This is a genomic window from Bradyrhizobium sp. BRP23 (assembly GCF_020194135.1).
Taxonomy (GTDB): Bacteria; Pseudomonadota; Alphaproteobacteria; order Rhizobiales; family Xanthobacteraceae; genus Bradyrhizobium; species Bradyrhizobium yuanmingense.
The window spans coordinates 326,397-550,509 of the sequence record NZ_JADYVW010000003.1 but is presented as its reverse complement, the minus strand read 5'-3'; the positions used below and the strand labels follow the sequence as shown (position 1 = coordinate 550,509).

The 224,113-nt window shown below is 64.7% G+C and carries 220 protein-coding genes, 2 tRNA genes and 3 pseudogenes (2 of these 225 only partly in view); 128 read left to right on the top strand and 97 right to left on the bottom strand.

The window, feature by feature from the left end; translation table 11 throughout:
- From I6F24_RS10755 to I6F24_RS10730, 6 genes are all read left to right on the top strand, one after another.
- Positions 1–1,236, top strand: partial view of an NAD(P)/FAD-dependent oxidoreductase gene (locus tag I6F24_RS10755; protein ID WP_225149459.1) — the 3' portion only. The gene continues 618 nt to the left of window position 1, outside the view; the window shows 1,236 of its 1,854 coding nt (coding positions 619–1,854); the start codon falls outside the window, past its left edge; its stop codon occupies positions 1,234–1,236.
- A 40-nt stretch (positions 1,237–1,276) separates the two neighbouring features.
- Entirely contained in the window at positions 1,277–2,095 is an 819-nt protein-coding gene (locus I6F24_RS10750) for a lytic murein transglycosylase (protein WP_036001257.1), read from the top strand.
- Positions 2,096–2,208: 113 nt separating this feature from the next.
- Entirely contained in the window at positions 2,209–2,430 is a 222-nt protein-coding gene (locus I6F24_RS10745; RefSeq protein WP_007592399.1) for a hypothetical protein, read from the top strand.
- 12 nt (positions 2,431–2,442) lie between these two features.
- Complete coding sequence (locus tag I6F24_RS10740) at positions 2,443–2,865, top strand: hypothetical protein (protein ID WP_036001255.1); 423 nt, start codon at positions 2,443–2,445, stop codon at positions 2,863–2,865.
- Positions 2,866–3,349: 484 nt separating this feature from the next.
- Positions 3,350–3,796, top strand: a complete 447-nt coding sequence (locus I6F24_RS10735; RefSeq protein ID WP_036001252.1) for a MaoC family dehydratase — start codon at positions 3,350–3,352, stop codon at positions 3,794–3,796.
- An 86-nt stretch (positions 3,797–3,882) separates the two neighbouring features.
- A complete protein-coding gene (locus I6F24_RS10730; protein ID WP_036001249.1) occupies positions 3,883–4,395 on the top strand; it encodes a hypothetical protein in 513 nt (170 codons plus the stop codon).
- Between the two features lie 36 nt (positions 4,396–4,431).
- Here the strand turns inward: I6F24_RS10730 and I6F24_RS10725 are convergent, their stop codons facing one another.
- Positions 4,432–7,620, bottom strand: coding sequence for a multidrug efflux RND transporter permease subunit (locus tag I6F24_RS10725; protein WP_225149460.1), 3,189 nt, complete (start codon positions 7,618–7,620; stop codon positions 4,432–4,434).
- Between the two features lie 182 nt (positions 7,621–7,802).
- Positions 7,803–9,047, bottom strand: coding sequence for an efflux RND transporter periplasmic adaptor subunit (locus I6F24_RS10720; RefSeq protein WP_036001246.1), 1,245 nt, complete (start codon positions 9,045–9,047; stop codon positions 7,803–7,805).
- Between the two features lie 199 nt (positions 9,048–9,246).
- Here I6F24_RS10720 and I6F24_RS10715 point away from each other — a divergent pair, with 199 nt between their 5' ends.
- A complete protein-coding gene (locus I6F24_RS10715; protein WP_225149461.1) occupies positions 9,247–9,876 on the top strand; it encodes a TetR/AcrR family transcriptional regulator in 630 nt (209 codons plus the stop codon).
- Positions 9,877–9,920: 44 nt separating this feature from the next.
- Here I6F24_RS10715 and I6F24_RS10710 read toward each other — a convergent pair whose 3' ends face one another.
- The gene (locus I6F24_RS10710; RefSeq protein WP_225112182.1) at positions 9,921–10,505 is read right to left on the bottom strand and encodes a DUF1349 domain-containing protein; all 585 of its coding nucleotides are present in this window, start codon (positions 10,503–10,505) and stop codon (positions 9,921–9,923) included.
- Between the two features lie 509 nt (positions 10,506–11,014).
- Between I6F24_RS10710 and I6F24_RS10705 the strand changes: the two genes are divergently transcribed.
- The 6 genes from I6F24_RS10705 (at position 11,015) to I6F24_RS10680 (ending at position 16,366) form a co-directional block, all read left to right on the top strand.
- On the top strand, positions 11,015–12,232 hold the full coding sequence (locus I6F24_RS10705) for a multidrug effflux MFS transporter (RefSeq protein ID WP_036022396.1): 1,218 nt from the start codon (positions 11,015–11,017) through the stop codon (positions 12,230–12,232).
- Between the two features lie 15 nt (positions 12,233–12,247).
- Positions 12,248–13,645, top strand: a complete 1,398-nt coding sequence (gene guaD / locus I6F24_RS10700; RefSeq protein ID WP_036022398.1) for a guanine deaminase — start codon at positions 12,248–12,250, stop codon at positions 13,643–13,645.
- 15 nt (positions 13,646–13,660) lie between these two features.
- On the top strand, positions 13,661–14,644 hold the full coding sequence (locus I6F24_RS10695; RefSeq protein ID WP_036001231.1) for an antibiotic biosynthesis monooxygenase: 984 nt from the start codon (positions 13,661–13,663) through the stop codon (positions 14,642–14,644).
- Between the two features lie 52 nt (positions 14,645–14,696).
- A complete protein-coding gene (rnz, locus tag I6F24_RS10690) occupies positions 14,697–15,599 on the top strand; it encodes a ribonuclease Z (protein ID WP_036022401.1) in 903 nt (300 codons plus the stop codon).
- Between the two features lie 158 nt (positions 15,600–15,757).
- Positions 15,758–15,831 (top strand) — tRNA-Gln (locus I6F24_RS10685).
- A gap of 172 nt (positions 15,832–16,003) precedes the next feature.
- Entirely contained in the window at positions 16,004–16,366 is a 363-nt protein-coding gene (locus tag I6F24_RS10680; RefSeq protein WP_036022404.1) for a DUF1428 family protein, read from the top strand.
- 10 nt (positions 16,367–16,376) lie between these two features.
- Here the strand turns inward: I6F24_RS10680 and I6F24_RS10675 are convergent, their stop codons facing one another.
- The 3 genes from I6F24_RS10675 to I6F24_RS10665 are packed head-to-tail and all read right to left on the bottom strand — an operon-like array spanning position 16,377 to position 21,319.
- Entirely contained in the window at positions 16,377–16,943 is a 567-nt protein-coding gene (locus I6F24_RS10675; protein ID WP_036022432.1) for an invasion associated locus B family protein, read from the bottom strand.
- A gap of 60 nt (positions 16,944–17,003) precedes the next feature.
- Positions 17,004–20,147 (bottom strand): multidrug efflux RND transporter permease subunit, encoded by a 3,144-nt coding sequence (locus tag I6F24_RS10670; protein ID WP_036022406.1) that lies wholly within the window; start codon positions 20,145–20,147, stop codon positions 17,004–17,006.
- Positions 20,144–21,319, bottom strand: a complete 1,176-nt coding sequence (locus I6F24_RS10665; protein WP_036022410.1) for an efflux RND transporter periplasmic adaptor subunit — start codon at positions 21,317–21,319, stop codon at positions 20,144–20,146. The genes I6F24_RS10670 and I6F24_RS10665 overlap by 4 nt, the downstream gene beginning before the upstream one ends.
- A gap of 374 nt (positions 21,320–21,693) precedes the next feature.
- On the opposite strand from I6F24_RS10665, the pseudogene I6F24_RS10660 reads away from it, so the two are divergent.
- From I6F24_RS10660 to I6F24_RS10640, 5 genes and pseudogenes are all read left to right on the top strand, one after another.
- Positions 21,694–21,988, top strand: a pseudogene (locus I6F24_RS10660) (hypothetical protein).
- A gap of 126 nt (positions 21,989–22,114) precedes the next feature.
- Positions 22,115–22,342, top strand: a pseudogene (locus I6F24_RS10655) (PKHD-type hydroxylase); the annotation flags it as partial.
- The gene (gene exbB / locus I6F24_RS10650) at positions 22,339–23,271 is read left to right on the top strand and encodes a tonB-system energizer ExbB (protein ID WP_074447866.1); all 933 of its coding nucleotides are present in this window, start codon (positions 22,339–22,341) and stop codon (positions 23,269–23,271) included. The pseudogene I6F24_RS10655 and the gene exbB, both read left to right, overlap by 4 nt.
- Positions 23,272–23,274: 3 nt before the next feature.
- Positions 23,275–23,730, top strand: a complete 456-nt coding sequence (exbD, locus tag I6F24_RS10645; RefSeq protein ID WP_036001202.1) for a TonB system transport protein ExbD — start codon at positions 23,275–23,277, stop codon at positions 23,728–23,730.
- Between the two features lie 12 nt (positions 23,731–23,742).
- Positions 23,743–24,567: a TonB family protein gene (locus I6F24_RS10640; protein ID WP_036001198.1), complete on the top strand. Its 825-nt coding sequence runs from the start codon at positions 23,743–23,745 to the stop codon at positions 24,565–24,567.
- Here the strand turns inward: I6F24_RS10640 and I6F24_RS10635 are convergent.
- The 7 genes from I6F24_RS10635 to I6F24_RS10605 form a co-directional block, all read right to left on the bottom strand.
- Positions 24,555–24,977: a hypothetical protein gene (locus I6F24_RS10635; RefSeq protein ID WP_036022445.1), complete on the bottom strand. Its 423-nt coding sequence runs from the start codon at positions 24,975–24,977 to the stop codon at positions 24,555–24,557. The genes I6F24_RS10640 and I6F24_RS10635 overlap by 13 nt on opposite strands.
- Before the next feature lie 63 nt (positions 24,978–25,040).
- Entirely contained in the window at positions 25,041–25,721 is a 681-nt protein-coding gene (locus I6F24_RS10630) for a site-2 protease family protein (RefSeq protein ID WP_036022448.1), read from the bottom strand.
- A gap of 147 nt (positions 25,722–25,868) precedes the next feature.
- The gene (locus tag I6F24_RS10625; RefSeq protein WP_036022450.1) at positions 25,869–26,261 is read right to left on the bottom strand and encodes a GFA family protein; all 393 of its coding nucleotides are present in this window, start codon (positions 26,259–26,261) and stop codon (positions 25,869–25,871) included.
- 7 nt (positions 26,262–26,268) lie between these two features.
- Positions 26,269–27,015: an SDR family NAD(P)-dependent oxidoreductase gene (locus I6F24_RS10620; RefSeq protein WP_036022452.1), complete on the bottom strand. Its 747-nt coding sequence runs from the start codon at positions 27,013–27,015 to the stop codon at positions 26,269–26,271.
- Between the two features lie 18 nt (positions 27,016–27,033).
- Complete coding sequence (locus tag I6F24_RS10615) at positions 27,034–27,765, bottom strand: SDR family oxidoreductase (protein WP_036001186.1); 732 nt, start codon at positions 27,763–27,765, stop codon at positions 27,034–27,036.
- A gap of 136 nt (positions 27,766–27,901) precedes the next feature.
- Positions 27,902–29,731, bottom strand: a complete 1,830-nt coding sequence (locus I6F24_RS10610) for an IlvD/Edd family dehydratase (protein ID WP_036001184.1) — start codon at positions 29,729–29,731, stop codon at positions 27,902–27,904.
- A 122-nt stretch (positions 29,732–29,853) separates the two neighbouring features.
- Positions 29,854–30,954, bottom strand: a complete 1,101-nt coding sequence (locus tag I6F24_RS10605) for a LacI family DNA-binding transcriptional regulator (RefSeq protein ID WP_036022457.1) — start codon at positions 30,952–30,954, stop codon at positions 29,854–29,856.
- A gap of 201 nt (positions 30,955–31,155) precedes the next feature.
- Between I6F24_RS10605 and ugpC the strand changes: the two genes are divergently transcribed.
- The 14 genes from ugpC (at position 31,156) to I6F24_RS10535 (ending at position 44,319) form a co-directional block, all read left to right on the top strand.
- Entirely contained in the window at positions 31,156–32,223 is a 1,068-nt protein-coding gene (gene ugpC, locus I6F24_RS10600) for a sn-glycerol-3-phosphate ABC transporter ATP-binding protein UgpC (RefSeq protein WP_036001178.1), read from the top strand.
- A 52-nt stretch (positions 32,224–32,275) separates the two neighbouring features.
- Positions 32,276–33,595, top strand: coding sequence for an ABC transporter substrate-binding protein (locus tag I6F24_RS10595; protein WP_036022467.1), 1,320 nt, complete (start codon positions 32,276–32,278; stop codon positions 33,593–33,595).
- A 65-nt stretch (positions 33,596–33,660) separates the two neighbouring features.
- The gene (locus I6F24_RS10590) at positions 33,661–34,614 is read left to right on the top strand and encodes a sugar ABC transporter permease (RefSeq protein ID WP_085972022.1); all 954 of its coding nucleotides are present in this window, start codon (positions 33,661–33,663) and stop codon (positions 34,612–34,614) included.
- Positions 34,607–35,542: a carbohydrate ABC transporter permease gene (locus I6F24_RS10585; protein WP_036022472.1), complete on the top strand. Its 936-nt coding sequence runs from the start codon at positions 34,607–34,609 to the stop codon at positions 35,540–35,542. The genes I6F24_RS10590 and I6F24_RS10585 overlap by 8 nt, the downstream gene beginning before the upstream one ends.
- An 87-nt stretch (positions 35,543–35,629) precedes the next feature.
- Entirely contained in the window at positions 35,630–36,616 is a 987-nt protein-coding gene (denD, locus tag I6F24_RS10580; RefSeq protein ID WP_225149462.1) for a D-erythronate dehydrogenase, read from the top strand.
- Positions 36,617–36,640: 24 nt separating this feature from the next.
- A complete protein-coding gene (locus I6F24_RS10575) occupies positions 36,641–37,615 on the top strand; it encodes a sugar kinase (protein ID WP_225149735.1) in 975 nt (324 codons plus the stop codon).
- Positions 37,616–37,640: 25 nt separating this feature from the next.
- Positions 37,641–38,291, top strand: coding sequence for a bifunctional 4-hydroxy-2-oxoglutarate aldolase/2-dehydro-3-deoxy-phosphogluconate aldolase (eda, locus tag I6F24_RS10570; protein WP_225132879.1), 651 nt, complete (start codon positions 37,641–37,643; stop codon positions 38,289–38,291).
- 59 nt (positions 38,292–38,350) lie between these two features.
- Positions 38,351–39,520: an acetyl-CoA acetyltransferase gene (locus I6F24_RS10565; protein ID WP_027571779.1), complete on the top strand. Its 1,170-nt coding sequence runs from the start codon at positions 38,351–38,353 to the stop codon at positions 39,518–39,520.
- Positions 39,521–39,641: 121 nt separating this feature from the next.
- Positions 39,642–39,848 carry a hypothetical protein gene (locus I6F24_RS10560; protein WP_036001140.1) on the top strand — a complete coding sequence of 69 codons (207 nt, stop codon included), beginning with the start codon at positions 39,642–39,644 and terminating at the stop codon, positions 39,846–39,848.
- Between the two features lie 124 nt (positions 39,849–39,972).
- On the top strand, positions 39,973–41,172 hold the full coding sequence (locus I6F24_RS10555; protein ID WP_225149463.1) for a CoA transferase: 1,200 nt from the start codon (positions 39,973–39,975) through the stop codon (positions 41,170–41,172).
- A 157-nt stretch (positions 41,173–41,329) separates the two neighbouring features.
- Positions 41,330–42,466, top strand: a complete 1,137-nt coding sequence (locus I6F24_RS10550) for a thiolase family protein (RefSeq protein ID WP_225149464.1) — start codon at positions 41,330–41,332, stop codon at positions 42,464–42,466.
- Positions 42,463–42,822 (top strand): OB-fold domain-containing protein, encoded by a 360-nt coding sequence (locus I6F24_RS10545; RefSeq protein WP_225149465.1) that lies wholly within the window; start codon positions 42,463–42,465, stop codon positions 42,820–42,822. The genes I6F24_RS10550 and I6F24_RS10545 overlap by 4 nt, the downstream gene beginning before the upstream one ends.
- A gap of 638 nt (positions 42,823–43,460) precedes the next feature.
- Positions 43,461–43,988, top strand: a complete 528-nt coding sequence (locus I6F24_RS10540; protein ID WP_036001128.1) for a carboxymuconolactone decarboxylase family protein — start codon at positions 43,461–43,463, stop codon at positions 43,986–43,988.
- 28 nt (positions 43,989–44,016) lie between these two features.
- A complete protein-coding gene (locus I6F24_RS10535; RefSeq protein ID WP_036022497.1) occupies positions 44,017–44,319 on the top strand; it encodes a nucleoside triphosphate pyrophosphohydrolase family protein in 303 nt (100 codons plus the stop codon).
- Positions 44,320–44,450: 131 nt separating this feature from the next.
- On the opposite strand, the gene glsA is transcribed toward I6F24_RS10535, so the two are convergent.
- The 4 genes from glsA to I6F24_RS10515 form a co-directional block, all read right to left on the bottom strand.
- Positions 44,451–46,298 (bottom strand): glutaminase A, encoded by a 1,848-nt coding sequence (gene glsA / locus I6F24_RS10530; RefSeq protein ID WP_225149466.1) that lies wholly within the window; start codon positions 46,296–46,298, stop codon positions 44,451–44,453.
- A 21-nt stretch (positions 46,299–46,319) separates the two neighbouring features.
- The gene (locus tag I6F24_RS10525; protein WP_225112201.1) at positions 46,320–48,395 is read right to left on the bottom strand and encodes a TRAP transporter permease; all 2,076 of its coding nucleotides are present in this window, start codon (positions 48,393–48,395) and stop codon (positions 46,320–46,322) included.
- 236 nt (positions 48,396–48,631) lie between these two features.
- A complete protein-coding gene (locus I6F24_RS10520) occupies positions 48,632–49,798 on the bottom strand; it encodes a TAXI family TRAP transporter solute-binding subunit (protein ID WP_036001123.1) in 1,167 nt (388 codons plus the stop codon).
- 167 nt (positions 49,799–49,965) lie between these two features.
- Entirely contained in the window at positions 49,966–50,187 is a 222-nt protein-coding gene (locus I6F24_RS10515; protein WP_036001120.1) for a biotin/lipoyl-containing protein, read from the bottom strand.
- 95 nt (positions 50,188–50,282) lie between these two features.
- Here I6F24_RS10515 and I6F24_RS10510 point away from each other — a divergent pair, with 95 nt between their 5' ends.
- The 3 genes from I6F24_RS10510 to I6F24_RS10500 all read left to right on the top strand — a co-directional run bounded on the left by I6F24_RS10510 (position 50,283) and on the right by I6F24_RS10500 (position 54,554).
- Positions 50,283–51,257 (top strand): helix-turn-helix domain-containing protein, encoded by a 975-nt coding sequence (locus tag I6F24_RS10510; protein ID WP_036001116.1) that lies wholly within the window; start codon positions 50,283–50,285, stop codon positions 51,255–51,257.
- Positions 51,187–52,746, top strand: coding sequence for a carboxyl transferase domain-containing protein (locus tag I6F24_RS10505; protein ID WP_036001111.1), 1,560 nt, complete (start codon positions 51,187–51,189; stop codon positions 52,744–52,746). The genes I6F24_RS10510 and I6F24_RS10505 overlap by 71 nt, the downstream gene beginning before the upstream one ends.
- Positions 52,747–52,856: 110 nt before the next feature.
- Positions 52,857–54,554, top strand: coding sequence for a GMC oxidoreductase (locus I6F24_RS10500; protein WP_036022488.1), 1,698 nt, complete (start codon positions 52,857–52,859; stop codon positions 54,552–54,554).
- A gap of 951 nt (positions 54,555–55,505) precedes the next feature.
- On the opposite strand, the gene I6F24_RS10495 is transcribed toward I6F24_RS10500, so the two are convergent.
- The 4 genes from I6F24_RS10495 to I6F24_RS10480 form a co-directional block, all read right to left on the bottom strand.
- A complete protein-coding gene (locus I6F24_RS10495) occupies positions 55,506–56,981 on the bottom strand; it encodes an FAD-binding oxidoreductase (protein WP_036022491.1) in 1,476 nt (491 codons plus the stop codon).
- Between the two features lie 164 nt (positions 56,982–57,145).
- A complete protein-coding gene (locus I6F24_RS10490; protein ID WP_074447868.1) occupies positions 57,146–58,435 on the bottom strand; it encodes an MFS transporter in 1,290 nt (429 codons plus the stop codon).
- Positions 58,436–58,544: 109 nt separating this feature from the next.
- Positions 58,545–59,741, bottom strand: a complete 1,197-nt coding sequence (locus I6F24_RS10485; protein ID WP_036022507.1) for an acetyl-CoA C-acyltransferase — start codon at positions 59,739–59,741, stop codon at positions 58,545–58,547.
- Positions 59,742–60,042: 301 nt separating this feature from the next.
- A complete protein-coding gene (locus tag I6F24_RS10480) occupies positions 60,043–60,813 on the bottom strand; it encodes an enoyl-CoA hydratase (protein WP_036022509.1) in 771 nt (256 codons plus the stop codon).
- Between the two features lie 155 nt (positions 60,814–60,968).
- Here I6F24_RS10480 and I6F24_RS10475 point away from each other — a divergent pair, with 155 nt between their 5' ends.
- Together I6F24_RS10475 and I6F24_RS10470 are read left to right on the top strand one after the other, a co-directional pair.
- Positions 60,969–61,496, top strand: coding sequence for a PaaI family thioesterase (locus I6F24_RS10475; RefSeq protein WP_225149467.1), 528 nt, complete (start codon positions 60,969–60,971; stop codon positions 61,494–61,496).
- 69 nt (positions 61,497–61,565) lie between these two features.
- Positions 61,566–62,186 carry a TetR/AcrR family transcriptional regulator gene (locus I6F24_RS10470; RefSeq protein WP_036022516.1) on the top strand — a complete coding sequence of 207 codons (621 nt, stop codon included), beginning with the start codon at positions 61,566–61,568 and terminating at the stop codon, positions 62,184–62,186.
- A 149-nt stretch (positions 62,187–62,335) separates the two neighbouring features.
- On the opposite strand, the gene I6F24_RS10465 is transcribed toward I6F24_RS10470, so the two are convergent.
- Complete coding sequence (locus I6F24_RS10465) at positions 62,336–63,244, bottom strand: LysR family transcriptional regulator (RefSeq protein WP_036001074.1); 909 nt, start codon at positions 63,242–63,244, stop codon at positions 62,336–62,338.
- A gap of 102 nt (positions 63,245–63,346) precedes the next feature.
- Between I6F24_RS10465 and I6F24_RS10460 the strand changes: the two genes are divergently transcribed.
- From I6F24_RS10460 to I6F24_RS10425, 8 genes are all read left to right on the top strand, one after another.
- Positions 63,347–64,843, top strand: coding sequence for a CoA-acylating methylmalonate-semialdehyde dehydrogenase (locus tag I6F24_RS10460; protein WP_036001072.1), 1,497 nt, complete (start codon positions 63,347–63,349; stop codon positions 64,841–64,843).
- Between the two features lie 120 nt (positions 64,844–64,963).
- A complete protein-coding gene (locus tag I6F24_RS10455; protein ID WP_036022518.1) occupies positions 64,964–66,109 on the top strand; it encodes an isobutyryl-CoA dehydrogenase in 1,146 nt (381 codons plus the stop codon).
- Positions 66,106–67,170 carry an enoyl-CoA hydratase/isomerase family protein gene (locus tag I6F24_RS10450; RefSeq protein ID WP_036022520.1) on the top strand — a complete coding sequence of 355 codons (1,065 nt, stop codon included), beginning with the start codon at positions 66,106–66,108 and terminating at the stop codon, positions 67,168–67,170. The genes I6F24_RS10455 and I6F24_RS10450 overlap by 4 nt, the downstream gene beginning before the upstream one ends.
- Positions 67,166–68,086 carry a 3-hydroxyisobutyrate dehydrogenase gene (gene mmsB / locus I6F24_RS10445; protein WP_225149736.1) on the top strand — a complete coding sequence of 307 codons (921 nt, stop codon included), beginning with the start codon at positions 67,166–67,168 and terminating at the stop codon, positions 68,084–68,086. The genes I6F24_RS10450 and mmsB overlap by 5 nt, the downstream gene beginning before the upstream one ends.
- The gene (locus I6F24_RS10440; protein ID WP_225149468.1) at positions 68,086–69,804 is read left to right on the top strand and encodes an AMP-binding protein; all 1,719 of its coding nucleotides are present in this window, start codon (positions 68,086–68,088) and stop codon (positions 69,802–69,804) included. Before mmsB ends, I6F24_RS10440 begins: the two co-directional genes overlap by 1 nt.
- Positions 69,805–70,284 carry a MaoC family dehydratase gene (locus I6F24_RS10435; protein WP_036001055.1) on the top strand — a complete coding sequence of 160 codons (480 nt, stop codon included), beginning with the start codon at positions 69,805–69,807 and terminating at the stop codon, positions 70,282–70,284. It begins immediately after the preceding gene.
- 118 nt (positions 70,285–70,402) lie between these two features.
- Positions 70,403–71,320: an SDR family NAD(P)-dependent oxidoreductase gene (locus I6F24_RS10430; protein WP_036022527.1), complete on the top strand. Its 918-nt coding sequence runs from the start codon at positions 70,403–70,405 to the stop codon at positions 71,318–71,320.
- Positions 71,317–72,534, top strand: coding sequence for a TIGR03862 family flavoprotein (locus tag I6F24_RS10425; protein WP_074447937.1), 1,218 nt, complete (start codon positions 71,317–71,319; stop codon positions 72,532–72,534). The genes I6F24_RS10430 and I6F24_RS10425 overlap by 4 nt, the downstream gene beginning before the upstream one ends.
- Positions 72,535–72,649: 115 nt before the next feature.
- Here I6F24_RS10425 and I6F24_RS10420 read toward each other — a convergent pair whose 3' ends face one another.
- Genes I6F24_RS10420 through I6F24_RS10410 form a run of 3 tightly spaced genes read right to left on the bottom strand, consistent with a single transcriptional unit; the run spans position 72,650 to position 76,038 of the window.
- Positions 72,650–73,729 (bottom strand): D-TA family PLP-dependent enzyme, encoded by a 1,080-nt coding sequence (locus tag I6F24_RS10420; RefSeq protein WP_036001049.1) that lies wholly within the window; start codon positions 73,727–73,729, stop codon positions 72,650–72,652.
- A gap of 3 nt (positions 73,730–73,732) precedes the next feature.
- On the bottom strand, positions 73,733–75,544 hold the full coding sequence (locus tag I6F24_RS10415; protein ID WP_036022531.1) for an ATP-binding cassette domain-containing protein: 1,812 nt from the start codon (positions 75,542–75,544) through the stop codon (positions 73,733–73,735).
- Between the two features lie 2 nt (positions 75,545–75,546).
- Positions 75,547–76,038, bottom strand: coding sequence for a YaiI/YqxD family protein (locus I6F24_RS10410; protein ID WP_225149469.1), 492 nt, complete (start codon positions 76,036–76,038; stop codon positions 75,547–75,549).
- Between the two features lie 106 nt (positions 76,039–76,144).
- Between I6F24_RS10410 and I6F24_RS10405 the strand changes: the two genes are divergently transcribed.
- On the top strand, positions 76,145–76,945 hold the full coding sequence (locus I6F24_RS10405; RefSeq protein ID WP_225112215.1) for a hypothetical protein: 801 nt from the start codon (positions 76,145–76,147) through the stop codon (positions 76,943–76,945).
- Positions 76,946–77,115: 170 nt separating this feature from the next.
- Here I6F24_RS10405 and I6F24_RS10400 read toward each other — a convergent pair whose 3' ends face one another.
- On the bottom strand, positions 77,116–79,488 hold the full coding sequence (locus tag I6F24_RS10400) for a xanthine dehydrogenase family protein molybdopterin-binding subunit (RefSeq protein WP_225149470.1): 2,373 nt from the start codon (positions 79,486–79,488) through the stop codon (positions 77,116–77,118).
- 210 nt (positions 79,489–79,698) lie between these two features.
- Between I6F24_RS10400 and I6F24_RS10395 the strand changes: the two genes are divergently transcribed.
- Together I6F24_RS10395 and I6F24_RS10390 are read left to right on the top strand one after the other, a co-directional pair.
- A complete protein-coding gene (locus I6F24_RS10395; protein ID WP_109144056.1) occupies positions 79,699–80,772 on the top strand; it encodes a Ppx/GppA phosphatase family protein in 1,074 nt (357 codons plus the stop codon).
- Between the two features lie 2 nt (positions 80,773–80,774).
- Positions 80,775–81,461 carry an RlmE family RNA methyltransferase gene (locus I6F24_RS10390; protein ID WP_225149471.1) on the top strand — a complete coding sequence of 229 codons (687 nt, stop codon included), beginning with the start codon at positions 80,775–80,777 and terminating at the stop codon, positions 81,459–81,461.
- Positions 81,462–81,609: 148 nt separating this feature from the next.
- On the opposite strand, the gene I6F24_RS10385 is transcribed toward I6F24_RS10390, so the two are convergent.
- Positions 81,610–83,100: an MDR family MFS transporter gene (locus I6F24_RS10385; RefSeq protein WP_225149472.1), complete on the bottom strand. Its 1,491-nt coding sequence runs from the start codon at positions 83,098–83,100 to the stop codon at positions 81,610–81,612.
- 453 nt (positions 83,101–83,553) lie between these two features.
- Here I6F24_RS10385 and guaB point away from each other — a divergent pair, with 453 nt between their 5' ends.
- On the top strand, positions 83,554–85,047 hold the full coding sequence (gene guaB / locus I6F24_RS10380; RefSeq protein ID WP_036001027.1) for an IMP dehydrogenase: 1,494 nt from the start codon (positions 83,554–83,556) through the stop codon (positions 85,045–85,047).
- Positions 85,048–85,207: 160 nt separating this feature from the next.
- On the opposite strand, the gene I6F24_RS10375 is transcribed toward guaB, so the two are convergent.
- Genes I6F24_RS10375 through I6F24_RS10365 form a run of 3 tightly spaced genes read right to left on the bottom strand, consistent with a single transcriptional unit; the run spans position 85,208 to position 87,461 of the window.
- Positions 85,208–85,825 carry a hypothetical protein gene (locus tag I6F24_RS10375; RefSeq protein ID WP_225149473.1) on the bottom strand — a complete coding sequence of 206 codons (618 nt, stop codon included), beginning with the start codon at positions 85,823–85,825 and terminating at the stop codon, positions 85,208–85,210.
- Between the two features lie 47 nt (positions 85,826–85,872).
- The gene (locus tag I6F24_RS10370) at positions 85,873–86,694 is read right to left on the bottom strand and encodes an alpha/beta hydrolase (protein ID WP_225149474.1); all 822 of its coding nucleotides are present in this window, start codon (positions 86,692–86,694) and stop codon (positions 85,873–85,875) included.
- The gene (locus tag I6F24_RS10365; RefSeq protein ID WP_050995855.1) at positions 86,691–87,461 is read right to left on the bottom strand and encodes an SDR family oxidoreductase; all 771 of its coding nucleotides are present in this window, start codon (positions 87,459–87,461) and stop codon (positions 86,691–86,693) included. Before I6F24_RS10365 ends, I6F24_RS10370 begins: the two co-directional genes overlap by 4 nt.
- A 195-nt stretch (positions 87,462–87,656) precedes the next feature.
- On the opposite strand from I6F24_RS10365, the gene I6F24_RS10360 reads away from it, so the two are divergent.
- From I6F24_RS10360 to I6F24_RS10350, 3 genes are all read left to right on the top strand, one after another.
- Entirely contained in the window at positions 87,657–89,222 is a 1,566-nt protein-coding gene (locus tag I6F24_RS10360) for a winged helix-turn-helix domain-containing tetratricopeptide repeat protein (protein WP_225149475.1), read from the top strand.
- A gap of 186 nt (positions 89,223–89,408) precedes the next feature.
- Positions 89,409–90,431: an NADP-dependent oxidoreductase gene (locus I6F24_RS10355; RefSeq protein WP_036022559.1), complete on the top strand. Its 1,023-nt coding sequence runs from the start codon at positions 89,409–89,411 to the stop codon at positions 90,429–90,431.
- Positions 90,432–90,687: 256 nt separating this feature from the next.
- Entirely contained in the window at positions 90,688–90,981 is a 294-nt protein-coding gene (locus I6F24_RS10350) for a hypothetical protein (RefSeq protein WP_036022561.1), read from the top strand.
- 173 nt (positions 90,982–91,154) lie between these two features.
- Here the strand turns inward: I6F24_RS10350 and I6F24_RS10345 are convergent, their stop codons facing one another.
- Positions 91,155–91,748 (bottom strand): phasin family protein, encoded by a 594-nt coding sequence (locus I6F24_RS10345; protein ID WP_225149476.1) that lies wholly within the window; start codon positions 91,746–91,748, stop codon positions 91,155–91,157.
- A 230-nt stretch (positions 91,749–91,978) separates the two neighbouring features.
- Between I6F24_RS10345 and I6F24_RS10340 the strand changes: the two genes are divergently transcribed.
- Positions 91,979–92,920 (top strand): alpha/beta hydrolase, encoded by a 942-nt coding sequence (locus I6F24_RS10340; RefSeq protein WP_036022562.1) that lies wholly within the window; start codon positions 91,979–91,981, stop codon positions 92,918–92,920.
- A gap of 18 nt (positions 92,921–92,938) precedes the next feature.
- Here the strand turns inward: I6F24_RS10340 and I6F24_RS10335 are convergent, their stop codons facing one another.
- The 3 genes from I6F24_RS10335 to I6F24_RS10325 form a co-directional block, all read right to left on the bottom strand.
- Complete coding sequence (locus I6F24_RS10335; RefSeq protein WP_050995857.1) at positions 92,939–93,469, bottom strand: DUF992 domain-containing protein; 531 nt, start codon at positions 93,467–93,469, stop codon at positions 92,939–92,941.
- A gap of 202 nt (positions 93,470–93,671) precedes the next feature.
- Complete coding sequence (locus I6F24_RS10330; protein ID WP_036022565.1) at positions 93,672–94,514, bottom strand: metallophosphoesterase; 843 nt, start codon at positions 94,512–94,514, stop codon at positions 93,672–93,674.
- Positions 94,515–94,583: 69 nt separating this feature from the next.
- Positions 94,584–95,198, bottom strand: coding sequence for a hypothetical protein (locus I6F24_RS10325; RefSeq protein WP_036022568.1), 615 nt, complete (start codon positions 95,196–95,198; stop codon positions 94,584–94,586).
- 153 nt (positions 95,199–95,351) lie between these two features.
- On the opposite strand from I6F24_RS10325, the gene I6F24_RS10320 reads away from it, so the two are divergent.
- On the top strand, positions 95,352–95,774 hold the full coding sequence (locus tag I6F24_RS10320; RefSeq protein WP_036000992.1) for an MAPEG family protein: 423 nt from the start codon (positions 95,352–95,354) through the stop codon (positions 95,772–95,774).
- Positions 95,775–95,802: 28 nt separating this feature from the next.
- Positions 95,803–97,104 (top strand): RsmB/NOP family class I SAM-dependent RNA methyltransferase, encoded by a 1,302-nt coding sequence (locus I6F24_RS10315; protein WP_036022570.1) that lies wholly within the window; start codon positions 95,803–95,805, stop codon positions 97,102–97,104.
- 205 nt (positions 97,105–97,309) lie between these two features.
- On the opposite strand, the gene I6F24_RS10310 is transcribed toward I6F24_RS10315, so the two are convergent.
- Positions 97,310–97,519 (bottom strand): cold-shock protein, encoded by a 210-nt coding sequence (locus I6F24_RS10310; RefSeq protein ID WP_008141931.1) that lies wholly within the window; start codon positions 97,517–97,519, stop codon positions 97,310–97,312.
- Positions 97,520–97,782: 263 nt separating this feature from the next.
- Positions 97,783–98,115, bottom strand: a complete 333-nt coding sequence (locus I6F24_RS10305) for a DHCW motif cupin fold protein (protein WP_036022573.1) — start codon at positions 98,113–98,115, stop codon at positions 97,783–97,785.
- A 260-nt stretch (positions 98,116–98,375) separates the two neighbouring features.
- Between I6F24_RS10305 and guaA the strand changes: the two genes are divergently transcribed.
- The 4 genes from guaA to cydB all read left to right on the top strand — a co-directional run bounded on the left by guaA (position 98,376) and on the right by cydB (position 103,377).
- Positions 98,376–99,974: a glutamine-hydrolyzing GMP synthase gene (guaA, locus tag I6F24_RS10300; RefSeq protein WP_036022575.1), complete on the top strand. Its 1,599-nt coding sequence runs from the start codon at positions 98,376–98,378 to the stop codon at positions 99,972–99,974.
- Positions 99,975–100,188: 214 nt separating this feature from the next.
- A complete protein-coding gene (locus I6F24_RS10295; protein ID WP_141697608.1) occupies positions 100,189–100,626 on the top strand; it encodes a nuclear transport factor 2 family protein in 438 nt (145 codons plus the stop codon).
- Between the two features lie 298 nt (positions 100,627–100,924).
- Entirely contained in the window at positions 100,925–102,370 is a 1,446-nt protein-coding gene (locus tag I6F24_RS10290) for a cytochrome ubiquinol oxidase subunit I (RefSeq protein ID WP_036022578.1), read from the top strand.
- Positions 102,367–103,377: a cytochrome d ubiquinol oxidase subunit II gene (gene cydB / locus I6F24_RS10285; protein ID WP_036022581.1), complete on the top strand. Its 1,011-nt coding sequence runs from the start codon at positions 102,367–102,369 to the stop codon at positions 103,375–103,377. The genes I6F24_RS10290 and cydB overlap by 4 nt, the downstream gene beginning before the upstream one ends.
- 433 nt (positions 103,378–103,810) lie before the next feature.
- Here cydB and I6F24_RS10275 read toward each other — a convergent pair whose 3' ends face one another.
- Positions 103,811–104,602: a hypothetical protein gene (locus tag I6F24_RS10275; protein WP_225156225.1), complete on the bottom strand. Its 792-nt coding sequence runs from the start codon at positions 104,600–104,602 to the stop codon at positions 103,811–103,813.
- 329 nt (positions 104,603–104,931) lie between these two features.
- Here I6F24_RS10275 and I6F24_RS10270 point away from each other — a divergent pair, with 329 nt between their 5' ends.
- Positions 104,932–106,191, top strand: coding sequence for a serine hydrolase (locus I6F24_RS10270; RefSeq protein WP_036022585.1), 1,260 nt, complete (start codon positions 104,932–104,934; stop codon positions 106,189–106,191).
- 160 nt (positions 106,192–106,351) lie between these two features.
- Here the strand turns inward: I6F24_RS10270 and I6F24_RS10265 are convergent, their stop codons facing one another.
- Positions 106,352–106,702: a cupin domain-containing protein gene (locus I6F24_RS10265; protein ID WP_036022587.1), complete on the bottom strand. Its 351-nt coding sequence runs from the start codon at positions 106,700–106,702 to the stop codon at positions 106,352–106,354.
- 173 nt (positions 106,703–106,875) lie between these two features.
- Here I6F24_RS10265 and I6F24_RS10260 point away from each other — a divergent pair, with 173 nt between their 5' ends.
- Both I6F24_RS10260 and I6F24_RS10255 read left to right on the top strand, forming a co-directional pair.
- A complete protein-coding gene (locus tag I6F24_RS10260) occupies positions 106,876–107,538 on the top strand; it encodes an SRPBCC family protein (RefSeq protein WP_036000961.1) in 663 nt (220 codons plus the stop codon).
- Positions 107,538–107,900 (top strand): metalloregulator ArsR/SmtB family transcription factor, encoded by a 363-nt coding sequence (locus tag I6F24_RS10255; protein ID WP_036022590.1) that lies wholly within the window; start codon positions 107,538–107,540, stop codon positions 107,898–107,900. The genes I6F24_RS10260 and I6F24_RS10255 overlap by 1 nt, the downstream gene beginning before the upstream one ends.
- 163 nt (positions 107,901–108,063) lie before the next feature.
- On the opposite strand, the gene I6F24_RS10250 is transcribed toward I6F24_RS10255, so the two are convergent.
- Positions 108,064–108,564 carry a peptide deformylase gene (locus I6F24_RS10250; RefSeq protein ID WP_036022592.1) on the bottom strand — a complete coding sequence of 167 codons (501 nt, stop codon included), beginning with the start codon at positions 108,562–108,564 and terminating at the stop codon, positions 108,064–108,066.
- 80 nt (positions 108,565–108,644) lie between these two features.
- On the opposite strand from I6F24_RS10250, the gene I6F24_RS10245 reads away from it, so the two are divergent.
- Together I6F24_RS10245 and I6F24_RS10240 are read left to right on the top strand one after the other, a co-directional pair.
- Entirely contained in the window at positions 108,645–109,229 is a 585-nt protein-coding gene (locus I6F24_RS10245; RefSeq protein WP_036000944.1) for a TetR/AcrR family transcriptional regulator, read from the top strand.
- 77 nt (positions 109,230–109,306) lie between these two features.
- On the top strand, positions 109,307–109,882 hold the full coding sequence (locus I6F24_RS10240) for a DUF308 domain-containing protein (protein WP_074447870.1): 576 nt from the start codon (positions 109,307–109,309) through the stop codon (positions 109,880–109,882).
- 13 nt (positions 109,883–109,895) lie between these two features.
- On the opposite strand, the gene I6F24_RS10235 is transcribed toward I6F24_RS10240, so the two are convergent.
- Positions 109,896–110,351 (bottom strand): cupin domain-containing protein, encoded by a 456-nt coding sequence (locus I6F24_RS10235; RefSeq protein WP_036022613.1) that lies wholly within the window; start codon positions 110,349–110,351, stop codon positions 109,896–109,898.
- On the opposite strand from I6F24_RS10235, the gene I6F24_RS10230 reads away from it, so the two are divergent.
- A complete protein-coding gene (locus tag I6F24_RS10230) occupies positions 110,329–110,691 on the top strand; it encodes a hypothetical protein (RefSeq protein ID WP_141697610.1) in 363 nt (120 codons plus the stop codon). The genes I6F24_RS10235 and I6F24_RS10230 overlap by 23 nt on opposite strands.
- 1 nt (position 110,692) lies before the next feature.
- Complete coding sequence (locus tag I6F24_RS10225) at positions 110,693–111,913, top strand: MFS transporter (RefSeq protein WP_036022596.1); 1,221 nt, start codon at positions 110,693–110,695, stop codon at positions 111,911–111,913.
- 21 nt (positions 111,914–111,934) lie between these two features.
- On the opposite strand, the gene I6F24_RS10220 is transcribed toward I6F24_RS10225, so the two are convergent.
- Together I6F24_RS10220 and I6F24_RS10215 are read right to left on the bottom strand one after the other, a co-directional pair.
- Positions 111,935–112,321, bottom strand: a complete 387-nt coding sequence (locus I6F24_RS10220; protein ID WP_225149478.1) for an ester cyclase — start codon at positions 112,319–112,321, stop codon at positions 111,935–111,937.
- A 55-nt stretch (positions 112,322–112,376) separates the two neighbouring features.
- Positions 112,377–113,249 carry a bifunctional helix-turn-helix transcriptional regulator/GNAT family N-acetyltransferase gene (locus I6F24_RS10215; RefSeq protein WP_225149479.1) on the bottom strand — a complete coding sequence of 291 codons (873 nt, stop codon included), beginning with the start codon at positions 113,247–113,249 and terminating at the stop codon, positions 112,377–112,379.
- Between the two features lie 162 nt (positions 113,250–113,411).
- Here I6F24_RS10215 and I6F24_RS10210 point away from each other — a divergent pair, with 162 nt between their 5' ends.
- The 6 genes from I6F24_RS10210 (at position 113,412) to I6F24_RS10185 (ending at position 118,403) form a co-directional block, all read left to right on the top strand.
- A complete protein-coding gene (locus I6F24_RS10210) occupies positions 113,412–115,067 on the top strand; it encodes an acetolactate synthase large subunit (RefSeq protein ID WP_225149480.1) in 1,656 nt (551 codons plus the stop codon).
- Between the two features lie 213 nt (positions 115,068–115,280).
- A complete protein-coding gene (locus I6F24_RS10205) occupies positions 115,281–115,628 on the top strand; it encodes a Lin0512 family protein (RefSeq protein ID WP_036000921.1) in 348 nt (115 codons plus the stop codon).
- Between the two features lie 4 nt (positions 115,629–115,632).
- Complete coding sequence (locus I6F24_RS10200; RefSeq protein ID WP_036022604.1) at positions 115,633–116,325, top strand: GNAT family N-acetyltransferase; 693 nt, start codon at positions 115,633–115,635, stop codon at positions 116,323–116,325.
- A gap of 71 nt (positions 116,326–116,396) precedes the next feature.
- The gene (locus I6F24_RS10195; protein WP_225149481.1) at positions 116,397–117,581 is read left to right on the top strand and encodes a serine hydrolase domain-containing protein; all 1,185 of its coding nucleotides are present in this window, start codon (positions 116,397–116,399) and stop codon (positions 117,579–117,581) included.
- A 94-nt stretch (positions 117,582–117,675) separates the two neighbouring features.
- Positions 117,676–117,885 (top strand): DUF2892 domain-containing protein, encoded by a 210-nt coding sequence (locus I6F24_RS10190; RefSeq protein ID WP_225149482.1) that lies wholly within the window; start codon positions 117,676–117,678, stop codon positions 117,883–117,885.
- Positions 117,882–118,403: a sigma-70 family RNA polymerase sigma factor gene (locus tag I6F24_RS10185; protein WP_225149483.1), complete on the top strand. Its 522-nt coding sequence runs from the start codon at positions 117,882–117,884 to the stop codon at positions 118,401–118,403. Before I6F24_RS10190 ends, I6F24_RS10185 begins: the two co-directional genes overlap by 4 nt.
- A gap of 74 nt (positions 118,404–118,477) precedes the next feature.
- Here I6F24_RS10185 and I6F24_RS10180 read toward each other — a convergent pair whose 3' ends face one another.
- The 3 genes from I6F24_RS10180 to I6F24_RS10170 form a co-directional block, all read right to left on the bottom strand.
- Positions 118,478–119,818 (bottom strand): RtcB family protein, encoded by a 1,341-nt coding sequence (locus tag I6F24_RS10180; protein ID WP_057028939.1) that lies wholly within the window; start codon positions 119,816–119,818, stop codon positions 118,478–118,480.
- 111 nt (positions 119,819–119,929) lie between these two features.
- Positions 119,930–121,255, bottom strand: coding sequence for a TROVE domain-containing protein (locus I6F24_RS10175; protein ID WP_225149484.1), 1,326 nt, complete (start codon positions 121,253–121,255; stop codon positions 119,930–119,932).
- Between the two features lie 106 nt (positions 121,256–121,361).
- Positions 121,362–121,517: transfer RNA gene (locus I6F24_RS10170), tRNA-Arg, on the bottom strand.
- A 942-nt stretch (positions 121,518–122,459) separates the two neighbouring features.
- Between I6F24_RS10170 and I6F24_RS10165 the strand changes: the two genes are divergently transcribed.
- A complete protein-coding gene (locus tag I6F24_RS10165; protein ID WP_225149485.1) occupies positions 122,460–123,131 on the top strand; it encodes a DUF429 domain-containing protein in 672 nt (223 codons plus the stop codon).
- A 6-nt stretch (positions 123,132–123,137) separates the two neighbouring features.
- Here I6F24_RS10165 and I6F24_RS10160 read toward each other — a convergent pair whose 3' ends face one another.
- Positions 123,138–123,350, bottom strand: coding sequence for a hypothetical protein (locus I6F24_RS10160; protein WP_128262035.1), 213 nt, complete (start codon positions 123,348–123,350; stop codon positions 123,138–123,140).
- A 166-nt stretch (positions 123,351–123,516) separates the two neighbouring features.
- Between I6F24_RS10160 and I6F24_RS10155 the strand changes: the two genes are divergently transcribed.
- Both I6F24_RS10155 and I6F24_RS10150 read left to right on the top strand, forming a co-directional pair.
- Entirely contained in the window at positions 123,517–123,663 is a 147-nt protein-coding gene (locus I6F24_RS10155; protein WP_192893234.1) for a hypothetical protein, read from the top strand.
- Between the two features lie 86 nt (positions 123,664–123,749).
- On the top strand, positions 123,750–124,481 hold the full coding sequence (locus tag I6F24_RS10150) for a glutathione S-transferase N-terminal domain-containing protein (protein ID WP_225149486.1): 732 nt from the start codon (positions 123,750–123,752) through the stop codon (positions 124,479–124,481).
- Between the two features lie 13 nt (positions 124,482–124,494).
- On the opposite strand, the gene I6F24_RS10145 is transcribed toward I6F24_RS10150, so the two are convergent.
- The gene (locus tag I6F24_RS10145; RefSeq protein WP_057028941.1) at positions 124,495–124,866 is read right to left on the bottom strand and encodes a tRNA-binding protein; all 372 of its coding nucleotides are present in this window, start codon (positions 124,864–124,866) and stop codon (positions 124,495–124,497) included.
- Positions 124,867–124,971: 105 nt separating this feature from the next.
- Between I6F24_RS10145 and I6F24_RS10140 the strand changes: the two genes are divergently transcribed.
- Positions 124,972–125,331, top strand: a complete 360-nt coding sequence (locus tag I6F24_RS10140) for an ArsC family reductase (RefSeq protein ID WP_036000881.1) — start codon at positions 124,972–124,974, stop codon at positions 125,329–125,331.
- A gap of 3 nt (positions 125,332–125,334) precedes the next feature.
- Here the strand turns inward: I6F24_RS10140 and I6F24_RS10135 are convergent, their stop codons facing one another.
- Positions 125,335–125,982: a hypothetical protein gene (locus I6F24_RS10135; RefSeq protein WP_167361655.1), complete on the bottom strand. Its 648-nt coding sequence runs from the start codon at positions 125,980–125,982 to the stop codon at positions 125,335–125,337.
- Between the two features lie 340 nt (positions 125,983–126,322).
- On the opposite strand from I6F24_RS10135, the gene I6F24_RS10130 reads away from it, so the two are divergent.
- The 7 genes from I6F24_RS10130 (at position 126,323) to I6F24_RS10100 (ending at position 132,822) form a co-directional block, all read left to right on the top strand.
- A complete protein-coding gene (locus tag I6F24_RS10130; RefSeq protein WP_018317619.1) occupies positions 126,323–127,078 on the top strand; it encodes an ABC transporter ATP-binding protein in 756 nt (251 codons plus the stop codon).
- Positions 127,071–127,817, top strand: a complete 747-nt coding sequence (locus tag I6F24_RS10125) for an ABC transporter ATP-binding protein (protein WP_036022650.1) — start codon at positions 127,071–127,073, stop codon at positions 127,815–127,817. Before I6F24_RS10130 ends, I6F24_RS10125 begins: the two co-directional genes overlap by 8 nt.
- Before the next feature lie 56 nt (positions 127,818–127,873).
- Positions 127,874–129,094 carry an ABC transporter substrate-binding protein gene (locus tag I6F24_RS10120; RefSeq protein WP_225125722.1) on the top strand — a complete coding sequence of 407 codons (1,221 nt, stop codon included), beginning with the start codon at positions 127,874–127,876 and terminating at the stop codon, positions 129,092–129,094.
- 76 nt (positions 129,095–129,170) lie between these two features.
- On the top strand, positions 129,171–130,034 hold the full coding sequence (locus I6F24_RS10115) for a branched-chain amino acid ABC transporter permease (RefSeq protein ID WP_036000843.1): 864 nt from the start codon (positions 129,171–129,173) through the stop codon (positions 130,032–130,034).
- Between the two features lies 1 nt (position 130,035).
- A complete protein-coding gene (locus tag I6F24_RS10110; protein ID WP_036022655.1) occupies positions 130,036–131,004 on the top strand; it encodes a branched-chain amino acid ABC transporter permease in 969 nt (322 codons plus the stop codon).
- A gap of 156 nt (positions 131,005–131,160) precedes the next feature.
- Complete coding sequence (locus I6F24_RS10105) at positions 131,161–131,805, top strand: DUF47 domain-containing protein (protein WP_036000836.1); 645 nt, start codon at positions 131,161–131,163, stop codon at positions 131,803–131,805.
- A gap of 12 nt (positions 131,806–131,817) precedes the next feature.
- Positions 131,818–132,822, top strand: coding sequence for an inorganic phosphate transporter (locus I6F24_RS10100; protein ID WP_057028943.1), 1,005 nt, complete (start codon positions 131,818–131,820; stop codon positions 132,820–132,822).
- On the opposite strand, the gene sugE is transcribed toward I6F24_RS10100, so the two are convergent.
- Positions 132,815–133,129 (bottom strand): quaternary ammonium compound efflux SMR transporter SugE, encoded by a 315-nt coding sequence (gene sugE, locus I6F24_RS10095; RefSeq protein WP_036022660.1) that lies wholly within the window; start codon positions 133,127–133,129, stop codon positions 132,815–132,817. The genes I6F24_RS10100 and sugE overlap by 8 nt on opposite strands.
- A gap of 158 nt (positions 133,130–133,287) precedes the next feature.
- Here sugE and I6F24_RS10090 point away from each other — a divergent pair, with 158 nt between their 5' ends.
- The 9 genes from I6F24_RS10090 (at position 133,288) to I6F24_RS10050 (ending at position 142,994) form a co-directional block, all read left to right on the top strand.
- Positions 133,288–134,910 carry a peptide chain release factor 3 gene (locus tag I6F24_RS10090; protein ID WP_036034125.1) on the top strand — a complete coding sequence of 541 codons (1,623 nt, stop codon included), beginning with the start codon at positions 133,288–133,290 and terminating at the stop codon, positions 134,908–134,910.
- 57 nt (positions 134,911–134,967) lie between these two features.
- Complete coding sequence (locus I6F24_RS10085; RefSeq protein WP_225149487.1) at positions 134,968–135,945, top strand: ABC transporter substrate-binding protein; 978 nt, start codon at positions 134,968–134,970, stop codon at positions 135,943–135,945.
- A 76-nt stretch (positions 135,946–136,021) separates the two neighbouring features.
- The gene (locus tag I6F24_RS10080; RefSeq protein WP_225149488.1) at positions 136,022–136,600 is read left to right on the top strand and encodes a hypothetical protein; all 579 of its coding nucleotides are present in this window, start codon (positions 136,022–136,024) and stop codon (positions 136,598–136,600) included.
- 71 nt (positions 136,601–136,671) lie between these two features.
- Entirely contained in the window at positions 136,672–137,256 is a 585-nt protein-coding gene (locus I6F24_RS10075) for an NnrU family protein (RefSeq protein WP_225149489.1), read from the top strand.
- 73 nt (positions 137,257–137,329) lie between these two features.
- Positions 137,330–138,922: a class I adenylate-forming enzyme family protein gene (locus I6F24_RS10070; protein ID WP_225149490.1), complete on the top strand. Its 1,593-nt coding sequence runs from the start codon at positions 137,330–137,332 to the stop codon at positions 138,920–138,922.
- Positions 138,923–139,086: 164 nt separating this feature from the next.
- Positions 139,087–139,740 (top strand): tetratricopeptide repeat protein, encoded by a 654-nt coding sequence (locus tag I6F24_RS10065; protein WP_225149491.1) that lies wholly within the window; start codon positions 139,087–139,089, stop codon positions 139,738–139,740.
- Positions 139,741–139,771: 31 nt separating this feature from the next.
- Positions 139,772–140,308: a hypothetical protein gene (locus I6F24_RS10060; protein WP_225149492.1), complete on the top strand. Its 537-nt coding sequence runs from the start codon at positions 139,772–139,774 to the stop codon at positions 140,306–140,308.
- A 50-nt stretch (positions 140,309–140,358) separates the two neighbouring features.
- Complete coding sequence (gene der, locus I6F24_RS10055; RefSeq protein ID WP_225149493.1) at positions 140,359–141,741, top strand: ribosome biogenesis GTPase Der; 1,383 nt, start codon at positions 140,359–140,361, stop codon at positions 141,739–141,741.
- On the top strand, positions 141,738–142,994 hold the full coding sequence (locus tag I6F24_RS10050) for a TCR/Tet family MFS transporter (protein WP_225149494.1): 1,257 nt from the start codon (positions 141,738–141,740) through the stop codon (positions 142,992–142,994). The genes der and I6F24_RS10050 overlap by 4 nt, the downstream gene beginning before the upstream one ends.
- A gap of 139 nt (positions 142,995–143,133) precedes the next feature.
- On the opposite strand, the gene I6F24_RS10045 is transcribed toward I6F24_RS10050, so the two are convergent.
- The 6 genes from I6F24_RS10045 to radA all read right to left on the bottom strand — a co-directional run bounded on the left by I6F24_RS10045 (position 143,134) and on the right by radA (position 149,382).
- Positions 143,134–144,351, bottom strand: a complete 1,218-nt coding sequence (locus I6F24_RS10045) for an ABC transporter substrate-binding protein (protein ID WP_225149738.1) — start codon at positions 144,349–144,351, stop codon at positions 143,134–143,136.
- A 281-nt stretch (positions 144,352–144,632) separates the two neighbouring features.
- Positions 144,633–145,373 (bottom strand): SDR family NAD(P)-dependent oxidoreductase, encoded by a 741-nt coding sequence (locus I6F24_RS10040; protein WP_225149495.1) that lies wholly within the window; start codon positions 145,371–145,373, stop codon positions 144,633–144,635.
- Between the two features lie 69 nt (positions 145,374–145,442).
- A complete protein-coding gene (locus I6F24_RS37585) occupies positions 145,443–145,571 on the bottom strand; it encodes a hypothetical protein (RefSeq protein WP_275945375.1) in 129 nt (42 codons plus the stop codon).
- A 15-nt stretch (positions 145,572–145,586) separates the two neighbouring features.
- Positions 145,587–147,110: an amidophosphoribosyltransferase gene (gene purF / locus I6F24_RS10035; RefSeq protein WP_036000798.1), complete on the bottom strand. Its 1,524-nt coding sequence runs from the start codon at positions 147,108–147,110 to the stop codon at positions 145,587–145,589.
- Between the two features lie 29 nt (positions 147,111–147,139).
- A complete protein-coding gene (locus tag I6F24_RS10030; protein WP_036000794.1) occupies positions 147,140–147,769 on the bottom strand; it encodes a CvpA family protein in 630 nt (209 codons plus the stop codon).
- A 167-nt stretch (positions 147,770–147,936) separates the two neighbouring features.
- A complete protein-coding gene (gene radA, locus I6F24_RS10025) occupies positions 147,937–149,382 on the bottom strand; it encodes a DNA repair protein RadA (RefSeq protein ID WP_036022683.1) in 1,446 nt (481 codons plus the stop codon).
- Between the two features lie 226 nt (positions 149,383–149,608).
- Between radA and I6F24_RS10020 the strand changes: the two genes are divergently transcribed.
- Both I6F24_RS10020 and I6F24_RS10015 read left to right on the top strand, forming a co-directional pair.
- On the top strand, positions 149,609–150,721 hold the full coding sequence (locus I6F24_RS10020) for an ABC transporter substrate-binding protein (RefSeq protein ID WP_036022684.1): 1,113 nt from the start codon (positions 149,609–149,611) through the stop codon (positions 150,719–150,721).
- Complete coding sequence (locus I6F24_RS10015; RefSeq protein WP_074447873.1) at positions 150,721–152,790, top strand: EAL domain-containing protein; 2,070 nt, start codon at positions 150,721–150,723, stop codon at positions 152,788–152,790. The genes I6F24_RS10020 and I6F24_RS10015 overlap by 1 nt, the downstream gene beginning before the upstream one ends.
- A gap of 12 nt (positions 152,791–152,802) precedes the next feature.
- Here I6F24_RS10015 and I6F24_RS10010 read toward each other — a convergent pair whose 3' ends face one another.
- The 10 genes and pseudogenes from I6F24_RS10010 to I6F24_RS09965 all read right to left on the bottom strand — a co-directional run bounded on the left by I6F24_RS10010 (position 152,803) and on the right by I6F24_RS09965 (position 160,043).
- Positions 152,803–153,528 carry a sulfite exporter TauE/SafE family protein gene (locus tag I6F24_RS10010; protein ID WP_225149496.1) on the bottom strand — a complete coding sequence of 242 codons (726 nt, stop codon included), beginning with the start codon at positions 153,526–153,528 and terminating at the stop codon, positions 152,803–152,805.
- Positions 153,529–153,585: 57 nt separating this feature from the next.
- Positions 153,586–154,503 (bottom strand): ribokinase, encoded by a 918-nt coding sequence (locus I6F24_RS10005; RefSeq protein WP_036022691.1) that lies wholly within the window; start codon positions 154,501–154,503, stop codon positions 153,586–153,588.
- A gap of 12 nt (positions 154,504–154,515) precedes the next feature.
- Positions 154,516–154,962 (bottom strand): ribose 5-phosphate isomerase B, encoded by a 447-nt coding sequence (rpiB, locus tag I6F24_RS10000; protein WP_036022692.1) that lies wholly within the window; start codon positions 154,960–154,962, stop codon positions 154,516–154,518.
- Between the two features lie 72 nt (positions 154,963–155,034).
- Positions 155,035–155,829 (bottom strand): transporter substrate-binding domain-containing protein, encoded by a 795-nt coding sequence (locus I6F24_RS09995; RefSeq protein WP_036000770.1) that lies wholly within the window; start codon positions 155,827–155,829, stop codon positions 155,035–155,037.
- A gap of 21 nt (positions 155,830–155,850) precedes the next feature.
- A complete protein-coding gene (locus tag I6F24_RS09990) occupies positions 155,851–156,609 on the bottom strand; it encodes an amino acid ABC transporter ATP-binding protein (protein ID WP_036000768.1) in 759 nt (252 codons plus the stop codon).
- A gap of 1 nt (position 156,610) precedes the next feature.
- Entirely contained in the window at positions 156,611–157,279 is a 669-nt protein-coding gene (locus I6F24_RS09985; RefSeq protein WP_036022701.1) for an amino acid ABC transporter permease, read from the bottom strand.
- Between the two features lie 7 nt (positions 157,280–157,286).
- Positions 157,287–157,970, bottom strand: a complete 684-nt coding sequence (locus tag I6F24_RS09980) for an amino acid ABC transporter permease (RefSeq protein WP_036000766.1) — start codon at positions 157,968–157,970, stop codon at positions 157,287–157,289.
- Between the two features lie 10 nt (positions 157,971–157,980).
- Positions 157,981–158,883, bottom strand: a pseudogene (locus I6F24_RS09975) (NAD(P)-dependent oxidoreductase); the annotation flags it as partial.
- Between the two features lie 51 nt (positions 158,884–158,934).
- Positions 158,935–159,675 (bottom strand): FadR/GntR family transcriptional regulator, encoded by a 741-nt coding sequence (locus I6F24_RS09970; protein WP_036000760.1) that lies wholly within the window; start codon positions 159,673–159,675, stop codon positions 158,935–158,937.
- 167 nt (positions 159,676–159,842) lie between these two features.
- A complete protein-coding gene (locus tag I6F24_RS09965) occupies positions 159,843–160,043 on the bottom strand; it encodes a hypothetical protein (RefSeq protein WP_141697612.1) in 201 nt (66 codons plus the stop codon).
- Positions 160,044–160,181: 138 nt separating this feature from the next.
- Between I6F24_RS09965 and I6F24_RS09960 the strand changes: the two genes are divergently transcribed.
- Positions 160,182–160,958: a potassium channel family protein gene (locus I6F24_RS09960; protein ID WP_036022702.1), complete on the top strand. Its 777-nt coding sequence runs from the start codon at positions 160,182–160,184 to the stop codon at positions 160,956–160,958.
- Positions 160,959–161,133: 175 nt separating this feature from the next.
- Here I6F24_RS09960 and I6F24_RS09955 read toward each other — a convergent pair whose 3' ends face one another.
- A complete protein-coding gene (locus I6F24_RS09955) occupies positions 161,134–161,904 on the bottom strand; it encodes an exodeoxyribonuclease III (RefSeq protein ID WP_225149497.1) in 771 nt (256 codons plus the stop codon).
- Between the two features lie 39 nt (positions 161,905–161,943).
- Here I6F24_RS09955 and I6F24_RS09950 point away from each other — a divergent pair, with 39 nt between their 5' ends.
- Complete coding sequence (locus I6F24_RS09950) at positions 161,944–162,159, top strand: hypothetical protein (RefSeq protein ID WP_036022695.1); 216 nt, start codon at positions 161,944–161,946, stop codon at positions 162,157–162,159.
- Between the two features lie 11 nt (positions 162,160–162,170).
- On the opposite strand, the gene alr is transcribed toward I6F24_RS09950, so the two are convergent.
- The gene (alr, locus tag I6F24_RS09945) at positions 162,171–163,448 is read right to left on the bottom strand and encodes an alanine racemase (RefSeq protein WP_225149739.1); all 1,278 of its coding nucleotides are present in this window, start codon (positions 163,446–163,448) and stop codon (positions 162,171–162,173) included.
- Positions 163,449–163,502: 54 nt separating this feature from the next.
- On the bottom strand, positions 163,503–165,008 hold the full coding sequence (locus I6F24_RS09940) for a replicative DNA helicase (protein ID WP_036000744.1): 1,506 nt from the start codon (positions 165,006–165,008) through the stop codon (positions 163,503–163,505).
- 445 nt (positions 165,009–165,453) lie between these two features.
- Here I6F24_RS09940 and I6F24_RS09935 point away from each other — a divergent pair, with 445 nt between their 5' ends.
- Complete coding sequence (locus tag I6F24_RS09935; RefSeq protein WP_225112255.1) at positions 165,454–165,765, top strand: hypothetical protein; 312 nt, start codon at positions 165,454–165,456, stop codon at positions 165,763–165,765.
- Positions 165,766–165,774: 9 nt separating this feature from the next.
- Here the strand turns inward: I6F24_RS09935 and I6F24_RS09930 are convergent, their stop codons facing one another.
- Positions 165,775–167,025 (bottom strand): cyclopropane-fatty-acyl-phospholipid synthase family protein, encoded by a 1,251-nt coding sequence (locus I6F24_RS09930; RefSeq protein ID WP_036022698.1) that lies wholly within the window; start codon positions 167,023–167,025, stop codon positions 165,775–165,777.
- Positions 167,026–167,299: 274 nt separating this feature from the next.
- Here I6F24_RS09930 and I6F24_RS09925 point away from each other — a divergent pair, with 274 nt between their 5' ends.
- The 3 genes from I6F24_RS09925 (at position 167,300) to I6F24_RS09915 (ending at position 169,335) form a co-directional block, all read left to right on the top strand.
- Complete coding sequence (locus I6F24_RS09925) at positions 167,300–168,148, top strand: hypothetical protein (RefSeq protein ID WP_036022699.1); 849 nt, start codon at positions 167,300–167,302, stop codon at positions 168,146–168,148.
- Between the two features lie 111 nt (positions 168,149–168,259).
- Entirely contained in the window at positions 168,260–168,856 is a 597-nt protein-coding gene (locus tag I6F24_RS09920; protein ID WP_036000737.1) for a TetR/AcrR family transcriptional regulator, read from the top strand.
- Between the two features lie 11 nt (positions 168,857–168,867).
- On the top strand, positions 168,868–169,335 hold the full coding sequence (locus I6F24_RS09915) for a PaaI family thioesterase (RefSeq protein ID WP_036000734.1): 468 nt from the start codon (positions 168,868–168,870) through the stop codon (positions 169,333–169,335).
- A 75-nt stretch (positions 169,336–169,410) separates the two neighbouring features.
- Here the strand turns inward: I6F24_RS09915 and rplI are convergent, their stop codons facing one another.
- From rplI to rpsF, 4 genes are all read right to left on the bottom strand, one after another.
- A complete protein-coding gene (gene rplI / locus I6F24_RS09910; protein WP_036000730.1) occupies positions 169,411–170,010 on the bottom strand; it encodes a 50S ribosomal protein L9 in 600 nt (199 codons plus the stop codon).
- 51 nt (positions 170,011–170,061) lie between these two features.
- Positions 170,062–171,039, bottom strand: coding sequence for a DUF2232 domain-containing protein (locus I6F24_RS09905; RefSeq protein WP_074447874.1), 978 nt, complete (start codon positions 171,037–171,039; stop codon positions 170,062–170,064).
- Between the two features lie 134 nt (positions 171,040–171,173).
- Positions 171,174–171,413, bottom strand: coding sequence for a 30S ribosomal protein S18 (gene rpsR, locus I6F24_RS09900; RefSeq protein WP_007592020.1), 240 nt, complete (start codon positions 171,411–171,413; stop codon positions 171,174–171,176).
- 5 nt (positions 171,414–171,418) lie between these two features.
- Positions 171,419–171,886 (bottom strand): 30S ribosomal protein S6, encoded by a 468-nt coding sequence (rpsF, locus tag I6F24_RS09895; protein ID WP_025035823.1) that lies wholly within the window; start codon positions 171,884–171,886, stop codon positions 171,419–171,421.
- Positions 171,887–172,234: 348 nt separating this feature from the next.
- Here rpsF and I6F24_RS09890 point away from each other — a divergent pair, with 348 nt between their 5' ends.
- From I6F24_RS09890 to gmk, 9 genes are all read left to right on the top strand, one after another.
- Positions 172,235–172,939: a TetR/AcrR family transcriptional regulator C-terminal domain-containing protein gene (locus I6F24_RS09890; RefSeq protein WP_036000718.1), complete on the top strand. Its 705-nt coding sequence runs from the start codon at positions 172,235–172,237 to the stop codon at positions 172,937–172,939.
- A gap of 3 nt (positions 172,940–172,942) precedes the next feature.
- Entirely contained in the window at positions 172,943–173,968 is a 1,026-nt protein-coding gene (locus I6F24_RS09885; RefSeq protein ID WP_036000715.1) for a fatty acid desaturase family protein, read from the top strand.
- A 188-nt stretch (positions 173,969–174,156) separates the two neighbouring features.
- Positions 174,157–175,116, top strand: coding sequence for an ACP S-malonyltransferase (fabD, locus tag I6F24_RS09880; RefSeq protein ID WP_036022704.1), 960 nt, complete (start codon positions 174,157–174,159; stop codon positions 175,114–175,116).
- Between the two features lie 12 nt (positions 175,117–175,128).
- Positions 175,129–175,866: a 3-oxoacyl-[acyl-carrier-protein] reductase gene (fabG, locus tag I6F24_RS09875; RefSeq protein ID WP_025035827.1), complete on the top strand. Its 738-nt coding sequence runs from the start codon at positions 175,129–175,131 to the stop codon at positions 175,864–175,866.
- A 312-nt stretch (positions 175,867–176,178) separates the two neighbouring features.
- A complete protein-coding gene (locus I6F24_RS09870; protein ID WP_008551805.1) occupies positions 176,179–176,418 on the top strand; it encodes an acyl carrier protein in 240 nt (79 codons plus the stop codon).
- Between the two features lie 108 nt (positions 176,419–176,526).
- A complete protein-coding gene (fabF, locus tag I6F24_RS09865) occupies positions 176,527–177,792 on the top strand; it encodes a beta-ketoacyl-ACP synthase II (RefSeq protein WP_225133029.1) in 1,266 nt (421 codons plus the stop codon).
- Between the two features lie 127 nt (positions 177,793–177,919).
- Complete coding sequence (gene mltG / locus I6F24_RS09860; RefSeq protein WP_036000702.1) at positions 177,920–179,203, top strand: endolytic transglycosylase MltG; 1,284 nt, start codon at positions 177,920–177,922, stop codon at positions 179,201–179,203.
- Between the two features lie 117 nt (positions 179,204–179,320).
- Positions 179,321–180,208, top strand: a complete 888-nt coding sequence (locus tag I6F24_RS09855) for a YicC/YloC family endoribonuclease (protein ID WP_225149498.1) — start codon at positions 179,321–179,323, stop codon at positions 180,206–180,208.
- Between the two features lie 3 nt (positions 180,209–180,211).
- Positions 180,212–180,871 carry a guanylate kinase gene (gene gmk, locus I6F24_RS09850; protein ID WP_036000695.1) on the top strand — a complete coding sequence of 220 codons (660 nt, stop codon included), beginning with the start codon at positions 180,212–180,214 and terminating at the stop codon, positions 180,869–180,871.
- Here gmk and I6F24_RS09845 read toward each other — a convergent pair.
- A complete protein-coding gene (locus tag I6F24_RS09845) occupies positions 180,804–182,006 on the bottom strand; it encodes a hypothetical protein (RefSeq protein ID WP_225149499.1) in 1,203 nt (400 codons plus the stop codon). The genes gmk and I6F24_RS09845 overlap by 68 nt on opposite strands.
- A 268-nt stretch (positions 182,007–182,274) precedes the next feature.
- Here I6F24_RS09845 and I6F24_RS09840 point away from each other — a divergent pair, with 268 nt between their 5' ends.
- The 3 genes from I6F24_RS09840 to I6F24_RS09830 all read left to right on the top strand — a co-directional run bounded on the left by I6F24_RS09840 (position 182,275) and on the right by I6F24_RS09830 (position 183,800).
- Positions 182,275–182,592, top strand: a complete 318-nt coding sequence (locus I6F24_RS09840; protein WP_036000689.1) for a metalloregulator ArsR/SmtB family transcription factor — start codon at positions 182,275–182,277, stop codon at positions 182,590–182,592.
- Positions 182,589–183,074, top strand: coding sequence for an SRPBCC family protein (locus tag I6F24_RS09835; protein WP_225149500.1), 486 nt, complete (start codon positions 182,589–182,591; stop codon positions 183,072–183,074). The genes I6F24_RS09840 and I6F24_RS09835 overlap by 4 nt, the downstream gene beginning before the upstream one ends.
- 114 nt (positions 183,075–183,188) lie before the next feature.
- Complete coding sequence (locus I6F24_RS09830) at positions 183,189–183,800, top strand: cupin (RefSeq protein ID WP_225149501.1); 612 nt, start codon at positions 183,189–183,191, stop codon at positions 183,798–183,800.
- Here I6F24_RS09830 and I6F24_RS09825 read toward each other — a convergent pair.
- Complete coding sequence (locus I6F24_RS09825) at positions 183,788–184,489, bottom strand: Crp/Fnr family transcriptional regulator (RefSeq protein WP_036022712.1); 702 nt, start codon at positions 184,487–184,489, stop codon at positions 183,788–183,790. The genes I6F24_RS09830 and I6F24_RS09825 overlap by 13 nt on opposite strands.
- A gap of 17 nt (positions 184,490–184,506) precedes the next feature.
- Positions 184,507–184,746 carry a hypothetical protein gene (locus I6F24_RS09820; RefSeq protein WP_036000675.1) on the bottom strand — a complete coding sequence of 80 codons (240 nt, stop codon included), beginning with the start codon at positions 184,744–184,746 and terminating at the stop codon, positions 184,507–184,509.
- 155 nt (positions 184,747–184,901) lie between these two features.
- Between I6F24_RS09820 and I6F24_RS09815 the strand changes: the two genes are divergently transcribed.
- Positions 184,902–185,639, top strand: coding sequence for a Crp/Fnr family transcriptional regulator (locus I6F24_RS09815; protein WP_036022714.1), 738 nt, complete (start codon positions 184,902–184,904; stop codon positions 185,637–185,639).
- 10 nt (positions 185,640–185,649) lie between these two features.
- Here I6F24_RS09815 and I6F24_RS09810 read toward each other — a convergent pair whose 3' ends face one another.
- The 9 genes from I6F24_RS09810 to lptF all read right to left on the bottom strand — a co-directional run bounded on the left by I6F24_RS09810 (position 185,650) and on the right by lptF (position 195,606).
- On the bottom strand, positions 185,650–186,369 hold the full coding sequence (locus I6F24_RS09810) for a Crp/Fnr family transcriptional regulator (RefSeq protein ID WP_225112265.1): 720 nt from the start codon (positions 186,367–186,369) through the stop codon (positions 185,650–185,652).
- A 187-nt stretch (positions 186,370–186,556) separates the two neighbouring features.
- Complete coding sequence (locus tag I6F24_RS09805) at positions 186,557–186,763, bottom strand: hypothetical protein (RefSeq protein WP_109144002.1); 207 nt, start codon at positions 186,761–186,763, stop codon at positions 186,557–186,559.
- A 74-nt stretch (positions 186,764–186,837) separates the two neighbouring features.
- Complete coding sequence (locus tag I6F24_RS09800) at positions 186,838–187,896, bottom strand: alcohol dehydrogenase (RefSeq protein WP_109144001.1); 1,059 nt, start codon at positions 187,894–187,896, stop codon at positions 186,838–186,840.
- 27 nt (positions 187,897–187,923) lie between these two features.
- Positions 187,924–188,778, bottom strand: a complete 855-nt coding sequence (gene rsmA / locus I6F24_RS09795; protein WP_109144000.1) for a 16S rRNA (adenine(1518)-N(6)/adenine(1519)-N(6))-dimethyltransferase RsmA — start codon at positions 188,776–188,778, stop codon at positions 187,924–187,926.
- The gene (pdxA, locus tag I6F24_RS09790; RefSeq protein ID WP_225149502.1) at positions 188,778–189,860 is read right to left on the bottom strand and encodes a 4-hydroxythreonine-4-phosphate dehydrogenase PdxA; all 1,083 of its coding nucleotides are present in this window, start codon (positions 189,858–189,860) and stop codon (positions 188,778–188,780) included. Before pdxA ends, rsmA begins: the two co-directional genes overlap by 1 nt.
- Complete coding sequence (locus I6F24_RS09785) at positions 189,860–190,795, bottom strand: SurA N-terminal domain-containing protein (protein ID WP_036000650.1); 936 nt, start codon at positions 190,793–190,795, stop codon at positions 189,860–189,862. Before I6F24_RS09785 ends, pdxA begins: the two co-directional genes overlap by 1 nt.
- A gap of 61 nt (positions 190,796–190,856) precedes the next feature.
- Entirely contained in the window at positions 190,857–193,346 is a 2,490-nt protein-coding gene (locus I6F24_RS09780; RefSeq protein WP_225149503.1) for an LPS-assembly protein LptD, read from the bottom strand.
- On the bottom strand, positions 193,346–194,443 hold the full coding sequence (gene lptG / locus I6F24_RS09775) for an LPS export ABC transporter permease LptG (RefSeq protein ID WP_036000645.1): 1,098 nt from the start codon (positions 194,441–194,443) through the stop codon (positions 193,346–193,348). Before lptG ends, I6F24_RS09780 begins: the two co-directional genes overlap by 1 nt.
- Complete coding sequence (lptF, locus tag I6F24_RS09770) at positions 194,440–195,606, bottom strand: LPS export ABC transporter permease LptF (protein WP_109143997.1); 1,167 nt, start codon at positions 195,604–195,606, stop codon at positions 194,440–194,442. Before lptF ends, lptG begins: the two co-directional genes overlap by 4 nt.
- Positions 195,607–195,944: 338 nt before the next feature.
- On the opposite strand from lptF, the gene I6F24_RS09765 reads away from it, so the two are divergent.
- The 3 genes from I6F24_RS09765 to I6F24_RS09755 all read left to right on the top strand — a co-directional run bounded on the left by I6F24_RS09765 (position 195,945) and on the right by I6F24_RS09755 (position 198,544).
- Positions 195,945–197,444 (top strand): leucyl aminopeptidase, encoded by a 1,500-nt coding sequence (locus tag I6F24_RS09765; RefSeq protein WP_057028975.1) that lies wholly within the window; start codon positions 195,945–195,947, stop codon positions 197,442–197,444.
- A 6-nt stretch (positions 197,445–197,450) separates the two neighbouring features.
- Positions 197,451–197,903: a DNA polymerase III subunit chi gene (locus I6F24_RS09760; protein ID WP_036000609.1), complete on the top strand. Its 453-nt coding sequence runs from the start codon at positions 197,451–197,453 to the stop codon at positions 197,901–197,903.
- A 158-nt stretch (positions 197,904–198,061) separates the two neighbouring features.
- Positions 198,062–198,544, top strand: coding sequence for a hypothetical protein (locus tag I6F24_RS09755; protein ID WP_081494469.1), 483 nt, complete (start codon positions 198,062–198,064; stop codon positions 198,542–198,544).
- A gap of 39 nt (positions 198,545–198,583) precedes the next feature.
- Here the strand turns inward: I6F24_RS09755 and I6F24_RS09750 are convergent, their stop codons facing one another.
- Both I6F24_RS09750 and I6F24_RS09745 read right to left on the bottom strand, forming a co-directional pair.
- Positions 198,584–199,057 (bottom strand): hypothetical protein, encoded by a 474-nt coding sequence (locus I6F24_RS09750; protein ID WP_225149504.1) that lies wholly within the window; start codon positions 199,055–199,057, stop codon positions 198,584–198,586.
- Positions 199,058–199,080: 23 nt separating this feature from the next.
- The gene (locus I6F24_RS09745; RefSeq protein ID WP_225149505.1) at positions 199,081–199,449 is read right to left on the bottom strand and encodes an antibiotic biosynthesis monooxygenase family protein; all 369 of its coding nucleotides are present in this window, start codon (positions 199,447–199,449) and stop codon (positions 199,081–199,083) included.
- A gap of 97 nt (positions 199,450–199,546) precedes the next feature.
- Between I6F24_RS09745 and I6F24_RS09740 the strand changes: the two genes are divergently transcribed.
- Positions 199,547–200,017, top strand: coding sequence for a MarR family winged helix-turn-helix transcriptional regulator (locus I6F24_RS09740; RefSeq protein ID WP_036000600.1), 471 nt, complete (start codon positions 199,547–199,549; stop codon positions 200,015–200,017).
- An 81-nt stretch (positions 200,018–200,098) separates the two neighbouring features.
- On the opposite strand, the gene I6F24_RS09735 is transcribed toward I6F24_RS09740, so the two are convergent.
- Positions 200,099–200,887: a class I SAM-dependent methyltransferase gene (locus I6F24_RS09735; protein ID WP_036000597.1), complete on the bottom strand. Its 789-nt coding sequence runs from the start codon at positions 200,885–200,887 to the stop codon at positions 200,099–200,101.
- 146 nt (positions 200,888–201,033) lie between these two features.
- Positions 201,034–202,017 (bottom strand): helix-turn-helix domain-containing protein, encoded by a 984-nt coding sequence (locus tag I6F24_RS09730; protein ID WP_225146657.1) that lies wholly within the window; start codon positions 202,015–202,017, stop codon positions 201,034–201,036.
- Positions 202,018–202,964: 947 nt separating this feature from the next.
- Here I6F24_RS09730 and I6F24_RS09725 point away from each other — a divergent pair.
- The 4 genes from I6F24_RS09725 to I6F24_RS09710 all read left to right on the top strand — a co-directional run bounded on the left by I6F24_RS09725 (position 202,965) and on the right by I6F24_RS09710 (position 207,284).
- Entirely contained in the window at positions 202,965–204,941 is a 1,977-nt protein-coding gene (locus tag I6F24_RS09725; RefSeq protein ID WP_051056839.1) for an alkyl sulfatase dimerization domain-containing protein, read from the top strand.
- Between the two features lie 10 nt (positions 204,942–204,951).
- Positions 204,952–205,221 carry a DUF3302 domain-containing protein gene (locus tag I6F24_RS09720; RefSeq protein WP_036000593.1) on the top strand — a complete coding sequence of 90 codons (270 nt, stop codon included), beginning with the start codon at positions 204,952–204,954 and terminating at the stop codon, positions 205,219–205,221.
- Entirely contained in the window at positions 205,222–206,250 is a 1,029-nt protein-coding gene (locus I6F24_RS09715; protein WP_063824084.1) for a transporter, read from the top strand.
- Positions 206,251–206,318: 68 nt separating this feature from the next.
- Positions 206,319–207,284, top strand: a complete 966-nt coding sequence (locus I6F24_RS09710; protein ID WP_225149507.1) for a tripartite tricarboxylate transporter substrate-binding protein — start codon at positions 206,319–206,321, stop codon at positions 207,282–207,284.
- A gap of 134 nt (positions 207,285–207,418) precedes the next feature.
- Here I6F24_RS09710 and I6F24_RS09705 read toward each other — a convergent pair whose 3' ends face one another.
- The 3 genes from I6F24_RS09705 to I6F24_RS09695 form a co-directional block, all read right to left on the bottom strand.
- A complete protein-coding gene (locus tag I6F24_RS09705) occupies positions 207,419–209,278 on the bottom strand; it encodes an ABC-F family ATP-binding cassette domain-containing protein (protein ID WP_225149508.1) in 1,860 nt (619 codons plus the stop codon).
- Between the two features lie 46 nt (positions 209,279–209,324).
- A complete protein-coding gene (locus I6F24_RS09700) occupies positions 209,325–209,498 on the bottom strand; it encodes a hypothetical protein (RefSeq protein ID WP_225149509.1) in 174 nt (57 codons plus the stop codon).
- Between the two features lie 214 nt (positions 209,499–209,712).
- Positions 209,713–209,994, bottom strand: coding sequence for a sulfur globule protein precursor (locus I6F24_RS09695; RefSeq protein WP_074447892.1), 282 nt, complete (start codon positions 209,992–209,994; stop codon positions 209,713–209,715).
- 304 nt (positions 209,995–210,298) lie between these two features.
- Here I6F24_RS09695 and ndk point away from each other — a divergent pair, with 304 nt between their 5' ends.
- The 4 genes from ndk (at position 210,299) to I6F24_RS09675 (ending at position 215,548) form a co-directional block, all read left to right on the top strand.
- Positions 210,299–210,721 carry a nucleoside-diphosphate kinase gene (ndk, locus tag I6F24_RS09690; RefSeq protein WP_036000620.1) on the top strand — a complete coding sequence of 141 codons (423 nt, stop codon included), beginning with the start codon at positions 210,299–210,301 and terminating at the stop codon, positions 210,719–210,721.
- 41 nt (positions 210,722–210,762) lie between these two features.
- Positions 210,763–211,623 carry a TerC family protein gene (locus tag I6F24_RS09685; RefSeq protein ID WP_036022729.1) on the top strand — a complete coding sequence of 287 codons (861 nt, stop codon included), beginning with the start codon at positions 210,763–210,765 and terminating at the stop codon, positions 211,621–211,623.
- A gap of 751 nt (positions 211,624–212,374) precedes the next feature.
- A complete protein-coding gene (locus I6F24_RS09680; RefSeq protein WP_225149740.1) occupies positions 212,375–214,306 on the top strand; it encodes a TonB-dependent siderophore receptor in 1,932 nt (643 codons plus the stop codon).
- 117 nt (positions 214,307–214,423) lie between these two features.
- Positions 214,424–215,548, top strand: coding sequence for a PepSY-associated TM helix domain-containing protein (locus I6F24_RS09675; RefSeq protein ID WP_036022731.1), 1,125 nt, complete (start codon positions 214,424–214,426; stop codon positions 215,546–215,548).
- A gap of 4 nt (positions 215,549–215,552) precedes the next feature.
- Here I6F24_RS09675 and ppx read toward each other — a convergent pair whose 3' ends face one another.
- The 4 genes from ppx to I6F24_RS09655 all read right to left on the bottom strand — a co-directional run bounded on the left by ppx (position 215,553) and on the right by I6F24_RS09655 (position 220,708).
- On the bottom strand, positions 215,553–217,055 hold the full coding sequence (gene ppx, locus I6F24_RS09670; protein ID WP_225114154.1) for an exopolyphosphatase: 1,503 nt from the start codon (positions 217,053–217,055) through the stop codon (positions 215,553–215,555).
- Positions 217,056–217,070: 15 nt separating this feature from the next.
- A complete protein-coding gene (locus tag I6F24_RS09665) occupies positions 217,071–219,260 on the bottom strand; it encodes an RNA degradosome polyphosphate kinase (RefSeq protein ID WP_036000566.1) in 2,190 nt (729 codons plus the stop codon).
- 135 nt (positions 219,261–219,395) lie between these two features.
- The gene (locus I6F24_RS09660; RefSeq protein WP_036000575.1) at positions 219,396–220,073 is read right to left on the bottom strand and encodes a DnaA/Hda family protein; all 678 of its coding nucleotides are present in this window, start codon (positions 220,071–220,073) and stop codon (positions 219,396–219,398) included.
- 92 nt (positions 220,074–220,165) lie between these two features.
- The gene (locus tag I6F24_RS09655; RefSeq protein ID WP_057028980.1) at positions 220,166–220,708 is read right to left on the bottom strand and encodes a CDP-alcohol phosphatidyltransferase family protein; all 543 of its coding nucleotides are present in this window, start codon (positions 220,706–220,708) and stop codon (positions 220,166–220,168) included.
- Between the two features lie 156 nt (positions 220,709–220,864).
- Here I6F24_RS09655 and purM point away from each other — a divergent pair, with 156 nt between their 5' ends.
- On the top strand, positions 220,865–221,938 hold the full coding sequence (gene purM, locus I6F24_RS09650) for a phosphoribosylformylglycinamidine cyclo-ligase (protein WP_225149510.1): 1,074 nt from the start codon (positions 220,865–220,867) through the stop codon (positions 221,936–221,938).
- Positions 221,939–221,952: 14 nt separating this feature from the next.
- Positions 221,953–222,606, top strand: a complete 654-nt coding sequence (gene purN / locus I6F24_RS09645) for a phosphoribosylglycinamide formyltransferase (protein ID WP_225114159.1) — start codon at positions 221,953–221,955, stop codon at positions 222,604–222,606.
- A 296-nt stretch (positions 222,607–222,902) separates the two neighbouring features.
- Here purN and I6F24_RS09640 read toward each other — a convergent pair whose 3' ends face one another.
- Complete coding sequence (locus I6F24_RS09640; RefSeq protein WP_027576280.1) at positions 222,903–223,109, bottom strand: cold-shock protein; 207 nt, start codon at positions 223,107–223,109, stop codon at positions 222,903–222,905.
- Positions 223,110–223,488: 379 nt separating this feature from the next.
- Between I6F24_RS09640 and I6F24_RS09635 the strand changes: the two genes are divergently transcribed.
- Positions 223,489–224,113, top strand: partial view of an autotransporter outer membrane beta-barrel domain-containing protein gene (locus tag I6F24_RS09635; RefSeq protein ID WP_225149511.1) — the 5' portion only. It continues 542 nt past the right edge of the window; only the first 625 of its 1,167 coding nucleotides appear in the window; its start codon is at positions 223,489–223,491; its stop codon lies beyond the right edge, outside the window.

Below are 224,113 nucleotides of genomic sequence, written 5' to 3'. Positions count from 1 at the left end.
CCGAAGCTGCCGGGGATTGCCGGCATCGAGACGTTCAGAGGTCACAGCTTTCATACCAGCCGCTGGGATTACGGCTACACCGGCGGCAACGCGGATGGTGGCCTTACCGGTCTTGCCGGCAAGCGCGTCGGCATCATCGGCACCGGCGCCACCGCCGTGCAATGCGTGCCGCATCTCGGCCGCTCCGCCAAGGAGCTCTATGTGTTCCAGCGCACGCCGTCCGCAATCGGCGTTCGCGACGATCGTCCGACGGACCCGACCTGGGCGCAGAGCCTCAAGCCAGGCTGGCAGCGCGAGCGCATGGACAATTTTACCGCCGTGATTTCAGGCGAGCCGTTCGAGCAGGACCTGGTGCAGGACGGCTGGACCGGCCTGCTCGGCGAAATCCTGCTGGCACCGCGCCGGCAAAAGCAGCCGGTGACCTCGATTGAGGAAGCGCTGAAGGTCATCGAGCAGGCCGACTACCGCAAGATGGAGGAGATCCGCGCGCGCGTCGACACCGTGGTCAAGGACGAGGCGACCGCGGCTGCGCTCAAGCCGTGGTACAAGGCGTTCTGCAAGCGGCCCTGCTTCCACGACGAATATCTGGACACCTTCAACCGTCCCAATGTGCATCTCGTCGATACCGGGGGGAAGGGCGTCGAACGCATCACCGAGAATGCCGTCGTCGCCGGCGGCAAGGCCTACGAGCTCGACTGCCTGATCTATGCCAGCGGCTTCGAGGTCGGCACCGATTACGCGCGCCGAATGGGCTTCGAGGTCTATGGCCGCGACGGCATGAGCCTGTCCGAGCGCTGGCAGGACGGCGTCAAGACGCTGCACGGCTTCTACAGCCGCGGCTTTCCGAACTGCTTCCTGATCGTCACCGTGCAGGCCGGACAGAGCGCCAATTTTCCGCACATCATCGACGAGCAGTCGCAGCACATCGCCTATGTCATCAAGCAGGCGCGCGAGCGCAACGCACGCACCCTGGAGCCGACGCTTGCGGCCGAGAACGCCTGGGTCGAGGAGGTCGTCAAGGCCGCGCTCGGTCGGCAGACCTATCTCGCCGAATGCACGCCGGGCTACTACAATAACGAAGGCGTGTTCGATCCGATCGCGGCAAGAAACAGCCAATATTGGCGCGGGCCGGTGGCATTCCTGCGGCTGCTCGACAAATGGCGCAAAGAGGGCAACCTGGAAGGCCTCGAATTGTCCTATGATCGGGCCATGGAGTCGGCGCATTCCAGCGGGTAAGATTGCGCCGCCGAGCGGTACAGGACAGGAGAGGTCGGGCATGATCAGGGGCAGGGCTGTTGCGGGAGCGGTTCTTGGCGCAATGACGCTGCTCGGTTGCCTGGCATCCTCCGCCGAGGCCGCGCAATGCGGCAGCTCGCCGGCCGGCTTCGAGGCCTGGAAGCGCGAGTTCAGCGCGGAGGCTCAGGGCAAGGGCATCGGCCCCACCGCACTGTCGGCGCTGATGCAAACGAACTATGCCAGCGCCACGATCGCGGCCGACCGTGGCCAGCGCAGCTTCTCGCTGACGCTGGACCAGTTCCTGGCCAAGCGCGGCGCCACCACCATCGTCGCCAAGGGCCGGCAGCTCAAGCAGTCGCAGGCCGCCTTGTTCGCCTCGATCGAGCAGCGCTATGGCGTCCCGCCCGGGCCGCTGATCGCGATCTGGGGCATGGAGACCGGCTTCGGCAGCCAGCGCGGCAACCAGAACATGCTGTCGTCGATTGCGACCCTCGCCTATGACTGCCGCCGTCCCGAATTCTTCACCGACCAGCTCTATGCCGCCCTGAAGCTGATCGACCGCGGTACGCTGTCGGGATCGACCCGCGGCTCCATGCATGGCGAGGTCGGCCAGACCCAGTTCATGCCCAAGAGCATTCTGGCCTACGGCACCGGCAATCTCGAAGTTGCGGCCAATGCGCTGAACTCGACCGCGAATTTCCTCAAAGCCCATGGTTGGCGTGCGGGAGCCGGATACCAGCCGGGCGAGCCCAATTTCGCTGCCATCGAGGCTTGGAATGCCGCTGGTGTCTATCAGAAGGCGATCGCGCTGATGGGCCGGCAGATCGACGAGGGCGGGAGTGCTGCGGCCTCACGCTGAGCTCTTGCTCAGCGACGTGTGATGCGACGGCGAGAGAAAGTTGTTGCCTTCTGGAACCGACGGCACGAGGTTTGCTTTGATCAAGTTCAGGGCTGGGCATGAGGAGACTCAACATGGCTACCCAGATCGTGATGGACCAAACTGGCGATACGCGCCACGAGTTTGATCCTGGCAACGCCGAGGCGCTGGCGCGAGCCGAACGGCGCTTTCGTGAGCTGACCGGAGCGGGCTTCACCGCCGCGCTTCGAACCGGACCCGGCGAAGTGACCCGGATCCGATCGTTCGATCCGACCGCGCAGGAAACGCTGTTCTATCCCCGCCTGGTCGGCGGTTGATCTGAGCTGCTCATGATCGCGGCAGTTTGGCTCCGCGCGCCGGCGCGTGCGCGCCTGCATGCGCTGCGTGAACTCTATCGCCGCTTCTTCGGCGAGAACACGCCGGATGCGCGCGGCCGCCGGCTTCTGGCCGAATGGCTGTCACCGGCGCAGCGCGCTCAATTCGAGCAGTTTCGGTATTTCGACGTCGTCGGTTGCGACACCGGCCGGACCTATCGCATCCACTACGGCACAGCCGCCAACGTCCACGAGGTCGATAGTGAGGGGCGCGCGACGATGGGGTGGTGCTTCGTCCCGTCAGGCTTCCTAGTACCGGGCGATGTGATGTTGGCGCAGAAGATCGCGCTCGAGACGGACGAGAGAGGGGCGCTTGCGCTCGCCAACCGGTTTCCACCGGCGACGCATTCCGAGCACTTCTACCGGCGACCTTTCTAGAGCATGATCTGGAGGAAAAGTGCGGAGCGGTTTTCCAAAAAGATCATGCTCAAACAACAGCCTAAAGCGCGATGACGATTCATCCTAATCGCATCGCGCTTTAGCGTCAGAACGGTCAGGAATGCGTAGTGCGGTAAGCGTCGAACGCATGCGCCGCGAAGACGCCGATGCTGCACAGCGCGAGCAGGGCTGAGATCAGCTCGATCATAGCTCGTCCTCCCGCAGCGGCTGGGCAACGAGATTCTGGCAGCACGAATATTCGTAGATCAGGTCGAGGATGAACTGCATGGTGGCCGTCCCTGTATTTATTTTGACAACTACTTAAGCGGCCATCTGTTTCAGGCGTGTTTCGTCGCATCGGGAAAGGGGTTTCGTCAGGAACCTTGCGCTGGTTTGTGCGCTGCGGGCCCGCTATATCCCTCATGGCTCAGTCGATTTTTAGCCGTCTCTTCGGGAGCGGCACGTCATTTTGCGAGGCAAAATCATGGCGCAGGTCGAGTGGTTCGACGATCTCACCATCGGAATGCAGTTCAAATCCCCCGAAGTCGTGGTCACCGAGGCCGACATCAAGCGCTTTGCCGCCGAGTTCGATCCGCAGCCGATGCATCTCGACCACGAGGCGGCGAAGCAGACCCTGTTCAAGGGGCTTGCCGCCTCGGGATGGCACACCGCCGCGATCGCGATGAACCTTGCGATCCAGACCCGTCCGTTCGGCCCGCATCCGCTGATCGGCGCCGGTGTGGACGGCCTGCGCTGGACCATGCCGGTGCGGCCCAACGACCGCCTGCATCTGGTCGGCGAGGTCATGAGCCTGACGCCGTCGAAATCGAAGCCGCAAGGCATCGCGCTGGTGAAATGGACCATGTTCAACCAGAACGGCGAGGAGGTTTACACCTTCACTCCGATCGCGATCGTGCCGCGGCGGGGATAGGACGGCCGCCGGCCGTTCGCCTCGCCCTCTTGCGAGCCGCCGGGAGAGGTGGTCATCTCGGCGCGGGGAACGCGCTGGAGGCCGACATGAAACGATCTCTTCTTGCCGCCGGAATTCTCGCTTGCGTCTTGAGCGCAACCGCCTCGAGCTCGAGGCCCGCGCTTGCGCAACAATCCAAAGTCGGCGACTGGACCATCGAGAAGCGGGCGCAGGACACCCATTGCAATGCCAGCCGCGGCTACAAGGACAAGGATGACGAGAACCGCGACTACGTCATCGTGATCACCTATTCCGAGCAGGCGATCGTGATCGTGATGATCTACGACGGTTGGGAATGGGACAAGGCCGGTGAGATCCTCCGGGCCGATGTCGGCACCGACGATGCGGACATCATGAAGAAGGCCAAGTGGGAGGTCATGGACAAGACGACGGTGCGCGGCATCTTCGCCTACGACCAGTCGATCATGGACCGCCTCGCGAAGGCCAAGCGCCTCACGCTGGACTTCGAGGACGACGACGATGACAGCATCGAGATGCAGATCCCGCGGGCCGGCGAGGCGCTGGCGGCGCTGAAATTCTGCGAGGAGAACCGGAAATGATGGTCCCGCCGGGGGCGTGCCGCGGCGGGACGCTGTTCACTCGGCAGGCCCCTGGACCGGCGCTGCGCTGATGTCGCTGCCGTGATGAACCAGCGGCTTCATGCCGGTGACGGTTCTAAGCAGCACATAGAACACCGGCGTCAGGAACAGGCCGAACACGGTGACGCCGATCATGCCCGAGAACACGGCAACGCCCATGGCGCGCCGCATCTCCGAGCCCGCGCCGGTCGAGAGCACCAGCGGCAGCACGCCCATGATGAACGCCATCGACGTCATCAGGATCGGGCGTAGCCGCAAGCGGCTGGCTTCGATCGCAGCCCGGATCGGCGTGCGCCCGGCGAATTCGAGCTCGCGCGCGAATTCGACGATCAGGATCGCGTTCTTGGCGGAGAGGCCGACCAGCACGATGAGGCCGATCTGGGTGAAGACGTTGTTGTCGCCCTTGGAGATCCAGACGCCGAACATCGCGGCGAGCAAGCCCATCGGCACGATCATGATGATCGATAGCGGCAGGGTCAGGCTCTCATAGAGCGCGGCCAGCACCAGGAACACCAGCAGGATCGCCAGCGGAAACACCCAGATGCCGGAATTGCCGGCGATGAACTCCTGATAGGTCAGGTCGGTCCATTCGAAGGCAAAGCCCGGCGGCAGCACCTCCGCCGCGATCCGCGTCGCCGCTTCCTGCGCCTGGCCCGATGAAAAGCCCGGCGCAGCCGCCGCGTTGATGTCGGACGACAGGAAGCCGTTGTAGCGGATCGCGCGCTCCGGCCCCGCGCTCTGGCGGATGTTGAGCAGCGCCGACAATGGCACCATGTCGCCGGACGACGAGCGCACCTTCAACTGCCTGATGTCGTCGGCGCGGGCGCGGAACGGTGCGTCGGCCTGGACGCGGACCGAATAGGTGCGGCCGAACTTGTTGAAGTCGTTGACGTAGTAGGAGCCGAGGTAGATTTGCAGCGTGTTGAACACCTCGGTGACGGGCACGCCCAGCTGCAGCGCTTTGGTGCGGTCGATGTCGGCGAACAGCTGCGGCACGTTGACCTGGAAGCTGGAGAACACGCCGGCGATCTCCGGCGCCTTCTGCATCGCCGCCATGAAGGCGTTGGTGGCCTCATTCAGGGCGTCATAGCCGAGACCGGCGCGGTCCTCGATCTGCAGCTTGAAGCCGCCGATGGTGCCGAGGCCGTTGACCGGCGGCGGCGGGAACATGGCGATGAAGGCTTCCTGGATGCCGGCATATTTCTTGTTCAGCTCGGCCGCGATCGCAGGGCCGCTGAGCGAGGGATCCTTGCGCTCGTCGAACGGCTTCAGCGTCGAGAACACGATGCCGGCATTGGATGAGTTGGTGAAACCGGAGATCGACAGGCCCGGGAAGGCTACCGAGCTCTCGACACCGGGCTGGGTCAGCGCGATGTCGCTCATCCTGCGGATCACCTCTTCGCTGCGGTCGAGCGTGGCGCCATCGGGCAGGCGGGCAAAGCCGACGAGGTACTGTTTGTCTTGGCCCGGCACGAATCCACCAGGCACCTGCTGGAACAGAAATGCGGTGAGTCCGACGAGGACCACATAAAGGCCCATCATCGCGGACTTACGCGAGATCACCTTGCCGACGCTGCCGCTGTAGTTCTCCGAGGACCGCGTGAACGCCTTGTTGAACCCGCGGAAGAACCAGCCGAGGCTCTTCTCCATGATCAGCGTCAGCCAGTCCTTCGGCTCGTTGTGGCCCTTGAGCAGCAGCGCCGACAACGCCGGAGACAGCGTCAGGGAATTGATGGCCGAGATCACCGTCGAGATCGCGATCGTTAGCGCGAACTGCTTGTAGAACTGTCCCGTGAGGCCGGAGATGAAGGCGAGCGGCACGAACACCGCGATCAGCACCAGCGCGATCGCGATGATCGGGCCCGAGACCTCGCGCATGGCCTGATAGGTGGCATCGCGCGGCGACAGCCCGGACTCGATGTTGCGCTCGACGTTCTCGACCACGACGATGGCGTCGTCGACGACAATGCCGATGGCGAGCACCAGGCCGAACAGGGTGAGCGCGTTGATCGAGAAGCCGAACACGTGCATCACGGCGAAGGTGCCGACGATCGACACCGGCACGGCCAGCAGGGGAATGATCGAGGCCCGCCAGGTCTGGAGGAACAGGATCACGACCAGCACGACCAGCGCGATCGCCTCCAAGAGCGTGTGGATCACAGCCTCGATCGAGGAGCGAACGAACTGGGTAGGGTCGTAGACGATCTGGTAGGACACGCCCTCCGGCATGTTCTTCTTGATCTCCGCCATGGTGGCGCGGACATTGTCGGAGATCTGCAGCGCGTTGGAGCCCGGCGCCTGGGAGATCGGGATTGCCACCGCATGCTTGTTGTCGAGCAGCGAGCGCAGGCCGTATTCGGACGCGCCGAGCTCGATGCGCGCGACATCGCGCAGACGGACGACCTCGCCGCGCGTGCCGGTCTTGACCACGATGTCGCCGAACTGCTCCTCGTTGGCGAGGCGGCCTTCGGCATTGACCGAGAGCTGGAGATCGATGCCTTTGACATTCGGAGAGGAGCCGACCACGCCGGCGGCGGCCTCGACGTTTTGCGCCTGGATCGCGCGCACGATGTCGCTCGCGGTCAGGCCGTGCTCGGCCGCCTTCTGCGGATCGACCCAGACCCGCATCGAATAATCGCCGGCGCCATAGAGCTGAACGTCGCCGACGCCGTCGATCCGCGCTAGCCGGTCCTTGACGTTGAGCACGGCATAGTTGCGCAAATACGTCATGTCGTAGCGGCCGTTCGGCGACAACAGATGCACCACCATGGTGAGGTCGGGCGAGGACTTCTTGGTGATGATGCCAAGCTGGCGCACCACGGCCGGCAGGCGCGGCTCGGCCTGCTGCACGCGGTTCTGCACCAGCTGCGTCGCCTTGTCGGGATCGGTGCCGAGCCGGAACGTCACCGTCAGCGTCATCGCGCCGTCGGTGGTCGCCTGGCTCGACATGTAGAGCATGTTCTCGACGCCGTTGATCTGCTCCTCGATCGGGGTCGCCACTGTCTCCGCGATAACCTTGGGGTTGGCGCCGGGATAGGTAGCGCGCACCACGACGGAGGGCGGCACGACGTCGGGATATTCCGAGATCGGCATCGCGAACAGCGAGATCAGGCCGGCAAGGAAGATCAGGACCGACAGCACGCCGGCGAAAATCGGACGATCGATGAAGAACTTTGACAGATTCATGGCCTTGCCCCTGGGCAATATCCTGATGTTCTCCGAGACCTCCACTCGTCATTCCGGGGCGCGCGAAGCGCGAACCCGGAATCCAGAGGTGATGTGTTCGGAGTTTCGTACGCTCGAGATTCTCAGGTGCGCAATTGCGCACCGTAGTTCGCGCGATGCGCGCCCCGGGATGACGGGGTGCATTAACGCTGCACCACGTCCTGGTTGCTGTGGTTCGACGCCTGCTGCGGCCCCCGTGCACCCATCGCCGCCACCTCCGTCTTGAGGAGGGCTCCCGGACGCACGCGTTGCAGACCATTGACGACGATGCGGTCGCCGGACTTCAGGCCCGAGGTGACGATGCGAAGCCCATCGACCGCGCCGCCGAGCGTGACCGGCCGGTAGACGGCGCGGCTGTCGTCGCCGACTGCCATCACGAACTTCTTGTCCTGGTCGGTGCCGATCGCGCGCTCGTCGATCATCACCAGCGCCTGTTGCTTCGGCTGGCCCATGCGCACGCGCGCGAACTGGCCGGGGATGAGACGCCCATCGTCGTTGCGGAACACCGCGCGGACACGGATGGTGCCGCTCTGGCCGTTGACCTGGTTGTCGATCAGCTGGATGTTGCCCTTCGCGGACAAGCCGCCCGAGGTCGTCATCTCGACCGGGATCTGGTCGAGCTTGCCGCGTTGCCCGGAAGCATCGGCGATCGAGTTCAGCGCGCGCAGCACCACCTCTTCGTCCGCATCGAACGAGGCGTAGATCGGATTGACCGAGACCAGCGAGGTCAACACCGGCGAGGCGGTGCCGGCGGCGACGAGATTGCCGACGGTGACCTCGATCTTGCCGACGCGGCCATCCACGGGGGCGCGCACTTCGGTGTAGTCGAGATTGAGCTTTGCGGTCTGCAGCGTCGCCTCGGCCGCCTTGACGTTGGCGATTGCTTCGCGATTGGCGTTGTCGCGCTGGTCGTAGTCCCGCCGGGTGACCACGGCGTTGCCGACGAGCTGTGCGCCACGCTCGAGCTCGCTTTGGGTGAAGACGACGCGCGCTTTGGCGGCCTCGAGCTGGGCGGCAGCTTTGTCGACCTCGGCCGCATAGGGGGCGGGATCAATCTTGAACAGCACGTCGCCGGCCTTCACCAGCGCGCCCTCGGTGAAGTTCGCCGACATGATCGCACCCGCAACGCGGGGGCGGAGCTCGACACGGTTGATCGCCTCGAGCCGGCCGGAGAAATCGTCCCACAGCACGGTCTGCCGCGGCTCGATCATCGCGACGGTGACGGAAACGGCTTGTTCAGCTGCGGCCGCCGGTGCGGTCGCTTGCGCCGCATGAAAATAGCGGCCGGTCACGATCGAGCCGGCCGCGGCGAGGGCGCCCACGATGGCGACGCCGCCCAGAAGGCGGCGGAAATGGCCGGTGCGGGAGGTATTTTGGGAGGGATGCATTTGCGCGCTCCAGATATGTAGTGTTCACTACAGATGTGGAGCTGGATACCGCAGTGCAAGATACTTATGTACCAATCACTAAGAAAATTGTACGTCGATACCGCGACGATTGGAAGACACAAGAAAAAGAAAGCTAGAACAAATAGATAGGATCCGGCGTTAGGCTGAGACAGCACGCCGAATCCGAGGAGACAGGCACATGGGCATGGGACGCCCCCGCGAATTCGACGCCGAAACGGCGTTGGACCAGGCGATGGAAGTGTTTTGGCGCCATGGCTATGAGGGCGCGACCATTGCCCAGCTCACGGAGGCCATGGGCATCAATCCGCCCAGTCTCTACGCCTGCTTCGGCAACAAGGAAGGCCTGCTGAAGGCTGCGCTCGACCGCTACACCACGCTGCGCAACATCTGGATGGACGAGGTGGTCGCAGCGCCCACCGCCCGAGCCGTCGCCGAGCGAATGCTGATGGGCATCGCCGACAAGCAGACCGATCCCGCCAATCCGCCCGGCTGCCTGCTCGTTCAGGGCGGCATCGCCTGCGGCACCGGCTCCGAGAACGTCCCTTTCGAGCTCGCCGCGCGCCGTGCCCAGAATGAGGACCAGCTCCGCGACCGTTTCGTCCGGGCCAAGGCGGAGGGCGATCTCAAGGAGACCGCCGATCCGGCCGCGCTCGCGCGCTATATCTCGGCGGTGTCGGTCGGCATGGGCGTGATGGCATCTTCGGGCGCGGATCGTGAAGCGCTGCGGCAGGTCGCTGATGTCGCCGTGCAGGCGGTCGAGGCGCAGTCGGCGGAGGCGATAGAGACGAGTGGCAGGGCGCTGCGCTGAACGACGATCTGCCCGCTCGGGAGCGCGATAGATCGCAAGGCCGCTTAGCTCAGGTCGTGAAGGTCCTTTCCAAGCGGCGGTGTCAGACGAAAGTTCGAGAACACGACTTCCAGTCCCGCCCGCTCGGGCGTGCAGGCCATCGGGCCCACAAGATAGGAGCTTGCTGCCGGAAACGGCGCTAGCCGCATGAGAGGCCAGGTCTTGCCATCGGCCGAGACTTGTAGACGAAGGACGCCGTCGGCGACGGTTGCGCGGACCCAGAAGTCTCCGGCATCATGCTCATAGGGTGCCGTTGCCCAGTCCGATCGCCCGTCGGTTAGCACGCTTGCAAGCATGGCGCGGCCGTCCGACAGTTCGATGCCGGCCTTGACCCAATGTCGCGCGTCGATGCGCACCATGATGCCCGCCTGATCGTAGAGCGTCTGGAAGTCGCCCTGTACACGTAAGCTGGCGGTGAATGCCTCGCGGGTTGGAAAGCCCAGGAAATGCCCGCTGTCACGATTAAAGCCGTAGTAGGTTTCGCGCCAGAAATCGGTGCCTTTGTCCGTCACGACCTGGAGGCGATCGTCCTCTGCCGTCCATCGTTTCGGTTCGTTCAACCACACGCCGTCACTTCTGAGGAGAGTCATTTCCAACCTCGATTGCCGATGCCTGCCGTGGCTCGATCCATCTGCCGGACAAGCATGGCCTCGTGCAAACTGCGATCGGGCGCGTGCATAGAGTTCAGCCTCGCGCCATCGACAGTGGTGCCGATGTCGAGGCCGGCTCACGTTTCATAGCAGCCATGGCTTCCGACCGGTTAACGGCGTCGGCGCGAGTTGCGGATTCACGATCGGCGATCATGCAACTTTGCGCCTGTTCTGCCCGACGTGTCAAACGGCCTTCGCCGGCAGGACCCGCACCATGCGGCGCGAAATTCTTCAATGATTCGTACTGTGCATGGGGTTGTTTTCGCATTTTTGTTTGAGCGTGCCCGGAGCCTGATCATCCAGCGCCGCGAACCGTATCGATACGGGAACTCCTAAGAGTTTTTACATACAGTTCTGGCACGTTCCGTGCGTGAATATCCGCAACCTGCATCGTGTCTCATTGCGCGCACGAAAAGATGGGGCCTGCGGGCATCGAGGGGGCGTAAGCCATGACTGCACTTGCTTCGGACGCCGGTCGCGCCAGGAGTGGGATCGTGCCGATCCTGTTGTGCGTCGTGCCGTTCAGCCAGATTCCGCTCGATGCCTATACGCCGGGCCTGCCACAGATGGTGGTGGATCTCACAGCTGACGCGGCCTCGATGCAGAACACCGTCACCGCTTACATGCTCGGCATGTCTCTGGCGCTGGTGCCGGTCGGTATCGCCTCGGACACTCTCGGCCGCCGCAACGTGCTGCTCGCAGGCCTGTCGGTCCTGATCGCGATGAGCATCGCCTGTGCGATGGCCACCAGCGCCTCGCTGCTGCTCGGCTTGCGCTTCCTGCAAGGCATCGGCGGCTGCACTTGTCTCGTCGTCGCCTATGCGGTCGCAGCCGATTGTTTCCGCGGCCGCGAGCTCACCGCGATCTCCGGCTTGTTGGGTGCCGCCTGGGGCCTTGCGCCGGTGCTGGCGCCGGCAGCCGGTGGCTTCATCGTCGAGCTGACCTCGTGGCGCGGCGTCTTCGTCGTCATTGCCGTCGCCGCGGCGATCGTCGCCGCGATCGTCGCATTTCTTCTGCCCGAAACATTGCCGGCAGAGCGGCGCGCGCCGTTCGATCCGCGCCGCACTGCCGGTATTTTGCGCGATGCGCTGGTCCGCCCGGGCTTCCTCGCCTTCGTGCTGGTGTTTGCCGCGGCGGCCAGCGCGCAGCTGGCGTTCGGCGTCGTCGCGCCGTTCTTCTACCAGACCGGTCTCGGCTATTCGGCGGCCATCTACGGCCTCGTCGCACTCGGGCTTGGCGGGGTCAATCTCGCCGGCGAGCTCGGCTGCGCGCATTTCGCACGCGTCATGCCGGCGCGCTTGCTGGGCTTCGGCGCCTTCGCGCTGTTCCTCGCCGGCTCTGCGGTCCTGAGCGTAACGGGCATGACCCTAGGTCTGGATTTTACGTCGATCACGATCGGCGGCGCGCTGGTGCTCGGCGGCTGCGGCGTGCTGTGCCCGATGATGTACGGCATGGCGCTTGGCCTGTTCGAACGCGACCATGGCCTGGTTGGCGGCCTCATCAGCGCGCTCTGCTATCTCGCCGTGAGCGGTGCCATGGCGATCACGGCGGTGTTGCCCGAAGCGACACAGGCGCCGATCGGATGGCTTTATCTCGGGCTCTGCGCCATTGCGGGGACGCTGCTCGCGATCTCGCTGCCGTCGGCGCGCCAAGCGACACACAGTTAAATAAGGAACCAAATCATGACCACGGTCGGAATTCGCGGCACGTTCTTCGATTTCGTCGACGATCCCTGGAAGCACGTCGGCAACGAGCCGGCCGCCGCGCGCTTTCACCAGGATGGTCTCATGGTCGTCACTGACGGCGTGATCAAGGCGTTCGGTCCTTATGACAAGATTGCCGCCGCCCATCCGGGCGTCGAGGTCACCCACATCAAGGACCGCATCATCGTTCCCGGCTTCATCGACGGCCACATCCATCTGCCGCAGACGCGCGTGTTAGGGGCCTATGGTGAGCAGCTCCTGCCGTGGCTGCAGAAATGGGTCTACCCGGAAGAGCTCAAATACCGGGATCGCGACTACGCGCGCGAGGGCGTGAAGCGTTTCCTCGATGCGCTGCTCGCCTCAGGCACCACCACCTGCCAAGCCTTCACGAGCTCCTCGCCTGTTTCGACCGAGGAGTTGTTCGAGGAAGCGAGCAGGCGCAACATGCGCGTCATCGCGGGCCTCACCGGGATCGATCGCAACGCGCCGGCCGATTTCATCGATACGCCGGAAAATTTCTATCGCGACAGCAAGCGGCTGATCGCGCAGTACCACAACAAGGGCCGCAATCTCTACGCCATCACGCCGCGCTTCGCCTTTGGTGCCTCGCCGGAATTGCTGAGAGCGTGTCAGCGTCTCAAGCACGAGCATCCGGACTGCTGGGTCAACACCCATATCTCCGAGAATCCGGCCGAATGCAGCGGCGTGCTGGTCGAGCATCCGGACTGCCAGGATTATCTCGGTGTCTACGAGAAGTTCGACCTGGTCGGTCCGAAATTCTCCGGCGGCCACGGCGTCTATCTCTCCAACAACGAGTTCCGCCGCATGTCGAAGAAGGGCGCGGCGGTGGTGTTCTGCCCGTGCTCGAATCTGTTCCTCGGCAGTGGCCTGTTCCGCCTCGGCCGCGCCACCGATCCCGAGCATCGCGTCAAGATGTCGTTCGGCACCGATGTCGGCGGCGGCAACCGCTTCTCGATGATCTCCGTGCTCGACGACGCCTACAAGGTCGGCATGTGCAACAACACGCTGCTCGACGGCAGCATCGATCCCGCGCGCAAGGACCTCGCGGAAGCCGAGCGCAACAAGCTCTCGCCCTATCGCGGTTTCTGGTCGATCACGCTCGGCGGCGCCGAAGGCCTCTACATCGACGACAAGCTCGGCAACTTCGAGCCGGGCAAGGAGGCCGATTTCGTCGCGCTCGATCCGAACGGCGGGCAGGTCGCGCAAGCGTGGCATCAATCGCTGATCGCCGACGGCGCCGGCCCGCGCACGATGGACGAGGCCGCGAGCATGCTGTTCGCCATCATGATGGTCGGCGACGATCGCTGCGTCGACGAGACCTGGGTGATGGGCAAGCGGCTCTACAAGAAAGGCTGAGGCGGACCGCTGCCAATGAGCGCATCTCCTGAAACAACCGGCCAGCCGGTCGCTCTTGTCATTCAGCGCCGCATCGCCGACGACGGCTTTGCTGCGTTCGCCCGGTGGAACGGTGAGGTCGGCGAGGTGCTCAAGGCCTGGCCAGGCTTCCTCAGCCTTGAAGTGGTGCCGCCGCAACCGCCGGCGCATGTGGACTGGGTGACGATCCTGCGTTTCGCGAGCCCGGCTGCGGCACGTGCCTGGCTGCAGAGCGAGGTGCGGGCGAAGTTGATCGCGGAGGTGCAGCGCTTCTTCGTCGGTTCGGAGGACGTCCATATCCTGCCCGACACCGGCGTCCCGCGCGACAGCGCGGTCTCGGCCGTCATCTCATTCAAAGTCCCTGATGGACTCGAGGACGCCTTCCTGAAATGGCAGCAGCGCATCCAGGCAGCGGAGGCCGAGTTCAAGGGATTTCTGCGGCACAAGGTCGAGCGGCCGATTCCGGGCCTGCATGACGAATGGATCATCATCCTGTCTTTCGACAGCGATGCCAATCTCAATGCCTGGCTCGACTCGCCGTTGCGGCAGACGCTGCTGAAGGAGGGCGCGCGCTTCAACGCCGGCATGAACGTGAAACGGGCGAGCTACGGCTTCAATTTCTGGTTCCCGGCCGGCAAGACGCAGGCTCCCGAGCAAGGGCCCGGTTTCATCTGGAAGAGCAACCTGATCGTTCTCCTGGTGCTTTATCCCGTGGTCTACCTCTGGGGTACTTTCATCAGCGCGCCCCTGATCGACAGAAACGGCGTGCCGGTCTGGCTGTCGCTGTTCATCGGCAATCTCGTCAGCACGCAGCTGCTCGGCTGGTGGCTGGTGCCCGCCGCCTTCAAGGCGCTCGACTGGTGGGTGACGCCGAAGGCGACGATCAGTCGCCAGATCGCGGGGTACGTGCTGCTCGCCGTGCTCTATGCCGGGTCGATGGGCCTGTACGCGCTGCTGCTCGCGTGGCATTGGGGACGGTGAGACCGTCAACCGTATCGACGCGGAGAAGGACGGTCGCTGGACATCGACGACCATGTTCGCCCTGACGTTTCTCGGGACATCGGCGAGCGTTCCCTCGGCGGAGCGCAACCATCCGGCACTCCTTGTGGAAGCCGCAGGCAAGCGCGTCCTGGTCGATTGCGGCGAGGGCACGCAGCGCCAGCTGCTGCGCAGCGGCGCCGGCTTCCGGCGGCTCGACCGCATCCTGCTCACCCACGCCCATCTCGACCACGTGCTCGGCATCCCCGGATTGTTCTCGACCCTCGGCTTGCGGCAGACGTCCGAGATAATGACCGTTCACGGCGGCGCGGGCACGCTCGACCTCGTCACCCGCATGCTCGCCGGCCTGTGGGGCGCGGGGAGGGCGCCGATCGCCGTCCAGTTCGAAGCGCTGACCGAGGGACGAGCTATCGATACCGGTGAATTCGCCGTTGACTGTTTTCCGGTCCGCCACCGCGACACCGACAGCTTCGGCTTCATCTTCCAAAGCCCCGCGCGCCGTCATCTGCGGCCTGATCGCCTCATCGCGCTGGGTGTCCCCGACGGTCCGTTGCGCGGCGAGTTGGCCGCCGGCCGACCGATCGTGCTTGCCGACCGAACTATCGATCCGGAAGACGTCCTCGGTCCGCCGAGCGGCGGCAGCAAGCTCGTCGTGATCGGCGACACCGAGACCACCGATGGATTGTCGCAATACGTGGCCGGCGCCGACATGCTGGTGATCGAGGCGACGTTCCTCGATCGCGACGCGCCGACCGCGCGGAATTACGGCCATCTCACCGCGGCAGAAGCGGCCTCCTTTGCCGCCGCGAACGAGGTCGGAGAGCTCGTGCTGACGCATATGTCGGGACGCTACGAAGACGCAGAGATTCTCGCCGAGGCGGCAAAAATCTTCCCGAACACCCGGATCGCCGCAGACTTCGACCACATCGTCGTCTGATCAAACGCGCCCTGACCCGATCCGTCCACCGCAGCGCTTGCCAGCCCAGATGTGAGCGGGTAGAAGGCTGCCACGCCTGAGCCGCGATTAGCGCGATGCGCTTCCCGGCCACAGTCGAACAAATCAAGCAGGCCTTTGAATTTGTTCGACTATTCCGTTGGGGAATGGTGTAACGGTAGCACAACAGACTCTGACTCTGTTTGTCTTGGTTCGAATCCAGGTTCCCCAGCCAGTTCCGGGCGCTTTCCCAAAGGTATGGTTCCGGTCCCTGGGCAGGATGGCAGGCAGGTTGATGGGCTGCCTCGCTGCTCGCGACGGTTTGCCTCACCTAGTATTTGCGTTTCCAAGTCGGATCGCCGCGCGCTGTATCGTCCTTGGGCTGGACAACCCAAGGAGATCCGCAAATGCCCTATGTCGATGGTTTCGTTCTCGCCGTGCCGAAGGACAATATCGAGGCCTACAAGGCGCTGGCGACGCAAGCCTGCGCCATCTGGATGGAGCAGGGCGCGCTCGATTACGTCGAATGCATCGGCGATGACGTTCCCTATGGAGAGCTCACCTCGTTTCCGCGCGCGGTGATCGCGAAGGAGGACGAGATCGTGGTGTTCGCCTGGATCGTCTATCGGGACCGCGAGAGCCGCGATGCCATCAACAAGAAGGTGATGGCGGACCCGCGCATCAAATTCGAGGGCATGCCGTTCGACGGCAAGCGCATGATCTATGGCGGCTTCACAACGCTCCTTCGGGCGAGTGACATCGTGACGTGAGGCGTGCCCGCTACTTGATCTTGTCGTAGGCCGCCGCGAAATCGCCGAGCGGCATCGGGATCGCGATGGTCTCCTTGGCCATGTTCTGAAAAGAGACCTTCAGCTGCTTGCCCGACCGCAAGGCGGCGAGCAGGTCCGGCGCAACCGGGGTCGAGGCGTAGCAGCCGCGATTCTCGCAGGTCTGGATCTGGAGATCGAACGTCTTGCCTTCGTCGATCTGGAGCTTGGCCCCGACCGGAAGGTTGAGGCCGAGCGGCAATTGCAGAAGCGCGATCGGCGTGCGGGTGTCGGGCGCGATGCGGATGTTGATCAGGACGACGGTCTGGCCCGTCTTGGTCAGCACCGCGTTCTGCTCCATCGCGCATTCGAGCGGCGCGTCGCGGCTTGCGCTGGTGCAGCGGACGATCCAGCCGGGCTGTCCGGAAGCACCGTCAGCCTGCGCCTGGGTCGGGGCAGGCGCGGGCTGCGCGGCCGGGGCGGGCGCGGCGTTCTTCTTGGCGCCCTGCTGGGCGTGTGCTGCGCCCGCTGACAACAGGACAGCAGCGACAAGGGCGACAAGTCTGGATTGCACAGGCATGGGAAACCGCATTTGCGAACCGGGGTCTCGCTGTAGCGTCGCGGCAGGCGCGGCGCAAGCTTACTCGGCGGCTTCCTTGACGCTGCCGTGCTCGGGCGTCTCCTCGCCTTCGTCGTCCGAACGGCCCCAGGTCGAGAACCAGTTGTTGAGCTTGTCGAGGTAGAGATAGACGACCGGCGTGGTGAACAGCGTCAGCGCCTGGCTGACGATCAGGCCGCCGACCATGGCGTAGCCGAGCGGCTGGCGGATTTCGGCGCCGGTGCCGTGGCCGAGCATGAGGGGCACGCCGCCGAGCAGGGCCGCCATCGTCGTCATCATGATCGGGCGGAAGCGCAGCAGTGCGGCCTGGCGGATCGATTCCTCCGGCGTCTTGTGCTCGTCGCGCTCGGCGGCAATCGCGAAGTCCACCATCATGATGCCGTTCTTCTTCACGATGCCGATCAGGAGGATGATCCCGATCAGCGCGATCAGGCTGAAGTCGAATCCGGCCGCCATCAGGATCGCGAGCGCGCCGACGCCGGCCGAGGGTAGCGTCGACAGAATCGTGATCGGATGGATGTAGCTCTCGTAGAGAATGCCGAGGATCAGATAGACCACGACCAACGCGGCGAGGATCAGGAGCGGCACGGTGCCGAGCGATTGCTGGAACGCCTGCGCGGTGCCCTGGAAGCTCGAATTCAGCGTGGGCGGCGTCCCGAGCTCCGCCATCGCCTTCTGCACGGCCTCGGTGGCCTGGCCGAGCGCGACGCCTTGCGCGAGATTGAAGCTGATCGTGATCGACGGGAACTGGCCTTGATGGCTGATCGAGAGCGGGCGGACCGGATCGGTGGTCCAGCTCGCGAAGGTCGACAGCGGCACCTGGTCGCCGGTCAGCGGCGATTTCACGTAGAGCTTGTTTAGCGTCTCGAGATCGCCCTGCATCTCCGGCAGGACTTCCAGGATCACCTTGTAGGTGTTGAGCTGCGTGAAATATTGCGTGACCTGCCGCTGTCCGAAGGAATCATACAGCGTATCGTCGATCAGCTGGGGCTGGATGCCGTAGCGGGCGGCGGTGTCGCGGTTGATCTTGAGCTGGACCGTCGTGCCCTGCGTCTGCTGGTCGGTCGCGACGTCGCGCAGCTCTGGCAGTGTCTGCATCTTGCCAAGGATCTTCGGCGCCCATTCGTTCAGCTCGTCCAGATTGGCGTCTTGCAGCGTGAATTCGAACTGAGTGCGCGTGGGTCGACCGCCGAGCCGCACGTCCTGGGCCGCCTGCATGTAGAGGCGGGCGCCCTGGACCTTGTCGAACTGCGGACGCAGACGCGCGATAATCTGCTGGGCCGAAGCGTCACGCTCATTGCGCGGCTTCAGCGTGATGAACAGGTTGCCGTTGTTGCCGGCACGGCCGCTGCCACCGATCGACATGGCAACGCTGGCAACGTCGGGATCGGCCAGGATGATCTTGCCGAGTTGCTCCTGGCGTCTCACCATCTCCTTGAACGAGATGTCCTGCGAGGCTTCGGACGTGGCCGTGATCAGGCCGACGTCCTGCTGCGGGAAGAAGCCCTTGGGGATCAGCACGAACAGGTAGATCGACAGGCCGAGCGTGACGAAGAAGATCGCGAGCGTGGTGCGCCGCCAGGCGAGGGCGTGATCGAGCACATATTCGTAGCCGCGCAGCATCGCGTCGAAGGCGCGCTCGCTCCATTGATAGAAGCGGCCGTGCTGCACCTCACCATGGGCGCGCAGGAAGCGTGAGGCCATCATCGGCGTCAGCGTCAGCGATACGAACATCGAAACGAAGATCGTCATCGCCAGCACCACGGCGAATTCGCGGAACAGGCGCCCGATAATGCCGCCCATCAGGAGCAGCGGGATCAGCACCGCGACCAGCGAGATGCTGATGGAGACGATCGTGAAGCCGATTTCCTTGGAACCCTTGAAGGCGGCCTCCATCGGCGAGTCGCCTTCCTCGATGTAGCGCGTGATGTTCTCGAGCATCACGATGGCGTCGTCCACCACGAAACCGACCGCGATGGTGAGTGCCATCAGCGACAGATTGTCGAGCGAATAGCCGACCGGCCACATCAGGGCGCACGCGCCCAGCAACGCCAGCGGAACCGTGACGGTGGGAATGACCGTCGCCCAGAAGCTGCGCAGGAAGATGAAGATGACCATGACCACGAGCACAATGGTCAAGAGCAGCGTGAACTGGACGTCCTCGACCGCGGCACGGATGGTCGCGGTGCGGTCGCTGATGAGCTCGATCTTGATCGCGGGCGGGATCGCCGCCACGAGACGAGGGAGGGTCGCCTTGATCCTGTCGACGGTTTCGATGACGTTGGCGCCGGGCTGCTTGAAGATTACGAGGAACACGCCGCGCTTGCCGTTGGCCCACGCCGCCTGCTTGGCGTCTTCGGCCGCGGTGACCGCTTGGCCGATATCGCGGATTCGCAACGGAGCGCCGTTGCGATAGGCGATGATGACGTCGTTCCAGTCCTTCGCGTGAGTGAGCTGGTCGTTGGCGTAGATCGTATAGGCCCGCTTCTCGCCGTCGATATTGCCCTTGGGGCTGTCGACCGTGGTGATCGCGATCTGGCTGCGGATGTCCTCCATCGACAAGCCCTTGGCGACCAGCTTTGCGGGATCGACCTGAATGCGGATCGAGGGTTTCTGCTGGCCGCCGATGAAGACCTGGGCGACGCCCGAGAGCTGGCTGATCTGCTGGGCGAGCTGGGTGTCGACGGCATCGCTGACGCTGGTCAGCGGCAGCGTCTCCGACGTCGCCGACAGTAGCAGGATCGGCGCATCGGCGGGGTTGACCTTGCGGTAGGTCGGGGGCGACGGCAGGTTCCTCGGCAACTGGCCGCTGGCCGCGTTGATGGCACCCTGTACGTCGTTGGCGGCGCCGTCGATGTTGCGGTTGAGGTCGAATTGGATGGTGATCGACGCCGTGCCCAGATAGCTCGTCGAGGTCATCTGCGCGATGCCAGGAATCTGGGCGAATTGCCGCTCGAGCGGCTGCGCCACCGACGAAGCCATGGTCTCGGGGCTGCCGCCGGGCAAATTGGCGGTGACCTGAATGGTCGGAAAGTCCACCTGCGGCAGGGGCGCGACCGGGAGCAGGGGGTAGGCGACCAGGCCGACGAAGAGAATGCCGGCCATCAGCAGCGAGGTGCCGATGGGATATCGGATGAAAGGCGCCGAAATCCCGCCCCCGATCATTGCTGTCGAACCTTGTTCTGGGTCGGATCCGAGCTTGCTACCGCCGTCGACACCAGGCTTCCGGGCTGCACCTTGAACTGTCCGCCGACGATCACCTGCTGACCGGGGCTCAATCCTTCCTCGATGACCGAATGACCGTCGATGCCATAGCTGACCTTGATCTTGTGCAGTTCGGCCTTGTTGTCCTGGTTGACCGTATAGGCATAGAGTCCGTTGGTGGAGCGCTGGACCGCGTCATCCGGAACGACCGTCGCATCCTTTAGCGTTCGCACCAGGAGCCGCGTCGAGACCGATTGCCCCGGCCACAGCGTTCTTTCCTTGTTGTCGAACACCGCCTTGAGCCGGATCGTGCCGCTGGTCGCGTCGACCTGGTTGTTGATCACCGCGAGCTTGCCCTCGGCCAGCGTCCTCTTGCCGTCGGTGGTGAAGGCGATCACCTTGAGCGCGCCGGCCTTCTGGCCCTCGCTGATATAGGGGAGCTGGTCTTCCGGCGCGGTGAAGATCACGGCGATCGGCTCGACCTGCGAGATCGTGACGATGGCGGTCTGCGACGAAGCGTTGACGATGTTGCCGATGTCGACCTGACGCAGGCCTGCCACGCCGGTGATCGGCGCCTTGATCTGGGTGTAATCGAGCTGGGTCTGGGCGTTGGAGATCGCGGCATCGTCGGCGGCGATCTGGGCGGTGAGCTGAGCGACGGTGGAGCGCTGTGTGTCGACGCGCTGGGCGGTGGCGAATTCGCCGAGCTTCGTGGCGCGCTGGAGCTCGAGATTGGCGTTGGCGAGACTGGCCTCGTCCTGCGCCTTCTTGGCCTTGGCCTGGTCAAGCGTGGCCTGATAGGGGCGGGGATCGATCGAAACCAGGAGATCGCCCTGCTTGACGATCTGGCCTTCCCTAAATTCGAGCTTGTCGATCTGGCCATCCACACGGCTTCGGACCTGGACCGTGTTAAAGCCCTGAACCGTGCCGAGACCAGTGAGATAGACCGGAAAGTCGGTCTTCTGAACCGGCGCAACGCTGACCGGGACGGCGGAGGGGCGAGGCGGGCCTTTTTGTGCGGTCTGGGTTTTTCCCGCCTCGGACGTGCCGAATTTCTGCTGCCAACCATAATAGCCCGCAGAAGCCACGGCCGCGATGATCAGAAGCCAAAGGATCGGCCGGGACTTGTTCATGTCGTCTCGTGTCGGCTCGTATGCCCTCGGCTACGAATATCGGGGCAATCGTACGGTTCCAGCATGATGTATAATACACGCCAACTTCCAGAGTAAACAGCACTATCGGGTGAGAATCCTAAACAATTGGAAAGCTTTGCACCGTGTAGGCAGCTCGTTGGCGCGGCGACGTGCAATGCCGCGTTTTCCCGCCGCGATCGGCCGGCGTGCAAGTCTTGCGCAGCACGCGGAGCAGTGTGCTCGGGACCGATCGGCCCCGCGCCGCGCTGCCTTTCGGATCTGCCGCAAGAACGGTTCTAAGTCGCCTCGTAGCCGTTTCGGTTACCATGGATTTCGGCATCGTCCATTTCGGCGCCGCAGCGACGGAGCAAAGCATGGACGAGCTGAACGGCAAGCTGATCGCGTGCCAGATGCTGATCGAGGGATTGATCGCGTGTCACCAACGAGCAGCGCGATCCCTTGTGCTTCCTCACCGACTTTCGCGACGAGATCAAAGCCGTTGTCAACGGCGCCAACATCGCCGGCATGGACAGCACCGATCGCGTGCGCGCCGTTGCGAAGACCGTCGACGAGTTGCTGTGGCTGATGAAACCCAGAGCGGCGATCGAGTGGCCAGCAATCGATTTGCGTTTAGGACGCATCCTTCGCTCAGAGAGCGGGGCAGTTTAGAATCGTTTTGATCTTGATCTATTCAAGGGTTCTCGCGAACGGCACGCATTGACCCGCAATTGTGTGGCCGATACCAACAGGCGACATTCGTTCGACGCGTGTGAACGACAGGAATTGGAGGGCCTTGTGCTCTATCCTCCAGCACCTCTCGTCGCCCCCGTGACCAGGGGGACGCGGGTTGCGTCTTTCTTCTGGCTTCAGAGCATGATACGGGACGATCAAGCCCGGAGCATGATCTATGGCCTCGACACCGCGATACAGGCGCTGGTGGAACGGCTCGGGCGTGACGATCCCGAAACGGTCAAATTGACGGGTATCTATCACAATCTCATTCGCTACTGGGCCGAAGTATGAAGACCATCTCCTTTCAAGCAAGCCTTGCCGCAGCCTTGATGCTGGCGTCTGCCTGGCTCGCATCCCCCGTTTCCGCCCAGACGCAGAGCCCGCCGGCACCGGCCCCATCGACGGCTCAGCCGTCCGCTGCCGGGACCGTCCCCCCGGCAGCTGCGCCTGCGGCCTCGACGGCTCCCGCCGTCGTGGGCGCCGCCCCGGTGGCCGCCAATCCCGCGAGTGCGAAGCCCGAGGCGGCGGCCATGAAGGAGTTGTCGCCCTGGGTGATGTTCATGTCGGCGGACGTCATCGTGAAGGCGGTGATGATCGGGCTCGCCTTCGCTTCGCTGATGACCTGGACCGTCTTCATCGCCAAGTCGATCGAGCTGTCGGTCGCCTCCGGCAAGCTGCGTTCGGCGTTGAAGAAGATTGCGGAGGCGCGCTCGCTTGCCGAAGCGCAGATGGCGCTCGGCACCAAGGAGGGCATCCTGCCGTCGTTCCTTGCGGCGGCGTTGCGCGAAGCGCGGATGTCGGCTGGCCTGTCCAGCGATGCCGGCATCAAGGAACGCGCCGCCTCGAGCTTTTCCGAGATCGTGCGCGCGGAGCAACGGCGCATCCGGATCGGCATGGGCGTGCTCGCGACCATCGGCTCGACCTCGCCCTTCGTCGGCCTGTTCGGCACGGTCTGGGGCATCATGAACAGCTTCATCGGCATCTCGAAGTCGCAGACCACGAACCTCGCCGTGGTCGCGCCCGGCATCGCCGAGGCGCTGCTCGCCACCGCGATCGGCCTCGTCGCCGCCATTCCCGCCGTCATCATCTACAACCACTTCTCGCGCGTGACGAAAGGCTATCTCGAGCTCGTCAGCCGCGCCTCGGGCGCGGCTGGGCGACTGCTGTCGCGTGATCTCGACCGCAGCCACGGCAGCGTGCATTCGCGCGCGGCGGAGTAGACCATGGCCGTTTCGCTCGCTGACAATGATGACGACGACGATTTCTCGGAAACGCATGACATCAACGTCACGCCGTTCATCGACGTCATCCTGGTGCTGCTGATCATCTTCATGGTCGCCGCGCCGCTGTCCACGGTCGACCTGCCGATCGATCTGCCGACGTCGAGTGCGACGCCGCAGAAGAAGCCGGACAAGCCGACCTATCTCAGCATCAAGCCCGATCTGACGCTCGCGATCGGGGAGAACGCCGTTCACCGGGCCGAGTTGATCGGAACCCTCGACGGCCTTTCCGAGATGAGCAAGGACAAGTACGTTTTCCTGCGCGCTGATCGCTCGGTGCCCTATGGCGAGTTGATGGGCGTGATGGAGCTCTTGCGCTCGGGCGGCTATACGCGGGTGAAGCTGGTCGCGCTGGAAGGCGCACCGGGGGCGCCTGTGGCAGGCGCCGCCCAGCCTTAAGAAGACGGAACGATGGCGGACGAACCGAGACCATCCCGGAAGCTCTGGATCCTGGCGGCGGCGGCCGCGCTCGCCCTGCATCTCGGCGGTGCTGCGCTCGCGCTGGCGCATTTGCACGGCGACGACGACGGCGATGGTCTCGGCGCAGCCGGAGCCGAGTTCGCCGTCGAGATGGCTTCGCCGGAGGCTCAGGAATCCGATTTGCCGACCGGACCAAACGACTCCGCGGCACAAGAGGAGCGCCCGGAGCTTCCAGAGCAGAAGGCCGAACTGAAGGAGACGGAACTTCCTCAAGATCGACCGCAAGAGGCCGAGGATCCCGATCGCATTGTCAGCGAAAAGGTTGCGAAGAAGGAGCAGGACGACGATCCGAAGGCGGCTGCCGTTGAAACGCCCGCCATGGAGGCTGCCCCAAAGCAGGTTGATATGGCCCGGCAAACGTTCGAGGACGCAACGCGCGAGGCCGAAAAGGCCCTGGCGCCGGTGGTTGGGCTCGGCAAGGACATCCTGAAGATCACGGTGGACTGGAACAAGAAAATCAGTGCGCGTATCAAGCAGCACCAGATCAATCCGGAAGGCAGAGAGAACGCCAATCAGAAGGTCACGGTGAGTTTCGCGCTCAACCGAAAGGGAAATGTGGTCTCGGTCGACGTGATCGCGTCGTCCGGCGACGCCGCCTACGATGCAGCTGCGATCTCGATGGTTCGCAAGGCGGATCCTTTCGAGCCGCCTCCGGTTCAACTGACCGAGGAGCGTTTCGAGCGCACCCTCGAGATCAGCTTCGCCCCTGAGAAATCGAAGAAGACCGCCAACAAGAAGTCGGCTCAACGCCAGTAGAGCCGGATCCCGACATAGACCACCACCAGGCAGGCGAAGATCAGCGCCACGGGCAGGGGCCGTTTCTGGACTCCGCTGGCCGCGCCTGTCCCGAAGAAACCAGCGCTTTTCGGCTTCGGCGCCGGGCGCCGGAAAGCGGTAACATTATCCGCTGCCGGCTCGGCCTCGCGCGGACGGACGTCGGGCGGCTTTCCAGCGCCACCCATCTCGACGTAATAGGCCTTGTAGATCGCACCGATGGTGGCCTCGGTGGCTTCGCCTTCGCTCATCTGCGCCAGCAGGTTCCTGTAGCTGCTCAGGAACTCCTGGGCCTCCGGAGGCAGCGCGGACGCCCCGTTGAGCTTAGCCATCATCTTCCAGGTGGCGAAATCAGCGCGGGCGCGGGTGTCGGCGCGTCGCGCGATCAGCATATCGGCAGCTTTGACCAAGTCGGCCTCTGGCCTTTCGGCTCGTGTTCGGGTGTTCCGGTTCAACTACGCATTGCCGGTCAGGAAGAGAACAGCCTGAATCACATAACCGGTCAACGTCCGCAGTATTGCTGAAATAACATCAAGATTTAGACCTAACTGCGAGCCCGCCAGCGGCAGCAGGATCAAGAGCCCGATCAGGATCAACATACCGAACGGCTCGAGCCGGGCGAGCGGCAAGGCCAGGGGGCGCGGCAGCAGCCCGACCGCGACGCGGCCGCCGTCCAGCGGCGGGATCGGCATCATGTTGAAGACGGCCAGGATGGCGTTGATGATGAGGGCATTCTTGAGGTTGTCGGCAACCCATTTCGCCGCGCTCGCGGGCACCAGCGGCAGGGCATGGAAGGCGAGGGCGGTGGCGAGCGCCAGCAGGATGTTGGTGGCGGGTCCGGCCAGCGCTACCCAGACCATGTCGAGCCTGGGATTGTTCAGCTTGCGGAAGTTTACCGGCACCGGCTTGGCGTAGCCGAACAGGAACGGCGAATGCGCGAACAGCAGCATCGCCGGCAGGATGACGGTGCCGAACGGGTCGATATGCCTGATAGGATTGAAGCTGACGCGGCCGAGCTGCGCGGCCGTGTTGTCCCCGAGCCGGTCCGCGACGAAGGCATGCGCGGCCTCATGGAAGGTGATGGCGAGCACGAGGGGAAGCACCCACACCGACAGGTCGTACAAGGAAATGTTCACAGCTCATCCATTTCGGTTAGCTAGCGGCCTTGCAACCGTCCTGACCAAACCGGCGCAGCAACGCTTCGGCTCAACATAGGGTGGCCGGTTCCGAATTGCCACGCTGCAGATGGATGCTTCGGCCGGCCGCCGTGCAGTCGCGCAAAGTCACGCCGGGATCGTCCCGGGATATTGCACCAAGCCGTCGTCGAGCTTCACCCAGGCGAGCTTTTCCGACACCCAGATGTGCTCGGTCGGCGCAAAGGCGTTACGATCATCGAAGGTGGCGAGCGCAACGCCCGCTAGCGTGCCGTTGCGGCGCCAGGCGAAAAGCCGCGTGCCGCAGCGCTTGCAGAACACGCGATCGATATTCTCCGAGGAGGCGTAGCGTGCAGTCTCGCCCTCGACGCTGAGCGCGCGCTGGTCGAACTGGGCGCGGGCGAAGTAGGGCGAGCCCATCGCCTTCTGGCAGATGCGGCAATGGCAGATGCGGACGTTGAGCGGCTCGCCCTCCGCCTTAAAACGCACCGCGCCGCACAGGCAACCACCTTCCCGGATCATGATGTCCTCAATAGGTCGCGCGCCCGCCCGAGATGTCGAACACCGCACCGGTCGAGAAGGCGCAATCCTGGGATGCGAGCCAGCTCACCATCGCGGCGAGCTCTTCCACCAGCACGAAGCGCCCCTTCGGGATCTTCGACAGCATGAAGTCGATATGCTGCTGCGTCATCTGGTCGAAGATCGCCGTCTTCGCCGCCGCCGGTGTCACCGCGTTGACGAGGATGTCATGGGCGGCGAGCTCCTTGCCGAGCGACTTCGTCAGCGCGATCAGGCCGGCCTTGGACGCCGAATAATGCGCGGCGTTCGGGTTGCCTTCCTTGCCGGCGATCGAGGCGATGTTCACGATCCGCCCGTATTTCTGCTTGAGCATTTCGGGCACGATCGCCTTGGAGACGATGAAGGGGCCGTCGAGGTTGATGCGCAGCACCTTGCGCCATTCCTCCAGGTCGGTCTCCCAGACCGGCTTGTTGACGCCGGCGATGCCGGCGTTGTTGACGAGAATGTCGATCTTGCCGAAGGCCTTGAGCGTCGCATCGCGTGCCTGCTCGACGGCCGCCGTGTCGGTGACGTCGACCTTGAAGACTTTCGTTTCGCCGCCGATCTCCTTTGCCGTCTTCTCGGCCAGCGCGGCGTCAAAGTCCCAGATCGCGACCTTGGCGCCGGAGGCGACGAAGCGCTCGGTGATGGCGCGGCCAAAGCCCTGCGCGCCGCCGGTGACGATAGCGATGCGGCCGTTGAGATCGATCTTGTTCATGCCGGAGGCCTTCCTGCGTCAGAGCATGTAGCCGCCGTCGACGACGAGATCGACGCCGGTGGTGAAGGCGCTCTCGTCGCTGCCGAGATAGACCGCCATCGCGGCGATCTCCTCGGCGGTGCCGAGCCGGCCCATCTTCTGGCGCGAGATGAACATCTCCTTGCCCTGCGGGCCCTGGGCTGCCGCGCGGTCGAGCATCGAAGGCGTCTCGACGGTGCCGGGACAGATCGAGTTGCAGCGGATGCCCTTGGTGATGAAGTCGAGCGCGACCGCGCGCGACAGCAGCGACACCGCCGCCTTCGACGAGCTGTAGACGTAGCGGTTCGCCGGCGGCCGCAAGGCTGCGCAGGACGAGATGTTGACGATGCTGCCGCCGCCGCCGGCGATCATGTCGGGCAGGAAAGCCTTGATGGTCCGGTGCATCGACTTGACGTTGAGGTCGAACGAGAAGTCGAAGTCCTCTTCCGAACATTCCAGGATGGTGCCGTGATGCACGAAGCCGGCGGCGTTGAGCAGGATGTCGATCTTGCCGACGCGCTTGGCGAAGGCGTTGACGTCGGCGGTGTTGCGGACGTCGAGCTTTGCGACCTCGGCGATGCCTTCCTTCGTCAGGCTCGCGATGCCGGCTTCGTTGATGTCGGTGGCGATGACGGTTGCGCCTTCACGCGCGAACGCGATGGCGCAAGCGCGCCCAATGCCTGCCGCGGCAGCCGTGACGACGGCGCGCTTTCCCTTGAGGCGGTCTGCCATGTTGTTTCTCCTGCGAATTTTCCTTCGTCATTCCGGGGCGCGCCTCTTGGCGCGAACCCGGAATCCATCGCGCCACAGCGCCGGTGGATGAATGGATTCCGGGCTCGCGACTGCGTCGCGCCCCGGAATGACCGTGTCAGTGATTGTCCCGCGCCACACCGAACGTACCGGCGACGTTCTGGTAGCGCGTGGCGAGCTCCATGCAGGCGCCGGTCGATTGCTGGCCGACGGTGTTGCGATAGATCTCCTGCCACGGCGTCTGGTTCGGCGGATGCTTGAAGCCGCCGCTGGCCTTGAGCTCGGCATGGCGCTTCTTCAGCTCCTCGTCCGAGATCAGGATGTTGGCGCTGCCCTTGTTGAGGTCGATGCGCACCTTGTCGCCGGTCTTTAGGACGGCAAGACCGCCATTGGCGGCAGCTTCCGGCGAGGCGTTCAGGATCGAGGGCGAGCCCGAGGTGCCGGACTGGCGACCGTCGCCGATGCAGGGCAGGGACAGGATGCCGCGTTTGATCAGCGCCGCCGGCGGCTGCATGTTCACAACCTCGGCGCCACCGGGGTAGCCGATCGGGCCGGTGCCGCGGATGAACAGCACGCAGCGCTCGTCGATGTCGAGCGAAGGATCGTCGATCCGCTCGTGATAATCCTCCGGCCCCTCGAACACGATGGCGCGGCCCTCGAAGGCATTGAGGTCCTTCGGGTTGCTGAGGTAGCGGTCGCGGAATTCCTTGGAGATCACGCTTGTCTTCATGATCGCGGAATCGAACAGATTGCCCTTCAGCACCAGGAAGCCGGCGTCCTTCACCAGCGGCTTGTCGTAAGCCCAGATCACGTCGTTGTCGGGAGCGGGCGCGTTCTTGCAGTTCTCGCCGATGCCGCGGCCGTTGACCGTGACCGCGTCCTCATGGATGCGCTTGTGCTTCATCAACTCGCGCACCACGGCGGGCACGCCGCCGGCGCGGTGAAATTCCTCGCCGAGATAGAAGCCGGCCGGCTGCATGTTGACCAGGAGCGGCACGTCGTGGCCGAACTTCTGCCAGTCCTCGATCGACAGCTCGACGCCGATATGGCGGGCGAGGGCGTTGATGTGGATCGGCGCGTTGGTCGAGCCGCCGATCGCCGAATTGATCACGATGCAGTTCTCGAACGCCTTGCGGGTCAGGATATCGGAAGGCTTCAAATCCTCCCAGACCATCTCGACGATGCGTTTTCCGGTCTCGTAAGCGATCTGGCCGCGCTCGCGATAGGGCGCCGGGATCGCCGCGCAGCCCGGCAGCGAGAAGCCGAGCGCTTCGGCAAGCCCGTTCATGGTCGAGGCCGTCCCCATGGTGTTGCAATGGCCGACCGAGGGCGCCGAGGAGGCCACGATCTCCATGAACTCTTCATAGTCGATCTCGCCGGCCGCGAGCCGCTCGCGCGATTTCCAGACGATGGTGCCGGAGCCGGTGCGCTCGCCATTGTGCCAGCCGTTCAGCATCGGGCCGCCCGACAGCACGATCGCGGGCAGGTTCACCGTCGCCGCCGCCATCATGCAGGCCGGCGTGGTCTTGTCGCAGCCGGTGGTCAGCACCACGCCGTCGAGCGGATAGCCGTAGAGAATTTCGACGAGGCCGAGATAAGCGAGGTTACGGTCGAGCGCCGCGGTCGGTCGCTTGCCGGTCTCCTGAATGGGATGGGTCGGGAATTCCATCGCGATGCCGCCGGCCTCGCGGATGCCTTCGCGGACGCGGTGCGCGAGCTCGAGATGATGGCGGTTGCAGGGGGACAGATCGTTGCCGGTCTGGGCGATGCCGATGATCGGCTTGCCGGATTGCAGCTCGGCGCGGGTGAGGCCGTAATTCAGGTAACGCTCCATGTAGAGCGCGGTCATGCCCGGGTTGTGCGGGTTGTTGAACCATTCCTGCGAGCGAAGATGGCGGCGGGTACCGTTGCTGCCGGCGGCATGCCCGTTGGTTGGTTTCTTTGTCATTGGTTTCTCCTGCAATGCAAACGCGACTACCGTCCGTCTCATGGTGCGGCATGTGCGGTGCCCAACGGCGCGCGCGATGATCTGCCTTCCCGCTGGCGGGTCGTTTCCTCACGATTCCGATACTAGTCGTGGCTGCTTGGTAACGCTATCATTTTGTTCGCCGCGCCCGCGGCTGATACGGCTGGCCTGCTGTCCGAACGTCGCGCCGACGAGCTTTGCCGCTCGATCACCTTGAAGCCGAGATCGAGCACCGGCTGCTCCGGGCGGCGGCCCTCGATCGCGTCGATCAGCATGGTGGCGGCCGTCTTGCCCATCTCATAGCGGTTGGTGCGGACGCTGGTGAGGGTGGGGACGGCGGCGGCCATGAATTCGAGATCGTTGAAGCCGACGATCGCGATCTGCCCGGGGACTGCGATCTCCCGGCGCCGGCATTCGAACAGCACGCCGAGCGCGAGGTCGTCGTTGGCGCAGAACACCGCATCGATGTCCGGCTCGCGCGCCAGCAGATCGGTGAACAGGGCGCCGCCGAGCGTCACCGAGGTCGGCGTCGCCGTCGTGACCACCAGGCGCTGGTCGAACGATCCGGCGTCCTTCATGGCCGAGACATATCCGTCCAGCCGCCGCTGCACCCTGGGATCCATCCTCGCGCCGACGAAGCCGACCTTGCGGTGACCTTGCTCGAACAGATGCGCGATCGCCGCGCGGGCCGCATCATAGTGCGAAAAGCCGATCATCATGTCGACCGGGTCCGGGCCGATCTCCATGATCTGCACGATCGGACAGTCCGCGGCCTGAAGCATCGCGCGGGACTCCGCGGTCTGGTCGATCCCGGTGACGATCAGCCCGGCCGGCTTCTGCGCCAGAAACAGACGCAGCAACTTCTCTTCCTGGAGAATGCTGTAGCGCGTGTTTGACAACTGGATCGAGTAGCGGCTGCCTTCGGAGGCGTCATAGATGCCGCGCAGCACGTCCGAGAACACGTTATTGGTGAGCGATGGGATCAGGACACCGATGACCTCGGTGCGTTGCGAGGCGAGGGCGCGCGCGGCAAGGTTGGGCACATAGCCGAGCTCCTTGGCGGCGCTCTCGACCCGCGTCCGCTTCGCGACCGACAGGGCCTCCGGATTGCGGAAAAAGCGCGACGCGGTAATCGGGCTGACGCCGGCGAGCTCGGCCACTTCGGCCAGCCGGATTTTGCCTGACTTGGTGCGTTTTCGACCCATTTGCTGCTCTTAACACAGTCAGTCCCGCAAACAAAGGAACGTTGACAGCGCTACCAGCAACGACTAACCAAAGACAAATTGCCAAAACCGCACAAACTACCGACAATGTTGCCCGCTAATATCGGGCCTGGTTCGGTAAAGTCCGAAAAACAAGACGGTCGCGGCGCGAGAGGCGCCGTGGACTTTCGAGGAGGGAGCTAGATGTCGTCTGTGCAAATCCGCGACGTGCGGAAATCGTTCGGCAATTTTGAAGTCCTGCACGGCGTGACGATTCCGATCGAGGACGGCCAGTTCGTCGTCCTGGTCGGCCCCTCCGGCTGCGGCAAGTCGACGCTTCTGCGCATGCTCGCCGGCCTCGAGAACATCACTTCCGGGACGATCTCGATCGGCGACCGCGTCGTCAACAATGTCCAGCCCAAGGAGCGGGACATTGCGATGGTCTTCCAGAACTACGCGCTCTATCCGCACATGACGGTCGCCGACAACATGGGCTTCTCGCTCAAGCTGCGGAATGCCAGCTCGGACGAGATCAACAAGCGCGTCAAGCGCGCCGCCGAGATCCTCGCGCTGTCGCCGCTGCTCGACCGCTATCCGCGACAGCTCTCCGGCGGTCAGCGCCAGCGCGTCGCCATGGGCCGCGCCATCGTGCGCGATCCGCAGGTGTTCCTGTTCGACGAGCCGTTGTCGAACCTGGACGCCAAGCTGCGCGTGGCCATGCGCACCGAGATCAAGGAGCTGCACCAGCGGCTGAAGACGACGACCGTCTACGTCACCCACGACCAGATCGAGGCCATGACCATGGCCGACAAGATCGTTGTCATGCATGACGGCATCGTCGAGCAGATGGGCACCCCGCTCGAGCTCTACGACAAGCCCGACAACCAGTTCGTCGCCGGCTTCATCGGCTCGCCTGCCATGAACTTCCTCAAAGGCCATGTGCGCGTCAACGGCGTTGCGAGCTTCGAAGGACCGAACGGCGTCAAGCTCCCGCTCAAGACCGCGCCCGCCAATTCCGACGGCCGTCCTGCGGTCTATGGCGTGCGGCCGGAGCACTTCACCATCGCCGATGACGGCGCCGAGGCCGAGATCATCGTCGTCGAGCCGACCGGCTCGGAGACGCAGGTGTTTGCCAAGCTCGGCGGCGAGCAGGTCGTCGCGGTCTTCCGCGAGCGTCACCAGTTCAATCCGGGCGACAAGGTGCGGCTGAAGCCCGAGCCATCGCTGGTCCATCTGTTCGACGATGCGACGGGCAAACGCATGAACGCCTAACGCATCAGACGACAAGGCATAAGACGACAAAAAGCATCACAGGGAGGACAACATGCAAGACTTTACCCGCCGGTCTCTGCTTCAAGGCGGCACCGCTTTGGCTGCGACCGGCATGCTGACGGGGCCGGCACTGTTCGACTTCGCCAAGGCCTGGGCGCAGAGCGCGCCCTGGAAGGCCGAGCCCGGCGCCAAGCTGACGGTGATGCGCTGGAAGCGCTTCGTGCCGGCGGAGGACGATGCGTTCAACGCGATGGTGGCGGCGTTCAAGGCCGCGACCGGCACCGAGATGAACACCTTCAGCGAGTCCTTCGAGGACGTGCAGCCGAAGGCCTCGGTTGCGGCCAACACCGGCTCCGGCCTCGATCTCGCCTGGGGTCTGCACACCCTGCCGCAGCTTTTCCCGACCAAAGTGCTGAAGATGAATGATGTCGCCGATTATCTCGGCAACAAATACGGCGGCTGGACCGATGCGGCGGCCAAGACCTGCAAGCTCGGCAACGACTGGCTCGGCATTCCCGTCGCGACCAACGGCGGTTACATGACCTACCGCAAGTCGGCGCTCGACAAGGCTGGCTTCAAGGAATTCCCGAAGGACTTCCCCGGCTTCCTCGAGATGTGCAAGGCGCTCAAGGCCAACAACACGCCGGCCGGCTTCGCGCTCGGTCACGCCTCGGGCGACGGCAATTCCTGGCTGCACTGGGTGCTGTGGGGCCACGGTGCCTACACGGTCGACCAGAACGACAAGATCGTCATCAATTCGCCGGAGACGGCGAAGGCGCTGGAATATTGCAAGGCGCTGTACGACAACTTCATTCCGGGCACGGCGTCCTGGAACGATTCCTCCAACAACAAGGCGTATCTCGCCGGCGAGCTCTATTGCACGGCGAACGGCATCTCGATCTACGTCGCCGCCAAGACCGATCCCAGCAAGAAGGAGCTCACCGAGGACACCTATCACGCGCTCTGGCCGGTCGGTCCGGTCGGCAAGCCGACCGAGCTGCAGCTGGCGCTGCCGATCCTCGCCTTCAACTTCACCAAATATCCGAATGCGGCAAAGGCCTTCGTCGCCTTCATGCTGGAGAAGGAGAACTACGAGAAGTGGCTGGCCGGCGCGCAGGGCTATCTGACGCAGACCCTGAACGCCTATGAATCGGCGCCGATCTGGACGGCCGATCCCAAGAACGCCGTGTTCTCGCAGGCCTCCAAGCGCACGCTGCCGGCGTCGGGCATCGGCACCGTCGGCGAGAAGGCGGCAACCGCGATCGCCGACTTCATCGTCGTCGACATGTTCGCCAATTACTGCACCGGCGCCAAGGATGCGAAGGGCGCGATGGCGGAAGCCGAGCGCCAGCTGAAGCGCATCTATCGCTGAACAGTCACGGGGCGGGCGCCTCTTGGGTCGCCCGCTCGTCAACATTTCGATCAGGGATATCGGGCATGGCTGATGTCGCAATTCCCCGGGCCAAGCCTCAGATGACCGAGGCTGGCGCCTGGGCCCAGCTTAAACACAATCGCAATTGGCTCGGCTTCTGGTTCATGGTGCCGGCCATGGTGTTCCTGATCTTCTTCCTGGCCTATCCGCTGGGGCTGGGCATCTGGCTGTCCTTCACGGACACGCGCATCGGCAGGGTCGGACAGTTCATCGCCTTCGAGAACTACGAATGGCTGTGGGACGATTCCATCTTCTGGCTGTCGGTGTTCAACACGCTGCTCTACACCTTCGTCGCCAGCGCCTTCAAATTCGGCATCGGCCTTTACCTCGCGCTGCTGCTCAACGAGCACATGCCGTTCAAGGCGATGCTGCGCGCGATGGTGCTCATCCCCTTCATCGTTCCGACGGTGCTCTCCGCGCTCGCCTTCTGGTGGATCTTCGACTCGCAATTCTCGATCATCTCCTGGTCGCTGAAGCAGCTCGGCCTGATCAACCAGAACATCAACTTCCTCGGCGACACGACCTGGGCACGCATTTGCGTGATCTTCGCCAATATCTGGCGCGGCGTGCCGTTCGTCGCGATCACGCTGCTCGCAGGCCTCCAGACCGTCTCGCCGTCGCTCTATGAAGCCGCGACGCTCGACGGCGCCACGCGCTGGCAGAATTTCCGCTACATCACCTATCCGCTCTTGACGCCGATCATCGCCGTCGTGATGACCTTCTCGGTCCTGTTCACCTTCACCGACTTCCAGCTGATCTGGGCGATGACGCGTGGCGGCCCGGTCAACGCCACTCATCTGATGGCGACCCTGTCCTATCAGCGTGCGATCATCGCCGGGCAGCTCGGCGAGGGCGCCGCGATCTCCAGTGCGATGATCCCGTTCCTGCTCGCCGCCATCATGGTGTCCTGGTTCGGCCTGCAGCGTCGCAAGTGGCAGCAGGGAGAAAACAATGACTGATCTCCCCACCTCGCGGATCGATCTCAAGGCCGTCCTGCATAGCTCGGCTCCGACAGTCGCGAAGGATGATCACAGCGAGGGCATGAGCTATCTGCAGTCGGTGCCGCGCAGGCTGGTGACGCTGTACCTGCCGCTCGCCATCATCGTCGTCGTCCTGCTGTTCCCGTTCTACTGGATGGCGCTGACCTCGGTGAAGCCCGACGAGCAGCTGCTCGACCTCGACAAGTACAATCCGTTCTGGACCTGGAATCCGACCTTCAAGCACTTCCACAAGCTGCTGTTCGAGAGCTACTATCCGTACTGGCTCTGGAACACGATGTACGTGGCGATCTGCGCGACGGTGCTCTCGATCATCGCCTCGGTGTTCGCCGCCTACGCCATCGTGCGCTTGCGTTACAAGGGCGCCAATCTCGTCGGCGGGCTGATCTTCCTCGCCTATCTGGTGCCGCCGTCGATCCTGTTCATTCCGCTCGCCACGGTCGTGTATCAGTACGGCCTGTTCGATTCGCCGCTGGCGCTGATCCTGACCTATCCGACCATCCTGATCCCGTTCTCGACCTGGCTGTTGATGGGCTATTTCAAGACCATCCCCTTCGAGCTCGAGGAATGCGCGCTGATCGACGGGGCGAGCCGCTGGCAGATCCTGATCAAGATCGTCGTGCCGCTGGCCATTCCCGGCCTGATCTCGGCCTTCATCTTCTGCTTCACGCTGTGCTGGAACGAGTTCATCTACGCCCTGACCTTCCTGCAATCGACCAGCAACAAGACGGTGCCGGTCGCGATCGTGAACGAGTTCGTGGACGGTGACATCTACCGCTGGGGCTCGCTGATGGCGGGCGCGCTGGCCGGCTCGCTGCCGCTCGTGATCCTTTACGCCTTCTTCGTGGAGCATTATGTGTCGGCGATGACCGGCGCCGTGAAGGAATGATCGCGGGGCTTGCCGAGGGCGCGCCAATGGTTTCAAGAGCGGCGCGCTCCGGCCAATAAGTCCGGCCAATAAGAAGGAGTTGAGCTCTTGCACATTCTGGTTCTCGGCGCCGCCGGCATGGTCGGCCGCAAGCTCTGTGAACGGCTGCTGCGCGACGGCCGGCTCGGCAAGAGCGATATCACCAAGCTGACCATGCATGACGTGGTCGAGCCGAAGAAGCCGGAGCAGGCCGGTTTTGCCGTCGAGACCGTCTCGGGCGATTTCGCCGTCCCGGGCGCGGCTGAGAAACTGATCGCAGGTCGCCCCGACGTGATCTTCCATCTCGCCGCGATCGTCTCCGGCGAGGCCGAGCTCGACTTCGACAAGGGCTATCGCATCAATCTCGACGGCACGCGGATGCTGCTCGATGCGATCCGCCTTGCGGGCGGCGGCTACAAGCCGCGCGTGGTGTTCACGTCCTCGATCGCAGTGTTCGGCGCGCCGTTTCCCGATGCGATCGGCGACGAGTTCTTCCATACCCCGCTGCTCAGCTACGGCACGCAGAAGGCGATGGGCGAACTCCTGCTCGCCGACTATTCCCGTCGCGGCTTCCTCGACGGCATCGGAATCCGCCTGCCGACCATCTGCATCCGGCCCGGCCTGCCCAACAAGGCGGCATCGGGCTTCTTCTCCAACATTCTGCGCGAACCGCTCGCCGGCAAGGAAGCGATCCTTCCGGTCTCCGAGGACGTCCGCCACTGGCACGCGACGCCTCGCTCGGCCGTCGGCTTCCTGCTTCACGCCGGCACCATGGATCTCGCCACTGTCGGCCCGCGCCGCAACCTGACCATGCCGGGCCTGTCGGCCACGGTCGGCGAGCAGATCGCCGCCTTGAAGCGGGTTGCGGGCGAGAAGGTCGCCGCGCGCATCAAGCGCGAGCCCGATCCCTTCATCGTCGGCATCGTCGGCGGCTGGCCGCGCAATTTCGATGCCAGGCGGTCGCGCGAACTCGGCTTCACCACCGCCGAGAAGACGTTCGACGATATCATCCGCATTCACATCGAAGACGAGCTCGGCGGCAATTTCGTCGCCTGAGCTCGGACTGAGCGGGCCCTGATGATGGCGAGCGTTGCTTGCATCGGCGAATGCATGGTCGAGCTGCGGCAGGCCCAGGGCGGCGCGTCCGCCGGGCAGGGGCAGGGCGGTGGCCTGTACTCACGCGGCTTCGGCGGCGACACCCTCAACACGGCGGTGTATCTGGCGCGGCTGGACGTCAAGGTCGATTATCTCACCGCGCTCGGCGATGACGCCCTGAGCGACGAGATGGTCGCTGCCTGGAATGCGGAAGGCGTCGGCACGCGGCGTGTCGTGCGGCTCGCGGGCAAGCTGCCCGGCCTCTACATGATCCAGACGGATGCGGAGGGCGAGCGCCAGTTCTTCCATTGGCGCGACAGTGCGGCCGCGCGCCAGCTGATGAGCCTGCCGGAGACGGACGAGCTGCTCAACTCGCTGATGAGCTACGACGTCGTCTATCTCTCTGCGATCACGCTCTCGATCTACGACGCGGCCGGGCGCGAGCGCCTGTTCGGCGCCATCAAGCGCGCGCGCCTGCTCGGCACTCGCTTCGTGTTCGACACCAATTTCCGCGCGCGCGGCTGGCCGGACCGCGATATCGCGCGGGAGGTGTTTGCGACCGCCTTCGCGGCCGCCGACATCGTGCTGACCTCGACCGAGGATCTGCTCGCGCTCCATCCCGGCGAAAGTCACGACCAGCTGATGGCGCGCATCCCAACCCCGGAACTGGTGTTCCGTCTGCCCGAGCCGGTGAGCCTGTTGCGCTACCCCGGCGGCGCCAGCGAGGTCCGCGCCGAGCCCATCACCAAGCCCGTCATCGATACCACCGCCGCCGGCGACAGCTTCGCCGCGGCCTATATCGCGGCCCGACTTGCCGGCGCCGAGCCGGCCGAGGCGGCCCTATCAGGACATCGGCTCGCCAGCCTCGTGATCTGCTATCCCGGCGCCATCATTCCGGGCTATGCCATGCCGCCGAAGAAGCGGCACCGGCCGGCGGCGTCCCGCCAGGCCAACAATTAGACAGCGACCAAATGAATCGAGACCCATGACCACGGCTGCCCAACAGAACCACCTCGTCGCGCTGTTCAAGGCTGCGACCGTCATTCCCGTCCTCACCATCGAGCGCATCCAGGATGCGGTGCCGCTGGCGCGTGCGCTGGTTGCCGGCGGGGTCCGCACGCTGGAGGTGACCTTGCGCACCCCCGTTGCGATCGAGGCGGCGCGCGCGATGATGACCGAGGTCCCCGAGGCGGTCGTCGGCATCGGGACCATTCTCAACCCGTCCGACTTCAGCCGCGTCGAGAAGCTCGGCGTCGCGTTCGGCATCAGCCCGGGCCTGACCCCCGATCTGCTCAAGGCCGCGACCGACAGCTCATTGCCGTTCGCGCCGGGGATTGCCACGGCCTCGGAACTGATGATGGCGCTGTCCTACGGTTTCGACGTCGCAAAGTTCTTCCCGGCGGAGCAGGCCGGCGGCATCAAGGGCCTGCGCGCCCTCGGCGGGCCGTTCCCGAACGTGCGGTTCTGCCCGACCGGCGGGGTGGGCGAGGCCAATGCCGCGACCTGGCTGACCGAACCCAATGTCGTTGCGGTCGGCGGGTCCTGGCTGTGCCCGACGGCGGAAATCCGGGCCGGGAACTGGGCCGGCATAACTGCCATCTGCGAGCGGACCCTCAAGGCGCTGAAAGCCGCGTGAAGTCTTGCCATCCCTGGGCTAAGACTTAGCTCAGGACAAGACCTCAGGGAGAGACGAACATGACCGCCAGCATCGTCGGATGGGCGCATACGCCGTTCGGCAAGTTCGACACCGAAACCGTCGAAAGCCTCGTCACCCGCGTCGCCAATGAGGCGCTGGCGGATGCCGGCATCTCGGCCGGTGATGTCGACGAGATCGTGCTCGGCCATTTCAACGCCGGCTTCTCGCCGCAGGATTTCACGGCGTCGCTGGTACTGCAGGCCGATCCCAAGCTGCGCTTCAAGCCGGCGACCCGTGTCGAGAACGCCTGCGCCACGGGATCTGCCGCCGTGCATCAGGGCCTGCGCGCGATTGCCGCAGGGGCGGCCAAGATTGTGCTGGTCGTCGGCGTCGAGCAGATGACGCGCACGCCGAGCGCCGAGATCGGCAAGAACCTGCTCAAGGCTTCCTACCTCCCTGAGGACGGCGACACGGTCGGCGGTTTCGCCGGCGTGTTCGGCAAGATCGCCAGCTCCTACTTCCAGAAATACGGCGACCAGTCCGATGCGCTGGCGCTGATCGCGGCCAAGAACCACAAGAACGGCGTCGCCAATCCCTTCGCCCAGATGCGCAAGGACTTCGGCTTCGACTTCTGCCGCGCCGAGAGCGAGAAGAACCCCTATGTCGCCGGCCCGCTGAAGCGGACGGACTGCTCGCTGGTCTCCGACGGCGCCGCTGCGCTGGTGCTGGCCGATGCCGAGACGGCCAAGGGCATGACCAAGTCGATCGGCTTCCGCGCCACTGCGCACGCCCAGGACTTCCTGCCGATGAGTAAGCGCGACATCCTGCAGTTCGAGGGCTGCACGGTCGCCTGGCAGCGGGCGCTGGAGAAGGCCGGTGTCACGCTGTCCGATCTCTCCTTCGTCGAAACCCATGACTGCTTCACCGTCGCCGAGCTGATCGAGTACGAAGCGATGGGTCTGACGCCGAAGGGGCAGGGCGCCCGCGCCATCAAAGAAGGCTGGACGCTCAAGGACGGCAAGCTGCCGGTCAATCCGTCCGGCGGCCTCAAGGCCAAGGGCCATCCGATCGGCGCCACCGGCGTCTCCATGCATGTGATGACCGCGATGCAGCTCGCGGGCCAGGCGCCCGAGGGCATGCAGCTCAAGAACGCCAAGCTCGGCGGCATCTTCAACATGGGTGGCGCGGCCGTCGCCAACTACGTCTCCGTCCTGGAGCCGCTGAAGTAGTTTGATCCTGTAGGGTGGGCAAAGGCGCCATACGCCATGCCCGCCTTATTTCTTTGCGTTAGATCATGGTGGGCTCGCGCGGCCCCCTTAATGCTCTGATTGATTTTGCGGGAAATGCATCATGAGCACTAACTACGAAGATTCACTGTCGATGGACGCACTCAACGATCGTATCGCGATCCTCGAAGACAATATCCGCCAGCTCATCGAGCAGGCCGCTGCCGCCTCCGGCGAGCAGAACGAGTCGCGCATCGCCGACCGGATCAATCAGCAGAATGACGAACTCGACCGGCTCCTGAAGATCCGGGAATCCCGTCAGAAGAAATAGCGGCCGACGTCGCCCCGCGGCGCATGCCGCCATACGCCGCCCGCCCTTGCGCGAGCGGCGGCACTGCCGTTAGCTGGACCGAAATCGCGTGGGCAGTTGGGCTCGGCGCAATCGGGAGCGAACGATGGGGCCGCTGAAAGGCATCAAGGTCGTCGACATGACCACCGTGCTGATGGGCCCTTATGCGACCCAAATGCTCGGCGATTACGGTGCCGACGTCGTCAAGGTGGAATCGCTGGACGGCGACGTCACCCGCCTGATCGGCCCGATGCGTCACGCCGGCATGGGGCCGGTATTTCTCAACACCAACCGCAGCAAGCGCTCGATCTGTCTCGATCTGAAGAAGGCTGCGGGGCGCGAAGCCGTGCTGCGGCTTTTGAAGGACGCCGACGTCCTGGTCTACAACGTCCGCCCGCAGGCGATGGCGCGGCTTCAGCTCGGCTACGACGTCGTCTCCGCCATCAACCCGCGCCTGGTCTATGCCGGCGTGTTCGGCTTCGGCCAGGACGGGCCCTATGCCGCAAAACCCGCTTACGACGACCTGATCCAGGGCGCCACGGCGCTGCCGGCGCTGATGGCGCAGACCGGCGACGGCGTGCCGCGCTACGTGCCGAACGCGCTCGTCGACCGTATCGTCGGCCTCACCGCGGTCGGCGCGATCTGCGCCAGCCTCGTGCACCGCGACCGCACCGGCCGCGGCCAGCGTCTGGACATTCCGATGTTCGAGACCATGGCCGGCTTCGTCATGGGCGACCACATGGGCGGGCTCACGTTCGAGCCGCCGCTCGACAAGGGCGGCTATGCCCGCCATCTCTCGCGCGACCGCAGGCCCTACAAGACCTCGGACGGCTATCTCAGCGTCATCGTCTACAACGACAAGCAGTGGGAGAACTTCTTCAAGGCCACGGGGCGCGACGACCTGCGCGCCGATCCCACATTTGCAACCTTCGCCGGCCGGGCCGCCAATATCAATGTGGTGTATGCCGAGCTCGCCCGCATCTTCGAGACGCGGACCACGGCGGAATGGATCGACCTGCTGACGAAAGCCGACGTGCCTGTCATGCCGATGCACGATCTCGCCTCGATCCTGCACGATGAGCATCTGGAGGCGACCGGCTTTTTCCCGGTGGTGACCCATCCGACCGAAGGTCCGATCCGCAGCATGAAGGTGACGGCGACCTGGTCCGAGACCGAAGCCGAGCCGGTACGCCTGGCGCCGCGGCTCAACGAGCACGGCGCGGAGATCTTGCGCGAGATCGGCTATTCCGCTGACGAGATCGCAGCCATGGTGCGCGACGGCGTCACGCGCGTGGCGCCGGAGTAGGGAGAGTGGAGATGACCACGCTTCTCTCATCCGTCATTCCGGGGCGCGCCCACTTGGGCGCGAGCCCGGAATCCATTCATCCTCCGCACATGCCGTTCGATGGATTCCGGGCTCGCGACTTCGTCGCGCCCCGGAATGACGGTGGAGAAATGGCACCATGAGCTTCATCACCGGCGTCGGCCTCACGTCGTTCGGCAAGCATGAAGGCTCGTCCTCGCTCGACCTGATGAGCGAGGCCGCGCAAGCCGCGCTCGACGATGCCGGCCTCAAGCGCACCGACATCGACGGCATCCTCTGCGGCTATTCCACGGTCTCCCCGCACATCATGCTCGCCACCGTCTTCGCCGAGCATTTTGGTATCCGCCCGTCTTACGCCCATGCCGTCCAGGTCGGCGGCGCCACGGGTCTTGCGATGACGATGCTTGCACATCATCTCGTCGCGTCAGGTGTCTGCCGGAACGTTCTGGTGGTCGCTGGCGAGAACCGGCTCACCGGGCAGAGCCGCGATGCCTCGATCCAGGCGCTGGCGCAGGTCGGCCATCCCGACTACGAGGTGCCGTTAGGACCGACCATTCCCGCTTATTACGGCCTCGTTGCCGACCGATACATGCACGAATACGGCGTGACCGAAGAGGATCTCGCCGAATTCGCGGTGCTGATGCGTGCCCACGCCTGCACCCATCCCGGCGCGCAATTCCACGATCCCATCAATGTCGCCGACGTCATGGCCTCCAAGCCAGTGGCGCTGCCGCTCAAGCTGCTCGATTGCTGCCCGGTCTCCGACGGCGGCGCGGCGTTCGTTGTCAGCCGCGAGCGAACCGGGGAAGCGGGCGTGCGTATCCGCGGCTGCGCCCAGGCCCACACGCATCAGCATGTCACGGCAGCGCCCGCCCTCAGCGAGCTTGGCGCCGAGATCTCCATCGCGCGTGCAAAGGCGGCCACGGGTCTCGCGATCTCCGACGTGCGCTACGCCGCGATCTATGACAGCTTTACGATCACGCTCGCGATGCTGCTGGAAGACCTCGGTCTCGCCGGCCGCGGCGAGGCGGCCGCGCGCGTGCGCGCCGGCCATTTCAGCCGTGATGGCGCGATGCCGCTGAATACCCATGGCGGTCTGCTCAGTTACGGCCATTGCGGCGTCGGCGGCGCCATGGCGCATCTCGTCGAGGCGCATTTGCAGATGACGGGGCGGGCGGCCACCCGCCAGGTCCGCGACGCCTCGATTGCACTGCTGCACGGCGACGGCGGCGTGCTGTCGTCTCACGTCAGCATGTTCCTGGAGCGGGTCAGATGAGCGAGCGTCTGGCGGACTGGACCAAGGGTAAAGAGGCCATCACCTACCAGACCTGCACCGCATGCGGGCATGTACAGTATTTTCATCGGGCCTTCTGCGCAGCTTGTGGCGAATCGGACCCGCGCGAGCAGCGCGCCAGCGGCAAGGGCAGGGTGTATGCGACCTCGTTGGTCTGCCGCGCGGCAACGCCCGAGACGCGCGCGCACGTGCCCTACAACATCCTGCTGGTCGATTGCGCCGAGGGATTTCGCATGATGGCCCACGGCGAGAATGACCTCGCCATCGGCGATTCGGTCATTGCGAGCTTCAAGCCCTTTGCCGGCAAGCTGGTGCCGTTCTTTGCCAAAACCAAATAGGGAAACGCGAATGTAGCCCGGATGGAGCGCAGCGAAATCCGGGATTCGCACCTCGCGGACAGACTTCCCGGATTGCGCTGCGCTTCATCCGGGCTACACGCCAACCGAGGGATCCGTCATTCGGGGGCGGTCATGCGACCGAGCCTGGAACGGGAATTCTGGGCTTGGCTTGTGCGAGAGCCACCCCGGAATGACGAAAACGCTGAGCGCCTGATCCGGAAAAGTGTGAAGCGGTTTTCCGAAAAGATCATGCGCAATCGAAATACTCTAACGCCCGTAGAACAAGATGCTGGCGATGACGAGCATCGCCGTCACCGCCAGCATATGCGCGAGCGCTCCCGAGGCTGCCCCCTTGGTGGCTTCCTTCATGCCGTTTTCTCCCTAGACTTGGGCATGACTCATCGTTGCGCGGTGAGCGCTTACGACGGCCAATTGTTTTTACTCGGAACACCCCTTGCGAGTATCCGCCGCGATTTGTCCCCCGCGGCGAATATCGACTGTGTCAGGGTCGATCAGCAATGCGGCGGCAATTTGACTCGATGATGTTGCTCGTGCGTCCCCACGCGAATAGAGTCTTCGGGAACCTTCGCCAATGGCGACAAAAAGCATCAAAAGATCAGGGAAACTTCAGGAAAATCATGGCCCGCATTCAGTACAGCGACCCGTCCAAGGCATCCGACCGCACCCGCGAAATCCTCGACAAGAACCGCCATGCCAACATCTTCCGGATGATGGCGCATTCGCCGAGTTACTTTGAGCAATATTGCCGCCTCGGGGGCGCAATCAGGCACAAGGGCGAGCTCGACCCCATCGTGCGCGAGCTTGCGATCACCCGTACCGGTATCCTGTGCGAGGCACCCTATGAGATCGTCGCGCACAAGCGCATCGGCAAGAATGTCGGCGTCACCGACGAGCAGAACGAGGCGCTCGAGAACTGGCAGGCCGCATCCTGCTTCAACGAGGTGCAGCGCGCCGCGCTCGCCTTCACCGACGAGATCGTGAAGCTGACGAAGCCGACGGATGCGACCTTCAAGGCGATCGCATCGAAGCTGACACCGGCCGCGCTGGTCGAGCTCCAGCTCTCGGTCGGCTTCTACATCATGACGTCGAAGTTCCTGGAAACATTCGAGATCGATCTTCAGCCCGTCACCGAAGTGGTCGGCTGATCCAAAGCTCGGCTTGCGAGGGATGCTCATGACAATCGATGAATATGCGGCCTGGGCCGCAACTATTGCCAAAGTCGACGAGCATCCGTCGAACGAGCGGTTGTCTTATCTCGGGCTGGGCCTTGCCGCTGAGGCGGGCGAGGTCGCCGAGCACATCAAGAAGCTCCTGCGCGACGACTGGCTCGACAAGGCCGGTCTCGTCGAAGAGCTTGGCGATGTCGTCTACTACTGGGCCTGCCTGTGCGCCGCCACCGGCCAGCAGCCGTCCGCGCTGCTCAACGCCAGTGCCGCCAAGATCAGGCGACGCATCAGCGAAGCGGCGAGCCGTTAATGTAAGCTTGAGCTGGGAAGTCCGGCGTCATGGCCGGGCTTGTCCCGGCCATCCACGTCTTGCCAATCGGTACGAAGAACGTGGATGCCCGGGACAAGCCCGGGCATGACGATCTGTTGCGCATGAACCGCTCACGTCGAGGTCAGAATATCCACCTTGGCGTTGGCGACGATCAGGCGGTCGGCTAGAAGCTGGGCCAGGTTACGCATGATGCATTCGCTGGCGCGGGGGTGCTGCTTGCGGAAGCGCTCGAAATCCTTCAGCGGGACCTCGCATGCCGTCGCTGCCATGTCGGCGAACACGTCGGCGGAGCGGGTTTGTTCCAGCAGCGCCATCTCGCCGAACGCCATGCCGGCGGTGAGCGTCGCCAGCCTGACGCCATCGGGCAAGGTGACGTGCACGGCGCCGCTGCGCAGGAAGTACAGGGCATCGGCGGGGTCGCCGGCCGTGAGGATCTTCGCGCCGGATTGATAGGTCCTGATGGTGCAGAGCGAGGCGAGATCCGTCAGCTCTTCCTCGCTCAGCCCGGTCAGCAGCGGCTGTTCGGCTAGCTCGGTGGTCTCGTGAAAATCGATCGAGCCGCCGTAGCGATAGACGATCTGGTCTTCGGCCCATTCGATCGCAGTGTCGAGCAGATAGAAATCGCGCACGTTCTTCAGCTCAGCGGTCCATTCGCGTAACGTATTCCATTCCTTGGAGGCGCGCCGGACGCCCGACAAGACCACCGTGACATTCAGCGCGGCCAATTCCTCGAACGCTTCGGCCACAAGTCGTGCGCCGGCCCGCGTAGTCGAGGTCACGCGGTGGAGATCGAAGATCACGAATTGCGGCCGCGGTCGTCCCGCGAGCCGGCGCGAGACGTAATCCACCGCCGACAGCGACAGCGTGCCGACCAGCTCGATGATGCGCACCTCCTGCTCGTGGGCCGCCAGGATCTCGCGCTCCTGCGGGCGGCGCACGCGGCGCGACGGGCTCTTGCCGATGTCGTAGTCCGCGATGACGGCGTTGCGTGCGTCGTCGCTGCGGTTGAGCATGTGCAGGTCGTAATGCGAGGACAGCGCCTCGCAGACCTTGATGCCGCGCACGCTGTTGCCGTGCTTGTCGAGCTTTGGCGAATAGCTGCCGAGGCCGAGGCGGGCAGGGAGCGCGGCCAGGATGCCGCCGCCGACGCCGCTCTTGGCGGGGATGCCGATGCGGTAGATCCACTCGCCGGCATAGTCGTACATGCCCGACGACGTCATCACCGACAGCGTGCGCGAGATCGCGTAGGCGCTCAGCACCTGCTCGCCGGTGATCGGATTGATGCCGCGATTGGCGAGCGTTGCCGCCATCACCGCGATATCGCGCGCGGTCACCAGCACGGCGCATTGCCGGAAATAGACGTCGAGCACGCCGACGACGTTGTCCGAGATCACCGCGTTGGTCTTGAGCAGATAGCCGATGGCGCGGTTGCGGTCGCCGGTCTGGCTCTCGGAAGAATAGACGGCGTCGTCGACGGAAAGGTCGCGGCCTGCAAAACGGCTGAGCGCAAGGCGGATCTGCTCGAAAGCCTCCGCGCCCTTGCTGTCGTAGATCAACCCGGTGCAGGCGATCGCGCCGGCATTGACCATCGGGTTGAACGGATGGTTCTCGGAATTGAGCCGGATCGAGTTGAAGGGATCGCCGGAGGGCTCGACGCCGATCGCACCTTCGACCTTGCCGGCGCCGAGCAGGTCCAGCGCCAGCGCGAACACGAAGGGTTTCGACATCGACTGGATGGTGAAGGGCACCCTGGAGTCGCCGACTTCATAGACATGGCCGTCCAGCGTCGCCAGGCTGATGCCGAAATAGGCAGGGTCGGCCTTGCCGAGCTCGGGAATGTAATCGGCGACATGGCCCGACGTTTCGGCGGAGAACTCGCTGAGGCAATTGTCCAGGAACCGCAGCAAGGGCGGCTTCGAGCGGGTCCAGGCGGTGGCGAGAGGCGAGAGCGGTTTCATCGCCTCCCTTGTGCAACGCAATCAGAGCACGCGCAACCCGTCCGGCATCACAGGCGGGCGCCGGACCAAGAGAAGCGCGATCAGGATCGTCGGCAGCAGGATGCCAAGGCCGAGCAACGTCACCTGCATCTGCGACAACGGCATGATGCCGCCGCCGGGGGTCGCCACCACGAAGCCGCCGATCACGAGCAGCACGCGAATGGGCCATTCCAGGCTGCCTGTGCCGCGCAAGTCCCCGACGAAAGGCTGGTAGCCCTGGATGCCGCCGCAGATGAACAGCGTGCCGAAGGCAGCGAGGCCCATCAGGCCGAGGCCGGCGAGATAGGGGCTCGAGCCCTGCAGCACCAGCGCCGGATTGAGCACGAAGAAGAACGGCAGGAAATAGATGATGCTGCCGACCCACATCGATTCCCAGCCGGTCTTCATGGCCGGCGATCCGGCGATGCCGGCAGCTGCGAAGGAAGCGATCGCGACCGGCGGGGTGATCGACGACAGCATGCCCCAATAGAAGATGAACATGTGCACGGCCATGCGGTTGAGCCCGAGCTTCTCCAGCGCAGGCGCGACCAGGATGGCGAGGAAGATGTAGCAGGCCGTCGTCGTCAGCCCAAGGCCGAGAATGAGGCTGGTGAGGGCGCACATGCCGAGCAGCAGGAACGCATTGTCGCCGGCGATGTGCAGGAGGTCGTTGGCAAGGCTCGACACCACGCCCGTCATCGAGAACGCGCCGATCAGCAGGCCGCAGCCGGCGAGGATGCCGACCAGCTCGACGAAGGTGCGGCCGTTGACCTCTAGGAACTTGCCGATCGTCGCAAATGTCCAGCGCGTGTCCTTCGAGAAGAACTGGTTGAGCACGAGAAGCAGCGCGGTGGCGTAGAACGGCGCGTGGCTCTCGCGCTTGAAGTAGAGCAGCATCACGATCAGAAGCGCGATGACGAAGACGTAGTACCAGCCGTCCTTGATCGTATCCATGATCCGCGGCAGCTCGGCGCGGGGAATACCTTTCAGCTTGTGGCGCGCCGCGTAAGCGTCGACCTGCATGAAGAGGCCGACGTAGTAGAGCACGGCCGGAATGATTGCGGCGAGGGCGACATCGGCGTAGCTGACGTTGAGGAACTGGGCGATCACGAAAGCGGTCGCACCCATCACTGGCGGCGCCAGCACGGCGCCGGTCGAGGCGCAGGCCTCGATCGCGGCGGCATAGGAGGCGCGAAAGCCGCTCTTCTTCATCACCGGGATGGTCATGGTGCCGGCGGTGAGCACGTTGGAGATGATCGAACCCGACATCATGCCGAGCAGGCCGCTGGCAAAGATACAGACTTTTGCCGCGCCGCCGCGAAAGGTGCCACACAACGCGAAGGCCAGGTTGATGAAGAACTTTCCGGCGCCCGTCATCATCAGCGCGGTGCCGAACACCAAAAAGCCGATCACGGTGTCGGCGAAGGCCTGGATGGGGATGCCGAGCAGGCTCTCGCCCGAGAGCACGTGATAGGCGGTCGCCTGCTCGAGCGTCGATTGCGTGCCACGGAACGGTCCGAGCCAGCGGGCTTCGGCGAACAGGGGATAGACAGTGAAGGGCAGAACGCTGAGGAGCAGGCTCCAGCCGCCGGTGCGGCGCAACGCTTCCATCAGCATCACCCACATCACGAGGCCTGCGGCGATCACCGTGTTGGGCGCGCCGCCGAATTCCCAGCCGGCCTCCGCCGCCTTGCGCACGTTAACCATCAGTATGATCGCCGCCGCGAAGGTCACGACGAACAGGACGAGGTCATACCAGGGCATGCGGTCGAGCGGCGCGCGTTCGGTGCCCGGAAAGATCAGGAAGGTGAACGGCAGCATCAACGCGATCAGGAGATAGAAATATTCCGTGTTGAGCTGGGTGTATCCGACGAAGAAGCGCAGCGAGAATTGCTGGTTGATGCAGAGCAGGATCGTCGCCGCGGTCGCAACGATCAGCGTCCAGCGCCACGCGCCGCGCAACGTGCGAACGCGCGTGACTTCCGCTTCCTGCATGTTGCCGGCGGCGCCATGGGGATCATCGAACACGACGCGCTTGGGCTCGTCTTGCGGGACGGTGGAAGTGGAAGAGGACATCATCGATCCCGCGCGTGGGCTGGTGAACGCAATCAGGCAAACGGCAGTTGTTTGAACCGCTCTGGCCGCGCGCTCAACCTCTCCCGCGTGCGGGAGAGGTCGGCGCGAAGCGCCGGGTGAGGGCTTTCTCCTCTGGGGGAATCCCACCGCGGAGGCACCCTCTCCCCAACGCTCTCCCGCAAGCGGGAGAGGGGGCGCACTTCTCGCGAGGCAACGATCACGCCTAACAACACCTCGCTCTATTCCTCGAACCCGTTCGGCATGCCCGCTTTCGCTAGCGCCGCGGCACGCGCCTTCGTCCAGCCTTCGAGGAACGCCTTGTCGTCCGACGGCGGATTGGACTTGCCGTAATCGGCCCAGGCGGCCGCCAGCACCTCCTGCCGCTTGATCAGCTGGTTGTTGTGTGCCTCCTGAGCGTCGCTCCATTGGCCGGCCTCTTTCAACGCCTTCACCGCGCCGGGATGCACCGGCACCACCCAGTTCTTGGTCTGGCGGTTGGCCGCGAGTCCGCCGGCGCCGGGCGCGGAGTCCTTATAAGCGTCGTAGTTGACGATCATCGCCTTGGTGATCGCATAGACCTGGTCGGCCGGTTGCGAGGCGTAGGCGACGAAGATCGGGTAGGGATAATTGCCGAGCTCGATCGGCTTCTCCGGCGAGATGCCGGCACCGCAAGTCGCAAGCTGCGGGAAGAAGAACGAGCCGACCTTCTGCATCCGCGCCCAACCTTCCTTGTCCTTGGCGGGCAGCGGCGGCCAGATCAACCCGCGCGGCGAAGCCTCGGCCTCCTTGGCGGGACCGGTGATGGTGGTGCCGAAGGCGGCATCGACGTCGTTGTTGATCAGCCCTTTCCACATCGCGCCGTAGCTGGCGAATTCGACAGCCTTGACGTCCTTCTGCGTCAGCCCGGCGAAGGCGAGCACCGCGAGCGAGTTCTGGTTCAGCGCGGGTGAGCCGACCACGAAGCCGACGCGCTTGCCCTTGAGATCCTTCAGCTCCTTCACGCCGGTGTCGGCGGCCACCGCAAGCGAGGCGCAATTGCAGTCGACGGTCGAGAGCAGGGTCTGCAGCGGCTGCGGACCCCATTCCTTCGAGCCGAACTCGAACACGCCTTCCTGCGCGAAGTAGGTGCCCGACCCCATCGCCGCGGAAACCGCGCGCTTGGCGCGCAGCGGCGCGAGGCGCGCGACGTCGTTGCCTGCGGGGAGCACGCGCACGTCGGTGCCGTACTTGTCCTTCATCATCTTGCCGACGCCGACCGCTATGTTGAATCCGGCGGTGCCGGTGTCATAGGCGGTGAAGGTCAATGTCGCCGGCAGCTTGATGTCTTCGGCGAACGAATAGCGTGTAGACGCAAAAGAAATGCCCGCCACCAGAGCAGGCGCGAGCACGAGCAGCCCACGAAGCATGTTTCCCTCCAATGATCTTCGCTTTGCCGCGAAGATTTTCATTCTTTGTTTGAAACAACGTTTTGTTTGAAACCGATCATGTCACCGCGATCAAGCGATGGCAACGCCATACAGCGCGCGTGGGAATGCGACTGACACATTGTCGCGGAAAAGACCGGATAAGACGCTCAGCTCGCGACGATCGCTATCGCCTGTCCCTCCGCAACGACGTCATCGACCTTTACCAGAAGCGATGTGATGGTGCCGTTTGCGGGCGAGGGCACTGGGATCTCCATCTTCATCGCTTCGACCACCACAACGTCATCGCCATCCGCGACGGTTCCTCCAACTTGCACGGGAGTTGCGCAGATGCGTCCCGCGACCTCCGTGACGATCTTAATTTCTGGCATGCCATCGCCTTTTTGTTGTCGTCGCAAAATGCCTGAGGTAGCGTCGTCTGCAAGTGGAATTTAATTCCGCACAGCGGAACACAACGGTAGGGATCATGGGACGACGTTCGGAGCGGTTGAGCAGGCAAGGTGCGCTCGCTGGCGAAGCCGGTGAGGGTGATGTGATCCAGGTGGTGTCGCGCGCGTTCGACGTATTGCGATGCTTCGAGGGCCACGAGGCGCGACTCGGCAATCTCGAGATTTCAAATCGCTGCGGTCTGCCGCGCTCGACGGTATCGCGGCTCACGCATACGCTGACCCGCATGGGCCAGCTCGTGTATCTCCCGCGCGACCAGAAGTATCGCATCGGCCCGAGCGCGGTGGCGATGAGTGCTTCGATGATGAAGGGCGCGCAGCTGCGCAGCATGATTCGCCAGCGGCTGCAGGAAGTCGCCGAGCAGCTGCCGGGCACGGTCGGCTTCGTCGTCCCCGACCGCTTCCATCTCGTCTATCTCCAGTTCGCGCGTTCGGCGACGGCGCTCGGCTTGCACGAGGGCACCGGCAGCCGCATCTCGATGGCCTCGACCGCCGCGGGCGCGGCCTACACCGCGGCGCTCGCGCCGGAAGTCGGTGATGCCTTCGTCGCGGACATGGAGCGGGAAGCCCCCGAAGCTGCGAAGATTCTCAAGCCCCGCATCGAGGCCAACCGGCAGATGTTGCGCGAGCGCGGCTATGTCGTCGCCTGCGGCCTCTGGAGCCCGCACATCAACGGTCTCGCGGTGCCGATCTGGTCGCCGCAGTACCAGACCTTCGTGGTCATCACGATCGGTCTTCTGTCGGCGATGTATGACGAGCAGCGTCTGCACGAGGAAGTCGCGCCGATGATGCTCCAGCTTGGCCGCTCGCTCGGCAGCCTGATGGAAGGCGCGGAAGGCGACGCCTTCAACAACCGTATCTCGCGTAAGCCGGTCGCCATGGCCGTGCACAACAATAACAAGCCGATCCATTCGGAGGGAGTGAATGAACTGGAAGCCGGAACTCGACGAGCTCGCCCGGCGCGAAGCCTTCGCGCGGGAGATGGGCGGCGTTGACAAGGTCAAGCGACAGCATGACCAGGGCCGGCTGACTGTTCGGGAGCGTATCGACAAGCTGATCGACAAAGGCAGCTTTCACGAGATCGGTGCCGTCTCCGGCATCGGCGAGTACGATTCCAGCGGCGATCTGAAGAAGCTCACGCCGGCTAATTGCGTGTTCGGCCGCGCGCGCGTCGACGGCCGTACATTGGTCGTGGTCGGCGACGATTTCACCGTGCGCGGCGGCTCGGCGGATGCGTCGATCTCGGCCAAGCCGCTGATGGCGGAGGAGATGGCGCACGATTTCCGGCTGCCCATCGTCCGCATCATCGAAGGCTCCGGCGGCGGCGGCTCGGTCAAGACCATCGAGACCAAGGGCGCGGCCAATCTACCCGGCGGCATCGGCGGCACGCGCTGGTATCGCTTCACGACGGAGAATCTGTCGCGCGTGCCGGTGGTCGCGCTCGGCCTCGGCTCGGTAGCAGGCCTGGGCGCCGCGCGTCTTGCCGCCAGCCACTATTCCATCATGACGCGAAAGTCCGCGATGTTCGTCGCGGGTCCGCCGGTGGTGAAGGCGCTGGGGCAGGACCTTACCAAGGAGGAGCTCGGCGGCGCCGATATCCAGACCCGCGCCGGCGCGGTGGATCATGCGGTCGACACCGAGGAGGAGGCGTTCGCCTGCGCGCGGCGCTTCCTCTCCTACCTGCCGTCATCGGTCTACGAGCTGCCGCCGACCTTGCCCTGCACGGACAGTCCTGAACGCAGCGACGAAGCGCTGATGAACGCGGTGCCGCGCAACCGCAAGCAGGTCTACAAGATGCGGCCCATCATCGAGTCCGTCGTCGACAAGGGCTCGTTCTTCGAGGTCGCAAAAAACTTCGGCAAGCCGATCATCGTCGGCCTCGCGCGGCTCGAGGGCAGGGCGGTGCTGTTGCTCGCCAGCGATAGCTTCCATTATGGCGGATCCTGGACCGCGGATGCCTGCCAGAAAGTGGTGCGCTGGGTCGACTTCGCCGAGACCTTCCACCTGCCGGTCGTCTATCTCATGGACTGCCCCGGCTTCATGATCGGCCTCGATGCGGAGAAGGCGGCCACCATTCGCCACGGCGTGCGTGCCATGGCGGCGGTGAACCAGACCACGGTGCCCTGGTGCACCGTGATCCTGCGCAACGCGTTCGGCGTCGCCGGTGTCGTGCACCAGCCGGCCGACCGCTTCTCGATCCGCTATGCCTGGCCCTCGGCCTATTGGGGCTCGCTGCCGCTCGAAGGCGGCATCGAAGCCGCCTACCGCGCCGACATCGACGCGGCGGAAGACAAGGCGGCGAAGCTGAAGGAGATCGAGGAGCGGCTCAACAAGCTCCGCTCGCCGTTCCGCTCGGCCGAAAAATTCTGGGTCGAGGAGATCATCGATCCCAGGAAGACGCGATCGCTCCTGTGCGAGTTTGCCCGGCTCGCGGAGCCGCTGCGAAAGCCGGGGCCGCCGGAGAATATGACGATCAGGCCTTGATATCGGCCATCATCCGACTGCCGCGACAATCTTGTCGCGGCAGCGATGGCGTGACCTCACAACAGGAACGCGCTACGTTCCCCCAACAAGAACAAGAGGAAGCGCCAATCGTGTACGACTTCATCATCGTGGGCGGCGGCTCGGCGGGGTCCGTGCTGGCCCACCGGCTCTCCGCCAGGAGCGCCAACAAGGTCCTGCTCTGCGAAGCCGGTCAGGACACGCCACCCGGCAACGAGCCAGCCGAAATCAGGGACAGCTATCCCGGCACCGCCTATTTCGATCCGCGCTTTCACTGGACCGAGCTCAAGGTGACGACCCAGGTCGTCAGCCACAACAATCCCGAGGAGTCGCGGCCTCCTTTGCGCAAATACGAGCAGGCGCGCGTGCTGGGCGGGGGCTCGTCGATCAACGGGCAGATGGCCAACCGCGGCGCGCCGACCGACTACGATGAATGGGAGGCGCGCGGCGCCGAGGGGTGGTCGTGGGCTGACGTGCTGCCGTTCTTCAAGAAGGTGGAGCGCGACCTCGATTTCGACGGACCGTATCACGGCACGGACGGAAGGATCCCTGTCCGCCGCATCCCGCGCGAGCACTGGACGCGACATTCGGAGGCATTCGCGCAGGCCTTCCAGCAGGCCGGCCATCAATTCGTGGCCGACCAGAACGGCGAATTCGTCGACGGCTTCTTCCCGGTGACGCATTCCAATCAAGCCGAGCAGCGCGTCTCGGCCGCGATGGGGTATCTCGATCGCGACACCCGCGCGCGTGCGAACCTTGCGATTTCGACCAACACGCAGGTGCGAGAGCTGCTGTTCGAAGGCACGCGCTGCGTCGGCGTGAAGGCGATGGTCGACGGACGCGAGCAGGAATTCCGCGGGCGCGAGATCATCCTCTCCAGCGGCGCCATCCATTCGCCGGCGCATCTGCTCCGCGCCGGCATCGGTCCCGTCGGTCACCTCAAGGATCTGGGCATTCCCGTGCTGGCGGCCTTGCCGGGCGTCGGCCAGCGCCTGATGGACCATCCCTCGATCTCGCTGTCGTCGTTTGTTCGCCGCGGCGCGCGCATGAACGAGCACACCAGGCGCCACATGCAGCTCGGCCTGCGCTACTCCTCCGGGCTGCCTGATGTGCCCAAGGGCGACATGTTCGTCGTCGTCATCAGCAAATCGGCCTGGCACGCCGTCGGCGCGCAGATCGGCTCGCTCCTGACCTTCGTCAACAAGACCTATTCCGAGACCGGACAGGTCAGGCTCGCCTCGCGCGATCCCTCGGCAGAGCCGATCGTCGAGTTCAACCTGCTGTCCGACCGCCGCGATCTCGATCGCCTGATGAGCGGTTTCCGCAAGATGGCGGCGATCCAGATGAGCGAGGTGGTCAGGAAGGTGACGGACAAGCCGTTTCCGGCCGCCTATACCGATCGCGTCCGCAAGATCGGCGTGGTCAACACCAGGAACAAGATTCTCACCACGATCGCCGCGACCCTGATGGACGGGCCGGCGGCGCTGCGTCACTACATGATCGACAATTTCGTCGTCGAAGGCTTCACCTTCGATCAGGTGATGAACGACGACGAGGCGCTGGAAGCCTTCGTGCGCAAGGCGACGATCGGCGTCTGGCACGCCTCATGCTCGTGCCGCATGGGCCGCACTGAGGATCCGATGGCGGTGGTCGACAATCAGGGCCGCGTCAAGGGCGTGCAGGGCCTGCGCGTCGTCGATGCCTCGATCTTCCCGGTGGTGCCGTGCGCCAACACCAACTTTCCGGTGTTGATGTCGGCGGAGAAGATCGCGGCCGCCATGATGCAATGAGCGGCAGCGAGTTCTGGCGATCCGGGCAGTGCGGGGAGGAGGAGCGCTGATGGATACTTGCCTCGCGCGGTCCGACTTGGTTGCATGCCGTGAGCTTGACGCGCTAATCGCGCATTCGAGCGCGGCGAGTTAATCATCTCAGGCGCTACGTGTAGGCTATGAGATCGTGCAGTCGTGGCGCACGATCGCAGCCAGTTTCAGCCGCGCTTTAGGCCCATTTCAGCCAAACTGTTATTGGTCTCTTTGCCCGGGGCAGGGTCTCTCATTTGGAGTCCTGCAATGTTCAAACGCGTATTTTCTGCGTGCGTCCTCGTTATCCTGGGTTCTATCGCTTCGGAAGCGCGCCCTTATCGCATTCATCAAGCTCCTGAATGCAACGTCACAATGCCCTGCGACTTCTCGTATTCGCAGACGCGACGCGAGCGGGCTGCCAGGCCCTCACTGGCTTCCAGATCTTCGCTGATTTCTAGGTCCACACTGCAAGCGTACCGCTCGACACAACTGACGGTGACTGATGCTGGGAGCACGACCACGCCGGCGGCCGTCTCCGGTGCCCACGGCGCTCGCATTGTCGGTGGCCGTCCGGCCGGTTGCCCTTCGTCGTTCTGCGGCTGCGGCGCGGCTCTGCGCGTGTTCGGCCGTATCGTGCCGGAATTGAATCTTGCGTCCAATTGGCTCCGCTTTCCCAGGACATCACCCGCACCGGGAATGGTTGCTGCGCGACGAGGACACGTTTTCGTCCTTGAACAGCACCTCGGAGGCGACGTCTGGATGGCCTATGACGCCAACTCGGGTGGGCGCGCGACGCGAATCCACGCGCGTTCGCTGCGAGGGTATACGATTGTCAACCCGCGCGGCGGCTCGGTGGCTTGAGGGCAGCGGATAGCGCTCCAAAAACGGCGGACGGGTCGCAACATCTTTGCGACCCGCCAACGCCGAACGCCGAGCCGATCACAGCCGGAGCACCTTGCCGGGATTCATGATGTTGTGCGGATCGAGCGCGCGTTTGATGGTGCGCATGATGTCGAGCTCGGTCTTGGAGCGGTAGTGGCTGAGCTCGTCGAGCTTGTCGATGCCGATGCCGTGCTCCGCCGAGATCGAGCCGCCCATGGAGGTGACGAGATCGTTCACGGCGCGCGTGATGGCGGCCGCGTATTGGTTCAGCGTCTGCTGGTCCATGCCCTTCGGCCCCATGAACGAAAAGTGCAGATTGCCGTCGCCGATATGGCCGAGCGGATAGGGCCGAATGGTCGGGAGAATGTCGAGCACGGCCTTGAGGCCCTTGTCGATGAACTCCGGGATCCCTGAGATCGCCACCGACACGTCGAAACTGATCCCCGGTCCCTCGGCGCGGGAGGCCTCCGCCATGGCTTCGCGGATGCGCCACATGTTGCGCGATTGACCGAATGTGTGCGCGATCGCCGCATCCAGCACGCGGCCGGCCTCGAGTTGATCGGCGAGAAACTGCTCCATCTTGCCGGACATGCCCTCGGTTCCGTCCTGCCGCGGGCGCGCCGACGACCATTCCAGCAGCAGGTACCAGGGCGTATCCGCCTTCAGCGGATCCTGCGTCCCGGGAATGTGGCGCAGGGAAAGGTCGATGGCCGCCCGGCTGAGCAGCTCGCAGGAGCCGACATTGTCCTCGGATGCCGCGTGCGCCTCGGACAGGATTTCCAGCGCCGCGCGGGGATCGCGGATCGCCAGCCACGCCGTGCAGACGTCCTTCGGTGCCGGCCACAGCTTGAGCACGGCCTTGGTGATGATGCCCAGCGTCCCCTCGGCGCCCATGAACAGGTGCTTGAGGTCGTAGCCGGTGTTGTCCTTCTTGAGCGCGCGCAATCCGTCCCAGACCTCGCCATTCGGCAGCACGACCTCGAGCCCCAGCACGAGATTGCGGGCATTGCCGTAGCGCAGCACCTGCACGCCGCCGGCGTTGGTGGAGAGATTGCCGCCGATCATGCAGGAGCCCTGGGCACCGAGGCTCAGCGGCAGGAAGCGGTCGTGCTCGCTTGCGGTCTCCTGAAGCGTCTGTAACACGCAGCCGGCCTCGACCGTCATCGAATAGCCGACGGGATCGACATCCAGCACGCGGTTCATCCGGCCGAGCGACAGCACGATGCCGGTGTGCGCAGGCCAGGGCGTCGCCCCGCCCATCAGGCCGGTGTTGCCGCCCTGCGGCACGATCGCGACGCCGTGCTCGTGGCAGAGCCGGACCACTTTCGAGACCTCCTCGGTGCTGCCAGGGCGAACGACGGCGCCGGCGTTGCCGACCAGCAATCCCCGCCAATCCGTCACAAACGGCTGCTTGCCATGCTCGTCCTCGATCAGGCCTTTGTCGCCGACGATCGCGCGCAACGCATCGCGCATCTCGGCGGTCAAGGGGGCGGTTGGGATGATGGGTGGGGACGATGGGAAGGCAGCCGGCATTGTTTCCTCTGGCGCATCTTGGTGTGCACTGCGCACGGTGACGTGCGGAGGGCATTGTCCACGTTTGGCGCGAGGAGTCTAATGGGAATGTGGCCGACCGCGTCTTGCGGATGGTGACGCCGCCGGGTCAGGCGTCACCATCACGATGGGGTCGTAGGCCGGCTTCAGGCCGCCGCCGGCTGCAGTTTCGGCTGTCGCGACAGCGCCAGCACGATCAAGGCCGCGAACATGCAGAGCGCGCCGGCGATGAAGAAGGCGGGCAGGTAGCTCTGGTAGACGGTGCGCGAGAAGCCTGCGCCGAACGCCGCGGCGCCGGCGCCGAGCTGATGGCCGGCGAAGATCCAGCCGAACACCAGATTGGCGCGCTCGGGCCCGAACTTCTGCGCGGTGAGCCGCACCGTCGGCGGCACCGTCGCGATCCAGTCGAGACCGTAGAACATCGCGAAAACCGAGAGGCCGTAGAAGGAGAAATCGCTGAAGGGGAGGAAGATCAGCGAGAGCCCGCGCAGACCGTAGTACCAGAACAGGAGCCAGCGATTGTCGTAGCGGTCCGATAGCCAGCCAGACATGATCGTGCCGAAGAAGTCGAAGATGCCCATTGCAGCGAGCAGGCTCGCCGCCTGCACCTGCGGGATGCCGAAATCGAGGCACATCGGGATCAGGTGCACCTGCACGAGCCCGTTGGTGGAGGCGCCGCAGACGAAGAAGGTCGCGAACAAGATCCAGAACGCCATCGACCTCGAGGCATCGCGCAGCGTGCCGAGCGCAACGCCAGTGATCGAGCCGTGGCTGACCGGCGGCGCCGGCAAAGGTTCGGTGCCTTCGTCGCCGAACGGCCGCAGGCCGACGTCGCTCGGCCGGTCACGCATTGCGAGCAGCACCGCCAGCGACGAAATAACGAGCATGATGCAGACCAGGCCGAGTGCGAGACGCCAGCCGTAGCGCTCGGTGAGGCTCGCCAGCAGCGGCAGGAACACGAGCTGGCCGGTGGCAACGCTTGCGGTCATGATGCCGACCACGAGGCCGCGTCGTGTCGCGAACCAGCGCGTGGCGATGGTCGCGCCGAGCACCAAGGCCGTCATGCCGGTGCCGATCCCGATCACCACGCCCCAGAGGGCAATGAGCTGCCAGACCTCTGTCATGCCGAGCGAGAGCACGAGTGCCGAGACCACGATCAGCTGGGCGGCCAGCGTGACGTTGCGCAGGCCATAGCGGTTGAGCAGGGCGGCCGCGAACGGCGCCATCAGTCCGAACAGGATGAAGCGGATCGACAGCGCGGACGAGATCTCCGCCGTGCTCCAGCCGAACTCCTTCTGCAGGGGAACGATGAACACGCCGGGCGCGCCGACCGTGCCGGCGCTGATCAGCGCGGTGAGGAAAGTCACGCCGACCATCACCCAGCCATAATGAATGTTACGGCGGGACAGTGCTGCCGCGAGCCAGTTCGAAATCATTGGGCCTCAACGTGGATGGGCAGGCCGCAAGAGACCTGCGTCAGTTAGAGAATGGCACGGGATGTATCTGTCGCAAATGACAGAGTTCCCTTGTTTTCGGACTTTTGCGTCAGCGGGCGAGGCGTTCCACCGCAATCGCGGTGGCCTCGCCGCCGCCGATGCAGAGTGCGGCGATGCCGCGCTTGAGGTTGTTGGCCTCCAGCGCATGGAGCAGCGTCACGATCAGCCGCGCGCCGGTGGCGCCGATGGGGTGGCCCAGCGCGCAGGCGCCGCCGTTGACGTTGAGCTTCTCGCGGGGAATGCCGAGGTCGCGCTGCGCCGCCATCGCCACCACGGCGAAGGCCTCGTTGATCTCGAACAGGTCGACGTCGCCCGCGCTCCAGCCGACCTTGTCCAGCAGCTTGCGGATCGCCGGGATCGGCGCCGTGGTGAACCATTGCGGCTCCTGGCTATGGGTGGCGTGGCCCTTGATCTCGGCGAGAACAGGCAGGCCGCTCCGGTCAGCAAGTGCGCGCTTCGTCAGCACCAGCGCGGCGGCGCCGTCGGCATTGGCGGAGGAGGCGGCCGGCGTGATGGTGCCGTTGGCGCGGAATGCCGGCTTCAATCCGGGGATCTTGGCGGGGTCGACCTTGAGCGGATGCTCGTCATTGGCGATCACGCGCGGGCCGGCCTTTTCGGTCAGCGTGATCGGCGCGATCTCGGCCTTGAACGCGCCGCCCTCGACGGCCTTGCGGGCGCGGCTGAGCGTCTCCATCGCATAGGCGTCCTGGTCCTTGCGGGTGAATTGATAGGCTTCCGCGGTAGCTTCGCCGAAATCGCCCATGGAACGGCCGGTCTCGTAGGCGTCCTCTAGGCCGTCCATCATCATGTGGTCGATGATGCGGTCGTGGCCGACGCGATAGCCGCCGCGCGCCTTGGCGAGCAGGTAGGGCGCGTTGCTCATGCTCTCCATGCCGCCGGAGACGACGATGTCGGCCGAGCCGGCGCGGATGATGTCGTGCGCCAGCATGGTCGCCTTCATGCCGGAACCGCAGACCTTGTTGACGGTGGTGGCGCCGGTCGCATCGGGCAGACCGGCGCTGCGTGCGGCCTGGCGCGCCGGCGCCTGGCCTTGGCCTGCCGGCAGCACGCAGCCCATGAAGACCTCGTCGACCTTCTCGGGCGCGAGCTTGGCGCGTTCGAGCACCGCACCGATCACATGTGAGCCGAGCTTGTGGGCCGGGAGCGGCGACAACTCGCCCATGAAGCGGCCGAGCGGGGTGCGTGCGGCGGAGACGATGACGACGGGATCGGCGGCTTCGGCCATGACGAGAACTCCCTGGCGATGACGTGTAAGATGATGATCATCATATGATGCGGCGCAAAAAATGCAACCGCGACAGGGATGAGAAAATGTCGTGGGTCGGATGAGATTTGGTCGTGCGGTTGGGGGGGCTGCTTACCCGCAGTATGCTGTCATTGCCCGCGAAGGCGGGCAATCCAGTATTCCAGAGGCCTCGCGGCTAGAACCGGGAAGGCGCCGCGTACTGGATGCCCCCCGGAGCGCAATTGCGCACTAGGCGGGCATGACACCGTCTTTTCTTGGCTGCGCTGTTGCTTCCTCGCGTCTATCGCTTCCGGTTCACGAACGCGCCCATCAGCCGCGTCGGCTCGTCCGTCAGGAATGACTCGCCGAACACTTTCACGCTCAAATTCACCGACTCGGTCAGCGGCAGTTCCTCCCATTGCCGCAGCAGCGCCTTTTGCGAGCGCAGTGCCTCGGGGCCGCATTCGAGCAAGGCCTTCACTAGATGCTCGACCTCGGCATCGAGCTCGCCGGGCGCAGCGACCTTGTCGACCAGGCCCCATGCCAGCGCCGTGGCTGCATTGATGTTCTCCGCCGTCATCACCAGCCAGCGCGCGCGGGCCCAACCGATCAGGCGCGGCAACAGCGCGGCATGGATCACCGAGGGGATGCCGACACGCACCTCGGGCATGCCGAAATGGGCATCATGCGCGGCGACGCGGAAGTCGCAGGCCGCCGCCACTTCGAGCCCGCCGCCGAGGCACCAGCCCGGCATGCGTGCGATGATCGGGGCAGGGAAGGCGCGCACCGCCTCGCAGAGATCGCGCAGGCGGCTGATGAAGGCCTCGGCGGATGTCTGGTCGAGCCCGGCCATCTCCTTGATGTCGGCTCCGCCGATCAGGCTCTTCTCGCTCTGTCCGCGCAGCACCACGACGCGGATGCTGCGGTCGGATGCGAGCTGCTGCAGGCCTTCGCGCACGGCGTCGGTCACGGGCGAGCCGAGGATGTTGAGCGGGCCGGCGTTGCAGATCGCGACATGAACGACGCCGCGCGCATCGCGCGTCACGCCGCAATGATTGTTGAGCATTTCCATCGTGGGATCTCGAAAGGTTTCGTGGACATGCGCGGGGCGCGCCGGTCGGGATCACTTCCGGGCCGAAACGTACGTCTTGTCAAGCGGCGGGGAGGGCGGGTTGCCAGCGTGAAGTCCGTGGCATAGTATGACGAATATCATCTAAAGAGGCTGCCATGACCGGTGACGATCAACCCGACCTGTTTTCGCCCGCGCAGAGGCGGGAACGCGTAGTGGACTGGCAGGTGCCTGCGCCGGTGGCGCGGGCGGCGATGGGCCTGTCGGGCATGGATGCCATGCTGGGCATCCGTGACGGCCGCCTGCCGCCGCCGCCCTTCGCCAAGCTGATAGGTTTCACCATGGCCGTGGTCGAGCCGGGCCGGATCGTCATGGAACTGGAGCCGCGCGAGGATCTCGAAAACACCATCGGACTTCTCCATGGCGCGACCGCCGCAGCGCTGCTCGATACGGCCATGGGATGCGCCATCTCGACCAGGCTGGAGGCCGGACAAAGCTCGGTGACCCTCGATCTGAAGCTGACTTATCTGCGCCCCCTGTCGGTGCGTTCCGGGCTGATTTCGGCCGAGGGCAAGGTGATCAAGCTAGGACGCCAGACCAGCTACACCGAGGGTTTTGTGCGGGACGGCAAGGGCGCACTTGCGGTCCATGCAACTGCGAGCTTCTCCATGATCGGCACAACTTGACATGAATTGATGCACCCATCTCGGCATTTGCGTGTTATGAGATGATCTCCGACATTCAATGAGATCCGCATGCGCTATTCCCGGGAACACAAGCAGGAAACCCACGATCGCATCGTGAAGAAGGCCTCGGTGCGGCTGCGGGAGAAGGGTGCCCACGGTATCGGCGTCGCCGACCTCATGAAGGAGGCGGGCCTGACCCACGGCGGCTTTTACGCGCATTTCGATTCCCGCGAGGCGCTGGTGATCGAGGCTTTTGCCTACGCGATGGACCGTTCGATGGAACACTGGCGCAAGCTCACCGGCGAGGTCGCTCCGGAAAAGCGGCTAGCGCTGATCGCGGAAAGCTATTTGTCCACGCTGCATCGCGACAATCCCGGTCACGGCTGCTCGATTCCCGCGCTGGGAGCCGAGATCGCCCGCGAGAGTCCGAAGACACGCAAGGCCTTTGCCGGCAAGCTGGATGAGATGATCGAGGCCCTGACCGACACCATCTCGAACATGCCGCGCAAGGCGGCACGCAAGCAGGCGATCGCGACGCTCGCGACGATGGCCGGAACCATGCTGCTGGCGCGCATCGCCGGCTCGAGCGAATTGTCCGACGAGATGCTGAAGGCCGGCCGGGACCACGCGCTCGAGGGAGCGAAGCGTGAGTCGAAGGTGGCGGCCGCGAAGAAGGCGAAACAGAACTAGGCGAAATGCCGTGTAGGGTGGGTTAGCCATGCGATTGCGCGAAGCGCATTCGCTTGGCGTAACCCACCACTGTGTTCGTCCGCGGAGACGGAAGAGGTGGGTTACGCCTTCGGCTAACCCACCCTACGAGACCCCTACGAGACCGCCGTTCACCGCCCAGCAAACAACGCCCGCTCGCGCTCGACAATCTCCGAGATGTAATCCGCCACGGCCCTGATCCGCGCCAGGTCCTTACTGTCGGCGTGCATCAGCATCCAGAACGTCCGCGTGATCGAGATCTCTTCGGGCAGCACGGCGACAAGCTGCGGATAGTCGCTCGCCATGAAATGCGGCAGCACCGCGATGCCGAAGCCGGAGAGGGTGGCGTTGAGCTGCGCGATCAGATTGGCGCTGCGGAAGCGCGCCGAGATTCGCGGCGACACCTGTGGCAGATAGTCGAGCTCCGGCGTGAACAGGAGTTCCTCGATGTAACCGACGAAGCGGTGCTGCGTCAGATCCTGCCGCGAGGCGATTTTCGGGAAGCGGTCCAGATAGGCGGGGGCCGCGTAGAGCCCGAGGCGGTAGTCGAGCAGCTTGCGCCCGACGATGCGACCTTCCTTCGGCATGGTCAGGCTGATGGCGATGTCGGCCTCGCGCTTGGAGAGGCTGAACAGCCGCGCGGTTGCTACAAGTTGCAAGTCGAGATCGGGATAGCGGTCCGCGAACGGCGTCAGCCGCGGCGCCAGGAAGGCGGTGCCGAACCCATCAGGCGCGCCGATCCGCACCGTCCCGGTCAGCCGCGCCACGGAGCCGCCGACCTGCTCCTGGTTGGCGACGATGGTCGATTCCATGGCTTCGGCGCTGTCGGCGACGCGCTGGCCGGCCTCGGTGAGGAGGTAGCCGGTCTTGCGCCGGTCGAACAGCTTGGCCGAGAGGTGCTTCTCCAGCCGGTCGACGCGGCGGATCACGGTGGCATGGTCGACCCCCAGCTGTTTTGCCGCAGCCGACACCGAGCCGCCCCGCACGATGGCCAGCACGAAGCGAAAGTCGTCCCAATCGATAGCGCCTTGATCCAGCATTTTCGCACATCTATGGTGCATTATCTCAGACTTGAATCCTATAAAATGCAGGTCAATAGGATTTGTCAAAGCGACCACGCTCGGCCTGAAGGAGACCATTCCATGCGTTCAATCGGACATTTCATCGGTGGCAAGGAGGTCAAGGGCACCTCTGGCCGCACCGCCGACGTTTTCGAGCCGATGACCGGTGACGTTCAGGCCAAGGTGGCGCTGGCGTCCAAGGCCGAAGTCCGCGCCGCTGTCGAGAACGCGCGCGCCGCACAGCCCGAATGGGCCGCGACCAATCCGCAGCGCCGCGCGCGCGTCATGATGAAATTTGTGGAGCTGGTCCAGCGCGATTACGACAAGCTCGCCGAGCTGCTCGCGCGCGAGCACGGCAAAACCGTCCCCGACGCCAAGGGCGACATCCAGCGCGGCCTAGAAGTCGCGGAATTCGCTTGCGGCATTCCGCATCTGATGAAGGGCGAATACACCGAAGGCGCTGGCCCCGGCATCGACATCTATTCAATGCGCCAACCGCTCGGCGTCGTCGCAGGCATCACGCCGTTCAATTTCCCGGCGATGATCCCGATGTGGAAGTTTGCGCCGGCGATCGCCTGCGGCAACGCCTTCATCCTCAAGCCGTCGGAGCGCGACCCCGGCGTGCCGATGCTGCTCGCCGAACTCATGATGGAAGCGGGCCTGCCAGCCGGCATCCTCAACGTCGTCAACGGCGACAAGGAGGCGGTCGACGCCATCCTCGACGATCCCGACATCAAGGCCATCGGCTTCGTCGGCTCGACGCCGATCGCGCAGTACATCTACGAGCGCGCCGCGCAGACCGGCAAGCGCTGCCAGTGCTTCGGCGGCGCCAAGAACCACGCCATCGTCATGCCCGACGCCGACATGGACCAGGCCGTGGACGCGCTGATCGGCGCCGGCTACGGCTCGGCCGGCGAGCGCTGCATGGCCGTTTCCGTCGCGGTCCCCGTCGGCAAGTCCACCGCCGACCGCCTGATGGAAAAGCTGATCCCGCGCGTCGAGTCGCTCAAGATCGGCACCTCGATCGATCCGTCGGCCGACTACGGTCCGCTCGTGACCCGCGAGGCGGTCGAGAAGGTCAAGAGCTACATCGACATCGGCGTCAAGGAAGGCGCGACGCTCGCCGTCGACGGCCGCGGCTTCAAGATGCAGGGCTACGAGAACGGCTTCTATCTCGGCGGCTCGCTGTTCGACAACGTCACCAAGGACATGCGGATCTACAAGGAAGAGATCTTTGGCCCGGTGCTCTCGGTGGTGCGCGCGCACGACTACAAGGAGGCGCTGGCGCTGCCGTCCGACCACGATTACGGCAACGGCGTTGCCATCTTCACCCGCGACGGCGATGCCGCGCGCGACTTCGCGGCCAGGGTCAACGTCGGCATGGTCGGCATCAACGTGCCGATCCCGGTGCCGATCGCTTATTACACCTTCGGCGGCTGGAAGAAATCGGGCTTCGGCGATCTCAACCAGCACGGCCCGGACTCGATCCGCTTCTACACCAAGACCAAGACGGTGACCTCGCGCTGGCCGTCGGGCGTCAAGGAAGGTGCGGAGTTCTCGATCCCGCTGATGAAGTAAGGCTGTAGCCCAGCCTGTCATTGCGAGGAGCGTAGCGACGAAGCAATCCAGTATCTTTCCGCGGAGACGGTCTGGATTGCTTCGCTTCGCTCGCAATGACGAAAGAAAGAGCAGCCCGGCATGCAGTTCGCTCTGAATGAGGATCAGATCGCGGTTCGCGACATGGCATTGGCGTTTGCGGCCGAGAAGATCGCGCCGCACGCGCTGCGTTGGGACGAGGAGAAGTATTTTCCAGTCGAGGTGATGCGCGAAGCCGCCAAGCTCGGCATGGGCGGCATCTATATCCGCGACGATGTTGGCGGCTCCGCCATGACGCGGTTCGACGCAGCGCTGATCTTCGAGGCGCTGGCGACGGGCTGCCCGACCACCTCGGCCTTCATCTCCATCCACAACATGGCGAGCTGGATGATCGATGCCTTCGGCAGCGATACCCAGCGTCACACCTGGCTGCCGAAGCTCTGCACCATGGAGCTGATCGCCAGCTACTGCCTGACCGAGCCTGGCGCCGGCTCGGACGCCGCGGCGCTGCGCACGCGCGCCGTGCGCGACGGCGACCACTACGTCCTCAACGGCCAGAAGCAATTCATCTCAGGCGCCGGTGGCACCGACCTGCTGGTCGCGATGGTCAGGACCGGCGGTGATGGCCCCGGCGGCATCTCGACCCTCGTCATCGACGGCAAGACCCCCGGCGTCTCCTTCGGTGCCAATGAGCGCAAGATGGGCTGGAACGCGCAGCCGACCCGCGCGGTGATATTCGAGAACGCCCGCGTGCCCGTGGCCAATCGCCTGAGCGAGGAGGGCATAGGCTTCAAGATCGCGATGGCCGGCCTCGACGGCGGCCGTCTCAACATTACGGCGTGCTCGCTCGGCGGCGCGCAAGCAGCACTCGACAAGGCGCGCGCCTACATGAAGGAGCGCAAGGCGTTCGGGAAGCGGCTCGACGAATTCCAGGCGCTGCAATTCCGTCTCGCCGACATGGCGATCGAGTTGGAGGCCGCGCGCACCTTCCTGTGGCGCGCCGCCGCGGCGCTCGATCGCAAAGACCCCGACGCCACCATGCTCTGCGCCATGGCGAAACGCTTCGGCACCGATGTCGGGTTCGAGGTTGCCAACCATGCGCTGCAACTCCACGGCGGCTACGGCTACCTCAGCGAATACGGCATCGAGAAGATCGTGCGCGACTTACGCGTGCACCAGATCCTCGAAGGCACCAATGAAATCATGCGGCTCATCGTGGCGCGCAAACTGATCGAGGGCGCGCGATGAGCGGAGCGGAAGAGGGCGATCTGGTCGCGCGCGTCGAAGGCGCGGCCGGCATCATCAGGCTCAATCGTCCCAAGGCGATCAACGCCGTGACGCTTGAGATGTTTCGCGACATCGACAAGGCGCTCGATCGCTTCGAGGCTGATCCTGCCGTTGCCGTGATCCTGCTGGAAGGCGCCGGCGAGCGCGGCCTCTGCGCCGGTGGCGACATCCGCACGCTCTGGGAAAGTTCCAAGGTCAATGGCGACCTCGGCAAGATCCTGTGGCGCGAGGAGTACATCCTCAATGCCCGGATCAAGAAATTTCCAAAACCCTATGTCGCCTTCATGGACGGCATCGTGATGGGCGGCGGTGTCGGTCTGTCCGCCCATGCCAGCCACCGTATCGTCACCGATCGGACCAAGCTCGCGATGCCCGAAGTCGGCCTCGGCTTCTTCCCCGATGTCGGCGGCACCTATCTGCTGTCGCATTCGCCGGGCGAGATCGGCACCTATTTCGGGCTGACCGGCCAGACCATGAACGGGCCGGACGCGATCCACGCGAAGTTTGCCGATTGGGTGGTGCCGGCCGTGAGATTGCCGGAGCTGCGCGAGGCGCTGACCAAGCTGCGGTCCGGTGCGACCGCAGCCGATGTCAGCAAGCTCATCGACGGCTTCGCCTCCGGCGAGACTGCGGGGCCGGTCGCCGCCAGGGAGCCGGTCATCGATGCGTTGTTCGGTTTCGATCGCATGGAGGACATTTTCGCTGCGTTGACGCGCGATGGTTCCGAGTTCGCGCTGGCCACGCTGAAGACGCTGAACGAAAAATCGCCGCGCGGCATGGTGGTGACGCTCAAGCTGCTGCGGCTTGCGCGCGGATCGAGCCTGGAAGAGTGCCTGGTGCGCGAATACCGCGCCGCGCTGGAAGTGTTTCGGAGCGATGATTTTCGCGAGGGCGTGCGCGCTGCCGTGATCGACAAGGACCGCAACCCGACCTGGTCGCCGCGAGCAATCGAGCATGTGACGCCGGAGATGCTTGCGCCCTATCTCGCCGAGATCGGCGCGGACGAGTTGAAGTTCAATTAACAACGCGACAGGGGAGGATACGACAATGGCCACGATCGCATTCATCGGTCTCGGCAACATGGGCGGCCCGATGGCGGCCAACCTCGTCAAGGCCGGCCACAAGGTGGTGGCGTTCGATCTTGTCGAAGCCTCGCGCAATCAGGCCAAGACCGATGGCGCCAGCATCGCCGACAGCGCCCCGGCCGCGGTGAAGGGCGCCGATGTCGTCGTCACCATGCTGCCCGCAGGCAAGCATGTGCTCGGCGTCTGGAACGAGGTCGTGCCCGCCATGACCAAGGGTGCGCTCATCATCGACAGCTCCACCATCGACGTCGAAAGCGCGCGAGCCGCGCATGCTCTCGCCGCCAAGCACGGCGTGCTCTCGGTCGATGCGCCGGTCTCCGGCGGCACGGGCGGTGCCAAGGGTGCGACGCTCACCTTCATGTGCGGCGGCGAGGAGAAGGCATTTGCCGCGGCCAAGCCCGTGCTCGAGAACATGGGCAAGAAGATCGTGCATTGCGGCGGTGCCGGCGCAGGGCAGGCCGCAAAAATCTGCAACAACATGATCCTCGGCATTTCCATGATCGCGGTGAGCGAGGCCTTTGCCTTGGCTGAAAAGCTCGGGCTCTCGCATCAGGCGCTGTTCGATGTGGCCTCGACCTCGTCCGGCCAGTGCTGGTCGCTGACGACCTATTGCCCGGTGCCGGGCCCGGTGCCGACCTCGCCGGCCAACAACGATTACAAGCCGGGCTTTGCCTCCGCGCTGATGGTGAAGGACCTCACCCTGGCGCAGGATGCCGCCAAGGCTGCCGGCGCGGCGACGCCGCTCGGCAAGCATGCGCAGGAGATCTATCAGTCTTTCGACGCAGCCGGCCAGGGCGGGGTGGATTTTTCCGGAATTATCAAGCACGTTAGGAGTTTAGCCGGGAAAGCTTGATGACCACATTCCAGGAAGCACGCGCGTTCCTTCTGCAACACCGCACGGATTACGAGGCTGCGGTCAAAGGTTTCCGCTGGCCTGATCCGGTTCCTTTCAACTGGGCGCTCGACTGGTTCGACGCCGAGCTCGCGGCCAATGCGGACAGCAAGGATCGGCCCGCGCTCTGGATCGTCGATGCCGCCCAGGACAAGCAGACGAAGCTGTCCTTCGCGGCGCTGTCGCGCCGCTCCAACCAGGTCGCCAACTTCCTCCGCGCGCAGGGCCTGAGGCGCGGCGACCATCTCCTGCTGCTGCTCGGCAACGTGGTTCCGCTGTGGGAGACGATGCTTGCCGCGATGAAGCTCGGCGTGGTCGTCATTCCCGCCACGACGCTGCTGACCGCCGACGAGCTGCGCGACCGGCTCGATCGCGGCAAGGCGAGGGCGGTGGTCGCCGCGCAGGACCAGGTGGCGAAATTCGCGAGCTTGGGCGCCGAGAATGTCGTTCGCATCGTCGTCGGCGCGGCCTCCGACGGTTGGCTGGCATATGTCGAAGCAGCAAAAGCTTCCGAAAGCTTCGCGCCTGATGGTCCGACCAATGCCGACGATCCGATGCTGCTGTATTTCACCTCGGGTACGACAGCAAAACCAAAATTGGTGCGACACAGTCAGCGCAGCTATTCCGTCGGCCATCTCTCGACGATGTACTGGATCGGGCTGAAGCCCGGCGACGTCCATCTCAACATCTCCTCGCCCGGCTGGGCCAAGCATGCCTGGAGCTGCTTCTTCGCGCCGTGGAATGCGGGTGCGACCGTGTTCGTGGTCAACCAGCCGCGCTTTGATGCCAAGTCGCTGCTTGCCACCATCGGCCGCTGCGGCGTCACCACGCTGTGCGCGCCGCCGACGGTGTGGCGGCTGTTCATCCAGGAGAACCTCGCCTCGTTCAAGGTGGCGCTTCGCGAGGTCTGCGGCGCCGGCGAGCCGCTCAATCCCGAGGTGATTGATCAGGTGCAGGCGGCCTGGGGCCTCACCATTCGCGACGGCTACGGCCAGACCGAGACCACGGCGCTCGCCGGCAATTCGCCGGGCCAGCCGATCAAGATCGGCTCGATGGGCCGTCCGTTGCCGGGCTATCGCGTGCAGATCAGCGATGCCGACGGCCATCCCGCAAAGGAGGGCGAGGTGACGCTGGTGCTCGGCGCCGACCGCCCCGCCGGCCTGATGCAGGGCTATCAGGGCGACGACGGCAAATTGTCCGGCGCCGCAGGCGCGCTCTATCGCAGTGGCGACGTCGTATTCGCGGATGAGGACGGCTACTTGACCTTCGTCGGCCGCTCTGACGACGTCTTCAAATCCTCCGATTATCGCATCAGCCCGTTCGAACTGGAGAGCGTCCTGCTCGAGCACGAGCTGGTCGCGGAAGCTGCGGTGGTGCCGAGCCCGGATCCAATCCGGCTCGCGATCCCCAAGGCGTTCGTGCTGCTGACCGCGGGTGCAGAACGCTCGCCGGAAACCGCGCTATCGATCTTCAAGCACCTGCACGCGCGTCTGGCCCCGTTCAAGCGCATCCGCCGCCTCGAAATCGTCACCGAGCTGCCGAAGACGATCTCTGGAAAGATCCGCCGCGTCCAGCTACGACGGCTCGAACGCGACGACGATCGCAGCGATCCCTTGCGCGGCCGGGAATTCCGTGAGGAGGATTTTCCGGAGCTGGCGAAGACACGGAGTGAGACCTAAGTGAACGAAGTCTGGAAGAAGCCGCCTGTTACGCTCGAGGCCTATCAGGCCATGATCGGCAAGGAGATCGGCGTATCGTCGTGGCACCTGATCGATCAGCCCCGCATCGACAGCTATGCCGACGTGATCGAAGATCACCAGTTCATCCACGTCGATCCGGAACGCGCGAAGAAGGAAACCGCGTTCGGCACTACCATTGCGCATGGTTTTCTCACGATGTCGCTGCTGTCGATCATGTCCTACGAGGTGATGCCCGTGATTGCGGGCACCACGATGGGCGTGAATTACGGCTTCGACAGGCTGCGCTTCATCTCGCCGGTGCGCTCAGGTAAGCGCGTGCGTGGCCGTTTCGTGCTGGCGGAAGCCAAGCTCCGCAAGCCAGGCGAGCTCCAGTCCCGCACCAACGTCACGGTCGAGATCGAGGGCGAGGATAAACCGGCGCTCGTCGCCGACTGGCTCGGCCTGATCTATTTCGAGTAGGCCCGTGCCGTCCTTGCCGGGCTTGACCCGGCAACCCATCGCTGCTCAAAAGCCTGTCGATTTTGATGGATGGCCGGATCAAACCCGGCCATGACGGCTAACATCTGGGAAACCCACTATGCCAATCAGGTTCGACGGACGCGTCGCCATCGTCACCGGCGCGGGCAATGGTCTCGGACGCGCGCATGCGCTGGGGCTGGCGAGCCGCGGCGCCAAGGTCGTGGTCAACGATTTCGGTGGCGCGCGCGACGGCACCGGAGGCTCGCTGTCGCCGGCCGAGGCCGTGGTCGAGGAGATCCGCAAGGCCGGCGGCATCGCGATGGCCGACGGCGCCGACGTCTCCAATTTCGAGCAGGTCACCGCCATGGTCGAGCGCGCTACCAAGGAGTGGGGCAGCGTCGATCTCTTGTGCGCCAATGCCGGCATCCTGCGCGACAAGTCGTTCGGCAAGATGGAGGTGGCCGATTTCCAGAAGGTACTCGACGTGCATCTCGTCGGCACCTTCTATTGCTGCAAGGCAGCCTGGGCCGGCATGCGTGACCGCAATTACGGCCGCATCGTGCTGACGACGTCGTCCTCGGGCCTCTACGGCAATTTCGGCCAGGCCAATTACGGCGCCGCGAAATCCGGCATGGTCGGCTTGATGAACGTGCTCGCCGAGGAGGGCCGCAAGAACGACATTCGGGTCAACATCATCTCGCCGACGGCTGCGACCCGCATGACGGAAGAGCTGCTGCCGCCGCAGGCGCTGCAGCTGATGAAGGCGAACGCGATCACCCCCGCGGTCGAGTACATGCTGAGCGAGGATGCGCCGACCCGCACCATCATGGGCGCCGGTGCCGGCTCGTTTGCGGTGATCAAGATTTTGGAGAGCGAAGGCATCAACCTGCCGGAGAGCGAGTGGACGCCGGATGCGATCGCCGCGCATTTCGCCGAGATCAGCGACATGTCGAAGGCCAGGGCGCTGCAGGGCGCGTTCGAGCAGACGCAGAAATACGTCGCCCAGGCCGCGGCGCGGGCGGGGATCAAGCTCTGACCGACGTCGCCGTCATCGGCGCAGGTCCCGCCGGGCTGATGGCGGCGGAGGTGCTGGCGTCAGGCGGCGCCCGCGTCACTGTCTACGACGCGATGCCGTCAGCGGGGCGCAAATTCCTGATGGCCGGCCGCGGCGGACTCAACCTCACTCACAGCGAACCGCTGCCGCAATTCATGGCGCGCTATCGCGAGGCCGCACCGAAGCTGCAGGCGGCGGTCGAGGCATTTTCGCCCGATGCGCTACGTGCCTGGAGCGAGGCGCTGGGCGAGCCGACCTTCGTCGGCAGCAGCGGACGCGTGTTTCCGAAAACGTTCAAGGCCTCGCCCTTGCTGCGCGCCTGGCTGCGGCGGCTCGATGCCGCCGGTGTCCGCTTTGCTTTTCGCCATCGCTGGATCGGCTGGGACGGCGAGGGTCGGTTGATCTTTCAGACGCCGAAAGGCGTCTCCGCCATCGAAGCGAACGCCACGCTGCTCGCGCTCGGCGGCGCAAGCTGGCCGCGGCTCGGCTCGGACGCCGGCTGGGTCGATATCCTCGCTGCAAAGGGCATTGCCGTCTCGAAGCTGCGGCCGGCCAATTCCGGCTTCACGGTCGCTTGGTCCAAAGTCTTCCGCGACCGTTTCGAAGGCCAGCCGCTCAAGGGCGTGGCGCTGACGCTTCGCGCGCACACGGTTCGCGGAGAGGCGATGATCACCCGCAGCGGCATCGAAGGCGGTGCGATCTACGCGCTGTCGGCGGAACTGCGCGAGGCTGTGCTGAATCTCGGACAGGCGACGCTGATGATCGGGTTGCGGCCCGATCTCGACGCCGCTGCGCTGACCACGCGGCTGTCAGGCGTGCGTGGCAAGCAATCGCTGGCGAACTTCCTGCGCAAGGCCGCGCAGCTGTCGCCGGTCGGCATCGGCCTCATGCAGGAGGCCGCCATCGCCTCCGGCCGGCCGCTGGCCGCGTTCTCGCCGGCGGAGCTCGCAGATCTGGTCAATGCTGTTCCGGTTCAGCTTACCGGAGTAGCGGCGATCGACCGCGCGATCTCGACGGCAGGCGGAATTCTGTTCGACGAGCTCGACGAGCACTTTATGCTGCGCAAGGTGCCGGGCACGTTCGCCGCCGGCGAAATGCTGGATTGGGAGGCGCCGACCGGCGGGTACTTGTTGCAGGCGTCGTTCGCGACCGGGGCTGCGGCGGGCAGGGGCGTGCTGGGCTGGCTCAAACGCTAACCCCCGTCATTGCGAGCGCAGCGAAGCAATCCAGAATCCCTCCGCAGAGGCAGTCTGGATTGCTTCGTCGCAAGGGCTCCTCGCAATGACGGCCGTGGCAACGGCGCGCGTACACCTACCGCAGCTTCCCACGCGCGGCCACCGGCAGCGTGCCGATGATCTCCTCGCCGCGGACCATCACCACCTCGTCCATCATGTTGACGACGACGCAGACGTGGTTCGGCACGATGCGGACGACATCGCCGACATTGGGCCGCGTGTTGCTGCGGGAGAGATCGAGGAAGCCGTGTTCCTCGGCGAATTTGGCGATTCTGGCTTCGGGATGCTCCAGGATCAGGCCGTGGCCGTCGAGCCCGCCGGTATCCGTGGTCAGCGTCTTCGAGCCGGCGTCCAAGATGCCGCGCTCGGGCGCAGCGCGGCTCACCACCGTCGAATAGATGTGCAGCGCGCAATCATCCCAGGTCGCTGAGCCTGCGGCGACCTGCATGCGATCGTTGTAGATGTAGGTGCCGAAGCGATGCTCGGTGCCGCCCTTGAGCTTGCCGATATTGACGAGGTTCGGCGTGCCGCCGGTCGAGACGATCTTGGCGTCGAGCCCGTGCGCGCGCACGCCGGCCAGCGCCTCGTCGTAGAATCTTTGCGCGTCCGTCCACCCGGTCTCAGTGGGGTAGAGCATGAAGCCGGCGAATTCGAGCCCCTTGGACGAAGCGATCTCGCGCGCCAGCGCAATCGCCTCCGCCGGCGTTTCGACGCCTGCGCGCTTGCGCCCGGTATCGCATTCGACCACGACCGAGAGCGGGCGGCCTGACGCCGCAGCCGCCTTAGGCAGGCCGGCGACGACGGTCGAATTGTCGGCCGCCACCGTCATGTTGGCCTTCGCCTGCAGCGCGCCGAGCCGCGCCATCTTCTCATCGCCCAGCAGATTGTAGCTGATCAGGATGTCGTCGATGCCGGCATTGGCCATGATCTCGGCTTCGCCCAGTTTCTGGCAGGTGATGCCCTTGGCGCCGGCCGCGACCTGCATCTTGGCAATGGTCGGGTTCTTGTGCGTCTTGATGTGGGGGCGATTGGCGATTCCGGCGTCGTCGCAGGCCTTCTGGATCCGCGCGATGTTGCGCTCGACCCTGTCCATGTCGATGACGGCACAGGGTGTGCCGTATTCGCGGGCGATCTTGGCTGCAAGAGTTGTTGTCATGAGTTATGCCTGTTCAATCTCTTCGCGGAGCATTTCGAGTTCGAGCCAACGCTCTTCGGCGGCGGACAGTTCTTCGTGCGCCTTGGCGATGGCAGCCGAGGTGTCGTCGAATTTTTTGCGATCTTTCGCATAGAGACCGGGGTCGTCGAGCACACGCTGCAATTTTGCGATATCGGCGTGCAGCGTTTCCATCTTCTTCGGCAGCGTTTCCAGCGCGTGCTTCTCGTTGAAGCTGAGCTTGCGCTTGGGCGCGGACGAGGGGACCGCTGCGCGCTCGTCCTTCTTCTCCGCCAGCGGTGGCGCTTTCGGCGCCTCGCGCTTCAAATCGGCGCCACGTTGGCTCAGCATGTCGCTGTAGCCACCGGCATATTCGATCCACTTGCCGTTACCCTCCGGCGCAATCACCGAGGTGACGACGCGGTCGAGGAAGTCGCGGTCGTGACTGATCAGGATGACGGTGCCTTCGTAGTCGCCAAGCATCTCCTCGAGCACGTCGAGCGTTTCGAGGTCGAGATCGTTGGTCGGCTCGTCCAGCACCAGGAGGTTCGACGGCTTTGCCAGCGCTCGCGCCAGCATCAGCCGGCCGCGCTCGCCGCCCGAGAGCACCTCCAGCGGTGTGCCGCGTTGCTCCTGCGCGAACAGGAAGTCCTTCATGTAGCCGACGACGTGCTTCGGCTTGCCGCCGACCATGATTTGATCGCCGCGGCCGCCTGTGAGCGCTTCCGCCAGTGTCGATTTCGGATCGAGGCTTTCGCGATGCTGGTCGAGCGTCGCCATCTCCAGATTGGCGCCGAGACGTATCGTCCCGGAATCCGGCTGCATGCCGCCGGTGAGCAGGTTGACCAGCGTGGTCTTGCCGGCGCCGTTCGGCCCGATGATGCCGAGCCGGTCGCCGCGCTGGATGCGGGTGGAGAAATTCTCGACGATCTTGCGCTCGCCGTAGGATTTCGTGATGCCCTTGGCCTCGATCACCAGCTTGCCGGACTGCTCGGCTTCGCTGGCTGCGAGGTTGGCGCTGCCGGCGGTGCCGCGATAGTTGCGGCGCTGGGCGCGCAGCGCATGCAGATTGGCGAGCCGCTTGACGTTGCGCTTGCGGCGGCCGGAGACGCCGTGGCGCAGCCAGTGCTCCTCGTCGACGATCTTGCGGTCGAGCTTGTGCTGGTCGCGCTCCTCCTCGGCCAGCACCTCGTCGCGCCAGCTCTCGAACGAGGCAAAGCCGCGATCGATCTGCTTGATCCGGCCGCGATCGAGCCAAGCGGTGGAGCGCGAGAGATTGGTCAGGAAGCGACGGTCGTGGCTGATGATGACGAGCGCGCTGCGCCTGGAGTCGAGCTCCTGCTCCAGCCATTCGATGGTGGCGAGATCGAGATGGTTGGTCGGCTCGTCCAGCAGCAGGATGTCGGGCGAGGGCGCCAGCACGAAGGCCAGCGCCGCGCGGCGCGCCTCGCCACCGGAGAGGTTGTGCGGGTTCTCCTCGCCGGTGAGGCCGAGCTGTTCCAGGAGATAGCGCGCCTGGTGCTGGTCGTCCCCCGGCGCGAGCCCGGACTCGACATAGGCGAGCGTGGTCTTGTGGCCGCCGAAATCCGGCTCCTGCGGCAGGTAGCGCACCGTCGCGCCGGGCTGCACGAAGCGCGTGCCGGCGTCAGGCTCGACCAGGCCGGCTGCGATCTTCAGCAGAGTCGACTTGCCGGAGCCGTTGCGGCCGATCAGGCAGACCCGTTCGGATGGCGCGACGTTGAGCTCGACGCCCGACAGCAGCGGCGTGCCGCCAAAGGTCAGCCTGATGTCTTTGAGTTGGATCAGCGGCGGGGCCATGGCTAACCTTGGCTCGTTACGGCCTGATCTGCGCGGCGGCGCTGGATCCGGCGCAGCGTCTGGTCGAGCGCCGAGAGGAAGGCGGTGCGGTCTCGCGGCGAGAACGAGCGCGGGCCGCCGGTGACTTCGCCCGCCGAACGCAGATCGGTCATCAGATTGCGTACCGCGAGCGTCATGCCGATCGACTCCTCGGTGAACGGCTTGCCGTTCGGGGCGATCACGTCGGCGCCCGCCTTCACGCAGCGGCTGGCCAGCGGAATGTCCGAGGTCACCACGACGTCGCCCGGCCTGGCGCGCTCGGCGATCCAGTCGTCCGCGGCGTCCATGCCGCTGCCCGCGGCGATGCGCTCGATCAGAGGGTCCTGCGGCACGCGGATGAAATTGCCGGCGACCACGCTCACGGGCACGCCGTGCCGGAGCGCCACGCGATAGATTTCGTCCTTCACCGGACAGGCGTCGGCGTCGACATAGATGCGGGTCGGGGTCTCGGTCATTCCGCCGCGTGGTACCGCATTCGGGCCGCAAAGGCGAGGGGATTGACCCCAGTTCCTCAGGCCCTACGATCGCTCCCGAAACAACAAGAACAGGGAAAGGCCAGTCATGCCGAACCGGCTCGAAACCTACCGCGTCGAGGCCTACAACACCGCCAGGCAGTCCGAAAACAAGATGCACGACGACAATGTGGCCCGCCGCTTCGGCTTTTCCGGCGGGCTGGTCCCCGGCGTCGACGTCTTCGCCTACATGATGCACGTGCCGATCGCGCGCTGGGGGCGGGACTTCCTGTCGCGCGGGCTGGTCGAGGCCCGGTTCATCAAGCCGGTCTATGACGGCGAGACCGCCGATGTCGATGCCACCGAGCACAACGGCCTGCTGACCATCGAGGTGTTCAGTCGCACCGAGCTGTGTGCCACGGGAACGGCGTCGCTGCCGGCGGCGGTGCCGGCATTGTCGTTGAGCGACTATGTCGAAGTCCCCGCCGCCGCCGAGCGCAAGCCTGTCAGTCCTGCGACATTCGAGCTGGGCAAATGGCTGGGCACGACGCCGCGCCGGTGGGCCGGGCAGGATGCGGCCGACTATCTCACTGACGTCAGGGAGGCCGATCCGATTTTTGCCCGCGAGAGCCTCGGCCATCCCGGCCTGATCCAGCGCGTCATGAACCGCGTCCTGGTGGACAACACCATCCTGGGTCCCTGGATCCACGTGGGCAGCCGCATGCAGCTGCTGTCCGCCGCGCGCGCCGGCGACGAGATCACGGCGCGGGCCAAGGTCACTGCGAATTACGAGAAGAAGGGCCACCGCTTCGTCGAGTTCGACGCGCTGGTCGTCGCCAACGGCACGACGCCGCTCGCGCATTGCCAGCACACCGCGATCTACCAGCCGCGCGAGCAGGCGGCGGCGTAGCGGACAGTTGGGAAAGCCCACGCCCGTCAATCAAGGACGTCGTCATTCCCCGCGAAGGCGGGGAATCCAGTACGCCGCAGCTTCTCGGTCAATCGCTGCCGTCTCGGAGTACTGGATCGCCCGGTCAAGCCGGGCGATGACAGTAGAGTTTGTGGCGACGACAGTGCCCCTTACGCCGCCTTGGCCTTCGCGTCCTGGATCGCGCGCCACACCCGCTCGGGGGTCAGCGGCATGTCGATGTGCTTGATGCCGTACTCCGACAGCGCATCGAGCACCGCGTTCACCACCGTCGACAGGCTGCCGGCGCAGCCGGCTTCGCCGCAGCCCTTGCTGCCGAGCGGATTGGTGGTGGCGGGCACCGGGTGGTCGCCGACCGTCATGTTGGGGACGTCCTCCGCGCGGGGCAGGGCGTAGTCCATCAGCGAGCCCGTGATCGGCTGGCCATTGTCGTCGTAGCGAATGTGCTCCATCAGGGCCTGGCCGATGCCCTGGACCACGCCGCCATGGAGCTGGCCCGCGACCAGCATCGGGTTGATCACCGTGCCGAAATCGTTGACCGCGCTGTAGCGCACGATCTGCACCACACCGGTGTCCGGGTCGATCTCAACCTCGGCGACGTGGCAGCCGTTCGGGAACGCCGAGGCGACCGGTTCGCTGGTGTGGTCGACATCGAGGCTGTCAGGCACGCCCTCCGGCACATTGCCGTCATGCAGACGCTTGGCGAGCTCCATGATGTCGATGCTGCGATCGGTGCCGGCGATCGTAAAGCTGCCGTCGGCAAACTCGATATCGGCTTCGGATGCTTCCAGCATATGTGCAGCGGCGCGTTTGCCCTTCTCGATGACGAGCTTTGCGGCCCCCACGATGGCCTGGCCCGTCGCGGTGATCGAGCGTGAGCCGCCGGTGCCGTTGCCGGTGTGGACGATATCGCTGTCGCCCTGCACGAGCTTGACGCTCTCGAAGGGGACGCCGAGCTGATCGCACAGCACCTGCGCGAACGGGGTGGCGTGGCCCTGGCCGTAGTCGAGCGTGCCGGTGATGAGCTGCACGGTGCCGTCAGGATCGAACACGATCTTGCCGAGCTCGGGGCTCGGCGGCGCCGTGACCTCGAGATAGGAGCCGACCGCAATGCCGCGCAGCTTGCCCGCCTTCTTGCTCTCCTTCTTGCGCTTGGCGAAGTTCTCGTGGTCGGAGATCTCGAGCGCCTTGTTGAACACGGCCTGGAAGTCGCCGCTGTCATAGGTGACGCCGGACGACGCCGCGAACGGGATCTGGTTCGGCTTGATGAAGTTGCGCTTACGCAAGGTCAGCCGATTGATGCCCATCTCGTCGGCGGCGCGGTCGATCAGCCGCTCCATGTAATAGTTCGCCTCGGGCCGGCCGGCGCCGCGATAGGCCCCCATCAGCGTGGTGTTGGTCAGCACCACCTTGATGTCGACCGCCATCAGCGGCGTGCGATAGACGCTGGAGAAGTTCTTGCCGGTGTTGAGCGAAAGCGGCCCCGGCGCGACGCCGGTGATGTAGGCGCCGAGATTGCCGTAGCCGGACAGTTTTGCCGCGAGGAAGTGCCCCTCGGTATCGAGCGCGAGCTCGGCGTGGATCTTCTGGGCGCGGCCGTGGCTGTCGGAGAGGAAGCTGGTCGAGCGCTCGTCCAGCCACTTCACCGGGCGTCCCAGTGCCTTCGCCGCATACAGAATGCACATGTACTCGGGATAGTTGATGTTCTTCATGCCGAAGGAGCCGCCGACATTGGCGGTGAGGATGCGCACCTTCTCGTTCGGCACCTTCAGGTTCTTCGCGAGATTGGCGCGGTTGCCGGCAACGCCCTGCGTCGGCACCTGAAGCGTGTAGCGCTCGGTCTTCTTGTCGTAGGAGGCAAGCCCCACGCGCGGCTCCATCGAGACCACGGCAACGCGGGTGTTCTCGATGTCGAGCTTGGTCACATGAGCGGCGCTGGCGAAGGCGGCGTTCACCTTGTCCATGTCGCCATAGTGGTAGTCGAGCGCGACGTTACCAGGAATGTGGTCATAGAGCTGCGGCGCGCCGGGCTTGGCGGCTTGCTCCGGGTCCGTCACCGCCGGCAGCGGCTCGATGTCGAGCTCGACCGCCTCGGCCGCGTCGCGCGCCTGAGCCAGCGTCTCGGCCACCACGAAGGCGACGGGATCGCCGACGAAGCGGACCTTGTCGGTCGCCAGGGGCTGGCGGTTGGTCTGGAGCAGGGGCGAGCCGTCGCGGCTCTTCAGCGGCAGGCCGCAGGTGAAGGGGCCATAGCCGGCGGCATCAAGATCCTTCCCGGACCACGCCCCCAGCACGCCCGGCATGGCCTTGGCGGCATCGAGGCCGATGCTGCGGATGAATCCATGGGCATGGGTCGAGCGGACGACTACGGCATAGGCCTGGTTCGGCAGGTTGAAATCGTCGGTGTAGCGGCCCTTGCCGCGCACCAGCGTGTCATCCTCCTTGCGGCGGACCGGTTGCCCGACGCCATACTTTTGCAGTGCAATAGCGTTCTCGAGCGTCGACGATTTGGTGTGTTCTTGCATGGGAATTGACCTGAAAAGCCGGCATTTGCGCATTTTCGCGGCAGCGGAGCACCGGACTCCCTCAAATAACCCACCACCCCCGTTCACGACAACGCACGATTGGACATGGTCCCATGTGATGCGTTGTTGCGCAGGCCTGCCGCGCTGCTAATGTTTCAGGCGAATAATCAATTCCAAACCGGCCCGACCGGCCGCGGAAAGACAGTTTGTATGAATGACCACACGCGGCTCCGCGACGGCCATGCGCCGCATAGCGAGCTGGAGGGGTCGATGGCGGCGGTGGCGTTGGCCACCAATCCGGCCGTCGGCGCGCAGGCGCCGGGAACCGGCGTCTATGCGGCGCTGGACCTCGGCACCAACAATTGCAGGCTGCTGATCGCCTGTCCGACTCAGGACGGCTTTCGTGTGGTCGATTCCTTCTCGCGCATCATCCGGCTCGGGGAGGGCGTCTCGGCGACGGGGTGCATTAGCGACGCCGCGATCGAGCGCGCCATCGCCGCGCTCAGCATCTGCCGCGACAAGATCAATCTGCGGAAGGCGCGTCGGCTGCGGCTGATCGCGACCGAAGCCTGCCGCGCGGCTTCGAACGCGGAAGGTTTCCGCAGCCGCGTTGCGGCCGAGACCGGCATCGAGCTCGAGGTGATCGACCGCGAGACCGAGGCCGCCCTCGCCGTGCTGGGCTGCTCGCCGCTGGTCGATCCCAGGGGACGGGGCGCGATCCTGTTCGACATCGGCGGCGGCTCCACCGAGCTGGTGCGGATCGAGCGCGACCCGGAAAAGCCGGAACCGCGCATCAAGGCCTGGATGTCGATTCCCTATGGTGTGGTCACGCTCGCTGAGCAGTTCGGCGGACGCGACGTCACGCCAGAGATCTATGCCGCCATGGAGCAGGAGGTCGCAAGCCACGTCGCGCCATTCGCCGAGGAGCACGGCCGCGATCTCGCCGACATGCACCTGCTCGGCACGTCGGGCACGGTGACGACGCTGGCCGGCATCCATCTCAACCTCGCGCGCTATGACCGCCGCCGCATCGACAGCATCTGGATGAACGATGCCGACATCACCGCGACCATCAACAAGCTGCTCGGCATGAGCTACGAGGAGCGTGCCGCCAACAGCTGCATCAGCGTCGAGCGCGCCGATCTCGTCCTGGCGGGCTGCGCCATCCTCGACGCTATCCGCCGCGCCTTTCCGCTGCCGCGCCTGCGCGTCGCCGACCGCGGCTTGCGCGAGGGCATGCTGGTCGAGATGATGCGCGAGGACGGCGCGCTCAGGAGCTGGTGAGTATGGCCAAGGACACTACCGGCCGCTTGCACGTCCAGGTCAAGACCGGCGGCAAGCGCAAATTGTCGTCGAAGCTGTGGCTGGAGCGGCAGCTCAACGATCCCTATGTCGCCAAGGCCAAGGCGGCGGGCTATCGCTCGCGCGCCGCGTTCAAGCTCTTGGAGATCGACGACAAGTTCCGGCTTCTGAAGCCCGGCATCGCCGTGGTCGATCTCGGCGCGGCGCCCGGCGGCTGGAGCCAGATTGCCGCCAAGCGCGTCGGATCATTGGAAGGCAAGGGCAAGGTCGTCGCGATCGATCTGTTGGAGATGCCGGAGATTCCCGGGGTCGATTTCGCGCAGCTCGACTTCATGGACAACGACGCGCCCGAGAAGCTCACCGCGATGCTGGGCGGCAAGGCCGACGTCGTGATGTCCGACATGGCGGCCAACACCACCGGCCACCGCAAGACCGACCAGCTCCGCATCGTCGGCCTCGTCGAGACCGCGGCGGCCTTTGCCTGCGACGTGCTCAAACCCGGCGGCACGTTCCTGGCGAAAACGTTCCAGAGCGGCGCTGATGCCGAGCTGCTGGCCCAGCTCAAGCGCGACTTTGCAACGGTGCGTCACGTCAAGCCGGCGGCGAGCCGTCAGGATTCGTCCGAACGCTATGTGCTGGCGACGGGATTTCGCGGCGGGGGAGCGGCGTAGCCTCGCACTCCGTCATTCCGGGGCGCCTCGAAGAGGCGAGCCCGGAATCCATGTCTCGACGCGTTCCGCGGTGCGATGGATTCTCAGATGCGCAATTGCGCATCATAGTTCGATGCTGCGCATCGCCCCGGAATGACCGAGGAGGTATTCACCCCAGCCGCTGATCCCGCACGTCCTGCGTATCCTCGGACGCCGCCTTGACCGCGGCCTTCTCTGCGCCCTTGCCGGCGCCCTTGCGGCTCGCGATCTCCACCGCCTTGCGCCCCGAAATCTCGTGGCCTGCGTCCGCGGGCATCTGCCAAAAGAACCAGCTCGAAGCCGCCGAGGTCAGCGCGACCACGACGAAGGCCGGCGCGAACACCGTGGCGTTGAGCTCGCTGACGTGGCTGAACCACATCGTCGTCTCGACACAGGCCGCGCCGACGGCGACGCCGGCCGAGATCGCGAGCTGCTGGTTGACGCTGACGAGGGTTGTGGCGCGGCTCATCTGCGCGGTCTCGACGTCGGCATAGGCGACCGTGTTGATCGCAGTGAACTGCAGCGAGCGGAAGAAGCCGCCGACCACCAGGATCACCATGATGATGAGCAGCGGCGTCGTCACCGTGAACAGCGCGCAGACGCCGAGGAAGAACGCGCTGATGATCGCGTTCACCGTCATCAAATTGCGGAAGCCGAACGTGCGGATGATCCGCGCAGCCAGCGTCTTCATACCCATGGCCCCGAGCGAGGAGGCGAAGGTGACGAGGCCGGAATGGAACGGCGACAGGCCGAAGCCGATCTGCATCAGGAGCGGCAGCAGGAACGGTAGTGCGCCGATGCCGAGCCGGAACAGGAAGCCGCCGAACACGGCGGCGCGCAGCGTCGGCAGCTTCAGGAGCGAGAAGTCCAGCACCGGCGATCCGGTCCGCCGCGCATGGATGACGTAGAGCGTCATCGAGATCGCACCGCCCACGATCAACGCGGCGACGGTGCTCCACGGCAACAGGTTGAGGCCGGCGACGGAAAGGCCGAAGGCGATGCCTGCGAGCCCCAGCCCAGAGAGCACCATGCCGTAGAGATCGAACGGCTCGCGTTCCTCGCTCTTGATCGGGTCGATGTACTTCAGCGCCATGAAGATCCCGAGCAGCCCGATCGGGATGTTGATCAGGAAGATCCAGTGCCAGGACGCATAGGTCGTGATGAAGCCGCCGAGCGGCGGGCCGATCACCGGGCCGATCAGGGCAGGGACGGTGACCCAGGCCATGGCGTTGACCAGCGCGCTCTTGTCGACAGAGCGCAGCAGCACGAGGCGTCCCACCGGCGTCATCATCGCCCCGCCCATTCCCTGCAGGATCCGCGCGAACACGAAATCGGTGATCGAGGTCGAGAGCGCGCAGCCGACCGAGCCGACCATGAACACCCCGACGGCGATCGCGAACACCATCCGCGCGCCGAACCGGTCGGCGGTCCAGCCGCTCGCCGGAATGAACACCGCGAGCGACAGCAGATAGGAGGTGATCGCGAGCTTCAGCGTCAGCGGGCTGGTGCCGATGTCGGCCGCGATCGCCGGCAGCGAGGTGGCGATCACGGTCGAATCCATGTTCTCCATAAAGAGAGCCGTGGCCACGATCAGCGGAATGACGCGTTGCTTGTCGACCATGAGGGCAATGAAATCGGAAGGAGGAGTGGAGTTGCGGCTTATCACCGCCGTCCGCCGCCGACCATTGCGGATCCATGCATGGTACCTAAATCCCGCGTAACAACGGTGTGACCGTCTTTCGTCATTCCGGGGCGCGCCCACTTGGCGCGAACGCGGAATCCATCGGACTGCAGCATCCGCTGCGCGATGGATTCCGGGCTCGCGACTTCGTCGCGCCCCGGAATGACCGGTGGAGGGACGGCGTACCGAGCCCAACCCCGCTGAATCGGCCAAAAAACCCCTGTGCATGGCTGGCCAGCGGCCCGAATTGCTTTGATTCGTCACGCGGCCGTGCTATCGACCCGCGTCAACCCCACCGATGGGCTCCGATTCTCAAGGCGTTGCCGCAAGGGACGCCGAGGGCGGCGCTCATCCATTAGCATTTGCGGCAGGGCCGCAGGAAGGAGTTGGCAGATGGCCACGGTGCAACTTCAGGGCATCCGCGAAGCCTTTACGTTCGACGACGTGCTGTTGAAGCCTGGCCTGTCCGACGTCATGCCGGGCGAGGTCGACATTCGCTCCCGCGTCACCCGCGCCATCCCGCTCAACATCCCGATCATGGCCTCGGCCATGGACACCGTCACCGAGGCCCGCATGGCGATCGCCATGGCGCAGGCCGGCGGCCTCGGCGTCATCCACCGCAATTTCGATCCCGAAGGGCAGGCCGCCCAGGTGCGGCAGGTCAAGCGCTACGAGTCCGGCATGGTGGTGAACCCGCTCACCATCAGCCCCGACGCCACGCTCGACGACGCGCTCAAGCTGATGAGCGACCACGGCATCTCCGGCATTCCGGTCGTCACCGGCGCCGGCAAGAACACGCCCGGCAAGCTGGTCGGCATCCTCACCAACCGCGACGTGCGCTTTGCCACCGACCGCCGGCAAAAAGTCTCCGAGCTGATGACCCGTGAGGGGCTCGTCACGGTCCGTGAGAATGTCAACCAGGACGAGGCGCGGCGGATGCTGCACCAGCACCGCATCGAGAAGCTGCTGGTGGTCGACGATCAATATCGCTGCGTCGGGCTCATCACCGTGAAGGACATGGAGAAAGCGGTTGCCCATCCGCTCGCCTGCAAGGACGGGCAGGGGCGTCTTCGCGTCGCTGCCGCCACCACGGTCGGCGATACCGGATTCGAGCGCACCGAGCGGCTGATCGATGCCGGCGTCGACCTTGTCGTCGTCGACACCGCGCACGGCCATTCCCGTCACGTGCTGCAGGCGGTGAACCGCATCAAGCGCCTGTCCAATTCGGTGCAGGTGGTCGCCGGCAACGTTGCCACCACGGAAGGCGCGCAGGCGCTGATCGATGCGGGCGCGGATTGCATCAAGGTCGGCATCGGCCCGGGCTCGATCTGCACCACGCGCATCGTCGCCGGCGTCGGCGTGCCCCAGCTCACCGCGATCATGGATGCGGTCGAAGCGGCGAAGAAGGCCGACATCCCCGTCATCGCCGACGGTGGCATCAAATATTCCGGCGACCTTGCGAAAGCGCTCGCGGCCGGCGCCGACATTGCCATGGTCGGTTCGCTGCTCGCCGGCACCGACGAGACGCCCGGCGAAGTGTTTTTGTGGCAGGGCCGTTCCTACAAGGCCTATCGCGGCATGGGCTCGGTCGGCGCGATGGCGCGGGGATCGGCCGACCGTTACTTCCAGCAGGACATCAAGGACACGCTCAAGCTCGTGCCTGAGGGCATCGAGGGCCAGGTGCCCTACAAGGGCCCGGTCGGCAACGTCATGCACCAGCTCGCCGGCGGCTTGCGCGCCGCGATGGGCTATGTCGGCGCACGCGACATGAAGGAGCTGCACGACAAGGCCCAGTTCGTCCGCATCACCGGTGCGGGCTTGCGCGAAAGCCACGTCCACGACGTCACCATCACGCGCGAGAGCCCGAATTATCCGGGCGGGGGTTAGGCGCTTCGGTCGCGCGCGCGTTTTGCGCGCGATAAGATACTGCCGTGCTTGGTTCGACCGGAGCGGCCCGCGACCGGATTTCGGATAAGCTCGTCGTCGCGGTCGCTCAGGTAAGGTTGAGATGCAATCCTACTCGGCGAATGGCGCTGCATCCACCAGATCAACCACCGAAGGCGCGCTGTATCCTTCGACAAAGCGTTCGCCGAAATCCCGGATGAAATTGTCGTAGCTTGTTTCCGGCCTGGTGCTTGCAATATGGCAGAAGCAGCGGCGGAATTGCCGCTTGATCTGCATTCGCGGGAATTCGGCGACGATCCGCGACACTTCGGCGGCGGGGATGATGTCGTATTGCAGCCCGATGACGTCGAAGCAGATGCCGGCCGTGGCGAGTGCAGCCTCGCTCTCTTTGTAGAGAGCGATCGACGGGGGTCGAGTTCAGCGCGACGCTGTCCCAGATCAGCTGGGCGCGGCGCCGGTCGAAGCCGCGCTCGGCGGCAAAGTGCCGCGCCAGGTCCGCGCCTTCGACCTCGAAGCGGCGAGGTCCGGCGAAGCTTTCATTCAGCGTGATGTCGTGCAGCAGGGTGCCGACCGCGAGCACCTCCTCATCGTGCACCACGTTCTGCAATTGTCCGAGCCTTGCCGCGAACAGCCACGAGCGGACGACGTGGTTGAACAGATACGGGGCGCAGTGCTGCCGCGCATGTTCGATTGCGGCATCGACTATGGGAGTGTCGGGAACGACGACGCCCGCGAGGGTGCGGTGGGCAGGTTTGTCCATGCTGCTGTCTTTCTCGTTGAGATCTGCAATTCAGGTGAACGAGATCGCTAGCTCCGGATGAATTTCAGCAGCTCGGCGTTGATCTGATCCTGATGGGTGGCCGTCAGGCCGTGCGGGGCCCCCGGGTAGTAGACGTCTTTGGCGCCCTTGATGAGCTTCGCCGATTTGCGCGCGGAGTCCTTGACCGGCACGATCTGGTCGTCCTCGCCGTGCAGGACCAGGGTCGGCACATCGAACTTCTTCAGATCCTCGGTGAAATCAGTTTCCGAAAAGGCTTTGACACTCTCATAGGCATTCTTGGCGCCTGCCTGCATGCTCCACAGCCAAAACTGGTCGAGCGTGCCCTGCGAGACTTTTGCACCAGGCCGGTTTGCGCCGTAGAAGGCAATCGCCAGATCCTTGTAGTATTGCGACCGGTCGCCGGCGACGCCTGCACGAATGGCGTCGAACACCTCGATCGGAAGTCCCTCCGGGTTGGCTTCGGTCTTCAGCATGATCGGCGGCACCGCCGCGATCAGTACCGCCTTGGCGACGCGACCGGTACCATGGCGGCCGATATAGCGTGCGACCTCGCCACCGCCGGTGGAATGGCCGATCAGCGTGGCGTCGCGTAAATCAAGCGCTTCGATCACCGCGGCGAGATCGTCCGCATAGCCGTTCATGTCGTTGTGCTCCGAGGCCTGGCTGGAGCGACCATGACCGCGCCGGTCGTGCGCGACGACGCGAAAGCCGTGCTGGGCAAGGAACAGCATCTGGCCGTCCCAGGCGTCTGCATTCAGCGGCCAGCCGTGCGAGAAGGTCACGACGGGGCCTTGGCCCCAGTCCTTGTAATAGATCTCGGTGCCGTCCCTGGTGGTGATCGTGCTCATCGTTTTGCGTCCTTTGGGGTGAGGAGAGGGTTGTGGAGCCAGTCGGCGAGCCGGGTCCGCCCGAGCTGTGGCTCGTCGCCCGGCGTCAGCGACTGATCGTTCAGGGGCAGGCCGAAATAGTCCGCCCGGATATCGGGGATCACTCGGCGTGTGTCGCCCCTGGCGGCCAGAACCTGCTGTGCAAACTCATCGAGGCCACGCCTTTCGGGACCAGCGATCTCGATTATGCGGTTGCGAGGCGGACCAAGCGCCAATTCGGTCAGTGTGGCCGCGACGTCGTCGGCAGCGACGGGCTGGAGATGCGCAGGCGACAGCCGGATCACGTCGCCCTCGGCGCCGCCTGCGATGATCGCGTCGATGAATTCGAAGAACTGGGTCGCGCGCAGGATGGTGTATGGAAGGCTTGATGCTTGGATGAGCTCCTCTTGCACAAGCTTTGCGCGAAAATAGCCGCTCGTCTGCAGTCGGTCGGTACCCACCACCGACAGCGCGAGATGATGCTTCACCTCGGCGGCGGTTTCGGCCGCCAACAGGTTGCGGCCCGAGGTCCGGAAAAAATCCATCGCGGTCTTGTCGTCGAAGGCGGGCGAATTCGAGACGTCGATTACGACTTGTGCACCGTCGACTGCTTCGGCGAGGCCCTCGCGGGTCAATGTGTTGACGCCGGAGGAGGGCGAGGCCGCGACCACCTCGTGGCCTTTGGCCTGAAGCCTGCGCACCACATTGCTTCCGATCAGGCCGCTGCCGCCGATCACCACGATCTTCATTGTGCCCTCGCGTCTCATTCGCTCCAGAGGCGGCAGGATGCGCCGGAATCCGGCCCAAGACCTTGGTATGGACGTGCAGCGCCCTTGGTTTTCGCTTGAAATCTGCCTGCAGTTTCGTCCAAACAGGGCGCAGCAGCATCGGCTGTCGTGCGCCGAGAGCGGGATGCCGCTCGGGTTTCAATCAGGGTCTCTGTGGTGCGGTTCACCTTCGAAGCCTATGTCCTCGATGAGGACCGGCGGGAGCTGCGGCGGTACTCCGGGGCGGTCAGCCTCACGCCGCAGGCTTTCGATCTGCTGCTGTATCTGGTGCGCAACCGCGACCACGTCGTCAGCAAGAATGATCTGTTCGACACGGTCTGGGGCGGGCGGATCGTCTCGGAATCGACGCTGGCCAGCCACATCAACGCTGTGCGCAAGGCGCTGGAAGACAGTGGAGAGGGGCAGCGGCTGATTCGAACCGTTCCGCGCAAGGGGTTCCGCTTTGTCGGCGAGGTGCACGTAGCGGCCGATCAGCGTATCGCGATCGTGCCGTCGGCGGAGAAGCCGGTTGCCGCGCTCGACCTGCCCGACCGGCCCTCGATCGCTGTGCTGCCGTTTCTGAACCTGAGCGGGGACGCCGCTCAGGACTACTTCGCCGACGGCGTCGTCGAAGACATCATCTTCGGTCTGTCGCGAATCCGTTGGCTGTTCGTGATCGCCCGCAATTCCAGCTTCACCTACAAGGGCCGCGCGGTCGATGTGAAGCAAATTGGCCGCGAACTGGGCGTACGCTACGTGCTGGAAGGCAGCGTGCGCCGCTCCGCTGGCCGCGTGCGCATCACCGGACAATTGATCGACGCCTCTACCGGCGCTCATCTGTGGGCTGAGCGGTTCGAGAGCGCGATGGACGACATCTTCGAACTGCAGGACCAGATCACCGCCAGCGTCGTCGGCGCGATTGCGCCGCAGCTCGAACTCGCCGAAATCGAACGCGCCAAGCGCAAACCGACCGAAAGCCTCGATGCCTACGACTATTATCTCCGCGGGCTGGCGCAATTCCACACCGCGACCCGCGACGGAATCGATGCGGCGTTGCCACTGTTCTACGGGGCGATCGATCGCGATCCGGACTTTGCTGCGGCTTATGGCATGGCGGCGTGGTGCTTCTACTGGCGCAAGATGAATCGCTGGCTCGCAGACCGCGCCGCCGATGGCGCCGAGGCGGCGCGGTTGTGCCAGCGCGCGGTGACGCTGAACAAGAACGACGCAGTTGCATTGTGCCGTGGCGGCCACGCATGGCCCCATTTCGGCGGCGATCTGGACACCTGCGTCGCCCATGTAGACCGCGCGCTGGTGCTCAATCCGAATTCGTCGACGATCTGGTATCTCGGCGGGTATCAACGAATCTCGATGGGCGAACACGACAGCGCGATCGACTATTTCAGTCGCGCCATGCGGCTCAGCCCGCTCGACCCCGAGATATTTCAGATGCAGACCGGGATCGCGATGGGACATCTGTATTGCCGCCGCTTCGACGAGGCGGTGGCGTCACTGCAGCGGGCGTCGCGGCAGATGCCGAACGTCCTGCGGGTGGCCGCCTTCATGGCGGCGAGCCATGCGCTGGCCGGGCGGATGGACGACGCCCGAGAAGCGATGGCCCACGTTCGCAGGCTGGATCCGACTTTACGGGTCGGCGTTTTGGACGATTGGCTGCTTGTCCGCCGCCCGCAGGATTTCGCGCTCGCCTCGGAGGGCATGCGGATGGCCGGGCTACCCGAATGAAGGACGCCGTGTCGGCACAAGTGCTGGAAACGGCGACAACAGATCTGAACAGGCTTGATCGGCGATAGGCCTTGAATCGACGCCGACGCGCCCTCGGCTCCGAGGGGCCAACCGCTCACCGCTTTTGTGTTGACGCGCCTCGCTGCCTCCGCTTCCGTCCGTATCGAAAGACAAAAGGAGGAAGCCATGGCCCAAGCCAAACGCATCGTTCTCGCCGCGCGTCCCGTCGGCGAACCCAAGCCGTCTGATTTCCGTTTGGAGGAATTCGCCGTTCCGACGCCAGGGCAGGGCGAAGTCCTGCTGCGCACGATCTGGCTGTCGCTCGATCCCTATATGCGCGGGCGCATGAGCGAGGGGCCGTCCTACGCAGCTCCGGTGCCGGTCGGCGGCGTGATGGAGGGCGAGGCGGTCAGCGAGGTCGCGGCGTCCAACAATCCCGATTTCGCGGTCGGCGACATCGTGCGCATCCGCTCGGGCTGGCAGACTCATGCGATCTCGAACGGCAAGGGCCTGATCAAGGTCGATCCCAAGCTCGGGCCGATCTCGACCTCGATCGGTGTGCTCGGCATGCCCGGCATGACCGCCTATACGGGCCTGCTCGACATCGGCAAGCCGCAACAGGGCGAGACCGTCGTCGTTGCCGGTGCGTCCGGCGCGGTCGGCTCGGCGGTGGGGCAGATTGCCAAGATCAAGGGCGCCCGCGCGGTCGGCATCGCCGGCGGCAAGGACAAGTGCGACTACGTCGTGAAGGAGCTCGGTTTCGATGCCTGCATCGATCACCGCGATCCCGATCTCGCCGCCAAGCTGAAGGAAGCCTGCCCAAAGGGCATCGACGTCTATTTCGAGAATGTCGGCGGTGCGGTGTTCGAGGCGGTGTTCCCGCTGCTCAACCCGTTTGCGCGCGTGCCGGTGTGCGGCCTGATCGCCCATTACAACGACACCGAGGCCAAGCCGCCGAAATGGGCCGCCAGCCTGATGCGCGCCACGCTGACCAAGCGGCTGACCTTCCGCGGCTTCATCGTCTCCGACTTCGCCGCCCGCCACGGCGACTTCCTGCGCGACATGTCCGGCTGGGTTCGCGACGGCAAGGTAAAGTACAAGGAGTTCGTCACCGAGGGCCTGGAAAGCGCCCCCGGCGCCTTCATAGGCCTGCTGAAGGGGGCCAATTTCGGCAAGCAGCTGGTCCGGGTCGGGCCGGACAAGGCCTAGGCATGATCCGGAAAAGTGCGAAGCGGTTTTCCGGAAGATCATGCCAAAACAACAACCTAAAGCGCGAGCGCATTCATCGCGCTTTAGGCGACAGGGACTGGGCCTTACGTGGCCCCGCGGGCACACGCCGCGTGGGGATAGTTAACAAAGAGTCACCAAATGGTCACACCTGTCCGCAAAAGCCGCAGGTGTGACCGCCGGTTCATTGACGGCCGCACGAAGGCATTGAATCATCGCGCATATTTTAGGTGCTGCGATGTTAGAGATTGGTATTTTCTGCGTCATCCTCCTGGCCGTCGGCTATTGGGCGACCATGTTCATCATGGGCCGTCGCGACGACGTCATCCATGGCAAGTTCGTTCACGCCGAGGACGAGGGCGAATTCGCCCCGGCCGCAATGCCTGCGCCTCCGCCATTCCCGAAGCGTCCCGTGAAAGCTGCGCAGCGCCACGCTGCTCAGCCAGCCGGCACCGAGGCCAAGCCGGTGAACAGCGCTGCGCTGCAATCGCTGCTCGCCGCGATCCAGCAGGATCTCAAAAGCGTGGCTTGAGTCTTTCGCGAGGCCGCAACACAAGAGCGGCTGAGGTTCAGCCGCACATGTGCGCCATGGCTGTGACAGTGCGCTACAGCATGATTCGGAAAAGTGGGTGGCGGTTTTCCGAAAAGCTCATGCTCAAACAGTAACCCAAAGGGCGATGACGATTCTCTTAATCGCGTCGCGCTTTAGGCGGCGTGCCGCATGCGTTCGATACTCTGAGTAATATGGTTTCCTGCATCGTCAGCCACCTTCAAAGACATGTCCGCCATCCGGCGGCTGGTATCGAGGGCGCTTCTGATCGAATCGCGCATCAGATCGGTCTGCACAGCCGCCAAATCCTGCGGAGTTCGGCAGCGCCAGAGTTCATTCATACGGTCCATGGTCCTCTCGATCTGCTGTCGAACGAAATCGAAGTACTCGCGTGAGACGCCGTTCATTCCTTTGACGACCGCGGTTGTAGAGTACATGATTGCTTCAGCGTTGCGGACCGATCGTTCTGTTGCCTGCTCCGTTTCATTGCCCGTCACACCGAACGTGCGACCAAGCTGATCAGCAGACCGGCCCAACATCACAGTGGCCATGTCGACGCCGAAGCGCCAACTGTTTTGCAACATCTCGGCATTCTGTTGCAGCAGGTGACTGCTGGCTTGGGCCACCTCCTCGCTGGCCTCAGCGGTAGCTAAGCCGATCCGTCTGGTTTGCTCAGCGGTCCTTTCGGCGGCGCGGCGCATTGTGTCCTCAGGGCTTTGCGTAGACTCCTCCTGGCGTGGATTAGCCATCTGTTGCTCCTTGGTTATTGTTGGTGACGTCGGATCCTCTCCGTCACAGGTGCGATCCTTAGCGGCCAACGTGGGCATTTCTCGACCGTTCCGGGGCACGTGATTTTTAATCAATCCTCCGCGATCGCGCGCAGGAACGAGCGCCTCAACTTCCAATTACTCCATGGATTGGTTCACTTGCTTGGCACCGCGGGTCTCATGTTCATACCCTCGATCATCAAGGGTCAGTAATGACCACCGCTGAAACCGTGTTGCTCATCGCTGCCTTGTTATTGGCGCTTCTCGTCGTCGGTAACATCGGCTTCTCCAAACTGGCCGAGTGGAGGAATCCACCAATCGGCAAGTTCCTCGAATGCGACGGCGTAGTGCTCCACTATGTCGATCGAGGGGATCCGGCCGCTCCTTGCGTCGTGCTGCTCCATGGCAACGGATCCATGATCCAGGACTTCACGATCAGCGGTCTGGTCGATCTTCTTGCCCGCACCAATCGCGTGGTGTGCTTCGATCGCCCAGGCTTTGGCTATAGTCAGCGGCCGCGGCTCCGAATATGGACCGCGGCAGCTCAAGCCGCTCTGCTGGCGAAGGCGCTCAATCAACTTGGAATCCGCAATCCGGTTGTGCTCGGCCATTCTTGGGGCGCCTTGGTCGCTATCGCTCTCGCCGTGCGAAAGGATTATCCGACCCAGGGTCTTGTGCTTGCGTCAGGGTACTATTTCCCGACCGGCCGATTGGACGTGTGGCTGATGTCAGGTCCAGCCATACCGGTCCTGGGCGACCTGGTCAGTTACACTGTCGCGCCGATCGTTTCGTGGGCCGTCCTGCCAGGAGCTCTCCGCAAGATCTTTGCGCCCCGTTCTGTCCCGCAGACGTTCAGGAATGAATTTCCAGCGTCTTTGGTGCTCAGGCCCACACAGTTGAGGGCGGCTGCGGAGGAAAGTGCACTCCTCATTCCAACTGCAACACAATTCCAAGCTTATTATCCAGCCATCGGCGAGCGAGTGCAGATATTCCACGGAACAGAGGACCAAGTGATCGAATTCAGACAAGCGCAGGATTTACATCAAGCACTGCCTCGGTCCGATCTTCACCTTGTTCCAAATGCCGGGCATATGGTCACGTACGCAGACCCCGCCGCCATCGTGGAGGTCGTCAACTCAATGACGAACTCCTGAGATCGGCAGCGACGGCCGTCACTGCGCCTTGCCGCGTGCAGGCGCTGCAACCGGCCGCAATTCCATTCTTGATATGCCTGCTGCGACGTTCACACCTGTCTGCGCCTGGACGGACACCGGCTGCAAGGCGATCGTACGATCCGAGCCGCCCACCAGGAGGTTGGCACCAACTCCGGCGCCGACAGTGCCGCCGGCGGTCGCGCCCGCATAAGTTCCGGCCAAGGCTGCCCGGCGAACTGTCGTTGGCGCAAACACGGTCCAAACGAGCTGACCGCCGGACGTGGCTCCTATGTCCAGACCAAGCGTGCTGACGGTGCCTTCGTAAGCCTCGCGCGCCCTGCCTCGTGCCGATGCATAGATGCAGCTCAGCTGCCGTTGTCCCGCAACAATCATGCCGACTCCGGGCGATATGTTGCACGTGAGTGTGCCGACTCTCGAGCGCCCAGCCTCCTGCGCCGTTGCCGGAACCATCGTGAGGACGAGTGCCAAGGCCGCGCAAGCCGTGGCCAAATTGGTCAGCCTCGCTTCATTCAGCGTTGTCCTGGTCATGGGGCCTCCATCGACGTAGTCTGATCGTCCTTCAATGCGCGCGGAGCCAGCGATGTTCCTGTTGGTCGCAAGCCGAAGCTCCAGAACCACTAGACAGGCCTCGCTTACGGGGTCGGGATGTGGAGCACGCGTGTCCGGCTCTGCGCTAGGTGTTGAGTGACAGGCGGACATCAAGCGCGCCTACTGCACGCAGCCGATTTTATCAGTGCCCGTCGCCCATCTGGATGAGCAGCTCCTCGATATCGACATCGACCTGGCCGGCCGCCCTGATGTGGCGGACCTCGAGACTGTCGGCCTGGAAGCGGTATTCGACCAGGCCGACTTCCTTGATCGCGATCCGGTCCTGGCGCTGATCGTTGACGACGAAGCCCGCTGACGGCGCCCAGACGTGGCGGGTGTGGCGGAAGGTGAAGTCGCGGCGCTGGTGCACGTGCCCGCTGGCGATGAGACGCAGGTCGACCTTGCCGAACATCTCGATCAGCCGCGCCCGCGCCGGCTGCGGCACGTAGCGGATCGACGTCTCCGGCGTCTCGGCGTCGTCGGGCAGGTTGAGGAACAGCGGCTTGTGCAGGAACAGCGCGACCGGCCTGCCGTTCACGCGCGAGATTTCCTGAGACAGCCAGTCGAGCTGCTCGGCCTCGAAGGCGAGGTCCGAATTCATCACCAGCGAATTGAGGCCGATGAAGCGCCAGCCCGCGGCGTCAAACACCCAATGATCTTCGCCGATGATGTCGCAGAACTGCTGGCGGTGCGTCTCGCTGACCGGCGGCTTCGGCGCCGGCCCGATCGCGGTCGGATTGTCCCCGATATCGTGATTGCCGGGGAGATAGCGGCAGGTGACCGGCAGGGCGTCGTGCAGGCCTTTCGCGAATTCAAGGTCGTCGCGGCTGGTCGGCCCGTCGAATGAGACGTCGCCGGTGTTGACGACGAGATCGGGTCTGCCGGCGCCGATGTGCTCGCTGATGCGATGGAAGTTGGCGATCAGGCCGGGAAAGCGCCGGCCGAGATGGGTGTCGGAAATCTGCGTGAGACGAAATTCGGGCATGCGATCATCCTACCCGTCGCCGCGCGTCGGAACGATGACGGGCCGGGCATGGATCGCAACGAACAAAGTTTAAAGCACGCGATAGCGGATGCTGTAGCCGTCCTGCGGGGCGACGGCAGCGGCGAGCGGGGAAGCGATGCGGTCGGCGAGGTGCCAGGGGCCGAACTGGCCGGAGCGATGCGGCTCGGCCGGCAGGCGGAGGCGGAACTCGAAGACGCCCTTGCCTGAGAGGTTCACGAACAGAACGCGATCGGCCGTGCGGTGGTTGAGCACCACTGCGCCGCGCAGCACGGCCCGGCCGTCCGAGAGGTCGCGCACGCCGTCCACCAGCGCCAATGTCTGGTTGCGGTCGGTGTGCAGCTCGATCTGGCTGTCGCCCACCGCCGCCAGCATCTCCCGGGGCATGCGGATCTCGAACTCGACGGCAGGCTTGGAGGGGTTGAGACCGAGATAGGCGAGCGCCGCGTGACGCATGTCGTAGGCGGCAAAGGCGAACAGCGCGAGCGCGGCCAAGGTCGCCAGGCCATGCCGGGCGACGTCGCGCCAGGTTCGATAGCTCAGGCGGAAGTAGACCGTCATGGCCAGCGCGACCGCGAGCGCGGCTGCAATCCCGGACAGCGCCGACATCATGATGCCGAGCTGGCCCGTGGCGGCTTCGCTGAACAAGCTGGACAAGGAATTCATGGCTGTCTCGCCTCGGGGCCCAAGGGGCCGAAATCGCTTCAACAATCTGGGGTTGGTCGGGGAAGCGGGAATGCCGGTTCAAGTCGTTCATTGTCAGCGCCAAAAGTCGCGGCTAATGACGTCGGCGGCATTTCGCCTCCCGGGAAAGTTCCGATGTCCGTTCAAATGGTCCTGCTGCCGGTCTTCGTGCAGGTCGCTCTCACCTTCGCGCTGCTGATCGGCATGGTCCTGGCGCGCCGCAAGACCTTGGTCTCCGGCGAGACCAAGATCCGTGACATTGCGCTCGGCGAGCCAAACTGGCCGAAGGGCGCCACACAAATCGCCAATTGCTACCGCAACCAGTTCGAGCTGCCGGTGCTGTTCTATGTCCTGATTGCGCTGGCATTGCCCTTGCGCCGCGCCGATCTCTTCATCGTGCTGATGTCCTGGGTGTTCGTGGTGACGCGCTTTGCCCATGCCGGCGTGTTCGTTTCCTCCAACGATCTCGGCCGCCGCTCCACGGTCTGGCTCGCCGGCGTGCTGGTGCTGCTCGCGATGTGGATTTACTTCGCGCTGAAGCTTTTGCTGCTGATCTAGGCGCTGCGCACCACTTGAAAGAACGCGAATGACCCCTGCTGCCCGGCTGTCCGCAGCCATCGAACTGATCGACACCATCGAGAGGGACCGCGTGCCCGCGGCGAAGGCGCTGAAGGAGTGGGGCACCGCGCACCGCTTCGCCGGTTCCGGCGACCGCGCGGCCATCGCCGGCCTCGTCTGGGATGTGCTGCGCCGCTACGCCTCGAGCGCCTGGCTGATGGATTCCGATACCGCGCGGGCCCGGCTGATCGGCATGCTCCGCCTCGAGCGCAAAATGGACACGGCGACCATGGGCGCCTTGTTCGACGGCAGCCGCTTTGCGCCGGCGCCGCTGACCGAGGCCGAGCAGGCTGCGCTCGCCTCGCGCTCCCTCCAGGACGCACCTGCCGCCGTCGCCGGCGACTACCCGGAATGGCTCGACCCGCACCTTGCAAAAGTGTTCGGCGAGGATCGCGCCGCGGAGGCGGCCGCGATGGCGAGCCGGGCGCCGCTGGACCTGCGCGTCAACACGCTAAAATCCAACCGCGACAAGGCGCTGAAGGCGCTTTCTCATCTTCATGCAAAACCGACGCCCTGGTCCGCAACCGGCCTGCGCATCGAGCTTTCGGCCGATGCGCGCAACCCCGGCATCCAGGCGGAGGAGGATTTCATCAAGGGCGCGATTGAAGTGCAGGATGAGGGATCGCAGCTTGCGGCCCAGTTTACCGCGGCAAAACCCGGCGAGCAGGTGATCGATCTCTGCGCCGGCGCCGGCGGCAAGACGCTGGCGCTGGCCGCCCTGATGCAGGGCAAGGGTCGGCTGATCGCAACCGACCGTGACAAGCGCCAGCTCGCGCCGATCCATGAGCGGCTGTCGCGCGCCGGCGTCCACAACGCCGACATCCGCACGCCCAAGGGCGAGGCCGATTCGCTTGCCGACATCCGCAGCACCGCCGACCTCGTCGTGATCGACGCGCCCTGCACCGGAACCGGCACTTGGCGCCGCAACCCCGATGCCAAATGGCGGATGCGCCCCGGTGCGCTGGAGATCCGCCTGCGTGACCAGGCCGAGGTGCTGGAGCGCGCGGTTCCGCTGGTCAAGCCGGGCGGCCGCATCGCCTACATCACCTGCTCGGTGCTGGCGGAGGAGAACGGCGAGCAGGTGAGGGCGTTCGTCGGCCGACATGGCGAGTTCTCGGTTGTCCCGCCCGAGCAGACCGCAAGCGTGCTCTGGGACAAGGCGGAAGCCTTTGGCGAGGCTGCGCTGCAGTCAGCCGAGGGCTGGCTGATGACGCCGCGCCGGACCGGGACGGATGGGTTTTTCGTGTCGGTGCTGAAAAAGACCGGCTGATCGACGTTGTCATTCCGGGGCGCGCGTAGCGCGAGCCCGGAATCCATCGTGCGGCGGTCTCCGCGGGTCCATGGATTCCGGGTTCGCCCTGCGGGCGCCCCGGAATGACATCAAAAACAAAAGCCCCGCAGACCGATCCCGGTCGCGGGGCTTTCGAGTTCCAACGTTCTGCCGGTACGTCCGCGGTCAGAACGGTGCGAGGGCGTTAGCCGACGCGGAGATTGTCAGCCGACGACTTGCCGCTGCGGCGGTCGGCGACGATGTCGAACGAGACCTTCTGACCCTCGTTGAGGGAGGAGAGGCCAGCGCGCTCGACGGCGCTGATGTGAACGAACACGTCCTTCTGGCCGTCATCCGGCTGGATGAAACCATAACCCTTTTGGGTGTTGAACCACTTCACGGTGCCCATAGCCATGGGAATTTCCTTGTTTAGTTAGAGAGGTACGCACGCAGACCGGTACGCAGCATTGCGCCCATAGTCCCTGATGAGTCGATGTTTGGAGAATTCATCTGAAGCGTGCGCGCCCGTCAGCAACGAAGCGAAGCGGCCCAGTCGTTCGGCCAAGTATCGATGATCACAATATAGCGAGAATTTGGGGCCACTTCAAGGCACCACCCGTGGCCCGAAACGTCCCGCCACTTTGCTATTTCGCGGTGCAAATTAACCGTCGGCGCGCTTCAGTCGACGATGAAGAGCGTCGCCCCCGTCGTCGTCGAGGACCGGTGCGCGGCGTCGCCGAAGTCCGATACCTGGTAGCTCATCCCCGCCGTGAGCTTGAATTTGCGCCCGTCGCGCAACTCAGAGTCGAGCTCGCCCGTCAGCACATAGAGCACGTGGCCGCGATCGCACCAGTGATCGGCGAGATAGCCCGGCGAGTACTCCACCATCCGCACGCGGAGTTCGCCGATGTTGAGCGTGCGCCATGTGGCCTCGCCGCTCTCGCCGGGATGCGTGGTCGGCTCAACCTTGCTCCAGTCGGTGACGGTGAAGGGGGAGGTGGGGAGTTTCATGGGGGCGATCCTGTCTCGGAGCCGGCGCCGCTTTTGTTAGCGCACGCTGTTGCCTCCGTCATTGCGGGCGCGAGGCGTTGATCGTCGCCCCGATGTGGCCGCTTTTTCTTGGAGCGCTCGTTAGCGTTGCGACGGCGTTTGCGTTGAACAAATTAGGTAAATATTACTTACCTAAGCGCCTCGTGTCCATGCCCAAAGAAGCATGTGGGCGCTCCACCACCGCGGTTGCGGCCCGCGCGCCGCCAGCGTATTGGCTGGCCATGACAGCAGCACAGAACGACCGCTCCGCGTCGACGCCCTCGGTGGCCTCGGCGCACGACAAGATTCTCATCGTCGACTTCGGCAGCCAGGTGACGCAGCTGATCGCGCGTCGCGTGCGCGAGGACGGCGTCTATTGCGAGATCGTCCCGTTCAACAAGGCGGAAGCCGCCTTCGAGGAGATGAAGCCGAAAGCGGTGATCCTCTCCGGCGGCCCCGAGTCGGTGCATGAAGCCGGCTCACCCCGCGCCCCGCAACTCATCTTCGATTCCGGCGTGCCGGTGATGGGCATCTGCTACGGCCAGATGACCATGGCGGCCCAGTTAGGGGGCGAGGTCGAGGGCGGCCATCATCGCGAATTCGGCCGCGCCGATGTCGAGGTGAAGGCCGAGAGCCAGCTGTTCGCAGACGTCTGGTCGTCAGGCAGCAAGAACCAGGTCTGGATGAGCCATGGCGACCGCATCACCAGGATGCCGCCGGGCTTCTCCGTCGCCGGCACCTCGCCGAACGCGCCCTTCGCAATCATCCAGGATGAGAAGCGCAAATATTACGGCCTGATGTTCCACCCCGAAGTGGTGCACACGCCCGACGGCGCAAAGCTCATCCGCAACTTCGTGCGCAAGATCGCCGGCCTCACCGGCGACTGGACCATGCGCGCCTTCCGCGAGGAGGAGATTGCAAAGATCCGCCAGCAGGTCGGCAAGGGCAGGGTGATCTGCGGCCTCTCCGGCGGCGTCGATTCGGCCGTTGCGGCCGTCTTGATCCACGAGGCCATTGGCGATCAGCTGACCTGTGTGTTCGTCGATCACGGCTTGATGCGCCTCAACGAGGCCGAGCAGGTCGTCGACCTCTTCCGCCACCATTACAACATCCCGCTCGTGCACGTGGACGCCTCCAAGCAATTCCTCGGCGAGTTAGAGGGCGTCACCGACCCCGAAGCCAAGCGCAAGACCATCGGCCGCCTCTTCATCGAGGTGTTCGAGGCTGAGGCCAAGAAGATCGGCGGCGCCGATTTCCTGGCGCAAGGCACGCTCTATCCTGATGTGATCGAGAGCGTCTCCTTCACCGGCGGACCTTCCGTCACCATCAAGTCGCACCACAATGTTGGCGGCCTGCCCGAACGCATGAACATGATGCTCGTCGAGCCCCTGCGCGAGCTGTTCAAGGACGAGGTGCGCAAGCTCGGGCGCGAGCTCGGCCTCCCCGAAATCTTCGTCGGCCGCCACCCGTTCCCGGGTCCGGGCCTTGCCATCCGCTGCCCCGGCGAGATCACCAGGGACAAGCTCGACATCCTGCGCAAGGCGGACGCCGTCTACATCGACCAGATCAGGAAGCACGGCCTCTACGACGAGATCTGGCAGGCTTTTGCGGTGCTGCTCCCGGTAAAGACCGTCGGCGTCATGGGCGACGGCCGCACTTACGATTACGTCGTTGGCCTGCGCGCGGTGACCTCGACCGACGGAATGACCGCGGACTTCTACCAGTTCGACATGAAGTTCTTAGGGGAGACCGCGACGCGCATCATCAACGAGGTGAAGGGCGTGAACCGCGTGGTGTATGATGTGACCAGCAAGCCGCCAGGGACGATCGAGTGGGAGTGATCTGGTTGGTTGGCACGGCCCGAAACCAGAAAGGTGAAACCCTGGAACGCCCGCAGAGATGCGGGCTTCTTCGTTTTCAAGCTGGTGCTTGCGAGCGCCGGCAAGACTCGCGTCGCTGGCACAGGGTCCATCTTTGCCAAGATCGATAGGTAGCGCACCGTCAGCTTGCGGCGGATCTGGCAACACTTTCTCGAGGTCGAAGGAGGAGCTGCGAATGACCATCTCGACAAGCGAAGTGGAACAGTTCTTTGATCGATATGCCCAAGCCTTCAGAGATGGCTTGGACGGTACTCTTGATGAGGAGTTTTTCCGTTCGCTTTTTTCCACCCAATATATCGCTGTAGGACCAAAGGGTGTCATGGCAGGGGACAACGATCACGCTTTTGTCGAGCGGATTTCAAAAGGATACGAGCGCTACCGTCAGATCGGAAACAAGGCGGTCACCGTCTCCGAGATCGAGATGCATTCGATCGATGAAACACATTGCCTTGTCCACGTGGGCTGGAGCAGCGAATTCGAGAAAGATGGCAGGCGTATCGACGTGCCTTTTACCAATGCCTATCTGCTTGAGCAGAATGATGGGCTGCTGAAGGTTTTCGGCTGGATTACGGGTGATGAAGTTCAACTGCTCAAGGACAATGGCCTCTTGTGAGGCTTGCCCAACGGCAGCGCGCCAGAACTTGCATTGATCAAAGAAGCTCGGCGCCGGCTCTTCGAAGCCGGCAGAACGGCCTCTGCGCGTCGAACTCAACCGCAACTCGTCCGTTGCAGGCCGTGCGCGGGGTAGGACATTCCGGCATATTGAGATGGTAATGTGCCGAGGATAGCCTTCAAGGACAGCGCCCGCAGAGAATGCTTAAAACCCTCGACATCGGATGTTCGAGGCAGCTGGAACAAGCGTAGGTTGAAAGCGTTAGCTGCGGGCCGCACTTGATGTCGGGGGCGGAGCTATGTCCGACTTATTACCCAGCGCGTTGGACCTCGCGCGCTTCCAGTTTGCCTTCACGGTGGTCTGGCACTTCCTATTTCCGGCCTTCACCATCGGACTGGCGAGCTATCTTGCTGTGCTCGAAGGGCTGTGGCTGTGGACGGGCCGCGGCGCCTATCTCGATACCTACCGCTATTGGCTGAAGATTTTCGCCGTCGCTTTCGCCATGGGCGTGGTGTCGGGCTTGGTCATGTCATACCAGTTCGGCACGAATTGGTCGGTGTTTGCCGACAAGACATCCCCGGTGCTCGGGCCGCTCCTCGGCTACGAGGTGCTGACGGCATTCTTTCTCGAGGCCGGCTTCCTTGGAGTCATGCTCTTCGGCCTGGGACGCGTTGGCCCGCGCCTGCATTTCGTCGCGACCTGTTTCGTCGCGGGCGGCACCTTGCTCTCGGCCTTCTGGATTCTAGCCGCAAATTCCTGGATGCAGACGCCGGCAGGACACGCGATGGGAGCGGACGGCCAATTCATCCCCGAGAGCTGGCTCGCGATCATCTTCAATCCGTCGTTCCCTTATCGCTTCGCCCACACGGTGACGGCGGCTTACCTGACGACCGCGATGATCGTGGGAGCCGTGGGCGCCTGGCACCTGCTGCGGAACAGGATGAACGAACGCGCACGCATCATGTTTTCAATGGCGATGTGGATGGCCGCGATCGTGGCCCCGCTACAGCTTCTGATCGGCGATCTGCATGGGGTGAATTCGTATCACCACCAGCCCACCAAGGTCGCCGCCATGGAGGGTCACTTCGAGACCGAGCGCCGCGCGCCTTCCATCCTGTTCGGAATGCCGGACGCCGAAGCCGGGGTGACGCGCGGCCAAATTGCCATTCCTGGCTTTGCGAGCCTCTATCTCACGCATAGCCTTGATGGAGAGGTCAAGGGGCTCAAGGCTTTCCCGAAAGACACCTGGCCGACCAACATTCCGCTCGTCTTCTGGGCGTTCCGCATCATGGTCGGCTTGGGGATTCTGATGATCGTGCTCGGCATGGCCTCGCTCGTTCTGCGTTGGCGAGACGCCCTGTACGACACGCCATGGCTGCATCGCTTTGCCGTGGCCATGGGGCCGTCGGGGCTGATCGCTGTGACGGCCGGATGGACGGTGACGGAGGCGGGACGCCAGCCATTCACGGTTTATGGACTGCTGAGGACCGCCGATAGCGTGGCGCCGATCGCAGCGCCGGCGGTGGCCGCGTCTCTGGCGGCATTCGTTGTCGTGTACTTTGTCGTTTTTGGCGCGGGGATTGCTTATCTGTTTCACCTCTTCCGCCAGACCCCTGAAGCCGGCGAGCACGGACCGCCACAAGGCCAGCCGGTCCGCACGGCCGGCATCACGCCGGCGCCAGCCTTGATAGCAGGGTCAGACACGCACAGAGTAGAGCCGCGGCAAGCGGGGATCCGGCCATGAGCATCGACCTCACATTGATTTGGGCGCTGCTGATCGCCACGGCCGTGCTGCTCTACGTCGTGATGGACGGCTTCGACCTCGGCGTCGGCATCCTGTTTCCGGCCGAGGTGGCGAGGCCCGATCGCGATGTCATGGTCAACTCGGTGGCACCGGTCTGGGACGGCAACGAAACCTGGCTCGTCCTCGGTGGCGGCGGATTGTTCGCCGTGTTTCCACTGGCCTACGCGACGATTTTTCCTGCGCTGTACATGCCGCTCATTCTGATGCTGCTGGCGCTGGTGTTCCGCGGAGTAGCCTTCGAAATGCGGTTTCGAGCACGGACGTCGGCTGGTGAAATATGGTGGGACCGCGCCTTCTCCTGGGGCAGCTTTGCGGCCGCATTGCTCCAGGGCGTTTGCCTCGGTGCCATCGTGCAGGGCATCCGCGTGGAGGGGCGTGCTTACGCCGGCGGGTGGTGGGACTGGCTGACACCTTTCTCGGTTTTGACCGGTGTTGCCCTTGTCGTCGGCTACGGCCTGCTCGGCGCGTGCTGGCTGATATGGAAGACCGACGGCGCGCTTCAGGCACGCTGCCGCAACTACGCACGCGTTCTCGGATTTGCGACACTCGGCTTCATCGGCCTCATATCACTGATGATGGTCATCCAAAGCCCTGCGTTCCGGGAGCGATGGCTGACGCTGCCGAACATGCTTTACGCAGCGCCTGTGCCAGGTCTCTTGGCCCTGCTGGCATGGCGCTTTCACCGCGCGCTCGCAAAGGGCGAGGATGGGATGCCGTTCCTGTGCGCGCTGGGCTTTTTCCTGCTGTCCTATGCCGGGCTGGGCATTAGCATGTGGCCGATGATCGTGCCGCCCTCGATTACGATCTGGCAGGCAGCCACGCATCCCAGCAGCCAGTTGTTCCTGCTCGTCGGCGCGGCGGTGCTGGTACCGGTGATCCTTGTCTATACCGGCTACGTCTATTGGATCTTCCGCGGCAAGGTGCGGCACGGCGAGGGATATCACTGATGCTGCGTGTGTCTCGCGCCTGGCGGCAGTTGCTGTGGTTCGTTGCGCTGTGGGCTGCAGGTGTGATCGCGCTGCTGGCGATTGCAGTGCCGATCCGATGGCTGCTGAAGACAGGGTGAGGGAGTTGCCGACCCGCCGGGCCGGCCGCTGCTGCCGTCCTGATCGCGCGGAGACACCCGGCGCAAACGTCGGATCTCCGTCACCTACGCTCGTGATACGACATCCGCATCGCCCCCTTCGGGCGATGGTCGAGCTACGAGGTCGGCCGCCCCAGCCAAGACCGCGACGCCCATCATCAACGAGGTGAAAGCCGTGAAAGGGTGGTGTATGACGTGACCAGCAAGCTGCCTGGGACGATTGAGTGGGAGTAGGGAACCTTCTCGCTGGTGGGAACTGATTTGCACATTGAATACGCTGCCGACTTTGCTGCTGTTCAGGCAGAGGCGGCACTCTTCTTTCCAGCGCCGCTGAATTCAAGGATGCTTTTAGCTAGCTCTTCGACGGCCTTCTTGTTGTTCTGTGCCCAAATAGTGGTAAAGGCTAAGCTCACTGTTTGTGCGGGTATAAGCCCTAACTTCGCGCCGAGTTGCGAAAAAAGCAAATGCGTGTCCTTGTTTGATAAACGAACCTGTTTGCACGCATCCAAAACTCGATCACTTTCAGCAAATTCTTGGAGAAGGGCGACGGACAATTTACCACCGATCGCTGGCCATGCTTCAACGCAGCTGTCGAATACAAATGCTTCCGGTGCGTTGCCTGGAAGACGAAACACACCGTTAGAAAGGTTCTCGTCTTGCTTGGAATCCCCGTCTATCACGCACACCGAAGGCACAGTTATTGCTGGATTGGTATTGTGATAGCTGTTCATCGAGACCGCTGCGCCATCGCCAGCCATCGCGTGAACCTGAAAGTGCTCGATAGGACGATTCGCGCCCTGCCGAAGAATCGATTCCACCCAAATTTTCGCGAAATCGTCCTCAACAAAAACGACGGATGACGTTTCGATCTGCCCGGTAATTGCCCGCAGGGATGCGATATCCAGTTTGCCTTGAAACAATTTGTCCTTCGTTGCCGCCCAGATAGCCTTACTTGGTAGAGGTTGGAGAGCCTCGCCGAAGGGAAGAGCGCAGTCGTGCGAAGATGAAGTGTGGAGGGAACGGCAACCGAGAAAAAAGTTCGCTGCGTTCAAAAAGTCTCTCTTCAAGCGTGCGGAGTAATGGATCAAGGAAGGGCTCCAGATCATCCGAATCTACATTGGTATGATCCGCGACCAAAAGTGTGGCGAGTAGCAAAAGGAGATCATCGTTGTATTCTTGAGAAGGTGCCATCGTTTGATTCCAGCTATCCTGAGTATGATAGCAGCAGGTTGTGAGGGCGCATAGGACATAACAAAAGTAGAGAGCGACGAAACTGATTCCGCACGCTGGTGTCGAGGCGAGGCGAGAGTAGAGTATAGGAAGTCATAATCAACGCAGAACGATAGACCACCCCAGCATGCAACACCGGCCATGCATGCTGACTTCTATGCTAGGATCTTTGTCTCGGAGCAGCTGCATGTCCATCGCCACAACCCTCAGCCACCAGTCCGCACCCCCCATCGAATCCGACCCCGAAACCCTCGGCTGGATGCGCGGCTTTCCGCCGTCGCCCGACCGCCTCATCACCTTCCAGGACGGCTCGTTCCGCAGCTTCCCAGAACTGCGCTGGGCCTGGTGCAACATCCGCCAGCTGGTGCCCACGGTGAACGTCTGGCGCGGGGCGGGGCCGGCATCACCGCTGCCGCGTGCGGAGCAGGACATCGGCGCGGTCGCCTCGACCACGATGGACGGCCGGCCCATGACTTTCGAGAAGATGCTGGAGGAGACCTACACCGACGGCATCGCGGTGCTGCATCGGGGCAGGCTGATCTATGAGCGCTATTTCGGCGCCTTGAAGCCGCACAAGCCGCATATCGGCATGTCCGTGACGAAGTCGTTCACCGGCGTGCTCGCGGGGATTCTGGTCGCCGAGGGCAGGATCGACCCGCAGGCGCCCGTCACGGACTATGTGCCGGAGCTGAAGCCAAGCGCGTTCGGCGATGCGCGTGTGCACGAGGTCATGGATATGACCACGGGGCTCGCCTACACCGAAATCTACACCGACAAGAATTCCGACGTGTGGGGCCTGCGGCGCGCCAACGGCATGGCGCCGATCCCCCCGGGCTATGACGGCCCCACCACCATCTTCGATTTCCTCATCGCGCAGAAGAAGCAGGGCGAGCATGGCAAGGCCTTTGCCTACAAGACCGTCAACACCGACGTACTGGCGTGGATCATCAGGCGCGCCAGCGGCATGACCCTGTCCGACTTCCTGTCGGAACGCATCTGGCAGCCGATTGGCGCGGAGGAGGACGCGTACTACCACGTCGACCGCATCGGCACCGAGAGCGGCGGCGGTGGCCTCTCCACCACGTTGCGCGATCTCGCCCGCTTCGGCGAGACCATGCGCAATCACGGCCGCTTCAACGGCCGCCAGATCGTGCCGTCGCAAGTAGTCGAGGACATCGCGCGCGGCGGCGATCCCGAAAAATTCAAGCCGGCCGGCTACACCACGCTGCCGGGTGCCTCCTACCGCAATCAATGGTGGGTGACGCACAACGCGCACGGCGCCTACATGGCGCGCGGCGTCTACGGCCAGGGCATCTACATCGATCCCAAGGCCGAAATGGTGATCGCACGCTACGCCTCGCATCCGATGGCGGGTAACGCCGCCAACGATCCCGTGACGCTGCCGGCCTACATGGCGCTGGCGAAGGCGCTAGTGACGGGCGGGTAGGGTGGATTAGCCTGCGGTTGCGCGAAGCGCAGCCCGCCGGCGTAATCCACCATCTCTCGCCGCGCCGTGTCGGCAATGGCGGATTACGCCTTCGGCTAATCCGCCCTACGAGCCGGCGAAGGCGCTGATGCCCGGCGGGTAGGGCGTCGCAGCTCGTGCCTCACTCATGCGCCTCCTGCCAATGCGGATAGGTGACATAGGCGGTGACGGCGCCTTGCTCGTGCGAGCGGATCGTGACCGTCTCGCCCTTCGGCATATGGACGATCTCGCCGGGCCCCGCGGTCACGGTGCTGCCGTCGCTCGTGACCGACAGCTTCCCTTCGAGGACGATCATGACATCGTCGACCTTCATCGTCTCCTTGAGATTTTGGTTCGGCGCGTAGCGGCCGAAGCCGATCGTGATAGGTCCGCCGTGGCGCTGGTCGACCAAGTTGGCGACGAAGATATCGCCGTCCTGTCCCGGTGAGCGCTCGAGCGAGGCGTCGGCGATGGCGAATTTGCGAACTTTCATGAGGTCATTCCGTCTTGTGGGGCTGGGGGAGGGCACCGATAGACGCCGTGGCCGTTGTTTGGTTCCGCCTCGCGGGCGGTTTGACGCAGCGGAACGTCGCGCAATATAAGTATTGACTTATATTAGTCGCGATCGATATTTGTTCGGCGGATGAACCACAGGGAGAACCGAAAATGCAGATCGACGTCGCCAGGGTCTTGGGGCTTGTGACGCGCTCGGTGAGGAGCTTGGAGAGAGACGGCAAGCCGGCTAGCGCGGTGACGCTAACGCGGCTCTACGACACCAGCGTCGACGATCTCTGGGACGCCGTGACCAGCAGGGAGCGGATCCCGCGCTGGTTTGCGCCGGTCGAGGGCGACCTCCGGCTCGGCGGACGCTACCAGGTCAAGGGCAATGCCGGCGGCACCATCACGTCCTGCACGCCGCCCACCCATTTCGCCGCGACCTGGGAATTCGGCGGCGCCACGAGCTGGATCGACGTCAGCCTGAAAGCCGAGCGGAGCCAGGCGCGCCTGACGCTTGAGCACACCGCGATCATCGAGGATCATTGGAATCAGTTCGGTCCGGGTGCGGTCGGTATCGGTTGGGACCTCGCGCTTGCGGGACTTGAGCGATATCTTGCGACCGGGGCATCGGTCGATCATGAAACGGCGGAGGCGTGGATGGTCTCGCCCGAGGGCAAGGACTTCATGACGACGAGCGGCGAATATTGGCGTGCGGCGCATGTCGCAAGCGGGGTCGATCCTGACGAGGCGAAGCAGCGCTCGGACCGCACCATCGCATTCTATCGCGGCGAGATGCCGCCCGACATCGTTCATCCCGGCACCGGAAGCTGATGCACGCCTTCGAGGTCCTCGCCGATCCCGTGCGCCGCCGCATCCTCGAGCTGCTCGGCCTCAAGGAGATGGCGTCCGGCGAGGTCGTCGAAGTCATCGGGGCCGAGTTCGGCATCACCCAGGCGGCCGTCTCGCAGCACCTCAAGGTGCTGCGCGAGAGCGGCTTTGCGAGCGTCCGGGCGGAGGCGCAAAGGCGCCTCTATTCGGTCGACGCCGCCGGGCTGCAAGCGGTCGATGCCTGGGTCGGCCAGTTCAGGATTATCTGGGAGCCGAAGCTGGACGCGCTCGCCACCGAGATCGCGCGCGGCAAGCGCGAGCGTCGCAAGGCGCCGATCATCAAGCGGACAGGGAAGAGGGCGTAATCGGGCTCCGTAGCCTGGATGGAGCGCAGCGTAATCCGGGGTGTCCCACACAGGCAGTAGCGTAGGGTAGATTAGCAGGCCGCCGCGAAGCGCAGCGGGCGGCGTAATCCACCATCTCTCTCATTTTGTCGTACTCAGGTGGATTACGCTGCGCTAATCCACCCTACGAATTCCGCGACATCTTCTCGAACTTCTTCACCAGCCGCTCCCGCTTCAGCCGCGACAGCCGCTGAATCCAGAACATGCCGTCGAGCTGGTCGATCTCGTGCTGATGGCAGACAGCTCGCAGGGCTTCGGACTCCTCGGTGTGCATGTTGCCGTCGAGATCCCGATAGCTGATCCGCACCCGCGCGTGTCGCTGCACCTCGTCGTTGATCCCCGGCATCGAGACGCTGCCTTCGCGGTGCATGATCATCTCCGGCGAGACCCATGTGATCTCCGGATTGACGTAGGTCTGCGGACCGTCCTTCGCGTCGAGCTCCAGCACCACGACGCGCAAGGGCACGCCGATATGCGGCGCGGTGATGCCGATGCCGGGCGCGGCGCGCATTGTGTCGAGCAGATCCTGCGCGAGCTCGCGCAAGAAATCGTCGAACGCGGTGACGGGGCGGGCCGGCAGCGCAAGCCGGCGGTCGGGATAGCGCACCATCGGGCGGATGGTCATGCAGGGCTCCTACCACTCACTCACGGATCATTGAAGCATCCTCGCTTGACCGCCTACCTACTGGAAGGTAGCTAAGCGCCATGAGCACCGCTTCCTCGACCGCCGACGACATTCTTGGCTGCGCCCGTACGCTGATCATCGCGGGCGGCTACAACGGCTTCAGTTACGCCGACATCGCCGATGTCGTCGGCATCCGCAAGCCGAGCATCCACCACCACTTTGCCAGCAAGGTCGATCTGGTCCGCACCCTGGTGTCGCGCTATCGCGAGGAGGCCCAGGCAGGGCTGTCGGCGCTCGAGCGCAATGTCGCCGACCCCGCCGAGCAGCTCAAAAGCTACATCGCCTATTGGGAGGCGTGCATCAAGGATGCGACGGCTCCCTTCTGCGTCTGCGCGCTCCTTGCCAGTGAGCTTCCGATTCTGCCCGAGGAAGTGGCGCTCGAAGTCCGCGCGCATTTCCGCTCCGTGTCGTCGTGGCTGGCTTCGGTGATGGAGCGCGGCAAGCGGCAAGGCCGGCTCCATCTCTCCGGCACCGCGCGGGCCGAGGCGGAGGGATTCATGGCAACCGTTCACGGCGCGATGCTGTCGGCGCGGGCCTATGGCGATCCAAAAATCTTCGGGACAATCACCCGGCCGCTGCTGGAGCGGCTTTCCACCAGGCACTGACGAGATCGGCACAGGCCGGGCAGGGCGGTGCTTCGGCGTCGTACGTAAACTACCAACTAGTAGGTAAGGAGCAGAAAATGAGAACCAGCGAGATGGCTTTGGGCGCCGACCAGGCGCAATGGCTGAAGCAGTACTACTTCATGCGTGCCGCGTTTTCCGTCGCTTGGGTCATTGCGGCCCTCGCGATCGCGCCGTCATCGGCAGTGATCGCAGCGACGTTGCTCGTTGCCTATCCGGCCTGGGACGCTGCCGCCAATTATCTCGACGCGCTCTGGAGCGGTGGCTTGAACCAGAACCGCACGCAGGGCCTGAACGTGCTGGTCAGCCTCGCCACGACCATTGCGGTCATCCTGGCCTTGCAGGTCAGCATGAACTGGGTGCTCGGAATCTTCGGAGCCTGGGCGATCCTGTCCGGACTGCTCCAGCTCGGCACGGCCGTGCGGCGCTGGAAGCGTCTCGGCGCGCAATGGGCCATGGTGCTCAGCGGTGGCCAGTCGGCCCTGGCGGGCGGCTTCTTCATCTTCCAGGCCGCGACGCCTGCGGTGCCGTCGATCGCGAATGTCGCGGGCTATGCCGCCGTCGGCGCGATCTACTTCCTGGTCTCGGCGGTCTGGCTCACGGTCGGCGACTGGCGCCGTAGTGCGGCCCTGTGAGCCGCAATGTCACTTACAGATAGCGCGTGCCGTCCTTGTGCAGGAAGCGGCCGTCCGCTGCCGGGCTCATCATGTCGATGTCGGAGCAGGTGATGAGGTCGGCTGGCGAGCGTGAGCCGATCTCGAGATAGACCGCCGTCACGCTCGACCTGTTGATCATGTGATGGCCGTTGCCGCTGGCCTTGGGGAAGGCGGCGCAATCGCCGGCGTGCAGCACGGTTTCGCCGCCATCCTCGATCAGCGTCACTTCGCCTTCGAGAATGTAGACGAACTCGTCCTCGTGCGAATGCCAGTGCCGCTGGCTCGACCAGGTGCCCGGCGGCAGGCGCATCAGGTTGACGCCGAAATCCGACAAGCCTCCGGCATCGCCGAGCCGCTTGCGAATGCGCTCGGCGCAAGGCGCATTGAAAGGCGCCGGATAGCCGGAGCCCTTGCGAGCCGGCACGGTGGCGACGTCGATCTTTGGCATGTGGAACTCCCTGCAATCCACCAACAGACCGGCGGCGCGAAGCATCATCACGATGAACATCGCGGACCAGATCAATATGTGTGGGATGCTGTCATTCTGCGGCTGTTTTGCCCGACGTGTCAAACCGATCTGTGATGATGTCGCGCGAGGACAGGGAGCCGCTGAGCTGTCGTTCCTGGTAGGTAAGTCATTGATCCCGCTGGCGCCGCTACTGTGCATGGGGTTGTTTTTCGAGTTTTGTTGCCAGGTCACGAAAGCGTGCGGCAAAAATGACGCCGGTCTGTCGGCCGGCGCAGTTCCCGATCGTCTTTCACGCGAGACAGACCTGACGGGAGACTGAAATGATTTCTTCCAACTATCGCTGGGTGATCGTCGCCGCCGGCGGCGTGCTTGGCTGCGTCGCGATCGGCGGCATGTTTTCGCTGCCGGTGTTCCTGCAGCCGATCACCAAGGACACCGGCTGGTCGGTGACCGGCATCTCCAGCGCGATGACGATCGGCTTTCTGGCCATGGCCTTCACCAGCATGGCTTGGGGCACGCTGTCCGACCGGTTCGGGCCGCTGCCGGTGGTGCTGACGGGATCGGTCGTGCTGGCGCTCAGCCTGTTCGCGGCGAGCCACGCGACCTCGCTTCTCGTGTTCCAGATCGTGTTCGGCCTGCTGGTCGGCGCCGCTTGCGCTGCGATCTTCGCGCCCATGATGGCGACCGTCACGGGCTGGTTCGACTCCAATCGCGGCCTCGCCGTGTCGCTGGTCTCGGCCGGCATGGGCATGGCGCCGATGACGATGTCGCCGCTGGCGGCCTGGCTCGTCTCCGGCCACGACTGGCGCACCTCGATGCAGATCATCGCGCTCGTGGTCGGCGCCATCATGATCCCGGTCTCGTTCCTGGTGCGCCGTCCGCCGGCGCTCGCGCAAGGTCCGGCCGCGCCCGCCGGCGAAACCGCCGGACAAAACGAGATGTCGATGGGCGAGGCGTTGCGCTCGCCGCAATTCCTGATCCTCCTCGCCACCAACTTCTTCTGCTGCGCGACGCATTCCGGCCCGATCATCCACACCGTCAGCTATGCCGTGAGTTGCGGCATCCCGCTGGTCGCAGCGGTGACGATCTACAGCATCGAGGGATTTGCCGGCCTCGGCGGGCGCATCGCCTTCGGCCTGATGGGCGACCGCTTCGGCGCCAAGCGCGTGCTGGTCTCGGGCCTGCTGCTGCAGGCCTTCGGCGCGCTCGCTTATGTCTTCGCGCAACAGCTGACGACGTTCTATGCGGTCGGCGCGATCTTCGGCTTCATCTATGCCGGCACTATGCCACTCTATGCCGTTCTGATCCGCGAGAACTTCCCGCTCAAGATGATGGGCACGGTGATCGGCGGCACGGCGATGGCCGGCAGCCTCGGCATGGCGACCGGCCCGCTCGCCGGCGGCCTGATCTACGATGCCTTCTCCAGCTATGCCTGGCTCTACATCGCCTCCTGGGCGATGGGCTTAGGGGCCTTCCTGATGGCCATGACGTTCCGCCCCTTCGCAAAGCCGCAAGGCGAGGTGGCGCCCGCGGCGGCGTGAATTCGAGATCGAGGCGTGGCGTCAGAGCTGCGCCTCGATCGCGGCCTTGTCGATCACCGACCAGACCTGCCGGATCTTGCCGTCGAGAAATTCGTAGAAGACGTTTTCGCAGAAGGACACGCGCCGCCCGTTGACCGCAAGACCAACGAATGTCCCGACCGGTGTGCAGTCAAACTTCAATCGGGCGGCGATGCGGGGAGGATCGCAGATCAGCATCTCGATATGGAACTGCAGATCGGGGATCTCCCGAACATCCCTTTCCAGCATCGCGCGATAGCCCGCAAGCCCAAGGGGCCGCGCGTTGTGGGTGGCCTCCTCATGCACGAATTGTCCGAGTGCCGGCCAATCCCGCCGATTCAGGCAAGCGATGTAGGCGCGGTAGATGTCGGCGAGGTCGTCTCTCATCATTATCGAAGCTCCCACGGCCTCGACCAACGCGCGAGGACCGCGAACCGGTCCAGCGTTAGAGGCGCTTTTCGAAGAAGAGGTCCGGATAGGGATCGTCGTTGAACCGCGGGATCTCGCGCCAGCCCGTGCTGCGATAGAGCTGACCGGCTTCGGGCAGTGCGCTGTTGGTGTCGAGCCGCAGCAGCGCGATGCCGAGCTCGCGCGCGGCGCTCTCGGCCGCACCCATCAGGCGGCGGCCGAGCCGCAGCCCGCGCGCGGCGGGCGCGACCCACAGCCGCTTGATCTCGGCGCAGCCGTGATCGGTGCCCTTCAAGCCGACGCAGCCGATCGGCAGCGTGTCCGACATCGCAACGAGGAATGTGCCGCGCGGCCGGCGCATGTCCTTGGCGTCGGGGTCGCGTGACAGCGAGACGTCAAAGCCCTGGCTGAAGCGGCGGCCGAGCTCGGCATAGTACTCGCCGAGGCAGTAGCGCGCTTGCTCGCAGCGCGGATCCGTCTCCTCCAGCGCGACGCGCTCGCGCGTCAGCGCGGAGGCGATCAGGTCCATCGCCGCCAGCAACGCCTCGCGTTGCGAATGTTGCGCGAGGAGGCCTTCGGCCTGCGCGTTGGACAGCGCCTCGTAGGCTGCGAACTCGCGCCGGCCCGCCCGTGTGAGCGTTGCCATGCGCCGCCGCGCATCGTCCTCGCGTGCGGCGGTCTCGATCAGCCCTTCGTCCTCGAGGCTGCGGAGCAGCCGGCTCATCAGCCCGGAATCGAGACCGAGATAGTCGCGGATCTCCGCCACGTCCGATCGCCCGTGCCCGATCGCATTGAGCACGCGCGCGGCACCCAGCGGCCGGCCGCGCCCGAGAAACGACGTATCGAGTGCTCCGACCGCAGAGGTGACGGCGCGGTTGAAGCGGCGAACGCGGGAGACGGGATCGAGCATGATATCTGACTTTAGTCAGATATCGCGGCTTGTCAATCGAGCGAGAGCTGATCGAGTTGCAGTTGCGCGCCTCTTTGTGAGTTGTTCCCGTGTCGCTAGCCGTTACCATGCGGCCGCTCGGGGAGTCTGAATTCACAACGAGCGGAGGCGGCATTGGGCGGGATGGAACGCAAAGCGAAGGGATCGGACCTGTTTGTCGCGGCGTTGGAGAATGAGGGTGTTGACCGCATCTTCGGCATCCCCGGCGAAGAGAATCTCGATCTGGTCGAATCGCTGCGTGCTTCGAGGATCGAGCTGATCCTGACCCGCCACGAGCAGGCCGCGGCCTTCATGGCCGCCACCCACGGGCGGCTGACCGGCAAGCCCGGCGTTTGTCTGTCGACGCTCGGCCCGGGTGCTCTCAACCTGTCGACGGGCGCCGCCTATGCGCATCTCGGTGGCATGCCGATGATCCTGATCACCGGCCAGAAGCCGATCATGAGCAGCCGGCAGGCCCGCTTTCAGATCGTGGACGTGGTGGCGACCATGAAGCCGCTCACGAAACTGTCGCGGCAGATCGTCAGCGCCTCCAGCATCCCGACCGTGGTGCGCGACGCCTTTCGCGTCGCGATGGAGGAGCGGCCCGGGCCGGTGCATCTCGAACTGCCCGAGGACGTTGCCGGGGACGAGGTGCCTGCGGTCCCCGTGATCCCGGTCCATCCGATCGAAATCCCGGTCGCCCATCGCGCCGCGCTCGACCGCGCCGCCGAGATGATCATGGCCGCCAGGCGCCCGCTGGTGATGATGGGCGCTGCGACCAGCCGGCCGCGGTCGACACACGGCATCGCAAGCTTCGTGCGGCGGACCGGCATTCCGTTCTTCACGACTCAGATGGGCAAGGGCACCGTGCCCGGCGGCACCAATCTCTACATGGGCACTGCCGCCTTATCCGAGCGCGACTATGTGCATGATGCCATTGACGCCGCCGACCTGATCGTTGCGATCGGTCACGACCCGATCGAGAAACCGCCCTTCATCATGGGGCCCTCGGGCCCGAAGGTCATTCACGTCAGCTACACGCCGGCGAGCGTCGAGCAGGTCTATTTCCCCGATGCCGAGGTCGTAGGGGACGTCGGCCCGAGCCTGGAGCTGCTGGCGGATCGACTCGAAGGCAAGCTGCCGCAGGCCGCGGCGCTGCTGCCGCTGCGCGAAGAGATACTGAAGCACATCGCCGACCGCGCCACCGAAGCGCGCTGGCCGCCGACGCCGCAGCGCATCGTGCACGACATCCGCCAGGTGATTCCGGAGAACGGCATCGTCGCCCTCGACAACGGCATGTACAAGATCTGGTTTGCGCGCAACTACCGCACCCGCGTCGCCAACACGCTGCTGCTCGACAATGCGCTGGCGACCATGGGCGCCGGCCTGCCGTCGGGGATGATGGCCGCGATGCTCTATCCCGACCGCCGCGTGCTTGCGGTTGCCGGCGACGGCGGCTTCATGATGAACAGCCAGGAGATGGAGACGGCGGTCCGCCTCAAGCTCAACCTGGTCGTGCTGGTGCTGGAGGACAAGGCCTACGGCATGATCCGCTGGAAGCAGGCCGTCGACCGCTTTGCCGATTACGGCATGACGTTTGGCAATCCGGATTTTGCACTATACGCCAAGGCTTATGGCGCCAAGGGTCATCGCATCGAAAGCATCGACAGCTTCGGCACGACGCTCGATGCCGCCTTCAGGGAGGGCGGCGTGCATCTGGTCGTGGTCCCGATCGATTATTCGGAGAACGTGCGGGTGCTGGTCGACGAGTTGCGGGCGCACGAGAAGGCGAAGGCGTGAATTTTGTGCGACGCTCTCACCGTTCGTCATTGCGAGGAGCCCTTGCGACGAAGCAATCCAGACTGTCACCGCGGAAAGATTCTGGATTGCTTCGCTGCGCTCGCAATGACGGAGCCTGTGGCGCACGTCTCGGTTCAACATGACAACCACACTTGTGTTGGGCGTGCCGATCGTCGAAACTCTCCACTACCCAACCAGCCACAGGAATAAAGCATGCCTCGCGTTCGTTGTGTCACCGAGATGGGCATGGGCGTCGACGTCCACGGCAGGGACGCCACCAAGGCGGCCAAGCGCGCGGTCTCCGATGCCATCAGGCATTCCAGCCTCGGCTTCTTCCGGATGATCGGCAAGACCGCGAACGACATGTTCGTGGACGTCACGATCGGCGTGCCGAATCCAGAAGCCGTCGACAAGGAAGCCGTCGCCAAGGAGCTGCCTTACGGCACCGTGACCGTCACCGCGGTCAAGGGCGGGCTGGAGATCCCCTCGGCCACGGAAGTGGCCAACGATCCCATCCTGATCGCCAATGCCGCCGTCATCGTCAGCTTCGACAAGGATTAGGCCGATGTCCGCGAGCGATGAGGCGCTGCTGGATCGCCCGATCTGGAGCGCGTTGACGACGAGCCAGAAGCATCTGGCCGAGGGCGGCCCGCGGGCTCTGCGCTATCCCGTGGACATGACGCCGTTTGCCGATATGGCGGACATGTCCGCGGCAAGTTTTGCGGCGCTCGGCGATCTCATGTCGGGCTCGCAAGTCGCGGTGCTGTTCACGCCCGAGTCCGTCGAAATTCCCGCCGGCTTCAAGGTGCTGCTCGCGGAGCCCGGCGAGCAGTTGATCGGCTCGCCCGCCGACACTTCGCTGCGCGATGCCGAGATCGTCCGCCTCGGCGCGACTGACGTTTCCGCCATGATGGCGCTGACCGAGCTGACCAAACCCGGGCCGTTCGCGGCGCGGACGCATGAGCTCGGCACCTTTCTCGGCATCCGCGCTCGCGGCGAGCTGGTCGCCATGGCCGGCGAGCGGATGAAGCCGGGCAATTTCACCGAGATGACGGCGGTCTGCGTGCATCCCGATCATCGCGGTCGCGGTTACGCACAGGCGTTGCTCGCCGCCATCGCGCGCCAGATCGAGGCGCGCGGCGAAATTCCGTTCCTGCACGTGTTCGCGAGCAATACGTCTGCCATCGCGCTGTACCAGCGGCAGGGCATGCGGATACGGCGCCGGCTGCAGGTCACCGTGCTGATGAAGCAGGGATGAGCTGCACCGTGGGCTTCATATCCTGAGAAATCGCGCTATATCGATTCCAACCACAAATCGGGGGGGAGCACATGGACGCCAGAACGACTGATTTTTCCGCCGTACGGACGGCGATGCAGCGCTACGTCGATCAGGAGATCATTCCCGGCGTATCCTGGGCCGTGCTGCGCGGCCGCGAGGTGGTCGATCAGCAATGCGTGGGCTTTGCCGACCGAGAGGCCAACACTGCGCTGCGGCCCGATCATATCTTCCGGGCGTTCTCCAACACCAAGATCTTCGTCACCTGCGCGATCATGCTGCTGGTCGAGCAAGGCCGCATCGGGCTCGATGACGCAGTCGAAAAATTCCTGCCGCAGCTCGGCAATCGCAAGGTGCTGAAGCAGGGCGCTTCGAGCCTTGCCGATGTCGAGCCGGCGAAGAGTCCGATCACGATCCGCCAGCTCCTGACCCACACCTCCGGCCTCAGCTACGGCATCTTCGATCCCGGCACGGTGCTGTTCAAGGGTTACAACGAGGCGCGCGTGCTCAATCCGCTGACGCCGCTCAGCGACATGATCGACAGGCTCGCCGACCTGCCGCTGTCCTATCACCCTGGCACGGCCTGGGAATATTCCGTGGCGACCGACGTGCTCGGCCGTGTGGTCGAGGTCGTCTCGGGCCAGCCGCTCGATGTCTTCCTGAGGGCGCGCATCTTCGATCCCCTGGGCATGATCGACACCGGCTTCCATGTCCCCGAGGCCCAGCAGGGCAGGCTGGTCGCGCTCTACAACGGCGCCGATGTGCTCGACCCCATGAAGCCCGGCCTCACGCGCGCCGACCATCTGCCTTACCCGCAAGCCTATCGGCGGCCGCTGCCGCGGCTCTCGGGCGGCGGCGGTCTGGTTTCGACCTTGCCGGACATGCTAGCGCTGCTGCGTGCGCTGCTGCCCGGGTCAGATGCGCTGCTGAAGCCGGAGACGCTGCGGCAGATGATGACGAACCAGCTGCCCGCAGGCCAGACCATCCGATTCGCCAATCTCGGGCCGATTCCCGGCAAGGGCTTTGGCCTCGGCGGCGCCGTCACCTTCGCGCCGACGCCGTTCGATCCGCCGAACTCGACAGGTGAATTCCAATGGGGCGGCCTTGCCGGTACCCATTGGTGGATCTGTCCGGAAGCGAACACTGCGGGCGTCCTGATGACCCAGCGCTACATGGGCTTCTGGAATCCGTTCTTCTTCGAGTTCAAGCGCCTTGCCTCTCAGGCGGTCGGAGGTTGACCGCAAAGAATCTTTTACCAGCGCGAATCCTTTTTGGCCGTCGCGTCCTCTTGATGGTCGAGGCAATCGGTCTCGGCCCATATCGGAGGATGTGATGGGATTCTATCGGAAGAACATCGGCGGGCTGCATCAGGTGGGGCGGGTCGTCCTGGGGATTGCGGTGGCGGCTGCGGCGTTCGTTTATCTTGCCGGCGCGACGGCATGGCTGGTCGCGCTCGGTGGCGCCGGCTTCGCGCTGACCGGTCTCGTCGGTTATTGTCCGATGTGCGCGATAGCGGGCATCGGCAAGGGAGGGGTGTCGTGAGCGCGGCGGCGATCTCGCCAAACCTGTTCGAGGCCGCGCGGCTCGGCGATGCCGAGGCGATTGCGCGTCTGCTCGAGACGACGCAGCCGGACATCCGTCGCTATGCGCGGGCGACCTGCCGCAGCTCGGCGGACGCCGAGGATGCGACGCAGGAGGCCCTCTGGATCCTGTTCCGCCACGTCGGCACGATCCGTTCGCTGCTGGCGTTGTCGGCCTGGCTGTTCAGCGTGGTCCGGCGCGAATGCCTGCGGCTCGCGCGCCGGGCCGGCGTTGTGCCGGCGGTCGATGGCGCCGAGGCGGAGGCCGCACTGCTGTTGCGCCCTGAGGCCGATCTGCGGCTCGACGTCGCCGCGGCGTTCGAGGCGCTGCCGCTGCACTATCGTGATGTCGCGCTGATGCGCGACGTCAAGGAGATGACGATCGACGAGATTGCCGCCGCGCTCGGCGCGAGCAGGCAGACCGTGAAGGCGCGGCTGCATCGCGCCCGCGCGTTAATGCGCGAATATCTGACGAGATGAGAGGCGACCGGATTCAAAGAAAGAAAATGGAGTGACGTGGGCGGGAGACGTCGCCTCCCGCCCACGGTTTCGCTTTAGTCCTTCCACGGATCGAACTCGCCTTCGCCGGCCATGGCGACGGCGAATGGCCGCAGCGTGTGCAGCACGCGCACGGTGCCGGCGTGCTGGGCCAGCACGTCCGGCAGGCGGCGATAGGCCATCGGGCTCTCGTCGAGGTCGGCACCGATCAAGGTGACGCCGCGCTCGTTCAGCCAACGGTCCATCTCCTCGCGCGAGAAGCGCCGCTTCGCCTCACGTCGTCCGAACAGGCGGCCGGCGCCGTGCACGGTCGAGTAGAGCGAGGCCTTGGCCTGCGGGCTGTCGACGCCTTCGAGGATGACGGCGTCGTCGCCCATCGAGCCGCCGACGAATCCCTTCTGGCCGGGAAACGCCGGCGTCGCGCCCTTGCGCACCACCCACAAATCCTTGCCGTCGTGGGTCTCACGCCAGGCATAGTTGTGGTGGTTGTGCACGCTCTCGGTGACGCTGCCGCCGATGATCTGGCGGACGCGCTCGACGACCCATTCGCGGCCCGCATAGGCATAGCGCCCGGCGAGCTGCATCGCCGCGATGTAGCGGCGGCCGAGCTCGCTGTCCTCGTCGACGACGGCGGGCGGGACGTTCATGCCGTCCTTGCCGCCGGCAGCCTTGAGGTAGCGCGTCGCGGAGGTGTGCCCGAGACCGCGGCTGCCGAAGTGGACGCCGATCCAGACGAAGCCTTCCTCGTCGCGCATGAGGTCGACATAGTGGTTGCCCGATCCGACCGTGCCGAGCTGCTTCACCGCCTTCTGACGGTAGTCCTCCATGTCGCTTTCGCGCCAGGCCTCGCCGTCGTCGAACAGGTCGTGCTCGGCCCGTTCCGCGTTGGCACGTCCGACGCCGAACGAGATCACCTTGGCGACGTCGCGGATGATCGTGGGAGCGATCCCCGCGATGTCGTCGAAGCGCGTGTCGAGCCGAGCCGCCATGTTGCCGCAGCCAATGTCGAAGCCGACGCCGGAGATGCTGATCTGCTTCTCATAGGCGATCACCCCGCCGACCGGCTGCGCATAGCCGAGATGGCCGTCGGCGCAGATCACGCCGGAGACGACATTGCCGATGGCCATGCAATTGCGCATCTGCGCGATCGTCGCCTCCTCATGCGGGCCGAACACCTTCAGCGGCGCATTCTGGAAACGGGCGTCCTGCGTCCGGAACGCGGCAATCGAGCTCGCGGTCGCATTGGCCTCGCGGGCAAGATGCTCCTTGCGCGCGGCGTCCTTGTACAGGCACCAGGCCGGCTGGCCGCGTCCTTCGCCGACGCGCGAGTCGGGGTCGACACCGGCGGCGAGGCAGAGCTCGCGGGCGCGTTCCATGTAGGGATCGGGTCGTCGCATGGTCGTAGATCCTTGTCATTCCGCGCGCACCATAACGGGGGCGGGCGGATCATTTCAGAGATTTCGCTGGCCCCGGGCGCATCTCGCGTCCGGGGCCATTGTTGTTGCGCGTCAGTTCAACGCCGTCTCGGACGCCGCGATCCACGCGACCACGGCCTCGGAGAAGCCGTTGACGCGGGTCCAGGCGCCGTGACCGACGCCGTGCTGATACGAGGCCACGTTGACCATGGTGCCGCGCGCCCTCGGCTCGGGCACCTGGTCGTGGCTCTGCTCGTCGGTGAAGACGATGAGGCGATCGCCCTTGCAGTCGATCTCCGTCACCGCATTGCCGAGATAGGTTCCGCCATGCGGCTGCGAGTTGATGATCGCATCCCGCAGCGCGAAACCGCGGCGGGGAGGGACCTTCACGACCTCGTTGGAGAAGGTGAAGATCTCGACCTCGTCGCAGATCTCGCGGGCGAGAATGGCAAGGCCACACGCCGCCTCCGCGCGCGTCATTTCCGACTGCGCGGAGAGCGTTGCGAACATCGAGCCGGACACGTCGATCAGGAGCCGGGTGCGGCCCGGAAGCCGCACATGGTCCTTGATTGACTTGAGCATCGCGGCCTCGAGCTCGGGCTCGAAGTCCGGCGCATAGCGTGCCGCCGTGATGAAGCGATAGGGCAGGATACGATCCGTCCGCATCGCCTCGATCGCGCCTGCGATGGTCTCGCGCGGGACCTGCGCATTCTGCATCAGGCGCAGATTGCGCAGTAGCGCCAGGCCGCCGAGCTTTCGCTCGGCGATCAGCCGCTCGAAGGTCTCGCGCTTGCTCTTGCCGGCCGAGAGCGAAACCTCCCAGGTGTCGGGGGAGGCGAGCTCGCCATCGACGAGCTGCTTCCACACCTTCGCCTGATCGGCGTCTTTCGGCTTGGCGTGCACCAGGAACAGAACGTCCCTGATCCGCACCGCGCCGTCGCGGTCCCACTTGGCGAGCTGATAGGCGTCGAACTTGGTCAGCGCGCGGGCAAGACCCTTCTTCATCTGTGCCGAGACCGGCTGGCGCTTGCGCTGCTGCATCGGCCCCAGCGCATCCGCCCAGTAGATCGCGAGCAGCTCCGTCATCTCGTCGGGACGCTGGATCACCTGGGCGAGCGTGTCGGCAACGAGGGTGCGGTGCTTCTCGCTGCGCGCCATCTCGCGGATGACGAGGAGCGGTGCGTGCCGCAGCTTCATCACCTCGCGCGCCTCGATCGCAAGCTGCGCGACGCGCGCGGGCGCGACCTCGGGCACGAGGGCCTTGATGCGGTCGGCGATGGCGACGCCGTCCTCATAGAACTGGTCCTCCCACAGGAGGCAGTTCATCAGCGCGCGCTTCAGCTCCATCTCGGGCGTGAAGCGAATTGCGCGTGCGCCCTCCCGCGTGAAGGCGCGAACGATCTTGTTGAGCCTGACCATGATGGCCTCCTCTTGGGTTGATGGGGATGGAAACGGTGCCGGGGAACAGGCGAGGCTGTACTGCCCTTGCGGGCAAGTCACATGCTCAACCGCTGAGCTACGGACTTTCGTCCGGAAGGAGTCGAACCTTCGACATTGCGATCCGAAGTAACAGCGCTCCTCACCACCGGCGGTGGCTAGGGGACACGATCCGGGAACGGGCGATTGCTGTACCCGACGAGCCGAAGCTCGCCGGAAAGCGCTCTATCCTCTGAGCTACCGGTGCATGGGACACCGGGCGGGATTCGAACCCGCGACCTCTCGCGTTGCAGGCGAAGTAACAGAAATCTTCACCACGGATCGTGATGGGGTTGGCGGGGAACGATCGATGCTGTTGCTGCCCTTGCGGGCGATCCGCCTTTCGGCGCGCAGGGTTCGAACCTGCTCGGCGCTTTCCCGCCTTTACCACGAAGTAACAGACATCTTCACCACCGCCAGGCCAGTGCTTTCGCATCGGCCATTGATGGGTACGCTGGGGAACGGGCGATATCGGCTTTCAGTGACAACAACACAGTCTCTGTCCCCAACGGATAGATCCTGCGCCGGGCCGCGTGCAAGCCTTTTCCGAGGCCGCATCCCGGTGCGTGTGTCAAAGGCGGGAGGCATACCCGCTGTGCCGTGTGGAGAAGTATCCGACATCTTCACCACCAGCGTCGGTTGAGCCGCAATCCCTCACGGCAAACCGAGTTACAAAAATTCGATCGCGGCGCTGTCGACGCGCCGCACATTGCGAACCCACTGGGTTCGCTCTGCCATCGGTGTCCGGCTCATCGCCTCGTTCCCTCCGGCAGGCCCCGCGCACTTGGGCACGCGCCTCTCCAGCGCGAGCCCCGAGATCCGGGTCTCTCGTTCCGGCCATTGCCGGGATGTTCGGTGGGGCCGCGCGGCGGGCAACAAAAAACCCTCCGGAGCGGCAGGCTCGGGAGGGTCCGTGAGAAGCGGACTGTCGATCTTGCGGTCAGGCAAGATCGCTCCCATGAGCCGGGCATGCGCAATCGAACAGCTTTGGGCTATTCGGTATGCGGATAATTCTTTCGTAGCGGTACGACATCGCTCGGTTCATGGTGTCTGTCGCAAACGGAAGTGCTTGCGAGGGCGCGGGACATACGCCCGCAACTTGCGGATGTCAAGCGAGACGCGCGCGGAAACTGAAATTGACGGACGCATGACTTGCAAAAACTATCTGGGGCTCGACGGATTTCGCTTCGGCTGGGTCGCAGCGTGGATCGACGAGCGCGGCGATCAGGGCTTCGATTATTCGCCAAGCCTGATGCGTCTGCTCGCAATCCCGCACGCCCGCGCGATGATCGACATGCCGATCGGACTGAACGCGAGCGGCTACCGCGCCTGCGATTTGCGCGCACGCGAACTGATCGGCCCAGCCGTGTTTCTCGGCGCGCGCCGCGACCTCTGGGCGTTCCACGACATGGCGGCGGCCAATCGCCATTACTGGAAGCACGAAGGCGAGGGCAGGGGCGTGTCGGCGCAGCTCTGGAATATCAGGGACAAGATGAGGGAGGTCGACGAGGCCATGACGCCGGCGCGGCAGGCGACGATCGGCGAAGCGCATCCGGAATTGATCTTCTGGAATCTGGCAGGACGCGTGCGGCTCGAACCGAAGACCTCGCCGCGGGGCCGCGAGCAGCGTATCGCGCTTTTGAGAGGCCGCGGCTTCACTGAGCTCAAGAGATGGCTCACGCTTCGCCACGGCACCGGGATCGGTCGCGACGATCTCATCGACGCCTGTGCCTGCGCTGTCGCAGCGCGCGACAGCACGCAATCCGTTGGTGACGGCAGGATCGATCCGCGCGGACTACGGATGGAGATCAACTTCTGAAGGCGATCAGCCCTGCCGCTCGCCTTTACCTTCCAGCCGGCAGCGACTATTGCGGCTTGGAGTCGAGCGGACGTCTTCGTCGTCCAGTCTTGTTGCTCTCGCTTCGTACTCCTCGGCCATCGCCCGCAACCGCTGCGCCGCTTTGCTGTGCGTGAGATCGTTCGCGACGCGGCGACAGCGTTCGGCGTGGTCGAGCAGGGCGCGTTTCTCGATGTTCATTAAGCGACAACGCGCGAGGGGGCCATTGGTCCCTTTGAGAGCCGCCGGAACAGAGCGATGCCGTCGCAGCGAGATCGGGAAAAAATAGCAATATTTTGTCGTCGCCTGGAACGTGGCGCCTGAGCCGACGTTCTACGCCAGAGGCTGTCGAGGGATATACAATACAATGTACGACGTGTGCCAATTGGCGACCGCGATGCTCGCGGTTGCCTTTACGGCCCTGCTGCTGATCACGGGTCAACGGTTCATCGAGTCTCGGCTGCAGTATGAAGCAATGCCCCCGTTCGTGGCGATGGCGACACTGCCGCCCTAGCACAGCCGGAAGTGACTTGCGCGGTGCGGTACCTTGCCTAGATTGAGCACGCCTCAGTCCATGCACCCAGAGTCCCGAAGTCCGATATGTCCTCCATTCCTGTCCCCAACTGGGACCGTCTGTCAGTCTTTCCGATCACCAGGCGCTGGCCACCCAAGCATCCGGAATTACTTCAGCTCTATTCGCTGCCGACGCCGAACGGCGTCAAGGTTTCGATCATGCTGGAGGAGATCGAGCTTCCTTACGAAGCGTATCTGGTCGACTTCGGCAAGGACGACCAGAAGACGCCCGAATTCCTCTCGCTCAATCCCAACGGTAAGATTCCGGCGATCCTCGATCCCAACGGTCCCCGCGACAGGAAACCATTGGCACTGTTCGAGTCCGGGGCGATCCTGCAATATCTCGCGGAGAAGACCGGCAAGCTGCTGCCGCAGGATGCCGGGCGGCGTTATCAGACGCTGCAGTGGCTGCACTTCCAGATGGGCAGCGTCGGGCCGATGTTCGGTCAGGTCGGCTTCTTCCACAAATTCGCCGGCAAGGATTACGAGGACAAGCGGCCTCGTGACCGCTACGTCGCCGAAGCCAAGCGCCTGCTCGGCGTGATGGATACGCATCTGGCCGGCCGGCAATGGTTCATGGATGACGACTACACCATTGCCGACATCTCCATGCTCGGCTGGGTGCGCAATCTCATCGGCTTTTATGGCGCCGGCGATCTCGTCGAATTCGCCCAGTTCAAGGCGGTCGGCGCCTGGCTCGAACGCGGCCTCGCGCGTCCCGCGGTGCAGCGCGGATTGAACATTCCGGCAAGGCCCTGACAAGGCCCTGAGGCTAGAACAGCCGTCCGCCGTTCGGCACCGGCTTGCTCGGCTGCACCAGCACCACCTTGCCGTCGGCATCGGGGAAGCCGAGCGTCAGCACCTCGGAGACGACCGGGCCGATCTGGCGCGGCGGGAAATTGACGACGGCCGCGACCTGTTGGCCCACGAGACTTTCGAGCGGGTGGTTTTCGGTGATCTGGGCCGAGCTCTTGCGCACGCCGATGGCGGGGCCGAAATCGATCCACAGCCGCCAGGCCGGCTTGCGCGCTTCCGGAAACGGTTTGGCGTCGACGATGGTGCCGACACGGACGTCGACCGCGAGGAATGTGTCGAAGTCGATGGTCGGTGCGGCCGCCGCTGCGGGATCGTGGGTGACGTGCATGGGATGTCCGTTCGGTGGGGTGACGCGTCTCGCGACATTGTCGCGCCACGCGGAGTTTCGTACAACGCCACGCACATCACCGCTACGCCATGCGCGAGGACCGTCTTGCCCACCATCATCTACGGCATCAAGAACTGCGACACCATGAAGAAGGCCCGCGCCTGGCTCGATGGCCATGGCGTGGCTTACGCGTTTCACGACTACAAGGCGGCGGGTGTCGAGAAGGACAGGCTGAAGCAGTGGAGCGACAAGGTCGGTTGGGAGACCCTGCTCAATCGCGCCGGGACGACCTTCAAGAAGCTGCCCGACTCCGACAAGGAAGGCCTCACCGAGAAGAAGGCGCTGGCCTTGATGCTAGCGCAACCATCGATGATCAAGCGGCCGGTGCTCGAAATCGGCGGCAAGCTCTTGGTCGGCTTCAAGCCGGATATCTATGCCAAGGAGGTCGGCGGCAAGGCGCGCTGACGGCTAGTTCAGCTCAATGATCTCGTTGGAGATGGCGCGGCCCGGCTGGTCCGAGAACTCGACCGGATCGGCGGGTGCGATGCGGCCGGGGGCGCGATGAAACAGCTCGCGATCGATCACGGCCCGCAGCTTCGGGCGCGGCAGCGCGTCATTTCCGCGCATCAGATTCTTGATCTCGAAGCCGCCGTCCTCGCAGAAGGTCTTTACTGACGCGATGACGTGGCTGACCCTGCCGTCGGTCAGGAACGGCAGCAGCAGCCGCTCATACGCGACGATTCGGCCATAGGCGTCGTCGACGTCGGCAACGCTGTAGATCGGAAGGCCGCGCGCGACGCATTCATGATAGATCGGCATCACGTATGGTGCGAGCCGCGGCCCGACGTAATCATCGAGCGAAACGCCCTTGCCGGTATGCCCATAGGCGCGCGAGATGCGCGTGCCTTCGCTCTGGATGACCAGACGCGGCGTCGGCGTCGAAAGCTCCACCGTATAATAGATGAGATCCGACAGCTCCTCCTCGAGCCGCGCGGGCTGATACTCCCAGATCGCGGGAGCGATCTGCTGGCGCGCATAAAGTCGCAGCCACGTGTTGAGGAGATCACGCTGGCGGATCGACTTGACGACGGAGGGAGCGGCGCTTGCAAAATCCAAGACAATATTCTCCGCGCGTGAAAACCCTGGGATGATCGGGCTTGCGGGAAAATTTTCGATGAAGGCTGGCGCGGGAGACGAAAGACCGTTAACGACGGCTTGATGGCCGGTGCCTTGCGAACCGGAAAGGCCGGGCAGGCACGACATCGACCTCTGCGACTAAGGGAGCATTTGTACCCCGGCCGGAGGCCTGACCTGCTCAGCTTTCCGCCTTGCCTAACCCCCGTCACCTCCGGCATATTCCGCGCCCGGAGGCGGCGCCCCGGTGGGCTGCAAGTCCTCCGGACAGCCGAAGCAACAAGGACAGCCACGCGCCGCGCGCGGGCAGGGGGAAAACTGTTTGGCCGATGAGTTCATTCTCGAAACGGAAGGCTTGACCAAGGAGTTCGCGGGCTTCTTCGCCGTCCGCGACGTTGCGCTCAAGGTTCGCCGTGGGAGCATTCATGCGTTGATCGGCCCGAACGGGGCCGGCAAGACGACCTGCTTCAATCTTCTGACCAAGTTCCTCAAGCCGTCGGCCGGGAAAATCCTGTACAAAGGGCAGGACATCACCGCGATGGCGCCGGCGGATGTGGCCCGCATGGGGCTGGTCCGTTCGTTCCAGATTTCGGCGGTGTTTCCCCATCTCACCGCGCTCGAGAACGTCCGTGTCGCGCTGCAGCGCCAGCATGGCTCTTCGTTCGATTTCTGGCGCTCCAAGTCGGTGCTCAACCGCTTCAACGACCGCGCGCGCGAGCTGTTGAACGATGTCGGCCTCAACGAGTTTGCCAACACGCCGGCGGTCGAGATGCCCTATGGGCGCAAGCGTGCACTTGAGATTGCGACCACGCTGGCGCTCGACCCGGAGATGATGCTGCTCGACGAGCCGATGGCCGGCATGGGCCACGAGGACATCGACAAGATCGCGGCGCTGATCAAGCGCATCTCCGCGAAATACACCATCCTGATGGTCGAGCATAACTTAAGCGTCGTGGCCAACCTCTCCGATATCATCACCGTGCTGACGCGCGGGCAGGTGCTCGCGCAAGGCCACTACTCCGAGCTCACCAAGGACGAGCGCGTCAAGGAAGCTTACCTGGGAGCCGGTCATGCCTGATACAGCGATCGCCGAGGCTCCGGCCAGGGCTGCGACTGGCGGGAACATCCTGCAAGTCCGCAACTTGGAAGCCTGGTACGGCGAGTCTCACATCCTGCACGGGATCAACTTCGACGTGAACGCGGGCGAGGTCGTCACCCTGCTCGGGCGCAACGGCGCCGGCAAGACGACGACGCTGAAGTCGATCATGGGCATCATCGGCAAGCGCACCGGCTCGGTGAAGTTCAACAACCAGGAGATCATCCGCGCGACCTCCGACAAGATCGCGCGCATGGGCGTCGCCTTCTGTCCGGAAGAGCGGGGCATATTCTCCAGCCTCGACGTCCGCGAGAATTTGATGCTGCCGCCGGTTGTCCGCGAAGGCGGTTTGCCGCTCGACCAGATCTTCGAGCTGTTCCCGAACCTGAAGGAGCGGCTGAACAGCCAGGGCACCAAGCTGTCGGGCGGCGAGCAGCAGATGCTGGCGATCGCGCGCATCCTACGCACCGGCGCGAGCTTCCTGATGCTGGACGAGCCGACCGAGGGTCTTGCACCCGTCATCATCCAGCAGATCGGCCATACCATTGCGCGGCTCAAGAAGGAGGGCTTCACGATCCTCCTGGTCGAGCAGAACTTCCGCTTCGCTTCCACCGTCGCCGACCGCTATTACGTAGTCGAGCACGGCAAGATCATTGACGGGTTTTCCAATTCGGAGCTTGCCGCCAACATGGACAAGCTCCACACCTATCTCGGTGTGTAGCCGAGCAGGCCGGACGATCGAGAGTAACTATCAAAGGAATATTGGGAGGTCGGATTATGAAGCACAGCATTTCGGCAATGTTGCTCGGGACGGCCCTGGCGCTCGGCGCGGCAGGCGGCGCGGTCGCGCAGGACAAGAACATCAAGATCGGCGTGCTGACCGACAATTCAGGACTTTATGCCGATCTCGGTGGCGCCGGCTCGACCGTCGCCGCACAGATGGCGATCGAGGATTCCGGGCTCGCTGCCAAGGGCTGGAAGCTCGACCTGATCTCCGCCGACCATCAGAACAAGCCCGACATCGGCTCCACGATTGCTCGGCAATGGATCGACGTCGAGAAGGTCGACATCTTCATGGATGTCCTGAACTCCGGCGTTGCGCTGGCGGTGAACAACATCGTCAAAGAGAAGAATTCCATCCTGATCAACACAGGTGCGGCGACGTCGGATCTCACCAACGCGCAATGCTCGCCGAATACGGTCCACTGGGTCTATGATACCTATATGCTGGCCAACAGTACCGGGCAGGCGCTGGTGAAGGCGGGCGGCGACACCTGGTATTTTCTCACCGCGGACTACGCCTTTGGCCATGCCCTCGAGCGCGACACCGCGGCGGTGGTGGTGAAGTCGGGCGGCAAGGTGATCGGCAACGTCAAGCATCCCCTGAATACCGCTGACTTCTCGTCCTTCCTGCTTCAGGCGCAGGCCTCCAAAGCCAAGATCATCGGCATGGCGAATGCCGGCGGCGACACCACCAACACCATCAAGCAGGCGTCCGAGTTCGGCATCGTCTCGGGCGGCCAGAAGCTTGCGGGTCTGCTGCTCTTCATCACCGACGTGCACTCGCTCGGTCTGAAGGTGGCGCAGGGCTTGAACTTCACCGAGACCTTCTATTGGGACATGAACGACGGCACGCGCGCCTTCTCCAAACGCTTCTCCGAGCGGATGAAGAACAAGGCGATGCCCTCGATGGTGCAGGCCGGGGTCTATTCGGGCCTGCTGCATTACTTCAAGGCGCTGGAGGCGATGGGCGGCAATCCGCATGACGGGGCCAAGGTGGTCGCCAAGATGAAGGAGATGCCGACCGACGATGCGTTGTTCGGCAAGGGAACGATCCGTGCGGACGGTCGCAAGCTGCATCCGGCCTATCTGTTCGAGGTCAAGAAGCCCGAGGAATCCAAGGCGCCCTGGGATTATTACAAGCTGATCGGCACGACTCCCGGCGACCTGGCCTTCCGGCCGCTGTCGGAAAGCGCCTGTCCGCTGGTGAAGAAGTAACGGTGAACGATGCGGGCCGGCGCCGCAGCGGTGCCGGCCTGTTGTTGAGGAATAGAAGGGACCGGGTGCGGGATCGATGCAGGCTCTCTACGCTCAGCTACTGGTGGGACTGATCAACGGCTCGTTCTACGCGCTGCTCAGTCTCGGGCTTGCCGTCATCTTCGGCATGCTCAACATCATCAATTTCGCCCATGGCGCGCTCTACATGATGGGCGCCTTCGTCGCCTATTTCCTGTTGAACCTCGGCGGCATCAACTATTGGTGGGCGCTGCTGCTGGCGCCGATCATCGTCGGCATCTTCGGCATGATCCTGGAACGGACCATGCTGCAATGGCTGACCGGGCTCGATCATCTCTACGGCCTGCTCCTGACCTTCGGCATCGCGCTGATCGTGCAGGGCGTGTTCCAGAACTATTTCGGCTCCTCGGGCCTGCCTTACGCCATCCCCGACCAGCTCAGGGGCGGCATGAATCTCGGCTTCATGTTCCTGCCGATCTACCGCGGCTGGGTCGTCGTGTTCTCACTGGCGGTGTGCCTTGCGACCTGGTTCCTGATCGAGAAGACGCAGCTCGGCGCCTACCTGCGCGCCGCGACCGAAAATCCGACCTTGGTGCGTGCCTTCGGCATCAACGTGCCGCGCATGATCACGCTCACTTACGGTCTCGGCGTCGGCCTTGCCGCGCTTGCCGGCGTGCTCTCGGCGCCGATCAACCAGGTGCGGCCGCTGATGGGTGCCGACCTCATCATCGTCGTGTTCGCGGTGGTGGTGATCGGCGGCATGGGCTCGATCATGGGCTCCATCATCACCGGCTTTGCGCTCGGCGTGATCGAAGGCCTGACCAAGTATTTCTACCCCGAGGCCTCCAACACCGTCGTGTTCGTGCTGATGGTGCTGGTGCTGCTGGTGAAGCCGACGGGATTGACGGGAAGGGCGGCCTGAGATGACAACCCTGACGGACGACACGCTTCCTGTGACCCCGCGCGCAATGCGCGACGAGATGATTGTATTCGCAGTGATGGCGCTGCTGCTCGCAGCGGTGCCGTTCACGGGCGTCTATCCGTTCTTCGTGATGCAGGCGCTGTGCTTTGCGCTGCTCGCCTGCGCCTTCAATCTGCTGGTCGGCTATGGCGGCTTGCTGTCGTTCGGCCACGCGATGTTCTTAGGCACGGCCGGCTATTGCAGCGCGCATGCGCTGAAGGTCTGGGCGCTGCCGCCCGAGCTCGGCATTCTCGTCGGCGTCGCCGCGGCGTTCGTGCTCTCGATCGTCACCGGCTACATCTCGATCCGACGCCAGGGCATCTATTTCTCGATGATCACGCTGGCGCTGTCGCAGCTCCTGTACTTCATCTATCTCCAGGCCCCGTTCACCCATGGTGAGGACGGCATCCAGGGCATCCCACAGGGACGCATGTTCGGCGTGCTCGATCTGTCCAAGCCGACGGTGCTGTACTATGTCGTGCTGGTCGGCTTCCTCGCCGGCTTCCTCCTGATCTTCCGCATCATCAACTCGCCGTTCGGCGAGGTGCTGAAGTCGATCCGCGAGAACGAGCAGCGCGCGATCTCGCTCGGCTACCGCACCGACCAATACAAGTTCCTGGCCTTCGTGCTGTCGGGGACGCTCGCCGGCCTTGCCGGTGCGCTGAAGGTGTTCGTGGCGCAGAACGCTTCGCTCACCGACGTGCACTGGACGATGTCGGGCGAGGTCGTGCTGATGACGCTGGTCGGCGGGCTCGGCACCGTTTTCGGTCCCGTGGTCGGCGCCTTCGTGATCATCGCCATGCAGCAATATCTGGCCGGCTTCGGCCAGTGGGTGACGGTGATCCAAGGCGCGATCTTCGTGGTCTGCGTGCTCACCTTCCGCCGCGGCGTCGTCGGCGAAATCGCGCATTACTTCCGACGTTCGCTCTAAGTAACTGATATTGCATCGGTTTCATTGATGCATGAAAGCGGTGGATGACCCGGCTCCGCGGGCGTGAGGCGACACGCGCGCGGATCGAAAATGGTCTATGACAGTTTTATGACAGCCCTCACGGGCCTGACCATTTCCAACCGGTAGCCTACCCCCATGATGCGATGGTTTCGTGCGTTCCTGCCCAGGGAAGAGCGGTTCTTCGACCTGTTCGACCGCCATGCCCAGACCGTGATCCAGGGCGCGGTCGCGCTCCAGGGCATGCTCAACGGGGGCGAGGAGACGCCGGTCTATTGCCAGCGCGTCAACCAGTTCGAGAACGACGCCGACAATATCACCCGCGAGGTGCTGACGGCGGTGCGCCGCACCTTCATCACCCCGTTCGACCGCGGCGACATCAAGAACCTGATCACGTCGCTGGACGATGCCATCGACCAGATGCAGCAGACGGCCAAGGCCGTGATGCTGTTCGAGGTGCGCAGTTTCGAGCCGCCGATGCGCGAGATCGGCGGACTCTTGATCGAATGCGCCAATCTGGTCGGCCGTGCGCTGCCGCTGATGCAGGAGATCGGCAAGAACGTCGCCATGCTGACCGCGATCACCGAGGAGCTCGGCAAGCTCGAGGGCCGTGTCGACGATCTCCACGACATCGGCCTGAAGGAGCTGTTCCTCAAGCATCGCGACGGCAATGCGATGGATTTCATCGTAGGGGTCGAGATCTACGACCATCTCGAGAAGGTGGCCGACCGTTTCGATGACGTCGCCAACGAGATCAACAGCATCGTCATCGAGCAAGTGTAGGGCAGGGCCGCCGTGGATGCTGCGTTGGCTTTTCCCGTCCTGGTCGGCCTGATCGCCGTCGCGCTGCTGTTCGATTTCCTGAACGGCCTGCACGACGCCGCCAATTCGATCGCGACCATCGTCTCGACCCGAGTGCTGCGGCCGCAATTCGCGGTGTTTTGGGCCGCGTTCTTCAATTTCATCGCGTTCCTGGTGTTCGGGCTGCACGTCGCCCAGACCATCGGCACCGGCATCATCGATCCCGCGGTCGTCGACGCCCAGGTGATCTTCGCAGCCCTCGTCGGCGCCATCGTCTGGAACCTCGTGACCTGGGCGCTTGGCATTCCATCGTCGTCGTCGCACGCGCTGATCGGCGGGCTCGTCGGCGGCGGCTTGGCCAAGGCCGGTATTTCGGCCGCGGTGTGGAGCGGCCTGTCCAAGACCGTGCTGGCGATCGTGCTGTCGCCGCTGGTTGGCTTCCTGCTCGCAATGGCGCTGGTTGCGATCGTGTCCTGGGCCTCGGTGCGCTCGACGCCGTTCGCGGTCGACCGCGCCTTCCGCATCCTGCAATTCGTCTCCGCTTCGCTCTATTCGCTCGGCCATGGCGGCAACGACGCGCAGAAGACCATGGGCATCATCGCGGTGTTGCTCTATTCGCAGGGCCATCTCGGCAGCGAGTTCTCGGTGCCGTTCTGGGTGGTGCTGTCGTGCCAGGCGGCGATGGCGCTGGGCACGCTGATGGGCGGATGGCGCATCGTCCGCACCATGGGCCTGCGCATCACGAAATTGACCCCGATGCAGGGCTTTTGCGCCGAGACGGGAGGCGCGGTGACCCTGTTCATGGCGACCTATCTCGGGGTTCCCGTCTCGACCACCCACACCATCACCGGCGCCATCGTCGGCGTCGGTGCCGCCCGCCGCGTCTCGGCCGTGCGCTGGAACGTCGCAAGCTCGATCGTCTATGCCTGGGTGATCACGATCCCGGCCTCAGGCATCGTGGCCGCGCTGACCTGGTGGGTGGTCCAGCTCGTCAGGTGACGAGCTTCAGTCCGATGATGCCGGCGACGATCAGGCCGATGCTGGCGAGGCGGAAGGCCGTCGCCGGCTCGCCGAACAGAACCATGCCGAGCGTCGCGGTGCCGACCGCGCCGATGCCGGTCCAGACCGCATAGGCGGTTCCGACGGGCAGGGATTTGAGCGCAAATCCGAGCAGGATGACGCTTCCGGCCATGGCCGCGAGCGTGACCGCGGACGGGACAAGCTTGCTAAAGCCCTCGGTGTATTTCAGGCCGATGGCCCAGGTGATCTCGAGGAGACCGGCGACGAACAGGATGCTCCAGGCCATGACGACCCTCCATTCAAGGCAGGGTCGTCCCCGCGGCTGGTGTGCTGATGGGCAGGGAGGTCGTCCTCCCAAAAGGGGGATATGGGGCTGGCCGGAAACCTTCGCAATCACCAAATGAGGCTTGATCAGGCCCGTTTTCCCTGCCACACGCTCCCGCCATGTCCGACATCGCCGCCACCACAGCCGAATCGCCGGCCCGTTCCCCGCTTGCCGCCGAGGTGGCGAGGCGGCGGACCTTTGCGATCATCTCCCATCCCGACGCCGGCAAGACCACGCTGACCGAAAAGCTGCTGCTGTTCGGCGGCGCTATCAACCTCGCCGGCCAGGTCAAGGCCAAAGGCGAGCGGCGCAACACGCGTTCGGACTGGATGAAGATCGAGCGCGAACGCGGCATCTCGGTGGTGACCTCGGTGATGACCTTCGAGTTCGAAGGCCTCGTCTTCAACCTGCTGGACACGCCGGGCCACGAGGACTTTTCGGAAGATACCTATCGCACGCTGACGGCGGTCGATTCCGCCGTGATGGTGATCGACGCGGCCAAGGGTATCGAGGCGCGCACCCGAAAGCTGTTCGAGGTGTGCCGTCTGCGCGACATCCCGATCATCACCTTCATCAACAAGATGGACCGCGAGAGTCGCGACGTGTTCGAGCTGCTCGACGAGATCGAGAAGACGCTGGCGCTCGACACCACGCCGATGACCTGGCCGGTCGGCCGCGGCCGCGACTTCCTCGGCACCTATGACGTCGTCAATGGCGGCGTGCGCCTGCTCGAAGGCGGCGGCGCCAAGACCGGCGCGGCGCTCGAGATCGAGATCGAAGAGCTCGCCAAGCTCAACGCCAATCTCGACGTCTCCGCCGTGAAGGACGAGCTCGAGCTCGTCACCGAGGCGTCGAAGCCGTTCGAGCTGGACGCGTTCCGCGAAGGCCACCTGACGCCGGTCTATTTCGGCAGCGCGCTGCGTAATTTCGGCGTCGGCGACCTCCTGGAGGGCCTCGGCAAGTTCGCGCCCGAGCCGCGCGCACAGGACAGCGACCAGCGCAAGGTCGAGGCCACCGATCCGCGCATGAGCGCCTTCGTGTTCAAGATCCAGGCCAACATGGATCCCAACCACCGCGACCGCATCGCGTTTGCGCGCCTGTGTTCGGGCAAGCTCAGCCGCGGCATGAAGGCCAAGCTCGTGCGCACCGGCAAGAGCATGCCGCTGTCGAGCCCGCAATTCTTCTTCGCGCAGGACCGCTCGGTCGCGGACGAAGCCTTCGCCGGCGACGTCGTCGGCATTCCCAACCACGGCACGCTGCGCATCGGCGATACGCTGACCGAGGGCGAGGATTTCAACTTCGTCGGCGTGCCGAGCTTCGCGCCGGAAATCGTCCGCCGTGTCCGTCTCACCGACGCGATGAAGGCGAAGAAGCTGAAGGAAGCGCTGCAGCAGATGTCGGAAGAGGGCGTGGTGCAGGTATTCCGCCCTCGCGACGGCGCCCCGGCGCTGGTCGGCGTGGTCGGCGCGCTGCAGCTCGATGTGCTCAAGGCCCGGCTCGAGGCGGAATATTCGCTGCCGGTCGAGTTCGAGGTCAGCGAGTTCCAGCTGGCGCGCTGGGTCTCCTCGGAGGACCGCAAGAAGCTCGACAGCTTCATCGCCGCCAATAATTCGAGCATTGCCGACGACGTCGACGGCGATCCCGTCTATCTCGCCCGGAACGAGTTCTACCTCGGCTACACCAAGGAGCGTGCCGAGGGTATCGAGTTTAGCAACGTCAAGGACGTCAAGAAAAAGGGGTAATGTTTCCCAGACGTTCTCCGTGATGCAGGACGGCAACGCATAGCGAGGTCGACGGTCATGAGGCGGCGCGAATTCATCATGCTCGCTGCAGGCGCGGCGGCCTATCCGCTGAGCACATCCGCGCAGGGGAATGTGCGGCGGATCGGTGTGTTGGCGGGAGGCAGGTCGAGCGATCCGGAGAGCCAGGCCGGCTACCAGAAACTGAGACAGCGTCTGGGCGAGCTCGGTTGGGAACAGGAGCGCAACATCCATATCGAGTATCGCTGGTGGGCCGGCGATCCGAATGTTGCCGATGCCCAGGCGGCGGAGCTCGTGAAGTGGGGGCCGGATGTGCTTCTGGCAATCGGCACTCCCTCTGTGGAAGCCCTGAGGCGACGCGCGCCGACCTTGCCGATCATCTTCACGGTCGTTGCCGATCCCGTGGGTGCCGGTTTCGTTCAAAGTCTGGGCAAGCCAGGCGGAAATATCACGGGCTTCACGACCTTCGAGCCTGAAATGGCGGGCAAGTGGCTGCAATTGCTCAAGCAGGCGGCACCCGCGATACGGAGGGTTGCCGCAATCTTCAATCCGCGAACGGCGCCCATGATCTTGATGCCGTCCGTGGAAGCGGCCATTCCGGCAGTCCAGCTCCAGCTCGTTCCGGCGCCGGCGCACAACGCCGCCGAGCTCGAACAGGCGATTTCCCGCTTTGCAGAGCAGCCAGACGGCGGGCTGCTGATCTTTCCCGACGCATTTCCACTCGTTCATCGGCAATTGATTCTGAACTTGGCGGCCGCGCATCGTCTGCCGGCGATGTATCCGTTCCCGTCCTTCGTCACGGACGGCGGGCTGATGTCTTACGGAGTCTCGATTACGCAGCTCGTCGGTCGCTCGGCGGATTATGTCGACCGCGTCTTGAGAGGAACCCGTCCCGCAGACTTGCCAGTCCAACAACCGAATGAATTCCAGTTCCTGCTCAATCTCAAGACAGCCAATGCGTTGGGGCTGAATTTACCGCCCACGCTGGTGGCGCAAGCGGATCAGATTGTCGAGTGAAGCGAACCATCGCGGCCAGCCTTGAACCTTTCATAGCCGTCGCCACCTGTTGCAAATGCCATTGCGGTCCCGGTACATGTGGCGCTGCATTCTTGTTCTTGCCTTGCTGGCAATGACCTCGATCGCCGCCGACGCGCAGCGACGCCAGATCAATCCGATTCCGTTCGCGCACGAGCCTTGCAGCGTGCTCGACGGCGAGCCCTGCACGCCATCCTATTGCAGCCCGCTCGAGCCCGGCCCCTGTATTCCCGAGATCGACTACCCTTACGGCCAGAACCTCCAGCTCACGATCGAGAGCGTGCCTGTCGAGGCCGACCGCGCCAAATACCGGAAGCCCGATCACGATCTCGACACGATCGGCGACCTCTTCGCCGCGCTGCGCAGCTGCTGGTCGCCGCCATCGGACCATGCGCGCGCAGGCATGCAGATGTCGGTGCGCTTCAGCTTCAACAAGACCGGCGGCCTGATCGGCCCGCCGCGCCTCACATACGCGACTGCGGGCGTGCCGGCGGACACCCGGACGACCTATCTGAACGCCATCAATGCATCGCTGAAGGCCTGTCTGCCGCTGAAATTGACCAGCGGGCTCGGCGGGGCGTTGGCCGGGCGGCCCATCGCGATCCGTTATGTCGACAATCGGGAGCTCGGCAAATAGCGCGCGAGTTGCGACCATCGGCCGATCGATGATACCTCAGTGGCAGGGGGCTGCTTTGCGGGGAGGATGTCGTGGGTCTGCTGGTCATGATCCTGGGGCTGGTGCTGTTTTTTGCGTCCCATATTTTCACAACCAAACGAGAAGCGCGCGCGCAGGCGATCGCGAGGCTGGGCGAGGGGACCTACAAGCTCCTTTATTCGGCGGTCTCACTGGCGGGATTGGTGCTGATCATCTGGGGCTATGCCCATTACCGCAGCTCCGGCTGGATCGACGTCTGGTATCCGCCGAAGGCGATGAAGCACATCGCGTTGGCCTTGATGCTGCCTGCAGTCATCCTCGTGGTGGCGTCCTACATGCGTGGCCGCATCTATGCGACGTTGAAGCATCCGATGCTGGCCGGCATCAAGCTGTGGGCGGCGGCGCATCTGCTCGCCAATGGCGATCTCGGCTCCATCATCCTGTTCGGCTCGTTCCTCGCCTGGGCGGTCTATGACCGCATCTCGCTGAAAGCTCGCACCGACGCCGGCGCCCCGCCGATTCCGGTCGGCGGCCCCACCAACGATCTGATCGCGGTCGCGGTCGGCGTGGTCGCCTATCTGGCCCTGGCCTTCGCGTTTCATCCGGTGGTGATCGGCGTGCCCGTGATCGGGGTCTAGCCGATCAGCGCAAGACGGGGCTCGCCTGACCGTGCGGGGAAGATAACGAGAGCAACAAGCCGAGGGCATCCCCATGGACTGGTCGCAATCTCAGATCCCGCCGATGCGGCTCGAGTCGCGTTTTGGCGAGCGGGTGGTGCCGGCGTTTTGCGATCGGCCATCGAGCCTCTGGGCGATGATCGCGGAGGCGCGCGGCCGCAATGCCGATGGCGAAGCGTTGATCTGCGGCAATGTCCGGCTGAGCTGGCGGCAGGCAGCGGAGCAGGCGGCGCGGATCGCTGCGGGGTTGCGTAAGCTAGGATTGCAGCGCGGCGATCGCCTCGCCATCCTGCTCGGCAACCGCATCGAATTTCCGCTGCTGCTGTTTGCCGCCGCGCATGAGGGGCTCGTCACCGTGCTGCTCAGTACGCGCCAGCAGAAGCCTGAAATCGCCTATGTGCTCGCCGATTGCGGCGCGAAGATCCTGATCCACGAGGCCTCGCTCGCTGAGCGCCTGCCCGACGCAAAGGACGTGCCCGATCTGATCCATCGCATTGCCATCGACGACGAGCCCGCCCGCTCGCATTTCTCTTCGCTCGCCGAAAACGCTCCGGCATCGGCACCGATCGAGGTGAGCGAAGAGGACACCGCGATGATCCTCTACACCTCCGGCACCACGGGCAAGCCGAAGGGCGCGATGCTGGCCCATTGCAACATCGTCCATTCCTCGATGGTGTTCGTATCCTGCCTGCAATTGACGGAAGCCGATCGCTCGATCGCAGCGGTGCCGCTCGGCCATGTCACCGGCGTCGTCGCCAACATTACGACCATGATCCGCTGCGGCGGGACGCTGATCATCATGCCCGAGTTCAAGGCCGCCCATTACCTCAAGCTCGCCTCGCGCGAGCGCGTCACCTACACGGTGATGGTGCCGGCGATGTACAATCTCTGCCTGCTCCAGCCCGATTTCGACGGCTATGATCTCTCGAGCTGGCGCATCGGCGGTTTCGGCGGCGCGCCGATGCCGGTCGCCACCATCGAGAAGCTCAAGGCGAAGATTCCCGGCCTGAAGCTGATGAACTGCTACGGCGCGACCGAGACGACCTCGCCCTCGACCATCATGCCGGGCGAGCTGACCGAGCGCCATATCGACAGCGTCGGTCTGCCGTGTCCCGGCGCGCGCATCGCTGTGATGGGCCCGGACGGGCGCGAGCTGCCTCCCGGCGAGATCGGCGAGCTCTGGATCCAGAGCGCCTCCGTGATCAAGGGCTACTGGAATAACCCGAAGGCCACCGCCGAAAGCTTTACGGGCGGATTCTGGCATTCCGGCGATCTCGGCTCGGTCGATGCGGAAGGCTTCGTTCGCGTGTTCGACCGGCAGAAGGACATGATCAATCGCGGCGGCCTGAAGATCTATTCGGCCGAGGTCGAATCCGTGCTGGCCGGCCATCCCGCCGTGGTCGAGAGCGCGATCATTTCCAGGCCTTGCCCGGTGCTGGGTGAGCGCGTCCACGCCGTGGTGGTGACGCGACAGCCGGTAACCGATACGGACCTGCGCGCCTGGTGCGCCGAGCGCCTGTCCGACTACAAGATTCCCGAAACCATGGCGATCACGGCAGACCCGCTGCCGCGCAACGCCAATGGCAAGGTGCTGAAGCGCCAGCTGCGGGAGCTGCTGGGAGCTTGAGCCGGGCAGGGGCATCCGGGATGTCCCGGGTGGTTAACGCCTTGATCGGGCTCGCTTTGCCTTGCCACCGCCATATCGTTAGGCTACCTCGCCGCCACACGGGGACGGATTCCTGACGCGAACGCTTTGGCGCGCGCACCCGGACGGGCATGGGATTGGCATAAGTGTCTGAATTATTTGACGAAGTCAACGAGGAAGTACGTCGCGAACAGTTCAAGAAGCTGTGGGACAAGTATTCGATCTACTTCATCGCGCTGATGGTGCTGATCGTCGCCGGCGCAGGTGGCTGGCAGGGTTATAGGTACCTGGAGGCCAAGAAGGCCGCCGAGGCGGGCGCCGCTTTCGAGAAGGCCGCCGAGCTGTCCGAGCAGGGCAAGCACGAGGACGCCGAGAAGGCCTTCACCGAGCTCGCCGCGAAGGCGCCGTCCGGCTATCGCACCCTGGCGCGGCTGCGTGCTGCGGCGGAGGCCGCGAGCCGCGATCCCAAGGCGGCCGCGAAGATGTATGACGACATCGCCGCCGACCGCAGCATTGGCGGCGAGTGGCAGGATCTGGCCAAGATCCGCGCCGCGGGGCTCCTGCTCGACAGCGCCGGCTATGCCGACATCCAGCAGCGGCTGGAAGCTTCCGCCGCGCCGAAATCGACCTTCCGCCACACCGCCCGCGAGATGCTGGCGCTGTCGGCCTGGCGTAACAACGACATGACTGCAGCCCGCAAATGGCTCGAGGCGATTGACGGAGACGGCGAAACGCCGCCCGGCCTGCGCTCTCGCGCCGAGGCGCTCCAGGCTTTGTTGCCACCCGTCGCCAAAAGCTGACGACGGTTCTCTGACGTAACGAGACACCAAGATGCGCCGCACGCCACGCTTGATCGCAGCCGCCGTCCTGATCGCCTTCACCGGCGTCCTGGGCGGCTGCTCCAGCTTCGATCCGAGCGACCTGCTCGACTTCCTCGACACCAAGAAGAAGCTGCCGGGCGACCGCAAGCCGGTCTTCCCCGAGGGCGTGCCGGGGCTCGAGCAGGGCGTGCCGAGGGACCTGTACAAAGGCGCACAGCAGCAGCAGCCCGATCCCAACGCACCCGCCGTCGCGGCCCTGCCTGCCGAGCCGGAGCCGGCCAAGCCGGCAAAGGGGGCCAAGGCAAAGAATACCAAGCAGTCCGCCGCGCCGGCCGAGGCACCCGTCGGCGAGGTCGACGGCGAGGCGCAGCCGGAGGCAGCGCCGGCGACGTCCGCTCCGCCGCCCAAGCACAAGATCGTCCGCAGGCGCACCACCGCGCCGCCGCCAGATCAGCCGGCCCAGCAGGTGCAGCCGACCCAGCCCCCGCAGCAGCAATCGCAGAGCGCCTTCCCGGCACCGCTGCCGAGCGGCAGCTTCTCGCGCTGATATTTCCCGTTGCATTGACAGGCGCAGCCTCGGCAGCGCACGAATGACCGATGTCCTTCACGATCGCCATCATCGGCCGGCCCAATGTCGGCAAGTCGACGCTGTTCAACCGCCTGGTTGGGCAGAAGCTCGCGCTGGTCGATGACCTGCCGGGCGTCACCCGCGACCGCCGCGAAGGCGAGGCCAGGCTCGGTGATCTCCGCTTCACCATCATCGATACCGCCGGCCTCGACGAGGGCGCCAAGGGCTCGCTGACCGCGCGCATGCAGGAGCAGACCGAGACCGCGATCGCGCAGGCCGACGCGCTGTTCTTCGTGGTCGACGCCCGCATCGGCCTGACGCCAACCGATCGCGCCTTCGCCGATTTCGCCCGCAAGGCCGACAAGCCGGTGCTGCTGGTCGCCAACAAGAGCGAGGGCAAGCACGGCGATGCCGGCGCAATGGAAGCATTCGCGCTCGGCCTCGGCGATCCCATCCAGATCTCGGCCGAGCACGGCGAGGGCATGGGCGAGCTCTACGATGCGCTGGCCAAGCTGATGCCCGAACCCGTCGAAGAAGACGACGATGAGGACGACGCGCCGATCTCCGAGGAAGAGGCGGCCACGCGCCCGATTCGGGTCGCGATCGTCGGCCGGCCCAATGCCGGCAAGTCGACGCTGATCAACCATCTGCTCGGCGAGGAGCGCCTGCTGACCAGCCCGGAGGCCGGCACCACGCGCGATTCCATCGCAGTCGAGATCAACTGGAAGGGCCGCGATTTCCGCGTCTTCGACACCGCGGGCCTGCGCCGGCGCTCGCGCATCGAGGAGAAGCTGGAAAAGCTGTCGGTTGCGGACGCACTGCGCGCGGTGCGCTTTGCCGAGGTCGTCGTGCTGATGATGGATTCGCAGAACCGCTTCGAGGAGCAGGACCTGCGCATTGCCGACCTGATCGAGCGCGAGGGACGGGCGGTCGTGCTCGCCGTCAACAAATGGGATCTGATGGAGACCAAGGGCGGCGGCGCGATCTCCGGCCTGCGCCGCGATGCCGACCATTGGCTGCCGCAGCTCAAGGGCGTGCCCATCGTCGCCGTCTCGGGCTTGATGGGCGAGGGCATCGATCGCCTGATGCAGGCGATCCAGGACGCCTATGCGATCTGGAACAGGCGCGTGCCTACCTCGGCGCTCAATCGCTGGTTCGAGCAGGCGATCCAGGCCAACCCGCCGCCGGCGGTCTCCGGCCGCAGGCTGAAGCTGAACTACATCACCCAGACCAAGGCCCGGCCGCCGAGCTTCGTGTTGTTCTGCTCGCGTGCCGACGCCGTGCCGCAATCCTACTTGCGCTATCTCACCAATTCCATGCGCGAGACCTTCGAGCTGCCTGGCACGCCGGTGCGCATCACGCTGCGCGAGAAGGCCAATCCCTTCGCGCACAAGCGCAAGCGGCCATCGTGAGCGACGGTGCCGGCGAGGCGGTGGTGCAGGACGCAGCGCCGGCCCCGCGCGGCGCGGTCGCCTTCATCTTCGTCACCATCCTGCTCGACATGGTCGCGCTCGGCGTGATCATGCCGGTCCTGCCGAAGCTGATCGAAAGCTTCGTCGACAACGACACCGCACATGCCGCGCGCATTTTCGGCCTGTTCGGCACCGCCTGGGCCTTGATGCAGTTCGTGTTCTCGCCGGTGCTTGGTGCGCTGTCCGATCGTTTCGGACGCCGGCCGGTGGTGCTGCTGTCGAATTTCGGGCTCGCAGCCGATTACGTCTTGATGGCGCTGGCGCCGTCGCTTGCGTGGCTGTTCATCGGCCGCGTGATCTCCGGCATCACCTCGGCGAGCATCTCGACCGCCTTCGCCTATATCGCCGACATCACGCCGCCGGAACGCCGTGCGGCGGTCTTCGGCCGGATCGGTGCGGCCTTTGGCGCCGGCTTCATCTTGGGGCCAGCGCTCGGCGGCCTGCTCGGCGACATCGATCCGCGCCTGCCGTTTTGGGCCGCGGCGGCCCTGAGCTTCGCCAACGCGCTCTATGGCCTGTTCGTGCTGCCGGAGTCGCTGGCGCCCGACAAGCGCGCGCCGCTGCGCTGGCGCAGCGCCAGTCCTCTCGGGGCGCTGCATCTGCTGCGCTCCGACGCGCTGCTTGCCGCGTTGTCGATCGTCAACTTCATCGCGCAGGTCGCCCATGTCGTGCTGCCCTCGACCTTCGTGCTCTACGCGACCTATCGCTACGGCTGGGATGCCAAGACGGTGGGCTTGACGCTCGCCATGGTCGGCATCTGCGCCATGGTGGTGCAGGGCTTTGCGATCGGCCCCATCGTGCATGCGCTCGGCGAGCGCAACGCGCTCCTGCTCGGCCTCTGCTGTGGCGCGATCGGATTCGTGGTCCTCGGCGCTGCGCCGACCGGACCGCTATCCTGGCTCGGGATTCCCATTCTGGCGCTGTGGGGCATCTCTGGTGCCGCCTCGCAAGCGCTGATGACGCGGCTCGTCGCGCCGGATCAGCAGGGCCAGCTGCAGGGCGCAACCGCGAGCGTGCAGAGCGTGTCGCAGCTCGTCGGCCCGTTCCTATTCACGCTGACATTTTCCTATTTCATCGGCGCCAGCGCGCCGCTGCATCTGCCCGGCGCCCCGTTCCTGCTCGCCGCGGTGCTGATGGTGGTGTGCGTTGCGATCGCGGTGCGGTCGCTCGGCGGGACGAGGACAGTCTCGTAGGGTGGGTTAGCCTCGCGGTTCGCGCGAAGCGCAAACCGCAAGGCGTAACCCACCTCTTTCATTTCCGCGGAGGCGGAAGAGGTGGGTTACGCCAGCGGACTGCGCTTTGCGCAGCCGCATGCTATCCCACCCTACGATCCTACTTCTTCACCAGCGGGCAGTCGCTGTCCTTGAGCGGCTTGGCCGCATCTTCCGGCGCGATGGTGGCGACCAGCTTGTAATAGTCCCACGGCCCCTTCGACTCCTCGGGCTTCTTCACCTCGAACAGATAGGCGGGGATGAGGCGGCGTCCGTCCTGGCGCAGCGGGCCCTTGCCGAACAGCGGATCGTCGGTCGGCAGCTCCTTCATCTTGGCGACGACCTTGGCGCCGTCACGCGGATTGCTGCCGAGCGCTTCCATCGCCTTCAGGTAATGCAGAATCTCGGCGTAGAGGCCCGCAACCGTCATCGAGGGCATCGAGCCCTTGGGCGAGACCTTCTGGAAACGCTTCGACCATTCGCGGGTCTGGTCGTTGAGGTCCCAGTAGAACGACTCGGTGAAGGTCAGGCCCTGCGCGGTCTTCAGGCCGAGCGAGTGCACGTCGTTGATGAACAGCAGCAGCGCGGCGAGCTTCTGGCCGCCCTGGACGATGCCAAACTCGGCGGCCTGCTTGATCGCGTTGGTGGTGTCGCCGCCCGCATTGGCAAGGCCGATGATCTTGGCCTTGGAGGACTGCGCTTGCAGCAGGAAGGAGGAGAAGTCGGCCGTGTTCAGCGGATGCTTGACGCCGCCGAGCACCTTGCCGCCGGTCGCCGTGACGACCGCGCCGGTATCACGCTCCAGCGCATGGCCGAAGGCATAATCCGCGGTGAGGAAGAACCAGCTGTCGCCGCCCGCCTTGGTCAGCGCCTTGCCGGTGCCGTTGGCGAGCATGTAGGTGTCGTAGGTGAAGGACACGGTGTTGGGCGTGCAGGCCTTGCCGGTGAGGTCGGCGGTGGCCGCACCCGAATTGAGCAGCACCGCATTCTTTTCCCTGACGAGGTTGCTCACCGCGAGCGCGACGCCGGAGCTCGGCGTGTCGGCGATGGCGTCGACCTTGTCGGCGTCGATCCATTGCCGGGCGATGTTGACGCCGATGTCGGGCTTGTTCTGGTGATCGCCGGAGAGCACCTCGATGGTCCAGCCCTTGGCCTTCAGGCCGGAATCCTCGACCGCCATCTTCACTGCCGCCACCGAGTTCGGGCCGCCGATGTCGGCATAGAGGCTCGACATGTCGTTGAGCACGCCGATCTTGATGGTCTTGTCTTGCGCGAAGGCGGATGTGGCAAAGCCGAAAGCGGCACAGGCCAGAAGAGCCGCGGCGCGGCGTGCGGGCATCGTCATAAAGGCTTCCTCCATTGTCAAATATGCGGACGGCTCTCTTCGGGAGCCTTATTCCAATTGACGCTCTACCGTGTCCCATGACCGACGGCAATGCACCTAAAGCCGGATGACGCTGCGTCGTAGCGTCATCCATCGGTTAACTTTTGGGCAAAATGCGTTGAGACGCTATTTCAGCGCGTTCGATGTCGGCTTGAAATTCTAAATGTGCTTTCCGGTATCGAACTCGGCGGTACGGACATTACCGCCGGCATGACGTCCAAGGCGTCGGAGGGCAATCAGGCCGGCGCGCGGAAGCTCATCAGGGTGCGGGTCTTGTAATCGTAGAATTTGCCGGTCTCGGTCCAGTCGGGCGCGCACAGCGGCACGATGAATTCTGCGACCTGCTCGGGCGTGTCGAGCGTCGCCGGATCCTCGCCGGGCATCAGGGTGGCCCGCATGCGGGTGCGCACCGGGCCCGGATTGAACAGGTTGACGCGCAGCTTCGTGTTTGCGGTTTCCTGCGCCCAGGCACGTGCCAGCGTCTCCAGTGCGGCCTTGGAGGCCGCGTAGGGGCTGACGTAAGCGGTGGCCTTGTTGGCGGCACCCGAGGTGATGAACACGGCGCGGCCCGCATCGGATTGCCTGAGCAGCGGTTCCATGCAGCGGATCAGCTGGAAGTTCGCGGAAACGTTCACCGCGATCACGTCGTTGAAGGTCTTCAGCTCGATATGGCCGATCGGCGAGGAGGGACCGAGCACGCCGGCGTTGCCGACCAGGATGTCGAGCTTGCCGTAGCGCTCGTGCAGGCCGGCGCCGAGACGCGCGATGCCGTCGGAATCGGTGAGGTTGAGCGGCACCAGGGTGGCACTGCCACCCTCTTTCCGGATCTCGTCGTCGAGCTCCTCGAGCCCTCCTTGCGTACGCGCCGTCGCAACGATGTGCGCGCCGGCTTTGGCCAGTGCGATTGCGGTGGCATAGCCGATGCCGCGCGAGGCGCCGGTGACGAGAGCGATGCGGTCAGCGAGGGGCTTTGTCATGGTGGGGTTTTACAGCCGTGGACGGCTGGGACAAGGCCGGCCGTGACGGAATTTTGCCCCGCGGCCGCCTTACTGAATGTTGTTGCTGTTGGGTCCATTTCCCGAGCTATCAGGCGTCACCTTCAGGCCTTGCCTGAAGGCGAAGACAATGAAGCCGATCAACACCAGTCCGCAGACTATGGCGATGGCAACCTGCATCGTCGCGGCCTCGCGTCAGCTCGCCTCCGCCAGCAGCGACAATTGCCGCGGCTGCGGCTCGGTCTGGGTCTGGTCGGTGAGGTGGGTCGGATAGACGCCGGTGAAGCAGTGATCCGCAAACTTCGGATTGGCGGGGTCGCGGCCCGGCTCGCCCATGGCGCGGTACATGCCGTCGATCGACAGGAAGGCGAGCGAGTCGGCGCCGATGAGCTCGCGCATCTCCTCCAGCGTATGCGTCGCCGCCAGGAGGCCGCCGCGGTCGGGCAGGTCGATGCCGTAATAATCGGGATAGAGGATGGGGGGCGAAGCGAGGCGGAAGTGCACTTCCTTGGCACCGGCATCGCGCATCATGCGCACGATCTTCTTGGAGGTGGTGCCGCGCACCAGCGAGTCGTCGATCAGGATGATGCGCTTGCCTTCGATCGCGGCACGGTTGGCCGAGTGCTTCATGCGCACGCCGGATTCGCGGATCGCCTGCGTCGGCTGGATGAAGGTGCGGCCGACATAATGGTTACGGATGATGCCGAGCTCGAACGGCACGCCGGAATACTGGCTGTAGCCGACCGCGGCCGGCACGCCGGAATCCGGCACCGGCACCACGACGTCGACCGGAACGTGGCTCTCGCGCGCGAGCTGCGCGCCGAAATTCTTGCGCACCTCGTAGACCGAGCGGCCGTGCACGATGGAATCCGGCCGCGAGAAGTAGATGTATTCGAAGATGCAGGGGCGCGGCGCCATCGGCGGGAACGGCTTGTGGATGTCCTGGCCGTTCTCGTCGAACACGATGACTTCGCCGGGCTCGATGTCGCGCACGAAGCGGGCGCCGATGATGTCGAGGGCGCAAGTCTCCGAGGTCAGGATCGGACAGCCGTCGAGTTCGCCGAGCACCAGCGGGCGGATGCCGCGCGGATCGCGCGCGCCGACCAGCTTCTTGTTGGTCAGCGAGACCAGCGCATAGGCGCCCTCGATCTCGCGCAGCGCGTCGATGTAGCGCTCGATGAAGCGGACGCGCTTGGAGCGCGCCACCAGGTGCAGGATCACCTCGGTGTCGGAGGTCGATTGCATCATCGCGCCGTTCTTGACGAGCTCGCGGCGCAACGTCAGGCCGTTGGAGAGGTTGCCGTTGTGAGCGACCGCGAGACCGCCGGCATTGAGCTCGGCGAACAGCGGCTGCACGTTGCGCAGGATGGTCGCGCCGGTCGTGGCGTAGCGGACATGGCCGACCGCGACATTGCCGGGCAGGCGGTCGATCACCTCGCGGCGGGAGAAGGTGTCGCCGACGAGGCCGAGGCGGCGTTCGGAGTGGAAGCGGCTGCCGTCGTAGGAGACGATGCCGGCGGCCTCCTGGCCGCGGTGCTGGAGCGCGTGAAGGCCGAGCGCGGTGATGGCGGCCGCATCAGGGTGGCCGTAGATGCCGAAGACGCCGCATTCCTCGCGCAGCGTATCGCCTTCCAGATCGTCCTGAAGCTCAAGCGCCGCCGGGCCTGGACCGGCGTTTGGATCGAGATCAAGCAGGGCGTCCTGGTCAGGGTGTCGCATCTCGTTCTCGCCTCTCTTTTGGGGCCCTATCAACGCGCCGCAGGTTTCTCGATCAGCTTTTTCATGCCGTCACGAGCCGACTTACTGTACCCGTCGCCACTGCCCGAAGGCTGCTGCTCGGATTCAGCTTGATCATCATCTGGTTTGTTTTTCTTGAATCTCTTCAAGATGGTGTTCTCGGGGTCGTCAGGCAAGAGGGCCATCAGCCAATCGCCGGTTCCCTGCAGCACGACGCGGGACTTGGCCCCGCTGACCCAGTCGGGGCGCTGCTTGTCCGGCACCAGCCAGGTGAAGAACAGGAACGCGACCACGACGATCAAAAGCCCGCGAGCCAGCCCAAACAGGAAGCCGAGGGTCCGATCCAGCGCGCCGATCCGCGAATCCAGGATCATGTCGGAGATCCGGACCGTGATGACGGAGACCACGACCAGGGTGCCGATGAACACGCCGGCCACGACGACGACGCTCGCCACCGTGTCGTTGTTGAAATAGGTCTTGGCGGTCGGCAGCAGCTTCGAGAACGAATACAGCGTCACGATCGCCGCGGCACCCCAGGCCGCGATCGACAGGATTTCGCGCATGAAGCCGCGAACCATCGCGAGCAGGCCCGAGATCAGCATCACACCGAGCAGGATCAGGTCGAGGATGGTTACTGGCATCGGCTGGTCTGGTCCGCTCGTACTTCAAAGGTGCTCTAGCGAATCGGTGCTTGGCCGCTGCCCTAAAAGAAGGGCGGACGGCGTTCCCGGCAAGGCCGCAACCACGCAATCCCATGCTGCTTTTGTGACGGCTGTATAGCGGCGGAGGCCTCCGGCGTCACCTCCACCTAACCCTCTCCGCGGCGGAATCTGGCCGGTGTGGCATTTTTCTCTGGCTGTGCACCGGATTCGCCCCGGCGGGAGCCCCGCGCTGCGATCTCGGCCACCAATGTCGTCAGGCTGTTCACCGCGTTCAGGGACAGTCCGGCATCGCCGCCCGCATCGCCCCGTGCCGATTCGGGCAGCACGGCGCGCTGGAAGCCGAGCTTTGCCGCTTCCTTGAGCCGGGCCGGGGTCTGCGCCACCGGGCGCACCACGCCCGACAGCGAGATTTCGCCGAAATAGACGGCATCGGTGGGTAACTGCGCATTAACCAGCGACGACACCAGGGCCGCGGCGGCGGCGAGGTCGGCCGCGGGCTCGTGGATGCGAAGGCCGCCGGCAACGTTCAGATAGACGTCGTGGCCGGACAGCTTGACCCCGCAATGGGCCTCCAGCACCGCCAGCACCATTGAGAGCCGGCTCGGATCCCAGCCAACCACGGCCCGGCGCGGGGTGCCGAGCGAGGTCGGGGCCACCAGTGCCTGCAATTCGACCAGCACGGGCCTCGTGCCCTCGATGCCGGCAAAGACCGCGGTACCGGGCGTGCCGAGGTCGCGCTCCGACAGGAACAGCTCGGACGGGTTGGTGACCTCGCGCAGGCCGAGGCCCGTCATCTCGAACACGCCGATCTCGTCGGTCGGTCCGAAGCGGTTCTTCACCGCGCGCAGGATGCGGAATTGCTGCGAGCCTTCGCCCTCGAACGACATCACCGCATCGACCATGTGCTCGACCACGCGGGGGCCGGCGATCTGGCCGTCCTTGGTGACGTGGCCGACCAGGATGATGGCGGCCCCGGTCTTTTTGGCGAAGCGGATCAGCGCCTGCGCCGAGGCGCGCACCTGCGTCACCGTGCCGGGTGCGGATTCCACCGTGTCGGTCCACATGGTCTGGATCGAGTCGATCACGATCAGCCGGGGCACCGCGCCCTCCGACAGCGTCGAGACGATGTCCTCGACCGAGGTCTCGGCCGCGAGCTGCACCGGCGCGTCCGACAGCCCGAGCCGCTCGGCGCGCAGGCGCACCTGGGCGACCGCCTCTTCGCCGGAGATGTAGACGACGCGGTGGCCGGCGCGCGCGAGCAGGCTGGTCGCTTGCGTCAGCAGCGTCGACTTGCCGATGCCGGGATCGCCGCCGACCAGCAGCACCGAGCCGCGCACGAAGCCGCCGCCGGTGACGCGGTCGAGCTCGGTCATCCCCGAGGACAGGCGCGGCGCATCCGGGCTCTTTCCGGCGAGACTCTCCAGCGCGAAGGTTCTTCCCTTGCGCTTGGAGCGGATCGACACCGGCACGCTTCCGCTGGTGTCTTCTTCCGCCAGCGTATTCCACTCGCCGCAGGACTCGCACTTGCCCTGCCAGCGGTTATAGGCCGCGCCGCAGTTCTGGCAGACGAAGGACAGTGTGGATTTGGCCATGGGGAGCGCGAGTCGCGGGTTTCAGATGTGCTGATAGCACGGATTGGCAGGCCGATCGCCGGCGCTTCGAGTATCTCAATTCGGCACGGGAGATATACCTTTCGTTAGCCCTGCGCCGCTGTGCCCGGTGCGATTTTGCCAATTCTTAGCGGACGTGGGTCCAATCTCGGAACCAATGGGGGCGGCGAAATTGACGAGATTCCTGCGAATATTGCTCGCGGCGGGCATGGCCTGCGGCGTCTTCGGGTCCGTTGGCGGTAGCATCGCCAGGCCCCTCAACATCGTCTTCGTCAATCCCGGCAAGTCCGGCGAGGTTTATTGGGACATGGTCGCGCAGACCATGCAGGCCGCCGGCCGCAAGCTCGATGCCCATGTCGAGGTGCTGACCAGCGAGCGGAACCACCGCACCATGCAGGAGCTCGGCTTCGGCGTGGTGGTCCGTCCCGACAAGCCCGACTTCCTCATCCTGTCGAACGAGGAATCCGCCGCCGTTCCCATCCTGGAGGCGGCCGAAGCCGCGGGCGTCAAGACGCTGCTGCTTTCGAACACGCTGATCGGCGAGGACGCGGTGCGCCTTGGACCGCCCAGGCAAAAGCTCAAGACCTGGCTCGGCGACATCACGACCGATCTTCAGACCGCGGGCGCGCGGATGGCCAATGCGCTGATCACGGCGGCGCGTGCCGAGAAATGGCAGAGCGCGGACGGCAAGATCCACATTCTCGGCATCGGTGGCGACGAGACCACGCCCGCCTCGATCGCCCGCAACGCCGGCCTCACGCTCGCGGTGGATGCTGCGTCCGACGTCGTGGTGGACCGCATGCTGTTCGCCAACTGGACGAAGTCCGAGGCCGAGCGGGTCACGGCAAATTACCTGAGCTGGGCCGCGCGCAAGCAGATCCGGCCCGCCGGGATCTGGGCCGGAAACGATCCGATGGCGCTCGGCGCGCTGCGCGCGACGATCGCCGCCGGCCTCGTGCCCGGCGAGAACATCCAGGTGGTCGGCCTCAACTGGTCGGAGGATGCGCTGCGCGAGATCAAGGCGGGCCGCATGCTCCTGACCGATGGCGGGCATTTCCTGCTCGGCGGCTGGTCCGTCGTTCTCCTGCGCGATTATGCCGATGGCTGCGATTTTGCTGCCGTCTCGCCCCGCGTCGAGGTCAAGACGTCGGCGATCACGCGCGACAATCTCGCTTCGGTCGCCGACCTCATCAAGACCCGTGCGTTCGACCGGATCGACTTCGCGCGGTTCCGGGCGAAGGCCTGGCGCTGCGGTCAATATGACTTTTCCCTCGATGCGCTCATCTCGTCGCTGCCGGTCGCCGAAGGCGTTGCCGACTGATGCGCAAGGATGAGGCGATGACCGAGCCGGATCGCAACGAGCAGGCAGCGCCGCCGCGCTTGCGCTCGGTCGTCCACGCGATGATCTGGGCCACCGTGCCCGTTCTGCTGCTGGTGCAATTGCTCGCCTCCGCCGGCGTCGAGGCATCGAGCTTCTGGTCGCAGCTCAGGCAACTCGACGCCCGCATGGCCCGCGTCGCCGAGAGCCGGGCCGAGCTGATCGCCGAGCCGCTCTGGAAGATGCGCTACGACCAGGTCACGGGCGTGCTCAACGAGATCATGCACGACGAGACCATTGCGGCGGCGGCCGTCTATGACGATACCGGCGCTGCGATCGCCCGCGTGGTCGCGCGCCCCCAAGGCCAGTCGGTCGCCGAAGTCTCGCACCCGATACACTACAGCAACGGCAATATGGCCGTTCAGGCCGGCCGCATCGCCATCGCCTATTCGCGTGCGACGCTGTACGCGGATGCGGGCAGCCGCCTGCTGCTGATGCTCGTCGTCGGGCTGCTGGCAACGTTCGCGACCCTGATCGCCATGCGCATCTCCGCCAACATCTTCATCGGCCGGCCGCTCGCGGCCATGATGTCGGCGATCCAGCGCAGCAAGCAGGACGGCCGGGCCTATCCGGCCGATGTCACGTCCTCGAACGAATTCGGGCAGCTCGCGCGCGCTTTCAACGCCATGCAGCACACGACGTCCGGCGCGCTGGACCGGCTCGGGCACATGGCGACGCACGATCCGCTCACCGGGCTGCCGAACCGGCGCTCCCTGACCGAGCGCCTCGCCGTGACGAGCCAGAATGGAGGCGCGCCGGATACGCTGGTCGCGTTCTGCTTCATCGATCTCGACGACTTCAAGGGCATCAACGACACCTTCGGTCACGAGGCCGGCGATGCGTTCCTGGTCCAGATTTCGCAGCGCCTTCGTCGCGCGGTCGAAGCCGAGGACTGGGTCGCAAGGCTCGGCGGCGACGAGTTCGTCGTCATTCGCCCCGAGGTGAGCGACGAGCGGGCCGCGCACGCATTCGCTCAACGCGTGCTCGATGCCATTTCCGAGCCGATCCGCCTCCATGACAAGCAGGTGGTGCCGCGCGCCAGCATCGGCCTTGCCGTGCGCCACGCCGACGATCCGGAACTGTCGCATCTGCCGACGCTCGCCGACATCGCGCTCTATCACGCCAAGAGCAAGGCGCCCGGCACGGTCGCCGTGCTGGACGAAGCGCTTCAGCGCGACTATCGCCGCCGCAGGGATCTCGAGCTCGCAATTCCCACCGGCTTCGCCGAGGGCCAATTCGAGGTCTGGTACCAGAGCCAGGTCGATCTCGATAGCCACGAGGTCGTCGGTCTGGAAGCGCTGATCCGCTGGCGCCATCCCGAGCACGGCGTGATCGGCCCCGGCGAATTCCTGCCGCTGATCGAGCGCAGCGGGAACAATGCGCGGCTGACCCGCTACGTGCTGACCGATGCCTGCCGGGCCTTGCAGCAATTGGCCGCTGCGGGCAGGCCGCAGCTGCGGATCGCGATCAATCTGCCGCCGTCCGAGCTTGCCGACCACTCGCTCGCCGCCGAGCTGCGCGCGACCTGTGCGCGCTTCGGTGTCGCGGCATCGATGCTCGAGCTCGAGATCACGGAAGGGTCGCTGATCAACAACATCGCCAGCGCCTCCGAAACGCTGCATCGCCTGCGGCGCCTGGGAGCCACGATCGCGCTCGACGATTTCGGCACGGGCTACTCTTCGCTCGCCCATCTGCGCCGGTTTCCGCTCGACAAGGTGAAGATCGACAAGGCGTTCATCAGCGAGATCCCCGACAGCGCCGAGGACAAGGCCATTGTCGGCGTCATCGCCTCGCTCGCCGCCACGCTGGGACTGACATTGGTCGCCGAAGGCATCGAGCGCGCCGAGCAGGCGGAGGCCATGCGCGAGATCGGAGTGCGGCTCGGGCAGGGGTTCCTCTATCAGCGGCCGCAGCCACTCGAGGCCGTGCTGCAATGGCTCGACGGGCAGCCGGCCGTGGCGAGCCGCGTCGTCTCTGACAGCCCATCGATCACCTCCGAATTCGCCGTCTGAGTTGCGGCTGGGTCACGGCTGCGTTGCGGTCCAGAGCATCGAGAGCCCCGCTGCGATCATGATCGCGTCCATCAGCAGGCGGAAGGTTTCCGGCCTCAGATGCAGCACGAAGCGTTTGGCGATGAAGGCGCCCGACATCAGTGAGGCGCCCGCGATCAGACCCTTGATGAAGACCTGCCCGGTCAGGGCGCCGAAACGCTCGAAAGTCACCGACTTCGCGAAATAGAGCCCCAGCGAGGAGGCCGCTTCGGTGGCGAGGAACGCGCCCTTGGACAGGCCATAGAACAAGAACAAGGGCACGCTGAGCGGCCCGGTCGAGACCACGATGCCGGTGAGATAGCCGATCAGCGCGCCGCCGATGGCGAGATGCCAGAGATTGGCCTTGAGCTCGTGCCGCGCCAGAAAGTGCCGCACCGGCACCATCGCGATCAGGAAGAGGCCGATGGTGAGATCGACGGCATGCGAGGGCAGTGCCAGCAGCGTCCGCGCGCCGAGCGCCGCCGCCGGGATGCCCGTGACCGAATAGGCCGCGCAGGCCCGCCAATCGACCTCGCGCCACCAGGCCAGGATCCGCGAAAAATTCGCCATGACGGAGGCCACCGCCATGATCGGCACGGCCTCCTTCGGCCCATAGGCATAGACCAGCACCGGCATCAGCATGATCGACGAGCCGGTGCCGACGATGCCGGAGATGGTGCCGGCGACGAGGCCGACGGCGAGGACGAAGAGAAAGGCCAAAACAGCCTCCAGGAATCGGGAGAGTTTAGCCGCGGGCAGCGATGCGGGCGATCAGTCCTACGCGAGGGAGCCCATCGCGCTGCGCATGGGCATGCCGGTCTGGGCGCCGGCCTTGAGGCATTTCAAAGCCGCCGCTTCGCAACTCACTTCGAGCGCGCGTTGCAGCGACACGCCTTCGCTGATCATCGCCGCAAAGGCGCCGACGAAGGTGTCGCCGGCGCCGGTCGTGTCCACCGGCGTGATGCGCTGGGCGGGCGCCCGCAGGCGGGTGCCTTCCGCCGTCACGGCGAGCGCGCCTTGTGCGCCGGCGGTGACAATGCAGGTGAGGTTGCCGGACTTCGCGAGTCCGGCGCTTGCGGCTTCGTAGTCGGCGGACGCCAGGCCGATGGCGGTGGCGGCGTCGCGCGCCTCGTGCTCGTTGACGAGGAGATAGTCGGTAACGGCGAGAAGCTCGGTGACCATCTCACGCGTCATCTGCTCCGGAACGGGTGCAAGGTTCCAGATGACGGTGCCGGAGGCCGCGGCGGTTCTTCGGGCAGCTTCCAGCGCGTGCGCAAAGGGCACCTCCATCTGAAGCACTAGTACGGTGCCCAAATTGAACAGCTCGCTCGCAAGATCGCCGGCACGCGCCGTCATGTTGGCGCCGCTCGCCACCGTGATTGCGTTCTCGCCGGCCTGATCGACGGTGATGAAAGCGCAGCCGGTCGGCTCGTCGGCTCTGATGACGCGGTCGGCGTCGACGCCGTTGGCTCTGAGGTTCTCGATCGCGCTGTCGCCAAATCCGTCCCGGCCGACGCGGCCAGCCATGCTCACGCGTCCAGGCCCGGCGATCCGCGCGGCGGCAACGGCCTGATTGGCACCCTTGCCGCCGAAATGCGTCCGGTAGGACGGCGCCAGCACCGTTCGGCCGGGACCTGGAATCACCGGGACCTGCGCGACCAGATCGATGTTTAGCGATCCGAACACCAGGATCATGGCGGAGAGCCCTCAGCCTTCCTCGTCCATGACGCGCAGCTTCTCGACGCGGCGGCGGAAATCCTCGTCGGTGGAGAATTCGGCGGACAGGTACGACGACACGAGATCGACAGCGAGCCAGGCGCCGACGATCTGCGCGCCGATGCACATGACGTTGACGTCGTCATGCTCGACGCTCTGATGCGCGGAGTGGACGTCGTGGCAGACCGCGGCGCGGATGCCCTTCATCTTGTTGGCGGCGATCGAGGCGCCAACGCCGGTGCCGCACACCATGATGCCGCGCGCGGCTTCGCCCGACGTCACCTTCGCCGCCACGGCGCGGGCGATGTCGGGGAAATCCACCGGCTTGTCGTCATAGGAGCCGACGTCGATGACCTCGTGGCCGAGCTTGCGGATGTGGTCGATGACGGTCTGTTTGAGCGGCCAGCCGGCGTGGTCGGATCCGATGACGAGACGCATTCTTTGTCCTTCTTGATCTTTGCATTGATCGTGACAGCCGCGCGCGGCTGTCACGATGTCTTTCCCCGTGGTTCAGCTGCGCATGTCCGCCGGCAGATCGACGCCGTGGAATTTCTTGTAGATGGCGTTGAGCTTGCCGTTCTTGACGTTGTCGGTGATCCAGGCGTTGAGCTTGTCCATCAGCGGCTGCTCACCCTTCTTCAGGCCGATCGCGAGGTCGAAGGTCGCCAGCGGAATCCGGGACTCGAACACGCGCGAGGGATTCTTCACGCCGATCTGGTTGATGATTGTCGCGGACGAGCCGACGCAGTCGACCTGGCCCGACACCGCCGCCGTCACCATGGTGGCATCGTCGTCATAGCGTGCGATCTTGAGGTCCTTGTCCTTCATGTTGGACAAGGTTGTGTCCTGCGTGGTGCCGCGCGAGACGCCGATCGACTTGTCCTTCAGGTCCGGCCAGTCCTTCACGGTCGACGATTTCAGGCAGCCGACGTCGGATTGCAGCGTCGCATAGCGCTTGGTGAAGTCGATCACCTTGGCACGCTCGGCCGTCACCGACAGGGTCGAGATGATGATGTCGGCCTTGCCGGTCAGGACGTTCGGGATGCGGGTCGCACCGGTGGTCTGGATGAATTCCAGCTCGAGGCCCCAATCCTTGGCGAGCATCTGCGCCACTTCGACATCGGAGCCCGTCGGCTTCATGGTGGAATCCATCATGCCCGAGGGCGGGATGGCGAGGTCGGTCGATATGCGGATCTTCTTCGCCTTCATGATGTCGTCGAGCAGATCGGCCGACGCGGGCGTTGCCGCCATCATGATGAGGCCGCACAACGCGGCGGCAGTCCCCAGCACCATTCTGTTGGTCATCCCTTGGTTCTCCTCTCCCTGTTATGATTTTAGGTTCCCCGTCCCCACGAATTGCGTGAGTTCGGGCGTGGTCGGCGACGTCAGGATCGAGGCAGGTCCGGTCTCGTGGACCTTGCCTCGATGCATGAACACGATCCGGTCGGCGATGCCCTTGGCGAAGCCCATTTCGTGGGTAACCATCACCATGGTCATGCCGTCAGCCGCGAGCTGTTCGATCACCTTCAGCACTTCGCCGGTGAGTTCGGGATCGAGCGCGGAGGTGACCTCGTCGAACAGCATCACCTTCGGCTGCATGGCGAGCGAGCGGGCGATTGCGGCGCGCTGCTGCTGGCCGCCCGAGAGCTGCTCGGGATAGGCGTGCAGCTTTTCATCCAGCCCGACCTGCGCCAGAACTTTTCGTGCGAGATCCTTGGCCTGCGACGTCGCCATGCCCTTCACCGCGCAGGGCGCGAGCGTGATGTTCTGCTCGATGGTGAGGTGCGGAAACAGATTGTAGCTCTGGAACACGATGCCGACGTCCTGGCGTAGCGCACGCAAGTTCACGTCGGGACGGTCGACGCGATGCCCGCAGACCACGATCTGGCCGCCGTCGACCTTCTCGAAGCGGTCGATGCAGCGCAGCGCCGTGCTCTTGCCGGAGCCGGAGCGGCCGATCAGGGCGAGCACCTCGCCACGTGCAACGGCAAAGGAGACGCCGTCGAGCACGCGGAGCGCGCCAAAGCTCTTCTGCACGTTGTGGAGCGACACGATCGGTTCGGAGGAGGGGGCGTTTTGCTGCATGTCAGGCTGGCGCGAGGTTGGACCTGCCACGTCCCATCCGCCGTTCCAGCCTCTGGCTGAACAGCGACAGGGGATAGCACATGGCGAAGTAGGTGACGGCGATGATGGCGTAGATGGCGAACGGTTCGAACAGCGAGTTGTTGACGATCTGGCCTGAGCGCATCAGCTCGACGAAGCCGACCACGGACGCGAGCGAGGTGTTCTTGATGATCTGCACCATGAAGCCGACGGTCGGCGGCGTCGCGATGCGGATCGCCTGCGGCAGGATCACCTTGACCATGCGCTGGGTGCGGCTCAGCGCCAGGCCTTCGGCGGCTTCCCATTGCGGCTTCGGCACAGACTGGATGCAGCCGCGCCAGATCTCGCCGAGATAGGCCGCGACGTAGAGCGTCAGCGAGGCACCGGCCGCGACCAGCGGCGAGACCTTCAGGCCGATCGCGGCAATACCGAAATAGCCGAGGAACAGGATGACGAGCAGCGGCGTGCCCTGGATCAACTGGACATAGATCGCACTGGCGAGCCGCACCGATTTCAGCGGCGAGATGCGCGCCAGTGCGATCACGAAGCCGACGATGCCGCCGCCGATCAGCGCGATCAGCGACAGACCGATGGTCCACAGCGCGCCCTGGCCGAGGAACATCAGGTGATTGATGTTGAGATGTCCGCCCATGGTCATCTCACAACGGCGTGCCGAGCCGGCGCCGGCGCGGAAACAGGAGGAGGCCGAGGCCCCAGAAGCCGGCACGCATCACCAGCGACAGGATGACGTAGAGCACGGCGACGATGATGTAGGTCTCGAACGCGCGATAGGTGTCCGACTGGATGTAGTTGGCGACCGCGGTGAGCTCCTCGGCCGAGATCTGCGAGCAGACCGAGGAGGCCAGCATCAGGAGCACGAACTGGCTGGTGAGCGCAGGATAGACCTTCTCGACCGCCGGCAGCAGGATGATGTGCCAGTAGATCTGGAAGCGCGACAGCGCCAGCCCCTCGGCGGCCTCGATCTGCCCGCGCGGGATCGCCTCGAAGCCGGCCCGCATGATCTCAGCGGTGTAGGCGCCGACATTGATGGTCAGCGCCGCCACCGCCACCGTGAAGGCGGAGTATTTCAGGCCGAGGCTGGCGAGGCCGAAATAGACCAGGAAGATCTGCACCAGCAGCGGGGTGTTGCGGATGGTCTCGACATAGACTTTGCAGGCACCTGCAATCAGCGAATTGTGTGTGCCGCGTCCGACCGCCGCGAGCGTGCCGAGCAAAGCGCCTAGCACGGTCGCGAAGAATGCCAACTCAAGCGTGAGGACGGCGCCGGCCAGAAAGCTCGGCCAACGCTCCAGCACTGCGGGAAAGTCGAGTTGGAGGCTCATCGTTCCAGGGTCAGCCGGTGGTCTGGTTGGTCATGCGGTCATAGACGCGGAACAGCGCTTGGTTGCCGTTGCTGCCTTCGCCATGGGCGCGCGCGTCGACATATTGGCTGGTGACGAGCGCGGTGCCAGGCAGGGGCACGTTCAGGGCCTGTGCGTGCTCCTGCACCAGGCGAAGGTCTTTGAGCTGCAGATCGATCCGGAAGCCCGCGGAAACGTCGCCGGCGATCATCGCGGGGCCGAGCTTGTCCAGCATCCAGGAAGCGGCGGAGCCGCCGAGCAGCACCCGGCGGAGCAGGTTGAGATCGAGGCCCGAAGCGCGGCCGAGCGCGAGCGCCTCGCAGATCGCCTGGATGTTGATGCCGCAGATCAGCTGATTGCAGAGCTTGACGGTCTGGCCGGCGCCGGATGCGCCGACATGGGTGATGGTCGTGCCCATCGCGCGGAAGAACGGCTCGGCCTTGGCGAACGTGTCCGCATCGCCGCCGGCCATGATCGAGAGCGCGGCGTTCCTGGCGCCCACCGGCCCGCCGGAGACCGGCGCGTCGATGAAGCCGACGCCTGTCTTCTGCAGGTCCGAATGGATGCGGCGGACGGCGACCGGCGAGATCGTGCTCATGTCGACGATCAGCTTGCCCGGCGGCGGGGAATTCAGCAGGCCCTGCTCGCCGTAGATCGTCGCCTCGACGTGCGGCGTGTCGGGCAGCATGGTGATGACGATATCGGTGCCTTGCGCGGCATCGGCAGGGCTTTTGGCACGCGTCGCGCCTTCCTTGACGCTGTCGGCCAGCGCGGCTTCGTTCAGATCGAAGACGCGGACCGCGTGGCCCGCCGCCTGCAGGTTGCGCACCATCTCCCGCCCCATCGTGCCGATGCCGATGAAGCCGACCTTGCCCTTGTCGTTCCGTCCCATGTCGTCAGTCCGTTTCTTGTTTAATTGGCGTCTTGATTGAAGGGCTGTGCGCGATCAGCCCGAGGCACTTGTCTTGTCGATGTCGCCGACGACGGCGCGTCTGCGGTATTCGTCGCCGATGGCGAAATGCTTGCGCAGCGTCGCATCCGCGCGCTCGGGATCGCGCGCAATGAGGGCTTCGAAGATGCGGCGGTGATCGTCGACAAGGTAGGTCTTCATCGACGGGAAGGCCTGCACCAGCTCGCGGCGGCTGCGATGCGAATGTGTCAACAGGCCCGCCATGGAGGCGTGCAGCACGCTCAGCGTCTCCGAATGTGAGGCGACGACGATCGCGCGGTGGAAGTCGAAATCGGCCATGCCGCCGGCATCGGCTTCGTCGATGGTCTCGCCGATCTTCGTCAGCGCGCGCTGCAGCCGTTCGAAATCGGCGATGTTGGCGCGCTCGCAGGCGAGCCGGATCGCCTGGCATTCGATCGCGACGCGCGCCTGCATGACGTCCTCGAGCATGTCGGCCTGCTGGGCGAGGGCGAAGGTGAAGAAGTCGTTCAGCACCGAGACATCTGGCCGCGTCACGACGGTGCCGATGCGGTCGCGGATCTCGACGATCCCGAGGACGGTGAGGGCGCGCAGCGCCTCGCGGACGATTGGCCGGCTGACGCCGAGCAGGGTGGCGAGCTCGCGCTCCGAAATCAGGCGGTCGCCCGGCCTGAGCGAGCCGGTAAGCAGGCGCTCGCGCAGGAAGGCAAACACCTTCTCGAACCCCTTTTCGCCGTCGGCGGCTCGCTTGAACTCCATCCCCGTCTCTTTGGTCTGATCGTGGTCAGACCAGTATGCTTACCAGGCCGCGGAGGTCAAGAGGCTTCCCTCCGAGGGATCAGCGGGGCGAGCTCGATCGCGGAGCACCGCAATGATGAGGCTTCATGGCGCCGCGCCGGCTCGGTTTGCATCTTTCGTCTGACGGCTCAGCCTTGAACGTTCCGACCGGCTCTCCTCGCGTGCTCCTGATGTTCGACGGACGCAAGGAGCTCCAGTTGGCTCGCCAGAGCGAGATAGGCGTTGGAAACGCTCAGAAGCACATTGGCGAGGCGCTTCGCCGATGTGGCATCATTCGCGCGCGCTCGATATTGCTCCGCAAGCTTGCGACAATCGTCGGGTTTGAGCATTCAGCCCCCAAAGAGAGCTGAACACCGCGTCGCGGTCCGGGTTCCTAATCGCGAGGCCCACTCTAGCTATACAGACGTCGTCGGTTGCGGCACACGCTCCGAGTTGCCATCATCCGTGCAAACCGCGATCATGGTGCAGTGACCCTCACGTCTCTCAAAAGCAACGTCCGACTCCTTTACGAGGGCGCAACGCCGGACGGCGTGCGCTTCCGTTATGCGCTGCTCATCTTCGATATCGTGACGGTGCTGTTCATTATTGCGACCTCGTTCCTGCCGCCCAGTGACATCGTCGAGACGCTCGATGTCCTGTTCGGCGTCATTCTGCTTGCGGACTTCTCCGCCCGGCTCCTGGTCGATCAACATCCGTTTCAAAAATTCACCCAGCTCGCGACCTGGGCTGACATGGTTGCGATCGTGTCCTTCCTGGCACCCCTTGCCGGCGAGGCGGGCGGCTTTCTCCGGATTTTGCGGACGTTGGGCCTGCTTCGCGACTACCAGATGCTGGTGAGGCTGCGCATCGATTCCCCGTTCTTTCGTCGCAACGAAGAGGTCATCTTCGCCGTCACGAACCTCGCCGTTTTCATCTTCGTGATGACCGGGATCGTTTACGAGACCCAGAAGTTTCGCAACGACGAGATCCGGAACTATGCCGATGCCCTGTATTTCACCGTCACGGCGCTGACGACGACCGGCTTCGGCGACATCACGCTGGCGGGTACGTTCGGTCGTCTGATCACCGTCGTGATCATGATTTTCGGCGTGACGCTGTTCTTCAATCTCGCCCGCGCGCTCCTCAGTCCCCACAAGGTGCGGTTTCCATGCCCGACGTGCGGGCTCCAGAGGCACGATGCCGATGCGGTGCATTGCAAGGCTTGCGGCACCGTCCTCAACATTCCCGATGAAGGGGCGATCTGAAGAGCCCTCGGCGCCACGTGGACGCCTTCGATGGTGACATCATGCCAGTGTTTTGCCCGACGGATCAACTTTGATTTCGGTTTACCCGTAAGTAATTGAGCGGACTGGGGCCAGCTACTGTGCATGGGGTTGTTTTCAGGTTTTATCGGGCGGCCCGCTGCTGACTGCGTTTGGGTCACCGCAACACCACCCACGCCGGCGCGTGATCGCTGGCGCCGTCCTCGCCGCGGATCTTCTTGTCGACGCCGGTTTTGGCGAGGCGCGGGGCGAGGGCAGGGCTGAGCAGGAGATGGTCGAGCCGCAGGCCCGCATCGCGTGGCCAGCGGTTCCGCTTGTAGTCCCAGAACGTGTAGATGCGCTCGTCCGGATGCAGCTCGCGGATCGCGTCGCACCAGCCTTGCTGGACCAGCGCGGCAAAGGCTGCGCGGCTCTTCGGCTGGATCAGCGCATCCTTGTCCCATGAGCGCGTCGGATAGATGTCGATCTCGGTGGGCGCGACATTGTAGTCGCCGGCGAGCACCACCGGCAGGTCCTGCTTGATGAAGGTGTTGGCGTGGCGCCGCAGCCGCGCGAACCAGTCGAGCTTGTAGTCGAATTTCGGTCCCGGCTGCGGATTGCCGTTGGGCAGATAGATGCTGGTGACGATGACGCCGCGTACGGCGGCCTCGATGTAGCGCGCTTCGAGATCGGCAGGCTTTCCCGGCAAACGGTCGCGCGTCAGCACGGGCTCGGCATTGCGGGCGAGGATGGCGACGCCGTTCCAGGTCTTTTGTCCACGCCACACCGCGCCATAGCCGGCCCTTTCGATGGCGGCTGCCGGAAATTCGCCATCACTTGCCTTCAACTCCTGGAGCGCGACGACATCGGGCTTCGCCATTCGCAGCCATGCCAACAGATTGGGCAGGCGGCGGTTGATGTTGTTGATGTTGAATGTCGCGATCTTCATCTAGAGCTACCGGCTCTGCCTTTCGTCCCCGGAGATACAATGTCCAAACTGAGCTTTGCCGCTACCGCCTTCGTCGTCGCGTTCTCCGGGGCCACGGCACAGTCAGCCGAAACGCGCGGCGCGTGCAAGGCTGACTACGACAAATTCTGCGCCGGCATCGCGCCGGGTGGCGGCATCGTCGCCTGTCTCAACGCCAAGCGCGACCAGCTCAGCGCCACCTGCAAGACGGCGCTGGACAGCAGAAAGAAGAAGTAGGTGCGGATGGTTTAACTTGGCAGCGGCGGCAACGCCGACGGCTGTTCGATCGACGGTGGGGAAGGCGGCTGCCCCGCGTTCGAGGCGGGCTTCGGCTTCGTCAGCGGCTCCTCGACATTGCCACCCTTGTAGACGCGGGCATAGCGGCGGCCGAGGCTGGTCAGCACCTCATAACCGATCGTGCCGAAATGGTGCGCGAGCTCGTCGACGGTGATGCCTTCGCCGAGCAGCGTCACCATGTGCCCGCGCCGCACCGCGTTCGGCGGCAGATCGGTGATGTCGATCGCGATCAGGTCCATGGAGATGCGGCCCGCGACAGGGCAGCGCTTGCCGGCCACGATGACATCGGCGCCGCGGGTGCCGTCGTTGGAGCTGGCGGCGCGGAAATAGCCGTCGGCATAGCCGACTGCGATGATCGCCAGTTTCGTCGGCCGCCGCGCGGTCCAGGTGCCGCCATAGCCGACGGTCTCGCCGCGATCGATGGTGCGGATCTGCACGATGCGCGCCTTGAGGTCGACGACCTGCTGCATGGGATTGTCGGCCTCCGGCGTTGGGTTGACGCCGTAGAGCGCAGCTCCCGGGCGCACCAGGTCGAACTGGAAGGGCGCGCCGAGGAAGATGCCGGAGGAGTTGGCGAGTGCCGCCGGCACGCCTGTGAACTCGCTGGCGATGCTGCGGAAGGCCGCGAGCTGTCTGGCATTGATCGGGCTGTTGAGCTGCTCGGCCGAGACCAGATGGCTCATCACCAGCGTGATGCCGTGGTCGCCGGCGTTGATGCGGGGGATGATGGCCTGCGCTTCCGACAGCGTCAGCCCGAGCCGGTTCATGCCGGTGTCGATGTGAACAGCGGCGCCCCCGTTCCAGCCGGTGCGGCGGCAGAACACGTCCCATTCGGCGAGTTCGTTGAGATCGCCGATCACCGGACGGCAATTGATCTTGGCGTAGTGCTCGCCGGTGTTCTGGAAATAGCCGCCGAGCACGTAGATCGTGGGCTCCGGAACGGCGGCGCGCACCTTGCGCGCTTCCTCGATGGTGGCGACGAAGAAGGTCTTGCAACCGGCTTTGCTAAGGGCGCGCGACACCTGCTCGGCGCCGCAGCCATAGGCGTCGGCCTTGATCACCGCCGAACATTCGGCCGGCACCGCGGTCTTCTCGAGCTTGCGCCAATTGGCGATGATCGCATCGAGATCGACGGTCAGCACGCCGCCGAAGGCGGCGAGCGCGGCAGCCTGGTTGGCCTCCGGGGAGAGTGGGCCGGATTGCGGGATTGATTTCGGGGCGGACGCCATTGTCATGGCGTCGTTTTACGCAAGAGACGGGCCCCGTTCAACCCGGGGAACAATCTAGTAGTCGCTGCGGTCCGGCAGTTGGCCGTCATGCGCGAGGTCGCCGAAGCGCGTGACCGAGGCATCGAAGTGCAGCTCGACGGTGCCGGTCGGACCGTGGCGCTGCTTGCCGATGATGACTTCGGCGCGGCCCACGGTGCGTTCCATGTCGGCCTGCCATTTGGCATGCTCTTCGGTGCCGGGGCGCGGCTCCTTCATGGCGAGGTAATATTCCTCGCGGAACACGAACAGCACGACGTCGGCGTCCTGCTCGATCGAGCCGGATTCACGCAAGTCCGACAGCTGCGGCCGCTTGTCGTCGCGCGATTCCACCTGACGCGAGAGCTGCGACAGCGCGATCACGGGAACGTTGAGCTCCTTGGCCAGCGCCTTCAGGCTGGTCGTGATCTCCGTGATTTCCTGCACGCGACTGTCGCTGGCGCGCTTGCCCGAGCCCGAGAGCAGCTGGATGTAGTCGATCACCAGGAGATCGAGGCCCTTCTGGCGCTTGAGCCGGCGCGCGCGCGCCATCAGCTGCGCGATGGAGAGGCCGCCGGTGGCGTCGACGTAGAACGGCAGCGACTGCAGCTCGATCGAGACCTGCCGGATCTTCTCGAAATCGGCCTCCGTGATGCCGCCGCGGCGGATGTGGGAGGAGGGAATGCCGGTGCGCTCGGCCACGATACGCGTGGCGAGCTGGTCGGCCGACATTTCGCAGGAGAAGAAGCCGATCACGCCGCCATTGGCGGCCTTCATGGTGCCGTCGGCCTGAAGCTCCGGCACGTAGGCCTGCGCGACGTTGTAGGCGATGTTGGTCGCCAGCGACGTCTTGCCCATGCCGGGGCGTCCCGCGACGATGATGAGGTCGGAATGCTGCAGGCCGCCCATCTTGGTGTCGAGGTCGCGCAGGCCCGTCGAAATGCCCGACAGCTTGCCGTCGCGCTGGAATGCCTTGGCCGCGAGATCGACCGCGACCGTGAGCGCCTGCGAGAATTTCTGGAAGCCGCCGTCATAGCGGCCGGACTCGGCGAGCTCGTACAGCTTGCGCTCGGCGTCCTCGATCTGCGCCCGCGGTTGGAAGTCGACCGGGGCGTCATAGGCGACGTTGACCATGTCCTCGCCGATGCCGATCAGGTCGCGGCGCAAGGACAGATCGTAGATGGTGCGGCCATAGTCCTGGGCGTTGATGATGGTGGTGGCTTCGGCCGCAAGCCGCGCCAGGTATTGTCCGATGGTCATGCCGCCGACATCGGTATCGGCCGGCAGGAACGTCTTCAGCGTGACCGGGGTGGCGATCTTGCCCATCCGGATCAGGCTGCCGGCGGTCTCGAAGATGGTCTGGTGCAGCGGCTCGAAGAAGTGCTTGGCCTCCAGGAAGTCGGAGACGCGGTAGAAGGCGTCGTTGTTGACCAGGATTGCGCCCAGAAGGCTCTGTTCCGCCTCGATATTGTGCGGTGCGCTCCGATAGGCGGGAGTTCCGGCATCGGGCGCGAGTTTGAGAACGTTCGAATCAGTCAGTGCCATGGTCGGACGTGCTTAGCAATTTTCTTGGGCGGATGCGGGGCCGGGATAAAGCGCCGCCGCAGGTCAAAGCGGAAGCAAAAGCTGACCGCTATCAACCGCTCAGTTAAAATGGTGGATGATTAGCAGTCGCAGCACGCGCCGCGCTTGACTGGATTTTGGCGGAGCTCGCTCGGCGCAGAGGGCTGTGATCGCGCCGCGGAAAAATCCTGAAACCCGTGAACCCTGGGGGCTGACGCGCAGACCTACCGAGAGGCGCCCAAAATGACGCACGCTGACCGATTCGGCTCGGCTTCAGACCAGCAGGAGGTAGACCAGCGCAACCAGAGCCGCCCCAACGCCGGTGACGATCAGGGCGTAATCGGTGCGGAGGTCGTCCTGCACGTCGAATGAGGTTTGGGTCTCTTTGCTCATGGCGACGGTCTAAGCCAGGCCCGACCAGACTTCTGTGAACCAGATCACATCTCCCCGGATTCTTTCGGGTGTCATGTCGGAACAGGCGGATGGGCAGGGGATTATCTCATTCCCCGCCAACAGGGATACGAGGCGAGCGATGCAGCCAGAACGGCAGCACCAGAACTGGCGAAGCGAGGCAGGCAGCCGGCTTTGGCTGTCGGGGCTGATCGCGGCTATGAAGCACGCGGAGCGGCCCGAGGTCCGTCGCCAGCCGGTCGCCCCCGAAATCCTGCTGGAATTGCGGGCGCAATTGGCGTTAACGGCGTCTTTCCGGACGTCCGGGATTTCGACCCTGCGTCACTAGGATCCGGACCTATTCACCAGCCAGCTTGAGCTTCGGCATGGCCGCGCCCTCCCGGGCCCGCAGCCGGGCTTCTTCCTGCGGGATATAGTCGCGGGTCATCGGCACCACGCCCTGGCGACGGGTGATCTGGATCTGGAAGTTCATCATGGCTTGCTTGCGGAACGTCATCTCGCAGGCCGCGAGGTAAAATTCCCACATCAAGGCGAAGCGCTCGTCGTAGAGCTGCACGGCTTCCTCGCGCCGCGCCATGAACCGCTCGCGCCAGGCCTTCAGCGTCTCGGCGTAGTGCAGGCGCAGAATCTCGATGTCGCAGACCAGCAGGCCCGCGCGCTCGATCGCCGGCAGCACCTCCGAGAGCGCGGGGATGTAGCCGCCGGGGAAGATGTATTTGGCGATCCAGGGATTGGTCGAATCCGGGCCCTGCGAACGGCCGATCGAATGCAGCAGCATGACGCCGTCTTCCTTCAGCAGCTCGGCGCAGCGCTGGAAGTAGGCGTCGTAGAATCTCGCCCCGACATGTTCGAACATGCCGACGGAGACGATGCGGTCGAACGTACCTTCGACGTCGCGATAATCCTGGAGCTGGAATCTGGCCGAGCCCGTCAGGCCCTTTTCGGCGGCGCGCGCATTGGCGACCTCCAGCTGCTCGGTCGACAGCGTGATGCCGGTGACGTCGGCGCTCGCGATCTCGGCGAGATAGAGCCCGAGGCCACCCCAGCCGGAGCCGATGTCGAGCACGCGCTGGCCATTGCTGACGAGAAGTTTCGCCGCGATGTGCCGCTTCTTGGCAAGCTGCGCGTCGTCCAGCGACATCTCGGGCGTCTCGAAATAGGCGCAGCTATATTGCTTGTCGGCATCGAGAAACAGCGAATAGAGGCGGCCGTCGAGATCGTAATGATGAGCGACGTTTTGACGGGAGCGCGGGCGGGGATTGAACTGCTTGAGGTGCCGCGTCAGGTAGCGCAGGTGCCACCACGGCTTTGCCCACTGCGGCAATGGGTCGGGTTGATCGAGCAGGATCGCGAGGGCATCAGCTATGGTGCCGCGCTCGACCACGAACTCGCCGTTCATGTAGGCCTCGCCCAGCCCCAGCTCGGGATTGACGAGGACCCTCCGCTCGGAGTCGGCGGTGACGAAGCGGACTGCGACCGGCTCGCCGGAGCCGTCGCCGACGGTGAACTTCGACCCGCTCGCGCTGGTCACCGTCAACGACCCGCGGCGGATGAATTGGGACAGAAATCGACGCAACAATCGGTCCATCGGCAATCCTCTCGAGCGAACCCGAAAGATGCGACTACCCGGCCTTTATAACTGACGCCCAGGCGCCGCAGCGGTTCCTATGCGTTTGCATTCAAATCTAGCGAGCCGGTTCCGGCTGCGCTATTGCACTGTGTTCAAAGTAGATATTCGAAAACCGCTTAATCACATCCTTGCGCGCGGACCTGCTTCCATTCGCGGCTCAATCGGTTAAAAGGTGACCGCCGCCGCGCCGGATGCCGGCTGCATTTGCGGAAATTCAACGGAGATGATGGGAATGTCGAGCCGAGCGCTCAGCCTCGCGACGGTGTTGCTTCTGATTGGCTTCGGTGCGGCTAATTCCGTTCTTGCGCAGGCGACGAACCTCGAGGCTGGCAAGACCCCGTCGCAGCTGTTCTCGCAGACCTGCAATGTCTGCCACAAGAGCCCGCGCGGGCTGCTGAAGTCCGTGTCGCCCGGCTCGCTGCCGGGATTCCTGCGCCAGCACTACACGACGAGTTCGGATATGGCGGGCGTCCTCTCCGCCTATCTGATCTCGAACGGTGCCACCGACACGCGCTATCAGGCCAAGGACGCCAAGAAGGACGGCGCCGCGCCTGAACAACAGGGTCGACGCCAGCGCGCGCAGGATGCCGCGAGGCCGGAGGGCGAGGGCGCTGCTCCTGCCGCCGAGGGTACGCGCCAGAAGCGTGCGGCGCGGCCGGCCGAGGAGGGTGCCAAGCCGGAGGGAGAGGCTGCGCCCGAGGCACGCAAAGGCAAGCGGCGCGCCAAGCCCGGCACGGAGGAAGCCCCGAAGGTCGATGCCGCGGCGCCGGCGACCGACGACAAGAAGAGCGAGCCGAAGCCGGAGCCCGTCAAGCCTGACAGCGCCAAGGTCGAGCCGCGCAGCGAGACGCCGGCGCCGCGGCCCGATCCGATCCCGCAGGTGACGCCGGCCGCTCCAGCCGCCGCCAAGCCCGCTGAGCCGGCCGCGCCCAAGCCGGTGGAAGAGGCTGCTCCGAAACCTGCCGAGCCGGCCCCCGCGGCCAAGCCGCAGGAACAGGCGCCGCCCGCGACCGCTGCAGCCCCGCCGCCGCCGGCGCCGCCTGCGTCCTCCGGTCCGCCGGTGCCGCCGATCTCGCGCTAAGTCATCCGGATCTTTCGATCGACGATGCGAAGGCCGCGCCCATCCGCGGCCTTCGCATCGTCTTGACCGTCATTAGAGTAGTACTCTAGAGTATTGCTCTAGGAGGCGCCCATGACGGCGAGCGTACGAGACGATCTGTTGGCGGCCGGCCTTGCCGTGTTCGACCGCGTCGGCTTCGAAGCCGCGACGGTGGCTGCGATCCGTACCCGCGCGCGGGCTTCCAACGGCAGCTTCTTCCACGTTTTCGGTTCGAAGAAAGAACTTGCCGGTGCGTTGTTTCTGGAGGTCTTGCGGCACTATCACGCCGCGATACTGGCCGCGCTCGATCCCGGCCCCGACGCCGAGCGGGGCATCGATCGCCTGATCCGGGCGCATCTCGACTGGGTCGTCACCAGCCGGCGCGAGGCGCGCTACCTCTTCGAGATCTCGCGCAGCGAGTGGGGCGAAGACGTGCGCGACGCCCAGCGGGCGCAGAATGCGCGGCTTGCCGAAGGCATTGAGCGCTGGCGCGCGCCGCTGGTGGCAAGCGGCGAACTTCTGCCGATGACACCGGTGATGTTCGTCAGCCAGCTGATCGGTCCGGCGCAGATCTTCTGCCGCGCCTTCCTGTCGGGTCGCGAGCGAACCGATCCGCGCATCGAGGCGGACACGCTGATCGCCTGCGCCAATCGTGCGCTGAGGCCGTTCGATCGCATCAACAAGCAATAAGGGGAGATCGCATGCGGGCCGAAGCTGATCCGGAATTTGCGCCGATTGCCGAGCGCATCCACGCCAATATCGGCCGGCAGGGTTTCATGAACCTGGTCGGCGCCGAGCTCTCCGAATTGTCGCGCGGCACCTGCACCATCGCCGTGGAGCGCCGGCCGGAGCTGTTACAGCAGCACGGCTTCTTCCATGGCGGCGTCACCGCCTTCCTGGTCGACAACGCCACCACGATCGCAGCCGCCACGTCGCGCGGCCAGCCGGCGCTGACGGCGGAATACAAGCTCAATCTGTTGTCGCCCGCGGTCGGCGAGAAGCTGATCTGCCGCGCCCGGGTGATCAAGCCGGGCCGCCAGGTCGCGGTGGTCGCCGCCGACGTGTTCTGCGTCAGCGACGGCGTCGAGAAGCATACGGCCACCGCGCTGGCCTCGATCGCGATGCTGAGCGAGGACGTCGCTGCCAAAACGAAAAGCCCGGCCGCGTGAGGCAGCCGGGCTTTGATCGGGATCGTCATCCGGGTCTGGTCTTGCGGACCGTCCCGGAATGACGAGTTGAGCTGCTTACTTCTCTTCCGCAGCCGGCGCCGGCGCGACCTCGTCGTGCTGGGCTTCCGGATCGAAGAACTCGCCGGCGGCGGCGATCGCCTCGGCGGCCGCATCGCGATCCTCATTGCGGGTCGAGATGTCCTCGCCGCGGTTGATGCGCTCGGCCTCGTCCTGGCTGCGGGCAACCGTGACGGTGATCTCGACCTCGACTTCGGGATGAACGGCAACGGTGATCGAGTGCTTGCCGATGGTCTTGATCGGCGCGTCGAGCTGGATCTGCGGACGGGCGAGCGAAACGCCGTCGGCTTCGAACGCGAGCACGATGTCACGCACGTTGACCGAGCCGAACAGCTGGCCGGCTTCCGAGGCCTGGCGGATCACGATGATGTTCTTGCCCTCGATCTTCTCGGCGACCTTGGACGCCTCGGCCTTCGAGGCGAGGTTGCGCGCTTCGAGCTCGGCCTTCATGCCGTCATACTTGGCCCGGTTGTCGGCGGTGGCGCGCAGCGCCTTGCCGCGCTTGAGCAGGAAATTGCGAGCGTAGCCGTCGCGAACCTTCACGACTTCGCCCATCTGGCCGAGCTTGTTGACGCGTTCCAGCAAAATGACTTCCATATTCGTTCTCCTTTTGAAGTGCTCTCGAAGGTTTCAGTTTCGGGGTTGAACTCAAGGTGTAGGCAGTGGCGGCGGCTGCCGGCTGCGCAGGAAGCGTTCGCGCAAGCCAAACAAGGCATCCGCAAGCCCAAGGATTACCATCGCGACCACGGGCCATCCGAACACGACCACGGCGGCGTAGGTCGAGCCGAGCCAGAACGTGCGGCCGTTCAGCGCGAGCGTCAGCGTATGCAATACGGCGAAACCGGCCAGCGCATAACTCATCATCAGCGCGGCGGTGGCGATCTGCGCCACGATGCCAAGCAGCCCCCCGGTGAAGCAGAAGGCGAGGGAGATGCACAGCACCACCAGCGTCATCTGCGGCAGCTCGGTGGTCTTGAGGTCCGGCCAGGGACGGCGCAGCCGGCCCGACGTCGCGGTCACCTTGGCGCTGAGCCAGAGGTTGAGAGTGAGCGTCATCGTCGCGGCAATCGTGGCGGCGGCGGGTGCGATGCGCACCAGCGCGTCGACGAACTGGCTGGCTTCGCCCGAAGTTTGCGGGTCGGTGGCGCGCAGGAGGCGCGTCAGGCCACGGCGCAACGTGCCGGTGATGGTCTCCGCGTCGGTCCCGAGAGTGAGCAAAGCGGCCATCGTGGTCAGCGTCGCGAAGCCTGCAATCCAGAGCAGGATGCGGCCGACCGGGTACCACTCGACGTCCGGCTCCGCGGAGGGCGCTGTGCCGGTGGCAGGCGCGGCGCTTCCCACCTGACGTCCGAGCAGGACGAGATGGCCGAGCCACCACGCCGGCAACGCGACGGTGACGGCGAAGGCGATGCAGTAGGGCAGGCCGAACAGGGCGCCGAGGCCGATCGCGGCGGCGATGCCGCCGAGGCTCGCGCAAAGCGGGCCCCAGCCGATCGCGGCGACCATCAGGGGGAGCGGAGCGAGATAGAACAGGACGAGCGCGATCAGCGCCCCCGAGATGATCGAGGCGAACATCAGGGCCGACGCAGCGCCGGCGATCAAGGCTATCAGTGCAAAGGCCATCATCAGCTGTCCCGCTCCCTTCGAGCGGTTAGAGGCGTCGCTTGCCCCAACCATCGGCGACCGGACGACCCGGAAGCCTTATGAGTTCGAAAAGTCGCGACCGGCGGCGCTAGCCGCCGCCGGTCGAATTGGTCGTATCAGCGAATGACGTAGGGCAGGAGGCCCAGGAAGCGCGCGCGCTTGATGGCGCGGGCGAGCTCACGCTGCTTCTTCGCGGACACCGCGGTGATGCGGCTCGGCACGATCTTGCCGCGCTCGGAGACGTAACGCATCAGCAGCTTGGAGTCCTTGTAGTCGATCTTCGGAGCATTGGCGCCCGTGAACGGGCAGCTCTTGCGACGACGGAAAAACGGGCGGCGTGCACCAGCTTCAGCCATGATTCTTACTCCCCATCCGTGGTTTCAGCTTCATCGCGCGGACGGCGCGGACCGCGATCGCCGCGGAAACCGCCCTCGCGGTCGCCACGGAAGCCGCCTTCACGCTCGCCGCGGAAGCCACCGCCGCGATCGTCACGCTCGCGGTCGCGATCGGCCTTGCGCATCATCGCGGACGGGCCTTCCTCGAGCTCCTCGACGCGGACGCTGAGATAGCGGATCACGTCTTCGCTGATGCGCTCCTGGCGCTCGATCTCGGCGATCGCCGCGGACGGCGCGTCGATGTTGAGCAGCACGAAGTGCGCCTTGCGGTTCTTGTTCATGCGGTAGGTGAGGGAGCGCACGCCCCAATTCTCGGTCTTGGTGATCTTGCCGCCGAGACCTTCGACGATACCGGTCATCTGCGCAGTCAGCTCTTCGACCTGCTGCGGGCTCGCGTCCTGACGCGCGAGAAAAACATGCTCGTAAAGAGGCATGGTCGTCCTTTCCTCATGTTGGCGCATCGCCCGGCGTCAAACCCTTAAGAGGCCTTCGGAAAGGACTCTGGGATCAAGCTCAGAAGGCGGAAACACGGGACGACGGGCCGACTGGCCCTGCCACACCAAAATCACGAATGATTTGCTGAGACCGTCCGTTCAGCTCCCGGCCGGGGTCTGCGGATGGGCGCCTTATACGGATTTTGGTCGGCTTTGCAAGGTGGAGGGGCATCTTCGAGCCGAGCCGGTCCGCCCTCCAACGGGAACAAGAACCCCATCCTCCATACCAAGATTCGGCTTGATCTGTTTGTTTGTATAACATACAAATAATTCAGCGGAGAGGATCCCATGGCAGAAGCGTCGGCCGATGCGCCGCTCGAAGCGGCAGGCGACCCCAAGCACGCCGCGCGCGCGACGCGCTCGGCCGGCCGCAAGATGCGGTCACTGCTCCTGGATGCTGCGAGCCCGCTGTTTCGGGAGCGGGGGCTGTCAGGCACGTCGATTACCGACATCGCGGCCGCCGCGGACGCGTTCCCGAGCCAGATCACCTATTACTTCCGCACCAAGGAGGCGCTGTTTGTCGAATGCGCCTGCCGCGATCTGTTGTATCTGGCACGGGCCACCGAGCAGGCGGCGCTCAAGGCGCGCACGCCCGGGGAATACACCCACGCGCTGGCCGAGACCGTGACGGCGAGCGATTCGGTCGCCTTCTTCGCCGAGGCGCTGACGCTGACGCGGCGTCGCCAGGATCTCGCGCCGCTGGTGGAGCGCACCATCGAGCGCCTGCACAGCGAGGGTACGCGCGCTTATGCGGGGCAGGTCGCGCGGCACGGCTGGCGCTCGCTGCGCGCGCCCGACGAAAGCTCGCGGCGGTTCTGGGCCGTCGCCATCGGCGTCATTCTCGAGGGCTACGCGATGGGCCGCTCGCCCGAGGCGCTCTGCGCCGAGATGCTGCGCGTGCTGGGCGAGCAGGCGAAATCCACTGAAGACACCGCCCGCCTGCGTCTCGTCGAGGCGCGCGAGGCATCCGACAATTCCAATGGAAAGGGTTAGGCCATGACCGCGCTTCGCATGCGTGCCCGCGATTTCCTGACCGACGATCAATTGGCCGAGGTGCGCCAGCGCGCGACGTGGAAAGGCGCTGCGCTGATCGCGCACGCCTGGACGCTGATCATTGCAGCCATCGCGCTGGTCGCGTGGTGGCCCAATCCGCTCACCTATATCTTCGCCGTCGCCATCATCGGCTCGCGCCAGCTCGGCCTTGCGATCCTGATGCATGACGGCGCACATGGTTGCCTGTCCGCCGACGAGAAAACCAATCTGACGCTGAGCCAGTGGTTCTGCGCCTATCCGCTGTTTGCGGAGACGCGCAGCTACCGGCGCTATCACCTTCAGCACCATGCGCGCACCCAGCAGGAGGACGACCCCGACCTCGTGCTGTCGGCGCCGTTTCCGATCACCAAGTTGAGCTATCGCCGCAAGTTCATCCGCGACATCACCGGGCAGACCGGCTACCAGCAGCGCAAGGCGCAGTTGCTCAACGCGCTCGGGCCAAAGGACTGGTCATGGCGGCAACGTGCAGCGCATTTCTGGGAGACGCTCGGCCCGCAATGTGTGGTCAACGGGATCATGTTTGCCGCGCTCGCCGCGGCCGGCGTGTGGTGGGCCTATCCGCTGCTCTGGCTGGTGCCGCTCTTGACGTGGATGATGGTCATCACCCGCATCCGCAATATCGCCGAGCACGCCGTCGTCCCCGATAGCAGCGACCCCTTGCGCAACACGCGCACGACGCATGCCAATTTTCTCGAGCGCCTGTTCATCGCGCCGTATTACGTGAACTATCACCTCGAGCATCATCTGTTGTTCTACGTGCCCTGCTACAATCTGCCGAAGGTGCACCGGCTGCTGAGTGCGAGCCGGTACGCCGATCGCATGGAAGTGCAGCCGAACTACGCTTCGGTGCTGCGGCTGGCCACGGCAAAGCCGAACCGCGAGGATCGGCCGGGGCAACTGGTGAACAGTGCGCGCCGAGCGCGGGCAGGAGCGGACGTCGATGCCAACCAGACCGCCGGCGGGTTTTGAGGGGCTTATTCCCCGTTGAATGCTGCTCCAAGTTCCCGTCTCGGCTTGACAGTGCGGCCCCGGACGGTGTCTACGGCCCCCTTTGGAGCATGATCCGGAACCATGGCCCAAGGAACCACGGCCTAAGGCCGGGCGTAAATCGGCTGCCGGTTCAGAACAGGGATCATGCCTGACAGCAGGGAGCGCCGATGACGGCTGCATTCACATTTCCTGGGCAGGGTTCCCAGGCTGTCGGCATGGGCAAGGCCCTGGCCGACGCCTTTCCGGTGGCGCGCGCCGTATTCGACGAGGTCGATGCCGCGCTCGGGGAGAAGCTGACCGGCATCATCTGGGAAGGTCCGGCCGAAACTCTCCAGCTCACCGAGAACGCCCAGCCGGCGCTGATGGCCGTGTCTATCGCGACCTTGCGCGTGCTCGAGGCCGAGGCTGGTTTTTCCGTAGGACGAGACGCTGCCTTCGTCGCGGGCCACTCGCTCGGTGAATATTCGGCGCTGGCGGCGGCCGGCAGCCTGACGGTTTCGGATACCGCGCGTCTGCTTCGCACCCGCGGTCTCGCAATGCAAAAGGCGGTCCCGGTCGGCGCCGGCGCGATGGCCGCGCTGCTCGGTCTCGACTACGAGGCCGCCATGGAGGTCGCGGGCGAGGCGGCGCAGGGGCAGGTCTGCCAGGCCGCCAACGACAATGGCGGCGGCCAGGTCGTCGTCTCCGGCGACAAGGCTGCGGTCGATCGCGCCGTCGAGATCGCCAAGGCCAAGGGCGCCAAGCGCGCGATGCTGCTGCCGGTGTCCGCCCCGTTCCATTGCAAGTTGATGCAGCCGGCTGCGGATGCCATGGCGGAGGCGCTGTCGAAGGTTACGATCAAGGCGCCGGCCGCCCCGCTGGTGTCGAACGTGCTGGCGAGCGCCATCACCGGTCCCGACGAGATCCGCCGCCGCCTGGTCGAGCAGGTCACCGGCACAGTGCGCTGGCGCGAGTCGGTGGCTTACATGGCCGGGCAGGGCGTCACCCGCTTCTTCGAGATCGGCGCCGGCAAGGTGCTGACCGGTCTCGTCAAGCGTATCGCGGACGGTGCCGTCGGCATTGCGGTCGGCGGCCCGAACGATATTGCCGCCGCCAAGGATGCATTGGCCGCTGCGAAGCAGGCTTAAAGGAGTCCATCAATGTTCGATCTGACTGGCCGAAAGGCGCTCGTCACCGGCGCGACCGGCGGCATTGGCGGCGCGATCGCGCAGGCGCTGCACGCGCAGGGCGCCACCGTCGCCATTTCAGGGACGCGCAAGGAGGTGCTGGACGAGCTTGCCGGCAAGCTCGGCGAGCGCGCCCACGTGCTGCCCTGCAATCTCTCCAAGGCCGATGAGGTCGAGGCGCTGGTGCCCGCTGCGGAAGCGGCGATGGGCCAGGTCGACATTCTCATCGCCAATGCCGGCATCACGCGCGACAATCTCTTCGTGCAGCTTCGCGACGAGGACTGGGACGAGGTTATCAACGTCAATCTGACCGCGACCTTCCGCTTGGCGCGCGCCGCGACCAAGCTGATGATGCGCAAGCGCTTCGGCCGCATCGTCGCCATCACCTCGGTGGTCGGCGTCACCGGCAATCCCGGGCAGGGCAATTATACGGCGTCGAAAGCCGGCCTGATCGGCATGATCAAGACGTTAGGGGCCGAATACGCCAAGCGTGGCGTGACCGCGAACTGCATCGCGCCGGGCTTCATCAAGACGCCGATGACCGATGCGCTCAACGACAAGCAGCGCGAAACGATTCTCACCAAGGTTCCGGCCGCCCGCCTGGGGACGCCCGAGGACATCGCAGCGGCCGCTGTCTATCTGAGCTCGAACGAAGCAGCCTACGTCACCGGGCAGACCATCCACGTCAACGGCGGCATGGCCATGATCTGACGTCTCGTGCCGCGTCGCCTGTCGCGGCGGTGCGGCATGCGGCAAACGGCCGTTTCCGGAGCGAAATGAGGCTTGTAGTCAAGGCAATTGAAGTATGATAACCGGACCTCCAACGGATGGGCAAAGAACGCCATTGCAGGTTTTTGAAACCCTGTATATTGGCGATGCGGAGCCTTTGGCCGTCGTTCGCCGGGGCCTCCATCGGTTAGGATGGGCCAAATCAAAGTTCGTAAGCGAAGGCAGTCAAACGACCACGACGGCTCGTATCGTCCCGGGGGGTCGGGTCTACAGGGAACAACACGAGGTTAAGCAATGAGTGACATTGGCGAGCGGGTTAAGAAGATCGTGGTCGAACACCTTGGTGTTGAACCCGAGAAGGTTGTCGACAACGCGAGCTTCATCGACGACCTCGGCGCCGACAGTCTGGATACCGTCGAGCTGGTGATGGCGTTCGAAGAGGAATTCGGTTGCGAGATTCCGGACGACGCTGCGGAAACGATTCTCACCGTCGGCGACGCTACGAAGTTTCTCGAGAAGAACGCGAAGAGCTAAGGCTCTTCAATTTCGCGGGGACAACATTGAAACCGGACGGGCCGCTTCGCAGCGGTCAGCCGGTTTCTTGTTATTGGCCGTGAATCTTTCGATGCGGAGTTTTCGGATATGAGGCGGGTTGTCGTCACGGGTCTCGGCATGGTCTCGCCACTCGGCTGTGGCGTCGAGCCGACCTGGAAGCGCATCCTCAACGGCGAAAGCGGTGCGCGCAGGATCGAGAGCTTCGATGTCTCCGATCTGCAGACCAAGATCGCCTGCACGGTCGTGCGCGGCGACGGCTCGAACGGCAGCTTCAATCCGGACAAGTGGATGGAGCCGAAGGACCAGCGCAAGGTCGACGACTTCATCATCTTCGGCATGGCCGCGGCCGGCCAGGCGCTCGACGACGCCAACTGGCATCCCGAGACCGAAGAGGACAAATGCGCGACCGGCACCATGATCGGCTCCGGCATCGGCGGCCTCAACGGCATCGCCGATACCGCGATCCTGCTGAAGGAGCGCGGGCCGCGCCGGGTGTCGCCGTTCTTCATTCCCGGCCGCTTGATCAATCTCGCCTCCGGCTACGTCTCGATCGCGCACGGGCTGAAGGGGCCGAACCATTCGGTGGTCACGGCATGCTCGACCGGCGCGCATGCGGTTGGCGATGCCGCCCGCCTGATCGCGCTGGGCGATGCCGACGTGATGGTCGCGGGCGGCGCCGAGTCGCCGATCAGCCGCATCGGCATCGCCGGCTTCAACGCCGCGCGCGCGCTGTCGACCGGTTTCAACGAGACTCCCGAAAAGGCCTCGCGTCCCTACGATAAAGACCGCGACGGCTTCGTGATGGGCGAGGGCGCCGGCGTCCTCGTGCTGGAGGAGCTGGAGCACGCTAGGCGGCGCGGCGCGAAGATCTATGCCGAGGTGATCGGCTATGGTCTGTCGGGTGATGCCTATCACATCACCTCGCCGTCGCCCGACGGCGATGGCGGCTTCCGCAGCATGTCGGCCGCGCTCAAGCGTGCCGGGCTGACGCCGTCCGATCTCGATTACATCAACGCGCACGGGACCTCGACGCCGCTCGGCGACGAGATCGAGCTCGGCGCGGTCGAGCGTCTGCTCGGCAACGCCGCCTCCAAGGTCGCGATGTCCTCGACCAAGTCGTCGACCGGCCATCTGCTCGGCGCGGCCGGTGCGATCGAAGCGATTTTCGCGATTCTGGCGATTCGCGATAATGTCGTGCCGCCGACGATCAATCTCGACAATCCGTCGGTCGAGACCGCGATCGATCTCGTGCCGCACAAGTCGAAGCAGCGTGAGGTCAACGTCGCGTTGTCGAACTCTTTTGGTTTTGGCGGTACCAATGCGTCGGTGATCGTCCGGCGCCTAGTCAGTTAGTTTGTGTTTGAGACGAATCCACCGTTTTGCCGTATTCGGCGATAGTCATGGACGTGGGCGCGTGCGTTTTTGGCAGGGCAAGCGATTGTCGGGCCGCTATTGAACCGGCAGGATTCAGGTTGTTTCGATGAGTGAAAGGCCGCCCATTTCACCCCGGAGTCCGCGGGCCGCGCTCGAGCCCGAGCAACTTCCGCCGCCGCCCAAGCGGTCGGACCGCGCGCGCAATCCGTTCGTCGTCGTCGGCAACGCCATCATCACGCTTCTGCTGATCGCCATGCTCGGCGCCGGCGGCGTCTATTATTACGGCCGCCAGGTGCTCGAGGCGCCCGGACCGCTGAAGGAGGACAAGATCGTCAACATCCCGCAGCGTGCGGGCAAGCGCGACATCGCCGAGACGCTGAACCGGGAAGGCGTGACTGACGTCAATCCCTGGGTGTTCATCGCCAGCGTCGCCGCGTTGAAGGCGAGCTCGGACCTCAAGCCGGGTGAGTATTCCTTCCAGAAGAACGCCTCGCTGCGCGACGTCATCGGCACCATCGTCGAGGGCAAGGTGGTGCAGCACGCCGTGACGATTCCCGAAGGCCTGACCTCCGAGCAGATCGTGGCGCGGCTGTCCGACAACGACATCTTCACCGGCAGCGTGCGCGAGCTGCCGCGCGAAGGCACGCTGCTCCCGGAGACCTACAAATTCCCACGCGGCACCCCGCGCGAGCAGGTGGTCCAGCGCATGCAGCAGGCGCACAAGCGTGTGCTGTCGGAGATCTGGGAGCGCCGCAATCAGGACATTCCGGTCAAGACGCCGGAGCAGCTAGTCACGCTGGCGTCCATCATCGAGAAGGAAACCGGCAAGGCGGACGAGCGCAGCCGCGTCGCCGCGGTGTTCGTCAACCGGCTGAAGCAGCGGATCAAGCTGCAGTCCGATCCGACCATCATCTACGGCCTCGTCGGCGGCAAGGGAACGCTGGGCCGGCCGATCAAACGCAGCGAGATCACGCAGCCCTCGCCCTACAACACCTATGTGATCGACGGCCTGCCGCCGGGCCCGATCTCCAATCCGGGCCGCGCCTCGCTCGAAGCTGCCGCCAACCCGGCCCGCACCCGCGACCTCTATTTCGTCGCCGACGGCACCGGCGGGCATGCCTTTACCGAAACCTACGACGCGCACCAGAAGAACGTCGCCAAGCTCCGCGCGATGGAGAAGCAGATCCAGAACGACACGGTCGAGCCGCCCGAGGACGCGCAGCCGCCGGCCGTTGCCGCGCCTGGCGCTGCCGACGCGCCGACCGCGGCCACGCCGGCACGGCCCAATCAGCAGAAGAGGCCGCCGGCAGCGCGCCCGGCTGCTCCAGCCAATCCCCCACCGGCCCGGCAGGGCGCGGTGCAGGGCTCGCCGCCGGTGGTTCAGCGCTGAGCCTTGCGCGCAGACCGGCTTGCGGACATTGCCGATTCCACTTTCCGGCAAAATAGTCTTAAGATTCGCGTGGCTTGATAGCCTCGCGAATCCCGTGTTCCTGGAGAATTTGAACTGATGGCGCTGTCGTCCATGACCGGCTTTGCGAGATGCCACGGCGCAAGCGGGCCGTATACGTTCGAATGGGAGTTGAAGTCGGTCAATGCCAAGGGCTTCGACTTGCGCGTGCGGCTGCCGCAGGGGTTTGATGAGCTCGAGGCCCATGCCAAGAAGCGCGCGGGCGAGCTGCTCTCACGCGGCACCGTCTATGCCAATCTCACCGTCAAGCGCACCAATGCCGCCGCCACCGTCCGCATCAACGAGGACGTGCTCAACGCGGTGCTGAAGGCCGCCGCGCTGATCTCGGGGAAGGTCGACGCGGTGGCGCCGAGCATCGACGGCCTGCTCGCCATCAAGGGCGTCGTCGAGGTAGCCGAGCCCGAGGGCGACGAGGAGGAGGACAAGGCAGCGCGCGCCGCGGCCGCCGAGGCCTTCGACAAGGCGCTCGACGAGCTCGTTGCGATGCGCAAGCGCGAGGGCACGTCGCTTGGGCAGATCCTGACCCAGCGCGTCGACGAGATCGAGCAGCTGGCGAAGAGAGCGGAGGCCGCGCCCGGCCGCAAGCCGGAGGCGATCAAGGCGAAGCTCGCTGAGCAGATCGCAGCGCTGCTCGACACCTCCGATCGTTTCGACTCCGACCGCCTGATGCAGGAGGCGATCCTGATCGCGACCAAGGCCGACATCCGCGAGGAGCTCGACCGCATCGCCTCCCACATCACGCAGGCGCGCGAGCTGATCGGCAAGGGCGGCCCGATCGGGCGCAAGCTGGATTTCCTTGCGCAGGAGTTTCACCGCGAGGTCAACACCTGCTGCTCGAAGTCGAACGACATCGAGTTGACCAACACGGGCCTCGCCATGAAGAACGTGGTCGAGCAGTTCCGCGAGCAGGTGCAGAATCTGGAGTGATCGATGACGACGGGCGGTCACGGAACTGACGGTGTCGAGCGGCGCGGATTGATGTTCGTGCTGTCCTCGCCATCAGGCGCGGGCAAGACGACGCTGTCGCGCATGCTGATCGATCGGATGCCGGGCTTGAAAATGTCGGTATCTGCGACCACGCGCGCGATGCGGCCGGGCGAGGTCAACGGCAAGGACTATACGTTTGTCGACAAGGCGACGTTCGATGCCATGGTGAAGGCCGACGAACTGCTGGAATGGGCGACGGTGTTCGACAACAGCTACGGCACGCCGCGCGGCCCCGTGGATGCGGCGTTGTCGGCCGGCCAGGATGTGCTGTTCGACATCGACTGGCAGGGCACCCAGCAATTGAAGCAGAAGGCGCGCGCCGATGTCGTCAGCGTCTTCATCCTGCCGCCCTCGGCGGCCGACCTCGAGAAGCGCCTGCATTCGCGCGCGCAGGATTCCGACGAGGTGATCCGCAAGCGCATGAGCCGCGCCAGCGACGAGATGAGTCACTGGGCCGAGTACGACTACATCGTGATCAACCACGCGGTCGACGAAGCCTTCGCCGAGGTGCAGTCGATCCTGAAGGCCGAGCGCCTCAAGCGCGAGCGGCGGATTGGCCTCGTAGGCTTCGTGCGAAGTTTGCAAGGTCAGCTTCAAGGTTAGGCCGCGACAGGCGCGGCCCTTCCTTCGCCAGCTGCTCCAGCATAGTCGTGATCGCGTCGACATCGACGGCATCGGTATCCCGACCTGCCGGCGCGTCATCGCGATCCGCCTCAATTTCGTTGGCGGCAAGCTTGGGTGCAGCAGCCCGATCGAACAACTTGGTCTCGACCTTGTCGCTTCTGGACTCGACCGGTTTTGCGGCCGGAGCGACGGCACGTTGCCTGCGCGCGTCGATCAGCTCGATCTCGCGGCCGATCGCGGCGAGTTTCGTCACTTGTCTTGTCGGTTGCGGACGTGCCGCATCGAAGTCGATCGGGCGGGGCGGCTGGGCGGCGGCCGGCGGTGAATCGCGCCAGGGCGCGTGGCTTCCGTCATGGTCCTGCGGCGCCCAATCGTCCCAATGCCCGCGGCGGTCGGCGGCCCTGGCGCGGACGCGTCCGCCGGCGAAGCGGTAGATGACGCTGGCGAGGATGCCGGCGAGCGCCAGCGCACCGCCGATCACAAGCATCAGCATCTGCAGCGAACCGCCGGACTTGTCAGTCGTGCCATCGGCCGCGGGCGGGAGCGGAGCAGGGGATTTTGACAGCTTCGCGTTTGGCTGCGCGGCTGCTGCAACCGTGGTTTCCGCCGGCTGATGCGCTGGCGCGGTGGACGCTGTGGAGGCCTCGGGCCAGCGCGCGGTCACGGCCGGCTGCTGCGCGTTGGTTTCGGCGACGCTGCTCGGCGGCTGCGGCGCGACCGCGGGTGCATTCGCTGCAGCCGGCGCGGGCGCGGCCATGTTCGGCGTGCCCGCTGCGGCACTCGTCTGCGGCGCGATATATTCCGCGCGCGCGTTCTGCACGGCCTGCGGCGGTGCTGCATCCGGCTCGGATGTATCGGTCGTCGCCTGCGCGGTCTGTGCGGCTTTGCCGCCAGCTGCGCGCAGATACCAGCACTTGCGCTTCGTCGTGCGATCGAGGCGGTAGTACCAGTGCTGGCCCTGCGGCGCGGCATCCTTCGGCGAAGCCAGGCAGTCGGGCGCCGCGGCGGCCGTGCTCGATGGCGTCGGCGCGTTCTGCGATACCGCGGCCAATGGCGCGCCCGCGAGGATGCTGGCGACGAGGGTCGAAATGAACTTTGCGGTGCGGTTGCCCATCCTGGTCTCCCGGTTACGCATGACGCAACTCTTAACCATCCCTTTGTCATCAAAGACTTGGGTGGCAATGAGCCGCAAATCCGGAGAGGATGTGGCTTGAATCGGGCCTGCGCGACGTTCGTTCCGCCCCCGGATGAGACTCTCCCAACGTCACGATCAGAGTTCCACGCCACGACCTGAGCCGGTTGACACGATCATAAGTCAGCACTAATCATTAGTAGTAACTTATGACAAGTCGAACAAGCGTGGCATGGGGCGGTGAGTGTCTATGGCTAAGGACAGCGCACAACTGGCCGCACTCGGCGATCCCACCCGCAGGCGGATATTCGAGCTTGTCGGTGCACGGCCACGCACGGTCGCCGAGATCACGCGACAGCTGCCCGTGTCCCAGTCGGCCGTCTCACAGCATCTCAAGGTGCTGCGCGAATCCCGCTTGGTTCGTGCAGAGCCGAAGGGCGCCAGCAACGTCTATTACGTCGATCCGGCGGGACTCGGCCAGATGCGAGCCTGGCTCGACCGGTTCTGGAGCGACACGTTGGCCGCTTACAAACTAGCCGTCGAAAAACCATCGGAGGGATCCAGATGAACACACGTGTATCGATTGCGCCCGTCAAACATTCCATCGTCGTCGAGGCGCCGATCGAGCGCGCGTTCAAGGTCTTCACCGAAGACTTCGGCAGCTTCAAGCCGCGCGAGCACAATCTGCTCGCCGTTCCCATCGCAGAGACCGTATTCGAACCTCGGGTGGGCGGAAGCATTTATGATCGGGGGATCGACGGCAGCGAATGCCGCTGGGCGCGCGTGTTGGCGTTCGAACCACCCAATCGAGTCCTCTTGAGCTGGGACATCAGCCCGCGCTGGCAAATCGAGACCGATCCCGCCAAGACGAGTGAATGGGAGGTCCGGTTCATTGCGGAGACACCAAGCCGGACCCGCTTGGAGCTGGAGCACCGTCACCTCGATCGGCATGGCGAGGGCTGGGAAGGCGTCCGCGGCGGCGTTGACAGCGATCAGGGTTGGCCGCTCTATCTGCGGCAGTTTGCCGAACTGATTGCCGCCAAGCGTTGACGCGCTTCCTTCCGACGCCGCGTCATGACGAGGAGAGGCCCTGTCGGGCCTTGCTCCGATCGGGCCCGGAAACTTCTCACCTCCGCAGCCGTTATTCGCGGCTGAGGAGACGTCATGCCGGTCAAGGATCAGATCAAGAACTTCGCCAAGAAGCTGGTAGAGGAGCAGCCCGATGCAGCGACGCTGCGGGGGCTGGTACGGGCCCGCAAGCCCACGGCCATGCACTTTCGCGATGACGGCATCGTGCCGAACCATCCGCGCTTCCCGGCGCTGCTCTATCGCGGCGCGGTGAAGCTGAACGGTCGGCGCTTTCCGCCCGAGGTCGTCATCGACACGCTGTTCGACACCAATGGCTGGGGCCGGTCGTGGCGCGACACCGTGTACGACTTCGTCCACTATCATTCGCAGATCCATGAAGTGATGGGCGTGGCGCGCGGCACGGCGAGGATCGAGTGCGGCGGGATCAAGGGCCGCATCCTGAAACTGAAAGCCGGGGACGTGCTGGTCCTGCCCGCGGGCACCGGCCACCGGCTGATCGAATCCAGCCGGGACTTTATGGTCGTCGGCGCCTACCCGCAGGACGGCACCTATGACGAGTGCACCGACACACGCCAGCGTCCCGACGCGGTCAACCGCATCGCCAAGGTCCGCAAGCCGAAGACGGATCCCGTGCTGGGGAGCGGCGGACCACTGCTCGCCGCGTGGCGGTCCGCTCAGCTTAGATAATCAGGCGAGAAATCCGCAAGTCTGCGCAGCTCGTCGGGCTGGAGCAGTTCGATCTCGCTGCCGTCCCAGGCGATCAACCCGCGATGCCTCAGCTCCTGGATGGTGCGGTTGACGTGGACGATCGACAGTCCGCAGGCGTCCGCGACGTGACGCTGCGTCATCGGCATCTGGAAGCAGTTGCGCTTGACGAGGCCGACGATCTCCAGCCTTGCGGCGAGCTCGCAGATGAGGTGCGCGACCTTGGGCAGCGCCGCCTGCGCGCCGAGGCGGGCGATCCATTGCCGCGAGATGGCCGCGTCGATCAGCGTCTCGCGCCAGAAGACGCGGGTCAGGTGGATCGAGCTGTCGAGCAGCTGGCGGAGCTGGCTGTGGGCGACGGTGCCGACGATGGTCGGGCCGAGCCCCACGAGATCCGCGTCCATCGGCGAGACCAGCAGCGTGTGCAGGCATGGCATGTCGCCGGGAACATGGAAGGCGAGGGTCTGGCTGCGATCGCCGACGATGCGCGACTGGTAGAGGAAGCCGCTGACGACGAAGACGCAGCGGCTCGCGGCCTCGCCTTGGCGCAGCACGATCTCGCCATCCGCGACCTGGCGCAGCGTGGACGGCAAGCCCGCGATCTGGCGGCGCTCGTCCTCGGACAGGCCTTCGATCGTCTGCAGACGGACGATGAATTTCGGATGTGGCATGGGCCTCGCGTGCAGCTTCAGCCGTCCCGCGGCACGGACGCCTCGGCCAGGCGACGCGACAGTTTCGCAAGCGTCCAGTCGGAAACCGGCACGGAGCGGAACTCGCGGATCGCGCGAGCGAGCTCCTGATCCGACATCGGCCGGACCGGCTCCCTCAGCGTTCCCTTCAGCAAGGCGTCACTGATGCTGTCCAGATGCTCGCCGGCATCGGATGCGAACAGGCGCCGGATGCGCTCCAGGAGAGTGGTGCTTTTCATGTTAAGGCCGGCTGGTCCGAATGGGGGGAATGGGGTGGCTGCGATCGATGCGTCGCAAGCCGGTTAGCAACCTGTGCTTCCGATCTGCGTTCTAGTCCGCTGAACGCAAGCCGGACGTATCATTTGATAGAACCGGCGCGATTTTTGGCGGCTCCATGGAAAAAGCTCACGACGTGCTGATACGGAACCTCGGCGAGCACACCGGGCTCGCAGAGGAGGATATGGGCGAGATTCGCGCGTTGACCTTCATGCTGCGCGATTTCGCACCTAATGAGGATTTCATCCGTCAAGGCGACGAGCCCGAGCATTCCGCTTTGGTCGTCTCCGGCATGGTTGCCCGTTATCACCTGCTCGGCAGCGGGCGGCGGCAATATCTGGCGTTCCATCTCACCGGCGACCTTCCGGATGCGCAGGGGTTGTTCATCGACCAGATGGATCACGGGCTCAGTGCGCTCGGGCCGGCGTCGGTGGCGTTCATCCCGCACCGCGAATTGTTCATCGCGTTCCGGCGGCGGCCGACCTTCGCCCTCGCGGTCTGGCGCGAGACGCTGCGCGATGCCGCGATCTTTCGCGAGGCCATCACCAACAACAGTGCCCGGCCGATGCAGACCCGCATGGCGCACTTGTTTTGCGAGCTGTTTTACCGCGCCCGCGCGGCGCAGCTGGTGCGCGGCAATCGTTGCCGCATGCCGATCAGTCTCACGCAACTCGGCGAGACGCTCGGCATGGCGATCGCGACGGTGAACCGGACGCTCGCCGATCTCAGGCGCAGCGGCGCGATGGATCTTCGTGATGGCGAGCTGGTCGTGCTGAAATGGCGCGAGCTGCAGCGGCTCGGCGATTTCAGTCCGACCTATCTGCATCTGAAGCGGCAGTCGCCGCCGCATGCGTGAGGCGGAGGCATCAACCCTCCGCGGGTGCCGCTCCACCGCGCACCTCGTGGAAATGCTTCTTCACCCAATCGTTACAGCAGCAGGCTCTCGCTTCGAGCGCTGCTGCGTCGAGGATCAGGATGGCGCCGCGGCGGGTCGCGAGGATGCGCCGCGCCTTGAACATCTGGATGACGCGGCTGGCATAGCTGCGGGAGACGCCCAGCATGCCGGCGAGCTGCTCGTGGGTGAGAGGAATCTCGGCTCCGCCGATATGTTCCTGCGCGGACATGATCCACTTGGCGGCCCGCTGCTCGATCGAATGCGCAGCGTTGCAAGCCGCAGTCTGCAAGAGCTGCGCGAACTGGCAGTCGGCATAGCGCGCGAAGGCCTCCTGGAGCGTCGCCGATCTCTGCTGCGCCTGCTCGAGCGCGCGCAACGGCAGCCGCACCAGGGTGCCGCCAAACTTCACGACCATGCGCGAATAGGCGAGCGAAGGGCTGGGGCCGGCGGCGATGCCGACCGCGCCCTCGCGCCCCACCAGCAGGCTTTCGACCTCGCGATCGTCCTCGACCGGCACGGCGAACGACACCAGCGCGGGACCGCATGGAAAATGGACCGCGGCGACGTCGTCGCCGGCGTGATGCAGGACGTAGCTCGCCTCGACGTCGATCGGCTGGAGGTGAGGCGCGAGCAGTTCGAAATCCTGATGATTGAGCTGCCGGAGCAGATCGTTCTGGGGCCGACCGGTCACATTGTGTTCTCTTGGGCGGGCCGGGAATCGGCGCCAGCGGCAAACCTACGTTTCCGCGGCGGAACCGACGGTTCCAAAGTGCACACAACGGACGTTCGAACGTTGAAAACCAGAGCACGGCGTCGCGGCTTCAGCGGGCTGGGCGGCAGAGAGGATCGTCAGCCGCAGCGGACTTCGCGATCCCCCGTCAGCCGGCCCTGTGCGCAGCGGCGCGGTAAGCGTCGATCGCCCGGTTGGCGAGCATCAATTGCCGGCGCTCACCGGTTCGAAGCTGCGCCTCGATGGCGTCGAGCAGGAAGTTCGCGCTCGCGTCCGGTGGCCCGAGCTCGCCGCTCTTCTCCAGGCAGCTCCAGGCGATGAAGAATGCGCTTTCGACGGTGCAACGGATCGACATGCGCAGCCAACGCGGCGCGGCCGCAGGCGTTCCGTGCGGCGGGCGAGACTTGCATCGGACCCGCCGCGCCGCGGTCAGTTCTTCAGGACGATGCGGCCGACGACCTTGCCGGCACGCAATTCGTCGATCCACTTCTGCACGTCGCCCATCGGCTCCTCGCGCATCGGCGTCGGCTTGATCTTGCCGGCGCGGGCGAGCGCCATCAGCTCATGAGCCTCCGCGAGCGTGCCGACCATGAAACCTTCGATGGTCATGCGCTTGTAGACCCATTGCACCATCGGCAGCGTGAACTGGCCGCCCATCAGGCCGGAGACCACGATCTTGCCGCCGCGCGCGGCAACCGCGACGGCAAAGGCCATCGACTTCTCGTTGCCGGCGAAATCGACGACCTCGTCGAAGCCGCCCTCGGTCTCTTTCAGGATGCGTTTGATCACGTCGGGCTCGGCCGGATCGTAGGCGACGGCTGCACCGTTCTTGAGTGCGGTCTCGCGCGCGGCCGGCGAAAGGTCGGCAACCGTGATCGGCTGCTTGAACATCGCCTGCGCGAACGACAGGCCCATCATGCCGACGCCGCCGAGACCGATCAGCAGCAAATTGCGCTGGCGCGGACGGTCGACCAGGCGCTTGAGCGCGCCATAGGCGGTGACGCCGGAACACATCAAGGTCGCAGCCTGGTTGACGGGCAGGGGATCGTAGTCGAGCAGGTACTTGGCGTCGGGGACCAGCACGTGGGTGGCGAAGCCGCCGTCGATGGAGACGCCAAGGAAGCGTTGCTTCACACAAAGATTCTCGTCGCCATTGGCGCAGTCGCGGCACTGGCCGCAGCCGATCCACGGAAACACCGCCTTCTTGGCGCCGACGAGGCTGGCCGGAACATCGGGGCCGACCTCGTCGACGACGCCCGCGATCTCGTGGCCGAGCGTGAAGGGCAGCGTCATGCCGCGCGTGGTGTCGAGCTTCTTGCCGCCGCCGAGATCGGCATAGCCGTCCTGGATGTGGAGATCGGAATGGCAAAGACCGCAGCGCTCGATGCGGACCAAGACCTCACGGCCCTGCGGCTTGGGCGTCTCGACGATGGTCTCGCACAGCGGCGCATCGAACTTGACCAGGGACTGCCGACGCATCAACGCCATTTTCTTTCCTCCGGAATTCTTGGTTACTCAGTTTTCGCTGCGTATATCCGCCAATTCACGCGCCATGGCAACAAAGCCGGAGATGGGAATGGTCTCGGCGCGCCGCGTCGCGTCGACGCCGGCGGCTCGTGCAAGCCGCGCCGGATCGACATTCAGTGATTTCAGGCTTTGCCGCAGCATTTTCCGGCGCTGGCCGAAGGCGGCGGCGGCGACCTGTTCGAGCATCCTGCGATCGCAGGCAAGCGGCTCTGCGCGCGGCTTGAGACGCACGACGGAGGAGGTCACCTTCGGCGGCGGCACGAAGGCGGACGGCGCAATGTCGAACAGGATCTTGGTCTCGCAGCGCCAATTGGCGAGCACGCCGAGCCGGCCATAGGCCTCCTCGTCCTCGCGCGCGACGATGCGCTCGCCGACCTCGCGCTGGAACATCAGCACCATCATCTCGTACCAGGGCGGCCAGGGCTCGGTAACGAGCCAGTTGATGAGAAGCTGGGTCGCGATGTTGTAGGGCAGGTTGGCGACGATCTTGGCGCGTTCGCCCGCGAGCAGCGGGCGTGGATCGAAGGTCATGGCATCGCCATGCACGATCTCGAGTCTGCCCGGGTAGCGCGCGGAAATATCCTGCAAGGCGGGGATCGCGCGCTCGTCGTGCTCGATGGCGATGACGCGGCGGGCGCCGAGCGCGAGCAGCGCCCGCGTCAGCCCGCCCGGGCCGGGGCCGATCTCGACGATGGTGGAATCCTCGAGCGGTGCGGCCGCACGCGCGATGCGCGCGGTGAGATTGAGGTCCAGCAGGAAGTTCTGGCCGAGCGATTTGCGCGCCGACAGCGCGTGCTGGCGAATGACCTCGCGCAGCGGCGGGAGGTCGTCGATCGCGCTCATCAGCTTTGCGAGGCGGCCATGCGGCTGGCGAGCCGCAGCGCGGCGATCAGGCTCGCCGGATTGGCCTTGCCCGTGCCGGCGATGTCGAAGGCGGTGCCGTGATCGGGCGATGTGCGGATGAAGGGCAGTCCGAGCGTGACGTTGACGGCGTCGTCGAAGGCGACGGTCTTGATCGGGATCAGCGCCTGGTCGTGATACATGCAGACCGCGCAATCATAGGTCCGTCGCGCCGCCTCGTGGAACATGGTGTCGGCGGGCAGCGGCCCTCTGGCCTCGATGCCGTCGTTGCGCAGCGCTTTCAGCGCCGGGACGATGACGGTCTGCTCCTCGTGGCCGAGCGAGCCGTCCTCGCCGGCATGGGGATTGAGACCGGAGACCGCGATGCGCGGCCTTGCGATGCCGAAGCGGGACTTCAGCTCGGTGGCGACGATGCGGACGGTCGAGACGATCAGCTCGCTGGTGAGCTCGCCCAGCGCATCGCGCAGCGAGACGTGGATGGTCACGGGCACGACGGCGAGCTGGGGCGACCACAGCATCATCACCGGCTGCGGCACGCGGCCGTTCTCCGCGGCGAGCTCGGCGAGGAATTCGGTATGGCCGGGATGACGGAAGCCGGCGCGGTAGAGCACGCTCTTGGCGATCGGGTTGGTGACGACGGCGCCGGCACGGCCCGCGCGCACGTCGAGGACCGCCTGCCGGATCGAGGCGAGCGCGGCCGGCGCGCTGGATGAATCGGGCTTGCCGGGCTCGGCGGTGGCGCGCTCGCCGGTCGCGACCACGGGCAGGGCGTCCGTGAACGCGGAACCCGCTTCACTGGGGCCCACCGCGGCGATCCTGATATCGGCGCCGAGTGCCTTGGCGCGGCGCGCGATCAGGGCCTCGTCGCCGAGCAGATAGAAGGCGGGCAGGTTCAGCTCGCCCCGCCTGAGCCAGGCCGCGATCGTGATGTCGGGGCCGATGCCGGCGGGCTCTCCCAGGGTGAGGGCAAGGGGCTTGGCTGCAAGGGGCTTGGCTGCAAGGGGCTTGGTTGCAAGAGGCTTGGCTGCGGACTCGGTTGAGGGCTCTGAGAAGTGCTTGGCCATCAGCGGTTGCGATATTCGATCATCGCCGCCTTGCGCAGCTCGTCGAGATAGGCCTTCTGCGTCTTCTCGTACTTCTCCTGATACATCTTCTCGCGGACCTCACGCTTCTTCGGCGTGTCGATCATGGTCGGCTTGCGCGAGCACAGCACCACCATCTCGATGCCGTTCTTGGTCATCTCGGGCGCGGTCAGGCGGCCGATCGGGGTGTCATCGAGCACCTTGCGCAGCGGCTCCGGCAGCTCCGCGGTGGTCTTGGTGACGGTGTCGCGGATGGTCGCGTTCGGGGTCGAGCGGAACAGCGAATTGGCCTCCTCGCAGCTCCCGACGCGGGCCCGATAGGACTCGGCTTCTTTCTTCCGGGTTTCCAGGAACGCCGCCGACGAGCCGCGCGGCACGATCAGCACGATCGGCTGCATCTTGTACTCGGTGCCCTCGATCTGAAGCTTTTCGCCGGTCTGCGCCTGCACGGCCTGCGCGACGTCGCGCTCGCCGACCAGCAGCTTCTCCTTGAAGCGGCCGCGCACGAGGCTGCCCCAGACCATCTCGGCCCTCATGCGGCTCTTCAGCGTCTCCGGGCGGACTCCCTTGGATTCGAGCGACTTGGTGAGCTGATCCGGCGTGATGCGCATGCGCTGCGCCATGCCGTCATAGGACTGGTTGATGTCGGACACGCTGGGATCGACGCCGTATTTCTTGCCTTCCTTGATCTTGACCTTGTCGTCGATCAGCACGTTGATGACCTCCTGCCGGCTGGGGGTCTTCTGTGTCGACAGCTGGTCGAGCTTGATGCGCTGCTCGATGTCGAAATCGGTGATGGGATCGCCGTTGACCATCACGGCGATGTTCTGCGCGCGCGACGGCGAGGGCAGGGCGGCCAAGATCAGCCCGGCACCGATGGCGAGAAGGAGGCGGAAGACAGGCAATGGCGTCGTCATGATGTCGCTCGCATGTCGGCCGCGTCGAGATAGGGCAAACGCGGCCGGCACTTCAAACCATTTACTGGAGGCCGGTGGAACCGCTGGTCGTCGATGAGTTCGCCAGCGTGCGCAGGCCGATTTGGAACATGAACGCGTGGCTCAGCGTGGGCGGTGCGGTGCCCGCCGAATAGCTATACGAAGTTACGTAATTCGCCGCCAGCACGAAGCAATCGTCGACATAGCCGGCACCGAGCACATATTGGTTGATCTTGTTGGCCTCGAGGTCCCAGCGCGCCGAGCCCGACACCACCCAGTTGGTCGCGACCTTCAGCGAGCCCGTCGTCAGGATGCCTTCGCGGCGGGTCAGATAGCCCAGCTCCGGCTGCTCTGCGTAATTGCCGTACAACACGCTGACCGACCAGCGATTGAAGTTGGCGCGGCCTTCCGCCTCGAAGCGCTGCACGTTCCAGGTCTGCTCGTCCATGCGGGAGCGGACGCTGAACGTGTAGGTGCTGTTCGGCGAGTAGTTGGCGCTCGCAACGTAATCCGACCGCGGCTTGTCGAGGCCGGAGTTGAGGCCGGTATTGATGGCATCCTGCACCGTGAAGGAGTTCAGGCCGAATAGGTGGTAGGACTGGCCGAACAGCACCTTAACGGCGCCGCCCCTGTCGAACTGCGTGGTGGACTGCACGCCGACATTGGCGCGGCCGCCGCCCTCGACCCGGTCGTAGCCGGAGAACTTGTCGACGCTGAACAGGTTCGAGGCGTCGAACACCAGGCTCTGGGCGTCCTCGTTCGGCAGCCTGCCGGCATAGGTCTCGTTCGGCCGGATGATGATCTGCGCGATCGGCTCGAGGGTGGTCGAGCCCCAGGGCTGAACGTTGATGAAGGGATAGCGGTACTCCAGGCCCACGGTCGGCATCAGGCGGAACGCCTCGGTGTCGCCGACGGGCAGGTAGTTCGACACGCCGGGCTGGTTGGAGACCGAGGACCTGATCGCGTCGGCACGCAGGCTCGCGAACGGCGTCCAGATCTGGCCGAACGGGTCGGTGAAGGACTTGCGCCACTGCGCTTCCGCGGTGAGGCGGGTGTAGGTGCCGGGGAAGCCGCGCAGCAGGCACTGCGAGGGCATCCGCGCCAGCGGATCGGCCGATGCCGTGGTGCACAGGCTGTTGGTGTTGGCGAGCGTCGTGATCGGGTCGAACACCGCTTCGTCGCGCGACAGGTTCACGAAATTGGTCTTGTAGCTGAACTCGCCGCCGAAGACGGGATAGTTGAGCACGTTGGAATAGTCGATCACCGGGTAGACGATCGGCACCTGGCTCTGGTTGCCCGAATAGCTCAGCCAGTACATCGTGCGCGCATCGAAGAAGCTGCGGTTGCCGACGCCGGTCAGATAGAGCTGCGACAGCGCTTCCGTCGGCAGCAACAGGAACGAGCCGAGCGGATCGCGGTACTGGTAGAGCCGGTAGTCCGAAAAGAAGTAGTAGTCGGACATCAGCACGCCGTCCCAGCCCCAGACCCATTTGTCGTTGAGGGCGAACTGACCCTTGGTGTCGATGGCGCCGCGGAACTCGCGGTCGCCGGGCAGCCCCGCGAATGCTCCGGGATCGAGCTGGTAGATGCCGTAGGCACGGATCTGATAGGCGCCGTCGATCAGGCGCTGGCGGAATTCGCCCTGCAGCAGCGCGCCTTGCCGCGACAAGAAGCGCGGGGTGATGGTCGCGTCCATGTCGGGCGCAATCGCCCAGTAATAGGGAACCTCGACGCCATAGCCCGTTCTGTCCGTGCCGGAAATATAACCCGGCATCAGGAAGCCGGATTTACGCTTCACGGTCGGGTCGGGCGTCGAGAAATAGGGCATGTAGGCGAGCGGCACGCCGAAGAACTCGATCTGTGCCGTCTCGAAATACAGCATCTTCTCCTGCTGGTCGTGGATGATGCGGGCACCCTTGACCTGCCACAGCGGCGGCTTCTTCGGATCGTCCTTACACGGCGCGCAGGCCGTGTAGACGCCATTCTCGAACACCGTGTAATTGCCGCTGGAGCGGTCGGCGCGGCTCGCGGCCATGCGGGTCTGGTCCGCCGTGTCCACGCGCAGCGAATCGACGAAACCGTCGCGGTAATCGTCGGAGAGATCCAGGATCTCGGCATAGGTGATCTTGCCGTCGGCATCCGTCATGCGGATGTTGCCCTCGGCATGCAGCCGCTTGGTCTTCTGGTCGTAGATGACCCGGTCGGCCTCGACGCTGGTGCCGTTGTAGAACAGCTGCACGTTACCGACCGCGGAGACGCGCGAGTTGTTGTAGTCGTAGTTCACCTCGGTGGCCTGAACCAGCATCTGGTTGTCGTTGGGGGCCTTTGGCGGCTTCGCACGCGGCGGCAGCGGATTGTAGGTGAAGCTCTGGGCCTTCGCCGGCGCCACGGCGGCAGCGTCGATCAAGCCGCCGAGCGAGGCAGCCGCGACGGCGGCAATCAGGAGCCTGCGGACGGACAAGTCGCGCCCGTTCGCGCGCACCCATGTGCGCCGCGTCAAACGAGACACGTGCCCTCGGCGGACGGCAGTCACTATCCGTCCTCCTGATAGAGCAAGGCCAAAAAGCCGGTGAGGCCGCCCACCACAACGGGCAACCACGCCGCAGCGATCGGATGCATCAACTCAGCCTTGCTCAAGTCCTCAGTTACTTTCGACAGAACGTAGAGCAGAAAGCCTGCGCCCACGCCACTCAAAACCATCTTCTGCACGCCGCCCATCCGGAAGAAGCGCAACGACACGGAGGCCGCGAGCATCACCATGGCTGCGAGCAAAAACGGCTGTGCCAGAAGCTTCTGATACTGGAGTCGGTATCCGGCTGTCGCGAAGCCCGAGCTTTCGGAGGAGCGGATGTAGCTCGGTAGTTGCCAAAAGGACACAGTCTCGGGGGTGGAAAAGCTGTTCCGGACCTGCGCCTCGGTCAGCGTGGTCGGAATTTCCAGGGTGGCCTGGTCGATCGGCGGTCCGTCCAGCGAGAAGCGGCGGACGCCCTTGAACAGCCAGCGGCCGGCATCCAGCGTCGCCTCGCGCGCCTCGACCCGCTCCTTGAAGTGCTGGTCCTGGTCGAACCGGAACAGCGTCAGCCCGGTCAGCCGGATGCCCTGCTGCTCGCTGCGCGCCGCATTGATGATGGTCTGCCCGTCGCTGGTCATCTGGTTGAGCCAGAAGCCGGAGGCGTCCTGGATGCCGCCGCCGGGTGCGGAGCCGAACAGCTCGGCCTCCATGCGCTTGGACAGCTCGCGCAAATTGGCCGACATCGGATTGTAGGCGACGGTGGCGATCACGCCGATCAGGAGCGCACTGCCGAGCGCGGGCGCGATGAACTGCCAGGCGGAGATGCCCGCGGCGCGCGCCACCACGAGCTCGAGCCGGCGGGAGAGGGCGAGATAGCAGGTCATGGCGCCGATCAGCATGCAGAACGGCGTCAGCTTCTCCAGGAGCTGCGGCACCCGGAACAGCGAGGTCTCGGCCACCATGAGCGCGGAGGCGGATGCAAGGCCCGAGGTCTTGCGCACCATCTCGATGTAGTCGACCAGCACCAGCAGCAGGAAAATGCCGCCGAAGACGCCGAGCGCCGCGACCACGAAGCGGCCGGCGAAATAGCGCCCCAGTGTGTTGGTGAGCATGCTCATGCGGTGGCCGGACGTCCGAACAGCCGTGCGATCCGTGCATTCGACCGGTTGATGGCCTCCATCAGGCCGGGAGGCGGCTCGACCACGACACCGCGGATGATCATCCACAGCCCGACGCCGATGGCGCCGAAAACCATCGCATATTGAGCCAGCACCGCGCCCGGCGACTTCACCGCCATCACCGAGCAGGCGAAACCGGCCATGCGCAGGCCGAACACCGCCACGATCGAGGAGGCGATGGAGAAGTTGCGGCTCTGGCGAGTGGTGCGCGGCGCTCCGAGAAAGGCAAAGGTCAGCACCGCAAAGGCGAACGGATACATCGGCGCGAGCAGGCTGTCATGCAAGGCCGCGCGGAACTGCCCTGGAATCTGCTTGTAGACGGGATCGTTGTCGGATGGCGAGAACAGCTCCCAGAGATAGCGCTCGCGGATGCCGAGGGTGACGTCGCGGCCCTTGGCGAATTTCGACATGTCGAAGCCGTAGCGGCCGAAGGCCACGAGCGCCGGATCGCGCTTGCCCGCCTCGAAGCGCTGGAGATTGCCGGTTTCCAGCACCAGGAACGAGCCGGTCTCGTTCTTTACGACCTCGCCGTGCTCGGCGACGATCGAGACGCGCTCGTTCGGATCGCGGCGGTCGTCGATGAAGATGCCGGCGAGGATGCCGCCCGGTTGGCGTTCGCGAATCCGGATCGTGAGGTTCTCGTCGAGCCGGGCGAAGCGGCCGGGCTGCAGGATGTTGGTGAGCACGTCCGCGGTGATCTCGGCATCCCACTGCTTGATGCGCCGCATCCCGTCTGGGGCGAGATAGGCCGCGATGAAGGCGACCAGCAGCGCCACCACGCAGGTGGCATACAAGAACGGAACGAACAGCCGGATCGGCGAGAAGCCGGCGGCATTCATCACGATGATCTCGGAATCGGTCGCGAGCTTGTTCAGTGTGTGCGAGATCGCGATCATCAGCGCGATCGGCGAGATGATCAGGACCAGGGCCGGGATCACGAGGCTGGTGATGCCGAGGAAGGTGAGGATGGTCTGACCCTGGCTCGTCATCAGGTCGATGCCGCGCAACGCCTGCGTAATCCAGATCACGCCGGTGAGGCTGACCAGGACCAGCGCAAACGACGCCAGCGTCGTGCGGAAGATATACCTATCGATCGACCCCATGCGCTACCGCACGAATTCCCACCAAGCCCCAATTCCGATCGGAATTCCGGCTGCCCAACCAATCCCCGATCAGGGGATCCCCAAGGTCGGCCAACAGCTCTTCCGCCAGTTCATCCTCTCACTACCATCCCTTTGATCCGTCAACAAAATGGCTGCCCCGTGGCACCCTCATCATATGGTTAATATTTCGCTGTTGTGGCGTGGGGGCCACGGCGGAGCTTGGCATCTGCCGGGCGGGTGGCCCATAGTGGGGGACGCCTCAGTGAATCGCCGTTCAGCTCCGGTTGTGGCTGGAACGCCCGAACGACGAAAAGCCCCATCTTTTGGAGGAGTTATCCATGTCCGATGCCATCAAGGTCGGCTTTGTCCCGCTGTCTGCCGCCCCTCGTGGCATCCTGGTCGTGTTCTGCGACGACGGGCTGAAGCTCGGTCCGGCGACGGTCAAGGCCCTCGGCGGCGCTGCCGAGATTGTGAAGCGCGCGGCGGCTGCGGCCGCCTTCAAGGGCAAGAGTGGTGCTGCGCTGGACATTCTGGCGCCGGAGGGGGTGAAGGCGACCCGGCTGATCGTGATCGGCGCCGGCAAGGCGACCGGCCTCAAGGCCAACGATTTCCTCAAGTTCGGCGGGGTGGCGGCCAGCAAGCTGCCCGCCGGCACCAGCGCGATGACCATCCTGGCGGAGCTGCCGGGTGGCGCCCTGACCAGCGAGCAGGCGGTTGCGATCGCCTCGGGCCTGCGCTTACGCGCTTACAAGTTCGATCGCTACAAAACCAAGAAGAAGGACGGCGAGGAGGGCGGCGCGCGCGCCGACGTCTCGCTTGCGGTCGGCGATGCCGGTGCGGCGAAGAAAGCGTTCGCCGCGGCCGGCCATGTCGTCGACGGTGTGATCATCGCACGCGACTTCGTCAACGAGCCGCCGAACGTGCTTTTCCCGGAGGAGTTCGCCCGCAGAGCGGGTCAGCTCCGCAAGCTCGGCGTCAAGGTCGAGGTGCTCGACGTCAAGGCGATGCAGAAGCTCGGCATGGGCGCGCTGCTCGGTGTCGGCCAGGGTTCGGCGCGGCCGAGCCGCACCGTGATCATGCGCTGGGACGGCGCCAAGAAGGGCGAGGCCCCCGTCGCCTTCGTCGGCAAGGGCGTCTGCTTCGACACCGGCGGCATCTCGATCAAGCCGGCCGGCAGCATGGAGGACATGAAGGGCGACATGGGCGGCGCGGCCTGCGTCGTCGGCCTGATGCATGCGCTCGCCGCGCGCAAGGCGAAGGTCAACGCGGTCGGCGCCATCGGCCTCGTCGAGAACATGCCCGACGGCAACGCGCAGCGGCCGGGCGACATCGTCACCTCGATGTCCGGCCAGACCATCGAGATCATCAACACCGACGCCGAGGGCCGCCTCGTGCTCGCCGACGTGCTTTGGTATGTCGCCAAGAAAGTGAAGCCGAAATTCATGGTGGATCTTGCGACGCTGACCGGCGCCATCATGGTGGCGCTCGGCACCGAGCATGCCGGCATGTTCTCCAACAACGACGAACTGGCCGACCGGCTGCTCACGGCAGGCATCGAGAGCGGGGAGAAGGTCTGGCGCATGCCGCTCGGCCCGGAATACGACAAGCTGATCGATTCCCAGTTCGCCGACATGAAGAACACCGGCGGCCGCCATGGCGGCTCGATCACCGCCGCGCAGTTCTTGCAGCGCTTCGTCGACGGCGTGCCCTGGGCCCATCTCGACATCGCCGGCACCGCCATGGGCGCGCCGAAGACCGACATCAACCAGAGCTGGGGCAGCGGCTACGGCGTTCGCCTGCTGGACCGCCTAGTCGCCGACCATTACGAGCGCAAATGACCCGACATGACTGAAGTGCTGTTTTACCATCTGCAAAACATGACGGTGGAGAATGTGTTGCCGCCGCTTCTCGAGAAATCGCTCGAGCGCGGCTGGCGCGTCGTGGTGCAGTCGACCTCGGAGGAGCGCGCCGATGCGCTCGACTCGCACTTGTGGACCTATCGCGACGATTCATTCCTGCCGCACGCGACATGGCGGGTGAACGATGTGGCCGACCAGCCGATCGTGCTGGCGATCGAGGGCGGCAATCCCAACGGGGCCAATGTCCGCTTCCTGGTCGACAACGCCGCGCTGCCGGAGGACGCCCAGGGCTATGAGCGCATGGTGCTGCTGTTCAATGGCGACGATCCCGACGCGCTTGCGCTCGCCCGCACGGCCTGGACGGATTGCAAGGCGCGGGGATTTGATGTCACCTATTGGCAGGCCGACGACCGCGGCCGGTGGCAGAAGCGCAATTAGCCGCAATTAATGATAATTTGCAGTTTTCGGGCGATGCTGGCTTCGGCCACCTTCATGCCGCAAAGGGATGTTGGGACAATCGCTTAGGGCTGGTCCTTCACGTGGGGAATTCGTTTATCGTGCGACATCAAAAGCTTCCCGGCTCGCTCTTGATTGCGTTGGCTGCCGTAGCACCGCTGGTCGCGGGCTGCGCGGGCGGGGCCGATTTGCTGTCGAAGGATGCCGAATGGTTCCAGAAACCCGGCCGCCTCTTCATCAAGAACATCTCGATCGAATCGCCGCCGCTGACCCCCGACAAGCCGGTGCGGGCTGAGGATCTCGTCAGCGCCGACGGCGCCTGTCCCGGCATGGCGCCGCCGCCCGGACCGGCCGATGCCAATGCCTCGACGACGCCCGCGCCGATCGGCGGCACGGTCGCGCTCGGCCACACCGAATGCGACGTGGTGCGCGGCATCGGCGCGCCCTCGACCGTCAACCTGTCCAACGACGCTGGCGGCCGCCGCGTCGCCGTCGTCACCTGGACCACCGGTCCGCGCGCCGGCATCTACACGTTCACCGCTGGACGTCTGTCCTCGATCGAAGGCAATCCGGACCCGCAGCCGGTGCCGAGGGCGGCCAAGGGGAAGAAGAAGCAGGCATAGGCGGGGATCACTTCCGCAGCAGTGAAAGAATCTTCGCACTCAGAGGATCGGCTTGGTGCTCAAGCGATCAGGCTCGCGAACGCGGAAACCGCCCTTCATCTTGAAGCCGTCACGCATATTGAGACCGAGCAGAACGATGTTCGTTGCTCCGGCGGCCAGTTCGAGAGCCTGCACGGCGTAGAACGCGGTGTCGAACTCCGCGGCCTTCGCCTTGGAGGCAAGAAACAACGCGGCGGGAATCAGAATCAGGATGCCGTTGCCGGCAATGAACGGCATGCGTTTGATCTTCGCACCGATCAGGCCGGCGCGCCGCTGCTTTGCCAGGACGAATCCCGAGCCTCCCGTCGCCGCAAGCATCGGAATGAGCAGCAGGAAGCCCCACGGTATGGCGGTCTTCACCATGGCTATGGTCTCGTGTGACGCAAACAGCTCGGTGAGAGCCGTGGAAAGCCAGAAAGTCGCAATGGTGATCAGTGCGACCGCTCCCGCGACTGGGTGGATGATCTTGGTCATGGGTCTGCCGTTTTCGAAGCGAGCTACGCGACGCAGATGCCGGGCACCGCGACTTTCTGGAACAGGTGCGGGGAGGCGACCGCGGATGCAGGGTAAGCCGAGATCTTCGGCCTGAACTCGGGGTGCGTGAACGCAGCCCGGAAGTCGGCATTCGTCTGCCAAACTGCGTAGTTCAGATACGTGGGGCTTTCGCCGATCGCCCGATGAAGTTGGGTGGAGATGAAGCCGGGCTGCCGCTTCATGAAGGCGGCATCGTCCTGCCAGACCTGGAGAAAGCTTTGTTCGTCGGCCTTGTCGAGCGTGAACAGATTCACCAGCACCAAAGGGCCGGTGTCGATGCCGAGCTGACGCTCGATGGGAAAGTCAGGGTCCAGTGGGCGTAAGCGTGCCATGACGAACTCCGTCGAGATGGTTTTATGGTGTCTATATGGTACTATATGCAATCTAGTAATTTGACATCATGATGTCAATAACTGTCTATGGTGACGGATGCGGAAATCCCAACGGACGCCGGCCGGCGATGCCCTGACGAACCTCATGCTTGACTTGTTCCGGCTGAACAGCCTGCTCCTGACCGCAGGGGACCGTTTGGTGGCCCCGCTCGGGCTCACCAGCGCCCGCTGGCAGATTCTCGGCGCCATCGTGCAGGCAGAGCGACCGCAGCCGGTAGCCTGGCTCGCCCGCGATCTCGGCGGCAATCGCCAGAACGTGCAGCGGATCGTCAACGACCTCCATGCGGAAGGCCTCGTTGCCTTCGAGGCCAATCCGCATCACCGCCGCGCACAGCTCGTCGTCCTCACCGACAAGGGGCGGCGCGCTTTCGACGCCGCCATGGCTTTGCAGATGCCGTGGGTCAACAGCCTTTCCGAAGGGCTTGCGGTCAAGGATCTGCAAACGGTTCATCGCATCGTCGCGGCACTCCGTAACAAGCTCGAGAGCGATGCCGAGCAGCAGACGTAGCCCTTGAGCGAACGGCAAGGTCGCGCGCAGGTTACATCGAATGCGATGTGTGGCTCCCGAACGCGGATGCAGTCCAGGTCATCAACCCGCTTTCCGGCCCTTGATCGCGGTCGCCGAGGCATGAAAGGTGATCGCGCCGGTCGCGCTTGCCGGCAGTCGCGCCTGGAGTCGACGTTTGAGCTCCGCACCCTCGGCCTCCGATAGCTTTCCCACGATGCCGGTCGGGCTGCTCACGACCATGGACAGCCAGTAGTCGTCGAAGTCAGAGAACGTTCGATCGACCACCAGTTCGCGGGTTTCGATATCGCGTAGACCGAGCTCCGCCCAGAGCGCCTTCAGCGCCTCGAAACGCGAGATCTCTGCACTCGGCGGGCGCGCTGCCGGAATGCCAAGCGCATCCAACTCCTCCCACAATGGTTGCGTGGGCGTGCCGCCGCGCAAAATATCCCAAGTGTAGGACGCGACCAGGCCGCCCGGCTTGGCGACGCGGACCATTTCCGCGGCGCCCTTGCGCGGATCGGGGACGAAGAACAACACCAGCGCCATCACCGCGATGTCGAAGCGGTTGGCCTCATAGGGCAGGGCCATCGCATCGCCGATCGAGAGCTCGACCTGCTTTGCCGCCAACTTTTCGCGCGCCGTTGCAATCTGCGCATCGGAGGGATCGATCGCGCAAACCGACGAAGGGGCACCTCTTGCAAGAAGGAGTTCGGTGAACGCGCCATTGCCGGCACCGACGTCCACCCAGGCTAGTCCCGGACGGGGCGCGAGCCAGTCGAGAAACAGGTTGCCGGCCGATCGGCTCCAGGGCGACATGAAGCGCTCGTAAGCCGCGCCGTCGGTGAATTTGATCGGTTCGGGCGATGACATCCGGGATCTCCTTGAAACTACCTATTCAAAATAAGAGCGCCTACCTCGTACCATGAAGCCGCACGATGTGCGACGTGCCTCGGCCAGCGGAAGCTTGAGCCCGAACAGGTGGAGCTCCGGACGTGCCATTCAGGTCCGGCCGGCTTTCAGCTCCGCATCGAATGTCTGTTCAACGTCTCGGACGGATTCTCGCCGAAAAGGACGCGATAATAGGCCGAGAACCTGCTGAAATCGGAGAAGCCCTGCCTGAAGGCAACCTCCGCCACGGTGACGCCGGTTGCAGCTCCGTGTTGCAGAAGCAGCCGCGCCTCGCACAACCGCTTCTGCCGAAGGTATCTCATTGGCGGAATGCCGAGGACTTCGTCGAAGGCTCTGTGCAGCGCGCGTCGGGACACGCGCAGATACGCGAGAAGCTCAGAGATGTGAATTGGAGCGTCGCCCGAAGCGTCGAGATACTCCTGCGCTCGTCTCACCAGCCGTTGCGGTGAAGAGACGAAGACGGCCGACTGTTCCGAGTTCGCAATCGCGTAGCACGCGCTTTCGATGATGGCCCGCTTCCAGTACTCCGCCTCGGACGGACCCAGTTTGCCAGCGCATCGGTCGAAGCCGGCCATGATGCTTCTCAGCACGCGGGCCGGAGCGTCGCCCGTTTCAGGGTTGGTGTGGAACGCGCTTCTTCCCAGCCATGCTGTCGGCTCGCTGAACCGGCTGTCGGGTCCGAAGAACCGAGCCATATCCTCCGTCGAGACAGAGATGGCGCCAAAGGAAACGCCCGCGACGTAGCGGCTTTGATGCTCCACGCCGGGAGACCAGATCCGAATGCCGCCGATCCCTCGCTGGGAGCTGCGTCGCCGATTGACCTGCGTCAGGAACCCGATCGTCACTCGGTCGTCGCTGTAGACGCCGCGCGAAATCACCCCGTGCGAGAACGTGCCAAACCCGAGCGATAGTCCGGCGACGCTCGCGTGCTTCAGATGTCCTTGCATGCGGCCGGGCTGGATCTGGATGATCTCTGCGCTGCTCGTGGGCGTCGCGGCGCGAAGTTGCTCGAACCCGTTGATCGTAATCTCGCGGCAACTGATCGTGCTGCCGCCACGGCCCTGATCGATGATCCCAACGACGCCCGGCATCTCTTGCACTCTGGCTCGGCACCCTAAGCTTCGCTTTCATTGCGACGAAAAAGCGGCGTGGGCAATTTGCCTCGAATTGCGCTCACAACATCCAGTTGAAAATCCTTCATTTTTCGACGGAAGGCGGCAAGGCGTCGCATCGGCACAAACTGCACATCACAGCGGGAGGGAGGTGAGCTATCCTAGATGTGCAACCGCTGCGAGATGAAGCCGAAAGGTCGCAAAGGAGGAGCAAGGGGAAGGAAGACGAGAGGCTGACATAGGCGCTCGCACGATCTGTGAGCCGATAAGAAAATTGGAGGGCCTGACAATGCCGACATTTCGCATGACGTTCGATCACGGGCCTGCCGTGAACTTCCGGATTTCTCTCCTGATCTTGGTAGCTATTTGCTGCGCCGTTCCGAGCGCAGTTCGAGCAGCGCCCTTGACGCCTGACCCGTCAGCCTTCCAGTTCCAAGACGACCTCACACAGGTGCGTGCCGCTGTGCATCGCCGCGGCGCAGCGGTCGGACCACGCGGAGGGGCCGCGGTCCGCAGCGGCACGGCGGTCGTCGGGCCGCGCGGCAATGCCGCGGTGCGACGAACGACCGTTGTTCGGCCTGGCTATCATGGCGGTGGCGTACGTTGGGCGCGTCCTGGCTGGTACCGCTGGCCGGTCGGTGGCGCCATCGCAGCCGGTGCCGCGATCGGCTTCGTAACGGCAGCGACAGCAGCTGCTTGGGCCGGCGCGGCGCCGGCGCCCGGGATGTGCTGGTACTACACGGATCCGTCCCGCACCCAGGGCTTCTGGGACTATTGCCCCCAATAGATGGTTCAGGCCGACCCCCCGCATTGTGGGGGTCGCTTCATCGTCTCATTATCGGAGTGAAGCAATGATCTCTCGCGATGCGCGACAATCTCCAGCGACCCCCGACACTGCCTCCGCTGGCCCTGATAGACGCCAGCTCATGTTGGCCGGCTCTGCCCTAGCATGGCTCGGGTGGTCGCCTGGTGTCATTCCCGCCGCGGCCGCGCAATCCTCAACCGGCACACAACCCAAGCCTGCAACAGCCGCGACCAAGGCAGCCAACGATGCGCTCAGGAAGTACCTCAATTTCGATGACAAGGAAGACTTCGAGAACGCCGCGCGCGGCCTGATCGCCAAGCCCGAAACGCTGACAATCCGCGACGAGAAGGGCGGCATCGTCTGGGATCTGGAAACCTACAAGAAGTTCATCGATGTCGACAAGCCGGCGCCGGACACCGTGAATCCGAGCTTGTGGCGCAACGCGCAGCTCTGCATGCAGTATGGTCTGTTCAAGGTCCATGATCGCATTTTTCAGGTCCGCGGCTACGACCTCGCCAATGTCACTTTCGTCCAAGGTGAGACGGGGTGGATCATCCTCGACACCGGGAGCAATCTTGAGACGGGCAGGGCGGCCTACGACATCGTTAGCCAGCACCTCGGCAAGCGGCCCGTGCTGGCCGTGGTTTACAGCCACAGCCACGGTGACCATTTTGGTGGCGTGCGCGGTCTCGTCGACGAAGCGGATGTCAGGGCGGGCAAGGTGCAGATCTTCGCACCGCAGAACTTCACCGAGCATGCGATCAGCGAGTTCGTCATCGCCGGCAATGCGATGGGCCGCCGCGGCATTTACATGTACGGACCTCTGCTGGCCCGCAACGCCCAAGGCGGCGTCAACGCCGGTCTGGGCCAGACCATCGGGCACGGCAATTCGGGACTGATCCTACCCACACGGGAGATCAAAAAGACCGGCGAGGAGATCGTCATCGATGGCGTCCGGATGGTGTTCCAGCTGACGCCGGGCACGGAGGCGCCGGCCGAGATGAACACCTACCTGCCTCAGTTCCGCGCGATGTGGATGGCCGAGAACACCACCAACACGATGCACAACGTTCTCACCTTGCGCGGCGCGCAGGTCCGCAATGCCCTGAACTGGGCCAAGTACATCAACGAGACCATCGATCTCTACGGCGAGGGAACGGACGTCAAATTCCAGGCCCATCACTGGCCGATGTGGGGCAACGACAAGATCATCGCGTACTGGAAGAAGCAGCGCGACCTCTACAAATACATGCACGACCAGTCGGTGAGCCTGATGAACCGCGGCTACACCGGCGTCGAGATCTCCAACATCATCAAGCTGCCGCCCGAGCTCGACAAGGCCTGGTTCAACCGCGGCTACTACGGCTCGCTGAAGCACGACAGCCGCGCCGTGTACCAGTTCTACATGGGCTTCTATGACGGCAATCCGACAACCCTCGACCAATTGCCTCCTGAGGAAGCCGCGAAGAAGTACGTCGACTACATGGGTGGCGCCACCTCGGTGCTGCAGAAAGCCAAGGCGGACTTCGACAAGGGAGAATATCGCTGGGTCGCCGAGGCGCTGAAGCATGTGGTCTTCGCCGATTCCAACAACAAGGAGGCGAAGGAGCTTCTGGCCGACAGCTACGAGCAGATGGGCTATCAGGCGGAATCCGGGCCCTGGCGTTCGGTGTACCTGCAGGGCGCGCTGGAGCTTCGGCACGGGCTGCCGAGCGCCGGCAGCATCGACACCGCTGGCCCCGACACCATCAGGGCGATGCCGCCGGAAATGACCTTCGACTATCTGGCCGTGCAGCTCGACGCGCAGAAGGCGGCGGGCAAAAAGCTTTCGGTCACAATGGACTTCAGCGACCTGAGGGAAGCCTACGCTCTCGTCGTCGAGAACAGCGTGCTGAACTACTCGAAGAAGCCGGCGTCGACAGACGCGAAGCTGACGCTGAGCAAAGCCACATTCGACCGGATCCAGGCCGGCGAGATCACAGCGGACAAGGCTATCGCTTCCGGCGACATCAAGGTCGAAGGTCGAAAGGAGGCGGTGACTGAGTTCGTCGGCTTATTCGAGAAGCCGCCGTTCTGGTTCAACATCGTGACGCCGTGAGCTTCATGCCGTGAACGGACTCGATCTCCTCTCCTGGGTCGTCTTGACCATTCTGGTCGTTGTCATCGTTTTGGTGGTCTGGCTCCTGGGATCCTTGCCAGGTCACGTGGCCAGGCGGCGCGGGCACCCGTGGGCCGAGGCGGTGGGCGTCGCTCGCTGGATCACGCTGATCTTCGGCTTCGCGCGGTGGCCGATCGCGATGATCTGGGCCTATGTCGACGTGCCGGCGCGGCTACCGGCGGAGCCCAAGCCAATCCTCAACTACGTCGTTCCGTTCTGAATGGAGGGCACCATGAGAACAAAGGCATCATTCGCGGCTGTGGCGACCCTCGGATGGGCGATCATTTCGCTTCCATCCCAAGCCTTGGCGGACGCCGGCGGTGTCGGCTTCTGGCTCCCCGGCATCTTCGGCAGCCTGGCCGCCGCGCCGACGGTGCCGGGCTGGGCCTATGCTTCGATCTATCTGCACCTGCAGGCCGATGCGGGAGCCACCAAGAATTTCGTTACGAGCGGCGGAGCCAGCGGTTCCGTCGTCACCGGGCTGAACGCGCATGGCGATGCGCTCGCCATCGGCATCACCTACGTCTCACCGACTCCCGTGCTTGGCGGGCAAGCCGCGATCTCGTTGATCACTGCGCCCGGCAATGTCGGTGTCGGCATCGACGCCACGCTGACCGGCCCCGCCGGAAATGTCATTTCAGGGGGCAGAAGCGACAATCGGACCACGCTCTCTGATGTGTTCTACCAAGGCACGCTGAAATGGAATCAGGGCGTCCACAACGAGATGGTCTACATCACCAGCAATATCCCGAGCGGCACCTACGATCCGACCCGGCTCGCGAATCTCAATCTCGGCTTTGTCGCCTGGGATGCAGGAGCCGGCTACACCTACTTCGACCCGAAGACCGGCCATGAATTCTCGGTCGTCGGCGGACTGACCTACAGCCTGCCCAATCCGTATCTGCAGTATCAGAACGGCATCGACTTCCACGTGGACTGGGCGGCGTCACAATTTCTGGGCAAGCACTTTCAGATTGGCGTAGCCGGCTACTTCTACCAGCAGATCACCGATGATTCCGGTCCCGGTGCCAAGCTCGGAGGTTTTCGGGGACGCGCGATTGGTATCGGACCGCAGGTCGGCTTCATCATTCCGATGTCTGACGGCTACCAGGGATATCTGAACATCAAGGGCTACAAGGACGTGGAGGTCGAGAACCGCGCAAGCACTTGGAGCACATGGGTGACGTTCGCGGTTTCGGCGGCGCCACCAGAGCCGGCCTCGACAAAAACAGCGGCTCGCAAGCGCTGACCGTAATCCTTTGCCGCGCGCCCCGGAATGCGCTTTGATGGCGCAAACAAACAATCCGGAGGAAACTAATGCGGTTCATAGCCCTCGTATCGGCTCTGCTCGTGTCGTCTGGCGCGGCGTTCGCCCAGGACTATCCGACCCGGCCCATCACCATGCTGGTTCCATTCGCCGCGGGCGGGCCGACCGACACCATCGCGCGCCTGACCGCGGCCGGCATGGCGAAATCGCTGGGACAGCAGGTCATCGTCGAGAACGCGACCGGTGCCGGCGGCACCATCGGCACGACCCGCGCTGCGCGCGCCCAACCGGACGGCTACACGCTGCTGATCCATCACGTCGGCATCTCCACAGCGGCGACGCTCTACCGCAACCTCAGCTACGACACCAAGACGGCCTTTGCGCCGATCGGGCTCGTGACCAACGCGCCGATGACCATCATTGCGCGGCCCGATTTCCCGGCCAACACGCTCAAGGAGCTCGTCGCCTATGCCCAGCAGCAGGGCGACAAGCTGACCTACGCCAACGCCGGCCTGGGTGCGGCCTCCCATCTGTGCGGCATGCTGTTCATGACCGCGATCCAGAAGCAGCTCACCACGGTGCCCTACAAGGGCAACGGCCCGATCATGAACGACCTACTCGGCAAGCAGATCGATCTCACCTGCGACCAGGCGACCAACACCACCGGGCCGATCACGGCCAAGCAGGTCAAGGCCTACGCGATCACCACCAAGGAGCGGCTGAAGAGCCTGCCCGATCTGCCGACGGCCGACGAGGCCGGCCTCAAAGGCTTCGAGCTCGGTGTCTGGCACGGCATCTATGCGCCCAAGGGAACGCCGCCGGCGGTCGTTCAGAAGCTGACCGCGGCGCTGCAGACCGCGCTCAGAGATCCTGCGCTGATCGCCCGATTCAACGACATCAACACCGAGCCGGTCCCGCAGGACAAGGCGACGCCGGAGGCGTTGGGTGCGATGCTGGCGAGCGAGATCGACCGCTGGGCGCCGATCATCAAGGCGGCCGGGCAATACGCGGATTGAGTTATGGCGCCCCGCTGGGCTTGCCGGCCGAGCGGGCAAAAAGCAACTCCTTCAAAGGCTAGTTCGCCGGTGCCATCATGCCGGTACTGTGCATGGGGTTGTTTTGCACGTTTGGTTGGAGTGCGGTGGAGACGTTAGCCCGCCGCCTCGTCGAACTGCGCGCTCGCCTCGAGCCATTGCTCCTCGGCGCGTGCCAGCGCGTCGGCGGCATTGGCACGCGCCTTGGACAGCTGCGCCGCCTGCTTGGGATCGCGCGTGAAAATGTCGGGCAGGGCCAGCGCCGTGTCGATCTTGGCGATGATCTCGCTCACGCGGGCGATCTCGGCCTCGGCTTCGGCGATGCGCTTCTTCAGCGAGCCGCGATTGTCCGCTTTCGGCCGCTGCGGCTTCTCAGGCGGCGCACTGCGCTCGCGCGGGGCTTCCGCGTTGCGCGTGGACAGCACCAGGCGGCGATACTCGTCGAGGTCGCCGTCGTAATTGGTCACGGTGCGATCGGCCACGATCCAGAGCCGATCGGCGCAGGCCTCGATCAGGTAGCGGTCGTGCGAGACCATGATCACCGCGCCGGGAAACTCATTGATCGCCTCCGCAAGCGCGCCGCGGCTGTCGATGTCGAGATGGTTGGTCGGCTCGTCCAGGATGATCATGTTGGGGCCGAAGAAGGTCGCAAGGCCCAGGAGAAGGCGCGCCTTCTCGCCTCCTGACAATTTGCCGGCCTTGGTATCGGCCGCCTTGCCGGAGAAGCCGATCGCGCCGGCGCGCGCCCGCACCTTGGCTTCGGGCGCATCGCCCATCAGCTTGCGGACGTGGTCGTAGGCGGAGGCGTCCTCGTTGAGCTCGTCGAGCTGGTGCTGCGCGAAATAGGCGATCGACAGCTTGTCCGCGCGCGTCACCTTGCCCGAGAACGGCGCGAGCCGTCCGGCGAGCAGTTTTACAAGCGTCGACTTGCCGTTGCCGTTGGCGCCGAGCAGCGCGATGCGGTCGTCGTTGTCGATGCGCAAGGTGACGCGATTGAGCACGGGGCTCGCCGGGTCGTAGCCGACCGAGGCGTTGTCGACGGCGATGATCGGCGGCGACAGAATCTTTTCCGGCGCCGGGAAGCTGATCTCGCGCACGTCCTCGGTGACCAGCGCCGTGATCGGCTTCAGCCGCTCCAGCATCTTGACGCGCGACTGTGCTTGCCGGGCTTTCGATGCCTTGGCCTTGAAACGATCGACGAAGGACTGCAGGCGAGCGCGCTCGGCCTCCTGGCGCTTGACCGCCTTGGCGTCGAGCAGCTCGCGCGCGGCGCGCTGCTCTTCAAACGAGGAGTAGCTGCCCTTGTAGAGCGTGAGCTTGCCGCGCTCCAGGTGCAGGATCTGGTCGACCGAGCTTTCCAGGAGGTCGCGGTCGTGGCTGATCACGATCACGGTGCGCGGATAATGCGCAAGGTGATCCTCCAGCCACAGCGTGCCTTCGAGGTCGAGATAATTGGTGGGCTCGTCGAGCAGCAGAAGGTCGGGCGCCGCGAACAGCGTTGCGGCGAGCGCGACGCGCATGCGCCAGCCGCCGGAGAACTCGGCGCAGGGGCGGAGCTGATCGGCGGCGGAGAAGCCGAGGCCGGAGAGGATCGCGGCCGCGCGGCTCGGCGCCGAGTGCGCGTCGATGTCGACGAGGCGGGTCTGGATCTCGGCGATGCGGTGCGGATCGGTCGCGTGCTCGGCTTCATTGAGCAGCGCGTCGCGTTCGAGGTCGGCCTTGAGCACGACCGAGATCAGGCTTTCGGGACCGTTCGGCGCTTCCTGCGCAAGGCTGCCGATGCGCCAGCGCGGCGGCAGGGTGACCGAGCCGTGCTCCGCCGCAAGTTCGCCGCGGATCACCTTGAACAGCGTCGACTTGCCGGTGCCGTTGCGTCCGACCAGGCCGACGCGCGATCCGGGCGTGATCTGCACGGAACTCTGGTCGATCAAAAGGCGTCCGGCGAGGCGGATAGAGAAGTCGGTGATGGCGAGCATGCGGCCTTGTCACCGCAAGGCGCGGCGAACGCAACTCGTTTTTCCGTTAGTGCGTCTCGCGCTCGCGCCGCCGCAGCTCGTTCAGGAGCTTCTCGAGATGGGTCGGCAGGCGCGGCTCGGGCCGGAGGCTCTGCTGCAGCCGTTCGCCCACGGCATCGCAAATCGAGCGGCTGGTGCGCCGGTCGATCTGTTCGCTGTCATTGGCAAAAGGCCCAGCCATCGCAAGGTTCCGTGTTCTCGAAGTAAAGACACGGTACCAAGTCATTGCCGGCCAAATGGTTTCGCTGGCTGTAGGGAAAGCAGGGCATTCTCGTAAAAATTGTATGAGCGGCGCCTTGTACACTCAAGGCAAAGCCCCGGCGGGGGGAGCGCCGGGGCTTCTCTTGGAAGGTACCTTGGGGGGCTTAGGTAGCCTTCGGAAGGTGCTGACGGATTCAGTAGCAGCGGTTGATCAGCCGCCAGCGGGGTCCCCAGGGGGTCGGGACCAGCCGGCGCACATAGCAGCCGCCATAACCGTAGGAGACGGGACCGCCGGCGTAGAAGCGCGGTCCGCCCCAGCCATGGCCGTGGTGATGGCCGTGGTGATGGTGCGCGTGCCCGTGGTGCCGGCCACCGCCATGCCCGCCGCCTTGCCAATGAGCGGAGGCCGAGGTCGGCGCCAGCGCAGCTCCCAGCGCGACTGCGGCGACAGCGGCAAGCGAAAGTTTCCTCAACATGGTTATCTCCTGAAGACTGCCAGCGCGGGGCTATCGCGCCGATGGAAAGGCCGCCGAAACGGTCCGCCTGAGGTCAGGCTTCGGTTTCGATGGGCCCAACCTTACGCCGGGGAAGCTGAACCGGATCCTGACAGCGGTTTCAGATTGGGTTCATCTGGGTGAAATTGTCGTCATCCAGCGGATCGGAGCCATCCCCTCGCGGAAACCGCCTATGAGGCTGTTCCGCGGTCGCTTGCCGTCCGGCGAAGGCGCCGATATAAGCCCCGCAACCCCGAACCCCCGCTTTCTCCCCAAGGACAAGATCATGGCCATCGAACGCACTTTCTCGATCATCAAGCCCGACGCGACCGAGCGTAATCTGACCGGCGCAGTCAACGCCGTGATCGAGAAGGCGGGCCTGCGCATTGTCGCGCAGAAGCGCATCCGCATGACCAAGGAGCAGGCAGAGACCTTCTATGCCGTCCACAAGGCGCGCCCCTTCTTCGGCGAGCTCGTCGAATTCATGACCTCCGGCCCGGTCGTGGTTCAGGTCCTGGAAGGTGAGGGCGCGATCGCCAAGTACCGCGAGGTGATGGGCGCGACCGATCCGTCCAAGGCTGCCGAGGGCACCGTGCGCAAGCTCTACGCCAAGTCGATCGGCGAGAACTCGGTGCACGGTTCGGATGCGCCGGAGACCGCCGCGATCGAGATCGCGCAGTTCTTCTCGGGTAACGAGATCGTCGGCTGATCCAGTCGGCAGACTAGAGGCGACCGGCGAAGGGACTCATTGTGGACTGGCTCTGGCAGATCTTCGATCCCGCTACGATCGGGACCTTCTTTACCCAGTTCCGCAACGAGATGGCCGCACCGACTTTCTGGATCGCGGTCGGCAAGATCATCTGGATCAACATCCTGCTCTCCGGCGACAACGCGCTGGTGATTGCGCTCGCGTGCCGCGGTCTGTCGCCGCGGCATCGGCTCTGGGGCATGATCTTCGGCGCCGGCGCAGCGGTGATGCTCCGGATCATCTTCACCGGCATCGTCGCCACCCTGATGGAGCTGCCGTACCTCAAGCTGGTCGGCGGCCTTGCGCTGATCGTGATCGCGGCAAAGCTCCTGGTGCCGGAGAACGAGGACGAGAACGACGTCGACGCTGCCGCGCATCTGTGGCACGCCATCCAGATCGTCGTGGTGGCCGACATCGTCATGAGTCTCGATAACGTCATTGCTGTCGCTGCCGCAGCCAATGGCAGCATGCCGCTGCTGATCCTCGGCCTTACCATCAGCGTGCCGTTGATCGTCGCCGGCGCCGCGCTGATCATGGCACTGCTCACAAAGCTCCCGGTGCTGGTCTGGGCCGGTGCGGCGCTGCTCGGCTGGATCGCGGGCGAGGTGATGGCGACCGATCCCGGGGTCACGCCGCGGCTGCATGCGCTGCTCGAGGGGCCGTTCGGCGCCTCGCTCGACGCCATGCTCGGGGTCTTGCGCATCCCGCCGCAATTCGGCCATGGCGGGGCCGGCGGCGAGTATTTCTGTGCTGTGATCGGAGTCGTCGTCGTGCTGGTGGTCGGCACCATCTGGCGCCGGCGCAGTCTCACCGCGGCTGCCCTCGAATCCTCCGAACGGCACGCCAAGGCCTCCACGGAGTGACGTTGAAGCGCTGATCGGTGCGGCCGCCCCTCCAGCGATGAGAGGCGTCCACATCACTGAGGCCGCTTCCCGCGTTGGCAGGACGCGAGCGATCACCGGCCACGGGTTCGGCCGAGTCCTCCCATCATTGCATTCGTATGACCGGCGCGCATCACGCTTCGCGAAAGCTCGCGTCGCGCGCGCGTGCGCGCGGGCGTTGCGTGGAGAGTGGTCGTTCGCAACCCTCACGCGATTTAGACCTTGTCTTATTATAAACTACTAAGATTCAAGGGTGCTTTCGTTGACTCGACGAGGGTTCCCACGGCACCTCGCCCCGACGTTCATGTTCATGAAATCGGAAGGTGCGATGTCGTCGAAAGTGTTTTGTCGTCCTGTTGCCGTTCTTGCCGCTCGCATCAAGACGCTTCTGACGTGCGCCAGCCCGAGGGCCTTCACGGTTTCCGTGGTCTCCATTGCCTTGTGCAGCGACGGCGTCCTGCACGCCAGCAGCGCGCAGAGCGCTGCGCCCCAGGCCGTGGGGGGAAGCACGTTGCCGGCGGTGACCGTCACCGCAGACGCGCCGAAGCCGCGCGCGCGTCCACGAGCCAATCCAGTCAGGAGGGCGGGCCGCGGCGCGCCCGCGAACGAGCGGGCTAAATTGCAGGCGGAAGCGACCCCGACGGCTGCGAGGCCCGGTGCACTGCCGCGGACTTACGCAGGCGGGCAGGTGGCACGTGGAGGCCAGGTCGGTTTGCTCGGCAACAAGGATTTCATGGATACGCCCTTCAACATCACAAGCTACACGGCGAAGAAGATCGAAGATCAACAGGCCGTCACCGTCGCCGACGTCGTCAGCAACGATCCCTCGGTCCGTTTCACCGGCCAGACCGGCGGCATTCTCGATTCCTTCTTCATCCGCGGCTTTCCGATCGGGGAAGGCAATGTCGGGGAAATCGCCTTCCACGGCGTCTATGGCGTTGCACCGAACTACCGCGTGTTCACCGATTACGTCGAGCGCATCGAGATCGTCAAAGGCCCGACCGCGCTGCTCTACGGGATGGCGCCGAACAGCAGTGTCGGCGGCACCATCAACATCGTTCCGAAGCGTGCCGGGGATGTCGATCTCACGCGGGTCACGACTGACTACGCGTCAAACACCCAGCTCGGCACGCATCTCGACGTCAGCCGGCGGTTCGGCGAGAACCGCGAATTCGGCATTCGCGTCAATGGCAGCTATCACAACGGCGATACGCCGTTGGACAATCAGTCCCGCGAGGCGCATGTCGGCTCCGCAGCGTTCGATTATCGCGGCGAGAAGTTCAGGGCCTCGCTCGATTTCATCGATCAGGAGGAAAAGTTCGACGCGCCGACGAGACCGTTCCTGGTCGCAACCGGCGTCGCCGTTCCGACCGCGCCGGTCGGGCGGCGCAACGTCACGCAATCCTGGGAATTTGCCAAGGTTCACGACAACTCGCTTCTGGCGCGCGCCGAATACGACGTGACTGACGCAGTGACGGTGTTCGCCAATGTCGGCGGCGGCAGGACCCAGGTCGACCGTCTGTTCGGGACGCCGACGATCCTGAACGCGGCTGGCAACACCACATCGACGCCGGGACGGGCGAAATTCGACATCGAGAGGAACGTGGCCGACGCCGGCGTGCGGGCCCGGATCGAGACCGGCGCGATCAGCCATGCCGTGAGCTTGCAGGGCAGCTACTACATGGACGAGGTTGCGCGCGGCTTGGTGAACGGCACGCCGGTGCTGTCCAACATCTATGCGCCGATCGCCCGTCCCCAGCAGTTCGTTGCGGCTCCCGCGACCGTGCCGCGGCTGTCGGACACCGAGCTGACCGGCATTGCGCTGGCTGACACCATGTCGGTTCTCCAGGAGCGGCTTCAGCTGACGGTCGGCGTCAGGCAGCAGGGCGTTAGGTCGAACAACTACAACACCACCACGGGCGCCGTGAGCTCGGCCTATGACCAGACGGCGTTCACACCGATGGTCGGCGTGGTCGTCAAGCCCTGGAGCAACGTTTCGCTCTACGCCAACTATATCGAAGGGCTCAGCAAGGGCGACACCGCGCCGACGACGGCCGCAAATCAGGGCGAGGTCCTTGCGCCGTATCTGAGCAAGCAGAAGGAAGCAGGCATCAAGGTCGATTTCGGCACGCTCGCGACCACGATCAGCCTGTTCGAGATCACCAAGCCGTCGGGGCAGACGGGTGCCGGCAACGTCTTCCGGGCTGATCAGGAGCAGCGCAATCGCGGCGTGGAATTCACGGTGTTCGGAGAAGTGCAACCGGGCATTCGCGTTCTTGGCGGCGTGACGTTGATCGACGCGGAGCTGACGAAGACGAGCACGCTGGCCAATCTCGGCAAGACGCCGATCGGAGTGCCCGAGGTGCAGGCCAATCTGTCCGCCGAATGGGACACCCCGTTCGCACCGGGGCTGACATTGGTCGCCAACACCATCTATACCGGGCACCAATATCTGAATGGGGCAAACACGCAGGTTGTTCCGGCCTGGACGAGGCTCGATCTGGGCGCGCGCTACACCACGCGCATCAACAACCGGCCAGTGACGGTTCGCGCCCTGGTCCAGAATGTGTTCGACACCAACTACTGGGCTGGCGTCGCGAGCTTCTCTGCGCTAGCGCAAGGCTCGCCCCGAACCCTGCTCTTGTCGATGTCGACCGACTTCTGAGCTTTGGCCTCCTCGGGCCGGCTGCGGAGCTGGATCAGGCGCAGACGACGGGTGCTCTGAATGGACCACACAATCAGGGCGCCACGTCGAGGCGGCTCGGCGCCCGCCCGATCCAGGATGATGCCCGGACGCGTGCAGCGCGCGCTGCTGTGGGTGCACCGTTGGTTCGGATTGATCGGCGGCATCGTCGTGGTGCTGATCGGCCTGACTGGAAGCTTCATCGTCTTCTACCGGGAGATCGATGTCGCCCTGAATCCGGCGCTCTATGCGCCCGCCGGTCCGGAGCAGAGCGTCACGTTAGCGGAGGTGATGCACGCCGCCGCGGCAGCGGATCCCGCGCCGATCGCGACGATCCTGGCGCCAGACCGGACCTGGCCGGTCTGGATCGTGATCCATTCGCACGAGACCACGCCAGGCAGCTACCCGAACCGGTGGACGACCATGGTCGATCCTTCCAACGGCAAGGTGCTCGGGCGGCGTGACTACGCCAACGCGTTCGCGCTCAAGGTTTACCGTCTCCATTTCACGCTGCTGCTCTACGAGTTCTGGGGCAAGGAACTGGTCGGCGTGGCCGGGTTCGTGCTGCTCGGCTTGGCGGTCTCGGGTCTCTTCCTTTGGTGGCCGAAGCCGGGGCGATTTTGGCGATCGATCTCGGTGCGCAAGAACGTCTCGCTGCTTCGATTTGTTCTGGACCTTCACGGTGCGGCAGGCTTTTGGGCGCTGGCCGTGCTCTTGTTGATCTCGATCACCGGCGTCGGCATCGTTTTTCCCGACCTGGTGCGGCCCATCGTCGGCCTCGTGTCGCAGCCGACGCCTGATCGCTCGCCGCGAGTCGAAATGCCGCCTCCGGCAGGGACGCCGGTGCTCTCACCTGACGCGATCATGCGACGCGCGCAAGAGGTCAAGCCCGGTGCGACGGTCGCCATGCTCAATCCGCCGACCGCAACGCGCAACACCTGGCGGGTGCAATTTCGTCCTGATGGAGCTGATCCCGCGGTGCGGTCGCGTGGAGCGATCTGGCTCGATCCGTGGAGCGGCGCTGTGGTGCACGACCGCACGCCGGGCACCATGTCGATGGGGGACCGCTATCTGGCCGAGCAGCTCTGGCTCCACAATGGCGCGACGTTCGGATTCGCAGGACGCCTGCTGGTGTTCGCGGCCGGCTTCGCACCGCTAGTCCTCTTCGTCAGCGGCGCGATGATGTGGCTCAAGAGACGGCCCGGGAAGATGAGGCCCGGCTGAGAGGTCAGCGCCTGACGATTGAACCGGCGCGGCCAACCAGGCGGGCGAGCTGACGGAAGCGGCTGCCGACGCGGTCGGCGACGAGGTCGCCGAGCCGGTGCTCGAACACCAGCATCAATTTGCGGCCCTGGCTGCGGAAATGCGTGGCTGGCAGGACGCCGGGACGTGCGGCCGAGATCAGATGCGCGACGCGGAACGCGGCGCCCAGGAGGCGCGCGCGTTCGAGCTGGGCCGGCGTCAGCAGCTCCTGCATGGTGACCGGCGGCTGGTTTTCCTCGCTGAGGCCGGCATAGCGATAGAACACCGACAGGCCGACGAAGGCGCGTTCGGTGTGGGTGATCGCGCCGAAATTGCCGTTGACGACGAGGCTGAGCGTCTGCTCGCCGCGATGATCGGGATGCACGCGCCAGCCGATGTCGGAGAGCAGGCACGCGGTGTGGCGGAGGCGGCGGTCCACTTCCGTCTCGCGCAGCTTGACGACGCGCACCAAGCGGTCGGTCCAGGCAATCAGCTCGCGCGCGTGCCTGGCCGAACGCGACAGCAGCTGGTTCAGCTCCTCCGCCGCGCAGATCAGCCCGTCCTTGTTGCGTTCGGTCTCGGGCAGCTTCTCGTGCAGCAGGCCCTCGCGCACGCCGAAGGTGGAGAACACGATGTTCTTTGGCTTCGCGACGCGGATGATGTGCTCGAGCACCAGCGCCGCGTAGGTGAGGAGAGGGCGCCGCGCATCGGCGACGATCTCGATGTCGGCAAGCATGTCGGCGGCGGCGAGGCGCCGCAGGCGGCGCGAGAAGTCGAGCGCCTCGGCAGCCGGAATGGAATAGCCGTGCATCACCTGGAGCGGATAGCCGCTCTGGATGATGTGGATGCGCGCGAGCGCGCGCCAGGTGCCGCCGACGGCATAGAAGGTGCGACCGCGGCCGGCAGTGAGTAACTGGACCCCGTCGATCTCCTCGCGCACGATGCGGTCGGCGCGCTTGAGCGATTTGTGGGCGAGGTCCTGCAGTGCGAGGCCGCCGAGCGGCAGCGTCACGCCGCTGCGTACGGCGTTCCTGCGCACGTCGATCAGCTCGAGCGAGCCGCCGCCGAGGTCGCCGACGATGCCGTCTGGATGGTGGATGCCGGAGATCACGCCGAGCGCGGACAGTCGTGCTTCGCGCGAGCCCGACAGGATCTCGATCTTCACCGCGCAGATCCGCTCGGCCCTGGCGATGAAATCGGGGCCGTTGGAGGCGTCGCGGCATGCGGCGGTCGCGATCGCGAACACGCGTCCGACCTTCATCACCCGGCACAGCGCGCGAAACCGTTTCAGCGAGGTCAGCGCCTTGTCGATGGCGTCGGGCGCGAGCAGGCCCGTGCTCTGCACCTCGCGCCCGAGGCCGCACAGCGTCTTCTCGTTGAAGATCGGGATCAGGCTGCGCGCCAGCGCCTCGTAGACGACGAGGCGGACCGAGTTGGAGCCTATGTCGATAACCGCGACGCTCGAGCCGCGCTTGCGCGGCCGCTTCACGTCGCAAATCCCCGATCAGGATTGATGACGTTCGTTCCGGCGCGTGAGACGACGCGGCGAGGATTCCTTGAGCGACTTTCCACGGCCAGACAGACTCGGATTCGTCATGAAGTAGTTGTGGACGTTGAAAGGCTCCTCGCCCTTCGCGGTCTTCATACGCGTTGAAGACCCATCCGGCAACAACTGCCAGCTCTGCTCATTGTCCTTCAGGTTCGCGACCATGATCTGTTCGAGAACCTGCTGATGCACCGTCGGATTTTGCAGCGGACACAGCACCTCGACGCGGCGGTCGAGGTTGCGCGGCATCATGTCGGCGGACGAGATATACACAGCCGCTTTCGCGCTCGGCAGTCCCTGGCCCATGCCGAAGCAGTAGATTCGGCCATGTTCCAGGAAGCGGCCGATGATCGACTTGACGCGGATGTTCTCCGACAGACCGGGAATGCCGGGCCTGAGGCAGCAGATGCCGCGCACCACGAGCTCGACCTGGACACCGGCCTGCGAGGCCTCGTAGAGCGCGTCGATGATATCAGGGTCGACCAGCGCGTTCATCTTCATCCAGACCGCGCCGGGACGGCCATGCCGCGCATGTGCGGTCTCGCCCTGGATGTGCTCGATGATGCGCTTGCGCAAGGTCAGCGGCGACACCGCCATTTTTTCCAGATCGCTCGGCGCGGCATAGCCGGTGATGAAATTGAACACGCGCGCGGCATCGCGGCCGATCGTCGGGTCCGAGGTGAAGTAGGAGAGATCGGTGTAGATGCGCGCGGTGACCGGGTGATAATTGCCGGTGCCGGTATGGACGTAGGTCGTCAGGCTGCCGCCCTCGCGGCGCACCACCATCGAGAGCTTCGCGTGCGTCTTCAATTCGAGGAAGCCGTAGACGACCTGCACGCCGGCGCGTTCGAGATCGCGTGCCCAGCGGATGTTGGCTTCTTCGTCGAACCGCGCTTTCAGCTCGATCAGCGCGGTGACTGATTTGCCGGCTTCGGCCGCTTCGGCCAGCGCGCGCACGATCGGTGAATTGTTGGAGGTGCGGTAGAGCGTCTGCTTGATCGCAACGACGTCGGGGTCGCGCGTGGCCTGCTGCAGGAATTGCACCACCACGTCGAACGACTCGTAGGGATGGTGGACGATCAGGTCCTTCTGCCGGATCGCGGCGAAGATGTCGCCGCCATGCTCGCGCACGCGTTCGGGGTGGCGCGGCACGTAAGGGGTGAATTCGAGGTCGGGCCGGTCGAGGCGGGTGAGCTGCGAGAGCTCGTTCATCGCCTGCACGCCGTCGACCAGGAAGATCTCGTCGTCGGCGGCGGAGAGCGCGTGCTGCACGAAGCTGCGCAGCTGCTCCGGCATCTTGGCGTCGATCTCGAGCCGGATCACCGATCCGCGGCGGCGGCGCTTCAGTGCGGTCTCGAACAGGCGGACGAGATCTTCGGCCTCCTCCTCGATTTCGAGCTCGGAGTCGCGGATGATCCGGAAGGCGCCTTGGCCGTGCAGATTGTAGCCGGGGAACAGGCGGTTGATGAACAGGGCGGTGGCCTGCTCCAGCGAGATCAGGCGCACCGTGCCATCCGCCGGCAGGCGGATGAAGCGGTCGATCTTGCCGGGCATGCGGATCAGCGCGTTCATCTGCTTGCCGTCGGCAGCGCGCGTGAGCTGCAGTGCGATGGTGAAGCCGAGGCTCGGAATGAACGGGAAAGGGTGGGCCGGATCGATCGCCAGCGGGGTCAGGAGAGGGAACACGTTGTGGAGGAAGTAGTCCTCGATCCAGGTTCGTTCCGCCTTTGTGACGTCCTTGCCGTCGACCAGCACGATGCCGACCTCGGCCAACGTGGCGCGCAGGTCGCGCCAGATCGCCTGCTGGTCGGAGGCGAGCTGGGAGACGGTGCGGTTGATCAGCGCCAGCTGCTCGGACGGCGTCAGGCCGTCGGGGCTGCGCTCGGCGATGCCCTCGCGGACCTGGGCCTTGATGCCGGCGACCCGAACCATGAAGAACTCGTCGAGGTTATTGGCCGAAATCGACAGGAATCGCACCCGCTCCAGCACGGGGTGGCTCGGGTTGACCGATTCCTCCAGGACGCGGCGGTTGAAATGCAGCCAGGACAGCTCGCGGTTGATGAACCGCTCGGGACTGGACGCGATCGCCGGAAGGCTCTCGGTTTCCGGGGCTTTCTCTTTCGTTTCAACAGCTTGCGCAGAGTCCATCAGAAGTCGGTCCATCCAGTTCACCCCAATTGCGACTCAAGCGCAAAAATCGGCGGGAGCATGTGTTAGAGCGATGACGTTTCGATGACATTGATGTTCCGCCCCCGCGCCGCGTCAAGCGGGCCCGCGAGCTTGTCAGGCGTCCCGGAGCAGCTCAGCGGCCAGCGCCCGGGTGACGGGACGGCCGAGCCGTAGGGCTTCGCTGTCGAGCAGCTCGACGGCCCGCCGGGCGGCAGCCGAGGACCGCTCCAGGCGCGTCGCGAGGTAGCCGACCACGCTCTCGTCCACATTGAGCTGGCGGTCGGCGCAGAACTTGACGATGAGGCCGCGGAACAGCTGGTCGTCGGGAGGCAGCAGCGTGACCGCCGGAACGGCCCGCAGGCGCGAGCGCAGGTCGCGAAGCTCGATCGGAAGCGCGGCCGGCGCCTCGCGGCCGGTGAACAGGACGTAGGCGCCGTCCTCGCGGGCGAGGTTCATCAGGTGAAACAGGGCACGCTCGTCGAAGTCCCCAGCCTTGAGATCCTCGACCACCAGCGCGCCGGTGGCGAGCGCGCCGGGCACGTCCGTCGCGGTCAGCGCATTGGCGGTGGTCGAGCGGGCGCCGGCTTCCTCGGCCCAGATCGCGGCCAGATGGCTCTTGCCGCTTCCTTCCGGGCCCGCCAGCCACATGATCCGGTTCGGCCATTCCGGCCAGCCGTCGATGAGGCCTAGACCGGCCGCATTGGCGGGGCCTTCGAGGAAGTTGTCCCGGCTGAGGCTCTCCGCATGCGGAAGCGCAAACGCCAATTGTCGGGGATGAACGCGGCCTGCCACGCTTGCTCTGCTCCATGCCGGCGCGCCGGCCCGCTTGTAGAGATTCGACTTGATGGTGCGGGACTTGGCCTTTTGCTGGGCTGCTTCCCCGCTCATTTGGCCTCGATCGTGCTCATGTGCCGCAGCCACTCGACGAGATAGAGCGACACGGAGGAGAGCGTGAAGACCGTGACGAGACCCATCAGGATGACATCATAAGGCGCGGGCTTGAAGCCGAAGGCAAGCGCCGCCAGCACCAAAGCTGCGAATGCCACTTGTGCCACCGTGTTGAGCTTGGAGACTTTCGACGGCTTCATCTCGACCGGCCGGTCGAACAACCAGGACACGATCACGGCGGCGACAATCATGATGTCGCGCGAGACCACCAGGATCACGATCCAGCGCGGGATCGCGCCCCAGATGCCGAGCGCCATGTAGATCGAGACCAGCAGCGCCTTGTCGGCGAGCGGATCGAGCAGGGCGCCGAGCTCGCTCGTCATGTTGAAGCGCTTGGCCAAAAAGCCGTCCACGGCATCGCTGATGCCGGCGATCAGGAAGACGGCGAACGCCACCTCCATTTGGCTCGACACGATGGCCCAGACGATGATCGGGACCAGCATGATGCGGCCCAAGGTAATGATATTCGGAATACTCACGAAAGCGCTTCCCGGCACCGGTTCTGACCTCAAATCCGGCCCGTTGCAGGCTGAACCGGTTGATATGTCTACATAGTATAGCGGGGAGCGCCATGCGAGCCATTGCGCGTCCCCGGAATTCAACGTAACCAGCCGCAAACCCACTGGAAATCGGGCATGACCGACCGCAAAAACGGCCTCACTTACGCCGATTCAGGCGTCGATATCGACGCGGGCAACCGCCTGGTCGACCTGATCAAGCCGATGGTGCGCGCCACCGCGCGGCCGGGCGCCGATGCCGAGATCGGCGGCTTCGGCGGCCTGTTCGACCTCAAGGCGGCCGGCTTCAAGGATCCGGTCCTCGTGGCCGCGACCGACGGTGTCGGTACCAAAGTCAAGATCGCGATCGAGACCGGCCTGCATGGCGGCATCGGCATCGACCTCGTCGCCATGAGCGTCAACGACATCGTGGTCCAGGGCGCCGAGCCACTGTTTTTCCTGGACTATTTCGCCTGCGGCAAGCTCGATCCGGAGGCCACGGCCGCCATCGTCGCGGGCGTTGCGGAGGGATGCCGCGAATCCGGCTGCGCTTTGATCGGCGGGGAGACTGCCGAAATGCCCGGCCTCTACAAGGACGGCGACTACGATCTCGGCGGCTTTGCCGTCGGCGCCGCCGAGCGCGGTACGTTGTTGCCGCGCAAGGACATCGCCGCGGGCGATGCCGTGATCGGTCTCGCTTCGTCCGGCGTGCATTCCAACGGCTTCTCGCTGGTCCGCAAGATCGTCGAGCAGTCGGGCCTCGGCTTCGAGGCGCAGGCGCCGTTCGCGCCGGTGATGACGCTCGGCGGCGCGCTGCTGACGCCGACCAGGCTGTACGTGAAATCCTGCCTGCGCGCGATCCGCGAGACCGGGGCGGTGAAGGGGCTCGCCCACATCACCGGCGGCGGCTTCACCGACAACATCCCGCGCGTGCTGCCGAAGCATCTCGGTGTCGGCATCGACCTGGCACGCCTGCCGGTGCTGCCGGTGTTCAAATGGCTGGCGGCCCAAGCCGGCATCGCCGAGCTGGAAATGCTGCGCACCTTCAATTGCGGCATCGGCATGATCGCGATCGTCGAGCCCGACAAGGTCGACAAGGTCGTCGAAGTCTTCACCGACGCAGGCGAGACCGTGGCGCAGCTCGGCACCGTGATTCCGGCCGAGGGCGAGCACCGCGTCGTCTATAACGGCCACCTCGACATGGCGCTATAATGACTGGCGCCGTGATGAAGCGCCGCGTCGCCATCCTGATTTCCGGGCGCGGCTCCAACATGGCTGCGCTGATCAGGGCAGCCGCCGCCGCGGATTTCCCGGCGGAGATCTCGCTCGTCATCTCTAACAAGGCGGATGCGCCCGGCCTCGAACGCGCCCGGGCGAGCGGCGTGACCACCGAGGTGATCGAAAGCAAGCCGTTCGGCAGGGACCGCGCCGGCTTCGAGACGGTGCTGCAGGCCGCGCTCGACAAGCACGGCATCGAGCTGATTTGTCTCGGCGGCTTCATGCGCCTGTTCACGGCCGAGTTCACCAAGGCCTGGTACGGGCGGATGCTCAACATCCATCCCTCGCTGCTGCCATCGTTCCCCGGCCTCGACCCGCACGGCCAGGCCCTGCGCGCCGGCGTCAAGCTCTCCGGCGCGACGGTCCACTTCGTCATTCCCGAGACCGATGCCGGCCCGATCGTGATGCAGGGCGCGGTTCCCGTCAGCGACCACGATACCGCGGAGACGCTGTCCGAGCGCATCCTCGAAGTCGAGCACCGCATCTATCCCGAGGCGCTGCGGCTGCTCGCGGCCGGCAAGGTCCGCATCGAGGGCGATGTCTGCAAGACGGCGGGAAGCGCAGCGTCGGAGAATTTTTTGGTATCGCCGGTGGTGAGTTAGACAGCTCGGGACTCAGGAGCCGTAGAGCAGTCGATCGACCAGTCTGCCGACTTGCCGGGGGTGATCGAACACACCCGCGAATGCCTCGTCGGGAGGGTCCGAGCCGAAAACATCGAACGGCGTGAGTGCCTTCTCGTCGCACGACGAAGCTGGGCGTTGGAGTTCGTCGGCCGTCGTCTCTGGTCGATTGGTGATATTCGTTGCTCCAGCTAAGCGCTGTTTTGCTGCAGTTCGAAACAAAATCCCCCGGCAGAGCCGGGGGCAACGTCATGATCGCTCGCATGACGCGAGAGACATCAGGAAACCTTGAGGTTCTCCGCGGATGATTTGCCGCGGTTCTCCACGAGGTCGAATTCAACCACCTGGTTCTCGTTGAGGGTGGAAAGTCCGGCACGCTCGACGGCGGAGATGTGGACGAACACGTCCTTGTCGCTGCCATTCGGCTTGATGAACCCATAGCCCTTTGTCGGGTTGAACCATTTGACGGTGCCCTTTTGCGGCATCGCTCGTCTCCTCCACTAGATATAAAAACGACGCGGCCGCTTTTTCGCGTGCCACGCCACAAACGGGCTCCCCGAAGTCTGTTCGAGTCTTGAGGCGCAATGTCGCGAAACGCACAGCAAACGGCCAATTCCGATTGTGAACGTTATTGCAACATGAAATTCGCCGGCTAGCAAGCCGCGCGCGGATTTCAAGAGCAAGCCAGGTGCCTTCAAGCGCAATTTGCGACCTGTGGCAGCAGAACCACAATCGGTGCAATAGCCTCGGCCGTTATGCGCCAACCGGTTGACCCCTCGTGGCAGTTCGGCCCAAATCGCCGCAAGCGCCGCAGACCGTGTTGCATTTTTGCGCGCCCGCCACTTCGCTTTCGGGATTCATCGCATGCGCTGCGCCGCGCAGCTCTTCGGGAGACGGCAGACGATCGGGCTGGACCGCGTCCGGCGGATCGTGGCTGCGCTCGCGATGGCGTTTGCGCTGGTCGTGACGATGGCGGCCGTGAGCCCCGGCTTCGCGCAAAGCACGCCCACACCGACCCCGACGCCCACGCCGACACCCACGCCGTCACCGACCCCGATTCCGTCGCCGACCTCGACCAATCAAAATCAGTCAGCCGGCAACAGCATGCTCAATTTCGGCTCAGGCTTTCTGGAGCGGCTCGGCAACCAGGCTTCGGGCGGCGTCAGCCGGGCGTTCCGCACCAATCCGGGCGGCGGCGGCGCCTCGGTGGCTGCGGAAGATCCGCGCTACCGCACCTGGTTCGAGGGCTATGGCCTGTCGGTTCGCACCGAAGCGCAAGGCGACTTCGTCGGCGACAAGCGCAAGACCTTCGGCGGCGTTGCCGGCTTTGGCGCGCGGCTCGCACCCGGCGTCAACATCGGATTCTCCGTCGACCACAGCCACACCGACATCGACGTGCCGCTGGCGCTGCAATCCGCAACCCTCGATCTCACCCAGCTCGGCTTCAGCGGCTCCGTCGACAAGGGCCCGTGGACCTGGGCCTTTGCCG

Bases quoted from the DNA above. Each gene is read 5' to 3' on its own strand.
- I6F24_RS10750 (WP_036001257.1), top strand. From the start codon at position 1,277: ATGATCAGGGGCAGGGCTGTTGCGGGAGCGGTTCTTGGCGCAATGACG.
- I6F24_RS10745 (WP_007592399.1), top strand. From the start codon at position 2,209: ATGGCTACCCAGATCGTGATGGACCAAACTGGCGATACGCGCCACGAG.
- I6F24_RS10740 (WP_036001255.1), top strand. From the start codon at position 2,443: ATGATCGCGGCAGTTTGGCTCCGCGCGCCGGCGCGTGCGCGCCTGCAT.
- I6F24_RS10735 (WP_036001252.1), top strand. From the start codon at position 3,350: ATGGCGCAGGTCGAGTGGTTCGACGATCTCACCATCGGAATGCAGTTC.
- I6F24_RS10730 (WP_036001249.1), top strand. From the start codon at position 3,883: ATGAAACGATCTCTTCTTGCCGCCGGAATTCTCGCTTGCGTCTTGAGC.
- I6F24_RS10725 (WP_225149460.1), bottom strand. From the start codon at position 7,620: ATGAATCTGTCAAAGTTCTTCATCGATCGTCCGATTTTCGCCGGCGTG.
- I6F24_RS10720 (WP_036001246.1), bottom strand. From the start codon at position 9,047: ATGCATCCCTCCCAAAATACCTCCCGCACCGGCCATTTCCGCCGCCTT.
- I6F24_RS10715 (WP_225149461.1), top strand. From the start codon at position 9,247: ATGGGCATGGGACGCCCCCGCGAATTCGACGCCGAAACGGCGTTGGAC.
- I6F24_RS10710 (WP_225112182.1), bottom strand. From the start codon at position 10,505: ATGACTCTCCTCAGAAGTGACGGCGTGTGGTTGAACGAACCGAAACGA.
- I6F24_RS10705 (WP_036022396.1), top strand. From the start codon at position 11,015: ATGACTGCACTTGCTTCGGACGCCGGTCGCGCCAGGAGTGGGATCGTG.
- guaD (WP_036022398.1), top strand. From the start codon at position 12,248: ATGACCACGGTCGGAATTCGCGGCACGTTCTTCGATTTCGTCGACGAT.
- I6F24_RS10695 (WP_036001231.1), top strand. From the start codon at position 13,661: ATGAGCGCATCTCCTGAAACAACCGGCCAGCCGGTCGCTCTTGTCATT.
- rnz (WP_036022401.1), top strand. From the start codon at position 14,697: ATGTTCGCCCTGACGTTTCTCGGGACATCGGCGAGCGTTCCCTCGGCG.
- I6F24_RS10680 (WP_036022404.1), top strand. From the start codon at position 16,004: ATGCCCTATGTCGATGGTTTCGTTCTCGCCGTGCCGAAGGACAATATC.
- I6F24_RS10675 (WP_036022432.1), bottom strand. From the start codon at position 16,943: ATGCCTGTGCAATCCAGACTTGTCGCCCTTGTCGCTGCTGTCCTGTTG.
- I6F24_RS10670 (WP_036022406.1), bottom strand. From the start codon at position 20,147: ATGATCGGGGGCGGGATTTCGGCGCCTTTCATCCGATATCCCATCGGC.
- I6F24_RS10665 (WP_036022410.1), bottom strand. From the start codon at position 21,319: ATGAACAAGTCCCGGCCGATCCTTTGGCTTCTGATCATCGCGGCCGTG.
- exbB (WP_074447866.1), top strand. From the start codon at position 22,339: ATGAAGACCATCTCCTTTCAAGCAAGCCTTGCCGCAGCCTTGATGCTG.
- exbD (WP_036001202.1), top strand. From the start codon at position 23,275: ATGGCCGTTTCGCTCGCTGACAATGATGACGACGACGATTTCTCGGAA.
- I6F24_RS10640 (WP_036001198.1), top strand. From the start codon at position 23,743: ATGGCGGACGAACCGAGACCATCCCGGAAGCTCTGGATCCTGGCGGCG.
- I6F24_RS10635 (WP_036022445.1), bottom strand. From the start codon at position 24,977: ATGCTGATCGCGCGACGCGCCGACACCCGCGCCCGCGCTGATTTCGCC.
- I6F24_RS10625 (WP_036022450.1), bottom strand. From the start codon at position 26,261: ATGATCCGGGAAGGTGGTTGCCTGTGCGGCGCGGTGCGTTTTAAGGCG.
- I6F24_RS10620 (WP_036022452.1), bottom strand. From the start codon at position 27,015: ATGAACAAGATCGATCTCAACGGCCGCATCGCTATCGTCACCGGCGGC.
- I6F24_RS10615 (WP_036001186.1), bottom strand. From the start codon at position 27,765: ATGGCAGACCGCCTCAAGGGAAAGCGCGCCGTCGTCACGGCTGCCGCG.
- I6F24_RS10610 (WP_036001184.1), bottom strand. From the start codon at position 29,731: ATGACAAAGAAACCAACCAACGGGCATGCCGCCGGCAGCAACGGTACC.
- I6F24_RS10605 (WP_036022457.1), bottom strand. From the start codon at position 30,954: ATGGGTCGAAAACGCACCAAGTCAGGCAAAATCCGGCTGGCCGAAGTG.
- ugpC (WP_036001178.1), top strand. From the start codon at position 31,156: ATGTCGTCTGTGCAAATCCGCGACGTGCGGAAATCGTTCGGCAATTTT.
- I6F24_RS10595 (WP_036022467.1), top strand. From the start codon at position 32,276: ATGCAAGACTTTACCCGCCGGTCTCTGCTTCAAGGCGGCACCGCTTTG.
- I6F24_RS10590 (WP_085972022.1), top strand. From the start codon at position 33,661: ATGGCTGATGTCGCAATTCCCCGGGCCAAGCCTCAGATGACCGAGGCT.
- I6F24_RS10585 (WP_036022472.1), top strand. From the start codon at position 34,607: ATGACTGATCTCCCCACCTCGCGGATCGATCTCAAGGCCGTCCTGCAT.
- I6F24_RS10575 (WP_225149735.1), top strand. From the start codon at position 36,641: ATGGCGAGCGTTGCTTGCATCGGCGAATGCATGGTCGAGCTGCGGCAG.
- eda (WP_225132879.1), top strand. From the start codon at position 37,641: ATGACCACGGCTGCCCAACAGAACCACCTCGTCGCGCTGTTCAAGGCT.
- I6F24_RS10565 (WP_027571779.1), top strand. From the start codon at position 38,351: ATGACCGCCAGCATCGTCGGATGGGCGCATACGCCGTTCGGCAAGTTC.
- I6F24_RS10560 (WP_036001140.1), top strand. From the start codon at position 39,642: ATGAGCACTAACTACGAAGATTCACTGTCGATGGACGCACTCAACGAT.
- I6F24_RS10555 (WP_225149463.1), top strand. From the start codon at position 39,973: ATGGGGCCGCTGAAAGGCATCAAGGTCGTCGACATGACCACCGTGCTG.
- I6F24_RS10550 (WP_225149464.1), top strand. From the start codon at position 41,330: ATGAGCTTCATCACCGGCGTCGGCCTCACGTCGTTCGGCAAGCATGAA.
- I6F24_RS10545 (WP_225149465.1), top strand. From the start codon at position 42,463: ATGAGCGAGCGTCTGGCGGACTGGACCAAGGGTAAAGAGGCCATCACC.
- I6F24_RS10540 (WP_036001128.1), top strand. From the start codon at position 43,461: ATGGCCCGCATTCAGTACAGCGACCCGTCCAAGGCATCCGACCGCACC.
- I6F24_RS10535 (WP_036022497.1), top strand. From the start codon at position 44,017: ATGACAATCGATGAATATGCGGCCTGGGCCGCAACTATTGCCAAAGTC.
- glsA (WP_225149466.1), bottom strand. From the start codon at position 46,298: ATGAAACCGCTCTCGCCTCTCGCCACCGCCTGGACCCGCTCGAAGCCG.
- I6F24_RS10525 (WP_225112201.1), bottom strand. From the start codon at position 48,395: ATGATGTCCTCTTCCACTTCCACCGTCCCGCAAGACGAGCCCAAGCGC.
- I6F24_RS10520 (WP_036001123.1), bottom strand. From the start codon at position 49,798: ATGCTTCGTGGGCTGCTCGTGCTCGCGCCTGCTCTGGTGGCGGGCATT.
- I6F24_RS10515 (WP_036001120.1), bottom strand. From the start codon at position 50,187: ATGCCAGAAATTAAGATCGTCACGGAGGTCGCGGGACGCATCTGCGCA.
- I6F24_RS10510 (WP_036001116.1), top strand. From the start codon at position 50,283: ATGGGACGACGTTCGGAGCGGTTGAGCAGGCAAGGTGCGCTCGCTGGC.
- I6F24_RS10505 (WP_036001111.1), top strand. From the start codon at position 51,187: ATGAACTGGAAGCCGGAACTCGACGAGCTCGCCCGGCGCGAAGCCTTC.
- I6F24_RS10495 (WP_036022491.1), bottom strand. From the start codon at position 56,981: ATGCCGGCTGCCTTCCCATCGTCCCCACCCATCATCCCAACCGCCCCC.
- I6F24_RS10490 (WP_074447868.1), bottom strand. From the start codon at position 58,435: ATGATTTCGAACTGGCTCGCGGCAGCACTGTCCCGCCGTAACATTCAT.
- I6F24_RS10485 (WP_036022507.1), bottom strand. From the start codon at position 59,741: ATGGCCGAAGCCGCCGATCCCGTCGTCATCGTCTCCGCCGCACGCACC.
- I6F24_RS10480 (WP_036022509.1), bottom strand. From the start codon at position 60,813: ATGGAAATGCTCAACAATCATTGCGGCGTGACGCGCGATGCGCGCGGC.
- I6F24_RS10475 (WP_225149467.1), top strand. From the start codon at position 60,969: ATGACCGGTGACGATCAACCCGACCTGTTTTCGCCCGCGCAGAGGCGG.
- I6F24_RS10470 (WP_036022516.1), top strand. From the start codon at position 61,566: ATGCGCTATTCCCGGGAACACAAGCAGGAAACCCACGATCGCATCGTG.
- I6F24_RS10465 (WP_036001074.1), bottom strand. From the start codon at position 63,244: ATGCTGGATCAAGGCGCTATCGATTGGGACGACTTTCGCTTCGTGCTG.
- I6F24_RS10460 (WP_036001072.1), top strand. From the start codon at position 63,347: ATGCGTTCAATCGGACATTTCATCGGTGGCAAGGAGGTCAAGGGCACC.
- I6F24_RS10455 (WP_036022518.1), top strand. From the start codon at position 64,964: ATGCAGTTCGCTCTGAATGAGGATCAGATCGCGGTTCGCGACATGGCA.
- I6F24_RS10450 (WP_036022520.1), top strand. From the start codon at position 66,106: ATGAGCGGAGCGGAAGAGGGCGATCTGGTCGCGCGCGTCGAAGGCGCG.
- I6F24_RS10440 (WP_225149468.1), top strand. From the start codon at position 68,086: ATGACCACATTCCAGGAAGCACGCGCGTTCCTTCTGCAACACCGCACG.
- I6F24_RS10430 (WP_036022527.1), top strand. From the start codon at position 70,403: ATGCCAATCAGGTTCGACGGACGCGTCGCCATCGTCACCGGCGCGGGC.
- I6F24_RS10420 (WP_036001049.1), bottom strand. From the start codon at position 73,729: ATGACAACAACTCTTGCAGCCAAGATCGCCCGCGAATACGGCACACCC.
- I6F24_RS10415 (WP_036022531.1), bottom strand. From the start codon at position 75,544: ATGGCCCCGCCGCTGATCCAACTCAAAGACATCAGGCTGACCTTTGGC.
- I6F24_RS10410 (WP_225149469.1), bottom strand. From the start codon at position 76,038: ATGACCGAGACCCCGACCCGCATCTATGTCGACGCCGACGCCTGTCCG.
- I6F24_RS10405 (WP_225112215.1), top strand. From the start codon at position 76,145: ATGCCGAACCGGCTCGAAACCTACCGCGTCGAGGCCTACAACACCGCC.
- I6F24_RS10400 (WP_225149470.1), bottom strand. From the start codon at position 79,488: ATGCAAGAACACACCAAATCGTCGACGCTCGAGAACGCTATTGCACTG.
- I6F24_RS10395 (WP_109144056.1), top strand. From the start codon at position 79,699: ATGAATGACCACACGCGGCTCCGCGACGGCCATGCGCCGCATAGCGAG.
- I6F24_RS10390 (WP_225149471.1), top strand. From the start codon at position 80,775: ATGGCCAAGGACACTACCGGCCGCTTGCACGTCCAGGTCAAGACCGGC.
- I6F24_RS10385 (WP_225149472.1), bottom strand. From the start codon at position 83,100: ATGGTCGACAAGCAACGCGTCATTCCGCTGATCGTGGCCACGGCTCTC.
- guaB (WP_036001027.1), top strand. From the start codon at position 83,554: ATGGCCACGGTGCAACTTCAGGGCATCCGCGAAGCCTTTACGTTCGAC.
- I6F24_RS10375 (WP_225149473.1), bottom strand. From the start codon at position 85,825: ATGGACAAACCTGCCCACCGCACCCTCGCGGGCGTCGTCGTTCCCGAC.
- I6F24_RS10370 (WP_225149474.1), bottom strand. From the start codon at position 86,694: ATGAGCACGATCACCACCAGGGACGGCACCGAGATCTATTACAAGGAC.
- I6F24_RS10365 (WP_050995855.1), bottom strand. From the start codon at position 87,461: ATGAAGATCGTGGTGATCGGCGGCAGCGGCCTGATCGGAAGCAATGTG.
- I6F24_RS10355 (WP_036022559.1), top strand. From the start codon at position 89,409: ATGGCCCAAGCCAAACGCATCGTTCTCGCCGCGCGTCCCGTCGGCGAA.
- I6F24_RS10350 (WP_036022561.1), top strand. From the start codon at position 90,688: ATGTTAGAGATTGGTATTTTCTGCGTCATCCTCCTGGCCGTCGGCTAT.
- I6F24_RS10345 (WP_225149476.1), bottom strand. From the start codon at position 91,748: ATGGCTAATCCACGCCAGGAGGAGTCTACGCAAAGCCCTGAGGACACA.
- I6F24_RS10340 (WP_036022562.1), top strand. From the start codon at position 91,979: ATGACCACCGCTGAAACCGTGTTGCTCATCGCTGCCTTGTTATTGGCG.
- I6F24_RS10335 (WP_050995857.1), bottom strand. From the start codon at position 93,469: ATGACCAGGACAACGCTGAATGAAGCGAGGCTGACCAATTTGGCCACG.
- I6F24_RS10330 (WP_036022565.1), bottom strand. From the start codon at position 94,514: ATGCCCGAATTTCGTCTCACGCAGATTTCCGACACCCATCTCGGCCGG.
- I6F24_RS10325 (WP_036022568.1), bottom strand. From the start codon at position 95,198: ATGAATTCCTTGTCCAGCTTGTTCAGCGAAGCCGCCACGGGCCAGCTC.
- I6F24_RS10320 (WP_036000992.1), top strand. From the start codon at position 95,352: ATGTCCGTTCAAATGGTCCTGCTGCCGGTCTTCGTGCAGGTCGCTCTC.
- I6F24_RS10315 (WP_036022570.1), top strand. From the start codon at position 95,803: ATGACCCCTGCTGCCCGGCTGTCCGCAGCCATCGAACTGATCGACACC.
- I6F24_RS10310 (WP_008141931.1), bottom strand. From the start codon at position 97,519: ATGGCTATGGGCACCGTGAAGTGGTTCAACACCCAAAAGGGTTATGGT.
- I6F24_RS10305 (WP_036022573.1), bottom strand. From the start codon at position 98,115: ATGAAACTCCCCACCTCCCCCTTCACCGTCACCGACTGGAGCAAGGTT.
- guaA (WP_036022575.1), top strand. From the start codon at position 98,376: ATGACAGCAGCACAGAACGACCGCTCCGCGTCGACGCCCTCGGTGGCC.
- I6F24_RS10295 (WP_141697608.1), top strand. From the start codon at position 100,189: ATGACCATCTCGACAAGCGAAGTGGAACAGTTCTTTGATCGATATGCC.
- I6F24_RS10290 (WP_036022578.1), top strand. From the start codon at position 100,925: ATGTCCGACTTATTACCCAGCGCGTTGGACCTCGCGCGCTTCCAGTTT.
- cydB (WP_036022581.1), top strand. From the start codon at position 102,367: ATGAGCATCGACCTCACATTGATTTGGGCGCTGCTGATCGCCACGGCC.
- I6F24_RS10270 (WP_036022585.1), top strand. From the start codon at position 104,932: ATGTCCATCGCCACAACCCTCAGCCACCAGTCCGCACCCCCCATCGAA.
- I6F24_RS10265 (WP_036022587.1), bottom strand. From the start codon at position 106,702: ATGAAAGTTCGCAAATTCGCCATCGCCGACGCCTCGCTCGAGCGCTCA.
- I6F24_RS10260 (WP_036000961.1), top strand. From the start codon at position 106,876: ATGCAGATCGACGTCGCCAGGGTCTTGGGGCTTGTGACGCGCTCGGTG.
- I6F24_RS10255 (WP_036022590.1), top strand. From the start codon at position 107,538: ATGCACGCCTTCGAGGTCCTCGCCGATCCCGTGCGCCGCCGCATCCTC.
- I6F24_RS10250 (WP_036022592.1), bottom strand. From the start codon at position 108,564: ATGACCATCCGCCCGATGGTGCGCTATCCCGACCGCCGGCTTGCGCTG.
- I6F24_RS10245 (WP_036000944.1), top strand. From the start codon at position 108,645: ATGAGCACCGCTTCCTCGACCGCCGACGACATTCTTGGCTGCGCCCGT.
- I6F24_RS10240 (WP_074447870.1), top strand. From the start codon at position 109,307: ATGAGAACCAGCGAGATGGCTTTGGGCGCCGACCAGGCGCAATGGCTG.
- I6F24_RS10235 (WP_036022613.1), bottom strand. From the start codon at position 110,351: ATGCCAAAGATCGACGTCGCCACCGTGCCGGCTCGCAAGGGCTCCGGC.
- I6F24_RS10225 (WP_036022596.1), top strand. From the start codon at position 110,693: ATGATTTCTTCCAACTATCGCTGGGTGATCGTCGCCGCCGGCGGCGTG.
- I6F24_RS10220 (WP_225149478.1), bottom strand. From the start codon at position 112,321: ATGATGAGAGACGACCTCGCCGACATCTACCGCGCCTACATCGCTTGC.
- I6F24_RS10215 (WP_225149479.1), bottom strand. From the start codon at position 113,249: ATGCTCGATCCCGTCTCCCGCGTTCGCCGCTTCAACCGCGCCGTCACC.
- I6F24_RS10210 (WP_225149480.1), top strand. From the start codon at position 113,412: ATGGAACGCAAAGCGAAGGGATCGGACCTGTTTGTCGCGGCGTTGGAG.
- I6F24_RS10205 (WP_036000921.1), top strand. From the start codon at position 115,281: ATGCCTCGCGTTCGTTGTGTCACCGAGATGGGCATGGGCGTCGACGTC.
- I6F24_RS10200 (WP_036022604.1), top strand. From the start codon at position 115,633: ATGTCCGCGAGCGATGAGGCGCTGCTGGATCGCCCGATCTGGAGCGCG.
- I6F24_RS10195 (WP_225149481.1), top strand. From the start codon at position 116,397: ATGGACGCCAGAACGACTGATTTTTCCGCCGTACGGACGGCGATGCAG.
- I6F24_RS10190 (WP_225149482.1), top strand. From the start codon at position 117,676: ATGGGATTCTATCGGAAGAACATCGGCGGGCTGCATCAGGTGGGGCGG.
- I6F24_RS10180 (WP_057028939.1), bottom strand. From the start codon at position 119,818: ATGCGACGACCCGATCCCTACATGGAACGCGCCCGCGAGCTCTGCCTC.
- I6F24_RS10175 (WP_225149484.1), bottom strand. From the start codon at position 121,255: ATGGTCAGGCTCAACAAGATCGTTCGCGCCTTCACGCGGGAGGGCGCA.
- I6F24_RS10165 (WP_225149485.1), top strand. From the start codon at position 122,460: ATGACTTGCAAAAACTATCTGGGGCTCGACGGATTTCGCTTCGGCTGG.
- I6F24_RS10160 (WP_128262035.1), bottom strand. From the start codon at position 123,350: ATGAACATCGAGAAACGCGCCCTGCTCGACCACGCCGAACGCTGTCGC.
- I6F24_RS10155 (WP_192893234.1), top strand. From the start codon at position 123,517: ATGTACGACGTGTGCCAATTGGCGACCGCGATGCTCGCGGTTGCCTTT.
- I6F24_RS10150 (WP_225149486.1), top strand. From the start codon at position 123,750: ATGTCCTCCATTCCTGTCCCCAACTGGGACCGTCTGTCAGTCTTTCCG.
- I6F24_RS10145 (WP_057028941.1), bottom strand. From the start codon at position 124,866: ATGCACGTCACCCACGATCCCGCAGCGGCGGCCGCACCGACCATCGAC.
- I6F24_RS10125 (WP_036022650.1), top strand. From the start codon at position 127,071: ATGCCTGATACAGCGATCGCCGAGGCTCCGGCCAGGGCTGCGACTGGC.
- I6F24_RS10120 (WP_225125722.1), top strand. From the start codon at position 127,874: ATGAAGCACAGCATTTCGGCAATGTTGCTCGGGACGGCCCTGGCGCTC.
- I6F24_RS10115 (WP_036000843.1), top strand. From the start codon at position 129,171: ATGCAGGCTCTCTACGCTCAGCTACTGGTGGGACTGATCAACGGCTCG.
- I6F24_RS10110 (WP_036022655.1), top strand. From the start codon at position 130,036: ATGACAACCCTGACGGACGACACGCTTCCTGTGACCCCGCGCGCAATG.
- I6F24_RS10105 (WP_036000836.1), top strand. From the start codon at position 131,161: ATGATGCGATGGTTTCGTGCGTTCCTGCCCAGGGAAGAGCGGTTCTTC.
- sugE (WP_036022660.1), bottom strand. From the start codon at position 133,129: ATGGCCTGGAGCATCCTGTTCGTCGCCGGTCTCCTCGAGATCACCTGG.
- I6F24_RS10090 (WP_036034125.1), top strand. From the start codon at position 133,288: ATGTCCGACATCGCCGCCACCACAGCCGAATCGCCGGCCCGTTCCCCG.
- I6F24_RS10085 (WP_225149487.1), top strand. From the start codon at position 134,968: ATGAGGCGGCGCGAATTCATCATGCTCGCTGCAGGCGCGGCGGCCTAT.
- I6F24_RS10080 (WP_225149488.1), top strand. From the start codon at position 136,022: ATGTGGCGCTGCATTCTTGTTCTTGCCTTGCTGGCAATGACCTCGATC.
- I6F24_RS10070 (WP_225149490.1), top strand. From the start codon at position 137,330: ATGGACTGGTCGCAATCTCAGATCCCGCCGATGCGGCTCGAGTCGCGT.
- I6F24_RS10060 (WP_225149492.1), top strand. From the start codon at position 139,772: ATGCGCCGCACGCCACGCTTGATCGCAGCCGCCGTCCTGATCGCCTTC.
- der (WP_225149493.1), top strand. From the start codon at position 140,359: ATGTCCTTCACGATCGCCATCATCGGCCGGCCCAATGTCGGCAAGTCG.
- I6F24_RS10045 (WP_225149738.1), bottom strand. From the start codon at position 144,351: ATGCCCGCACGCCGCGCCGCGGCTCTTCTGGCCTGTGCCGCTTTCGGC.
- I6F24_RS10040 (WP_225149495.1), bottom strand. From the start codon at position 145,373: ATGACAAAGCCCCTCGCTGACCGCATCGCTCTCGTCACCGGCGCCTCG.
- I6F24_RS37585 (WP_275945375.1), bottom strand. From the start codon at position 145,571: ATGCAGGTTGCCATCGCCATAGTCTGCGGACTGGTGTTGATCGGCTTC.
- purF (WP_036000798.1), bottom strand. From the start codon at position 147,110: ATGCGACACCCTGACCAGGACGCCCTGCTTGATCTCGATCCAAACGCC.
- I6F24_RS10030 (WP_036000794.1), bottom strand. From the start codon at position 147,769: ATGCCAGTAACCATCCTCGACCTGATCCTGCTCGGTGTGATGCTGATC.
- radA (WP_036022683.1), bottom strand. From the start codon at position 149,382: ATGGCCAAATCCACACTGTCCTTCGTCTGCCAGAACTGCGGCGCGGCC.
- I6F24_RS10020 (WP_036022684.1), top strand. From the start codon at position 149,609: ATGGCCTGCGGCGTCTTCGGGTCCGTTGGCGGTAGCATCGCCAGGCCC.
- I6F24_RS10015 (WP_074447873.1), top strand. From the start codon at position 150,721: ATGCGCAAGGATGAGGCGATGACCGAGCCGGATCGCAACGAGCAGGCA.
- I6F24_RS10005 (WP_036022691.1), bottom strand. From the start codon at position 154,503: ATGATCCTGGTGTTCGGATCGCTAAACATCGATCTGGTCGCGCAGGTC.
- rpiB (WP_036022692.1), bottom strand. From the start codon at position 154,962: ATGCGTCTCGTCATCGGATCCGACCACGCCGGCTGGCCGCTCAAACAG.
- I6F24_RS09995 (WP_036000770.1), bottom strand. From the start codon at position 155,829: ATGACCAACAGAATGGTGCTGGGGACTGCCGCCGCGTTGTGCGGCCTC.
- I6F24_RS09990 (WP_036000768.1), bottom strand. From the start codon at position 156,609: ATGCAGCAAAACGCCCCCTCCTCCGAACCGATCGTGTCGCTCCACAAC.
- I6F24_RS09985 (WP_036022701.1), bottom strand. From the start codon at position 157,279: ATGGGCGGACATCTCAACATCAATCACCTGATGTTCCTCGGCCAGGGC.
- I6F24_RS09980 (WP_036000766.1), bottom strand. From the start codon at position 157,970: ATGAGCCTCCAACTCGACTTTCCCGCAGTGCTGGAGCGTTGGCCGAGC.
- I6F24_RS09970 (WP_036000760.1), bottom strand. From the start codon at position 159,675: ATGGAGTTCAAGCGAGCCGCCGACGGCGAAAAGGGGTTCGAGAAGGTG.
- I6F24_RS09965 (WP_141697612.1), bottom strand. From the start codon at position 160,043: ATGCTCAAACCCGACGATTGTCGCAAGCTTGCGGAGCAATATCGAGCG.
- I6F24_RS09955 (WP_225149497.1), bottom strand. From the start codon at position 161,904: ATGAAGATCGCGACATTCAACATCAACAACATCAACCGCCGCCTGCCC.
- I6F24_RS09950 (WP_036022695.1), top strand. From the start codon at position 161,944: ATGTCCAAACTGAGCTTTGCCGCTACCGCCTTCGTCGTCGCGTTCTCC.
- alr (WP_225149739.1), bottom strand. From the start codon at position 163,448: ATGGCGTCCGCCCCGAAATCAATCCCGCAATCCGGCCCACTCTCCCCG.
- I6F24_RS09940 (WP_036000744.1), bottom strand. From the start codon at position 165,008: ATGGCACTGACTGATTCGAACGTTCTCAAACTCGCGCCCGATGCCGGA.
- I6F24_RS09930 (WP_036022698.1), bottom strand. From the start codon at position 167,025: ATGGACCGATTGTTGCGTCGATTTCTGTCCCAATTCATCCGCCGCGGG.
- I6F24_RS09925 (WP_036022699.1), top strand. From the start codon at position 167,300: ATGTCGAGCCGAGCGCTCAGCCTCGCGACGGTGTTGCTTCTGATTGGC.
- I6F24_RS09920 (WP_036000737.1), top strand. From the start codon at position 168,260: ATGACGGCGAGCGTACGAGACGATCTGTTGGCGGCCGGCCTTGCCGTG.
- I6F24_RS09915 (WP_036000734.1), top strand. From the start codon at position 168,868: ATGCGGGCCGAAGCTGATCCGGAATTTGCGCCGATTGCCGAGCGCATC.
- rplI (WP_036000730.1), bottom strand. From the start codon at position 170,010: ATGGAAGTCATTTTGCTGGAACGCGTCAACAAGCTCGGCCAGATGGGC.
- I6F24_RS09905 (WP_074447874.1), bottom strand. From the start codon at position 171,039: ATGATGGCCTTTGCACTGATAGCCTTGATCGCCGGCGCTGCGTCGGCC.
- rpsR (WP_007592020.1), bottom strand. From the start codon at position 171,413: ATGGCTGAAGCTGGTGCACGCCGCCCGTTTTTCCGTCGTCGCAAGAGC.
- rpsF (WP_025035823.1), bottom strand. From the start codon at position 171,886: ATGCCTCTTTACGAGCATGTTTTTCTCGCGCGTCAGGACGCGAGCCCG.
- I6F24_RS09890 (WP_036000718.1), top strand. From the start codon at position 172,235: ATGGCAGAAGCGTCGGCCGATGCGCCGCTCGAAGCGGCAGGCGACCCC.
- I6F24_RS09885 (WP_036000715.1), top strand. From the start codon at position 172,943: ATGACCGCGCTTCGCATGCGTGCCCGCGATTTCCTGACCGACGATCAA.
- fabD (WP_036022704.1), top strand. From the start codon at position 174,157: ATGACGGCTGCATTCACATTTCCTGGGCAGGGTTCCCAGGCTGTCGGC.
- fabG (WP_025035827.1), top strand. From the start codon at position 175,129: ATGTTCGATCTGACTGGCCGAAAGGCGCTCGTCACCGGCGCGACCGGC.
- I6F24_RS09870 (WP_008551805.1), top strand. From the start codon at position 176,179: ATGAGTGACATTGGCGAGCGGGTTAAGAAGATCGTGGTCGAACACCTT.
- fabF (WP_225133029.1), top strand. From the start codon at position 176,527: ATGAGGCGGGTTGTCGTCACGGGTCTCGGCATGGTCTCGCCACTCGGC.
- mltG (WP_036000702.1), top strand. From the start codon at position 177,920: ATGAGTGAAAGGCCGCCCATTTCACCCCGGAGTCCGCGGGCCGCGCTC.
- I6F24_RS09855 (WP_225149498.1), top strand. From the start codon at position 179,321: ATGGCGCTGTCGTCCATGACCGGCTTTGCGAGATGCCACGGCGCAAGC.
- gmk (WP_036000695.1), top strand. From the start codon at position 180,212: ATGACGACGGGCGGTCACGGAACTGACGGTGTCGAGCGGCGCGGATTG.
- I6F24_RS09845 (WP_225149499.1), bottom strand. From the start codon at position 182,006: ATGGGCAACCGCACCGCAAAGTTCATTTCGACCCTCGTCGCCAGCATC.
- I6F24_RS09840 (WP_036000689.1), top strand. From the start codon at position 182,275: ATGGCTAAGGACAGCGCACAACTGGCCGCACTCGGCGATCCCACCCGC.
- I6F24_RS09835 (WP_225149500.1), top strand. From the start codon at position 182,589: ATGAACACACGTGTATCGATTGCGCCCGTCAAACATTCCATCGTCGTC.
- I6F24_RS09830 (WP_225149501.1), top strand. From the start codon at position 183,189: ATGCCGGTCAAGGATCAGATCAAGAACTTCGCCAAGAAGCTGGTAGAG.
- I6F24_RS09825 (WP_036022712.1), bottom strand. From the start codon at position 184,489: ATGCCACATCCGAAATTCATCGTCCGTCTGCAGACGATCGAAGGCCTG.
- I6F24_RS09820 (WP_036000675.1), bottom strand. From the start codon at position 184,746: ATGAAAAGCACCACTCTCCTGGAGCGCATCCGGCGCCTGTTCGCATCC.
- I6F24_RS09815 (WP_036022714.1), top strand. From the start codon at position 184,902: ATGGAAAAAGCTCACGACGTGCTGATACGGAACCTCGGCGAGCACACC.
- I6F24_RS09805 (WP_109144002.1), bottom strand. From the start codon at position 186,763: ATGTCGATCCGTTGCACCGTCGAAAGCGCATTCTTCATCGCCTGGAGC.
- I6F24_RS09800 (WP_109144001.1), bottom strand. From the start codon at position 187,896: ATGGCGTTGATGCGTCGGCAGTCCCTGGTCAAGTTCGATGCGCCGCTG.
- rsmA (WP_109144000.1), bottom strand. From the start codon at position 188,778: ATGAGCGCGATCGACGACCTCCCGCCGCTGCGCGAGGTCATTCGCCAG.
- pdxA (WP_225149502.1), bottom strand. From the start codon at position 189,860: ATGGCCAAGCACTTCTCAGAGCCCTCAACCGAGTCCGCAGCCAAGCCT.
- I6F24_RS09785 (WP_036000650.1), bottom strand. From the start codon at position 190,795: ATGACGACGCCATTGCCTGTCTTCCGCCTCCTTCTCGCCATCGGTGCC.
- lptG (WP_036000645.1), bottom strand. From the start codon at position 194,443: ATGAGCATGCTCACCAACACACTGGGGCGCTATTTCGCCGGCCGCTTC.
- lptF (WP_109143997.1), bottom strand. From the start codon at position 195,606: ATGGGGTCGATCGATAGGTATATCTTCCGCACGACGCTGGCGTCGTTT.
- I6F24_RS09765 (WP_057028975.1), top strand. From the start codon at position 195,945: ATGTCCGATGCCATCAAGGTCGGCTTTGTCCCGCTGTCTGCCGCCCCT.
- I6F24_RS09760 (WP_036000609.1), top strand. From the start codon at position 197,451: ATGACTGAAGTGCTGTTTTACCATCTGCAAAACATGACGGTGGAGAAT.
- I6F24_RS09750 (WP_225149504.1), bottom strand. From the start codon at position 199,057: ATGACCAAGATCATCCACCCAGTCGCGGGAGCGGTCGCACTGATCACC.
- I6F24_RS09745 (WP_225149505.1), bottom strand. From the start codon at position 199,449: ATGGCACGCTTACGCCCACTGGACCCTGACTTTCCCATCGAGCGTCAG.
- I6F24_RS09740 (WP_036000600.1), top strand. From the start codon at position 199,547: ATGCGGAAATCCCAACGGACGCCGGCCGGCGATGCCCTGACGAACCTC.
- I6F24_RS09735 (WP_036000597.1), bottom strand. From the start codon at position 200,887: ATGTCATCGCCCGAACCGATCAAATTCACCGACGGCGCGGCTTACGAG.
- I6F24_RS09730 (WP_225146657.1), bottom strand. From the start codon at position 202,017: ATGCCGGGCGTCGTTGGGATCATCGATCAGGGCCGTGGCGGCAGCACG.
- I6F24_RS09725 (WP_051056839.1), top strand. From the start codon at position 202,965: ATGTTGGCCGGCTCTGCCCTAGCATGGCTCGGGTGGTCGCCTGGTGTC.
- I6F24_RS09715 (WP_063824084.1), top strand. From the start codon at position 205,222: ATGGAGGGCACCATGAGAACAAAGGCATCATTCGCGGCTGTGGCGACC.
- I6F24_RS09710 (WP_225149507.1), top strand. From the start codon at position 206,319: ATGCGGTTCATAGCCCTCGTATCGGCTCTGCTCGTGTCGTCTGGCGCG.
- I6F24_RS09705 (WP_225149508.1), bottom strand. From the start codon at position 209,278: ATGCTCGCCATCACCGACTTCTCTATCCGCCTCGCCGGACGCCTTTTG.
- I6F24_RS09700 (WP_225149509.1), bottom strand. From the start codon at position 209,498: ATGGCTGGGCCTTTTGCCAATGACAGCGAACAGATCGACCGGCGCACC.
- I6F24_RS09695 (WP_074447892.1), bottom strand. From the start codon at position 209,994: ATGTTGAGGAAACTTTCGCTTGCCGCTGTCGCCGCAGTCGCGCTGGGA.
- ndk (WP_036000620.1), top strand. From the start codon at position 210,299: ATGGCCATCGAACGCACTTTCTCGATCATCAAGCCCGACGCGACCGAG.
- I6F24_RS09680 (WP_225149740.1), top strand. From the start codon at position 212,375: ATGGATACGCCCTTCAACATCACAAGCTACACGGCGAAGAAGATCGAA.
- I6F24_RS09675 (WP_036022731.1), top strand. From the start codon at position 214,424: ATGATGCCCGGACGCGTGCAGCGCGCGCTGCTGTGGGTGCACCGTTGG.
- I6F24_RS09665 (WP_036000566.1), bottom strand. From the start codon at position 219,260: ATGGACTCTGCGCAAGCTGTTGAAACGAAAGAGAAAGCCCCGGAAACC.
- purM (WP_225149510.1), top strand. From the start codon at position 220,865: ATGACCGACCGCAAAAACGGCCTCACTTACGCCGATTCAGGCGTCGAT.
- purN (WP_225114159.1), top strand. From the start codon at position 221,953: ATGAAGCGCCGCGTCGCCATCCTGATTTCCGGGCGCGGCTCCAACATG.
- I6F24_RS09640 (WP_027576280.1), bottom strand. From the start codon at position 223,109: ATGCCGCAAAAGGGCACCGTCAAATGGTTCAACCCGACAAAGGGCTAT.